We start from the raw sequence: 230686 nt of genomic DNA on the forward strand, positions 1-230686 counted from the left end.
TCGTACATGAGCTGGTACGTCAGCGTGCCCGACTTCGAGACCAGGCCGATACGGCCCGCGCTGGTGATGTCGGCCGGAATGATCCCCGCGTTGGACGCGCCGGGGCTGATCAGCCCCGGGCAGTTGGGGCCGATGATCCGGGTCCTGCCGCCCGCCGCCTGGGCGTGGCCCCAGAAGGCCAGCGTGTCGTGGACGGGGATGCCCTCGGTGATCACCACGCAGAGGCCGATCCCCGCGTCGACGGCCTCGATGACCGCGGCCTTGGCGAACCTCGGCGGCACGAAGACCACCGAGACGTCCGCGCCCGTCGAGGCGATCGCCTCGGCGACCGTGCCGAACACCGGGACGCCTCGCTCGGCGAAGTCGACCGTGCCGCCGCCCTTGCCTGGCGTGACACCGGCGACCACGTCGGTGCCCGCCGCGAGCATCCTGGCGGTGTGCCGCCTCCCCTCCGCGCCGGTCATGCCCTGCACGACCACCTTGCTGTCGCCTGTCAAGAAGATCGCCATGCTTGCCACTCCCTCTCAGTGCTGGCGTGCCCTGCGTGGGCGGGACCGGCGGGCTCGCCGTATCCGATGGTCGGCCCGCTCATGCCGCGGCGAGCCTGGCCGCCTCTTCGGCGGCGCCGTCCATGGTCGTGACCTGACGGACCGCGGGGTGCCCGGCCTCGGTGAGGATCCGGCGGCCCTCCTCGGCGTTGTTGCCGTCGAGCCTCACGACGATGGGGCGGCTCAGGCCGCGGTCGCCGAGCAGCCCGAGCGCGGAGACGATGCCGTCGGCCACCGCGTCGCAGGCGGTGATGCCGCCGAAGACGTTGACGAGGACCGACCTGACGTCGGGGTCGGAGAGGATGATCTCCAGGCTGTCGGCCATGACCTGCGCGGACGCTCCGCCCCCGATGTCGAGGAAGTTGGCCGGGCGGACCCCGCCGAAGTGCTCTCCCGCCTGGGCGACGACGTCGAGGGTGCTCATCACCAGCCCCGCGCCGTTGCCGACGACCCCCACGTGGCCGTCGAGCTTGACGTAGTTGAGGCCCTTGGCCCTGGCGCGTGACTCGAGGCCGCCGTCGCCGGGCCCGGCGGTCAGGGCCGCGTGGTCGTGGCGGAAGGCCGCGCCCTCGTCGAGACTGACCTTGCCGTCGAGGGCCAGGACCGAGCTCCCCGCCGTCCAGACCAGGGGGTTGACCTCGACCAGCAGGGCGTCCTCCTCGACCATGACCTGCCAGAGGCGGACCAGCACCTCGGCCACCGCGCCCTGGAGGTCGGAGGGGAAGCCCGCGCGGATCACCAGCTCGCGCGCGGCGCCCTCGTCCATCCCGGTCAGGGGGTCGATCGGCAACTTGACCAGCGCCTCGGGTTTGGTCGCGGCCACCTCCTCGATGTCCATGCCGCCGTGGACGGACGCCATGGCGAGGAAACACCGGTTGGCCCGGTCGACGAGATAGGCCACGTAATACTCCTCGACCGGGATCGTGGCCGTCTCCACGAGCACGGTCTCGGCGATGTGGCCCTTGATGTCCATGCCGAGGATGTGTCGCGCCTCCTGCTCGGCGGAGGCCGGGCCGGGGGCGGGCCGCACGCCCCCGGCCTTTCCCCTGCCGCCGGTCTTCACCTGGGCCTTGATGACGACCGGGACCCCGAGGCCGGCCGCGATCGCGCGCGCGCCCTCGGGGGTGGCCACGACCTCGCCGGTGGGGACGGGGACGCCGTGCCGCGCGAAGAGCTTCTTCGCCTCGTATTCGAACAGGTCCACGCGACCTCCCTGGATATGGTTCTTGTAGACGGTATACCGTATGGAAATCTACTCGTCCAGACCTCGACAGGGACTCCGGCGACGGATATTCCATACGGTATGGAGAAGACGCAGCTCGTACGAGATTGGCGGGGGCGCGATTACCTCGTCGGCGACACCCCGCGGGATCTGATCAACCGTCCCCGGTCATGGATGTTCTGGCTCCCCTGGGCCGCCATGGCCTCCATCGGCGCCATGCAGTACGGCTACGCGGCGGCGGTGCCCGCCCTGGCGCAGGCACGCGGCTGGCCGCTCGCCTCGGCCCTGGCGCCGCTGGCCGTCTGGATCGTCTGCCAGGCGGCCGTGGCCCTGCCCACCGTCCTGCTGCTGCGGCGCGGCGCGCTCGGGATCCGCGTCGCGCTGTGGGCCGGCGCGCCGCTCAGCGCCGCCGCGCTGCTCACGGTGGCCCTCGCCCGCGACCTCCCCGCGGTCTTCGCGGGCTACGCCCTGCTCGGCGGCGTGGGCGCCGGGCTGGTGTACGGCTCGTGCACCGAGGCCGTCGCCCGCTGGTACCCCGAGCGCCCGGCCGCACGGGTGGGCTTCACCACCGGCGCCTTCGCCTACGGCACGGCCCCGCTCGCGGTGGTGGCCGTCCTGGAGGAGGGCGCGACCGTGACCGGTCCGGACGGCGGCGCGCTCCGGCCACTGTTCGTCGTGGCGGCGGTCGTCGCGCTGGCCGCGGTGGGCCTGGCGGCGGCCTTCGTGCGCCTGCCGCCGCCGCACTGGTGGCCCGCCCACATCGACCCGCGCGCCTGGGCCGACGACCGGGTCGCGCTGCGCAGGGAGCCCCGGGCCGTACGCCAGTTCTCCCTGGGCCAGGCGCTGCGCACGGGTTCGCTTCCCACCCTGGTGTCGATCCTGGTCTGCGCGGGGGCGGTCTCCATCTTCGACGTGGTCGCGCTGGCGACCTCCGGCGGTTTCTCCCCCTGGGCCGCGGTCGCCCTGCTCCTGGTGCTCAACGGCGCCGGACGCGCCTGCGCCATGCTCGCCGCCGAGGTGACCGGGCGGGGGCGCACGCTCAGCGCCGTGCTGGCCCTGCTCTGCCTCGGGCAGCTGCTGCTGGCCTGGGGGACGGTGACCGGGTCCGCCGTCATGATCCTGGTCGCGACGGTGCCCGCGGGCCTGGGCGGGGGGGCGTTCTATCCGCTCATCGCCAGCCTGGTGCGCGAATACTTCGGTGAGAAGCACACCGCCTCGATCCACGGCGTGGTCTACAGTGCGAAGGCGGTCGCCGGGCTCGTCGGGGTCGCCCTCGCCGCTCTGGCCCTGACCTCATCGGGCCACGCCGCGGCGTTCTTCCTCGCCGCGGGCCTGGTGCTGGCCGCCGTGGCCCTCAGCGCCACGCTGCGCCAACCTGGTCATCCGGTCACGCTTCCCAGGTGAGCGGGGATGTGATCAGGCTCACCACGGACACCCTGTCCGAAACTGTATACTGTAGGCAGTCGACAAGAGACAACGGGCCGGCCAGACGAGGGGCCGCCATATTTTCTCATCCTGGAGCTGAAGAGACATGGTGCGGTCGGAACTGGCGAACTCGGGAGCGGCGCCCAAGATCCCGCGCCCGACCACCCTCCGGGAGAGCGTTTTCGAGGCGATCCTGGAGCTCATCGTGAACGGGAGCCTCAGCCCCGGCCAGCACCTCGCGGAGAGCGAGCTCGCCGAGCTGCTCGGCGTGTCGCGCCAGCCGGTCCGCGAGGCGCTGCAGATGCTCAGCGGCGAGGGCTGGGTCGACCTCCGTCCCGGCCACGGGGCGTTCGTCCACGCGCCGACCGTGCAGGAGGCCGACCAGTTGCTCGCCGTACGCGCCCTGCTGGAGACCGAGTCGGCGCGGCTGGCCGCGCTCAACTCGGACGCCACGGGCGTGGCCCGGCTGCGCGAGGTGTGCGCGCGCGGGCTCCGCGCTCTGGAGGCGGACGACATCGAGTCCTCGGTGGCGGCCAACTCGGAGCTGCACGCGCTGGTCACCGAGCTGTCCGGCAACGCGGTCCTCGCGGAGCTGGCCTCCCAGGTCTCCCGCCGCGTGCGGTGGTACCACACACCGGTGGCCCGCCAGCGTGGCCGCGCCTCCTGGGAGGAGCACGGCCAGCTGATCGACGCCATCGAGGCGCGCGACGAGACCAGGGCCGCGGAGATCATGCACGACCACACCGGGCACACCCGCTCCTCCTACCTGGAGCAGCGGGCATCCGAGCCCGCCGAGCCGGAGGAGCCCGCGCCCGTCACCCGCCGTCGGCGCCCGCGCTCGCTCAGCGCGAGTTGACCCTCCGCCCCCCGGGTTCCGCTCCCCCCGGCTCGCGCCGGCCCTCACCGGCCGGCGCGAGCCGATCCCGGCCCGTTCCCCTGTCCGCGCCGATCTGACCCGGCGCGGGCCGTTCCCTCCCCCGCCGGTTCGAGCCGGTACGGGCTGATCACCGGAAAACCCGCTCGTGCCGGTCCGATCCGGCACGAGACGGTCCAGCACGTCCCGGTCCGGGGAAGCAGGTTCGAGACAGCACATCCGAAAAAACACGGACGAAACCAGGCGGACCGGCGCCCGAATCCCCACGGGCCGGACCGACGAATCAAACGGACCGGAAACCGCCAATCCGTACGGGCCGGCATCGGCTAATCAAACGGACCGGAAACCGCCGATCCACGCGGTCCGGCATCGGCTGATCCGTACCGGCCGGCATGGAAAAGCGCGGCCATCCCGCGCGGACCGGCAAGGGGATCAAGCTCTTCCCGAGCCGTTCCCACACGGTCCGGGCAGCTCACGGACCAGTTGACACAGAATTCACGGTTGGCCCGTTTGAGTGAAACACCCGGGGCAGATACTTAACGAAAGAATTGGTGGTGATGATCGATGAGAGCGTTTCTCAACAGGTTCCGCTTTCTCACCTCTGGACCAGCGGGCTATTCCGCCGACGGCCGGATGATGGGGCTCGGCCTCGCGACGGCCATGCGGAAGTACGGGTCGGCGGAGAACGCCGAGCGCCATCTGCGCCGCTGGGCGACCGAGCAGCGGACCGACGGGATCGACGTTCCCAAATGAGCGACGAGCGGGGGATCTCCGCCGGGGAGACCACCCGCTCGCGACGGCCGGCCGCGCCTCAGCCGTCCGCGTGCGCCTCGCTCCGCTTCGCGCCGGGCTCGGCGGGATCGACGGCATCGGGGGAACCGGAGGGATCGGCCACCGGGTCCGTGGAGCCGACCGCCGCATCCTCCGCGGAGCCGTGCCCGCCCGCCGGGGTGCGACCGCGGTCGTTCCTCGACTTGAGAAGGCTGGCCACGGTGGTGACGGCCAGCGTGCCGACGATCACCCCGAGGGAGACCAGGATGGGGATCTCCGGGGCCCAGGAGACGCCGTCGTGGTGAAGCGCCTCGAAGATGAGCTTGACACCGATGAAGGCCAGGACGATCGACAGGCCCTTGCTGAGATAGACCAGGCGGTCGAGCAGTCCTCCGATCAGGAAGAACAGCTGCCGCAGCCCCATCAGCGCGAAGGCGTTGGCGGTGAACACCAGGTAGGGCTCCTTGGTCAGCCCGAAGATGGCCGGGATGGAGTCGAGGGCGAACAGCAGGTCCGTGGTCCCGATCGCCACCATCACGATCAGCATCGGGGTGACGGCGCGGCGGCCGTTGACCATCACGGAGAGCGACGAGCCGTGGTAGGTCTCCGTGGTGGGGACGACCCGCCTGACCGTGCGCAGCGCGATGTTCTCGGAGAACTCCGCCTCCTCCTCCTCATGACCGATGAGCTTCCAGGCGGTGTAGATGAGGAAGGCGCCGAAGATGTAGAAGAGCCAGTCGAAGCGGGTCACGGCCTCCGCCCCGGCGGCGATGAAGGCGCCGCGCATGACGAGTGCCAGGACGATGCCGATCAGGAGCACCTTCTGCCGGTAGCGGTCCGGCACCGAGAAACGGCTCATGATCAGCAGGAAGACGAACAGGTTGTCGACACTGAGGGAGTATTCGGTGATCCAACCGGCGAAGAACTCGCCGCCGTGCGACGGCCCCGTGACCACCAGCAGCCCCACGCCGAAGGCGATGGCGAGCGACACGTAGAAGATCACCCAGAACGTGCACTCGCGGAACGAGGGCTTTCGCGGGTTGCGCGCCACGAGGTAGAAGTCGATGGCCAGCACGAGGCCGAACCCGGCGATCGTGACCAGCCACACCCATGTGGGAATGTTCAACGCGCTCCTTTCCGTGCGCGGCGGCGTTCCTTGGCGAGCCACAGCGCCTCAGCGTGCTCAACGTAGGCGGCGAACAGTTCGCGCGCCTGCGGATTGCGCTCTCTCAGGCGCATCAACCAGTGGGGCATGAGCCTCTCGTGCAACCAGAGGAAGCCGATCGCGAAGCCGAGGCTCACCATGGCCTGGTAGGCCAGAAATCCCGCCACCCCGCCGGGCAGGCTGACGTGACCGAGGACGGCCAGGCTGGTGATCGTCTCCTGGAACAGCCGGGCCAGGGGGAAGCCGACCAGCCAGTAGAGACCCGCGGGGGCGAACAGCCCCGGTCTGAACAGGTTCTGGCCGAGCAGGACGGAGTATCCGGCCCCGAGGAGCCCCAGGGGAAGGGCCAGGGTCACCGCGGAGATCGCGGCCCAGCCGGCGGGCTGCCCTGCGAGCAGGGTCAGCCCCCCGGCCATGGCGCCGGCGACGACTCCGATCAGCGCCCCGGGAAGGGCGAGTTCAGCTTGTCGCATCGGCACGGTGTCAGCCCACGACCACGCCGAAGGCGAACAGGCTGTAGAGCAGCATCCCCAGATAGAAGACCGCCCCGAAGCCGATGATCAGGTTGGTCCAGATCTTCGGCCGGATCGGTTTGGGCAACATCCGGTTGTTCACCAGCAGGAGCGTCACGCAGTAGGCGCCCATGGCGAACGTGGACAGGAACGCCAGCGTGTCGAGGATCCCGCTCGGGCCGTCGGCGGGACCGAACAGCAGGATCAGGATGCCGAACGCGATGACGCCCCACAGGAAGGCGGCGTACAGGCGAGACATGCCGAGCTTCTTCGCACCGCGCACGAAGTGGAAGCTCATGTCCGCCTGCCCCCTGGAGAAGGAGTCGAACAGGCCGAGGGTGGCGTTCAGCCCGATCAGCGCGATGAAGCCGAGGAAGACCCCGCCCAGCACCGAGCTGCCCGCGGAGGCGAAGGAGTCGGCCATCGCGTTCAGCGCCACCTCCCTGTCGCCCGACTCGATCACGGCGCGGACGCCGGGGGTGTTTCTCGCCGCCGCCTGCGCGATCACGGTGAAGGAGACCGTGACCAGCATCGTGATGCCCCAGAAGAGCAGGAGGGCGTCGAAGGTGACCCAGCGCCGCCATCCCTTCCACTTGCGCATCTCCTCGGGGTTGCTCGTGTCGAACATGAAGCCGCGCGAGGGCATGGCCTCTTCCTCACCGGCGTGCCGGAGACCGCGGACGGCCGGGATGTGGGATCCCATTCCGGCCCCGGAGTCACGCAGATGCAGGGTGTACCACATCTGCTGCATTCCGGACGGCCCGGCGAAGGCGATCGAACCCACGATGACCGGGAACCAGGCCTCCGAGAGCGCCTGCTGCGGCAGGTAGCCGAAGGCGAACATCCCGGTGATCGTGCTCACCACGTCGCCCCAGGTGCCGACCATGGCCGCCACCACGGCGGTCCCGACGACGAGCGTGCCTATCAGGATCGACAGCACGCTCTCCAGCAGGTTGTAGATCACCTTCGCCAGGCTGAAGACGACCCCGACGAGTATCAGGCCCGCGACGGCCGTGATCACCCATGGAATGCCGGTGATCTGCTCGAAGGCGGCGGCCCCCGCGGACAGATGACCCGGCCAGATGTAGACGAGAATCGCGACGACGAAGAAGAACCACATCAGGGGCTTGAAGACCCGGGCGGCGCCGAAGAAGATGCTCTCCCCCGTCGCCATGGCGTAACGGGCCATCTCCAGCATGACCACGGCCTGGAGAGTGACACCGATGAGGAACAGCCACCGGATCTCCGGCCCGAACAGCAGGACCAGCCGAGGCCACATATACGACTCGCCCATGCCCACACCGAGCGCGACGAGGAACACCGTCGGCCCGAGGATGTGGATCGACGGGGGAGCGTCGGGCAGGGTGCGTATGGGCATCGGCTCCAGCCCGCCCGCCCGCCATACTTTTTCTTCCTGGCCGGATGCGGCGGCGGCTTCGCCGGGCTCCGCTGCAGCCGGTGTTCTCGATGTGTCCACCTGCGGACCTCCTGGGGGGTTGGTTGATCCTGCGAGTGCCCCGATTCGCCCCCTCGCTCATGAAGCGCGGCTCAGCCGCGCAGCAACCCTGCGGCCCTTGCCCAGCGGTATTTGGCACCGAGCACGGCCACGGGCTTCTCCGTGGTGTACGGGTAGGCGATCACCCCGTTCGCGAAGAGATGGTCACAGGCCTGCTCGACCTCGGTGTCACCGGCCAGTGAGGCGACCACGGGCTTGTCGTTGCCCTTGGCCCGCTCCTCGGCCACGACCCGCGCCACCAACTCGGCGAACACCATCGGCGGGGTGACGATCGTGTGCCAGTAACCGATCACCAGCGCGTGCACGCGGGGGTCGGCCAGGCCCAGCCTGATGGTGTTCTCGTACGTGCTGGGCGGTTCGCCACCGGTGATGTCGATGGGGTTGCCCGCCGCCCCGAAGGGCGGGATGTAGGCGCGGAAGGCCTCGTCGAGATCCGGCGGGATCTCCATGAGGGTCAGTCCGTTGTCGACGCAGGCGTCGGAGAGCAGCACTCCCGAGCCGCCCGCCCCGGTGATGATGACGACGTTCTCGCCCTTGGGCGCGGGCATCAGCGGCAGCGCCCTGGCGTACTCGAGCATGTCGTTGAGGCCCGGGGCCCGCACGACGCCCGCCTGGCGGAGGATGTCGTCGTAGACCTTGTCGTCGCCGGCCAGCGCCCCGGTGTGCGAGCCCGCGGCCCGCGCGCCCATCGCGGTGCGCCCGGCCTTGAGCACGATCACCGGCTTCTTGGCGACCATCCGCTGGGCGGCCTCGACGAACCCGCGCCCGTCCTTGAGGTCTTCCAGGTGCATGGCCACGCAGTTGGTGTTGTCGTCCTGCTCGAAGAAGGTGAGCAGGTCGTCCTCGTCGACGTCGGCCTTGTTGCCGACCCCGACGATCGCCGAGACGCCCATCCCGGTGGTACGGCTGAAGCCGAGGATGGCCATGCCGATGCCACCGCTCTGCGAGGTCAGCGCGACCCCGCCCTTCACGTCGTACGGCGTGCAGAACGTGGCGCACAGGTTTTCCGGCGTGTAGTAGTAGCCGTAGATGTTGGGGCCGAGCATGCGCATGCCGTGCTTGCGGGCGATCTCGACGATCTCCTGCTGGCCCTCGACGTTGCCCGTCTCGGCGAACCCGGACGGGATCATGATGGCTCCCGCCACCCCCTTGCGCCCGGCGTCCTCCAGCGCCGCGGGCACGAACTTGGCCGGGATGGCGAAGACCGCCACGTCGACCTCCCCGGGCACGTCGGCGATGCTGGGGTAGGCGGGCAATCCGAGGATCTCCGAGGACTTCGGGTTGATCGGGTAGATGTGGCCCCGGTAGCCGCCGTTGATCAGGTTGCGCATGACCGAGTTGCCGATCTTGCCGCTCTCGCCGGAGGCTCCGATCACCGCGACGGCACGCGGCTTGAAGATCCGGTTCATCCCGGCGAGGATCTCCTCCCGCGAGAGCCGGGCGGGCGGGGCCACGGGGTCGGCGTCGAGGAGGATGCGCACGTCGGCGGCCGTCGCGCCGTCGGAGGTGGCGAAGACGGGGTTCAGGTCCACCTCCGCGATCTCGGGGAAGTCTCCGACAAGGGCTCCGACTCGCTCGATCATGTTCGCCAGCGCCCCCCTGTCGGCCGCCTCCGCACCACGAACACCGCGCAGCACCTCCGCCGCCCTGATGTCGTCCAGCATCCCGAGTGCATCATCACCCGAGAGGGGGGCCAGCCGGAAGGTCACGTCCTTGAGGACTTCGACGAGCACCCCGCCGAGCCCGAACGCGACAACCTTGCCGAAGGTCTGGTCGGTGACCGCGCCGATGATCACCTCGTGCCCGGCGCCGACCATGGCCTGGACCTGGACGCCGTCGATCGACGCCTCGGGGTCGTACGAGCGCGCTGAGGCCAGGATCCGGTCGTAGCCCGCGCGCACCGCGTCGAGGTCGGCCAGGCCGACGAGCACCCCGCCCGCCTCGGTCTTGTGCAGGATGTCAGGAGAGACGATCTTGAGCACCACGGGCAGGCCGATCTCCCCGGCGAGCGACACCGCCTCCTCGGCCGAGGTCGCCACCCCTTCACCGGGGGTCGAGATGCCGTACGCCTGGCAGATCCTCCTGCCTTCGGGGGCGGTCAGCGCGGTGCGGCCCTCGGCGCGGGCTTTGTCCAGCACCTCGCGTACGGCGGCCTGGTCATACGCCATCAGATGACTCCGTTCGTCTTCAGCTCGGCCAGCTCGTCGGCGGACAGGCCGAGGCCGGCGTAGATCTCGGTGTTGTGCTCGCCGAGCAGAGGAGGTGCGGTGACGTCGACCGGCGAGTCGGACAGGTGCAGCGGGCTGCCGACCGTCACGAAGGAGCCGCGCTCGGGGTGGTCGACCTCGACCAGCGCGCCCTCCTGCCGCAGGCTCTCGTCCTCCAGCAGCTCCTTGGTGGACAGGATCGGGCCGCAGGGGATGTTGGCGGCGTTGAGCCGGTCGAGGACCTCCCACTTGTCGCGGGTGATGCTCCACTCCTCGATGAGCTGGAACATCTTGTCGAGCTTGGGAAGGCGCGCCTCCGGGGTGGCCCACTCGGGGTCGTCGCCCAGCTCGGGGCGGCCGATGATCCCGGCGAGCGGCGCCCAGCCGACCGGCTGCACGATGACGTAGATGTAGTCGTTGGGGCCGCCGGGGGCGCACCGCACGGCCCAGCCGGGCTGGCCGCCGCCCGAGGCGTTGCCCGAGCGCGGCACCTCGTCACCGAAGGTCTTGTTGGGGTATTCCGACAGGGGCCCGTGGCCGAGCCGCTGCTGGTCGCGGAGCTTCACCCGGCACAGGTTGAGCACCGCGTGCTGCATGGCCACCTGGACGCGCTGGCCGCGCCCGGTCTGCTCGCGCTGGTAGAGGGCGGCCAGGATGCCGGCGACGGCGTGGATGCCGGTGCCCGAGTCGCCGATCTGGGCGCCGGTGGCCAGCGGCGGGCCGTCCTCGAAGCCGGTGGTGCTCATCGAGCCGCCCATCGCCTGGGCGATCACCTCGTACGCCTTGAACTTGGCGTAACGTCCCGGGCCGAAACCCTTGATCGAGGCGTAGACCAGCCGCGGGTTGAGCTCCTGGAGGCGGTCCCAGGAGAACCCCATCCGGTCGACCGCGCCGGGCCCGAAGTTCTCCACCAGGATGTCGGAGTCGCGGAGCAGATCGGTGAAGATCTGCTTGCCGCGCTCGCTCTTCATGTTGAGGGTGATGCTGCGCTTGTTGCAGTTCAGCATCGTGAAGTAGAGGCTGTCGACGTCGGGGACGTCGCGCAGCTGCTTGCGGGTGATGTCGCCGGAGGGCGCCTCCAACTTGATCACGTCGGCGCCGAGCCAGGCCAGGAGCTGCGTACAGGACGGACCCGACTGCACGTGGGTCATGTCGAGGACGCGGACACCTTCCAGTGCCTTCATGGGGTCCCCCTCACTTGTACATGGTCTGGTTCATGGTTCCGGGGGCGTATACGTCCGGATCGACCCACACGTTGATGAGGGCGGGCTTGCCCGACTCGCGGGCCCGCTCCAGGGCGGGCCTGATGTCGGCGGGGTCCCTGACCTCCTCGCCGTGGCCGCCCAGCATCCGGGCGAACTCGTCGTATCTGACGTCGCCGAGGGTGTTGCCGACCCGGCCGCGGTTCTCGCCGTACTTGGCGGCCTGGCCGTAGCGGATCTGGTTCATCGACGAGTTGTTGCCGATGACGCCGATGAACGGCAGGTTGAAGCGGACCATCGTCTCGAAGTCCCAGCCGGTGAGGCTGAACGCCCCGTCTCCGAAGAGGCAGAGCACCTCCTTGTCGGGCTTGGCGTATTTGGCCGCCATGGCGAAGGCGACGCCGACGCCGAGGGTGCCGAGCGGCCCGGGGTCCATCCAGTGGCCGGGCGACTTGGGCTGGACGACCTGACCGGAGAAGGTGACGATGTCGCCGCCGTCGCCGATGTAAATGGTGTCCTCGGTGAGGAACTCGTTGATCTCGTGGACCAGGCGGTAGGGGTCGATCGGCTGCGAGCCGGAGAGCTGGCGGGGCAGCCGCTTCTCGTAGGCCGCGGTCTCGACCGCGCGCAGTTCCTCCAGCCACTCCTTGCGCCGGGTCCCGCCGTTCTCGACGCGGCCCGAGGCGGCCTGGGTGGCCGCGGCCAGGATCAGCCCGGCGTCGCCGACGATGCCCAGGTCGACGTCGCGGTTCTTGCCGACGGTGCGGTAGTCGAGGTCGATCTGGACCACCGTCGCCGAGGGCGACAGGCGCTTGCCGTAACCCATCCGGAAGTCGAACGGGGTGCCGACGATGATGATCAGGTCGGCGTTGGTGAAGGCGTAGCGCCGGGAGAGCTGGAAGTGGTGCGGGTCGCCGGGGGGCAGCGTGCCGCGGGCCGAGCCGTTCATGTAGGCGGGGACGTTGAGCGCGCGGACGAAGTTGATGGCGTCGTCGGTGCCCCGGGTGGTCCAGACCTGGCTGCCCAGCAGGACGCAGGGCTTCTCCGCGTGGGCCAGCAGGTCGGCGAGGCGCTCGACGGCCTCGGGGTCTCCGGCCTGGCGTACGGAGGCGCGGTAGCGGCCGGCCTCGGGGATGCGGGCCTTGGAGATCGGGACGCTGGCGTCGAGGACGTCGCGCGGGATCTCCAGGAAGGACGGCCCGGGAGCGCCGTGGAAGCACTCCCTGAAGGCCATCGAGACGATGTCGGCCACCCGCTCGGTCGAGGGGACCGTGGCCGCGAACTTGGTGATCGGGGTCATCATGTCGACGTGGGGCAGGTCCTGCAGCGACCCCATCTTGTGCTGGCTCAGAGCCCCCTGCCCCCCGATGAGCAGCATGGGGCTCTCAGCTCTGAAGGCGTTGGCGACGCCGGTCACCGCGTCGGTGGTGCCCGGTCCCGCCGTCACGACCGCGCAACCCGGCTTGCCGGTGATCCGGGCGTAACCGTCGGCCGCGTGCGCCGCCACCTGCTCGTGGCGGACGTCGATGACCTCGATGCCCTCGTCGACGCAACCGTCGTAGATATCGATGATGTGGCCGCCGCAGAGCGTGAAGATCACATCGATCCCCTCCGCCTTCAGCGCCTTCGCCACCAGGTGGCCTCCGGAGATGGTTTCCGGCGCCGTGTCCGCTGGCTGGGTCATTCTGGTGGTCCTCTCGATTGTGTTCTCCATACTGCATACCGTATGAGGGCAATGGTTACCCCCGGGGTCCGGCGATGTCTAGACCCTTTGTGCGGGCAGTGAGACGAGCTCGACCGGCTCGCCCCTCCACCCGGGCGGGACGACCGCGAGCGCTTCGGCGAGCGCGGCCCCCCACAGCGACCCCGGCCGGTCGTGCCCGACGGGCACCGCGCCACGGCCGCCGCGCCGCACCGCGACCATGCGGGTGTCGGCGTGGTGGGGCCGCACCCGACCGGCCAGCGCGGACCGCTCGCGCGGGGCCTCGGGCCCGCCCGCGAGCGCCCGGACCGCCGGGGCGAGCAGCGTCAGCGCGGCGACCAGCGCGGCGTAGGGATTGCCCGGCAGCCCGGCCACCAGGCGCCCGTCGGGAAGCCTCGCGAGGAGCTGCGGGTGGCCCGGCCGCACCGCGACGCCGTCGACGAGGATCTCCGCCCCGAGCCCGGCGAGCACCGCTCTCAGGTGGTCGGCGGGCCCCTTCGACGAGGCGCCGCAGACCACGACCACCTGACCCGGCGGACCGCCCGGGGGCCCGGCGAGCGCGGCGGCCAGGGCGCGCGCCCCGTCGGGCAGCCACAGCGGCGCCTCGGCCCGGCCGCCCGCCCACTCGACGAGCCCCGGCAGCATGGGACCGATCGCGTCGCGCACCCGCCCCGGGCCCGGCACCCCCAGCGTGACCACCTCGTCGCCCGTGACCAGCACGGACACCAGGGGTTTCGGCCGCACGCGAAGCACGTCGTGCCCGAGCCCCGCCGCGAGACCGAGCACCGCGGGCGTGACGGCCGAACCGGCCGTGAGCACGACGGCCCCCAGCGGGCAGTCCTCGCCGCGCCTGCGGATGTGCCTGCCGGGCTCGACCGCCCCCGGAGGGGCCGACACCCACTCGCCGGCCGGCTCGCCCGCCGTGCGGGACTCCCCGCCCGGCGGCGCGAACCTGCCGAGCGGCGGCGTGAACCGGCCCGGTGGCGCGGACCGTCCCGGCACCCCGACGGGCCGTACGGCCAGCTCGTAGGGCAGCACCGCCTCGGCGCCCTCGGGCACCGGGGCGCCGGTGGCGATCTCCACCGCCGTGCCGGGCCCGAGCGCGGCCCCGAAGGCCGCGCCCCCGGCGAGCACGAGGCCCGCGATCCGCCAGGGCGGATCACCCGCGACCGCGTAGCCGTCCATCGCGGCCACGTCGGCACCGGGCACCGGGACGAGGGCGCGCAGCGGCTCCGCCAGGCGGCAGCCGTACGCCAGATGGAGGGGGAGGTCGACCGGGGAGAGCGGTCCAGCGGCGGACGCCGCGACCCTCCGGGCCGACTCCCAGGGGAGCGCCTCCGCGGGGGCACCGTGGTGCGGCGGCGGCCCCGGCGAGGGCACGGCGTCCGGATCGCGGGACGGGGCTTCGTGGACGGTGGATCTAGGTACGGCCATCGGCAGCTCCTTGACCGGATTTTTTCCATACTGTATACCGAATGCACTATGGACGCGAGGACGGAGCCTCTTGTGAAAGTCGCTGTTCTTGGCGCCGGCGCCATCGGCGCCTACGTCGGCGCCGCCCTGTGCAGGGCAGGCGCCGAGGTGCATCTGATCGCCCGCGGAGAGCACCTCGCGGCGATGCGCGCATCAGGAGTACGCGTGCTGAGCCCGCGCGGAGACTTCACCGCCCACCCCCACACCACCGACGACCCCCGAGAGATCGGCCCGGTGGACCACGTCTTCCTCGGTCTCAAGGCCAACTCCTACGCGGCGGCCGGGCCCATGATCCAGCCGCTGCTCCACGAGACCACCGGCCTCATCGCGGCCCAGAACGGCATCCCGTGGTGGTATTTCCACCGGTTGTCCGGCCCCTACCAGGGCCACGTGATCGAGAGCGTCGACCCCGGCGGGGCGGTCACCGCCGCGCTGCCGCTGGAGCGCGCCATCGGATGCGTCGTCTACGCGGCGACGGAGATCGAGGCGCCCGGCGTGATCCGCCACCTGGAGGGCACCCGGTTCTCCATCGGCGAGCCCGACGGCTCCCTCTCCACCCGCTGTGTCGACTTCAGCTCCGCCATGATCGCGGGCGGGTTGAAATGTCCCGTCGAGGCCGATCTACGGCGCGACATCTGGATCAAGCTCATGGGCAACATCGCCTTCAACCCGATCAGTGCGCTCACCCGGGCGACCATGGCCGGCATCTGCCGCCACCGCGGGACGCGCGACCTCGTCGTCACCATGATGCGCGAGACCGTCGACGTGGCCCGCAGGGTGGGCTGCGATCCGGACATCTCGATCGAGCGCCGGATCGCGGGCGCCGAGCGGACGGGGGAGCACAAGACCTCCACGCTCCAGGACCTGGAGAAGGGCAAGCCCCTGGAGCTCGACGTGCTCCTCGCCGCCGTCGTGGAACTGGCCGACCTGACCGGGGCCGAGGTGCCCACGCTGCGGGCGATCCACGCGGTCGCCGACCTCTTGGACGAGCGGGTCCGGGAAAATCTTGCCGCCGCCAGTTGATGCGACATACCGTAGACTGTATACAGGACTGTCGAAAGGATGGGGTATGAAGAGGGACCGCGGGGACCGCGCCGAGCACTACGACCGGCTCACCCATCCCCTTGTCCGCGAAAACGGCGTGCTGCGCCGCGCCACCTGGGACGAGGCGCTGCGACGCGCCGCGGAGGGCTTCCGGCGCAACGTCGACAAGCACGGGCCCAACGCCTTCGCGATGCTGTCGTGCGCTCGTTCCACCAACGAGATGAACTACGTGGGTCAGAAGTTCACCCGGGTCGTAATCGGCACCAACAACGTCGACTCCTGCAACCGCACCTGCCACGCCCCGAGCGTCGCGGGCCTGTCCGCGGCCTTCGGCAGCGGCGGCGGCACCTCCTCCTACCAGGAGGTGGAGGACGCCGACGTGATCGTGATGTGGGGCTCCGCCGCGCGCAACGCGCACCCGATCTTCTTCCACCACGTGCTCAAGGGGATAAGAAAGGGCGCCCGCATGTTCGCGGTCGACCCCCGGCGCACGGGCACCGCCGAGTGGGCCGACCTGTGGATGGGCCTCAACGTGGGCACCGACATCCCGCTCGCGCACGCCGTGGCCCGGGAGATCATCCACGCGGGGCTGCACAACGCCTCGTTCATCGAGCGCGCCACCGAGGGCTTCGAGGAGTTCGCCGCCTCGGTCGAGCCGTGGACGCTCCCGGTGGCCGAGCAGGTCACCGGCGTGCCCGCGGCCGCCATCCGGGAGCTCGCGCACGCCTACGCCAGGGCCGACCGCGCCCAGCTGTGCTGGACGCTCGGCATCACCGAGCACCACAACGCCACCGACAACGTGCGCGCCCTCATCAACCTGGCGCTGCTCACCGGCCACGTCGGCCGGTACGGCTCGGGCCTGTCCCCGCTGCGCGGCCAGAACAACGTGCAGGGCGGCGGCGACATGGGAGCCATCCCCAACCGGCTGCCCGGCTTCCAGGACATCCTCGACCCGGAGATCCGCGTCAAGTTCGAGCAGGCGTGGGACACCCCCATCCAGCCGCGCTACGGCCTCAACCTCACCGAGATGCTGGAGGCGATGGCCGAGGGCGAGGTCACCACCTGTTATCTCATCGGGGAAAACCCGGTGCAGTCCGAGGCCGACTCACTGAACTGTGTCAAGCGGCTCAGCATGCTCGACCACCTGGTCGTGCAGGACATCTTCCTGACCAAGACCGCCCAGATGGCCGACGTGGTGCTGCCGGCGGGCGCGGCCTGGTGCGAGAGCGAGGGCACCTTCACCAACAGCGAGCGGCGGGTGCAGCGGGTCCGCAAGGCGCTCCAGGCACCGGGCGAGGCCCGCGACGACATCTGGATCCTCTGCGAGCTGGCCCGCCGCCTGGGCCACGACTGGAACTACACCGGTGCCGAGGAGGTCTGGGACGAGCTCCGCGCCCTCTCCCCCGCCCACACCGGCATGACCTACGACAGGCTCGACAAACTCCAGGGCATCCAGTGGCCCTGCCCGTCCGAAGACTCCCTCGAACCGCCCTTCCTGCACGGGCGGCTCTGGGAGAGCGACCCGGCCCGCCGGGGCAGGGCCGCGCCGTTCGCGGTGCTCAGACATTCCCCACCGGTCGACCTGCTCGACGACGAATATCCTCTGCGGCTCACCACCGGCCGCCGTCTCGACTCCTACAACACCGGCGTGCAGTCGTCCGGATTCGCCTCGCCGCTGCGCAGGGGCGAGAACATCGAGCTGTCCCCCGAGGACGCCACGCGGCTGGGGGTGAGTCCCGGCGAGGAGGTCAGGATCAGCTCCCGGCGCGGCTCGGTCGTCGCCCCCGTCCACATCGACCCGGCCCTGCGTCCCGGCCTGGTCTTCATGACGATGCACTTCCCCGACGAGGTCGACACCAACTCCCTCACCATCGAGGCCACCTGCCCGATCGCGGGCACCGCCGAGTTCAAGGCCGCCGCCGTGCGCGTCGACAAGCTCGTACCCGCGAAGGCCGGGTGACGGGGGCGTGGACCTTCGGTTCAGCGACGCCGAGCCCTCGGCCGAGGAGCGCGCCGCCGTCGACGCGTTCCTCGGCGCCCCCGCGACGGGCTGGGAGGGCGGCACCCGCTCCGACGGTGACCTGCGGGTCGCCGTCGGCGGGCACGAGGCCCGCGACCGGCGCGACCTCCTGCTCCCCGCGCTGCACGCGGTCAACGACAGGATCGGGTGGATCAGCGAGGGCGCTCTCGACTACATCTGCCGCCGCCTGACCGTGCCGCCCGCCGAGGCGTACGGGGTGGCGACGTTCTACTCGCTGTTCTCGATGAAGCCGCGACCGGCACGGGTGTTGCACGTCTGCACCGACCTGGCCTGCCAGGCGCGCGGCGCCGACGCGGTGCGGCGGAGCACCGAGGAGAGGCTCGGCCCGCCCGGCCTGTCCTGGCAGCCGAGCCCCTGCCTCGGCCTGTGCGAGCGGGCACCCGCCGCGCTGGCCCTGCAGGCCGGCGAGTTCCCCGGCGCGACCGTTTACGGCCCCGCCGAACCGGCACCGGCCTCCATCGGCGGCACGAACGGGGCCGGCGGAAGCAACGGGACCGGCGGCGCGAGCGGAGCCGACGGGACCAACGGAACCGGCCGGCCCCATGCCTCCGGCGACGCGAGCGGCGTCGGCGGTGCGGGCGGCACTGGCGGCGCGCAGGATCTCAGCAAGCTCGGCGGCCTCAGCGGCATGGACGCCACCGGCGGCCCCGCCCTGGCCGAGCGTGAGGAGCCTCCCGCCGAGCGCGCCGTCCCGCAGGCGGGCGACCCCTCCCTCGTGCTCCTGCGCCGGGTGGGGGTCGTCGACCCGGCGAGCCTCGACGACTACCGGGCCGAAGGCGGCTACGCCGCGCTGCGCGAGGCCGTCAGGATCGGCCCCGCCGGCGTCATCCGCGAGGTGCTCGAATCCGGCCTCGTCGGGCGGGGCGGGGCGGCGTTCCCCACCGGGCGCAAGTGGGAGGCCACGGCCCGCCAGCTCGACCACCCCCACTACCTGGTCTGCAACGCCGACGAGAGCGAGCCGGGCACCTTCAAGGACCGCGTGATCATGGAGGGCGACCCGTACGCGCTGGTGGAGGCGATGACCATCGCCGCGTACGCCACCGGTTGCCCCAAGGGCTACCTCTACATCCGCGGGGAGTATCCCCGGGCGATCCGCCGGATGGCCCATGCCATCGACGTCGCCCGTGCGCGCGGCCTGCTCGGGGCCGACGTCATGGGACAGGGCTTCTCCTTCGACATCGAGATCAGGCGCGGCGCGGGCGCCTACATCTGCGGCGAGGAGACCGCGATCTTCAACTCGATCGAGGGCTTCCGCGGCGAGCCGCGCAGTAAGCCGCCCTTCCCCGTGGAGAAGGGCCTGTTCGGCAAGCCCACCGTGGTCAACAACGTCGAGACCCTGGTCAACGTGCTGCCCATCCTGGCCGGCGGGGCCGCCGCCTACGCGGCGACCGGCACGGAGGGTTCGACGGGCACCAAGCTGTTCTGCGTCTCGGGCACGGTCGCCAGGCCCGGCGTCTACGAGCTGCCGTTCGGCGCCACCCTGCGCGAGCTGCTCACGCTGTCGGGGGGCGCGACCGGGACGCTCCGGGCGGTGTTGCTGGGCGGCGCGGCCGGCGGGTTCGTCCGCCCGGACGAGCTCGACGTCCCGCTGACCTTCGAGGGCACCCGGGCGGCCGGCACGACCCTGGGCTCGGGAGTGGTCCTGGTGCTCGACGACAGCGTCGACCTGGCCCACATCCTCCTGCGCATCGCGGAGTTCTTCCGTGACGAGTCGTGCGGGCAGTGCGTGCCCTGCCGGGTGGGCACCGTACGGCAGGAGGAGGCCCTGCACCGGCTGAGCCGCAGGCCCACGGCCGGTGACATCGCGCTGCTGCGGGAGGTCGGCCAGGCCATGCGCGACGCCTCGATCTGCGGACTCGGCCAGACCGCCTGGAACGCCGTCGAGTCGGCCATCGACCGGCTGGGCGTCTTCTCCCCCTCGGAGGCATCATGAGTGTTCCCCTGCAGCCGCCCCGGCGGCTGATCGAGATAACCGTCGACGGCGACCCGGTCCGGGTACCGGAAGGCTCGACCGTGCTGGACGCCTGCTCGGCGGCGGGCAAGGACATCCCGACCCTCTGCTACGGAGACACCCTCACCCCGAAGAACGCCTGCCGGGTCTGCGTGGTCGAGGTCGAGGGCGCCCGTACGCTCGCCCCCGCCTGCTCCCGCAGGGCCGAGCCCGGCATGGTCGTCGGCACCGCGACCGAGCGCGCCCGGCACAGCCGCAAGATCGTCCTGGAGCTGCTGGCCTCGACGGCCGACCTGTCCACCACGCCGCGCGCGGCCGAGTGGATCGAGGAGTACGGCGCGCGACCCGACCGCTTCGGCGAGGAGGCCGCCACGGTCGCGCAGCCCGCGAAGGTCGACAACGACCTCTACGTGCGCGACTACTCCAAGTGCATCCTCTGCTACAAGTGTGTCGACGCCTGCGGCGACCAGTGGCAGAACAGTTTCGCCATCTCGGTCGCCGGGCGGGGCTTCGACGCGATGATCTCCACCGAGCACGACGCCCCGCTCACCGACTCGGCCTGCGTTTACTGCGGCAACTGCGTCGAGGTCTGCCCCACCGGGGCGCTGTCGTTCAAGAGCGAGTTCGACATGCGCGCCGCGGGCAGCTGGGACGAGGACCGGCAGACCGAGACGACGACGATCTGCAGTTACTGCGGGGTCGGCTGCAACCTGACCCTGCACGTGCAGGACAACCGGATCGTCAAGGTGAGCTCGCCGCACGACAACCCGGTCACTCACGGAAACCTGTGCATCAAGGGCCGTTTCGGCTTCCAGCACGTCCAGAACGTGGCCTCCCAGGAAGACGCGATCCCCGTCTCCGGCCCTGTCTCCAGCCCTGTCTCCAGCCCTGTCTCCAGCTCTGCCTCCGGCGCGCGGACGGCTCCCGCCGATGGGTAGGGTCACCGTCAAACGCCGGGTCCTGCGGCTGCGGGAGGCCGCGGCCGTCCACCGGGTCGACGTGCTGGCGGCCGAGGAGCCGCTGGAGATACGGCTCGACGGTCGACCGCTCACGATCACCATGCGCACGCCGGGCGACGACTTCGACCTGGCGGCGGGCTTCCTGGTGAGCGAGGGCGTGGTCACCTCCGCCGAGGAGGTCACCGCGATCCGCTACTGCGCGGGCGCCACCGCCGACGGCGCCAACACCTACAACGTGCTCGACGTCAGGCTGGCCGCCGGCACCTCTCCGCCGGCGACCTCGCTGGAGCGCAACTTCTACACCACCTCCTCGTGCGGGGTGTGCGGCAAGGCCTCGCTCGACGCGGTCCGCACGGTCGCCAGGTGGCGGGTGGACGACGATCCCGCGCCGGTGACGGCCGAGGTGATCGCGGCGTTGCCCGACCGGCTCCGCGCGGCCCAGCGGGTGTTCGACCGGACCGGCGGGCTGCACGCCGCGGGCCTGTTCACGCTCGGCGGCGACTCGCTCTGTGTGCGCGAGGACGTGGGCCGGCACAACGCGGTGGACAAGCTGGTGGGCTGGGCACTGCGCGACGGGCGCCTGCCGCTGGCCTCGACCGTGCTCATGGTGTCGGGACGCGCCTCCTTCGAGCTGGTCCAGAAGGCGGTGATGGCCGGCATCCCGATCCTCGCCGCCGTCTCGGCCCCCTCCTCGCTGGCCGTGGAGCTGGCCGCCGAGACGGGGCTGACACTCATCGGGTTCGTCAGGGGCAGCTCGATGAACGTCTACACCGGGGAAGGACGCGTCGGCCTGGTCCCCGGCTGAGCCCGGGCCGCACCTCCCAGGCCGAGCGCCCACACCCTCAGGCGCCGCGGCCCACCGGGAGCCGGAAGGTGCGGCCCGAACCCTCCTCGCCGGACCGCAATCGCCGCGTTCACCCCCCACCGACCGCCGAGGCCGGGGAGCGGCGGCTCCCCTGCCCGGCGCCGAGAGCCCGGCTCGCGATACTCGCCCCCTTCGCCGGCCGGGCTCTCTGACGCCCGCGGGCCGCGGATCCCCGCTCCCCGGCGCGCGATTCCTCTCCACCGCGTACCCGGCGGCGCCGCCCCGGCCCTCCCGCGCCGGACAGCGGCTCTCCATCAGCGCGTCACGGCCTCTCCGCGATGCCGAACGTCTCCGCGTCTCCCCGATCCCGGTCCGCCGAACGGCGACCTCCACCCGCACGTCACGACCTCCCCGCCACACCAAATGCCTCCCCCGATCCCGATTCGCCGAACGGCGACCGCCACCCGCACGTCACGCCCCCGCCACACGAACGTCTCCCCCGGGCCGGGCGATGCCTCCCCCGATCCCGGTCCGCCGAACGACGGCCTCCACCCGCAGGTCACGACCCCTTCCTCCCGGGCCGGACGCGTGTGTCTCGCATGCCGTGGGGTAGCTCCCCGCGTGTGAGGCGGCACCTTCGGTGAGCCTCCCCTAAGCTCGATTTTGACAACCGTTTTCATTTACGCGCATACTGGTCGGCATGATGTCCGAGTCCTCCCGACGTATCCGCATACGTAATGCCAGCCTGGCCGCGTCCGCCGCCCTTCTCGCCGCCACCACCGCCTGTGGCGCCGAAACCGGCTCGACCGCCGGCGGCTCGCCCGGGGGGGCGTCGAGCGTTTCCACGGACGGGAAACCCGCCGTCACCGCGGCCATGTATCCCCTGCAGTGGCTCGCCGAGCGGGTGGGCGGCCCCGACGCGGCCGTCACCGGCCTGACCGAGCCCGGCGTCGAGCCGCACGACCTGGAGCTGTCCCCGGTGCAGGTGGCCGGGATGGAGAAGACGAGGCTCATCGTCTACATCAAGGGAGTCCAGCCCGCGGTGGACGAGGCCGTCGAGCAGCACGCCGCCGACCGGGCCTTCGACGCGGCCACCTCGGTCACGCCCCTTCCCGCGGTCGCGGAGGAGGAGCACGAGGGCGAGGAGGGACACGGCCACGAAGAGGTCGACTACGACCCCCACCTCTGGCTCGACCCGGCCCGCTTCGCGACGGTCGCCACCCGGCTCGGTGAGAAGCTGGCCGCCGCCGACCCCGCACACGCGCAGGCCTACAAGGAGCGCGCCGCCGCCACCGCGGCTGAACTCGCCACCCTGGACCGCGAGCTGGCCAAGGGCCTGGCCGCGTGTTCCTCGGACGCGATCGTCACCAGCCACGCCGCGTTCGGCTATCTCGCCGACCGCTACAAGCTGCACCAGATCGGTATCAGCGGCCTCGATCCCGACGCCGAGCCCTCTCCCGCCCGCCTCGCTGAAGTAGCAAAAGTGGCCAAGCAGGAGAAAGTAACTACGATTTTCACCGAAACCCTCGTCAGCCCGAAGGTCGCCGAGATTCTCGCCCAGGAGGTCGGTGCGAAGACCGCGGTCCTCGACCCGGTGGAAAGCCAGCCGTCGAACGGCGACTACCTGTCCGCCATGCGCCAGAACCTCTCCACACTCCAGGCAGCGCTCAGCTGCTCGTAAAGGTCACACGTGACATCCAGCAAAACGGTTTTCACCATGAACGGCGGCCAGGTCAACCTGGACCGCCGTCCGGTGCTTCGCGGCATCGACCTGTCCGTCGAACCCGGTGAGGCGGTGGCGGTGCTCGGCGCGAACGGGTCGGGGAAGTCCACCCTCATCCGCGCCCTGCTCGGCCTCATCCCCCTGTCCGGCGGCGAGACCCTTCTATACGACAGGCCCCCCGCCCGGTTCCGCGAATGGTGGCGGATCGGCTACGTACCCCAGCGGCTCTCGGTGGGCGGGGGCGTGCCGACCACGATCCGCGAGGTCGTCGCCTCCGGCAGGATCGCGAGGCAGCGACGCCTGCGCCTGACCGGCGCGGCCGACCGCGAGGCGACCGGCAGGGCCCTGGAGGCCGTCGGCCTGGCCCACCGCGCCTCCGACCCGGTACAGGCGCTGTCCGGCGGGCAGCAGCAGCGGGTGCTGATCGCCCGCGCCCTCGCCGGAGAGCCCGACACCTTCGTCATGGACGAGCCCACGGCCGGCGTCGACTCCGAGAGCCAGCTGCTTCTCGCCAAGACCCTGTCCGCGCTCGTCGAGCAGGGCAAGACGGTCCTGCTGGTCGCGCACGAGCTGGGCCCGCTGGAGCCCCTGATCACCCGCGCGGTGGTTCTCAGGAACGGATACGTGTGCCACGACGGCCCGCCGCCCCGGGCGGTCGGCACGCACGCGCTGCCCGGTCACGATCACGTGCACCCGCACGCCGAGGAGGAGCCCGTGAGCCCGCTCGACTGGAGGCCCGCCTCGTGATCGAGTTCCTGCAGTTCGACTTCATGCAGCGGGCGCTGATCGCCGCCCTCCTGGTCGGCCTGGCCGCTCCCGCCATCGGCACGTTCATGGTCCAGCGCCGCCTGGCCCTGCTGGGTGACGGCATCGGGCACGTCGCGCTGACCGGCGTGGCCCTGGGCTTCCTCACCGGAACCGCCCCGGTGCTGACGGCCGTGGTGGTCTCGATACTCGGCGCCGTGGCCATCGAACTGGTCCGCGCGCGCGGCAGGACCAGCGGGGACGTGGCGCTCGCGCTGCTGTTCTATGGCGGTATCGCCGGAGGCGTGCTGCTCATCTCGCTGGCTCCCGGTGGCAGCAACGCCACGCTGATGTCCTACCTGTTCGGCTCGATCAGCAGCGTCGCCGTCGAGGACGTGTGGGTGATCGGCCTGCTGGCGGTGGCGGTGCTCGGCGTGGTGACCGTCTTCGGGCGGGAACTCTACGTGCTGTGCCAGGACGAGGAGGTCGCCAAGGCCAGCGGCCTGCCGGTCCGCTTCCTCAGTCTGCTGATCGCCGTGACCGCGGCACTGACCGTGGTCATCGCCATGCGCGTCGTAGGATTGCTTCTGGTGAGCGCGCTGATGGTGGTGCCGGTGGCGACCAGCCAGCAGCTCACCCGGGGGTTCGTGAGCACGATGTTCCTTTCCATGCTGTTTGGGATGATCTCCACGGTCGGTGGCCTGACCTCCTCCTTCTACGTCGAGGTTCCGCCGGGCGCGATCATCGTCATCGTTGCTCTCGCGGGGTTCGTCCTCGCCCTCGGGCTCGGTAGATTCGTACGTCGAAGCCGACCTCAGGAGTCCAGCCCATGAGCAACAGGCGTGACGCCGTCCACGCGATCCTCCGCCAGAGCGAGGGTTTCCGCAGCGCGCAGGACGTCTACGCGGAGATGCGCGCGGAAGGCGCCAAGATCGGACTGACCACCGTCTACCGGGCGCTCCAGGCTCTCGCCGACACCGGTCACGTCGACGTGCTGAGGACCGACGACGGCGAGTCGGTCTACCGGGCGTGCGCCAGCGGCGACCACCACCACCACCTGGTCTGCCGCGCGTGCGGCCGTACGGTGGAGGTGGCCGGGCCCGCGGTGGAACGCTGGGCCGAGGCCATCGGCTCCGAGCACGGCTTCACCGAGATCACCCACACGGTGGAGGTCTTCGGGACCTGCGCCTCCTGCTCCACCGCGGCCGCCACACCGCTCCGTACGCCGAGCCGCGCCTGAGCGGACCACGGAGCACGTACGGGAAGCCCCGATTCCGGACGTTGCGCACACATCATGGCGTACCAGGACATGATGGTATGGAAAGCCTTATGGCACGGAGCGCGCCGCCGCGATGGGCGCGCGCGAGAGGGCGCCGGAGGTCCATGGGAGAGATACGCTTCCGACACGGCGAGCCGCCGTGCGCGCCTCCACGCTGCAATCGCTTCTACGGGAGTCAACATGCCATTCGGACATGACATGGTGCACTCACTCGCCACCGCGGTCGACCTCGTCAACACCTCCCCTTCCACCGGAGGCGAGGACACCCTGACCGACCTGCGAAAACTCGGCGACTTCGTGGCACGCTGGGAGGTCAGCGGGGTCGGCGAGCTGGACGCCACCGACCTGACCCAGGTGCGCGCGCTGCGCGAGGCCTTCCACAAGGTCTTCACCGCCCCGGACCAGCCCACCGCGGTCATCCGGCTGAACACCCTGCTGAGCGGGACCCGCATCACCCCGCGCCTGGCGGAGCACGACGGCCACCCCCTGCACGTCCACTACTTCGCGCCGGACGCCTCGCTCCACGAGCACCTCGCGGCCGACATCGGGGTCGCCCTGGCCCACCTGCTCGTCGAGGGCGAGTGGGAACGCCTGCGCACCTGCTCGGCGCCCGACTGCGACCACGTCTTCGTGGACGAGTCACGCAACCGCTCGCGGGTCTACTGCGACAGCCGCACCTGCGGGAACCGGATGCACGTCGCCGCCTACCGCGCGCGACGCCGGGCCTGATGTCACTCTCCGCTAATACCTGTTGACTGAGTAGGTAATGCGGGTAGGTTGTGACGTGATGCCGCCTACCCCCGAGGAGAGCCCATGAGCGTCACCGACGAGCTGCTGGCCAACGCCGAGCGTTACGCGGAGGCCTTCGACAAGGGCCATCTGCCCCTGCCGCCCGCGCGCGGGCTGGCCGTGCTGGCCTGTATGGACGCCCGTCTCAACCCGTACGCCCTGCTCGGGCTCTCGGAGGGCGACGCGCACATCATCCGCAACGCGGGCGGCGTGGTGACCGCCGACGAGCGCCGCAGCCTGGCCATCAGCCAGCGCCTGCTCGGCACCAGGGAGATCATCCTCATCCACCACACCGACTGCGGCATGCTCACCTTCACCGACGACGACTTCAAGCGGCAGATCCAGGCCGAGGTCGGGGTCAAGCCCGACTGGGCGGCCGAGGCCTTCACCGATCTCGACGAGGACGTCGTCCAGTCCCTCTACCGGATCAGGAACGACCCCTTCATCCCGCACACCGACTCGGTGCGTGGTTTCGTCTACGAGGTGGAGACCGGCCGCCTTCGCGAGGTCAAGGCCTGACGGCCAGGCACGGCCCTCGGAAGCCAAAGGGCGCCGAAGCCGCCGTGGCGGCCGGCCCCCGGGAGTCAGGGGATGTCGAAGCCGCCGTGGCGGCCGGCTCCCGCGGCGAAGCGGGACGCACCGGCCACCGCGCCGGGCAGGGCGTTCATGCCGTGGCGCAACTCCCCGGCCATGGCCTCCCGCTCGGGCAGCCCCTCCTGCTCCAGCACCGACATGCGGTCGCCGCGCATGCACTCCTGGGGGAAGCGCGCGATGGAGGCGGCGAGGTTCTCGGCGGCGGCGCGCGAGGTGCCGGTCGGCACCACCCGGTTGACCAGGCCCATGCCGAGGGCCTCCGCCGCGGCCACCGGGCGGCCGGTGAGGATCATGTCCATCGCCCGCCCCGTCCCGACCAGGCGCGGCAGCCGGACGGTGCCGCCGTCGATCAGCGGGACGCCCCAGCGGCGGCAGAAGACCCCGAACACCGCGTCCTCCTCGGCCACCCGCAGGTCGCACCAGAGGGCCAGCTCCAGGCCTCCGGCGACCGCGTGCCCGGCGACGGCCGCGATCACGGGCTTGCCGAGCCGCATCCGGGTGGGCCCCATCGGGCCGTCGCCTTCGGCGTCCACCCGGTTGGCGCGGCCCTCGGCGACGGCCTTGAGGTCGGCTCCCGCGCAGAACGCGCCCCCCTCGCCCCACAGCACGGCCACCGCCGCGCCGGGGTCGGCGTCGAAGTCGCGGAAGGCGTCGGCGAGCGCCCGGGCCGTGGGGCCGTCGACGGCGTTGCGGACCTCGGGCCTGGAGAGCACGACGGTGGTGACGGGCCCGTCGCGTTCGATCCTGACAGTCATCCGGGGCACCTCTCAGCGGGTCGGCGTCACCCGGAACATAACATTATTCTGCGGAGACGCCCGGGGTGTCCCGAGGGGACAGGACCGCGTTCGGCACCGCTCCCCCGTACCGCCTGTCGCGCTTGGCGTACGTCTCGCAGGCCTCCCACAGATCGCGGCGGTCGAAGTCGGGCCAGAGACGGTTGAGGAAGACCATCTCGGCGTACGCCGTCTGCCAGATCAGGAAGTTGGAGATGCGCTGCTCACCCGAGGACCGTACGAACAGGTCGACGTCGGGGATCTGTGGCTCGTCCAGATAGCGGGCGAAGGTCTCCTCCTTCACCCGGCCCGGCTTGACCCGCCCGTCGGCGATGTCCTGTGCCAGGCGCAGGGCGGCGTCCACGATCTCGGCGCGGCCGCCGTAGTTGACGCAGAACTGCAGGGTCAGCGTGGAGTTGCCCTCGGTCATCTGCTCGGCGTCGCGCAACTCCTGGATGACGCTCCTCCACAGCCGTCCGGGGCGGCCCGCCCAACGGACCCGCACGCCCATCGCGTGGAGCTGGTCCCTGCGGCGGCGGATGACGTCGCGGTTGAAACCCATCAGGAAGCGGACCTCGTCAGGGGAGCGCTTCCAGTTCTCCGTGGAGAAGGCATAGGCCGACAGGTAGGGGATGCCGAGCTCGATCGCGCCCTCGATCACGTCGAAGAGCGACGCCTCGCCCGCCTTGTGGCCCTCGGTGCGGGGCAGGCCGCGCTGCTTGGCCCACCTCCCGTTGCCGTCCATCACGATCGCCACGTGCCGGGGCACCAGGTCGCGCGGGATCGGGGGCGGGGTGGCGCCGGAGGGATGCGGGACGGGTGGGCGGACGTTCACGTGGCGAGCTCCCTTTCTACGTGTCGAAGAGAGCGTATGCCGTGTTCGAGGTGCCATTGGAGGTATGCGGCGACCAGGCCGCTGCACTCGGCGCGGTGCCTGGCGACGGAGGCGTCCGCGGTGAGCCAGTCGCCCTTGAGCAGCGCCACCATCAGGGCGAGGGTCTCCCCCTCGGGCACCGCCGCTCCCGCGGGACGGCAGGCCCCGCACACCACCCCGCCGGCCACGATGGCGAAGGCCCGCACCGAGGTGGCCTTGCACCGGGCGCAGGCCTCCAGGGCGGGGGCGTAACCGGCGACGGCGAGGGAGCGCAGGAAGTAGGCGTCCAGGACGAGCCTGGCCTCGTGGCCACCCGCGCCGAGCGTGCGCAGGCCACCGACGAGCAGCAGGAACTGGCGCAGCGCCGGCTCCTTCTCCCCCATGACCAGGCGGTCGGCGGTCTCCAGCATCGCGGTGCCCGCCGTGTAGCGCGGGTAGTCGGAGACGAGCGGCTCGCCGTACGGCCTGATGGTCTCGGCCTGGGTGATCATGTCGAGCGTGCGGCCGGTGTGGAGCTGGAGATCGACGTGGGTGAACGGTTCGAGCCGCCCCCCAAATCGTGATGTTGTCCGCCGGACCCCCTTGGCGACACCCCGGATCTTGCCCATCCGCCGGGTCAGGACGGTGACGATCCGATCGGCCTCTCCCAGCTTGTGGGTGCGCAGCACGATGCCGTCGTCACGGTACAGACTCACCCGCACAGTGTAGTGGGGCCGTCCACTTGGCAGAGGTGGAACCATGATCAAACGACACGGATAGATCACCGGTGCGTGTTGTTCACCTAAAACTCACTAAACTTTGGCCTCCGGCGAAATGCCGCCCCCGGTTACACCGCCTCACACCCGCCTCCGCACGAAAGGGTGCCATGCCCCGCGTGGTCCTGCTGGGCTCATCGCCCGGCCCCGATGCCGCTCCCGGCCAGACGACGCCCGCCGCGTTGACCCTGCCCGCGCTTCCCGGCTGCCCCACGGTGATCGGCAAGCTGCACGGTCAGCTCGCCTCACTCGACCCCGAGCCGGTGACGATCGTCCGCTCCGGCGACGCCGCCGCCCACCGGGGCTTCCCCGGCAGTCTCGTCGAGACCTCCGACCTGGCCGGCGACCTGCGCGCCGTGGCCGACGCGGTCGAGGGCGCGACCGAGAACCTGCTCTTCCTGCCGACCAACTCGCTGATCCACGACGAGCTGATCTACCAGATCACCAAGTCGAAGCGCGGAGCCCTCGCGCTGATCACCAAGGAGCCGCGGGAGGAGGACGAGAACGGCGACGTCATCGTCCCCGACGTCCCGATCGACGAGGCGCTGCCGGAGATCGGCGACCGGACGCTGGAGGGCCTGCCCGTCCGGGTCCGCGCCCGCAAGTCCCGGGTCATCTCGGTCGGCTCGGCCTTCCACGCGGTGACCAGGCCCAACTCGGTCCTGCTCGGCCCGCTGCACCTGCACCACAAGCACGCGCCCGTCCTGGCCGAGGCCGCCCGCGAGCTGGCCGACATGGCCCACCTGCTGGGTCCCGACGACGACCTGGTCCAGCTGCTGGTCCTGGGCCTGGTGCGCAAGGGCGTCTCCGTCGGCATCCGCGGCCGCCGCGACCTGTTCTTCCGCCGGGTGTCCGGTCCCGAGCAGGCCGCCGAGGCGCTGGCCGAGATGTCCACGTTCAACGAGGACAAGGCGCGGCTGAACAACGCGGTGAAGGGCGCCGACGGCTTCTTCACCACGTACTTCGTCAGCACCTACTCCCGGTTCATCGCCCGCTGGGCGGCCAGGCGGGGGCTGACCCCCAACCAGGTCACCCTGATCTCGATCGCGCTGGGCGTGGCGGCGGCGCTGTGCTTCGCCACCGGCGAGCGTGCCGGGATGGTCGCGGGTGGCGTGCTGATCTACTTTGCGTTCGTGTTCGACTGCGTGGACGGCCAGGTCGCGCGATACGCCCGCAAGTTCGGCGTGCTCGGGGCGTGGCTGGACGCCACGTTCGACCGGTTCAAGGAGTACGTGGTCTTCGCGGGCCTGGCGGTCGGCGCGGCGGTCTCCGGCGTGGGCGACGTCTGGACGCTGGCGCTGATCGCGCTCGGCGTGCAGTCCATCAAGCACCTCCTCGACTTCTCCTACGGCGCGGCCAACCGGCGCAAGCCCCCGTCGCCGCTGCCCTCGGTGGCGCTGTCGGTCAGCGCCGACACCGGCCTGCGCCAGGCGCTGGAGGAGCGCAAGAACGCCAGGACCAGCGGGATCCGCAACCTGCTGAAGATGTGGGGCAGGGCCGGCAGATACCGCGCCGTACACTGGGCCCGCAAGATGATCGTGTTCCCCATCGGCGAGCGCTTCGCCGCCATCGCGATCGTCAGCGCCCTGTTCGACGCCAGGATCACCTTCCTGACCCTGATCATCTGGGGCGGCATCGGTGCCGCCTACTCGCTCACCGGACGCCTGATGAGGTCTCTCGCATGATCACCCAGCCGCAGACCATCCCCGCTCCGGATCCGTACGAGGAGCGGCTGCGCGTGCAGACCGCGCGGCTGCTCGCCTACCGCGACGACGGCCCGCTGGTGACGCTGCTGCGCGACAAGGTGGGACCGGGGCTGCCCCCGGTGCCCGCCTCGCTCGCCGCGCTGCTGGCGATCATCGCGATGTCCGTGACCGGGATGCTGGTGGACGGGCCGATCCTGCTCGTCCCGGTACTGATCATGATCGTCCTGGTGCTGCCCACCGCGGCCCGCGACCACCTCGGCAAGCTCGACTGGCTGACGCCGCCGCTGATCCGGGCGACCGAGTTCCTCGCGATCATCCTCATCGGCCTGGCCGCCGACGCGCCCAAGTGGCTGCTGTACGTGCTGATCTACGTGATCGGCTACCACACCTACGACACGGTGTACCGGACGCGGCAGAGCATCTGGCCGGCCCCCTGGGTGTTCCGGGCCGGGCTGGGCTGGGAGCTGCGACTGCTGCTGATCGGCGCCGGCGCCGCGCTGGGCGTGCTGACGTGGGTGCTGGCCGCGCTCACGCTCTACCTCGGCGTGCTGTTCGCGGTCGAGAGCGTGACGAGCTGGGTCGGCCTGGACAAGCAGACGGCGAACGCCGCCCAGGCGAGCGACGACCTGGAGACCTCCCCCGAGGAGGCCCAGGAGCAGGCCACCGGCGAGGCCGACCAGACCTGACCGGGAAACCTCACAAATAGCGAATGCCGCCGAACAGATCACCTGTTCGGCGGCATTCGCGCGTTCCGGGCTTACGGGGATACCGAACCGGCGACCGGCGCGAGGTGCTCGACACATGGAACAAACGGGCCGGAGCCCTGGTTGCCGCCTCGCCTGTGTTACAAAGCAGCGTGGAACTGGACAGGCTGGATCGCGACATCATCGGGGCGCTCGTCGAGGACGCCCGCGCCACGTACGCCGAGATCGGGCAGCGGGTGGGCCTGTCGGCGTCGGCGGTGAAACGCCGGGTGGACCGGCTGCGCGAGACCGGCGCCATCACCGGGTTCACCGCCCGGGTGGAGCCCGCGGCGCTCGGCTGGACCACCGAGGCCTACGTGGAGCTGTTCTGCGCGGGCAAGACCTCGCCGTCGGAGATCGGGGTGGCCATCGGCCGCCATCCCGAGGTGGTCTCGGCCTGCACCATCACCGGCGAGGCCGACGCGCTGCTGCACATCAGGGCCACCGACGTGCGGCACGTGGAGAGGGTGATCGAGCGCATCGCCGCGGAGCCGTTCGTGGTGCGGACCAAGAGCTCCATCGTGCTCTCCCGCCTGATCGAGGCACCCCTGGTGACCTCGCGCAGCGAGCCGTTCATGGCCCCGCACAACGAATCATCGTTTCTGGCCTGAACCACGCAAGAAACCCGCGCCAGCGCGCAAGGTCAGGCTCTTGGCCTGCGAGAACGCCGTTCCTAGGCTGATGACGCCGCCATCGAGACCTTGATGGCCGCTGTCACCAACACCTTTACCTGCGGGGTTATCCATGACGAGGCACTACCTCATGTGTCGGCCCGACCACTTCGCGGTCGAGTACGCGATCAACCCGTGGATGCATCCCGAGGCCGGAGCCGACCGCGAGGTGGCGATCAGGCAGTGGGAGGCCCTCAAGAGCGCCTACGAGGAGCTCGGACACCGTGTCAGCCTCATCGACCCGGTGGAGGGCCTGCCGGACATGGTCTTCGCCGCCAACGGCGCGCTGGTCGTGGACGGCCGCGTGTACGGCGCGCGGTTCACCCATCCGCAGCGCGCGGCCGAGGGGCCCGCGTACCTGCGATGGTTCGTCGACAACGGCTACGAGCGGGTCCGCGAGGCGGCCTTCACCAACGAGGGCGAGGGTGACTTCCTCACGCTCGACCACCTGGTGCTGGCCGGGACCGGGTTCCGCACCGACATCACCGCGCACAAGGAGGCCCAGGAGTTCCTCGGCCGCCCGGTGGTGACGCTGCAGCTGGTGGACCCCCGCTTCTACCACCTGGACACCGCTCTCTTCCCGCTAAACGGACACAACGTGGCATACTTCCCAGGGGCCTTCTCTCCCGGAAGCCAGGAGGTGCTCCGCAACCTCTTCCCCGACGCCGTCATCGCGAGTGAGGACGACGCGGCCGTACTGGGCCTCAACGCCGTCAGCGACGGCGTCAACGTGGTGATCAACGCCGAGGCCGCCGACCTTCAGCTCGAACTCAAGCGCCAGGGCTTCGAGGTCATCGCGGTGGACCTGTCGGAGCTTCGCAAGGCGGGCGGCGGTCCCAAGTGCTGCACGCTGGAGATCCGGGCATAGTGCCCGGCATGACGGCCACGGACCAGACAAACCAGGGAGGGGCGGATATCGGATGACCGGCACCGACGAATTCATCGAACTGAGCGAGCGCCGCAGCGCGCACAACTACCACCCCCTGCCCGTCGTGATCCACGAGGCGCGGGGCGCCTGGGTCGTCGACGTGGAGGGCAGGCGTTTCCTCGACTGCCTGGCCGGTTACTCCTCCCTGAACTTCGGGCACGGCAACCCGAAGATCATCGCGGCGGCGCAGGAGCAGCTGTCGCGGCTCACCCTGACCAGCCGCGCCTTCTTCCACGACCAGTTCGCCACCTTCGCCGCCGGGCTGGGCGACCTCACCGGCAAGGACATGGTCCTGCCGATGAACACCGGCGCCGAGGCCGTGGAGACCGCGATCAAGGTGGCCCGCAAGTGGGGCTACGAGGTCAAGGGCGTGGCCGCCGAGCAGGCCAACATCGTCGTGATGGAGGACAACTTCCACGGCCGGACCACCACGATCGTCGGCTTCTCCACCGATCCCGACGCCCGCGGCGGCTTCGGCCCGTACACCCCCGGTTTCAGGATCGTGAAGTACGGCTCCGTCGAGGCGATCCGCGAGGCCGTCGACGCCAACACGGTCGCGGTGCTGCTGGAGCCCATCCAGGGCGAGGCCGGGGTGCTGGTGCCGCCGGACGGCTACCTCACCCAGGTCCGCGAGCTGTGCACCGCGGAGAACATCCTGATGATCGCCGACGAGATCCAGTCGGGTCTCGGCCGCACCGGCGAGACGTTCGCCTGCGACCACGAGGGTGTCGTTCCCGACATCTACGTGCTGGGCAAGGCCCTGGGCGGCGGTGTCGTCCCGGTCTCGGCGATCACCGCGAACGAGGACGTGCTCGGCGTGATCAGGCCGGGGCAGCACGGCTCCACCTTCGGCGGCAACCCTCTCGCCTGCGCGGTCGCAGGAGCAGTCATCGAGCTGCTCGGCACCGGCGAGTACCAGACGCGGGCCAGGGAGCTCGGCGAGGTCATGCACGAGAGGCTGCGCGGGCTGCTCGGCCACGGCGTGATCGCCGTGCGCGGGCGCGGCCTGTGGGCGGGGATCGACATCGACCCGTCGCTGGCGAGCGGGCGGGAGGTCTCCAAGGCGCTCATGGCCCACGGCGTCCTGGCCAAGGACACCCACGGCTCGACCATCCGCCTCGCCCCGCCGATCGTCGTCTCCGAGGAGGACCTCCTGTGGGCGGTCGACCAGCTCGGCGCGGTCCTGGAGGAACTCGCGAGGTGACCTCTCCGGTGCGGCCCGCGCCCGGGTGGGAGCGCGCCGCACCGGAACCCCGCCCCTCAGCGGACGGCGGAGTCCGGGCCCAGCTCCACGACGGTGATCTCCGAGACCTCGGTGCCCGTGGCGGTGTCCCAGCGGACCGACGTGGGGGCGGTGTCCAGGGAGAGGATCGCCACCGCGTTGGAGAACCACGGGCCGTTGGTGATCCGCCACTTGAAGGGCGGCTTGGGAATCCTCGCCGTGCGGGACAGCGAGCGGCCGATCAGGCTGGCGATGCCGAACTGGGCGACGATGTTGGCCAGGCGCAGAGTGCGGCTCAGCGGGTTGCGGATCGGGGAGCAGACCAGCTGGTAAATGGGCAGCCCGTCCGCCTTGGCCACGTAGGAGTAGTGGACGTCGCCGGAGAGCATCATCACCGGCTTCCCCAGCCCCGCCAGCAGCTTGGACAGGTCCTCGAACGAGCGGCGGAAGGCCGCCCAGTGCTCCAGGTCGACGGCCTGGCGCAGGGCCTCCGACCAGCGGGCCACGGTCTTGCCCCAGGCGCCCTGGGCCAGGGCCTCGTTCCAGTTCTGGATGTGGTGGATGCCCGCGGGGAGCAGGAACGGCACCGAGGAGCCGATCACGAAGCGCTTCGCGCCGCCCTTGTGGAGCTGCTCGGTGAGCCACTCCCACTCCACCAGGTCGATCATGCGCCGGTCTCCGGGATCGAGCTGGCGGGAGCAGCGGGAGTCGAGCATGATCAGGCGGGTGTCACCGAGGTCGCGGGCGTAACTCCACCGGCTGTCGGCGGGAACGTCGTAGGCGTGCTCGGCGAAGACGTCGAGGACCTCGGCGCCGTCCCCCTCGGCTGCGCACACCTTGCTGAGCACCTCGTCGGCGGCGCGCTCCGCCGGTGACATGTTGCCCAGGTGCTGGTAGACCCAGTAGGCGCCGAGCCCGGAGACCACCCGGTGCCGCCACCACGGGACCTCCTCCATCCGCTTGCGCCAGGAGATGGAGGTGTTGAAGTCGTCGCGCAGGTCGTGGTCATCGAAGATCATCGCGGTGGGCACGGTGGACAGGAGCCAGCGGATCTCCGGGTCGGTCCACGCCAGGCGGTACAGCTCGGCGTACTCCTCGAAGTCGGCGATCTCCTTCTTCGGCTCGGTCTCCCTGCGGCCCGCGATGAACGCCAGCATCTCGGCGGACGGCTCGTCGGCGTAGACCTGGTCGCCGAGAAGCAGCAGCAGGTCGGGCCAGCGCTCCTCGGGCGCGTCCGGCAGGGTGCCGCCGTAGGCGCGCAGCACGTCCACCCCGTGGGAGATCGTGTACACGAGGTCGTGCGGCACGCTGGTCCGGCAGGAGCCGAACATCACCCTGTTCGGGCCGTCCGGGCCGAGCAGGCGGATGCGGCTCGGCGGATGGTCGGGCAGGGGCCACACGGTCTCCCCGCCCAGGCGCACCTCGTAGGTCCCGCCGCCCTCCACGTCCACAAGCGCGTAGTGGTGGCCGTGGACGGTGAACGTCCTGGCCTCCGAGCTCACGCCGCCGACCTCGACCGTCACCTCGCACGGCTCGCTCGTCTCCACCCATACCGACGCGCTCGTCTCGTCGACGTAACGCAGCATCGGTCCGACCACAAGTTCCGGCACTTTCATCCCCTCAGCCACTGCACAACAGCAAGGATCCTTGACCGGAGCCTGCCAAATCTGCGTGTTACTCCCAGATTGCCCAGGAGGGCTGGTAGATAACAACGCACCTCCTGGCCACGGGCTCGCGACCAGGTTCGGGGATCAGTCATGAGAACGAAACACGGTCCGTCCCCACGGGAAAAAAACCACACCTAGTCTGATCGTGACCATGTGCCCCGAGCGGAGCAAAGGCGCTCCACTCACCGTACGGAGGTTTCCCTTGAGAACGCTCACGGTGCCGTCGACGACGCCGGCCGCCACCGCTTCCGTCAGTCCGGGCCGGCAGGCCCTCGACTCCGCGCTGTTCCAGCTTGACCGGGCGGCCGACCGGCTGGACCTGGACGACAGCCTGCGCGCCATGCTCGCCACTCCCCGCCGCTCACTCACCGTCTCGGTCCCGGTCCGCCGCGAGGACGGCCGGATGGACGTCGTGCAGGGCTTCCGGGTTCAGCACAACACTACCCGCGGCCCGGCGAAGGGTGGCATCCGTTTCCACCCGCGCACCGACGTCCACGAGGTCACCGCCCTGGCCATGAGCATGACGTGGAAGTGCGCGCTGGCCGGCATCCCGTACGGGGGCGCCAAGGGCGGCGTCTCCGTGGACCCCGCCTCGCTGAGCGCCCGCGAGCTGGAACGGGTCACCCGGCGCTACGTCAACGAGGTCCTGCCGATCATCGGCCCCGAGAGGGACATCCCGGCCCCCGACGTCGGCACCGACGAGCGGACCATGTCCTGGATCATGGACACCTACTCGGTGAACGCGGGCTACCCGCTGCCCGGCGTGACGATCGGCGGCCCCGTGACCCCCGGCGGCGCGCCCGACCGGGCCGGGGCCACCTCTCGCGGCGTGCGGATCGCCGCGCTCAGGGCCCTGGGCGGCTCCCCCGAGGGCCGCACCGTCGCGATCCAGGGCTTCGGCAAGGTCGGTGCCCCCGCCGCGCGCTACCTCGCCGACGCGGGCTGCCTCGTGGTCGCGGTCTCCGACCGCACCGGGGCCGTGATCAACCGTTCCGGCCTGGACGCCGACGACCTGCGGGCGTGGTCGGAGGAGACCGGCGGCGTACGCGGCTACCGCCGGGCGGACGCGCTGTCGCGGGAGGAGTTGCTCGAGCTCGACGTGGACGTGCTCGTCCCCGCCGCCATGGAAGGGGCGATCACCGAGGAGAACGCCACCCGGATCAGGGCCGGCCTGATCGTGGAGGGCGCCAGCTCCCCCACCACGCCCGGGGCCGACCGCGTCCTCGCCGACGCGGGCGTCACCGTGGTCCCCGACATCCTGGCCAACGCGGGCGGCGTGATCGTCTCCTACCTGGAGTGGCTGCAGGACATGCAGGCGCGCTCCTGGAGCGCGCGCGAGGTCGACGCGAGGCTCCGCGGCGTCATGGAGGACGCGTTCGACACGACCGCGAAGGTCTCCGCCGAGTGCGGGATCACCCTGCGCCAGGCCGCCCATGTGATCGGCGTGGGCCGGGTCGCCGAGGCTCACCGGGCGCGCGGGCTGCACTCCTGAAGGCCGCGAGGGGACGTGTCATGGGTCCTGGGGCCGCGGGCCGGCTCCCGGAGATCAGAGCGGGCATGGGCTCCGAAGCCGCCGGCCGGGGCGTGTCACGAGCGGCCCAGGCCGCCCGGGGCGCGCTCCGGGGTCGCGGCGGACTCGTCCAGGGCGGTGACCAGCCCCTCCAGGTCCCGCATGAGCCGCTCGGTGCGCTCGGTGCCGTAGACCGCCTCGATCAGCCGGTGGTGCTCGGCCACCCCGCCCTCGACCCGGTCCAGCAGCTCGGACCCGCGGTCGGCGAGGAAGACGGCGACCTTGCGGCGGTCGGCGGGATCGTGGCCCCGATAGACGAGGGAGCGGTCGATGAGCCGGTCGATGGCCTTGGTCAGCGTCGGGTGCGGCATCAGCACGGCCTCGGCCAGATCGCCCATCGAGTGCCCCCGGCCGTCGGCGAGGGCGCGCAGGATGCGCCACTGCTCGACGGAGACGTCCTCGGCTGTCACCGCGGCGGCGAGTGCCCGGTTGACACTGCGCTCGGCCCTGCTGAGGAGGTAGGCGAGCGAGGATCCCAGCCCGGTCGTCACCACATGGAGCTCCCGTCTGCGTCACGATCCGTGTTCCGTCCAGGTAACGGGACTGCCGTACCCATCCATTCCGGAGGATACTCGTCCCTGTGGCAGAAGCCATCACACCCGTCATAGAACCCCTGGAAGCCCAGTTGCTCCCGGGTGACGCGCTGCGCGTCGGGCTGGTCGTGCCGATCTCCGGCGTGCTCGGCCTGGTGGGGCCGTGCGCGATCAACTGCGCGATCCTCGCCGCCGACGAGGTGAACCTGGCGGGCGGGATGCTCGGCAGGCCGGTGGAGCTGGTCCTGGTCGACGGTGGCCGTCCGGCGGCGCAGGTGGCCACCGAGGTGGCGGGGCTCGCCCGCTGGGGCGCGATCGACGCCGTGGTCGGCACCCACGGCAGCGACGTCAGGATCGAGGTGGTGCGGGCGCTGGCCGGGAGGGTGCCCTTCGTCTACGCGCCGCCGTACGAGGGGGGCGGCCACGCGCCGGGGGTTTACTTCCTGGGCGAGACCCCGGCCCGCCAGCTGCGGCCCGGCCTCGACTGGCTGATCGACCGGCGCCGGGCGCGCAGGTGGTTCCTGCTCGGCAACGACTACGTGTGGCCGCGCCTGGTCCACGGGGCGGCCAGACGCCACCTCGCCGCGCGGGACGTCAGGGTCGTCGGCGAGCTCCTGGTGCCGTACGGCATGCGCGACGTCTCCTCGATCCTGGAGAGGCTGGTGGCCGGCAGGCCCGACGCGGTGCTGCTCAGCCTGATAGGCAGCGACCTGGTCGCCTTCAACCGGGCCTTCGCCGCGGCCGGGCTGTCCTGGCCACGGCTCTGCGGCGCGCTGGAGGAGCACGGCCTGCTCGGCATCGGCGGTGACGCCACCGGCGAGCTGTACGGGGCGATGGGTTACTTCGCGAGCCTGGTCACCGACGACAGCCTGAGCCTCGGCGAGCGCTACGCCCGCCGGTTCGGCTCGACCGCGCCGCTGCTCAACGGGCACGGGCAGGGATGCTACGAGGCGGTGCTGATGCTCGCCGCGCTCGGCTCGCGCGCCGGGACGCTCGCCGTGCCCGAGGTGGACGCGATCGCCGACGGCACCTCCATCGTCACCGCGCGGGGACGGCTCACCCTGCGCGGGCACGGGGTGCGGCGGCAGGCGCACATCGGCCGGGCCGACGGGCTGGACTTCGACATCGTCCGCTAGGGGCGCCTGGGGCGCCGCAGGTCAAAGTCGGACAAAAACTTCCGACTGAAAACTTTTCCTTTGCAAAGAAAGGTTCTAAGGTACGGCTGCACCCACTTCAAGGAGCCGTACATGACAACCGAGCCCTCACTGGAGCAATTCGGCTACCGCCAGGAACTCCGCAGGTCACTGAGCTTCACCGACCTGCTCGTCTACGGCCTGATCTTCATGGTCCCGATCGCGCCGTTCGGCATCTTCGGCGGCGTCTTCCAGGCCTCGGGTGGCATGGTCGCCCTCGCGTACGCCATCGGCATGGTCGCGATGGCCTTCACCGCGCTCTCGTACGCGCAGATGGCCCGCGCGTTCCCGATGGCGGGATCGGTCTACACCTACGCGGGCCGCGGCATCGCCGCGCCCGTCGGCTTCCTTGCCGGGTGGGTGATCCTGCTCGACTACGTGCTGGTGCCCGCCCTGCTCTATCTCATCGCGAGCGCGGCGATGGCCTCCTTCGTGCCCGCCATCCCCGTGTGGGGCTGGCTGATCGTGTTCGTGGTGCTCAACACGGTCGTGAACTACACGGGCATCCAGATGACCGCGCGCATCACGAAGATCATGCTGATCGGCGAGCTCATCGTGCTGGCGATCTTCATGGTCGTCGGCGTGGTCGCGCTGGCCCAGGGCAAGGCCCAGGCGGGCGCGCTCAGCCCGCTGTTCGACTCCTCGACCTTCTCCTGGTCCCTCGTCTTCGGCGCGGTCTCGATCGCGGTCCTGTCCTTCCTCGGCTTCGACGGCATCTCGATGATGGCCGAGGAGAGCCGCGAGGACTCGCGAAGGCTCGGCAAGTCCATGGTCGCGGCCCTGGGCCTGGCCGGGGTGCTGTTCATCGCGCAGACCTGGGTGGCCGCGCTGCTCACTCCCAACCGGGCCGACCTGCTGACCAAGGGCGACCCCGGGGGCACCGCCTTCTACGACATGGCCGAGTTCGCCGGGGGCCACTGGCTCAGCGTGCTGACCGCGGTCGCCACCGCCATCGCCTGGGGCTTCGCCAACTCCCTGGTCGCCCAGGCCGCCACCTCCCGCCTGCTGTTCGCGATGGCCCGCGACCGCCAGCTCCCCTCCTTCCTCGCCAAGATCGACCCCAAGCACCGGGTGCCCGTCAACGCCACCCTCGTGGTGGCCGCGATCTCCCTGGTCGTCGGGCTCTACCTGACCACCCGCGACGACGGCATCACGCTGATCAGCGGCCTGGTCAACTTCGGCGCGATGACCGCCTTCCTCGCGCTGCACGTGTCGGTGGTCGTCCACTACGTCGTGCGCCGGGGCAGCCGCGACCTGTGGCGGCACCTCGTCGCGCCGGTGCTCGGCTTCGCGATCCTGCTCTATGTCGTGATCAACGCCAGCATCGCGGCCCAGACGCTCGGCGTCGTCTGGTTCGTCATCGGCCTGGTGGTGCTCGGCGTCTCCTACGCCACGGGCCGCCGCCCCACCCTGGCCGGGCTCGTCGACACCCCGGACGCGCCCGACACCGCCGGCAGGCCCTGAGGGCGCACGACCCCCGTCCCACCGACCCGACAGCATGCGAGGGCAGAACCGTGTTCGACATCTTCCTGGAGGTCGAGGAGGGGCTCAGCCCTCTCCGCGTCCCCCCCGCCTTCCCCATCGCCGGGCGCGGCTCGCTCCCCGCAGGGGGCGCGCGGTGAACGTCTTCTCCTACCGGCCCGCGCCCGAGGACCTCAGCTACACCTTCGGCGGGCGGCCCGCGGTGGCCAGGATCGCCCCCGGCTCGATCGTCGAGACGTACACCGAGGACTGCTTCGGCGGCCTGGTGACCTCGGTCGACGACCTGCCCTCGCGCGTCTGCGAGTTCCCCTACCTCAACCCGGTCACCGGCCCCTTCCACGTGGAGGGGGCCGAACCGGGTGACACGCTCGCGCTGCACTTCGTCTCCATCGAACCCGCCAGGGACTGGGCCGTGTCGGCCACGTTCCCGCACTTCGGCGCGTTGACGGGCACCCACACCACCGCCATGCTCACCCCTCCCCTGGAGGAGCTGGTGTGGCGCTACGACATCGACACGGCGGCGGGCGTGGTCCGCTACCACGCCCGCAGAAGCGACTTCACGGTCGAGTTGCCGCTCGACCCGATGCACGGCACGGTCGGCGTCGCGCCCGCCGCGTCCGAGGCCCGCATGACGATCACCCCGGACGCCCACGGCGGCAACATGGACACTCCCGAGCTGCGCGCGGGGGTGACCGTCTACCTCGGCGTCAACGTCGAGGGCGGGCTCTTCGCGATCGGCGACGGGCACGCCAGGCAGGGACACGGCGAGGTGTGCGGCACCGCCGTCGAGGCGGCGATGAACACCGTCGTCGCCGTGGAGCTGATCAAGGGGGTGAGCACCCCGTGGCCCCGCCTGGAGGACGACGGCCACCTGATGTCCACCGGCTCGGCCCGCCCGCTGGAGGACGCCTACCGGATCAGCCAGCACGATCTCGTCACCTGGACCTCCGAGCTCACCGGCCTGGACCCTCTGGACGCCTACCAGCTGGTCAGCCAGATCGGCGAGGCACCGGTCGGCAACGTCTGCGACACCAACTACACGATGGTCGCCAAGCTCCCCAAATCCACCCTCGGCCGTCCGGTCGTCTACGAGTCGGCCCACGATCGCCTGCGCGCCCTCGGCCGGCGGTATCTGGCCGAACGCTGACCGAGGCCGTCCCCGCCGGACCTCCGGCGGGGAACCGGCGAGGCTCTGGCGGGGAACCGGCGAGGGCTTCGGCAGGGCTTCGGTGCCCTCCCCGTCGCGCCATCAGGGGCGCGCGACGTGGAGGGTCAGCTCGCGGCGACGATGTTCTCGCAGATCGCGTGGGTGGCCAGGGCGTCGTCGGCGTCGAGGACGGTGCCGGAGCGGACCGCGTCGAGAAACTCCAGGCAGACCTGTTCGATGCCCCGCTGCCGGGAGACGGGGGTCCAGTCGCCCCGCCGGGTGAGGGTCTCGGCGCCGGCGTAGTCGATCACGTCGGCCATGTTGACCACGCGGCGCTTGGAGTTGCCCCCCGTGACCTCCACGGTCTCCTCGGCCGAACCGCTCATCCTGTTCATGATCCCGAAGGCGGTGAAGCCGTCCCCGGACAGCTCCAGCGTCACGTGCTCCAGCAGCCCGCCCCTGACCCGGGTCCGGATGCCGGTGTGCTCGACCTCGCCCGGTACCAGGAACCTGAGGGTGTCCACGACGTGGACGAAGTCGTCGTAGACGACGGTCCGCGGGTCGGCCGGGTGGCGCGTTCGATGCTTCTGCATCACCACCAGGTCGCGGGGGAGGTCGCGCAGGGCCGCGTAGGACGGCGCCCTGCGGCGGTTGAAGCCGACGAGCAGCGACCGCTCGCTCTCGCGCGCCAGCCGCACCAGGCGCTCGGACTCGGCGAGGGTGTAGGCGATCGGCTTGTCCAGATAGACGTGGACGCCCGCCCGCAGCAGCGGCTCGACGACCTCCGCGTGCGCGCCCGTCGCGACGTGCACGAAGGCCGCCTCGACCCCCGCTCCGAGCACCTCCTCCACCGAGGAGAACCGGCGCTCGACCCGGTAGGCGTCACCGAGGCGGTCGAGTGTGGCGCGGTCGCGGGTGCACAGGTGGAGGTCGAGGCCGGGGGTGGCGCCGAGGACCGGCAGGTACGCCTTCTCCGCGATGTCCCCGAGGCCGATGACAGCGATCTTCATGCTCAGAGCGTACGGCGTGCTCCCCCGCCCCGTGCCGGCACGTCCTCCCAGCTCCCGCCGCCCCCGCCGCCCCCGCGCGTACGGCGTGGAGCGTGTCCCCTACGCCGCTGCGGCCAGGCGGTCGCGCCACCACGCGAGCGTCGCGGCCAGCGCCTCGTCCATCGGGGTCGGCGCGACGCCGAGGGCGGCCTGGGAGGCGCCGGAGTCGAGGACGAAGGGGCGGACGAACTGGTAGCGCAGCTCCTCCAGTTCCCCGAGCATCGGCGAGAAGAGAGCGGCGGCGCGCAGCATCCAGTGGGGCAGAGCCTTGACCCCCGGGTCGGGAACTCCGGCGAGCGCACTCAGGCGCTCGGCGATCTCGCGCACCGACATCGGCTCGTTCGTCGGGACGTGCCACGCGCGGCCCCAGGCGCGGTCGCCCTCGCCCGCCGCGACCAGGGTCCGTGCGACGTCGGGCACGTAGGTCCAGCTGTGCGGCTGGGAGGGGTCGCCGGCGAAGCGGACGGTCTTGCCGGCCAGGAGCGCGGGGACGAACCTCTCCCCGAGGTGTGACTGGTCGAGGCAGCCGGGACCGAAGTAGTCGGATCCGCGCACCTCGGTCACCCTGACCCGGCCCGCCTCGTGCGCGGCCAGGGCCTCCTGCCACACCTTGACCCGGATCGCGCCCTTGACACTGGGCGGGTCCAGCGGGTCGCTCTCCATCATCGGCCGGTCGGGCGCCGCGTAGACGTAGAGGTTGCCGAGGATGACGTACCCCGCGCCGGTGGTCTCGGCGGTTCCCAGCAGTGACGCGGCGAGCGGCGGCCAGTCGCGTGCCCACTCGTGGTAGCGCGGGTTGACGCAGTTGTAGAGGACGGCGGCACCCCCGGTCAGGGCGGTCAGTTTCTCGCGGTCGCTCACGTCGGCGGCGACCTTGCGGATGCCCGGCAGGTCGGGGCCCGAGCCCGAGCGGCTGATGAGGACGACCTCGTGTCCCTGTCCGGCCAGCAGCCGGGCGACCTCGGAGCCGACCTGACCGGCTCCCGCGATGACGTGCTTGGCCATGGTTCCTCTTCCTTCACCGATGTGTTTGGTTTGCCCGTTCCGTTCTGAGAGCAATGCTCTCTCTAAAGAGCACCGCTCGTCAAGAGCAGTGCTCTCGTTTCTTGCCAGTGCTCTGATATGGTCGGCACATGAGTTCGAGCCTCACCGCACGCGAGAGGGTCAGAGCCGAGCTGACCCGCGAGATCACCGACGTCGCCCGGCGGCAGCTGGCCGTCGACGGCGCGAGCGGCCTGTCCCTGCGCGCGGTCGCCCGCGAGATGGGCATGGCCTCCTCGGCCATCTACCGCTACTTCCCGTCCAGGGACGACCTGCTCACGGCCCTGATCATCGACGGCTACAACGCCGTCGGCGAGGCCGTGGAGAACGCCGACGCGGCCGTCTCGCGCGAGGACCACGAGGGCAGGTGGATGGCGGTCTGCCACGCCGTACGGGACTGGGCGCTGGCCCACCCGCACGAGTACGCCCTGCTGTACGGCTCACCCGTCCCCGGCTACCGGGCGCCGCAGGACACCGTCCCCGCCGCGCTCCGCGACACCGTCGTCTACGGCCGGATCGTCTCCGACGCCCATCGCGCCGGAGCGCTGAACCCGCCCGGCCCCCACCCGCCCGCCCCACCGTCCTTCCACGAGGACGCCGCGCGCGTGCGCGAGCTGATGCCCGGCGTCCCCGACGACGTGATCATCCGCGGCCTGATCGCCTGGACCGGCCTGTTCGGCTGGGTCAACTTCGAGCTGTTCGGCCAGTTCGACAACGTGATCATCGACCTCGCGTCGGCCTTCGACCACGCCATGCGCCGCCACGCCCACACCCTTGGCCTTTCCGCCTGATACGTCACGACTTGGCTGCGATGAGTAACGTCTGGATGGCTGGCGTGATAAATGAGTGAATGACTCTCCAATGAGCCTTCTGAGCGGCGAAAGGCACCCCCGACTTCATGGTGGAAAGTCCCATTCACGGCGAAGGCGTGACGGTCCGCGCTCTCTTCGAGAGCAATTCCTTCGCGCTGGACTACTACCAGCGGGAATACACCTGGACCCGCCACGAGGTCGGCACACTGATCGACGACCTCGGCCAGCGCTTCCTCAGCCAGTGGAAACCCCTGCACGACCGCGAGGAGGTCGGCCGCTACGCCCCGTACTTCCTGGGCCCCTACGTCTACCACGAGAGCAAGGGTCGCACCTTCCTCGTCGACGGCCAGCAGCGCGTCACCACGCTCCACCTGGTGCTGATCTATCTCCGGCAGCTGCTGCTCGACCAGGAGAGGTGGATCGACGCCGACGAGCTGGAGAGGCTCACCTACACCGCGCGGCACGGCAAGCGGAGCTTCAAGGTCGGCAGCTCCGAGGAGCTGTCCCGCGCGCGGCTGCTCAACTCCCTGGTCACCGATTGGAACGATCTCAAAGGGTTCACGCTGCCCGACAACGCCCACGTCTCGGTACGCAACCTGCACGACCGGAGCAGGGAGATCGACGGGGAGTTCCCCGAGGTGCTGCGCGGCGAGGCCCTGGAGCCCTTCGTCCACTGGCTGCTCGACCGCGTCTGCCTGGTCGGCATCCGGGCCCTCGACCAGGAGAACGGCCGCGAGATCTTCGTGTCGATGAACGACCGGGGGCTCCGGCTGAGCCACGTGGACCTGCTGAAGGGCCACCTCTTCCGGCGGGTCGGCGAGCAGACGCGCGAGGATCTCGGCGGGGCCTGGGCCGACATGCTGGCCCGCCTCACCACGGCCGAGACCGACTCCCCCGAGGCCAACACGCCCAGCGCGTACGTCCGCGCGTTCCTCCTCGCGCAGTACGCGGATCTCGGCGAGGGGTCCACGGACGCCGCCGAGATCGGGCGGGCCGTCCACGAGTGGATCCTGCGCAACGACGTCCAGCTTGGTCTCAGCCGCCCGGCCGAGGCGCAGGCGTTCGTGCAGAGGCTCACGAACGTGTCGAAACGCTACTGCGAGCTGCTCCGCGCCTGCCGGAAGTTCACCCCCGCCCTGGCCGGCGTCTTCTTCAACGGCCACAACGGCATCGACGACCAGTTCACGCTGCTGCTCTCCGTCGTCTCGCCCGAGGACTCCGACGAGGTGTTCGCCCGGAAGTGCTCGATGGTCGCGTCGTTCCTCGACCTCGTCTACGTGCGCAGGTCCGTCAACAACCTCCCCGTGCAGCGCCGCGACCTCGACGAGGTCGTCCACCGGCTGATCCCCGTCCTGCGGATGTGCCGGACCACCGACGACGTCGCCACGGTCCTCGGCCGGGAGACCTCCCTGATCGAACACGACTTCCGCGAGCTGGCCTCCTTCGGGCTCCGGGCCAACAACCGCCGCCTGGTCCGCTACCTGCTCTCCCGGATGACCGCCCACGTCCAGCGCGAGTGCGAGGGGGGAGAGCACGAGTACGCGTTCCTGCGGGGGCGGCGCGAGTACGAGATCGAGCACATCTGGGCCAACCGCTTCGAGCGGCACAGTGCCGAGGTCGAGACCACCGCGGAGTTCTACATCCGGCGCAACCGCCTCGGCGCCCTGCTCCTGCTGCCCAAGTCCGTCAACGCGAGCTTCCGCGACGACCCCTACGACCGGAAGATCGAGCACTACTACGCCGAGAACCGGCTCGCGGCCTCCCTGCATCCCAAGAGCCGCCTGCGCAACACCCCGTTCACCCACTACCTGAGGGACTCGGGCCTCGACAGGGCGTTCCAGCCCTGCCCCGAGTTCGGCGTACGGGAGATCGAGCGGCGGCAGCACCTCTACCGGCTCCTCTGCGAGGAGATCTGGAACCCGGCCAGGCTCGGCTTCCGCCTGCCGGTGATCACCCTCCCGCCCCGCCTTCCCGAGCAGCCCGGGTCCCGCCGTCACTACGGCATCGAGGTCGTCGACCTGATCACGCACGGCCTGATGGCACCGAACACCAAGATCTTCCGTACGGTCAGAGGTGAGATCCACTTCGCCACGGTCGAGCAGGACGGGACGATCAGGGTGGAGGCGACGGGCCGCCCGTATCACTCCCTGTCGGCCGCCGGGGCCGCGGTCGCCGGGACCAAGGCCTGCGCCGGGTGGGACGTCTGGCGCGTCGAGCGCGACGGTGCCGCGCTGCCGCTGAAACGCCTCCGCGAGGAGGCCATCAGCCGCGGCCTGACGCCCAGATCCTGACCTTTCGATCCTGGCCCCACCGGCTTCTCCTCGCTCCGAGCCGCCGCCCGGCAGGCGTCGAGCTCGACGAACGACGCGGCACGTCCCTCTCACGTGAGAGGGACGTGCCGCGTCGTCGCCGACGGGACCGAAGGCCGCCCGAGCCCGTACAGCCGGGGCTCCGGCGGCGCTCCGCGAGACCGTACGACCGGCCGAAACCCCCTACCGGGAGAACTTCTTGCGCGCGGCTCCCCGGAGGACCTGGCGTGGCCGCTGCTGCTCACCGTGCAGGGAGGTCAGCACGACGAGCGCCCCGGTGACGGCGGGCACGACCCACTGCATGAGGCGCAACTGCTGTTGCGTCTTGGCGACGTCCTCCGGAGTCTCCTTGTCGGGCTTCACCGCGCCTTCCACGGGCACGTCGCCCGCGTCCGCGAGCCTGGCCCCGAGCACCCCGGTGTAGGCGGTCGCGGCCAGCGCGGCGGCGGTCAGCGCGGCCTTGGCCGCGGTGCTCGCCCCCACCCCCCGCTGGTGCGCCACCCGCCGCTTGTTGGCCGCCAGCAGACCGGCCGAGCCGATGAGAAAGGCGCCGACGCTCGCGGCGCTGATCGGCGCCCATCGGCCCCATCCGGCGTTCGCCACCCGCAGGCGCTCACTCCTGTCACTGACCACGGCGGTGGCGCCGTTGAGGCCGATCGCGCCCATCAACGAACCCCCGAACCAGGCGGCCAGCCCGACGTCGTGCATCGCGCGCACGACCGTATTGCGTTCCATGCTCTCCCCCTCATCAACAGCCCCTTACGGTGGATATCGCACCGTTACCACTGTGATGGGAGTTGACTACCCTGATCCGATCCTACGATCCGCTAATGAGCTGATGTCCGGATCAAGGTTGGGACTGCGAACGGTCAGGAAGGGAAATCGCCGGCGAAGACGCGGGCGTCGAGGAACGGATTGCGGAACTTGCCCGCGGGATCCAGGTCGGCGGCCAGGCGCCGGAAGTCGGGAAGCCTGTCGTACAGGGAGCTCAGGCGGTCGGGGCCCATGAGGAAGAGCTTGCCCCAGTGGGGGCGGGCCTCGAAGGGCTCCAGCGCCTCCTCGACCACGGCGAGCACCCGGCTCACCGCGGGCCAGTCCTTCTTCCAGGTGAAGTGGACGGCGACGACGTCCTCGCGGTAGGAGGGGCTCAGCCACAGGTCGTCCGCCGCGACGGTACGGATCTCCGAGATCTGCAGGACGGGGGCGACGACGTCCCTGACCGCGTCCAGCGCGCGGAGCGCGGCGAGGGCGTGGCGGCGCGGCAGCAGATACTCCGACTGGAGCTCCTCCCCGCTGCTCGGTGTGAAGTCCAGGCGGAAGTGCGGCAGCCGGTCGTACCAGGGGCCGGGCACGCCCATCTGCGCGGTGCAGTTGACGGCGGACATCCCCGGCAGCGGGTGCCGGTCGGCCGTGGCCACCGTGGCGTCCAGCCAGCGCGACGCCGGCTCCCACGGGCCGGGCTCGTCCTCGCGGCGCTTCACCCACACCTGGTCGATCCCGGAGCCGCTCCAGCCGGTGAACAGGCCCACGCTGTACGCCGCCGAGAGGATCTCCTCGAAGTGCTCCTCCATCCGCGCCCACGGCAGGTTCTCGTAGACGTACTGCCGCACCTCGAAGGCCGGGACGACGTCGAGGACGACCCTGGTGACGATGCCCAGCGCGCCGAGGGCGACGACCGCCCCGGCGAAGCGGTCGCCGTCCTTCTCGCGACTGAGGACGATGATCTCGCCGTCCGCGGTGACCAGTTCGAGGCCGGAGACCGCGGTGGCCAGGTTGCCGTTGGCGACGCCGGAGCCGTGCGTGGCCGTGGCGCAGGCACCGGCGACCGAGATGTGCGGCAGGGAGCCGAGGTTGGGCAGCGCGTAGCCCTCGCCGTGCAGCCAGCGGCTCAGCTCGCCGTAGCGCACCCCGCCACCGATCGTGACCGTGCCACGCGCCTGGTCGAGCTCGGGATCGGCGGGCAGGCCCTCCAGCGAGACGAGATCACCGCCGGGACGGTCGGCGATCTCGTTGAAGGAGTGGCGGGTGCCGAGCGCCCGGACGGCGCCGCTGCCAGCGACCAGCTCCTGGAGCTCCTCGACGCCGCCGGGGCGGTGGATCCGCGCGGCGCCGTAGGTGATGTTGCCCGCCCAGTTCAGCAGCCCTCTGGTCACGATGTGCCCTCTCTACGCCTCACGCCAGGCCGTACGCGGCGGATGCGCGCCACACCCGGGCGGTCGTGCGGGACACGAACTCACTCGGGTGACCGTACGGGGCACGGGTCGCGGCCGGGCGGTCGTGGTCGTGCGGGGCACGGCCCATGGCCGGTGATCATGCGGGGCGCGACGGCGGGCATTGCCGCACCCAGGGTAGTTCAGGAATTCCGGTACGTCGTCCGCGGGCCGTCACCGCCCGCGTCCGGCGCACTCGATGCAGGTCCGGGCGACCGGGCGCGCTTTCAGGCGCTCCAGGGCGATGGGCCGCCCGCAGTCGTCGCACACGCCGTAGGTGCCCTGATGGAGTCGCTCGACCATCTCGTCGAGATCATCGAGGTGATCTCGCGCCCGGTCGAGCAGGGCCTGGAGATGGGATCGTTCGAAGGCGATCGTCGCCCCCTCCGGGTCGTGCTCGTCGTCGTTGGCCACCATCGCCGACGAGTCGACGAGGTCGTCCCAGTCGCGCGTCAGCGCCGTGATCTGGGCCACCGTCCTCTCACGGTCCGCGGTCAGAAGATTCCGCATGGCCGCCCGCTGAGAAGAAGACAGCACGGTTTCGGAAGATTCCTTGCCCATCGCCGCCTCACCCCGTCCTACCGCGGATCCGCTCCTGGCCATGGGCACCGCCGACTTGTGACACGAAGCCGCTGACCTGGGACTTCCCCTCAGTTTACGGCTCACAAGGGTGGGCGGCCCGCGCCCGGGGTCCAAAACGGCCCGTACGGCGGCGGGGACGCCCCGCCGCCGTACGAACCCCTGTCACGGGAACCGGCGATCAGGCCGCCCGCCGTTCGACGGCGGGCCCGCTCGATCCTCTCCGGCACCGATCGACGGACCGGTCCCGTCTCCCGGACATCGAGCGGGTCCGGAGAGACGCATGTCACGGGACGGGCCCTAGAAGGAGAAGATCACCCCGGTCGCGGCACGCAGCTCGCACGGGTTGCTGAAGGTCCGCTGGTACTGGACGGGACGGCCGTTCCAGACGCCGGTCGCGGACACGGCGATGGGGTCGTACTGCTGCAGGCAGCCCGTCCACGGCAGCCTCACGGAGGCGGGGTTGCCCCGCGCCCGGCTCAGCAGCGCGCAGGCCTCCACCGCACGGGGATGCGTGCCGTAGACCGGCGTGCATCCGAGCCGGACGGTCCGCATCCCGCCCGGTCGCGAGACGGTCAGCGTGAGGCGCTTGGCGCGCGGGCCGCCGATCGTCGGCCCCCACGGCGGGATCACGACGGGCGGGGTCACGACGGGCGGGCGTGGCGGCAGGGGGATCGGCGGCGGCGGGATGGGCTGCCCCCACGGCGGCCTGGGCGGAGTCGGCCGCACCCACGGCGGAAGCGGGATAGGCGGCCCCGAATCCGGGACAGGCGGGGTCGGCCGATCCCACGGCGGGCGGGGCGGCCACGGGCCAGGCGGGGGCGGGGGCGGGGGCGGGGGCGGGGACAGATTCGGCTGGCCCCACGGCGGACGGGGCGGGAGCGGCCGGGGCGTAGGGGGCGTAGGGGGCGGATCGGCGATCGGTTGGCCCACGGACGGGCCGGGTGTGTCACGCGGTGGCTGCACGTCCGCGGTGGCGGCGCCGCTGAGGATGACGATCCCGGCGGTGGCCAGGCCAAAAATATATCGCATAAATTCCCCCGATAAATACGAATTTCGTAAATAACCGAAAATGTCGCTTTCGGTTGGTTTGGGGGGAGCGATTTACACCCTGAGCTGCAAAGAGGCTATGTCGACAACGTTGGAATGTCCCGCAGCGACCCGCCTTGGAATGCCATAACCCGCCAGTCGAGAAAGCCCCGGGCGGCCCGTCCCGAGAGGGTGCCCATGAGCATGACCATGGCGTCGACCCATGCCGGGAAAAGCGGGTTTCGCGGTGATTCTCACGTCCACGGCGTCCGCCTCAAGGTGAGGGGCGTCTCCGGTGCCGGACGAGAGATCCGTGAACGGGAGGGTGCGCGGGAGACGGCTCGCGAGGTGAGCGGAGACGACTCGACCGCGCCCGGACGGATTTCGCGGTGGGCGCGGTCGAGTGGGCGACATCGGTGCCTTGTGAGCGGCTGTCGAACCTCGTACGGCAGATCGTGCCGTACGAGGTGGGGTCGATGCGGGACGGAGTGGTACGGGTGCGGGGCCACGCGGCCTACCCGGATGGCGCGGCTTACGAGGGCCGTACCGCCCGGTGCGCCCCGCTAGCGGCCGGCGCGGTTGACCGCGGAGATGACGGCCTTGAGCGAGGCGGTGGTGGTGTTGGAGTCGATGCCGACACCCCACAGGGTCTGGCCGGCGATCTCGCACTCGATGTAGGAGGCGGCCTTGGCGTCGGTTCCCGCGCTCATGGCGTGCTCGGCGTAGTCGAGGACGCGTACCTTGACGCCGACCTTGGCCAGGGCGTCGCAGAAGGCGGAGATGGGACCGTTGCCGATCCCCTCGACCTCGCGGATCTCGCCGTCGAGGCGCAGATCGGCGCTGATGGCGTCCTTTCCGTCACCCCTGGAGGTGGTGCGGTGGGCCAGCAGGCCCAGGCGGCCCCACGGGCTGGCCGGGTTGGGCAGGTATTCGTCGGTGAAGACCTCCCACATCCGCGCGGCGTTCACCTCGCCGCCGGTGGTGTCGGTGTGGGCCTGGACGGCGCGGGAGAACTCGATCTGCAGGCGGCGCGGCAGGTCCAGGTGGTGGTCGGCCTTCATGATGTAGGCGACCCCGCCCTTGCCCGACTGGCTGTTGACCCGGATGACCGCCTCGTACGTACGGCCGATGTCCTTGGGGTCGATCGGCAGGTACGGGACCGCCCAGGCGAACTCCTCGACCGGGACGCCCGCGGCGGCCGCGTCGCGCTCCAGGTGCTCGAAGCCCTTCTTGATGGCGTCCTGGTGGGAGCCGGAGAAGGCGGTGTAGACGAGCTCGCCGCCCCACGGGTGGCGCGGGTGGACGGGCAGCTGGGTGCAGTATTCGGTGACCCGGCGGATCTCGTCGATGTCGGAGATGTCGACCTCCGGGTCGACGCCCTGCGAGAACAGGTTCATGCCCAGCGTGACCAGGCAGACGTTGCCGGTGCGCTCGCCGTTGCCGAACAGGCAGCCCTCGATCCGGTCGGCCCCGGCCATGTAGCCCAGCTCGGCGGCGGCGACGGCGGTGCCCCGGTCGTTGTGGGGGTGCAGGGACAGCACGATCGAGTCGCGGTAGGCCAGGTTGCGGTGCATCCACTCGATCTGGTCGGCGTAGACGTTGGGCGTCGCCATCTCGACGGTGGCGGGCAGGTTCACGACGACCTTGCGGTCGGGGGTGGGCTGCCAGACGTCGTTGACGGCGTCGCAGACCTCCACCGCGTACTCCAGCTCGGTGCCGGTGAAGGACTCCGGGGAGTACTGGAAGTAGATCTCCGTGTCGTCCATCTCGGCGGCCAGCTTCTTGCAGAGCTTGGCGCCCTCGACCGCGATCGCGGTGATGCCCTCGCGATCCTGGCCGAAGACGACCCTGCGCTGGAGGGTGGAGGTGGAGTTGTACAGGTGGATGATCGCCTGCTTGGCCCCGCGCACCGACTCGAAGGTCCGCTCGATCAGCTCGGCCCTGGCCTGGGTCAGGACCTGGATGACCACGTCGTCGGGGATCAGATCCTCTTCGATGATCTGCCGCACGAAGTCGAAGTCGGTCTGGGAGGCGGCGGGAAAGCCCACCTCGATCTCCTTGTAGCCCATCTTCACCAGCAGCTCGAACATCTTGAGCTTGCGGTGGGAGTCCATGGGGTCGATCAACGCCTGGTTGCCGTCACGCAGGTCGACGGCGCACCACCGGGGAGCCCGGTCGATGACCTTGCCGGGCCAGGTGCGGTCGGTCAGCTGGATCGGCGCGAAGGACTCATAGCGCTTGAACGGCATGGGGCTGGGCTGCTGCTGCGGATACATGCAAGGCTCCTCGACTGGGAAAACAATCGTGGCCGACGCGCATGGCTCGCTCCGCGACGAGGGAGCCGGCCTCTACAGGCCCTCGTCGCGGCAGCTAAGAAGCAGGCCGCGCAGCATGCCTAGCACGTTAGCAGACGTCTCAGGATGCCCGGGCCCCGGTCTCACATGGCGGGACTCGAAGATCTTCGGAATCCCGCCCGTGGAAGGGCCGCGGCCCGGCCGGCAGGACCCCGCGCCCCGGGGACGAGGGATCGGAGACGGTTGTCAGGCGATGCGCTGGATCATCGTGTTGCTGATCTGGTAACGGTACCCCGCGTCGAGCACCGCCCGATCCTGCTCGGGGCTGGTGCCGAACGGCGAACCGTACAGCCACACGAAGCCCGGCGCCTCACGGCCGGTGACCTTCTCGACGGCCCGGCGCGGCTCGAGGATCTCCCGTTCGACGTCGGCCGGTGTGACGACCTTGGAGATCTGCTCGTGGGAGCCGGTGTGGGGGATCACCAGGTGCCGCTCCGCGATCTGGGCGACCTGGTCCCAGGTCATGGCCAGCCGCTCGGTGCCCCGCTCCTCCACCAGGTCGATGTCGTGCGCGTCGGCGAAGGCGCGCTGCTCGGGGACGGGGCAGTCGATGAAGCGGGTGATGACCGGGAACCAGGCGACGATTCCCAGCTCGTCGCAGATCGGCGCCGCGACGGTGGCGTTGTTGAGGTATCCCTCGTAGAAGATGGGGATGAAACCCGGCCGGTCGAGCCCCCACTCTCCGGTGGCGTAGAACCGGTCGAGATCCTCCAGCGTGACGCAGGCGAACGAGGCCGCGTAGGCGGCGAGCTCCTCGCGGAGCCGGTCGGCCGTCGATTCCGGGGTGTTGTGGTAGTTGACGACGCGCAGGTATCGGCCCTCGCCCATCGCCGCGCCGTAGTCCGCGAAGCCGCCGCTCATGCCCGGCCCTCCTCGTCGAAGTGGAGACGCGCCACCACGGTGAGCACCGAGGCGAGCGCCGCGAGATCGCCGTCGTCCGCGCCGGGGCGCAGCCGCTCGGCGTAGTGGCCGGTGATCCGGTCGAGCTCCGGGCCGTCCGAGCGGTCGCGCGCGCCGGGGAACCGGCCGGTCAGGTCTTCCAGGGCGAGGAACATCGGGATGCCCTCGCGCTCCAGGGCCCGCTGCTCGCAGTCGGCCAGGACCCCCTCGGGATCGGGGTGCGGGACGTATCGGCCGCTCATGTGTCATCTCCTTGGTGTGCGGAATTCAGAACGCGCAGCAGGTGGGCGACCTGGGCCGCGACCGCGTCACGGCCCGCGCCGAGGTAGCCGCGCGGGTCGACCTTCCCCGGCCGGTCCGCCAGGCTGCCCTGGACGGCGGCGGTGAACGCCTTGTTGAGGTGGGTGGCGATGTTGATCTTCGTCATGCCGTGCCGTACGGCCAGCGCGAGACCGTCGTCGGGCACTCCCGACGAGCCGTGCAGCACGAGCGGGACGGGGACGGCGTCACGGAGCCTGGCGATGAGGTCGAAGTCGAGCACGGCGTCGCGGGTGAGCATCGCGTGCGAGGAGCCGACGGCCACCGCGAGCGCGTCGACTCCGGTGGCCTCGACGTAGGCGGACGCCTCGCCCGGCTCGGTACGGGCGCCCGGCGCGTGCACGCCGTCCTTGCCGCCGATCTCCCCGAGTTCCGCCTCGACGAGGACCCCGCGTCGCCGCGCCCGCCGCACCACGTCCGCGGTGGCCGCCACGTTGGCGGCGTACGGGAGCGCCGAGGCGTCGAACATGACCGAGCCGAAGCCCAGCTCGACGGCCTCGTCGACGAGGCCGGGGCGGGTGGCGTGGTCGAGGTGGACCGCGACCGGCACGGTGGCGGCCCGCGCGATGGCCAGGCAGGCCGCGCCGATCGGGGCCAGCGCCCCGTGGTAGGCGACGGTGTTCTCGCTGAGCTGGAGGATCACCGGCAGCCCGGCCTCCTGGGCGCCGGAGACTATGCCCTCGGCGTGCTCGATCTGGATGACGTTGAAGGCGCCCGTCCCGCGCCCGGATCTCCGGGCCTCGGTGACGATCTCTCCCGTCGGGGTCAGCGGCACGATGTGCCCTCGCTTTCTTCACGAGCGTCTTCGAGGGCGGCGCGGCCGTCCCCGACATGCCCGGCCTGGACGAGGGCGCGCGGCCAGTCCCAGCCGCTCACCAGGCCGAGTGCCAGCGCGGCCACGACCGCGTCGCCGGCGCCGGTGGGATTGCCTCCCACCACCTCGGGAGGTACGGCTCTCCACCGCCCGTCGGGAGTGTCGGCGTACAGCCCGCGCGGGCCGTCGGAGACCACCACCGCGCGGGCCCCCTGCCCGCGCATCCAGGCGGCTCCCCCGGCGAGGTCGGACGGGCCCGCGGGATCGCCGGGACCGGCGTCCGGGAGACGCCGTGCCGTGGAGGCGTGCCCCGTCGCGGAACCCGTCGCGGGACTTGTCGCGGAACCCGTCGCGGGACTTGTCGCGGACCCCGTCGCGGGACTTGTCGCGGAACCCGTCGCGGGACTTGTCGCGGGCCACGGTGGTGCGGAATCCGCGGCGGAGGCGGGCAACGCGCCGGCCAGCTCGGCGGCGTTCGGCTTCACGATCTCGGGACCCGCCGGGAGCGCCAGCCGGAGCGCCGTCCCGCCCGTGTCGAGGACGGCGGGCACGCCGTGCCTGGTGGCCAGCCGGACGAGGGTCGCGTAGGCGTCCGGCGGAAGCCCGGGAGGCAGGCTGCCGGAGAGGACCGCGACCGAGGCCTCGGGCAGCAGGCCCTCCAGCCGGTCGCGCAGGGCCTCCCACTCCCCCGGCGTGACGACCGGTCCCGGCTCGTTGAGCATGGTGACCGTCCCGGCCCCGCCGTCGACGACGGCGACCGTACGGCGGGTCTCCCCTGCGCAGGCCACGAACGCGTGGCCGATCCCCGCCCTGTCGAGATCGGCCAGGAATTCCCGGCCCGTCACCCCGCCGGAGAAGCCGAGCGCCACGACCTCCGTCTCCCTCGCCACGGCCCCCAGCCCCCCGAACCCGCCGGAACCGGAACCGGAGGCGGAGGTGCCCGGGAAGGCGGCCCCGGCCGTATCGAGGAGCCGGAGAAGCCGGGCGACGTTGACGCCCTTGCCCCCGGCGTGAGCGGACATCCCGGCGACGCGGTTGGTGGCGTCGACGACCAGCGCGTCGACGTCGTAGGTGACGTCGAGCGCGGGATTGAGAGTGACGGTGACGATCACGGCAGGACACCCCGGCCGGTGGCGACGACACCGGGGTCCGGCCAGCTCACCAGCACCAGGTCGGCATCCAGGCCGAGCCCCTCCGCGAGGATCGTGCCCGCCCTCGCGACCGCCTCGCGCATCGCCCCCGCCTCGCGCGGCCGCCCGCGGACCACGATCACCGCCCCCGCGTCGACGACGGATCCCGGGACCGCCTCGGCGGGAGCGGAGACAGCGGCCCCCGCGGGCACGGCGGGAGCGGGGCCGGAGGCGATCCGCTGGACGATCACCGATCCCGCCGGGAGGCCGAGCGCCCGGCCGAAGGCTTCGGCCAGGTTCTCGGCGAGCGGCGCGGGAACCGGATGTGCGGTGACGAGCTGGAGGAAGGGCATGACGGCTCACTCGGCGCTGGGGAACGGGCGGGCGGGTACGGCGGCTACTCGACGATGACCGAGCGGGACAGGTGTTCCGGGGTGTCGCACTCCAGGCCGCGGGCGCGGGCGTAGGCGATCGCGAGGCGGTGGACCCGTACCAGCTCGGCCTGGGGGTCGGCGCCGGCCACGCGAAGGGTGGCGCCGGTGGCGGAGACGGCGTCGACGACGTCGACGGGCAGCGGGGTGAGCGACCACACCAGGCTGCGCGGCCCGGCGCAGGCGATGGGGCCGTGCCGGTATTCGAGCGCGGCGTACGACTCCGTCCACAGCCGGGCGGCCTCGCGGCACTTGAGCGCGGCCTCCTCGGCGAGTCCGCGGGTCCAGCCGGTACCGAGGAAGACCAGGTGGTCGTAGTCGGCGGGATCGGCGACCGGCGGCTCGGCGAGGGCCGCCGCGGCCCCGGCGGGCAGCCCCGAGACGTCGTCGCCGACGGAGGCGCGCAGGAGGGTGAGGGCGGAGGTGGCGAACCGGGTCTGCACCACGGAACGCTCGTCGGCGAAGTCGAGCAGGACCTGCCGGTGGGTGACCTCGGTGATCGGGGAGCCGGGGGTGCCGGTCACGGCGATCGTGGTCATGCGCTCCGACAGCTCGCGCGCCAGCCGTACGAGATCGCTGGTCGTGCCGGAGCGGGAAAGCAGGACGGCCACGTCGTAGGGGTCGGTGTCGTCCAGTTCGGTGGCGATCGCGGCGCGGGTGCGGCCCTGTCCGAGGCGCTGCCGCAGGTGGGCGTAGGAGTCGAGGACGTAGTAGGAGGTGCCGCAGCCTACGGCGAGCACGTTGGCGCCCGGCTCCGGCAGGTCACCGCGCAGGCTCGGGGCGATGTCGAGAACCCGCTGCCAGATCTCCGGCTGGCTCTCGACCTCGGCCTGCGTCTGGCGGGCGAGGAGAGGCTCGGTCGTGGTCGTCACTGCTGGTTCTCCTGTGGGTGGGTGGCGGTCAAGTCGGTGGTCGCGGTCGCGGTTTCGGTCGCGGTTTCGGTCACGGCTGCGGCTGCGATCGCGGTCGCGGTTTCGGTTTCGGTCGCGGCCAGGTCGACGACGGTCAGGGTCGCGGCGAGCGCGTCCGCCCGGGCCGCGTCAGGCTGGGCGGCGGTGCCGCCCGCCCCCTGGGTGGACAGGGCGCCGCACGCGGAGGCCGTACGAAGGGCGGCGGCGAGGTCCCTGCCCGTGAGCAGCGCGGTGAGCAGGCCCGCGTCGAAGGAGTCTTCCGCGCCGGTGGTCTCCAGCGGGGTGATCTCCGGCGCGGTGACACGCAGGCGGGTGCCGTCGGGACGGTGCAGCAGGGCTCCCTCGGCCCCGCACTTGATCACCGCGCCGGTGCCGAGCGAGGCGAGCACCGCCGCGGCCTCACTCGCCGACCCCGCGCCGGGGTGCCCGGAGGCGGCGGCGATGTGGAGGGCCTCGGCCTCGTTGGGCAGCAGGTAGTCGACGAGCGGGAGCAGGACGGGCAGGCCGTGGTCGAAGGAGCGGCCGGGGTCCCAGTTGGGATCGATCGACGTGGTGAGACCGCGCTCCCTGGCGGCGCGCAGCAGGCCCGGCAGCCCGGACCACAGGTCCCGCTGGAGGAAGTAGGAGCTGACGTGGAGGTGCCTGGCGGCGTCGAGGGCCTCGGCGGGCACGTCGGAGGCGGCGAGGCGGCCGATCTCCCCGGGAAAGGTGAGGATCGACCGGTCACCCCGGGCGCCCAGGACGACGCTCATGCCGGTGCGGCGACCGGGCCTGCGCAGACAGTACGTTGTGTCCACCCCCCGCTCGCGCAGCCGGTCGAGGACGAACTCGCCGAGCCAGTCGTCGCCGACCACCCCGACCATCGCGACGCGGGCGCCGAGGCGGGCCGCCCCGCAGGCGGTGATGGCCCCGGAGTTGCCGAGGACGATCGTGGCGTCTTCCACGATCTCCTCGACCTGCCCGAACGCCGGTCGAACGTCGCCGCACTCCACGATGACGTCGGCGTTGAGCTCTCCGACGACGAGGAGATCCATGTCAGTCATACCGCCTCACGTGCTGGTCATCGGGGGGACGGGAATCCTGTCCCCCGCGGTGCGGGTGCTCTTGGACAGGGGATCGCGCGTCTCGGTGGTGTCGCGGTCGGGGCGCGGCGTGCCCCCCAGGGCGGACGCCGTGGTCGCGGACGTGACGGAGGTCGCGGCCCTCGATGCCGCGCTCGACCTGGCGATCGGGGAGCGCGGGTCGCTGGGCCTCGCCCTGGCCTACCAGCCCTTCGCCCCCGCCGGAGCGTGGACGGCACTCGCCGCGCGGGTCGGCGGGCCGCTGGTGGCCCTGCTGACCAGCGTCCACGCCGCGCCCCGGGACGCGCCCGCGCCACCTCTGCCCGCCGGAGCCGTCGAAGGCGCCGAGGTCAGGCACCTGCTGCTCGGCTGGCACCCGCCGGGCGCGGGCCTGCCCGCGCGCTGGCACACCCCGCGGGAGATCTCCGCGGCCGCGCTTGAGGTCGCCGGCGCGGCCGGCGAGAGCGCGGGCGGTCTCGGTCTCGCCAGCGGGACGGGCGCGCAGGGGGGAGCCCCGGTGCCGGGCATGCCCAAAAGGCCCGCGGTGCTGGGCGTCGTGCGGCCCTGGGAGGGACGCCCAGGAGGGTGACGCGTCGCGGTGCGTGCCCACGCGCCCTCCCCAAGATCACGAGCAATCAATTTAGTGCAAAAACTCTCAGAGCCTTCGCCGCGAAACCGTACGCACCCCTAATACGGCCTGTCAATACACCAGAAGAGCGGCGACAGAAATCCCTGAGCGGCGGCAAAAGTCCACGTCATCGGATACCTGAGAGCTATTGACGCTTTCTGGACGAAGTTGATAGGAACAGCGATACCGTTCGGACCCCCCGAGGAGAGCCCATGCAACTCAACCGTCGCCAGCTGCTGCGCGCGGCAGGCACCACGGTCGTCGGCGCGGCCGCCACCGGCGCACTCGCGGCCTGCGGCGCCTCTTCTTCCCCCTCCTCCCCCACGGGCGGCGCTGGGGCACCGTCGACCGGCACCCTCACCTTCTCGGTATGGGGATCGGACGCCGAGATGGGTGCCTTCAACTCCATCGCCCGGGCATTCGAGAAGCAGAACGCCGGGACGAAGGTCAAGGTCGAGCAGCTGCCGTACGAGCAGATGCGTCCCACCCTCGACGCGAGGCTGCAGTCGGGCCAGGGGCCCGACCTGTTCCGCGTCACCTACAACGACATCGGCATCTACAGCTCCCAGGGGGTGCTGCAGGATCTGAGCGCCACGGTCGGGGGCGAGGGCGCGCAGTTCATCGACGCGCTGTGGGCCGGCGTCCAGTACGAGGGCAGGCCGTACGGGGTGCCGCACCACACCGACACCTCGGCGGTCCTCTACAACAAGGCCCACTTCGCCAAGGCCGGCATCAAGGAGGTGCCCTCCACGCTCGACACCGCGTGGACCTGGGAGGAGTTCATCGAGGTCGCGGAGAGGCTCAAGGCCGCGAACCTGGGCGGCGCCCCCTTCGGCGTCAACTGGCAGCAGTACGGCGCCTACCGCTGGTTCAACTGGCTCTGGCAGTCGGGCGGCAGGGCGCTGTCGGCCGACGGCAAGAGCGTCGTCCTCGACTCCCCGCAGGCGCGCGAGACGCTCGCCTTCACCAAGTCGTTCTACGACAGGGCGCTCATGCCGAAGAACATGATGGTCAAGACCTCCAACAGCCCCGACCTGGTGTTCCCCTCGGGGAAGATCTCGATGGCGTTCGTCGGCGACTTCCTGCTGCCCGACATCGGCACCAGGGCCAAGGACATGGAGTTCGGCGCGACCTTCCTGCCCCGCGGGGCAGGTGGGGCGGCGTCCGACCTGGGCGGCAACGCCGTCGTGGTAACCACGCAGAGCAAGAGCCCCGACGCCGCCGCCGCGTTCGCCAAGTTCCTGGTCACCCCGGAGAACATGAAGCTGTTCTGCGAGAAGACCACCGTGCTGCCCTCGCGCAAGGACCTGGCCTCGGCCACGCTCGACTACTCCGTCTCCGCGGACCTGATGCCGGTCTTCCAGCAGCAGGCGACGACCATGCCGGCCGACCTGGTGAAGCTGGTGACCCTCTCCGGCTTCGCCGCCGTCAACGACTCGCTGGTCCAGCACCTGGAGGCGCACTTCACCGGCGGCCGGTCGGCCGACGACACGCTGAGCGCGCTTTCCCAGTCGATCCAGAAGGCGATTTCCGCCTGATTCGGCATTCGACCCGGTTCGGTACTCAACTCGATCCGGTGTGACCGGCTGAGGAGGCCCAAGGCAGATGGCATCGGTGAGCAGCCCGGCAAGGCCGGGTGCGGCCGCTGGGGCCGGGACGGGGAAGGCCCCCCGCCCCGGTGGCGGCCACGGGTTCCTGCGGACCAAGAAGGTTCGCGAGGCGATCACGGGACTGGCCTTCGCGGGCCCCGCCCTGGTGGTCTTCGCGGTGTTCATGTTCTGGCCGCTGGTCAGGATTTTCTGGATCAGCCTCCAGAAGACCAGCGGTTTCGGCATCGCGAAGTTCATCGGCCTGGAGAACTACCGGGAGATCCTGGCGGACTCGATCTTCTGGGAGGCGCTGGCCAACACGGCTCTCTACACGGCGCTCTCGGTCCCGCTCTGCCTGGTGGCGGGGCTGGGCGCGGCGCTGCTGCTCAACCGGGTCATGCCGGCCCGGGGTCTGATCCGGGCGATCTACTACATGCCCGCGGTCATCTCGGGTGTGAGCAGCGCCCTCATCGCCGCCTGGATGTTCAACGAGGACCTGGGCATCGTCAACGAGCTGCTGAAGGCGGTGGGCCTGAGCCCGGTGCCCTGGCAGTCGGAGGGCCTGCCCGCGATGGTCTCGCTGGTGCTGGTCAGCCTCTGGATCGGGCTCGGTTTCAACATGGTCGTCTACCTCGCGGCGCTGCAGGGCATCCCCCGGGAGGTCTACGAGGCGGCGCGCTGCGACGGCGCCTCCTGGTGGCAGACCCTGCGGTCGATCACCATCCCCTCGCTGGCGCCCACGACCTTCTTCCTGGTGGTGATCGGGATCATCAACTCCTTCCAGGTCTTCGACATCGTCTACGTGATGACCGGGGGCGGCCCGGGAAACTCCACCACGATGCTCGTCACCTACGCCTACTCCACCGGCTTCGAGCAGCGCCGGCAGGGTTACGCCTCGGCGATCGGCGTGCTGCTCTACCTGATCGTGCTGGTGATGACCATCGTCCAGTGGCGGGTCAACCGCCGCAGGGACATCGCGTGAGGAGATCGTCATGACGGCGCTGAACGCTCACGGCAGCCGCACGGAGAAGCGGGACCCGACGGCCGCGGCGGGGCCGGGACGCCCCCCCGGGCGCGGGACGGCGAAGGAGCGGGAGTCGATGGTCACGGCGAGAGAGCGCCGGACCGCGCGCCTGCGCCTGGCCTTCGCGGTGACCGGTGCGATCGCGATGCTCTTCCCGGTCTACTGGATGGTCGTCACCGCGCTGTCCACCCCCGGCGAGCTGCGCGGCGCGGAGCTGCACCTCTGGCCGACCTCCCTGAACTGGGCCAACTTCACCGGCCCGTGGGGCAAGTTCCCCTACCCCACCTGGATCCTCAACTCGTTGACGATCGCGGTGGGCGCGGTGGTGCTCACCGTGGTGATCAACCTGATGGCCGGGTACGCCTTCGCCAAGCTCCGCTTCCCCGGCCGCGACGTGCTCTTCCTGCTCGTCATCAGCACGCTGATGGTGCCGGTGCAGGTGGTGATGGTGCCGCAGTTCCAGCTGGTGGTCGACTTCGGGCTGATCGGCTCCGACTGGGGGGTGATCCTGCCCCGGCTGGCCGAGGCGTTCGGGCTGTTCATGGCCCGCCAGTTCATGATGGCCATCCCGGACGAGCTGATCGAGGCGGCCCAGGTCGACGGTGCGGGGCAGATGCGGATCTTCCGCCAGATCGTGCTGCCGCTCTGCCGGCCGCTGATCGCGGTGCTGGTGATCTTCACCTTCATGTGGCGGTGGAACGAGTTCGCCTGGCCGCTGATCGTCCTCAAGGACCCGGAGAGCTACACCCTCCAGGTCGGCCTGCTGTTCCTGAAGAACCAGTACGGCCAGGACTACGGCGCGCTGATGGCCATGTCGCTGGTGTCGATGATTCCCATGCTCGTGGTCTTCGCGCTCTTCCAGCGCCACTTCGTCGAGGGCATGGCCCGGTCGGGCATCAGGTGACGGGAATGAAAATGATCAACGTATGCGTGACACTCGACTTCGACGACGCCTGGCTCGCCGAGGTGGCCGCCGTCTCCCCCGGCGTCAGCGTCCACAAACACCTGGCGGCCTCGGCCGGGGAGATCCCGGCCGAGCTGCTGGCCCGCACCGACGTCCTCTACACCAACACCGCGTTCCCCACCGGCGCGCAGGCGCCGCGACTGTCCTGGGTACAGCTCGACACCTCCGGGTGCGACCACGTGAAGGACACCGAGCTGTGGGCCTCCGGCATCCCGATCACCACGATCGGGGGCGTCTCTCCCAAGCCCCTCGCCGAGTACGTGCTGATGATGATCCTCGCGCACGCCCACCACCTGCCGGAGATCATCGGCCTGCAGGGCCGCTCGCACTGGCCCGACCTCGACTACCGCTGGAACCGTCTGATGCCCAGGGCGATCCCCGGCTCCACCGTGGGCGTGGTCGGCTACGGCCGGATCGGCAAGGAGATCGGCAGGCTGGCCCACGCCTTCGGGATGAGGGTGATCGGCATGCGACGCGGCCTGCCCCGCGAGGGCGAGCGTTTCAGCGACTCCGCCGGGGAGGCCCCCGCCGAGGTGGTGGGCCCCGAGGGGCTGCACTCGCTGCTGGCCCGCTCCGACTACGTCGTGCTGACCGTCCCGCACACCGACGAGACCCACCACCTGCTCGACGGCGAGGCGTTCGATCGGCTCAGGCCGGGGGCCGTGCTGATCAACGCGGCCCGGGGCGGGGTCGTCGACGAGGTGGCGATGCTGGCCGCGCTTCGTTCCGGCCGGATCGGTTACGCCGCCCTCGACGTCTTCGCGGAGGAGCCGCTTCCGGAGAGCAGCCCGTTCTGGCGGGAAAGTGATGTTCTGATCACCCCGCACGTGGCAGGATTCGCGCCCGGCTACCACGATCAGGTCCGCGCGCTGTTCACCGAGAACCTGCGCCGTCTGATCGCCGGGGAGCCTCTCCTGAACCTGGTGGACAGAAAGGCCGGTTACTGATGCTGAGCGAGAAGCGCAGGAGCAAGCTCCTGCACCACGTGCGCGACAACGGGTCGGTCAGCGTCGACGACCTGGCGGAGCTGCTGGGCGTCAGCGTCTCGACGGTACGGCGCGACCTCGACGAGATGGACGAGCGCGGCCTGCTGCGCCGCGTGCACGGCGGCGCGATCGCCGTCGGCGGCGCCGAGTCGGCCGAGACCTCGATCACGGAGCGTGCCGTCCACAATCTGGAGGAGAAGCACCGCATCGCCGAGGAGGCGGTCGGGCTCATCGAACCGGGCAGCACCATCCTGCTCACCGGCGGCTCCACCACCGCCCAGATGGTCCCCTACCTGGCCTCGGTTCCCGACATCACCGTGGTCACCAACTCGATCGCCATCGCCCACGGGATCGGCACCACCACCGAGGACGTCCAGGTCCTCGTGCTGGGCGGCCTGCTGCGCAACGTCGAACTCTCCCTGCTCGGTCACCTGACCACCCAGGCCCTCGCCGACATCCACATCGACCGGGCCTTCTTCAGCGCCTACGGGCTCGATCCCGACTACGGCATGCTCGGCGCCCACCTCGCCGAGGCCGAGACCGACCGCAACATGATCGCGGCCGCCCGGCATCTCGTGGTCCTCGCCGACCACAGCAAGTTCGACCAGCGCAGCGCGGTGCGGATCGCACCGGTGTCGCGCATCGGCACCGTGGTCACCGACACCCACACGCCCGCCGAGGCGGTCGCGGCGCTGCGAGCCCGCGACATCGTCGTCATCCAGGCCTAGATCGGAGTTCTCCACCTCATGACCCATCCCCGCGTTCTGGTGCTGATCGGAGCGGGCAGCGCGGTGTTCACCCGCGGCCTGCTCGCCGACCTCATCTCGGCCGACGACCTCGGCGCCTGGGAGATCCGCCTCGTCGACATCGACGAGGAGGCGCTCTCCGTCGCGGCCAGGCTCGCCGAGCTGATGGTCGAGGCGCGCGGTGCCCAGGACAAGATCACGGTGCGTTCCTCGACCGACCGGCGGGACCTGCTGCCGGGTGCCGACTACGTGGTGACCTGCGTCGGCGTGGGCGGCCGCCCGGCCTGGCAGGCGGACCACGAGATCTGCATGGAGCACGGCGTCTTCCAGCCGGTCGGCGACTCGGTCATGCCCGGCGGCCTCTCCCGCCTGCTGCGCACGGTGCCGGTGATGGTGGAGATCGCCCGCGACGTCCGGGCGCTGGCGCCGCGGGCGCACTTCTTCAACTACAGCAACCCGATGACGGCCAATGTCATGGCCATGACGAAGTACGCCGGTGTCGAGGTCGTGGGCCTGTGCCACGGCATGCACCACGTGCAGCGGGAGCTCGCGGCGTTCGCCGGGCTGCCGTTCGAGGAGACCTCGACGCTGTACGCGGGAATCAACCACCTCACCTTCATCTACGACTTCCGGCACGCCGGTGCCGACGCCTGGCCCGGCGTGCGCGAGCGCGTCGACCGGGAGCTGGCGGTCCCCGCCGAGCCGGGAGACATCGGCTCGATCTGGGAGAACGGGAAGGCGTGGCACAACCCGTTCTCGTGGGAGATCTTCCGGCGCTACGGCGCCTATCCGGCCGCCAACGACCGGCACGTGCTGGAGTTCTTCCCCGAGCGCTGGGCCGGTGGCGACTACTACGGCAAGAAGCTCGGCGTGGACGCCTTCTCGGTGCCGGAGATCCTGGAGTGGGGCGAGCAGCGCTACCTGTCGATGCGCGCCCAGGCCATGGGCGAGGTGCCGCTCGACGAGACGATCTTCGAGCGGTCCACCGGCGAGCAGGAGCAGCTCATCGCGATCATCCGCTCCATCGTCTTCGACCGGCGCGAGATGTTCTCGGTGAACGTGCCCAACCGGGGCGCGCTGCCCGGCCTGCCCGACGACGCCGCCCTGGAGATCCCGGGGGTGGCCACCGCCCGCGGCCTGCGCCCGGTGTCCGTTCCCGACCTGTCGGCCCCGCTCACCGCGATCCTCGCCCGGCGGCTGTCCTCGGTCTACCTGGCCGTCGAGGCGGCGATGACCGGTGACCGCGACCTCGCGGTGGAGGCCGTGATCGCCGACGGCGCGGTGACCGACCCCCGCGCGGCGGCCGAGCTGACCGACGCGCTCCTCGCCGCCCAGAAACGCTTCCTGCCCGCCTTCGCCTGATGCCCGTCGTCCCGTCCCCGGCGTTCCCCGCCCTCTCGTCTCACCGAGCCTCGCCGGGAACGCCGGCCAGGGACCTCGGCGGAGACCCATCGGGATCGTGGCCCCCGGTCCGGCGGTTGCGCCGGAGGCCCGGTCCACCATGCCCAAATTAGGAGAATCACGTGCGTATCGCCCGTATCCAACGCGCCGACGGTGCCGTGTTCGCCGCGCGGATCGACGGTGACCTGGCCGTTCCCGTAGCGGCCGAGGCGCCCCGGTTCATGGCCGACGCGGTGCGCGACCTCATCGCCGACGGCGCCGACCCGTCCGTCCTGGCCCCGGTCGCCGACCCGCTGCCCCTGTCGGAGGTCACGCTGCTCAGCCCGGTCGCGGCCCCGCAGAAGATCGTCTGCATCGGCCTCAACTACGCCGACCACATCCGCGAGACCGGCCTCGACACCCCCGAGCGCGTGCTCTCCTTCGTGAAGACCGCGCACACCCTGACCGGACCGTACGAGGACGTGGTGGTCTCCGAGGGGACGACCGCGCAGCTCGACTGGGAGGCCGAGCTGGCCGTGGTGATCGGCGAGGCCGCGCGAGACGTCGCCGCGGCCGAGGCCATGGACCACGTCTTCGGATACACCGTCGTCAACGACGTGTCGGCCCGCGACGCGCAGTTCGCCGACGGCCAGTGGTTCAGGGGTAAGAACTTCGACGGGTTCTGCCCGCTCGGACCGTGGATCGTCACCCCCGGCGAGATCGCCGACCCGCACGCGCTGGCGATCTCCGCGCGGGTCAACGGCCAGACCGTGCAGGACAGCTCGACCAAAGAGATGATCTTCAAGATCCCCGAGATCATCTCCTACCTGTCGCGCTACATGACGCTCAACCCGGGCGACGTCATCGCCACCGGCACGCCGTACGGGGTGGGCATGGGCCGCACCCCGCGGCTCTGGCTCGGGGACGGCGACGTGGTCGAGGTCGAGGTCGAGGGCCTCGGCACGCTGCGCAACACGGTGAGGTTCGCGTGAGCGAGGTCCGCGTCAGCCGGTGGGGCCTTCCGGCGATCGACTTCCACTGCCACTTCCCCGGAGAGGAACCCACCCAGGACCGCATCGACGCCGAGTACGAGCACGCCTGCGGCCCGGCCAAGCTCTCGCTGCTGCGGAGGAACTCCGCCGGTTACCACGAGCGGGTCCGCCGCGCCCGCACCCTCCCTCCCACCGGCCCCGAGACCCGTCCCGCCGGGGAGGTCGCCGCCGCCTGGCGGGCGGAGGCCGACGCGGCCGGCCTGGAACGGGTGGTGTTCATGAGCGGCGGGGGCAACGACCGCCTGGCCGGGGTCGTCGCCGCCCACCCGGACCGCTTCCTCGGCTTCGCCAACCACCAGCCCTGCTCGCCCGGCGCCGCCGCCGAGTTGCGCCGCGCGGCGACGGAGCTGGGCCTGGCGGGTTACAAGGTCATCGCACCATGGGTGACCGTCCCGCTCGCCGACCGGTCGCTCTGGCCGGTGTGGGAGGTCTGCGAGGAGTACGGCCTGCCGGTGGTGACGCACTTCGGGCCGGTCAACGGCGGCGGCGGGATGGGCCACGCCCCCAACATGGATCCGACCGCGCTGCACGACGTGGCCAAGTCCTTCCCCTCGGTCGACTTCGTGGTCGCCCACTTCGGCTGCGGCTACCCCGGGGAGCTGCTCCGGCTGGGCTGGGCCAACGCCAACGTGCACGTCGACACGTCCAGCAACCAGGAATGGACCCGCTGGATGCCGTACGAGCTGACGGTCAAGGACCTGTTCCGGCGTTTCCACGAGACGTTCGGTCCCGAGCGAATCCTCTTCGGCACCGACTCGTGCGACTTCCCGTGGGGATACATCACGCAGTACGCCGACGAGCAGGTGCGCGTGATGGACGAGCTGAACCTCTCGCCGGACGACCGGCGGCTGATCCTGGCGGGCAACGCCGCCCGCCTACTCGGCCTCGACCTGCCCGGCGTGGCCACCGGCAGAAGGGACGCGGCATGAACACCGGCACAGACGGCGGCACGAACACGACCGCGCACACGACCGCGAGCATCGCCGACGACCCCGATCGCGCGCCCGCGCGCTCCCACCTGTACGCCATGGGCCTGTCCGACGAGGAGATGCGCCGCCCGGTCGTGGGCATCGCCTCCACCTGGACCGGCACCATGCCGTGCAACCTCACCCACCGCGAGCTGGCGGCGCACGTCGCCGAGGGAGTACGGCGGGCCGGGGGCACCCCGATGGAGTTCAACACGATCGCGGTCTCCGACAACCTCACCATGGGCACGCCGGGCATGCGGGCCTCGCTGGTGAGCCGGGAGGTGATCGCCGACTCGATCGAGCTGATGGGACGCGCCCACGGGTTCGACGCGATGGTCTGCGTCGTGGGCTGCGACAAGACCGTACCCGCGGCGATCATGGCGATCGCCCGGCTGGACGTGCCGTCCGTGGTCCTCTACAGCGGCAGCATGATGCCCGGCCGCTGGCGTGACCGGGACGTCACCATCCAGGACATGTGGGAGGCGCTCGGCGAGCGGGCGGTGGGCCGCATGTCCGCCGAGGACGTCGACGACCTCGCGCGACACGCGTGCCCCGGCGCCGGCACCTGCGCCGCCCAGTACACGGCGAACACCATGGCGGGCATCGCCGACTTCCTCGGCCTGGCGCCGTTCGGCGTCGGCGACATCCCCGCTGTCGCGGAGGAGAAGAACGAGGCGGCGCGGCGCGCCGGGGAGATCGCCATGGGCGCGCTGGCCCGCGGCGCCCGGCCGTCCACGGTGCTGTCGGAGGGCGCGCTGCACAACGCGCTCGTGGCGGTCGCCGCGATGGGCGGCTCGACGAACGCGGTGCTGCACCTGCTGGCGATCGCCCGCGAGGCGGGCCTGCCGCTGCGGATCGACGACATCGGGGAGGTCTGCCGCCGGGTGCCGATCGTGGCCGGTCTCAAGCCCAGCGGCTCGCACACGGCCGCCGACCTGTGGCGCGCGGGCGGCACCTCGCTGGTGGCGCGGCGGCTGCGCGAGGCCGGGCTGCTGCGCGAGGACGTCACCCTGGTCGACGGCCGCACCCTGGCCCAGGTGGCGGAGGACGCCGTCGAGGCGCCGGGCCAGCGGGTGGTCGCCACCGTGGCCGAGCCGGTCAAGGGCCCGGGGGCGCTGGCGATCCTGCGCGGCTCGCTCGCCCCCGAGGGCTGCGTCCTCAAGCTCGGCGGCCGGCCCGACTTCCGCCGGGAGGGTCCGGCCCGGGTGTTCGACTCCGAGGAGGAGTGCTTCACCGCGATCCAGGAGGGCGTGATCGTCCCCGGTGACGTGGTGATCGTCCGCTACGAGGGACCGGCGGGCGGTCCCGGGATGCGGGAGATGCTCTCGATCACCGGGGCGCTCGTCGGGCAGGGGCTCGGCGACTCGGTCGCCCTGGTCACCGACGGCCGCTTCAGCGGCGTCTCCCACGGCCTGGTCATCGGGCACGTCGCCCCGGAGGCGCATCACGGCGGGCCGATCGCGCTGGTCCGTGACGGGGACACCGTCGTCGTCGACTCCGCCGCGAACCGGCTCGACCTGGAGGTCGGCGACGAGGAGCTGGCCCGCAGGCGGGCCGCCTGGCGCCGCCCGGACCGTGTCGTGGAGCGCGGGGTGCTGGCCAAGTACGCCGCCGTCGTCGGGTCGGCCTCCGACGGTGCGGTGACCTGCTGATTGGATACAGTCCAGAGGAACTCTGACAGGGGGAAACGAACATGAGGGACGGCGACATCCTCGCCCACATCAACGAGCTGATCACCGAGGAGCGGGAGCTCCGGGCGAAGCTGGGCTCGCACTCGATCTCCTCGCACGAGGAGAACAACCGGATCAGGCACCTGGAGGAGGCTCTCGACCAGGCGTGGGACCTGCTCAGGCAGCGCCGGGCGCGCCGCGAGTTCGGCGAGGACCCCGACTCGGCGGCCCCCCGCCCGATCGACGAGGTCGAAGACTACCGTCAGTGACCCCCCGCCTGGGAAACCCCTGCCGTCAGGCCGCCGGCCGCCCCGCGGGCTGACCGCGTCACTCCCGCCCGCCCGCCGCCCGCCCCGGCCGCCCCGCGGCGCTCACCCGCCGCGCGGCCCGGTCGGAGACGGGGACGGGGACGGGGACACCGCGGGGCTCGAAGACGGATCCGCTCCCGAGGACGGGCCCGGAGACTGGTCCGGAGACGGGCTCGGAGACGGGTCCGGAGACGGCGAGGCCGGGTCGCCGTCCCTGGCCGGGCGGCCCTCGCAGCGCGGGTCGGCAGGAGTCCGCGGCGAGACCGGGGCGAGCCAGGAGATCACGCTGTGCTCGACGTACCAGCCGTGCAGGTTCGCCCACGTCCTGGGCACCTCGCCGGGGTCGGGGCAGAGCACCTTCGACTGCAGCCGGTCGTTCCGGATGAACTCCACGGCGCCGTCACGCTTGAGGACGGTGGTCATCTGGTCGTCGCTGGCGACCATGTAGCCCACGACCACCTGCGCGGACCTCTCCTCGACCGGCTCCTCCAGGGTGATCTGCATGGCGACCAGCGGGAGGATCGGCGCCCTCATCACCACCACGCCGACCAGGAACGGCGTGAACACCGCCATCCCGATCGCGATGCCGTGGGTCAGCACCCTGGCCGGCGCCTCGGGCACCGGGCCGGTCAGCAGCGCCGCGAACACCGGGGGAAGCGTCAGGAGGATCGCGGTCGCCACGTCCCGCGCGGCGAACGCGGAGACGATGGCCGGCCACAGCACGACGTACGACAGCACGGCGGCGATCACCGGCAGCGCGTAGCAGAACGTGGTCCGCAGCTCCTCGTGGGCCGGGAACCGTTCGCGCACGGTCAGCCCCAGCAGGGCCAGCGACAGCATCGCCAGCGTCGGCAGGAAGCGCAGCTGCCAGGTGCACACGCCCATCGCGACGGCCAGGACCACGACCCAGCCGGGCAGCCGCTGAGCGCTGTGCACCAGCCACGAGGAACGGCCCGTGCTGATCCAGTACAGGGTGCCGAGAAGCCTGCCGCCGACCACGACGACGGGCAGCACCCACACCGTGGTCAGCAGGACCGCGCTCAGCAGGCCCAGCGGGCTGATGGTCTGCACGAGCAGGAGCAGCGTCTGGGTGTCCTGCTTGCTGGCGTACCACAGCCGCATCACCAGCAGGACGATCGGGAACACCGGCAGCAGCGTCAGGAACCACTCCTGGTTCCTCGGCGCGTCCCTCACCCGCGCGTTGGGCTTCAAGGGGCGGAGGGGCAGTCCTGGACGGGGAGGGTCCGCTCCCACGGCCAGCGACGCACGTCCGGGGGAAGCGCGCACGGCTGCCGCGCCTGGGCCACGTCCACCCCCGGGTTGGCCGCCAGCAGCGGCTGGATGTGCTTCTCGTACGCCTCCTCCCACATCTTGTTGTCGGGATCGGCGTAGGAGCGGTAGAGCGCGAGGTCGACCAGGGTGCGCAGCGCCGCGTTGGAGCCCGCGTTGACCGCCCACATCTCCGTCTTGTCCAGCGCGATGTCGTGGTGACGCAGGGCGCCCCTGGAATTCCTGACGAAACCGGCCAGCAGGGCCGCGTCGGTGGTCACCGCGTCGACCGCGCGCTCGTCGTCCCTGTCGAGCATGAGCCGGTCCACGCACTTACTGATCAGAAGCTCCGCGATGGGCTTGGCGTTGATCGCCTCCTCCAGCTCCTTCAGGGAGGTCGAGGTGCCGAGCGAGCAGACCCTCTTGCCCTCGAGCTGCCCCAGGGAGGCGACGTCCGGATCGTCGAACCTGGTCACCACCGACTGCTCGGTGAAGAGGTAGGGGGTGGAGAAACCGACCGCGGGATCCAGCTTGCGAGTGGGCGTCACGCTGAAGGTCGCCACCACGAGGTCGACCTTGACGAACTCCTTCCTCTCGTTCGAGGCCTGCATGCGCGACCTGTCCTCGGTCTCGATGGACATGAACTCGACCTGGTCACGCCGGAAACCCAGACTCGTCGCGATCATGTAGGCGATGTCGATGTCGAAGCCCTCGAAGCCGCTCCCGCCGTCCTCGCGCAGAGCGATGTTCGGAGTGTCGTGCTTCACTCCGATCCTCAGCCTGTCCTTGCTCAGGAGCCCCGCCTTCTCCCGCAGCTCGGCCTCGGTGTCGGCTCCGCCCACCCACACGACGGACACCACGACCACGATCGCGGCGACGACCAGCGCGATCCAGGCGGTCAGGCGGAAACGACGGAAACGACGCCGACGGGACGGTCCGGACGGGCCGGGCGGGCCGATCGGCGCCCTGGAGTACGTGTCCTCGGACCGCGGGTCGCGGTCGTACCCGTCGTCGTCCCAGCGGTCGCGCTCATACCGGTCATCGGACCTCCGGTCACGGTCGTACCCGTCGTCGTCCCACCGGCCGCGCTCGTACGGGCCGTGGGACCGTCGCCCGCGGCCGTGCCGCTCGTCTTCCCAGTGGTCGTGCTCGTCATCGGACCACCGGTCGCGCTCGCCACCCGATCGCCGGTCACGCTCGCCCGGTGGCGGACCCCGGCGCTCGCCGCCGGGCGTCCCGCCGGTCTCCCGGCCGGTTCGCCGCTCGCGCCCGTCCGCGCCTCGGCGGCCACCGGGCTCGTCACCGCCCGGCCCGGCACTCTCCCGGCCGGGCCGCGCCTCGCGCTCGTCACCGGCCGGGCCGCCGGTCTCCCCACGGGGAGACCGGCCCTGCTTCTCGGGAGGGGAAGGAACCCCCTCCGATCGCTTTTCCCCGTCCGCAGGTTCCTTCGCCATGAACACCCCCGGACTCCGCTTTTCTGGGCAGGCTATGTCGTCATCACCCACCGTGGGAGCCCCTTCATCAAGAAGTGATCAAATAGGGCCTTCTTGATATAGGAAGTCCGCTTCGGATGCTTTATGGGTCATACGACGAGAAGGCGGTGGATTCCCTCCCCGCGCAGTTCCTCGGCCGCCCCCGAGTGGACGACGTGCCCGGCGTCGAGGATGAGGAATCGGTCGGCGAGGCGGAGCGCCAGGTCCAGATACTGCTCGACCAGCAGGAGCGACAGGCCCGTGGCGTGCAGCCGCTCGATCGCCTCCTCGATCTCGATGATGATCGACGGCTGGATGCCCTCGGTGGGCTCGTCGAGGATGAGCAGCTTGGGACGGGTGACGAGGGCTCGGGCGATGGCGAGCTGCTGTTGCTGCCCGCCGGACAGGAACCCGGCGCGCCGCTTGAGCAGCGGCTTCAGGCGCGGGAAGGTCTCCAGGGCCTCCTCCAGCGCCTCCTGAGGCCCCTTGGAGGCCTCCAGCGTGACCTGGAGGTTGCCGAGCACGCTGAGCTGGGGGAAGGTCTCGTGCCCCTGGGGGACGTACGCCATGCCGAGCCGCACCCGCTCGTGAGGCGGCATGCGCGTCACGTCGCGGCCCTCGAAGGTGACCGACCCCGCGGTGGCGGGCAGCACGCCCATCACGGTGTTGAGCAGGGTGGTCTTGCCGACCCCGTTGCGGCCCATCACGCACATCAGCTGCCCGGGCTCCACTTCCAGGGAGACCCCGAAGAGCACCCGGGCCCTGCCGTACCCGGCGTCAAGTTCCTGTACCGACAGCATCGCTGCGCTTCCTTCCGAGATAGACCTCCTGCACGCGCGGGTCGTCGCGGACCTGGTCGACAGACCCCTCGATCAGCACCTTGCCCTCGTGCAGGACGGTGACCTGCGAGGCGTACCTGCGCAGGAACTCCATGTCATGTTCGATCACGATCACCGTGTGGTCGTTCGCCACGGACGTCAGGAGCTCGCCGGTGCGTTCCCGCTCGTCCTTGGACATGCCGGCCACCGGCTCGTCCAGCAGGAGCAATTTGGGGCTCTGGGTGAGCAGCATGCCGATCTCCAGCCACTGCCGCTGCCCGTGGGAGAGCACCCCCGCGGGCCGGTCGGCCAGCTCCTTCAGGCCGGTGGTCTCCAGGGCCTCGGCGACGGCGTCGGAGATGCCGCGCCTGCGCCGGGCCAGCGACCAGAGCGGGCGGCGGAAGGACGCCGCCAGGTCGAGGTTCTCCAGGACGGTGAGCTCCTCGAAGACCACCGAGGTCTGGAAGGTCCGCCCGACCCCGAGCCTGACGATCTTGTGCTCGCGCTCGCCGACCAGGCTGCGCCCGTCGAAGACGACCTCGCCGGTGGTGGGCCGGGTGAGACCGGTGATGACGTCGATGAGCGTGGTCTTCCCCGCCCCGTTGGGGCCGATCAGGAAGCGCATCTCACCCTTCTCTACCGTCAGGTCGATGCGGTCGATCGCGCGGAAGCCGTCGAAGACCACCGACAGCCCGCGCACCTCGATCATCGGGCTCATCCGACCTCCTCCATGACTCTCGTACCGGGGGCCTCCGCGGGCGGGGGTCCGGGGGCCGTACGGCGCCCCGACCTGCGCGCCCAGGCGTCGCGCGCCGACGCCGCCACGCCGAGGATCCCCTTGGGGGCCAGGGTCATGACGAGGATGAACAGCGCGCCCTGCAGGTAGAGCCAGCCGTCGGCGAACTGCTCGCTGAAGGACGTCTTGGCGTACCCCATGACGACCGCGCCCAGGATGGCCCCGGCCAGCGCGAACCTGCCGCCCACCGCGACCGCGACGACGAGTTCGAGGGAGGGGACCACCCCCAGCAGCGCGGGCGAGATGATGCCGACCACGGGCACGAACATCGCCCCCGCGAGCCCGGCCATGCCCGCCGACAGCGCGAAGGTGACGGTCTTGACCCTGGCCGGGTCGTAGCCGAGGAACCTGACGCGGTCCTCGCCGTCCCTGATGGCGACGAGCAGCCGCCCGAAGCGGCTGTTGACCAGCTGGCGGGCACCGAGGTAGAGCAGGCCGGTGACGATCGCGACCGCGAAGTACAGCCCGCGCTGGGTGGAGTCGGCCGCCAGGTCCTGGCCGAACAGGTCGTAGAAGTTGGTCAGGCCGTTGGTGCCGCCGGTCAGGCCCTGCTGGCCGACGAGCAGGATGACGAACGCGGCGGCGAGCGCCTGGGTGAGGATCGCGAAGTAGGCGCCGCGCACCCGCTGCCTGAACACCAGCAGGCCCAGCACCGTGGCGATCAGCATCGGCCCGGCGACGACCATGAACAGCGCGAACACCGGGTTGGCGAACGGTTTCCACAGGGCGGGCAGCTGCTCGACCCCGCTCCACACCATGAAGTCGGGCAGGTCGCCCTGGGCGTCCACCAGCTTCAGGTGCATGGCCATCGCGTAGCCGCCGAGCCCGAAGAACACACCCTGGCCCAGGACGAGCATGCCGCCCTGCCCCCAGGCCAGGCCGATGCCCAGGGCGATGATCGCGAAGCAGAGATACTTGGCCAGCAGGCCGAGGCGGAAGGGCTCCAGCAGGAGCGGTGCGACGACCAGGGCCAGCACGGCCACCACCGCGAAGACCCCGGGCCCCCTGAGGCGTGCGAGATTCATGTCAAAGCCCTCGATCGGAGTACGAACAGGCCCTGCGGCCGGAACTGGAGGAAGGCGATGATCGCGGCGAACACGATGACCTTCGCCAGGCTGGCGTCGCTCCAGAACTCGGCGTACGAGTTGAGCAGGCCGAGGCCCGCGGCGGCGATGACGGCGCCGCGCAGCTGGCCGAGCCCTCCGGCGACGACCACGAGGAAGGCGTCGACGATGTAGTAGGTGCCGAGGGCGGGTCCGACGGGGCCGATGAGGGTGAGGGCCACCCCGGCGACGCCGGCCAGGCCCGAGCCGATGAAGAAGGTGCGCTGGTCCACGTGGGCGGTGTTGATGCCGCTGACCGCGGCCAGCTGCCGGTTCTGCATCACGGCCTGCATCCGCCGACCCTGGCCGGTGCGGTTCATGTAGGCCCAGATGCCGACGACGGTGACGATGGCCAGGGCGAAGATGAACAGCCGGTTGTAGGGCAGGGACGCGATGCCGCCCTGCAGCCAGGTGGGCGCCTGGACCTGCACGTTGGGCGCCCCGAACAGGTCGCGGGCGAGCTGCTGCAGCACGAGGCTGACGCCCCAGGTGAGCAGCAGGGTGTCGAGCGGGCGGCCGTAGAAGTGCCGGATCGCGGTCCGTTCCAGGATGAGCCCCATCAGCCCGGCGACCAGGAAGGCGACGGGCAGGGCGACGATCACGGCCATCCGGCCGGTGAGGTCCTGGAGCAGGTAGGCGGTGTACGCGCCCGCCATGATGAACTCGCCGTGGGCCATGTTGATCACGCCCATCTGGCCGAACGTGAACGTCAGGCCGAGGGCGATGAGCAGCAGCACGGCGCCGATGGACAGGCCGATCGGGAGCTGGTTGAGAAACGCCTCCACCGAAGGTCCCCTTCCTACGAGTGTTTGGCCCCGGAGCGGGCCGTGCCGCATTGTGGGTGCGTCACGGTGCTGCCCGTGATCTGGTCACGGCCCGGTCCGGAGCCGGTCTGAGAGGGGATCAGCCGTTGGCCAGGCCACTCGCCCAGGGGTAGCCCTTGAGGTAGGGGTCGGGCTTGATCGGCTCGCCGGAGTTCCAGACCTCCTTGATGAGGCCGTCGGGCTGGATCACCCCGATCCTGGCCGTCTTGTACATGTGCTGGTTCTCGCCGTCGATGGTGACCAGGCCCTCGGGGCGCTCCAGGGCGATGCCCCCGGCGGCCTTCCTGACGGCCTCGACCTCGACGGATCCGGCCTTCTTGACGGCCTCGGCCCAGAGGTAGACGGCGTTGTACCCGGCCTCCATCGGGTCGGAGGTCACCTTGTCGGCGCCGTACTTGGCCTTGAAGGCGGCGACGAACTTCTGGTTGGCCGGGTTCTCGGTGGTCTGGTAGTAGTTCCAGGCGACGGGGTGTCCGGCGATGTTGTCGACGCCGATGCCCTTGACCTCCTCCTCGGCGACGCTCACCGACAGGACGGGCATCTGCTCGGCGGTGACCCCGGCGCTGTTGAGCTGCTTGAAGAAGGCGACGTTGCTGTCGCCGTTGAGGGTGTTGAAGACGGCGTCCGGCTTGGCCTGGACGACCTTGTTGGTCAGCGTGCTGTACTCGGTGTGGCCGAGGGGGGTGTACTCCTCGCCGAGGATCTCCATCCCGTTCGCCGCCGCGTACGCCTTGATGATCTTGTTGGCGGTACGCGGGAAGACGTAGTCGCTGCCGACCAGGAAGATCTTCTTCTTGCCCTGTTCCTTGAGGTAGTCCAAGCCGGGGATGATCTGCTGGTTGGTGGTGGCGCCGGTGTAGAAGATGTAGGGGGAACTCTCCAGGCCCTCGTACTGGACCGGGTACCACAGCAGGGCCTTGCTCCGCTCGAACACCGGCAGCATCGCCTTGCGGCTGGCGGAGGTCCACCCGCCGAAGGTGGTGGCGACCTTGTCCTGGCGGATGAGCTTGGTGGCCTTCTCCGCGAAGGTGGGCCAGTCGGAGGCGCCGTCCTCCACGACGGGGATCAGCTTCTTGCCGAGCACGCCCCCGGCGGCGTTGATCTCCTCGATGGCCAGCAGTTCCGAGTCCCTGACGGTGACCTCGCTGATGGCCATGGTGCCGCTGAGCGAGTGCAGGATGCCGACCTTGATGCCGTCCTCACCGCCACCGGCGGAGGCCGCGCTCGTGCCCGCAGGGGCTTCGCCTCCGCAGGCGGTCAGTGCCGCGGCCAGCGCCGCGACGACGACTCCGGAGCGCCATGCTGTGTTCCTCAATGACTTTCCTCCTTGCCGGTACGGCCCCCGCACCGATCTATCTGCCGTCAAGGTGACTGAGTGAGGTTTCCCGCCTAGTTCACATTTGTTAATTGCGGTTTACGCACATATCACCGTCGTGACAGGACGCGGCGGCGCGAACGCCGCGTCATTTTTTATACCGACATATCATGAAATTTCGTGATATTTACTTTGAAACGCGTCGGCATAACCGCAGGAAGGGCGTCGCCGATGGGCGCTTCTCCCCTATTCGCACGGACCGCACCACCTGGAAACCGGCACGACATCGACGCGCAACATCATGGAAACCGCCGGTTCCTATGGTCCGGGAATGCGGCTCACACCACACGAGCAGGAACGCCTGCTCATCCACGTCGCCGCCGGTGTCGCCCGCGACCGCAGGTCACGGGGCCTCCGGCTCAACCACCCCGAGGCCACCGCGATCATCGCGTCCTTCCTCATGGAGGGTGCCAGGGACGGGCGCACCGTCGCCGAGCTGATGGACGCGGGCCGCAAGGTGCTCTCCCGCGACGACGTCATGGACGGGGTGCCCGAGATGCTGTCGTCGGTCCAGATCGAGGCCACCTTCCCCGACGGCACCAAGCTCGTCACCGTCCACCACCCCATCCCGTGAGCCCCGGCCGATCTCATGAGAACCCGCGACCCCCGGCCGATCCCGTACACCTCGGAAACGGTGAGCGCCGATGACACCCGGTGAGATCCAGTACGGCGACGCGCCCATCCCGCTCAACCCGGGCCGCGAGCGCGTCACCGTCCGCGTCGTCAACACCGCCGACCGGCCGATCCAGGTCGGCTCCCACTACCACTTCGCCGCGTGCAACCCCGGCCTGGAGTTCGACCGCCAGGCGGCCTGGGGCACCCGGCTCGACGTCCCGGCCGGCACGGCGGTGCGCTTCGAGCCCGGCGTGGAGCGCGACGTGACCCTCGTGCCGATCGGCGGGCTGCGGATCGTCCCCGGTCTCCGTCCCGAGTGGGCCGGACCTCTCGACGGGAGCCCCAGTGTTCATTGAACGATCCCGCTACGCCGCCCTCTACGGTCCCACCACCGGTGACCGGGTCAGGCTGGCCGACACCGACCTGCTCATCGAGGTCACCGAGGACCTGTCGATGGGCCCGTCGGGGGCGGGCGACGAGGCCGTCTTCGGCGGCGGCAAGGTCATCAGGGAGTCGATGGGCCAGGCCAGGACCACCAGGGCCGAGGGCTCGCCCGACCTGGTGATCACCGGCGCGGTGATCCTCGACCACTGGGGCGTGGTGAAGGCCGACATCGGGATCAGAGACGGCCGCATCGTCGCGATCGGCAAGGCCGGAAACCCCGACACCATGGACGGCGTCCACCCCGACCTCGTCATCGGCCCCTCGACCGAGATCCTCGCGGGCAACGGGAAGATCCTGACCGCCGGGGCGATCGACTCCCACGTCCACCTGATCTGCCCGCAGATCCTCGACGAGGCCCTCGCCGCCGGGGTGACCACCATCGTGGGCGGCGGCACCGGGCCCGCCGAGGGCACCAAGGCCACCACCGTCACCGGCACCTGGTATCTCGCCCGGATGCTGGAGTCGCTCGACTCCTACCCGATCAACGTCGCGCTGCTCGGCAAGGGCAACACGGTCAGCCGCGACGGTCTGCTCGAACAGCTCCGCGCCGGGGCCTCGGGGTTCAAACTGCACGAGGACTGGGGCACCACTCCCGCCGCCATCGACGCCTGCCTGTCGGTCGCCGACGCCACCGGCACCCAGGTGACGATCCACACCGACACCCTCAACGAGGCCGGGTTCGTGGAGTCGACGCTGGCGGCCATCGGTGACCGGATGATCCACGCGTACCACACCGAGGGGGCGGGCGGCGGCCACGCGCCGGACATCATCCGGGTCGCCTCCTACGGCAACATCCTGCCGTCCTCGACCAACCCGACCCGCCCGCACACCGTCAACACGCTCGACGAGCACCTCGACATGCTGATGGTCTGCCACCACCTCAACCCGTCCATCCCCGAGGACCTGGCGTTCGCCGAGTCCCGGATCCGGCCGTCCACGATGGCGGCCGAGGACATCCTGCACGACATGGGCGCGATCTCGATGATCGGCTCGGACTCCCAGGCGATGGGCCGGGTAGGCGAGACGATCATCCGTACCTGGCAGACCGCGCACGTGATGAAGCGCCGCCGGGGCGCGCTTCCCGGCGACGGGCCCGCCGACAACCTCCGCGCCCGGCGCTACGTCGCCAAGTACACGATCTGCCCGGCCGTGGCCCACGGCCTGGACGGCGAGGTCGGCTCGGTGGAGGCCGGAAAGCTGGCCGACCTGGTCCTGTGGGACCCGGCCTTCTTCGGTGTCAAGCCGGACCTGGTGGTCAAGGGTGGTGTCATCGCGTACGCCCAGATGGGCGACGCCAACGCCTCCATCCCGACCCCGCAGCCGGTCATGCCGCGCCCGATGTTCGGCGCCGCCCCGGTCACCGCCGCCGCCACGTCGGTCCACTTCGTCGCCCCCCTGGCGATCGAGGACGGCCTCGCCGACCGCCTGGCCGTACGCAGGCGCCTGCTGCCGGTGGCCGACGTCCGGCGCAGGGGCAAGGAGAGCATGCCGCTCAACGACGCCATGCCCAGGATCGACGTCGACCCCGACACCTTCGCCGTCAGCGTCGACGGCGAGGTGATCGAACCCGCTCCCGCCGAGACCCTGCCCATGACCCAGCGCTACTTCCTGTTCTGACCGGCTCCCGATCGACCGCCACACCGTCTCGTCCAGCCTCGTCCAGTCTCGTCCAGTCGAAGGGAGGCCCGTAGCGCATGAACGCCGCGTTGCTGCTCCTGACCGACTCCCGGCTGCCCGCCGGGGGCCACGGCCACTCGGGGGGCGCCGAGGAGGCGATCAGGATCGGCGCGATCCAGGACCTTCCCGGCCTCGCCGCCTTCCTGCGGGGCCGCCTGGCCACCGCCGGCCTGGTGACGGCCGCCCTCGCCGCCGCGGCCTGCGAGCTCGGCGCCGCCCACCTCTCCGCGGGCCTCCCGCCCCCGGCGAGCGGCCCACCGGCGGAGGTCCCCGCGCGGGCGAACGACCTCACCCCGGCGGAGGTCCCCTCCAGGACGAACGGCCTCACCCCGGCGGACGGCGCCGTCCCCGCGAACGGCCTCACCCCGGCGAACGGTCCCGGTGCCGCTCCCGCTCCCGTGAACGGCTCGTCTCCCCATCCGGAGACGAGCCGTTCCGAGTGGGTGCGGCTGGACGCGGAGGCCGACGCCAGGATCTCCTCGCCCGCCCAGCGGGAGGCGAGCCGCACGCAGGGCAGGCTGCTGCTGCGGACCTCGCGAAGGATCTGGCCCTCCCCGGTGCTCGACACGCTGGTCAAGACCGTGTCCCAGGGCGTCCACCACCCTCTCGCGCTCGGTGCGGTGGCGGCCGTGGCGGGGTGCTCACCCGCCGAGGCCGCCCTCGCGGCGGCCTACACCTCCGTCACCGGACCCGCCACGGCGGCGGTGCGACTGCTGGGCCTCGACCCGGTCGCCGTCCACCGCCTGCTCGCCGATCTCGCCCCTGCCCTGGAACGGGTAGCGGCCACCGTCTCCACCCAGAAGGCCCGGGAGTCCAGGGATGCCTGGAAGCCACGGGAGTCCGGGGAGTCGCGGGAATCGTGGAAGTCGTGGGAATCACTGCCCGCACATGCCGCCCCCGCGCTCGACCTGCTCGCCGAACAGCACATCCGCGCAGATCTGAGGCTTTTCGTCTCCTGACGACCACCTGGAAGGACGGTGACCCCCATGGGCGCCAACCACGACGACCACCACCACGCCGCCGACCCCCACGGACGAGCACTGCGTCTGGGCATCGGAGGCCCCGTCGGCAGCGGCAAGACCGCGCTGACCGCGGCCCTGTGCCGGACGCTCGGCCCCTCGATGCGCCTGGGCGTGGTGACCAACGACATCTACACCACCGAGGACGCCGACTTCCTGCGCAGGGCGGGCGTGCTCGACCCGGAGCGGATCGTCGCCGTGCAGACCGGGTGCTGCCCGCACACCGCCATCCGCGACGACATCGCGGCCAACCTCGACGCGGTGGAGACCCTGGAGGAGCGGTTCGGCCCCCTCGACCTGGTGATCGTGGAGAGCGGCGGGGACAACCTCACGGCCACCTTCAGCAGGGGTCTGGCCGACCGGCAGATCTTCGTCCTGGACGTGTCGGGCGGCGACAAGGTCCCGCGCAAGGGTGGTCCTGGCGTGACGACGGCCGACCTTCTCGTGATCAACAAGACCGACCTGGCCCCGATGGTCGGCGCGGACCTCACGGTCATGTCGCGCGACGCGGCGGCCGTACGTGAGGGCAGGCCCGTGCTGTTCACCTCGCTCAGGGAGGACTCAAGCGCGCACGCGGTCTCCGAATGGGTCACCGGTCTCGTCGAGTCCTGGGCCCACGAGCACTCCAACGCCTGACCTCATGTCCGTCACCGACTCCGGCCCGGCTCCCGCCGCAGGCCACGCGCCCGCCCCCGTCCCCGTCCCCGTCCACGACGACGCCCCCGCGCCCGCGCGGCCGGAGCCGGGCCGGGCCGGTCGGCGGTCGATGAGGGCGCGGGCGGCGATCGCCACCCGGCGGGAGGCCGGCGGCCGGACCGTCCTCGCCACGATGCGTTCCGGCCCGCCGCTCACGGTGCGGGCCACCGCGCCGGGCCGGGTACACCTGGTCTCCACCGCCGCGGGCCCGCTGGGCGGCGACGACCTGGCCCTCGACATCGAGGTCGCGGCGGGCACCGCGCTGGAGGTGCGGTCGGTCGCGAGCACGCTGGTGCTGCCCGGCTCCACGGGGGCCGAGTCGCTGATGACGATCACGGCCAGGGTCGGCGCGGGCGCCTCGCTGCGGTTCGCGCCGGAACCGACGGTGCTCGCGGCGGGCTGCCTGCACCGCATGGTCGTCCGGCTGGACCTGGCCGAGGACGCGCGGGTGTTCTGGCGCGAGGAGATCGTCTTCGGCCGGTACGGCGAGCGGCCGGGGCGTTGCCACTCGCGCTTCGACGCCGTCCTCGGCGGGGTGCCGCTGCTCCGGCAGGAGTTCGTGGTGGGCGACCCGGAGATCGACGGCAGCCCCGCCGTCTACGGCGACGCCCGCTGCGTGGGCAGCACCCTGATCACCGGACGGGCGCCGGAGACGGTGGTCGGGGACGGCTGGGCCGTCCTTCCCCTGGCCGGCCCCGGCACCCTGGTCTCCGCCCTCGGCCGGGACACCGTCGAGCTGCGACGGCGGCTCCGGCACGGCGAGGAGGCGACCACCCTCGAGGGGCCGGGCCCTCAGTCGTAGAAACCCAGGCGGCGGAGCTGCTTGGGGTCGCGCTGCCAGTCCTTGGCGACGCTGATGCGCAGGTCGAGATAGACGCGGGTGCCGAGGAGCGCCTCGATCTGCTGGCGGGCTCGGCTTCCGACGTCCTTGAGCCGGGAACCCTTGTGCCCGATCACGATGGCCTTCTGCGAGGGGCGCTCGACGAACATGTGCGCGTAGATGTCGAGGAGGTCGTCGCGCCCCTCCCTGGGCATCATCTCGTCGACGACGACCGCGATCGAGTGCGGCAACTCGTCGCGTACGCCCTCCAGAGCCGCCTCGCGGATCAGCTCGCCCACCAGCACCTGCTCGGGCTCGTCGGTGAGCTGGCCTCCCTCGTACAGCGGCGGGCTCTCCGGGAGGTGCCGGACCAGCACGTCGGCCAGCACGTCGAGCTGCTCGCCCGACTGCGCGGAGACCGGGACGATGTCCTCGAATTCGGTGAGCTGGGAGATCGCGAGCAGTTGCGCGGCGATCTGCTCGCGGGTCGCCAGGTCGCACTTGGTCACCACGGCGACCACCGGGGTCTTCTTGATGCCCGCGAGCTTCTCCGCGATGAACCTGTCGCCCTTGCCGATGGGCTCGTTGGCGGGCACGCAGAAACCGATCGCGTCGACCTCGGTGAGGGTGGAGAGCACCAGGCTGTCCAGCCGCTCGCCCAGGAGCGTGCGGGGCCGGTGCAGACCCGGTGTGTCGACGATGACGAGCTGGGAGTCGGGGCGGTGCACGATGCCGCGGATGGCGCGACGGGTCGTCTGTGGCTTGGAAGAGGTGATCGCCACCTTCGTGCCGACCAACGCGTTCATCAGCGTGGACTTGCCGACGTTGGGCCGGCCGACGAAGCAGGCGAAACCGGCATGGAAATCAGCAGCTGAGGAACTCACGTCAACCATTGTCGCCGATGCCGGACTCAGCTCTGACGCGGCGTCCCGTCGGGACCGGCCACGAGCACGGTCTCACCGCCCAGATCGCGGACCGCCCGGGTGTCGGCGTCGGAGGGGCCGTCACCCGCCGTGACCAGCGCGGCGGCCTCCAGCGACTCCGCTCCGCTGGACACCGCCATCGCCACGGCGACCTGGAGCGCCGACAGGGTCAACGACGGCAATGCCACATTGGTCGCCGAATAGGTCCTGCCGGTCTCGTCCCGCACGGCGGCCCCCTCGGCCGCGCCGTTGCGGGCACGGGCGGAACGGGCCAGCACGATGATCTTCTTGTCCTCGGGATCGAGGGTCGCGTCACTCACGGCACAAGGGTATTCAGCTCCCGGTCCCCACGGCGACCCGGCCTCCCCCGGGCGTCGCTCCCCCCCTCCGGACAGCGGTTCCATCCGGGCGGCCTCCCCGGCCGGCGCCCCGTTCGGACGATGCCTCCGCCCAGGCGGCGTCCCGCTCACACGCCGACCTCGCCGACCTCGTCGACCAGCAGGCGGGCGAGCTGCTGTGTACGGGCGGCGTCGACCTCCCTGACCCCGGCGTGCACCAGCGAGATCAGGGTGTGGCCGCTGAGCGCGAACACCAGGTGGATCTCGTACGGATACCCGTTCAGCCTGCCGTTCAGCCGCCTGGCCTGCACCCCGGCGCCGACCGCGCCCAGGTCCAGGTCGGAGACCCTGAAGGTGGTGCCGCGGGCCGCGACGGGAGCGCGCACGACCGGGCAGCCGCCCAGCGCCTCGGCGAGCTCGCCGAAATGGAGCGCGGCGTCGTCACCGCCGTAGGAGGCCAGGCCGAACCCGGCCAGTTCCCCGACCCCGTCGCCCTGGTAGGTCACGGCGGCCCGCGCTCCCAGCGCCCGCTTCGGCGGCCTTCCCCCGGCGGCGTCGAGAACGAGCCTGCAGTCTTCGTCGACGGGCCGGAAGGGGGCTCGCCAGCCGTCACGCGGGCGGGCCGAGAACCCGTCCGGCAGGTTTCGTGCCTCGCTGAGCACCCCCCGCAGCCGGTTCAGCTCCGCGGCGCGGTCCGTGGTCGGTGGGCCCTCACCACCGCAGCCGGTCAAAACGCTCGAAATAAGCCCATATAACACCACAAAAACGACAAAACCCATCCCCCGCTTCATGACCATTCCCCCGATGTCATGTGCGAGGCGCCCCCGTCCCCGCCGACCCGCTTTCTTCCCCGCCAGAAAAAACGGCAATCATTCAATAAACGCCTAAGGGTGTCCTCAACCGCATTTCACGGCCGAGAACACCCTTGAGCGAGCGACGCAGAACAGCCTCGGAGCCCTGCGTCACCCTGTCTCCCCCTGGATCCGATCCCTCGCACCGCGAACCCCTCCGGGCGCCGGGACCTTCCCCACCGGCCCCCGCGCGACCGGGTGCCGTGAGAGAAGCATCGCGCGCCCCGCTTGCAGGCGGCTTGCGGACGACTTGGGAAAAAATCGCCCGTCCGGATCCGGCCATGGAGCGCTTTCCGGGCCGTCACGGCGGCCCGGGGGCCCTCACTGGTCGGCGGAGGCGGAGACCGAGTCGGGCTCGGCGGGAACGGCCCTGGTGACGAGCACCGTGCCGATCCGGTTGCGGCGCCCGGCGAGGCTCTCGGCCGTCAGGCTGAGCCCCTCCACCACCGCCTGGGAGCCGGCGATCGGCACCCGGCCCAGCGCGTGCGCCAGCAGCCCGCCGACGGTCTCGACGTCGTCGACCTCCAGCTCGATGCCGAACAGGTCTTCCAGGTCGCCTACCGGGAGCCTGGCGGTCACCCGGACCGCGCCGTCCTCCAGAGGCTCCACCCTGGGGGCCTCCTGGTCGTACTCGTCGGCGATCTCACCGACGATCTCCTCCAGGATGTCCTCGATGGTGACCAGGCCGGCCGTGCCGCCGTACTCGTCGATGACGATGGCCTGGTGGATCTGGCGGGCCTGCATCTCGCGGAGCAGCTGGTCGATCGGCTTGCTCTCCGGCACGTAGGTGGCCGGGCGCATGAGGCCCTCCACCGGCTCGGCGCGTCCCTCGTCACCGGTGTCCTGCACCCGGCGCGCGATGTCCTTGAGGTAGGCGATGCCGATGACGTCGTCCTCGTTCTCGCCGACCACGGGAATCCGCGAGAAACCGCTGCGCAGGGCGAGCGACAGGGCCTGGTTCAGCGTCTTGCCGCGCTCGATGAACACCATGTCGGTACGGGGCACCATGACCTCGCGGGCCAGGGTGTCACCGAGCTCGAAGACCGAGTGGATCATCTCCCGCTCGTCGGGCTCGATGACCCTGCGCTCCTCGGCCAGGTCGACCAGGTCGCGCAGCTCGGCCTCGGAGGTGAAGGGCCCCTCGCGAAAGCCCTTGCCCGGCGTCACCGCGTTGCCGAGCAGGATGAGCAGCTTGGGCAGGGGGCCGAAGATCCGGGTCAGGCCGTAGACCAGGGGCGCGCTGGCGAGCGCGATCGGCTCCGCGTGCTGGCGCCCCAGCGTGCGCGGGGAGACCCCGACGATCACGTAGCTGATGACGATCATGACGGCCGCGGCCGCGGCGTACGCCCAGCCCTGGTCGCCGAGCCAGTCGATGAAGAGCAGCGTGGCGATCACCGTGGCGACCAGCTCGCAGCTCAGCCGGAGCAGGAGCAGCAGGTTCAGGTAGCGCGGCGGGTCGGCAACGATGGCCTGCAGGCGCTCCGCGCCCCGGCGGCCGTCGCGGACGAACTCCTCCGCGCGAACCCTTGAGATGCGGGTCAGGGCCGTCTCCGCGCTGGCGATCAGCCCGCCGACCACGACGAGGACGACGGCCGAGAACAACCACCCGTTGGCGAAGCTCACCGCTGGGGGCGCACCTCCCGCCACGACTCCAGAAGCTCGCCCTGAAGGCCGAACATCTCCTTGTGCTCCTCGGGCTCCGCGTGGTCGTAGCCGAGCAGGTGGAGAATGCCGTGCGTGCACAGCAGCTCCAGCTCGGCCTCGGTGCCGTGCCCGGCCTCGGCCCCCTGCTTGGCGGCCACCTGCGGGCAGAGCACCACGTCACCGAGGAGCGCCGGGTCGGTGGGCGCGTCGCCCTCCTGCCTGGCCCCCGCGCCGGGGCCCGGACGCAGCTCGTCCATCGGGAAGGCCAGCACGTCCGTGGGACCCGGCTCGCCCATCCACTGCTCGTGCAGCACCGACATGGCCTCTTCGTCGACGACCAGGATCGACAGCTCGGCGAGCGGGTTGATGCCCATCCGCTCCAGCACGTGCCCCGCCAGCGAGACGATGAGCCCCTCGTCGATCTCGACGCCGGACTCGTTGTTGACCTCGACGCTCATCGGCCGTTCACCGCTCCCCGCTCACCGCGTGACCGGTGCGTACCCCGCGACCCGATCCGCTTCCCGCGCCGGAGTCGCTCCGCGCTCATCGCTCGCCCACCGCTTCTCGACCGGCCGTCGGCCCGTCCGTTCTCATGATCTCCCCCGGGGGCGCTTGACCACGCCCTTGATCTGCTCCACGGCGCTGCTCTGGCGCTGCGTCTCGTCGTAACGCCCATACGCGTCCACGATGTCTCCCACCAGCTTATGCCGCACCACGTCCGCACTGGTAAGGCGGCTGAAGTGGATGTCGGGGATGCCCTCAAGGATGTCCTGGACGACCCTGAGGCCGCTCAGCGTGCCGTTCGGCAGGTCGACCTGGGTGACGTCACCGGTGACGACGATCTTCGAGTTGAAGCCCAGCCGCGTCAGGAACATCTTCATCTGCTCCGGCGAGGTGTTCTGCGCCTCGTCCAGGATGATGTAGGCGTCGTTGAGCGTACGGCCGCGCATGTAGGCCAGGGGGGCGACCTCGATCGTGCCCGCGGCCATCAGCCTGGGGATCGAATCGGGGTCGAGCATGTCGTGCAGCGCGTCGTAGAGCGGACGCAGGTAGGGGTCGATCTTCTCGTAGAGGGTGCCCGGCAGGAAGCCCAGCCTCTCGCCCGCCTCCACGGCGGGGCGGGTGAGGATGATCCGGTTGACCTTCTTCTCCTGGAGGGCCTTCACGGCCTTCGCCATGGCGAGGTAGGTCTTGCCCGTGCCGGCCGGGCCGATGCCGAAGACGACGGTGAACTTGTCGATGGCGTCGACGTAACGCTTCTGGTTCACGGTCTTCGGGCGGATGGTCCGGCCCCGCGAGGAGATGATGTCCAGGGACAGGACCTCTGCGGGCCTGTCGGAGGTCATCCGCAGCATGGCGATGCTGCGCTCCACCGCGTCGGCCGTGAGCTGCGCGCCGCCGCGGACGAGCTCGGACATCTCCTCGAAGAGCCGCACCACGGTGCTGCTCTCCTCGGGGCTGCCGGTGACGGTGATCTCGTTGCCGCGGACGTGGATGTCGGCACGGAAGGCACCCTCGATGACGCGCAACAGCTCGTCGCGCGAGCCCAGCAGGCTGACCATCGACTGATCGTCCGGAATAACCACCTTCGCCTGGGTCCGGCTGGCACCCCGGGACCTCTGCGGCGTTCTGCTGGAATCGTTTGTCTCGGACATGAGCGGGCCTTACGGCCTGTTCGCCTCCAGATATCGGCGCGGAACTTCACCGCCATGCTATCCGCGATCGTCGCGATCGCGCTTGCCGGTTTTCAGCCGGGCGGCCACTGCAGGCCGCGCCCGCCGAGCACGTGTCCGTGCACGTGAAAGACGGTCTGACCGGCCCCGGGACCGGTGTTGAACACCAGCCGGTAACCCGGCTCGACGATCCCCTCCTGCTGGGCGACCGCGTGCGCGGTCTTGATCACCTCGTCGGCCAGACCGTGGTCGGCGGCGGCCAGCGCCGCCGCGTCCCTGTAGTGGTCCTTGGGGATCACCAGCACATGGGTCGGCGCCTGGGGATTGACGTCGCGGAAGGCCAGCGTGCGATCGGTCTCGTAGACGATCTTCGCGGGAACCTCGCTGGCCACGATCTTGCAGAACAGGCAGTCGGCTTCGCTCACCATGCAGGCACCATACCGCCGAGGACGTTGTGAATCGGTGATGGTTCCCGTCCGCAAACAAAGATCCGCCCGGATATGGTGGGTGTGCAAAACTTCAACCACGACAGCCCTTTGCGCACAGCGATATCAGCAATATATGGCCGCCTGGCGAGGACACGACTGGGTCATGCCCCCTAATGAACCGGAAGAGCGTAAACCCTCTGGGAAGGCCAAGCGTCCCACTGATGTGACCACCGAGACCCTCGTGGCCGACAGGTCGCTCGGGGCGGTGCCCGTCGGATGGGATGCCGACATGGCCGTTACCGCGCTCTACAGCGCGCACTATCGGTCTCTTGTCCGTCTCGCCGTCTTACTCGTCCGCGATATGGCAACCGCGGAGGAGGTCGTGCAGGACGCGTTCGTCGCCATCCATGGCGCCTGGCGTCGACTGCGCGACACCGACAAGGCACTGGCCTACCTGCGACAGTCGGTCGTCAACCGATCACGTTCGGTGCTTCGGCACCGGGCGGTCGTCGAGAAGTACGCCCCCAAGGGCATGCCCGACGCGCCGAGCGCCGAGAACGGGGCGATCGGCGAGTTCGAGCGTTCCGCCGTCATCGAGGCGCTTCGCGGGCTGCCCGCACGCCAGCGGGAGGCCCTGGTCCTGCGTTACTACGGAGACCTGTCCGAGGCGCAGATCGCCCACGCGATGGGCATCAGCAAAGGCGCGGTCAAGAGCCACACGGCTCGCGGCATGGCCGCCCTACGAACCTCACTGGAGCAACTGTCATGACCGACTCCCCGGATGAGTACGGCGAGCTGCTTCGCCGCGCGCTCAGCGCGGAGGCGAACTCGGTCGTTCCCTCCCCGGACGGGCTGGAGATAATCCGCGGCCGCATCGAGCGGCGCGGGCTCCGCTGGCTGGTGTGGTGGCGCGCCGGGGCCTCCGTCGCCGGCGCGGTCCTCGTCGCGGCGACCGTCGTCATGGTGGTTCCCCAGTTCCGCGAGCAGGTGATCCCCCAGGTGAGCACCGAGGGGGTCAGGTACGCCGAGTCGACCCCTCCCGTCGACGGGTCCGCCACCTCACGCCCGCCGGCGCCCGCCTCGCAGCCGCCGTCCAACCATGCCCCGCTTCCGGCCGTCAGCAGGTCGGGTCCCGGCTCCACCATGCTCCCGCCGACGCCCACGGCGTCCAGGAGCACGACGCCCAGCACGAGACCGACCTCCAGGACGAGCCAGGCGTCGAGACCCCCCAGGCCGACGCCGGCGCCGACGCCCACCTGCCCCACCCCCCTCGACATCAGCCCCACCGTCGACCCCACCGGGATCATCAGGAAGTGCGAGGAGATCGAGGCGACACCGACGCCGACGAAGACGAGGCCACCGGCCCCCTCGGAGAGCCCGTGCTCGCCCGACGGGTGCGCGCCCTCGGGTGACGCGTCTCCCCCCATGCCCACGGAGGCGAGCACTCCGGCCCCGACCCCCGGCCAGAGTTAGCGCGACAACCGGTCACGGTGGCCCCTGACCGGTTTCTCCTCCCCCGCGCCGCGGATTTCCCGGGCCCCCGCGCGCGAACGGGTTCCCCAAGCCTTCGCAGCACGGGTTTCCCAAGCTTTCGTGGCACAGGTTTCCCGAGCCTTCGTGGCACAGGTTTCCCGAGCCTTCGTGGCACAGGTTTCCCGAGCCTTCGTGGCACAGGTTTCCCGAGCCTTCGCGACACGGATTCGCCGGACCCGCGAGCACCGGGAGGATGGCCGCCAAAGGGCGACCGTCCGCGCCATCGGTGACGAGGTGTTACCAGCGGCCACTGCGCGTCTGAAGCACCGCCGCCGCGACGACCCCGGCCGTCGAGGTGCGCAGCACCGTCGGCCCGAGCAGCGCCGGCACCGCCTTGGCCTCGCGGAACGCGGCGATCTCCTCCCCCGACACCCCGCCCTCGGGGCCGACCACCACGACGATGTCGCCGCCCGCGGGAAGGGGCAGGCCGGACAGCGGGGAGGCGGCCTCCTCGTGCAGCACGACACCCAGCGCCGCCGCCGACAGCAGACCGGCGACCTTCGCGGTGGACGCGAGCTCCGTCACCTCGGGCAGGTGGAAGCGGCGCGACTGCTTGCCCGCCTCGCGGGCCGTGGAGCGCCAGCGGGCCAGCGCCTTGGCCGCCCGCTCGCCCTTCCACTGGGTGACGCACCTGGCCGCGGACCAGGGGACGATCACGTCGACCCCCGCCTCGGTCATCATCTCCACGGCCAGCTCGCCCCGGTCGCCCTTGGGCAGGCCCTGGACCACGACCAGGCGCGGTGACGGCACGGGCACGTCGTGGCGGCGCAGCACCCGCACCCGGAGCGAGTCCTTGCCCGCCTCGGTCACCACGCACTCGGCGACGGAACCCGCCCCGTCGGTCAGGTCGAGCCGCTCACCCGCCCGCAGCCGCCGTACGGCCGCCGCGTGGCGTCCCTCGGGGCCGCCGAAGACGAACTCCGGCCTGGCCAGGTCGGCGGGCTCGGCCAGGAAGACCGGGACGGTCATGGGCCGTCGGGGCGGACCGCGTCGAGGCGACGCGAACCGGGGCCGGGCGGGACCGGGCGGCGCGACCGGAAACCGGCCGGAACCGGGCGACACGACCGGGAGCGGACCGGGGCGGGGCGCCCCGGCAGGGGGCGGCCCCGGCCGGGGTGACGCGATCGGGAGCGGGCCGGGTCAGCGGCCATTGAAGGCGTCCCGCAGGCGGGAGAAGAAGCTCTGCTGCCCGGGGGCGAACTTACCCGGCGGGCGCTCCTCGCCGCGGAGCCTGGCGAGCTCCTTCAAAAGCCCCTCCTGCTCGGCGTCGAGGCGGGAGGGGGTCTCCACGTTCACATGGATCAGCAGATCGCCGCGGCCCGTCTCGTTCAGCCGTTGCACGCCCCGCCCGTAGAGCGGGATCGTCTGCCCCGACTGCGTGCCGGGACGGATGTCGAGCTCCTCGGCGCCGTCGAGCGTCTCCATGGTCAGGATGGTGCCGAGCGAGGCTGCGGTCATCGGGATCTGCACGGTGCAGTGCAGGTCGTCGCCGCGCCTCTCGAAGATCTCATGGGGACGCTCGACGATCTCCAGGAACAGGTCGCCGGGCGGGCCTCCACCCGGGCCGATCTCACCCTCGCCGGCGAGCTGGATGTGGGTGCCGTCCTCGACCCCGGCCGGGATGCGGACCTTGATGGTCCGCCGGGTGCGGACCCGGCCGTCGCCGGAGCACTCCTGGCAGGGGTTGCGGATGATCGACCCGAAGCCGCCGCACTGGGGGCAGGGCCGGGAGGTCATGACCTGGCCCAGGAAGGACCGGGTGACCTGGGACACCTCGCCCCGGCCGTGACACATGTCACAGGTGTCGGGGTGGGTGCCGGCCGCGGCGCCGGAGCCCGTGCAGACCTCGCAGACCACGGCGGTGTCGACGACCAGCTCGCGGGTGGTGCCGAAGCCCGACTCGCGCAGGTCGAGCTCGACCCTGATGGTGGCGTTGCGCCCGCGGCGGGCGCGGGAACGGGGGCCTCGGCCGCCGCCGCCGGCCGCGCCGAAGAAGGCGTCCATGATGTCGCTGAACGGGAAGCCGGCGCCGAAGCCCCCGGCCCCCGCGCCGCCGCCCGAGGCGAACGGGTCGGCACCCATGTCGTACATCTGCCGCTTGTTGGAGTCGGACAGGACCTCGTAGGCCTGTGTGATCTCCTTGAAGCGTTCCTGGGTCTCGGGGTCGGGGTTGACGTCGGGATGCAGCTCGCGCGCCAGACGCCGGTACGCCTTCTTGATCTCTTCCGCACTGGCGTCGCGGCGCACCCCGAGGGTGCCGTAGTAGTCGCTCTTAGCCACTTTTCGTTGACCTCTTAGGATGCAGCCAGGATCTGGCTGACGTAGCGTGCCACCGCGCGCACCGCGCCCATCGTGACCGGGTAGTCCATTCGCGTCGGGCCCAGCACACCGAGCCGGGCCAGTTGCTTGTCCCCAGAACCGTATCCGGCGGCGACGATGGACGTGCCTTGGAGTCCGGTGTAGGGGTTCTCCGAGCCGATCCGCACGGTCAGCGCAGAAAGGTCGGAGGTCTCACCGAGCAGTCGCATGAGCACGACCTGCTCTTCCAGAGCCTCCAGCACGTCGCGGAGCCCGACGGTGAAGTCGGCTCCCGCGAGGTTGGCGGCTCCGGCAAAAACGATCTTCTCATCATGCCTGTCCACCAGGGACTCGAGCAGCACGGACAGGATAGTGGCCGCGAGGGGCCGGTCCTCCGTGGGGAGCCGCTCCGGCAGGTCGGCGACCTTGTCGGGGACGCTGGTGAGCCCGCATCCGTCGAGGGAGGCGTTGAGTATCGCGCGCAGATGGGCCACGCGCTGCTCGTCGACGACGTTGGGCAGCTCGACCACGCGCTGCTCGACCCTGCCGGTATTGGTGATCAGCACGAACATCAGCCGGCGCTCGCTCAGCGGCACCAGCTCGACGTGCCTGACCGTCGAGTGGGTCAGCGTCGGATACTGCACCACGGCGACCTGCCGGGTGAGCTGGGCCAGCAGCCGCACCGTCCGCATGACGACGTCGTCGATGTCCACCGCACCCGCGAGGAAGCTCTCGATGGCCTTGCGTTCCGCGCTCGACAGGGGCTTCACCTGCGAGAGCCGGTCGACGAAGAGCCGGTAGCCCTTGTCGGTGGGCACCCGGCCGGCACTGGTGTGGGGTTGGGCGATGTAACCCTGCTCCTCCAGCACCGCCATGTCGTTGCGGATCGTCGCCGGGGACACCCCCAGGTTGTGCCGATCCGCGAGGGCCTTTGAACCCACCGGCTCATTGGTGGACACGTAGTCCTCGACGATGGCGCGGAGCACGGCGAGCTTGCGGTCGTCGACCAACGTGGTCACCTCCCTGCCTGCGTTCAGAGGGAAACACGAGGTTTGGCACTCTGTGTTCCCGAGTGCCAAGTGTACGGCCCCCGTGCGGAAGGCGCGATAAGCAAGAGCTGCGGATGATGACGGCAAGCCGTTGTCAAGTCAACTGCTATCGCGATCCAAGCCGCACCCACCACAATTTGGGCATGTCCAACGATTTCGGTTCTTATCCGGGTGACGCCTCCCGCGGCCCCGGTCACGGCGGCCCCCAGCAGCCGTATGGTCAGCAGCAGTACGGCGGCCAGCAGCAGTACGGTCAGCAGCCCCCCTCCTACGGCTACGCGCCTCCCGGCTACGGCACCCCGCAGGGACCGCCGCCCACCGGGAAGATCAAGCCTGGTATCGGGTGGATCGTCGGGGTCTGGCTGCTCGCCCTGGTCAGCATCATCGTCGGCATCGGCGGCTTCGCCGGGGGCATCTTCAACGCGGTCACCGACGCGGCGCCGACGCAGACGTTCGCCCCCGGCGAGGCCGCGACGGTCAAGATCGACCCGGCGGACAAGCCGGCGATCTACGTCGCCACGGGCGGTCCCACCCAGTTCGAGTGCACGCTGAAGGGCGGCACCGGCACGCCCAGACTTCAGAAGCCGGACGTCCAGCAGACCGTCGCGGGGCCCGACGGCGTCGCCTGGGAGATGGGCCTGCGGGTCGGCGTGGACCAGGCGGGCGACTACCAGGTCCAGTGCTCCGCCGATCCCGCCGAGGGCACCAAGTTCGGCGTGGGCAAGGAGTTCGCCGCCGAATCGCTGGTGGGCGGGGTGGTCGCCCTGTTTGTGATCCCCGGCATCGGGATCCTGCTGGCCATCCTCGTGACGATCGTCGTACTGGTGAAGCGGAGCGGCGCCCGCAAGCGCCAGGCCGCCGCGGCGCCGGTGGGGCAGTGGGGACAGCCGGGACCCTACGGCAGGTGACGGTGGCGTTTGCTAGCGTCCCACCTGATCCCCGGCGAGAGAGGGTGGACGGTCGGTGATGTACGAGCGTGACGTTCTGGCGGGAGACTGGCGGCGCCCGCGCAGGGGGACGATCCCTCAGGTTCCCGCGGAGCTCGACCTGGTCGTCGAGGACGCCGACGGCGGCTTCTGCGGCGCCGTGGTGGCCTGCGACAAGGAGGCCGTCACCCTGGAGGACCGCTTCGGGCGCCGGCGGGTGTTCCCGCTGGAGCCGGCCGCGTTCCTCCTGGAGGGCAAGGTCGTGACGCTCGTACGGCCCGCCGCCGCGCCGCGCGGCCCCCGGCGGAGCGCGTCGGGCTCCATCGCGGTGGAGGGCCTGCGGGCCCAGGTCGCCAAGGAGAGCCGGATCTACGTGGAGGGCGTGCACGACGCCGCGCTCGTGGAGAAGGTCTGGGGGCACGACCTGCGGGTCGAGGGCGTGGTCGTGGAGTATCTGGAGGGGGTCGACCACCTGCCCTCGATCGTCGAGGAGTTCGGCCCGGGGCCACGGCGGCGGCTGGGCGTGCTCGTCGACCACCTGGTGCCCGGTTCCAAGGAGAGCCGGATCGCCGCGCAGGTCTCCTCACCGCACGTGCTGATCGTCGGGCACCCGTTCGTGGACGTCTGGCAGGCGGTCAGGCCGCAGGTGCTCAAGATCCCTTCCTGGCCCTCGGTGCCACGCGGCGTGCCCTGGAAGGAGGGCGTCATCGCGGCGCTGGGCTGGAACGTGGAACCCGGCGCCGCATGGCGCCGCATTCTCGGATCGGTCACGACATATGCCGATCTGGAGCCCGAGCTCCTCGGCCCTGTCGAGGAGCTGATCGACTTCGTGACGGTTCCCGGCGAGGATGGCTAGGCCGTCAACCCCATCAGGAGGGGACATGAGCGAGAACCCCGAGGACCAACCGGGCGACGACCGGACGCGGCGCATCGGCGATCCCCCGCCCGGCCACACGTGGCCGGGCCAGAACCCCCCGCCCCCGGGCCAGGGGTACGGACAACCAGGGCAGGGCTACGGGCAACCGGACCAGGCGTACGGGCAACCGAAGCAGGGCCACGGGCAGCCCGGCCAGGGCTACGGACCCCCCGCCCAGGAGTACGGGCAACCGGGCCAGGCCTACGGGGGCTACCCGCCGCCCGCCTCCCCGTACGACGCGGGCGGCTACCAGCCCGGATACCCCGAGTACGGCGCGTACGGCTCGCCACAGGGATACGGCTACCAGGCGCCGCCCGGGACGTACGGACCGCGGCCCGGCAGCGACGACACCACCATGTCGATGCTCGCCCACCTGCTGGGCCTGCTGACCTCCTTCGTCGGCCCTCTGGTCCTCTATCTCGCGAAGAAGGACGAGTCGCCCTACGTGCGCGACCAGGCCGCCGAGGCGCTCAACTTCCAGCTCACGGTGCTGATCGCCTACGTCGTCTCCTGGGTCCTGGCGTTCGTGCTCATCGGCTTCGTGCTGATGTTCTTCCTCTGGATCGGATCGATCATCGTGACGATCATCGCCGCGGTGGCGGCCAACCGGGGAGAGAGATACCGCTATCCGATGAACATCCGTTTCGTCAGCTGACCCGGCGGCCCGACGGAGCCTCGGGGGAGATCGCGGCCGGTGGCCCGGCCAGGCCACGGGTCCGGTGGCCCGACAGGTCTCAGGTGAGGTCGCGGACCAGGGCGTCGGCCAGCAGGCGGCCGCGCAGGGTGAGCACCGCGCGGCCCGCCTTGAACGGCTCCACCTCCAGCAGGCCGTCAGCCAGCGCGCGGGCGACCACCGGGGGGCGTTCCAGCTCCCGGAGCGGGAAGCCCCTGGCGAGCCGCAGCTCCAGCATCAGCCGTTCCACCGCCCTGTCCTGAGGGCCCAGCACCTCGCGCGCGTGCGCGGGCGAGGTGCCCGCGGCCAGGCGCTGGGCGTAGGCGGCGGGGTGCTTGACGTTCCACCAGCGGGTGCCGCCGACGTGGCTGTGCGCCCCGGGGCCGACCCCCCACCAGTCGCCGCCGGTCCAGTAGAGCAGGTTGTGCCGGCAACGCCCGGCCTCCGAGGTCGCCCAGTTGGACACCTCGTACCACTCGAACCCCGCCTCGGCCAGCATGGCGTCGGCGATCAGGTAGCGGTCGGCGGCCACGTCGTCGTCGGGCATCGGGAGCTCGCCGCGCCTGATCCTGGCGGCCAGCTTCGTCCCGTCCTCGACGATCAGCGAGTACGCGGAGACGTGGTCGGGCCCTGCCTCGATCGCCGCGGCCAGCGACGCGCGCCAGTCGTCGTCGCTCTCCCCCGGCGTGCTGTAGATCAGGTCGAGGTTGACGTGGTCGAACCCCGCCTCCCTCGCCTCCCGTACGGCCAGCGCGGGGCGGCCGGGGGTGTGACGGCGGTCCAGCACCTGGAGCACGTGCTCGCGGGCGCTCTGCATCCCGAAGCTCATCCGGTTGAACCCGCCCTCGCGCAACTCCGCCAGGTAGGCGGGGTCCACCGACTCGGGGTTGGCCTCTGTGCTCACCTCGGCGCCGGGAGCGAGCCCGAACTCCTCCTCGATCGCCCGCAGGATCCGTACGAGGTCTCCGGCGGGGAGCAGGGTGGGGGTCCCACCGCCGAAGAACACGGTCTCGACGGGGAGGTGCGCGGCGCCGAGGTTGGCCCGTGCCCGCCGCACCTCGTCGACGGCGGTGTCCGCGTAGTCCTTCTGCGACGCGCCGGGGCCCAGCTCGGACGCCGTGTAGGTGTTGAAGTCGCAGTAACCGCACCGGGTCACGCAGAAGGGGACGTGGACGTAGAAACCGAAGGGGCGCTCGCCGAGGCCGGCGAGCGCGCTCTCCGGGAGCTCGCCCGAGGCCGGTACGGGATCACCGTCGGGAAGTGTGGATGGCACGCCCCAAGTCTGCCGCTTCCTCCGCGATGCCCGGGACGCCGAAGCCCGGGACGCGGCTCAACCCCCGCCCACCCGATACAAGGAGCCCTGCCGCCCCACCGGGACACCGAAACCCCAGACGCGACTCAACCCCCGCCCACCCGATGCAAACGGCCCTGCCGCTCCACCAGGACACCGAAGCCCCGGACGCGGCTCAACCCCCCACTCACCCGATGCAAACGGCCCTGCCGCTCCACCGGGACGCCTCCCTCGGCGCTCCCGGGCGTCAGATCTCCCGCTCGTCTCGCACCGGCAGGCCGTACCGCCGGGCGAGGGGGTTCCACAGCTTCAGGAAGCCCTTCTTGGCCGTGGTCGCCTCGCCGGAGAAAGCGAGACCGCGCCGGTAGTCGTCGTCGCCGCTCCAGGCGCGATCACACCCGGCCTCCTGGCGGGTCGCCCAGGCGAGGAACGCCTCGTCGGCGTTGAACGAGGCGGTCAGGGCCCTGACGAGGCGCTGCTTGACCGCGTCGCCGCCGTCGAGTTCGCCGGTGTCCAGCGCGTTGACCTGGACCACCTGCTCGCGGCGGGCGGCGGTGATCCGCTGGAGCGTGGCGAGCCCGGTGGCGGTGCCCTCGCAGGAACGCAGCTGGTCGAGGGCCGAGCCGAGGCCCGATCTGGAGCCCCCGCTGTCGGCGAGCAGGGCGTCGAGGACCCTGGCCTGGGTCTCGGCGTCCCCGGGACCTCCGTGAGCCCGCCCCGCCGGGGGCGTCCCGGTCTCCGCCTCCGTCCGGTCACCGGTCACCGTCCGGATGCCGCCCGCCACCGACGCGCCGCCGTTTCGCGGGGTGAGCCAGAGGGCCCCCGCGGCGACCATCGCCACCGTGAAGAGCGTGGCCATCGCGACCGGCGGCCAGACCTTGCGGTCGCCACGCGGCGGCCGGTCCCGGCCTCGGTCCCGCGGCGCCGGAGCCCGGTCTCCCTGCGCGGGCTGCCGGGGCCGCTCGTCCGGCGGGAGATGCTGCTGCCAGTCGGCGGGATCCTGCCGCCACTCTCCCGGCGGGACCCGGCCGCCCGGCGGAACGTCCCGCGGAGGCTGAGCCGACGGAAACCGGGCCTGCGGGGACTGGTCGACCGGGGGCTGCCCCCCCGTCGGCGCCCCACACCTGGGGCATCGTGGCAACCCCTTCACAGGGGTGCCACATCGGTTGCAGAACGCCTGCTGCTCCATGCCTTACCAAGTTAGCCGAAGCATCCCGCCGCCCACCGGTCAAAACGCCGTTGGCCGTTGACGGCCAGATCGCACAGGTCTACGATCCGGGAAAACTTAAAGGAAAGTTTCCTATAAGTTACTTATTTCAATCAGTGGAGAAGCCCGTGCAGAGACTCCTCCGTAAAGTGATCGCGACAGCCCTCGCCGCGGGTCTCGCGGCGGTGGCCGTACCGGCTACGGCCCAGGCCCAGGCGCCCCAGGAACACGGTGACCGCTACAAGCGGGTCGCCTACTTCATCCAGTGGGGCGTCTACGGCCGCAACTACCACGTCAAGGACATGGAGACCAGCGGCGCCGCCGCCAAGCTGACCCACATCAACTACGCCTTCGGCTTCGTCAACCCCGAGGGCGCCTGCTACTCCCCCGACCCGTGGGCCGACTGGCAGCGCCCGGTGCCCGCCGAGCAGAGCGTGGACGGCGTCGCCGACGCCGAGGGCCAGGCGCTGAACGGCAACCTGAACCAGCTCAAGAAGCTCAAGGCCAAGCATCCCGGCCTCAAGGCGCTGATCTCCCTTGGCGGCTGGACCGGTTCGAAGTACTTCTCCGACGCGGTGCTGACCCCCGAGGGCCGCGCCAAGCTGGCCGCCTCCTGCATCGACCTGTGGCTCAAGGGCAACCTGCCCGGCACCGCCCCCGGCACCGGTGCGGGCGTGTTCGACGGCATCGACCTCGACTGGGAGTGGCCCGGCTCCTCCGGGGCCGACGGCAACATCATCCGCCCCGAGGACAAGCGGAACTTCACCCTGTTCGTCACCGAGATCCGCCGCCAGATGAACGAGTTCGACCGGCGCACCGAGCTGACGGCCTTCCTGCCCGCCGCCGCCGCGAAGATCGACGCGGGCTTCGAGGTCCGCGACGTCTTCAAGCAGCTCACCTTCGCCACCGTCCAGGGCTACGACCTGCACGGCTCGTGGGAGACCGTCACCGGCCACAACGGCAACCTGTTCAACGACCGGCGCGACCCCAACCCGGTGAAGTACAGCGTGGACCAGACCGTCCGCGACTACCTCACGCGCGGCGCGCCCGCCAAGAAGATCGTGGTAGGCGTACCGGCGTACGGCCAGGGCTGGACCGGCGTCACCGGCGGCAAGAACGGCCTGTACGGCACCGCCACCGGCCCCGCTCCCGGCACCTTCGCCGCCGGGAGCGAGGACTACAAGATCCTCGTGAACAAGCCGGGCAAGCGCTACCGCGACCTGCTGACCGGGTCCGTGTGGCTCTACGACGGTAACGAGTTCTGGTCCTACGACGACCCGACCTCGCTGCTCCAGAAGGCGGCCTACATCCGCCTGAAGGGCCTCGGCGGCTCGATGATGTGGTCCATCGACCAGGACGACACCAAGGCGTCGCTCACCTCGGCGCTCTACAGCGTCCTGCGCTGAGCGACCCTCTCATACCGGGCGAGGCCGCAGGATCTGGGTCATCGGCGGCCTCGCCCGCACGTTTCACCCCTGAGCACGGGTTCGCCCCTTGAGGGCCGGCCGTCGCCGTCCACCCGGACAGCACACGCGCCGCTCTCGCGACCGTCGCCGTACGCGGCCCGCCGCCCCGTCCGGGGCGGCACGCCTACTTCTTGGCCTTGTCCGTGGAGGACTCGGTGGACAGCGCGGCGACGAACGCCTCCTGGGGCACCTCGACGCGGCCGACCATCTTCATCCGCTTCTTGCCTTCCTTCTGCTTCTCCAGCAGCTTGCGCTTGCGGGAGATGTCGCCGCCGTAGCACTTGGCGAGGACGTCCTTGCGGATGGCGCGGATGTTCTCACGGGCGATGACCCGGGCACCGATGGCCGCCTGGATCGGCACCTCGAACTGCTGCCTGGGGATGAGCTCGCGCAGCTTCTTGGCCATCTCGACCCCGTAGGCGTATGACTTCTCCCGGTGGACGATGGCGCTGAAGGCGTCCACCGCCTCGCCCTGGAGCAGGATGTCGACCTTGACCAGGTCCGACTCCTGCTCGCCCGAGGGCTCGTAGTCCAGCGAGGCGTAACCGCGCGTACGGGACTTGAGCTGGTCGAAGAAGTCGAAGATGATCTCGCCGAGCGGCATGGTGTAGCGGATCTCGACGCGGTCCTCGGACAGGTAGTCCATGCCCTGCAGGTTGCCCCGGCGGTTCTGGCAGAGCTCCATGATCGCGCCGATGAACTCCGAGGGGACCAGCACGGTCGTCTTGACCATCGGCTCGTAGACCTTCTCCACCTTGCCGGTGGGGAACTCCGAGGGGTTGGTGACGACGACCTCCTTGCCGTCCTCCATGATCACCCGGTAAACCACGTTGGGCGCGGTCGAGATGAGCGAGAGGTTGAACTCGCGCTCCAGCCGCTCGCGGACGATCTCCATGTGGAGCAGGCCGAGGAAGCCGCACCGGAATCCGAAGCCCAGGGCCGCGGAGGTCTCCGGCTCGTAGTCCAGGGCCGCGTCGTTGAGCTGGAGCTTGTCCAGGGCCTCGCGCAGGTCGGGGTAGTCGTCACCGTCGATGGGGTACAGGCCCGAGAAGACCATGGGCTTGGGGTGGTCGTACCCGCTGAGCGCCTGGAGGGCCGGCCGCGTCACGGAGGTCACCGTGTCGCCGACCCGCGACTGGCGGACGTCCTTCACACCGGTGATCAGGTAGCCCACCTCGCCGACGCCGAGCCCCTTCTCGGCGATCTTGGGCTCGGGCGAGATGACGCCGATCTCCAGCGTCTCGTGGGCCGCGGTGGTGGACATCATCAGGATGCGCTCGCGCTTGCCCAGGTGACCGTCCATGACCCGGACGTACGTGATCACGCCGCGGTAGGTGTCGTAGACCGAGTCGAAGATCAGTGCGCGGGCGGGCGCGTCGGCGTCACCGACCGGGGCCGGGACGTTCGCCACCACGTGGTCCAGCAACTCGCCGACACCCACGCCCGTCTTGCCGGAGACCCTCAGCACGTCCTCCGGCTCGCAGCCGATGAGGTGGGCGATCTCCGCGGCGTACTTCTCCGGCTGGGCGGCGGGCAGGTCGATCTTGTTGAGCACCGGAATGATCGTCATGTCGTTGTTCATGGCCAGGTAGAGGTTGGCCAGCGTCTGCGCCTCGATGCCCTGCGCGGCGTCGACCAGCAGGATCGCGCCCTCACACGCCTGGAGCGACCGGGAGACCTCGTAGGTGAAGTCGACGTGCCCGGGGGTGTCGATCATGTTGAGGACGTAGTCGGTGTCGCCGACCTTCCAGGGCAGCCTGACCGCCTGCGACTTGATCGTGATGCCGCGCTCGCGCTCGATGTCCATCCGGTCGAGGTACTGGGCGCGCATGGAACGGTCGTCGACCACTCCGGTGATCTGCAGCATGCGGTCGGCGAGCGTCGACTTGCCATGGTCGATATGCGCGATGATGCAGAAGTTGCGGAGCACAGCGGGGTCGGTCTGGCCAGGCTGAATGCGCACCGGGGTCCGTTTCAACAGATTGATGACGATCATACGGCTGGCATGCCAGCCGTCTTCCATGGTGACATGTCCGGGTGATTGCCCGGACCAGAGCACGGCGCGGCCTGCGGTTCCTCGCTATGGTGGCGGCCCTGCTCCTCGCGCTTCCAGGGGTGGCCGTGGCCACCCTCACCCTGCAGTTTACCGGGACACCAGCCTCATGGGCGAAGACGACCGGCCACGACGCCCTGTGGCTGGGCCACGCGTGGGTCGACGGCCGCAAGACGGCCGACGACGTGCGGACCCTCGCCGCCCGGCTGCGAAAGACCGGGATCAGGGACGTGTACGTCCACTCCGGCCCGTTCGACCCCGACGGGACACTGCCCGTCGGCAAACACCCCCGGGCCGCCGACTTCCTGAAATGGTGGCGCGAGGAGCTGCCCAAGGTCAGGGTGTCGGCCTGGCTCGGCCAGAAGGTCGACGGCGTCCTGGACCTCGACGACCCGGACTCCAGGCGGCGCGTGCTGGACGGCGCCCGCGCGATCATGACGCTCGGCTTCGACGGCGTCCACTACAACTTCGAGCCGATCGGCGACGGCGACACGGACTTCCTGGACCTGCTGACCCAGACCCGCGCGATCGTGGGCGACGGCCTGCTCTCCACCTCGACCCCGCAGATCGAGCCGTTCCCGCTCGTCCGCCCGGCCGCGCGCGCCGTCACCGGCCGCGACAAGTACTGGTCGCCCGACTACTTCGGCCAGGTGGCGAAGCTCACCGACCAGGTGGCGATCATGACCTACGACTCCTATCTCCCCTTCCCCTCCGTCTACGGCGGCTACGTCGTACGGCAGAGCTCGCTGGCGCTGGAACTCGTCCCCGAGGAGAAGACGGTGCTGATCGGCGCACCGGCCTATCATGACCACGGCGTCGCCTGGGCCGACGACGCCGAGAGCGTCGAGAAGGCGGCCCGGGGCGCCCGGCTGGCGTTGACCTCGTACGGCAAACCGCGCGAGCGGTTCGGCCTGGCCCTCTACGTCGACTTCGCCGCCACCAAGGAAGACTGGGCGGAGTACGAGAAGTTCTGGTTCAAGCCGTGAGCGTTCTGGTCCGGGTCACCAGGATCACACGCTAAACTGATCAGGCATCCCTCTGCCCGGCCTGTCGATTTGAGTGTCGACCACGGCAGTTGGTAGCCTAGTCAACTGCGTGTGGCGCGCCCTCTCTGCCCGCGCGCCCCATCCAACGACATTCACCGAGGCTTCTTCGTGGCGAACATCAAGTCCCAGATCAAGCGCAACCGGCAGAACGAGAAGGCCCGGCTGCGTAACAAGGCTGTCAAGTCTTCCCTGAAGACGGCCATCCGCAAGTTCCGCGAGGCCGCCGAGCAGGGTAACGTCGAAGAGGCCGTCGTGCTGCAGCGCGCCGCCTCCCGCCAGCTGGACAAGGCCGCCAGCAAGGGCGTGATCCACAAGAACCAGGCTGCCAACCGCAAGTCGGCGATCGCCCAGCGCGCCGCCGCCCTGTCGGTCGCCAAGTAGTTCCAGGTTTCGCGGACGCCGCATCCCCTTGGGGAATGCGGCGTTCTTGCGTTTCGCCCCGGCTCTCCCCGGTGCGCCTAACGCCCCATACGGTTGGCGACCACGGTCTGGATCATGTGTTCCAGCGCGTACGCGGGGTCGGCACCGCCGCCCTTCACCTGCGCGTCGGCGGTGGCGGCGGCCTGGATCGCACGGGCGAGCCCCTCGGGCCCCCAGCCGTTCAGCTGCCGCTGGACCCGGTCGATCTTCCAGGGCGGCATGCCGAGATGGCTGGCGAGCTGGCCGCCCCGGAGGTTGCGGGGAGCGCCTCCCACCTTGGCCAGCGAGCGCAGGCCCCCGGCGAGCGCGCTCACGAGCAGGACGGGGGCCGTACCGGTCGAGAGCGCCCAGCGCAGCTGCTCCAAGGCGTCGCCCAGCCGCCCCTCGACGGCCGAGTCGGCCACGGTGAACCCGCTGACCTCGGCCCTGCCCCGGTGGTAGCGCGCGACCGCGGCCTCGTCGATCGTCTTGCCGGGGGTGTCGAAGGCGAGCTGGCTGCACGCGGCGGCCAGCTCGCGCAGGTCGTTGCCCACGGCGTCGAGGAGCGCGGCGGCGGCGTCGGCCCCGATGGTGCGTCCGGCCCGCTTCAACTCCGCCTTGACGAATGCCAGGCGCTCGGCCGGTTTGGTCACCTTGGTGACGGAGACCACCTGGGCTCCGGCCTTCTTGACCCCGTCGACCAGGGCCTTCCCCTTGACGCCTCCCGGGTGGACGAGGACCAGCACGGTCTCCTCCGCCGGGTGGGCCGCGTAGGAGACGATCTCGGTGATGACGTCCTTGCCGAGATCCTGGGCCGAGCGGACGACCACCACGGACCTGTCGCCGAACAGCGAGGGCGACGTCATGCGGGTGAGCTCCCCGAGCTCCATCTTCGAGCCCGGGAGGTCGTGCACCTCGGCGGTCGGATCAGCCGCCCTGGCCGCCGAGGTCACCTCGCTCACCGCGCGGTCGGCCAGCAGTTCCTCGTCGCCGAGTATCAGGATCACGGGTGCCGGATCGGTTGCCGCCATGTCGAGCAGCATGCCACGTCCCAGTGACCGGATGGGTCGTCGGCAAGTCGTTCGCAATCGGAATGCAGGTGCCGCGAGGCACCCTGAGAACAACACAAGAGGTGAGAACGATGACGAACTCCACTATTCGCCGCCACGCCTGCCCCCGCTGCGGAACGTCCCTCGACGAGGGCCCGATCATGTACCGTTGCGCGCGCTGCAGCCGGTCGGTCTACGCCGCCGACGTGAACACCGAGTTCCGCCGCCCGGCCAGGACCGGCAACTGACCCGCACCGCGCCGGTCGGAACCGGAACCCGACCCGCGCCGACTCGTTCGGGGCGCTTCGAGCCGTCCGCCAGCGGGTCCGCGCGCCCCCGGGCGACGACCGCCAGAGCCCCCTCCCGGGCCACCACCGCGAGGTCTCCCGACAGATCCGTCCGGTAGACGCGCGCGCCGAGCCGGTGCAGCGCGGCCAGGGTCGACGGGGCGGGGTGTCCGTAGTCGTTGTCCGCCCCCACGCTGATCAGAGCGGCACGGGCACCGGAGGCGGCGAGGAAGGCCGGGTCGTGCCTGCCCGATCCGTGGTGCGGAACCTTGAGGATCTCGGCGGGCGGCAGGCCGCGCCGGAGCAGCTCCGCCTGGGCCTCGGTCTCGATGTCGCCGCTGAGCAGGGCCGCCCCCAGGGCCCAGCGGACGTGCACCACCACACTGGCGTTGTTGACCGCCGCCCCCTCCCCCGCGCCGGGCGGGGACGTCTCGTCCGCCGGGCCGATGACGGTGAGCTCCGAGGGGCCGAACCGCCAGCTCACACCGGGCCTCGCCGCCCACTCGACCACGTGGCGGCGGGCGAGATCGTCGCTCAGCCTCTCCCCCTCGCGCTCTCCGGCACCTCGCGGGGTCACCATCACCGCCCCCACGGAGCGCCCGCGGAAGACACCGTCGAGCCCTCCCACGTGGTCGAGGTGCGGGTGGGTGAGGATGACCAGCGGCACCTCCCCGACCCCCATGGAGCGCAGGCAGCGGTCCATCCGCACCGGGTCGGGGCCCGCATCCACCACCACGGCCCGCCCCGGCCCCGCCGCGACGAGTAACGCGTCACCCTGGCCGACGTCACAGGCCACCAGGAGCCATCCACGAGGCGGCCAGCGTGCCACGACGGGCGCGGCCACCGCTACGGCGAGGAGCAGCCCGGTGAGGACCGCCAGGGCGATCAGGCGTGGCCGCCGACGTCGCAGCACCAGCACGATGAGCGGGACGGCACCGGCCAGCAGGAGCAGCCCGGTGACACCGCCCGGCCACGGGATCACGCCCAGCGGGAGCCCGGCGGCGTGCCCGGCCACCTCGATGATCCATCCGGTGGCCAGCCCCGCCGGCCGGACCAGCAACTGGGCGAGCCCCATGTGCAGGGGCGCGATCAGCGCCACCGCGAAGCCGAGCAGGGTGGCGGGGGCCACGGCCGGGCCCGCGAGCAGGTTGGCCGGGATCGCCACCGGTGCGAGCTGCCCCGACATCAGGACCAGGACGGGGGTGACGGCGACCTGGGCGGCGGCGGCCACGGCGGTCGCCTCGGCGAGCCATCGGGGCATGCGGGTCGAGAGCCGGTCGCGCCAGCGCGGAGCGAGGACCAGGATGCCCGCGGTGGCCGTGACCGACAGGGCGAAACCGTAGGAGCGGGCGAGGTCGGGGACGAAGAAGATCAACCCCAGAACCGTCGCCGACAGGGCGGCGACACCGTCGCGCGAGCGGCCCGTGCCGAGGGCGAGGGCGGCGACCCCGCCCATCAGGAGGGCCCTGAGCACGCTGGGCGAGGGCCGGGCGACGACCGCGAAGGCGACCATGGCCGACATCGCCAGCACCGCCCGCGCCGCGAGAGGCAGCCCGGCCAACCTGGCCAGCGCGACCGCCGCCCCCGCCACGACGGCGAGATTCGCGCCGGAGACCGCGAGCAGATGGCTGAGGCCCGCCGCTTTGAAGTCGGCCTTGACCTGCTCGTCCATCCGGGACACGTCGCCGACCACCAGGCCGGGCAACAGCCCGCGCTGCGCCGGCGGCAACACGTCGGACGCCTCCCGCAACCCCGACCTGAGCGCCCCGGCCGCGCGCTGCTCCCAGGAGGGCCCGCTCAGGACCCGCGGTGCTCCCCTGACCAGCACCACCGCCGCGAGCAGTTCTCCGGGGTCGGCCGGGCCGAAGCGCCCGGTGACCTCCACTCGCTGGCTGGGCAGCAGGGAGCGCCACTCGGCGCCCGAGACGAACAGCACCACCGGAGCCCGCAGCGCCACCCTGCCCGCTCCCGTCCCGACCGACTCGACCCGGGCGGGCACCACGAAACTCGCCCGCGGGAAAGGCCCCTCCCTCCGGCCCGTCTCCCGGGGGTCGTCGGTCACCACCACCTCGGCCACCGCCAAGACGTTTCCTCCGGCGAGCTCGGCGACCGGTCCCGTACCGACCGCGTGCACCCGAAAGGCCACCGACACCGCCACCGCGGCCGTGCACCCCAGAACCGCGATCACCGCGTTCTGAGGGCCCACCGCTCCCCTTGCCCGGGTCAGGACGGCCACGGCCAGAGCACCCGCGGCCATGAGACCGGCGATCACGACACCGGTCACGGCTGAGCAGCCCAGCAGGACGAGGGCGGTCATCCATGAGGCCACCGCCGGCAGGACCAGATGCGCGGCATGCGCGCGCCATCCCTTCACGGAACCGTCGAGACTTCCCGACCCCCCACCCTTCCAGGAGCCGCCGGCCCCGCCGAGGCCTCGGGAACGACCGGACCCGCTGGGCCCACCGGGCCCCTTGAGATCGGGAGCGGCACCCGTACCAGGGCCACCGGAGCCGCCGGCCGCGGCGACCGTGGTGAACCGCGTCATGATCGCCCTCGCGACCGGCGCGTCAGACACGGACCTTGTCGCGCATCTCGGCGTACTTACGCTCGCCTATCCCGCTCACGTCGCGGAGCTGCTCGACGGTACGGAAGCCGCCGTGGGCGTCGCGGTATTCGGCGATGCGCCGGGCGAGCACCTCGCCCACGCCCGGCAGTTGCTCAAGCTGCTCGGGGGTGGCCGTGTTGAGGTCGACGACGGCGGTGGCGGGATCTCCGGGATTCACCGAGGTGGGCGCCGCGACGGCGGCCGTGCCGGAGCGGCCGACGACGATCTGCTCGCCGTCGACGAGCCTGCGCGCGAGGTTGAGGGACCCTGTGGCGGCTGCCCCACGGATGCCCCCGGCCTCCTGGACCGCGTCGGCGACCCGGGACCCGCCGGGCAACGTGATCACCCCTGGACGCCGGACCTTACCCGTCACGTGCACGGTCAGCTCGGCGACCGGCGCGGACCGCTGCGGCGGAGTGGTGACGGGCGCCGACAGCGGCGACCCGGAGACCGGCATCGGCGGGGCGAGGGGCTCAGGCTCAGGTTGGGATCGCCAGGCGTACACACCTCCCGCGACGGCGGCCGCCAGGGCGACGAGCAGCAGGAGGCGCAGCCCGGGGCGCCCGGGACCGAGCGCGGGCCCCTGAGTGGCCACGACCTTGCGAAGCGCCTCGAAGGACGGCGGAATCGGCGCCGAACGCATGCGCGAGGCGGGGCCGTCGTGGACGACGGCGTCCTCTGGCCCGTCCTGAGCGCCGGGCCGCGCGTGCCTGCCCGGCCCCGGTGTGCCGGCCGGACGGCGTGGCAGGGGCGCGGGGTCGGGTGATCCGCGCCCGGTCAGGGTCCGCAGCCGCGACTCGGCTTGGAACCGCTCGATGTTCTGGCCTGTGGTCCGCACCCGCAGGACGTTACGACGACGGCGACGAGCGGACTTTCACCGAATCCCCTTCTGTGGATAACCGGCGGACCGCGTGGCGGGGGGGCGGGGGCGGGGATCCAGGCCGCCTGATCGGCCCGCAGGGGACCAGAGACATGTAAGCCCAAAGACGTGCGAGCCCAGAAGCCTGTGGGGGTGGGGATGTCCGGACACGGAGGCGCGCGCCCCGAAGACGTGCAGGCCGGAAACCCGCGGGCGTCCGGCGCCTCTCTCTGTCACGGACCCGAAGAGACCACGGACCCGAAGACATCACCACTCCGAAGACGGCGGAGACTCGCGAGAGGAGATGGTGATGCCGAGCATGCCGGGGCCGACGTGGGCGCCGATGACCGGGCCGACCTCGACGACGACCACCTTGGTGAGAGCGGGAATCCGCAGGGGCAGGCGTGCGGCCAGGGTCTCCGCACGGGACCTGGCGCCGAGATGCTGGACGGCGACCTCCACCGGGCCCGCGCCCGCAGCCTCGACCGCGAGGTCTTCGAGGCGGGCGATGGCGCGGCTCGCCGTACGGACCTTCTCCAGGGGGACGATCGTGCCGTCGGAGATGTGCAGGATCGGTTTGATCATCAGTGCCGAGCCGAGGAGGGTCTCCGCGGCGCCGATCCGCCCTCCCCTGCGGAGATACTCCAGGGTGTCGAGGTAGAAGAAGCTGCGGACCGATTCGGCGCAGCGGCGGGCGGCGTCCGCCACCTCGGCCCGGGTCGCGCCCTCCGCGGCGGCGCTCGCGGCGGCGAGGACGGGGAACCCGAGGCCCATGGCGATGGATCTGCTGTCGACGACGTCGACCGGGATGGGGGAATCCTCGGCTCCCGCGCGGGCGGCCTCGACCGTACCGGACATCTCCGCGGACAGGTGGATGGAGACGATGCCGGTCGCGCCCCGGGCCGCCGCCTCGTCGTAGGCCTCCGCGAAACGCCGCGGGGCGGGCCTGGAGGTCGTCATCCGGCCTCGTTCCCTCAGCGCGTCGCCCACGCTCGGGCCGTCGGCCCGCGCCATGTCGTCGAACGACCTGCCTCCCACGACCACCTGGAGCGGCACCACGATGATCCCCAGGCGGGAGACCTCCTCCGGCGGGAGGTAGGCGGTGGAGTCCGTGACGACGGCGACCGGTGGAGGCATGTCCAGAGGCTATGTGGAGGAGATCACGCGAAGGAGACGGGAGTGACCTCTTCCTCCGTCTCCCCCATGAGCGACGAGGCTCCACACAGACAGAGCGAGACCCCACGCGGGCAGAGCACGGACAGGGCGAGACCCCACGCGGACGGCCGCATGGACGGAGGCGGTGAAGACGACAGAGGAAGGACCTGCCGGAAGTGAGAGGGCCACCGGGAGGGAGGAGCCGGCGGGCGAGGGCCGCGAAGCCGAGCCCGCCGGAGAGGAGAGGAGAGGAGAGCTACTGGACGGGGGTGCCGCCGCGCCAGACCCGGCGGGGCTTGAGGCCGAAGGCCCAGGCGAAGGCGCCCTCGTGGTCGGCGTCCCACTGGACGATGTCGGCCAGGCGGCCGGGGGCGAGAACACCGCGGTCGGGAGCGCCGAGAACCGTGGCGCCACCGAGGGTGGCGGCTCGGAGGGCGTCGCCGACGCTCATGCCGAAGGCCGCGACGGCGAGGCTGATGACCAGGGACATCGAGGTGATTCCGCAGTGGCCCGGGTTGTGGTCGCTGCCGAGGGCCACGGTGACCCCCTGGGCGAGCATCCGGCGGACCGGGGGCAGGCTGCCACGCTGGAGGGCCGTACCGGGGCAGACCACGGCGGGGACGCCGTAGCGGGCCAGGATCGCGATGTCCTCGTCGGTGGTGTGGTGAAGCAGGTCGGCGGAGGCGCAGCCGAGCTCGGCTGCGAGCTGGACGGCGCCGCGCCGGGTGTAGGCGCCGGCGTGCACGCGCGGCAGCAGGCCGACGTTGCGTCCGGAGGCCAGGACCCAGCGGGCCTCCTCCGCGGTGAAGTGGCCCTCGTCGCAGTAGACGTCGACACCGTCGGCTCCCGCCGCGGCGGCGTCGGCGCACCAGGCGCCCACGGCCTCGACGTAGTCGCGCTGGCGGCCGAAGTATTCGGGCGGGACGACGTGCGCGGCCATGAAGGTCACGTGCACGCGCGGCATCATCGGCTCTTTCTCCAGCTCGCGCAGGAGCCGCACGTCGGCCAGCTCGCCGTCACGGGTGAGGTGGTAGCCGGTCTTGGCCTCGATGGTGGTGGTGCCGCTGAGCAGCCAGTCGCGGAGTCGCTCACGGACGCCGTTGCAGAGCGTCCAGGGGTCGGTGCCGCGGGTGACCGTCACGGTGGAGCCGATGCCGCCGCCCGCCGCGGTGATCGCGGAGGGGGTGGAACCGCTGGAGCGCATCGCCATCTCGGCGTAGCGGTTTCCCGCGTAGACCGGATGGGTGTGCGCGTCGATCAGGCCGGGGGTGACCAGCGCGCCGCCCAGGTTCTCGACGTGGTCGACGTCGACGATGTCGTCGACGACACCGGGCACGCTCTGCGGAAGGTCCGCGGCGCGGCCGACCCAGGCGATCCGGTCGTTGTGGACGAGGATCGCCGCGTTGCTGAACACGTCGTTTCCGGTCCAGAGCCGGCCGATGTTGGTCAGGAGGCGGACCGTCATCGCATCACCGCCTTGTGTTCAGGGGAAGACACTTGGAGGAGGACCGCACCCGGACGGGGCGGGCCGCCCCGGACATCGCCGGGCACCGTGCCCTTCAAGCCCGCTGTGAGTCCGGACGGCATCGGGGGTCTCCTGCTCTCATCCGCGTATCTGTTTGTGCGGCGACAGTATCGCCGAGATCATGATCGGGCGATTTCAGTTCAGTTACGTTATTTCACAAGTCAGCCCGCTGTACAGGCTAATTGGGAAGAACGCCGCCCCTCCGCGATCGCGCCTCACCCGCCGGCTCGACGATCACGCGTGGCGTTGAGCAACTTTCCACAGCTCAGACTACTTCTTCATCGCGCGCAACAGTAGTCACCAGAGCAACTTGCGTCATAACATCTCGCTAGATTTGCCTTATGGTAGCAATCCAAACCTTGGGCGACCACTGTCACTTTTGAGGCTTTTGTACGTTTTCGCGTTCTTACAGTTCAGCCATCGCAGGCCCTCTGACGCAAGTTCCGTCATTGAAACACGGCCCGCCACCACTCTAAGCTGGCCGCGGGAAGGCCTGAACCGTGATCCTCTCTCCCTCCCCCACGGTCGATCTTCGATCTCCCCTCCCGTGCGGGCCACGCAGCCCGGGAGGGCGCACGGAAACCCCACGATGTGATACGGCGGCGCAGGCCGCCCGACCCGGTCGCTCCACCCCTGAAGCACTGACCACAAGCGGCCCACCAAACCCCCAAAAAAGGTCGTAAGCAGGACCTCCCATGTAGCCTTTCGTGCGAGTTGTCTCCAGGCCGTACGCATGGGAGTTGCCTTGTCCGTCCACGCGGACGCCGGTCGGCGTCGCATCGAAGAACTTTTCCAGGAGCACGAGACGCGCGTCTTCAAGCGCTGGCTTGAGATCGCCCGTTCGTCCACGGGCAGCACCGGCAATCAGGCGGATCGCGGAAGCCTGGCCGACCAGTTACGTGAGCTCTACCAGGCGCTGCGCCGGTCGTTCGGCGACTCCGGCGATCTCAGCGACCTGCGCGGCCTGCTCGCCGAGCTCTCCCGGGACCGTGCCCGCCAGGGATTCACCCCGACCGAGACCGCGATCGTGGTCTTCGGCCTGAAGGAGGCTCTCTACGAGATCGTCGAGGAGGACGGCTCCCCCGAGGCCGTCCGAGGTTTCATCTGGTTCTCGCGGGTAATCGACGACCTCGGGCTTTTCACCATGGAAAGCTACACGTCGGCCAGGGAGAAGATCATCATCGATCAGGCGGAGCAGTTGCTGGAGCTGTCCACCCCGGTGGTCAAGCTCTGGGACGGCATCGTCGCGGTCCCGCTGGTCGGCACGCTCGACTCGGCCAGGACCCAGGTCGTCATGGAGAAGCTGCTGCAGACGCTCGTCGACACCGGCTCCGAGCACGCGGTGATCGACATCACGGGGGTGCCCGCCGTCGACACCGAGGTCGCCCAGCACCTGCTCAAGACCGTGGTGGCGGCCCGGCTGATGGGCGCCGAGTGCGTGATCTCCGGCATCCGCCCGCAGATCGCCCACACGATCGTCACCCTCGGCATCGAGTTCGGCGACATCGTGACCAAGGCCACCCTCGCCGACGCGCTGGCCCACACGCTGCGGGCGAGCGGGGTCAAGTTCGTCAAGGGCGGGGAGTCCCGCATCGCCGTGCGGACGGTGCAGGGTTGATGGATCGCGTCCCCATCCTCAAGCTCGGCGACATCCTGATCGTCTCCATCCAGATCGACCTGCAGGACATGAGCGTGCTCGCGCTCCAGGAGGACCTGTCGGAGAAGGTGGTCGCGACCGGCGCGCGAGGGGTGATCATCGACATCACCGCCGTGGAGATCGTCGACTCCTTCATCGGCCGGATGCTGGCCACCATCGCGGCGATCTCGCGCATGCTCGACGCCGAGACGATCGTCGTCGGTATGCGGCCGGCGGTGGCGATCACCCTCGTCGAGCTCGGCCTCTCTCTCGGCGGCGTGCGCACGGCGCTCAACCTTGAGAAGGGCGTCGCCCTGCTGAACCAGATCGAGAACTCCCAACGCTCCGCGGCCTCCTGGTGACGACCCCTGAGGAACTGCCCATCAACGTCAACGGCGACGTCGTGCTGGTCCGCCAGCACGTCAGGACCGTCGCGGTGAAGGTGGGCCTGTCCCTGGTCGACCAGACCAAGGTGGTGACCGCGGCCAGCGAGCTGGCCCGCAACGCCCTGGTCTACGCGGGAGGCGGGCAGGTGCGGGTCGAGGTCGTCCACAAGGGCATGCGGCGCGGCCTGCGAATGATCTTCAGTGACAGCGGCCCCGGCATCCCGGACGTCGAGCAGGCGCTGACCGACGGGTGGACCACCGGCGGAGGCCTGGGGCTCGGCCTCAGCGGCTCCCGCCGCCTGGTCGACGAGTTCGACCTCGTGTCGACTCCCGGTGAGGGCACGTTGATCACGGTGACGAAATGGGCTCGCTGATCCACTCCCAGCGCGACGTCTGGGTACGCGCCGAGGACGCCAGCACGATCGGTGCCCTCCGCCGTACCGCCGTGACGCTCGCCGAGGTCCGCGGATTCGGCGAGGAGGACACCGGGCGGGTCGCCGTCGCGGTGAGCGAGGCCGCGTCGAACCTGGTCAAGCACGCGACCGAGGGGATCATGCTGATCCGCCCGCATCCGGAGCTGGACTCGGCGGTGGAGGTCCTCGCGATCGACCGGGGGCCGGGGATGCGCGACGTCTCCCGTGCCCTGCGCGACGGTTACTCCACCACCGGCACGCTCGGCATCGGGCTGGGCGGCATCGCCCGGATGGCCAGCGGCTACGAGGTTCACTCCATACCCGACCGGGGCACTGTGCTCGACATGTACTTCGTCGCGCAGGGCGCCCCGCGCCCTCCGTCCAGGGTGAGCGGCCTGACCCGCCCCATCGGCGAGGAGACCGTCTGCGGCGACGCGTTCGTGATCAGCGAGGAGGGCACCACGACGACCGTGATGCTCTGCGACGGCCTCGGCCACGGCCCCGCGGCCGCCCAGGCCTCCCAGGAGGCGGTACGGCTGTTCCTGCGGCACGCCGACCTCGCCCCGGTCACCGCCCTGGAGCGCATCCACACCGGCCTCGGTCACACCAGGGGCGGCGCGGTCGCCGTGGCCCGCGTCGACGGCGCCGCGGGCACGGTGAGCTTCGCCGGCCTCGGCAACGTCTCCGCGTGGATCGCCCACAACGACGGCCGCCAGGGGATGATCTCGGTCCCGGGCATCGCCGGCCACAAGGCCAGAACCCTGCGCCAGTACGAGTACGCCGTGCCTCCGCACAGCGTCGTCCTGCTCCACTCCGACGGATTGTCCGAACGCTGGGACATCACCTCCTATCCCGGGCTCGTCACGCGCCTTCCCTCCATCGTCGCGGGCACGCTGCTGCGCGAGGCCGGGACCCGCAGGGACGACGCCTGCGTGGTCGCCGTCAGGCCGAGCGCATGACCGGGGACGAGCTGATCCAGATCCGCGTCCGGGACGACCAGGACGTCTTCGCCATGCGCAAGCTGGGCCGCGAGGTGGCGGGGAGCGTCGGGCTGGAGACCCAGGACCAGATCCGGGTGGCCACCGCGCTGAGCGAGATCGGCAGGGAACTCGTCGAGGCGGGGGCCGACGCCTCCGTCGCCTTCCGGCTGGAGCGGGACGCCCTGCTCGTCGCGATCGACTTCTCTGCGAAGATCGGTTTCCGTTCGTCGGACGGCGTGACGCTGGCGGGGCGTCTCGTCGACCTCATCGAGCTTGATCCCGCCGAGGGAAGAATAAGCATGGTCAAACGGCTCCCGCAGGGCCGAAAGCCCAGACTCTCGGCGGAGGAGATCCGCACCAGGCTCGCCACCATGGCGCCCACCACGGCCCTCGACGAGCTGCGCAGGCAAAACCGCGAGCTCGCCGACACCCTGGAGGAGGTCCTGCAGCTCAACACCGAGCTGCAGGAGACCAACCAGGGAGTCCTCGCGCTCTACAACCAGCTGTCGGAGGAGCTGGAGGAGACCAACCGCGGGGTCGTGGCCCTCTACGCCGAGCTGGACGAGAAGTCCGCGCAGCTCCGGACGGCGAGCGACGCGAAGAACAGGTTCTGGGCCACCGTCAGCCACGAGCTGCGCACCCCCCTCAACTCGATCATCGGCCTGGTCCGCCTCCTGGTCGGCCCCGGCGGGGAGCCCTTGGCCGTCGAGCAGCTCCACCAGATCAACCTCATCGGTTCCTCCGCGGAGACGCTCCTGTCGCTGGTGAGCGAGTTGCTCGACATGGCGAAGGCCGAGGCGGGGAGACTCGACCCCCAGCCCTCCATGGTCGACCTGGTGGCCCTGGCCGAACGGCTGCGCATGACGCTGCACCCCACCGCCGGCAACGACGAGGTGACGCTCACGGTGGAGGTCTCGCAGGCGCCGCCGGAGATGCTGGTGGACGAGGTGATGCTCACCCGGATCCTGCGCAACCTGCTCTCCAACGGGCTGAAGTTCACCGAGCGGGGCGAGGTCAAGCTGGAGGTGAGCCTCGACGCGACCACCCGCGACCTGGTCTTCACCGTGACCGACACCGGGATAGGCGTGCCCGAGGAGCACCTGGAACGCGTCTTCGAGGAGTTCTTTCAGGTTCCCGGGCCGATCCAGGTGCGGAGCAAGGGGACCGGGCTCGGCCTGCCGTACGCCCGCAGGCTGGCGGAGGCACTGGGCGGCGCGCTGCACCTGACCAGCGTCGCGGGGTCCGGCACCACGGCCGTCCTGAGGCTGCCCTACCGGCACGACGACGCTCCCGTGGTCGGCCGGTTGCTCATCGTGGACGACGACGAGGAGTTCCGCGCCGTCGTACGCAGGATGCTCACCGGGTTCGCCGCGCACATCGACGAGGCCTCCGACGGCCTGAGGGCGCTGGAGATGATGAAGGAGAATCCACCCGACATCGCCCTGGTGGACCTGCTGATGCCCCGTCTCGACGGCACCGCGCTGATGCTGCGGATGTCCGACGACGAGCGGCTGCACCGGGTACCGGTGATCATCGTGACCGTCGCCACGGCGCGTCAGGCCCCCGAGGGGGCGCACATGGTGGTCTCCAAACAGGAACTCCGCCGTGACACCCTGCTGGAGGCGATCGGAAGCGCCCTGGGACACGTCGATGAGTGACAGCGGGGCGACGGTGCTGGTCGTGGACGACACCCCGACCAAGCTGTACATCCTGTCGAGCTGGCTGCGGCGCTCGGGGCACGAGGTCGTGCAGGCCACCGGCGGCATGGAGGCGCTCGTCAAGGTCAGGGAGCTCCATCCGGACCTCGTCGTCCTGGACGTGCGGCTGCCCGACATCAGCGGCTACGAGGTCTGTGAGCAGATCAAGGCGGACCCGGCGACGTCCTTCATCCCGGTCATCCAGATCTCCGGGGCGGCGATCACCCCGGCGGACCGGGCCCAGGGGCTCGAACGCGGGGCGGACGCCTACCTGGCGGAACCGGTCGAGCCGGACGAGTTCGCCGCGACGGTCGAGGCCACGCTGCGCTACTACCGTGCCCGGCAGCGGGCCGAGCTGATGGCCAGGCGGCTGGCCGCCCTCACCGAGGTCACGCTCTCGATGAACTCCGCCGAGACGTTCGACGAGCTCCTCGCCACGGCCGTCGGGGGAACCTCACAGATCCTGGGGCGGCACGCGGGCACGCTCGCCCTGCCTCCTGACGGCCGGACCCGCAGGTTCGTCGCCCTCCCGCCCGAGAACGCCGCCCAGGTCAAGGTCGCGGCGTCGGACACGCTGCCCAGGCTGAGCGCGATGTCCCTGGGCGCCGCCGCCGGCACCCAGGTCTTCACGGTATCGGCCGCCGAGTGGACGGAGCTGATGCCTGACACGACGCTCGGCGGCGACGTCCTGGCCGTGGTCTGCCGCACCAAGCTGGGCAGGCCCCCCGTCTACCTCGGGGTGCTGCAGGTTCCGCCGCTCGACGCCGACGAGTCCAACGTGCTGCGCCAGCTCGGCCAGGCCCTCGCCCTCGCCGTGGACGCGCTGCGGGCGTACGCCGAGGAGCACGCGATCGCCCTCACCCTGCAGCGCAGCCTGCTGCCGGCGCGGATCCCCGAGACCCCCGGGCTCGCGATCAGCTGGCGGTACCAGCCGGCGGTCGACAACGTCGAGGTCGGCGGCGACTTCTACGAGGTCCTGCGGCTGGGACACCGGGTGCTCATCGCCATCGGCGACGTCCAGGGACACTCCCTGCTGGCCGCCACCGTCATGGCGGAGCTTCGCCACGCGCTGCGCGCCTCCGTCATCGGCACCTCGGACCTCGGCGCGTCGATGGCGCTGCTCAACGAGGTGCTGCGGCGCTACCACCCCGGCATGACCGCCACCGTGTGCCTGCTCCTGATCGACCCGGCGACCGGGGAGATGGAGGTCTCGAACGCGGGGCACATCCCTCCCCTTTTCATCACGGACGGTCACGCCCGCTACCACCGTCTGGGCAATCTCCTGCTGGGGGTGGCCGAGGAGACCTACCGGGTCGACCGGGTGAACGTCCCCGAGGGAGGCTCGGTGCTGATGTTCACCGACGGGCTCATCGAGGACCGCGACAAGCTGCTCGACGAGAGCCTGGAGATCGTACGGCACCTGGCGGAGCGGGTGGAGGAGGACCTGGAGGTCTTCTGCGACCGGCTGATCGAGCGGTTCGGCGCCAGGGAGGACGACGTGGCGCTGGTGGTGTTCCGCCGCGGTACGGATCGCTGAGCGCCGCCCCGGGCCCGCCGTACCGCCCCACGAGAGACGGTACGGCGTGACGGACTTCTGCGGCCCCGGCCGACGACCGTACGGTGGCCGGCCGGGAGACGGCGGGTCGGGCGGTCACCGGTGGTGACCGGCGGGGTCAGACGACGCTCTCGACCGGCTTGGCGGTCTTCTCCAGCTCGGCGAAGAGGCCGGGCAGGACCCTGGCGTGCAGGACCGTGCCGTCCCCGGTGTGCTCGACGCCGAGGACCTCGCCCTCCTTGTGCGCCCGGGAGATCAAATCGCCGCGCTCGTACGGCACGAGAAGCCTGATCTCCTGGTCGAAGCGGGGCAGCTCCCGCTCGATCACGGCCCTCAGCTCGTCGAGCCCGGCACCGGTGCGGGCCGAGACCACGACGGTGTGCTTCTCCTTGGCGGTCAGCTGGGCCAGCACCACCGGGTCGGCGGCGTCGGCCTTGTTGATGACCACGATCTCGGGGATGTCGCGGGCGCCCTCGATGTCGCCGATCACCTCGCGCACCGCGGCGAGCTGTGACTCGGGGTCGGGGTGCGAGCCGTCGACCACGTGCAGGATCAGGTCGGCGTCGCCGACCTCCTCCAGCGTGGAGCGGAACGCCTCGACGAGCTGGTGCGGCAGGTGCCGGACGAACCCGACGGTGTCGGCCAGCGTGAACAGGCGGCCGTCGGGCGTGTGCGCCCTGCGGACCGTGGGGTCGAGCGTGGCGAACAGGGAGTCCTCGACCAGCACCCCCGCGCCGGTCAGCCGGTTCAGCAGCGAGGACTTGCCCGCGTTGGTGTATCCGGCGATGGCCACGGCGGGAACCTCGCGCTGCAGGCGCCGCGAGCGCTTGGTCACGCGGGCGGTGGTCATCTCGCCGATCTGGCGGCGCAGCTTGGCCATCCGCTCGCGGATCCGGCGGCGGTCCAGCTCGATCTTGGTCTCACCGGGACCGCGGCCGCCCATGCCGACGCCGCCCGCGGCGCGGCCGCCGACCTGACGGGACAGGTTGCCGCCCCAGCCTCGCAGGCGCGGCAGCAGGTAGTTGAGCTGCGCGAGCTCGACCTGCGCCTTGCCCTCGCGGCTCTTGGCGTGCTGGGCGAAGATGTCGAGGATCAGCATGGTCCGGTCGATGACCTTGACCTTGACGATCTCCTCAAGCTGGCGGAGCTGGCCGGGGCTCAGCTCTCCGTCGCACACCACGGTGTCGGCACCGGTGGCGGAGACGATGTCGGCGAGCTCCTGCGCCTTGCCCGAACCGATGTAGGTCGCGGTGTCGGGCTTCTGGCGGCGCTGGATCAGCCCCTCCAGAACTTCCGAACCCGCGGTCTCGGCGAGGAGCTTCAGCTCCAGGAGGGAGTTTTCGGCGTCGATCGCCGTACCGGAGGTCCAGACGCCGACCAGGACGACCCGCTCAAGTCGCAGCTGGCGGTATTCGACCTCGGTGACGTCTTCCAGCTCCGTGGAGAGGCCCGCCACCCGGCGGAGCGCCTGGCGCTCGGCCAGATCCATCTCACCGTTGTCGAGCAGGTCGTCGAATCGGTCGATGTCCAGCGGCTCACGAGTGTCTATGTCGTCGCTCCATTCAGATGGTTGGTGCGTGTGCGTTCTTCTCATATGAGTGAACGCCCGAACACCCCGTGTCTCTTCCCCTCGATGGTGCCACGGGAACCCCCACGCCATCACCTGGTTATCACCACTTCGTCCCCACCGGACGCCAATGTCCTCGGGGGTGGCGTCAGGGAACGCCTCCGGGGCGGAGGCCGGAGGACGCCCCCGGCCTCGAGGGTCTAGGAGGGCAGGACCTCGGCGTCGCCGGAGCCGGTCTTCAGCGTGACCTTGCGGGGGGAGGAGGGGTCGTCGGTCACCTTCACGGTCTCTTCCCCGGAGCCGGTCTCGGCGGTGACGTCGTAGCCGCCCTTGGGAAGGTACGCGACGACGTCGCCGGAGCCGGTCTCGATCCGCACCCCCTCGGGCGCGGCGGAGAACTTCGCCTCGATGTCGCCGGAGCCGGTGTCGGCGGTGAACCGCTTGGAGATCAGGCCGCCGGCCTCGATGTCGCCGGAGCCGCTCACGGCGTTCACCTCCCCGGTGAGCCCGCGCAGCGTGATGGTGCCCGAGCCGGTGTCGAGCTTGGCCGTGAGGCCCGGCGGGATCTCGACCTTGTAGTCGACCGAGCAGCTCATCCCGTCGCAGCCCTCGCGCAGGGTGAGCTTGCCGCCGTCCACCGGGTGCTCGGTGGCGGGCTTGTCTCCGCGCCAGTGGAGGGTCTCGGTCACGCGGACGGCCTGGCGGTCCGACTCGGTGACCACGATGTCACCCGAGCCGGTGGCGGCGTCCAGGGTCGTCAGCTTGCCGGTGACGTCGTAGGAGACGACCTCCTGCTGCCGGTCTCGGAAGTCGAGGGCGGAGCCGCCGCACCCCGAGAGCATGAGCACCGATCCCAGGAGCGCCCCGGCGACGACCATGTTCTTCTTCATGCGCTCAATCCTCGATTTCCCGGGAAGTCTTCGCTTCCCCAAGTGTGATCGTTCCGTTCTCTCCCTCTGCCGAGGGCGCTGGTCTCACTCTGTCCGAGTACGCCTCCCAGATCATCGGGGAACTCCCCGAGCGAGCCCTGAGGGGGACCCTGCCTTTGACCCGCAACTGCCCCTCAAGTAGCGTCGATTCCACAATTCAGAATTACTTTTCCACCATACGGAAAATACGGAAACTCGTAAGGAAATGAGGACCCATGGACGGCGTTGAGATCGGCGGCCCCATCCAGGACCGCTTCGACGAGATCCTCACGCCGGAGGCACTGACCTTCGTGGCCACCCTCCAGCGCGAGTTCGACGGCCGGCGTCTGGAGCTGCTGGAGGCCCGCCAGGTCCGCCAGGCGGAGCTGGCGGCGGGCGGCACCCTCGACTTCCTGCCCGAGACCAGGCACGTGCGCGAGTCCGAGTGGCACGTCGCCCCGCCCGCGCCCGGCCTGATCGACCGCCGCGTGGAGATCACCGGCCCCGTCGACCGGAAGATGACGATCAACGCACTGAACTCGGGTGCCAAGGTCTGGCTGGCGGACTTCGAAGACGCCAACGCTCCCACCTGGGAGAACACCATCAACGGCCAGCTCAACCTGCGCGACGCGCTCGACCGGACCCTCGACTTCTCCGCCGGGGAGAAGAGCTACTCCCTCAAGCCGGACACCGAGCTCGCCACCATCGTGGTCCGTCCCCGCGGATGGCACCTGGACGAGAAGCACCTCACCCTCGACGGCAGGCCGTTCTCCGCCTCCCTGGTCGACTTCGGCCTCTACTTCTTCCACTCGGCGCAGCGGCAGATGGCCAAGGGCAAGGGCCCGTACTTCTACCTGCCGAAGATCGAGTCGCACCTGGAGGCCCGCCTCTGGAACGACGTCTTCGTCAGGGCCCAGGAGCTGCTCGGCATCTCCCAGGGGACGATCCGGGCGACGGTGCTCATCGAGACCTACCCGGCCGCGTTCGAGATGGAGGAGATCCTCTACGAGCTCCGCGACCACTCCGCGGGCCTCAACGCCGGCCGCTGGGACTACCTCTTCAGCGTGATCAAGAAGTTCCGCACCCGTGGCCGCGAGTTCCTGCTGCCCGAGCGCAACGCCGTGACGATGACTGCCCCGTTCATGCGCGCCTACACCGAGCTGCTGGTCCGCACCTGCCACCGGCGCGGGGCCCACGCCATCGGCGGGATGGCCGCGTTCATCCCCTCCCGCCGCGACCCCGAGGTCAACAAGGTCGCCCTGGAGAAGGTCACCGCCGACAAGACCCGCGAGTCCGGCGACGGTTTCGACGGCTCGTGGGTGGCGCACCCCGACCTCGTGCCGATCTGCCGCGACGTCTTCGACGCCGTCCTCGAAGACCGGCCCAACCAGCTCCACCGCCTGCGCGAGGACGTCTCCGTCTCCGCCGCCGACCTGCTCGCGGTCTCCAAGACCCCCGGCGACATCACCGAGGCGGGGCTGCGCAACAACGTGGACGTGGCTCTGCGCTATCTGGCCGCCTGGATGGGCGGGCTGGGCGCGGTGGCGATCCACAACCTGATGGAGGACGCGGCGACCGCCGAGATCTCCCGTTCCCAGATCTGGCAGTGGATCCACAACGGCATCGAGCTCGCCGACACCGGCGCCGTGGTGACCAGGGAACTGGTCGAGAAGATCATCGACGAGGAGCTCGCCAAGATCAAGGCGGAGCCCGGCTACGACGAGGCCCTCTACGGTCAGGCCACCGCCCTGTTCAAGGAGGTCGCCCTGGACGACGACTTCGCGGAGTTCCTTACTCTCCCGGCCTATGCGCGTATGCCGTGACATGACCATTCCGACGGTGAGGAATCCTCATCCCCTGGCGGGGATTCCTCACTCCGGGCGATCTCCGGGGGCGGATGCGGGTGTCGGGCCGAGTGGATACTTTGCGTGCATGAGCGATGACAGGAACGGCGAAGGAGCCGATCAGAGCGAGTACGAAACGCTGCTCGACGCCGTCAAGCGCGAGATCGTCGGCAGCAGGGGGCGGGTGGCACTGCTCACCACCGACACCGAGCTGATCCGGCAGTACTGGCGGATCGGCCGCCACATCCTCGACCGGCAGCCTGACGACGACTGGGGCAGGAAGATGGTGCCCCGGCTCTCGGCCGACCTGCGCGGCGCGTTCCCCGAGGCCATGGGCTACTCGCGGACCAACCTCCTCTACATGAGGGCCTTCGCGGCGGCCTGGCCCGACTCCATCCCGCAGACGGGGCGACCGATTCCCTGGGGTCACCACATCGTCCTGCTGGATATGCTGGACAACAGGGCGACCAGGGAGTTCTACGCGCGCAAGACCGCGGACGAGGGATGGGCCCGGGGCGTCCTGATCACGATGATCAAGGGCCGGCTCCACCTGCGCATCCGCCACTCCCCGACCGGTGCCGCCCGTACGCCCCCCTCCCCCGACTGCCGTGCCCCGCAGCGGGCGGCCGGGGAGCCCCGCTTCGCCGGTCTCGTGGACGACGGCCCCAGACACGGCAGGAACGCCGGCGCCGCCGCGCTGAGCGAGAATTCGAGACGAGGATGATGTCCTCGACCGGCCGATCGAGGCCGGCGGGCACCGGCGGCGGCGCCAGGCCGCCGGGCACGCCGGAGGAGGAACGATGTCGACGAAGACCCTGGACGAGCCGGCCCGCAGGTTCGAGGAACTCCTCGGCCCCGGGTCGGTCATCACCGATCCCGTACGGCTGCGCACCTACGAGTGCGACGGGCTGACCCACCACCGGGTCACCCCCGGCGTCGTGGTGCTGCCGGAGAACACCGAGCAGGTCGCGGCCGTGGTGAGGATCTGCAACGAGTACGGCCTGCCGTTCGTGGCCAGGGGCGCCGGGACGGGCCTGTCGGGCGGCGCCCTGCCGCGGGCCGACGGGGTGCTGGTCGTGACCTCGAAGATGCGGCGGATCCTCTCCGTCGACCTGCCGAACCGGCGGGCGACCGTGGAGCCGGGGGTCACCAATCTGGCGATCACCGAGGCCGTCCGCGACCTGGGCCGCTACTACGCTCCCGACCCCTCCAGCCAGCAGGTCTGCACCATCGGCGGCAACGTGGCCGAGAACTCCGGCGGCGCGCACTGCCTGAAGTACGGCTTCACCGTCAACCACGTGGTCGGCCTGGAGATCGTCACCCCCGACGGCGACGTCGTCGAGCTCTCGGACACCGATCCCGGCTACGACCTGCTGGGCGCGTTCGTCGGCTCGGAGGGCACCCTCGGCATCGCGACCAAGGTCGTCGTACGGCTGAGCAGGCTGCCCGAGGCCGTCACGACGCTGCTCGCGGCGTTCGAGGACATCGAGCGGGGCGGGCAGGCGGTGTCGGCGATCATCGGCGGGGGCATCGTGCCCGCCGCGATCGAGATGATGGACGCCCTGGCCGTGGAGGCGGCCGAGGCGGCCGTGGCGTGCGCCTACCCCGAGGGCGCGGGGGCGGTGCTCATCGTGGAGCTGGACGGCCCCGCCGAGGAGGTCGCGCACCAGTTCGGCGAGGTGACGCGGATCTGCCGGGAGAGCGGCGCGTTCGAGATACGGGTCGCCGACGACCCGGCGGAGCGGGCGTCGATCTGGCGGGGCCGCAAGTCGGCGTTCGCCGCGGTGGGCCGGATCAGCCCCGCCTACATCGTCCAGGACGGCGTCGTCCCCCGGACCGCGCTGCCCGGGGTGCTGGCGAGCATCGACGCCCTCTCCCTCGAGTACGGCATCAGGGTGGCGAACGTCTTCCACGCCGGTGACGGCAACCTGCACCCGCTGGTGCTGTTCGACGACGCGGAGCCGGGCGCGGGCGAGAGGGCGGAGATCGTCTCGGGGAGGATTCTCGACCTGTGCATCGAGCACGGCGGTTCCATCACCGGCGAACACGGCGTCGGCGTGGACAAGTCCCGATATATGCCGAAAATGTTCTCCGACGACGATCTCGACACCATGCAGCTGGTGCGCTGCGCCTTCGACCCCCGCGGCCTGTCCAACCCGGGCAAGATCTTCCCGACCCCCCGGCTGTGCGGCGAGGTCCCCGGGGTCCGCAAGGGCGTGCACCCGCTGGTCGAGTCGGGACAGGCGGAGCACTTCTGATGGAAGCACCGCTGGAGGCACCTTTGAGGGCACTGCGCGAGACGGGTGTGACGATCCGGGAGGCGACTCCCGACGACGCGGTGGGCGGGGTCCCGCCGCGCTGGGTGGCCCTGCCGGAGAGCACCGGGGAGGTCGCCGCGCTGATGCGCGTCTCGGCCGCGCACGACCTGGCCGTGGTCCCGGTGGGAGACGGCACCAAGCTCCACTGGGGCAATCCCCCCGAACGGTGCGACCTGCTGATCGACACCTGCTGCCTGCTCCTCGGGAGCGGGTCGGCGGTCGAGCACTCCGCGGGCGACCTCGTGACGAGGGTCGGCGCGGGGCTCCCCCTCGACGTCCTCGGCTCCACGCTCTCGCGATCGCGGCAGGAGCTGGCCCTGGACACCCCCCTGGGCACCGGCACGGTCGGCGGGACGCTCGCCACCGCGGTCGCCGGACCCCGCAGGTTCCGCTACGGCACCGCCCGCGACCTGCTGATCGGCATCACGGTCGTGCTGGCCGACGGCACGATCGCCACCTCGGGCGGCAACGTCGTCAAGAACGTCGCGGGCTACGACCTGGGCAAGCTCTTCACCGGCTCGTACGGCACGCTCGGCGTCATCACCGAGGCCACCTTCCGCCTCCACCCGACACCCGCCGCCCGCCGCTGGGTCACCGTGGACCTGCCCGCCTTCGCCGAGCCGGGTTCTCCCCCGGCGAAGGACGCGCCGGACGCACTGGACGCGCTGAACGCGCTGGTCGCCGAGCTCGCGGCCTCGCAGGCCGAGCCGAGCGCCGTCGAGCTGGAGTGGCCGGACCTCACGGGCGGGCCCACCGTGTCCGCGCTCGTCGAGGGGGTGGCGGCCGACGCGCGGGCGGAGGCCGTCCGCAAGTCGATGGACGAGTACGGGAGCGCGCGGATCACCGCCGAGGCGCCCGCCTGGTGGGCGGTGCCGCCCGGCGAGGAGGTGCTGCTGGAGCTGCAGGTCCCGCCCGCCGCCGCGTACCCGGCGCTGCGCGCGGTCGCCGCCCGCGGGCTGCCCGCGCGGGCGCGCGGGTCGGTGGCCTCCGCGGTCCTGCTGGTCGCCCTGCCGGAGGACGTCGGCGAGGCGGAGTTCGCCGGGTTCGTGACGGGCGTGCGCGACGACCTCCGGCGGCTCGGCGGCGGGCTGACGGTGCTCTCCGCGCCGCCCGCCCTCGCCCGCGGGATCGACCGCTGGGGCCCGTCGGGCGCGCTGCCCCTGATGCGGCGGCTCAAGGAACGGTTCGACCCCGGCCGGAGGATGTCCCCCGGCCGGTTCGCGGGAGGGATCTGACATGGACCCTGAGCTGATCAACGACTGCGTGCACTGCGGGTTCTGCCTGCCCTCGTGCCCGACGTACGTCCTGTGGGGCGAGGAGATGGACTCCCCGCGCGGCCGGATCCACCTGATGAAACAGCACGTCGAGGGCACGCCGCTGACGCCGGAGATGGCCGGGCACTTCGACGCGTGCCTGGGATGCATGGCGTGCGTGTCCGCCTGCCCGTCCGGGGTGAGGTACGACCGGCTGATCGAGCAGACCCGGGCCGAGGTGGAGCGGGTGCACGTGAGGGAGCCGGACGACAGGGCGCTGCGGGCGCTGGTCTTCCAGCTGTTCCCCTATCCGCGCCGGCTGCGGGCGATGCGGCTGCCGCTGCGGCTCAGCGCCGGGCTGCGCCGCGCGGTCGCGCCGAGGCTGGAGCGGATCAACCCGTCCCTGGCCGCGATGGCCGACCTCGCTCCCCCGGCCACCTCCAGGCTGCGGCTGCCGCGAAGGATCGCGGCGCGGGGACCGCGCAGGGCCACGGTCGGGATGCTCACCGGATGCGTGCAGGGAGAGTTCTTCCCGCAGGTCAACGAGGCCACCGCCCGGGTGCTCGCGATGGAGGGCTGCGACGTGGTGATCCCGCCCTCACAGGGCTGCTGCGGAGCGCTGTCGCTGCACTCCGGCCAGGAGAGGCAGGCCCTGCGGTTCGCGAAGCGGACGATCACCACCTTCGAGCGGGCGGGCGTCGACACGATCGTGGTCAACGCCGCCGGCTGCGGGTCGACCATGAAGGACTACGCGGAGATCCTCCAGGACGAGGGCGGCGGCTGGGCGGACAGGGCGCGGGCGATCAGGACCGTCGACCTGGCGGAGTATCTCGTCGCGCTCGGCCCGGCGGCCGAGCGGCACCCGTTGCCGCTCACCGTGGCCTACCACGACGCCTGTCACCTGGCCCACGCCCAGGGGATACGGTCCGAACCGCGCAAGCTGCTGGACGGCGTGCCCGGCCTGCGGCTGAGGGAGATCGCCGAGTCGGCGATCTGCTGCGGCTCGGCGGGAACCTACAACCTGTTCCAGCCGGAGACCGCGAGGGACCTCGGTGACCGCAAGGCGGAGCGGGTGCTCGCCACCGGCGCCGACCTGCTGGTCTCGGCCAACCCCGGCTGCACCATGCAGATCGCCTCGGCGATCCGCCGCCGGGGCGCCGAGCCCATCCCGGTGGCGCACACCGCCCAGGTCCTCGACGCCTCGCTGCGCGGCCTCGCGAGGGTGCCGTGAGCGGGGATGCCATGAGCGAAGGTGCCATGAGCGTGGATGCCTTGAGCGAGAGTGCCGTGAGCGGGGGTCGTGCGGGCGGCCCGCCCGGCCGGTACGGGACGCGCACGGATCCGGGATCGTCCGGCGAGGGGGGCTCATGAACGCGGTGCAGTCCGTCGACCGGGCGCTGGACGTGCTGGAGGCGCTGGCCGAGCGGGGCGGGGAGGCCGGACTCTCGGAGATCGCGGCCAGGACCGGCCTGCCGTACGGGACGATCCACCGGCTGCTGCGCACGCTGCTCGCGCGGGGCTACGTACGCCAGGAGTCCGACCGCCGCTACGCCCTGGGCGGCGCGCTGGTGCGGCTCGGCGGGGTGGCCGAGCGCATGGTGGGCGTGTGGGCGCAGCCGTACCTGACGAGGATGGTCGAGCTGTCGGGCGAGACGGCCAACCTGGCGGTGCTGGAGGGCGACTTCGTGGTCTACGTCGCCCAGGTGCCCTCGCCGAGGCGGCTGCGGATGTTCGCGGAGGTCGGCAGGCGGGTGCTGCCGCACAGCACGGCCGTGGGGAAGGTCCTGATGGCCGACAGGGCGGACACCGAGGTGGCGTCGCTGGTCGAGCGGACCGGCATGCCCCGCAGGACCGCCAACACGATCACCGACCTGCCCGGGATGCTCGCCGAGCTGGAGCGGGTGCGCGAACACGGGTACGCGATGGACCTGGGCGAGGAGGAGCTGGGCGTGCACTGCCTGGCGGTGGGCGTACGGGACGGGGCGCGGACGGTCGCCGCGCTGTCGGTGTCCGGCCCGGCCGAGCGCATCACAGCGCTCGACCGGCGGGACCTCGCCGAGGGCATGCGCAGGATCGCGCACGACTTCGGCGCCGAGCTGGGCCCGACCATGCCCGCCAGGGCGGACGACACGTCGTGAACCGGTCGCCCGCGCTGACGAGAATGGCGTACGGCGGCCCGGCGGCGGAGTGACGAGCTTCCGGGCGCCGGGGTCAGCGGCCCGGAGGGGTGATGTTGAGGTTGCTGCCCTGCGGCACCGGGACCACGCTGACCTGCCCCTTCTGGATGGCCTGCCAGAGTACGGCGCCCTGCGGGCCGAGGACCCTCACAAGATCCTTGATCGATTCGATCTCGGTGCGGACCTTGGCGTTGCGCTGGGTCTGCGCGACGTTCTCCGCCTTGGCCGCCTGCTCCGAGGCCAGGGCGTTGACCAGGGACTCCGGCGGCTCGGGCTTCTGGATGGTCAGGGAGATGTCACCGCACTGCCCGCTGCCCCCGTAGTTCTGGTTGCAGAAGTAGTCACCCCCGGCCGTCCCCTTGATGAACTCCCTGGCGAGCTGGCCGACCCGCGCCTCCCACGCCTGCTTCACCTTCGGGTCGTTGAACAGCCCCCGCCACTCGAACTCCTGCGAGGCGGCGTCCATGGCCCGGTCCAGCGGCACCCGCATGTAGATGTTGAGCATCCGCCGCCAGCCGTCGGACGACTCGCCCTCCTCGTAGTAGGCGCGGAACTTCAGCCCGATCTTCTCGTGGAACTGCTGGAGCGTCCTGCAGTCGGTGTTCAGCGTGAACGTCGCCACCCCGGACACCGTCATCTCCACGTTGTCCTTGGAGACCACGGACAGCGGCTTGGACTCGGCGTCGTCCGCCCCGGAGAAGTCGAAGGTCCGCTGACCGAACGGGTAGGAGTATCCGTTGTCACCGGGGCCGAGGAGCGTGGCGCCGCTGGAGGGGTTGATGCACTTCTCGAACTTGATGGCCTCCAGGACGCCGCCCGCGTAGTGCAGGACCACCTCGTCGGGCTGGGTGCTCACCCGCGAGCACGCGCTGAGGGCGAATCCGGAGACCACCAGCAGGGCGACCGCGAGGAGGAACCCCTTCAGCAGCAGCCGTCTGCCGCCACCGGCCTTCTGAGCGCTCATCATCTATCCCTTTCACACCCGTTTCGTGAAGGCGGATCCTAGTGGCGGCCGATCACGGACAGCGCAGCCTCCGCCGACCGACACTCAACGGAGACATGTCCTTCCAAAAAATCCGACAAAATAGACATGTCATTTCATGGAACCCGGCAGCGGCGACCGGCGGAGTAGGAGGTGAGAGCGCGGACGCGCTCCGGAAGGATTCCCCTTGATGACGACTGGACGAAACGGGTGGTGACACTGGGTCTCCCCCAGCGGACCGGGGCCTTCCCCCCGCCCCCGCCCGACGACGCGACCGATGAAACCGGCGCGACCGACGCGACACTGATCGGGGAGTCCCTGGCGGACCCCGACAGGTTCGCCGGGCTCTTCGACCGCCACGCCGACGAGATCCACCGGTACGTGGCGCGGCGGCTGGACGACGTGACCACGGCCGACGACGTGACGGCCGAGACGTTCCTCGTCGCCTTCCGCAAGCGGGCCCGGTACGACCTCGGCCGCGCCGACGCCAGACCCTGGCTGTACGGGATCGCCTCCAACCTGATCTCCGGCCACCGCAGGTCGGAGACCCGCAGGCTGAAGGCGCTCGCCCGGCAGGCTCCCGAGCCCGCGGCCGAGTTCGAGGACCGCAGCGCCGAGCGCGTCACCGCCGACCGGCTCAGGCCCGCCCTCGCCGCCGCGCTGGCCGGGCTCGGCTCCGCGGAGCGGGACCTGCTCCTGCTGGTGGCCTGGGCCGACCTGACCTACGAGGAGGTCGCGCAGGCGCTCGGCATCCCGATCGGGACCGTCAGGTCCCGCCTTTCCCGCACCCGGACCAAGATCCGCCGCTCCCTGGAGTCGCACAGATGAACGATGACGAGATCCAGCTGGTCGCCGCCATCCGGCCCGACGCTCCCCCGTACGACGAGAGGGCGAGGCATGCGGCCCGGCGGGGGCTGGCCGCGGCCGCCGGGCCGCGGGCCCGGGGACGGAGCCCGCGCTGGCGCGGGCCGTACGCGATGGCGCTGGCCGGGGCGCTCGCGGTGGCGGTGGGGGCGACCGCGATCACCCTGTCAGGTGCTCGGAACGGCTCGCCGGGAGCAGTGGAGGAGGTCGTGGTGACGATGCCCGAGATCGCCGCCGTCTCGGCGAGCGAGGTGCTCGACAGGGCGGCGCGGGCGGCCGTGAGGACGGACCTGGCGCCGCGCGACGACCAGTTCGTCAAGGTCGAGTCGGAGACGATGTACGGCTCCTTCAGCGGCACGGCGACGAACGCGGAGACGGGTGAGCTCGGCGGGGAGACCCGCTACCTCTACCGGACCAAGCGGGTCATCTGGCTGTCCGCCGACGGGACGAGGAACGGCGTGGTACAGATCGAGTACCTGGAGCCCAGGGCCTACCCCGGCTGGCCGATCCCCGAGATGGCGTACGAGAGGACCGGCGTCGAGACGCTCCCGCTGGTGAACTGCGGGAAGGCCCCCGAGTACATGCGCACCGACCACGCGGCGCTCAAGAGGCTCCCCACCGACGCCGACGGGATGCGCGCCCACCTCTACACCGGCGACCGGGGCGGCAACTCCAAGGACGAGGCGGCCTTCACCGCGGCGGGCGACATGCTCAGGGAGACCTACATGCCCCCGGCGCAGCGTGCGGCGCTGTTCAAGGCCGTGGGCACCATCCCCGGGGTCGACGTCACCAAGCGGGCCGAGGACGCGGCGGGGCGCGAGGGGATCGGCGTCGGCAGAGTCGGCGTCAACGGCGTCAGGGAAGACCTGATCTTCGACGCGAAGACGTACGAGCTGCTCGGCGAGCGCGGGATCGTGGTCGACGAGAAGGCCGCCAAATCCCCCAAGGGCAGCCTGGTCGCCTCGACCGCCCAGCTCTCGGTCACCGTGGCCGACGAGGCCCCCGGCGCGAACTCGGAGGACGACGAGGCGAACCGCTGCGGCTGACGGCCGCAGCGGATCAGGTCTGGACGCGGTGGACGGGTGATCCGTCGGCCGCGCAGTGGACCTCGATCTTGACCTCGTCCTCCTCGGACTCGAACTCGACGCGGGCCCGGCCGGCGGGTCCGCGCTCGACGTCGTCGGCCTGGAATCCCTGGGCCGGGCTCCACGACCGGAGGGTGACCAGGCCGTTCTCGCACCGGGCGATGACCCTGCCGCCCGCCGTGGTGATCACCCGGCTCTTGCCGGGCTCCGCGGCGGGCGTGGCGGTGACGGTGACGGTCGGCTCGGGAGAGGAGGCGCCGGGATCCGGGCCGCTGCCGGACGGGGACGCGACGGCGGGCGGAGCGCTGGGAAGGGACGAGGCGAGGGCGAGCGCCTCGTCGACCTCGGCGGCGGAGAGCGGCCGGAGCCCGGTGTCCGTCAGCGGCTCGCTGAGACGGTCGATCACCGCCACACCCACTCCGATCGCGAGGAGCCCGGTGATCAGCCATCCGGCCACGACCAGGGGAAGACGCTTGCGCATGCCCTCACTGTGCCACCTGGAACGATAAGACAACGCTAAGGGGCGGCTAACCCGCTTTCGACCCGGTGCGGGAGGGGGCTAACGTGGCGGCAAATGTCAAACGTGCTGCTCATCGAGGACGACGCCGCGATCCGCACCTCCCTCACCCGGGGCCTGCGCGACCGCGGCCACGCCGTGTCGTCCGCCCCCGCCGCTCTCGACGGCCTGCGGCTGGCCGTCGAGGAACGCCCCGACCTGGTCGTCCTCGACCTCGGCCTGCCCGACATGGACGGCCTTGACCTGCTGCGGATGCTCCGCGCGGTGAGCCGGGTCCCGGTGATCGTGGCGACCGCGCGGGACGGCGACACGGAGATGGTCAGGTTGCTGGACGCGGGCGCCGACGACTACGTGGTCAAGCCGTTCAGCGCGGCCCAGCTCGACGCGCGGATACGGGCGGTGCTCCGGCGGATGGCGGGCGAGAGCCGCGCCGACAGCGCGGTCACCGTCGGGGGCCTGCGGATCGACCCGCGCACCCGGGAGGCGACCCTGGACGGGACGCCGCTGGACCTGAGCCCCCGGGAGTTCGACCTGCTCCACTATCTGGCGGCCCGGCCCGGCGAGGTGATCACCAAGCGGGAGCTGCTCACCCACGTCTGGCAGATCCCCTACGGCGGAGCCGACAAGACGGTGGACGTCCACCTTTCCTGGCTCCGCCGCAAGCTGGGCGAGACGTCCCAGGAACCCCGCTACCTGCAGACCGTACGCGGTGTCGGCGTGCGACTGGCCGCCCCGGCATGAGGCGCTGGCTGACCCTGCTGGTCGCGGCGACCACCTCCCTCGTACTGATCGCGCTGCTGGTCCCGCTGGCCCTGCTGGTCCGCACGGTGGCGGTGAGCGGGGCGGTCAGCGAGGCCGAGAGCGAGGCCGAGTCGGTGGCGGTCGTGGTCGGCGCGGTGGACACCGAGACCCTGCGGCTCACCGCCGAGCAGGCCGAGCACCCGGTCACGATCTTCCTTCCCGGCGGAGAGGTGATCGGCGCCCGGGCCCCGCGCTCCACCGCCGTGGAACTGGCCTCTCGCGGTCGCAGCGTCACCGCCGCCGCCCCCGGCGGGCGGGAGATCCTGGTCGCGGTCCAGGGTGCGCCCGGGGGCACGGCGGTGGTCCGGGTGTTCCTGGACGACGGCCGTCTGACCAGGGGCGTGCCCCAGGTCTGGGCCGGGCTGGCGGCGCTCGGCCTGGCCCTGGTCGGGCTGGGCGTGCTGGTCGGCGACCGGCTGGCCCGCGCGGTGATCAGGCCGATCACCGCGCTGGCGAGGGTGTCGCACCGGCTCGCGGCGGGCGATCTGTCCGCCAGGACCGTGCCCGACGGACCTCCGGAGGTGCACGCGGTCGGTCTCGCCCTCAACCACCTGGCCGAGCGCATCACCGGCCTGCTCGCGGAGGAGCGGGAGAGCGCCGCCGACCTGTCCCACCGGCTGCGCACCCCGCTGACCGGGCTGAGGCTGGAGGCGGAGTCGCTGGCCGACCCGGAGGAGTCGGCCAGGATCGAGGCCAGGGTGGACGCCCTGGAACGCGCCGTGACCTCGGTGATCACCGAGGCCAGGAGACGGGTGCGTGAGCGGGCCGAGTGCGACGCGGCGGAGGTGACCGGGGCACGGGTCACGTTCTGGTCGGTGCTCGCCGAGGACCAGTCGCGGCACTTCACCCTCGACCTGGCCCCCGGCCCGCTGCCGGTCGGGGTCGCCGCCGAGGACCTGGCCGCCTGCGTGGACGCCCTGCTCGGCAACGTGTTCGCGCACACGCCGGAGGGGGTCTCGTTCTCCGTACGGCTGGAGGCGACCGGCGGCGGCGCGCTGCTGACCGTCGCCGACGCCGGTCCCGGCTTCGCCACGCCCGACCCGCTGCAGCGCGGCGAGAGCGGTGCCGGATCGACCGGTCTCGGTCTCGACATCGCCCGCCGCACGGCCGAGTCGGCGGGCGGCTCGCTGTCTTTGCGGACCTCCCCCGAGGGCGGGGCGAGCGTGATCCTGTCCCTGCCCGCCGTCACGCCCTGAGGCCGGAGGTGAGGAGCTAGTCCTGCTCCTGCTGGAGGAGGTTCATCACCATGATCACTCCATGGGGTGACATGTCGTCGGTGTGCAGGCGGGAGAGCTCGACGTTGAGCCGGGCGGGGCGCCCCCTCCGGTTCACGCCGTTCAGGGTGACGCCGTCATCGCGGCCGTTTCCCGGCTCGGGTCCCGTGTCCAGCATTCGCCGCGCCCTGGTCAGGATCTCCCCGACGGGAAGGCCGATGTCGAGGGAGGCCAGCCGGCAGCCGATCGCCTCGTCGGCGCGGAGCCCCCACAGCTCCTCGGCTCCCGGGCTCCAGACCAGCACCCGCAGGTCCGTGTCGACCACGGCCACGGCGTCGCCGAGACTGCGCACCACCGAGGAGACGAGGGCGGTGGTCCGCTTGAGATCGTCACTGCGGGAGTTCAGGGTGTCGTTGATCTGCTGGAGCTCGTCGTTGGTCGACTGCAGCTCCTCGTTCATCGTCTCCAGCTCCTCGTTCGTGGACTGGAGTTCCTCGTTGGTGGTCTCCAGCTCCTCGTTCGTGGACTGCAGCTCCTCGTTCGTGGTCTCCAGTTCCTCGTTGGTCGACTGCAACTCCTCGTAGGCGTGCTCCAGCTCCCTGTTCGCCTGCTCCAGCCGGTCGCGGAGCTGGCGGTAGCGCGTCACGTCGTGGAAGTTGACGCCGACGCCGACCAGCTCGCCGCCCGGTTCCAGCAGCGGGACGACGGCGATGTCGAAAACGCTCGGCTCCGACGCGTTCGGCCGGTGCCAGGCGACGTCCTGGAGTTCGGTGACGCGCAGGTCCAGCTCCACCTGCTCGATCACCGAGCGGAGCTCGACCGGCCGGTAGGACACCTCCAGGTCCTGGAACGGCCGCCCGATGTCGCGGGGGTTGAGGTTGAAGAGCAGCTCGGCGCGCGAGTTCGCCAGGGCGAGGTTCCTGGAGCGGTCGAGCGCGATCTGCGCGACCGGGCCGGCGGCGAGCGCCGCCGCCTGCAGCACCGTGTGCCGCACGTACGGGCGGGTCTGCGACACGCCGGCGCCGGGGGCCCAGGCGGAGCGGTTGCCCGGCGGGGGCGAGCCGATCTTCTTGAACAGCCTCATGCGGAGGTTCACCGGCTCGAACCTGTCGCCGTGGTTGAGCAGCATCTCCGCCTTGCCCAGGAAGAGGTAACCGGGGTTGGAGAGCGCGAAGTGGAACCGGCGGACGATGCTGAGCTGGGTCTCGCTGTTGAAGTACATCAGCGTGTTGCGGGCCAGCAGGAGGTCGACCCGGGAGATCGGCGCGTCGCGCGTGAGGTCGTTGCGACCGAAGATCAGCTGGCGCCGCAGGTCGCGCCGGAACCCGAAACCGGTGTCTACCTGCTCGAAATAGGTCTGGCGCAGCTCTTCCGGCACGTCGGCGAGCTGTCGCTCACTGTAGACGGCCGCCCGCGCCGCCTGGAGGGCCTTCTGGTCGAGGTCGGTGGCGTATATCTTCACCCGCTCGCGGAACTCGTCCATGCCGAGCTCCTCGGCCAGCACCATCGCGAGGCTGTAGGCCTCCTCGCCCGTCGCGCAGCCCGCGCTCCAGACCCGGATCACCTTGCCCGGCCCCTTGCTCGCCAGCAGAGAGGGGACCACGGTCTCGCGGAGCGTCTGCCAGGCGGCCGGGTCGCGGAAGAAAGCGGTGACGTTGATCAGCAGGCTGTCGAAGAGCCGGTTGAACTCCTCGGGCTCCAGCTCCAGGTAATCGCGGTATTCGCCGTAATCACCGAGCTTGAGCGCCTCCAGACGCCGGCTGATGCGGCGCATGAGGGTGGTGCGCTTATATCCCGTGAAGTCGAAGCCGCGCGTCTCCTTCAACATGAGCAGGAGGTCGTCGAATTCACGTTCGTCACCGTGCATCACCCTGCCAGCCTAGGCCCGTCACCGACCGCTACGTGAGGGCAAGACTTTCCCCGGTGCCGTCGATGCGGCTTTGTGGCATTCGCAGCCTCTCCAGTGCCTGCCCGGTCCGCTCGGCGTCCTCCGGCGGGCATCGCGACGAGTGTCTCCCTTCCCACGACCTCGCGCGCGCCGGCGTGCGCAGCCGCTCCTCAAGTCGCGGGACCGCCGTCCACAACGCCCGCTCCACGGCGTCGGCCCGGCGCGGTCGAGGATTCCCGCGAGACTGCTCACCCCGCGCGCGGGCAGGTGCGGCACCACCAGAACGGAGGCGGCGAGATCGTCGGGCAGGCGTGCGAACAGGGCGCGCAGGGCCTTCACGCCACCGGCCGAAACCGCGACGACCACCACATCACGCCCCCCGGAACCTGCCACATTTAGCTTCTATCCCGTCGGGACCCATTCATACTGGGGAACCGTAGGGTTGTCGGCGGGGCCTCTGAAAGACCCTTGAAGGGTATGGCCAATATGGATATGTCGGTATATGTCATTCACCAATACGGTGATACGGCTCTGGTGGCCGTGATGGGCGAGATAGACGCCTTCAACTACCGGCTGCTGGAGTCGGAGCTGGAGTCACTCATGCTCGAAGGCACACGACATATCCTCGTGGACGCCGGCGAGCTGCTTTTCTGCGACGTCAGCGGGGCCCGGGCGCTGGAACGGATCCACGAGGGCCTCCGCGCGGCCGGAGGAGAGCTGTTCGTCGTCCCCTCCCCGACCGTGGTCCGGTTGTTCAACGTGCTCTGGGGAGCACAGGAGCCCGAGCACCCCGGCCTGGTCGACACCTCCAGCCTGGACGATCTCCCCGAAGACCTGCCGCTCCCCCGGCGGCACGCCCCGGTCCTGCGCCGCGTCGGCGGCAGACGCCGCACCCACCGGGGCACCGCTCCGCGCACCGGGCCCCTCGTCCGGGAAACGTCCTCCCCGCAGGACGCCTCCCCGCCGGAGCGCACGCCACCCTCGGAGAGCACGACGCCCCGGGCCTGGCGGGAGGCGGCGCACCCGCCCGCCGCACGCGCCGCGCACCCGGCGCTGGAGAGGGCCGCGCACCTGAGACGGGAGGCGGCCGCACACCTGGAGATGCTCCACCTCCAGGCGCAGACGACCTGCGCGGCGCTGGCCGAGATCCATGACCGGATGGCCACCCTCAAGGCCGGGCTGAACACCCATATCGCGATGCGAGCCGCGGTGAGACTGGCCTGCGACGACCGCTTCCACCGGTTGAAGGCGGATCGGGCGCGCGAACTCACCGCCTCGTTCTCAACCGGGTCCGGCTGAGTCGCGCCGCGGCCGGATCACCGAGCGGATGATCACGCACCCCCACGGTTACCGGTGGCCATGGCGGAAAGCATGATGTCGTGACTTCTCCGCTTTCCGAAGGAAGCGGATTTCCGCCGAGCCGCCTCCGCGGCTCCATGAAGGGCGAGCCACATGGCGGGCGATCCCGAGATCCATGACAGCCCGGACGCCCGCGACGAACCCCGGGACGGGCGGGACGAGACACGGAACGAGCGGGACCAGGCACGGAACGAGTGGAGTGAGCGCACGCGCGAGCGCATCGCCCGGGCCGGGGAGCGGGCCGGGCAGGCCGCCGAGCGCCGGTACGAACTCGCCCGCGGCGAGACCGCGCCGCCGTCCCCCTATTCACCCACGTCCCCCACGTCGCGCGCCGAACGGACGGAGCGGGCCGACGCCCACCTGAGAAAGGCGCGGCTGCGGGCGGAGCAGGCCAGGGAACGCGCGGTGGCCGGATACCGGTCGGCGGCCCAGGCCCACAGGAACGCGGCCGCGAGCCACGACCGGGCCGCGGCGGCGGGAAGCGGGGACGCGGAGACCCACCGGCTCCAGTCACTGGAGCATCGCCGCCAGGCCGCCGCCGACGAGCACAGGGCCTCCATGGCCGAGCGGGCGGGACCGCCCCCTTCGAAAGACGACCCCGGACGGACCGACATCTAACGCGATCCGCCAAAAGTGGCGTACAGGCTTCCAATGCCGACCCGCCCGGAGTGTCATGTGGAAACGCGCCGGAATCCGGCCTCGCGTCTGATTCGCCCCGGGTTAGCGTTCCCTTAACGTGCCCCTAGCAAAGTTTCCGCAAATCTTGGCACATGAAACGAATCACCAGAATCACCGTCGGAACCCTCGCAACCGCCGCACTCCTGGCCGGTGGAGGTGGCATCGCCCTCGCCGCGCACCAGACGGACAGCGCGGCGATCACCGTCACCGCGGCCGCCACCGGCACGGCCGCGACCGGTGTCACGGGCACGGCCGCCGCACCGGTCACCACCTCGGCGTACATCTCCTCCCGTAAGGCCGTGCGGATCGCCAAAAAGCGCGTCCCCGGCGCACGGGTGAGCAAGGTCGAGCGCGAGTGGGAGCACGGGCAGCGGGCCTGGAAGGTCGAGCTGCACAAGGGTGCCTGGGAGTACGACGTCTATGTGTCGGCGAAGACCGGAAAGATCATCAAGCTGAAGCGCGACTACGACGACTGATCAGCAGGCCTTGAGAACGGCCTCCATGGCATCCTTCTCCCCGGACGTCACCCACAGGTCGTACTTGACCTTCACCTTGATCTGACGCTCGACGTAGGGGCACCGGTAGGCGCGGCGCGGCGGCAGCCAGGTCGCCGCGTCTCCGGCGCCCTTCTGGCTGTTCAGCGGCCCGTCCACGGCCAGCAGGTTCAGCGGGTCGTTGGCGAGTTCCCTTCGCTTGGACTCGGACCACTGCTGGGCGCCCTTCTGCCAGGCGTCGGCGAGCGCGATCACGTGGTCGATCTGCACCGCCATGCTGGTCCGCGTCCCGCGCTCGAACTTGATGGTCTTGCCGCTGTAGGGGTCCTCGAGAATTCCGGACTGCACGACGCAGCCGTCCTCGCCCTTCTTGAAGACCTCTTCCTTCAGGTCGCGAATGAGAATGTCGTTACGGGTGTCACAACCGTTCTTGTCGACGTCCGACCACGCGGAACCGAACTCGTCGCGGTCGAAACCGGTCATCGAGGCGCGCCCCTTGACCTCGAGTTTCTTCAGATCCTTGAGCGCCTCGGACGCGGACTGACCGCCGCCGGAGGACTGCGCCCCCTCGTCCGTGCCCCCTTCAGGCAACGGGCCACAACCCGCCACCGCGAACGCGATCGTCGCGACGACCACACCTCGTACCAGCGCAGCCCGCACCCTGCCACCTCTCATGCGTTCACCCTCTGAAGCGGCAAATTACCCCAGATACCGTCCTCAATCTTAAAAGCCTCAAGCAGTCTTTGGGGGAACGAGAGAATTCCTGGCTCATCAATCCACGCCTTAACGACATCTATCGCCTGACCTGCACAAAGGCAATCGCGATCCCTCCGGCCGGAGACGAAGACGCCGTTCCCCCGAAAACACACACCCTCGGATATTCACTCAACGCGACTATCGACTACGTAAAGTAATGGTGCTCTAATGACCAGGAGCGCTCACAATCGGTGAGCAATTCGCTACGGAGAGGACTCGCGTGAGACAGATCTCATCGCGTCATCCCCACCTCGCACGAACCGTGACGGGGCTGGCCACCGCCGTGGTCACCCTGCTCCTGACCTCCGGGTCCGGTTCCGCCGCGGCGGCCTCAGCCCCGGCGGCCGAGCGGCGGGCCCCCGCCCTGCCGCCGCGAGTGGTCCAGCTCGAAGCCAACGTCGAGTGCCCCTTCAACAGCCTCTGCCTCTACCGCGACTACGGCTTCAGCGGGCCGGGATACAGCATCCCGGCGGGCTACCCGACCGATCTGGAGGACGTGCCGATGCCGGGCGGCGTGGGCGGCTCCTCCACCGCCGCGAACAACGTCTCATCGTGGCTCAACAACACCGGCTACTACGTCCAGCTGATCGACTACGCGGGCTCGGATCGCACGCTGCCCCCCTACCACTCGCTGGAAGAGTCGCTGGAGACCAACGACAGCGTCGACGCCATCGACTGGCTCCCCTGACAACGCCGGGCCTCCCCCTCCCCTTCTCCCCGCGCGCCCGCTCATCCTGGGCCCGGGGAGAAGGTCTCCGCGACCACCCGGACCAGGTGATCCGGCCGGCTGGACAAGGTGATGGCGGCACCCGGGCCAGGTGATCGGAGCTCCCGGATCAGGTGATCAGGATCCCGCCGTCGACCGGGATCACCGCACCGGTGACGTACGAGGCGGCGTCCGAGGCGAGGAAGATCGCGGCGGCGACGAGCTCGGCCGGGTCGCCGGGGCGCTTCATCAGCACCCGGTGCTCAAGATTCCAGGCCAGATAGCCCTCGGCATACTGGTCGGTCATCTCCGAGGCGAAGAAACCCGGCTCGACGCAGTTGACCCGGATGCCGCGCCGCCCCGTCCACTGCTGAGCGAGATCGCGCGTGAGGCCGACGACCCCCGCCTTGGAAGCGCTGTAGGCGGCCTGCGGCAGCCCGGCGGTCGTCTCGCCCAGGATGCTCCCGACGTTGACGATCGAGGAGCCGGGCCTCATGACCCTGGCACAGGCCTGCGCCATCCAGTAGGTGCCGTGCAGGTTGATGTCCACGACCTGCCGGAACTGCTCGGGCGTCTCCTTCAGCGCCGGAACCGCCGAACCCACCCCCGCGTTGTTGATCAGGATGTCCACCGCGCCCAGTTCGGCCACCGCCGTCTCTGCCAGCGCCTGGCAGTCCTCGGGCTTGGTCACGTCGGTGACGAGGGCCACGCACCGCCTGCCGGTCTCCTCGACCAGGGCTCGGGTCTCCGCGAGGCGATCCTTCCTGCGGGCACCGATCACGATGTCCGCGCCCGCCTCGGCCAGGCCCCTCGCGAAAGCGACGCCCAGCCCCGAGGACGCGCCGGTGACGATCGCGACCTTGCCGTCCAGCCGGAATCGTTCCAGCATCCGGGTCCTCCCTCATCCGCCCAACGTGCCGAATGAGATTCTAGTGACCGCGACGAGAATCGCCCGCGAGGGGTCTCCTCACGGGCGATTCGGTGTCCGTGCTCGCCGGTGATCCAGGCGGTTCTCGGACGGTACGGCTTCTTCGGCTCCGGGCGGTTCGCGGTTGGCGCCGTCCGCCCCCCTCCGCAGGGGGCCGACGGCGCCACGGCCGCCGGGCGCGGCCGTGGCGATCCGTCCTACAGGCCGTACTCCTTGGTGATCCGCTCGTGCCGCTCGACCTCGACGTCGACGGCCTTGGCCAGGTCGAGCCAGGCCAGCGGGTGCACCCAGCGCTCGGTGGCGTCGTCCAGAAGCGCGTCGAGCTCGACCGGGCTGACCTCCGGCGGGACCGCGATCCAGCCGAACACGCCGGGCAGCGGCTCACCCGAGGTCGGGTGGGTCACGACGTAGTTGTCGTCGCTGTAGACCCACATCGGCCAGCCGCGCTCGACCATGACGTCGTTGAACTCGGTCCAGTCGGCCTGGCTGGGAGCGGCGCCGTCGAAGAACCAGCTGGTGTAGCCACCCGGGCGCAGCATGCTGACCGCGGCGAAGGGCGGGACGAAGTTCTCCTGCTCCTCGGCGCTCTCCGGGATCGGCTCGAGCAACTGCGGCTCGAAGACGACCAGGTCACCGGCGTTGTACTCCATGCCGGGAGGCTGGGGGATGGCCAGACGCGCCGTCGCGGGGCCGGTGCGCACGCTCAGGACCTGGCGCTGGCTGCCGTCGGGGGCGGGAAGGATGATGCGCACCAGGCCCATCTCCTCCTCGATCGGCCCCTCGCTCGACTGCAGCGGCATCCCGATCTTGGCGGCGCCCAGGCGGACGGTCTCCCAGTCTTCGGCGGCCGTCGCCATGACGACCATCCGCCAGATGTCCTGGTGCTCGATCTCCTCGGAGTCGAGGAGATCGCGCAGAATGCCCGCGCCCTTGGCGTTGTCGCCGAGCTGCTGCACCGCGGCCGACCACAGACGGGACGCCTCGATGCCGCCGCCTGCGGCGACCGCCGCCTCGCCCTCGGCCGCCGCCTGCTCCCAGCGCTCCCGCGCGGTGTGCAGGCGCCCAAGGGCCAGGTGGCGCTGCGCGGCGGGCAGCCGCTCGACCACCTGCTCCAGGCGCTCGTCCTGGCGGGCCTCGATCAGCAGGCCGCTCAGGTACGACGCGTCCTGCGGGTCGGCGTTCTCGATGTCGCCGGACTCGACCAGCATCGTCCAGTAAATGTCGGCGCCCCTGGCCGGGTAGCCGAGGAAGCCCAGCGTGGTGGTGTGGCGCCGGGTGGCCTCCACGTCATGGCCGGACAGCGGGGTCAGCCAGCCCACCCAGCGCTCCGGGTCGGCGTTGAAGCCGTCGGCGGCGTCGAAGTAACCGACCAGCTCGGCCGTGGGCCCCGGAGCCGGAAGCGCGGTGGCCCCGTCGGCGGCGGCGCGCAGCTCGGCGATCCGCTCGGCGACGTCACCGGGGCTCCGGAGCTCCCCGGCCGCCGACTCCGCCAGGTCGGCCAGGAGACGCGCCTGCCAGATTCCCTGGCGTGCGACCGCCAGGTGTCCGGCGACGAGCGCCAGCTCGACCCGGGCGTGGTAGCCGCCCATCATCGCGAAGTAGTCGATCCACTGCTTGAGCACCCGGCCCAGCTGCCAGGTGTTGGTGATCTGCGCCGTTCCGGCGAGCGCGCGGACGGCGTACGACCACTCGACCCAGACGCGGGGGTGGTCGCCGACCACGTCGAGGTCGGGCAGGGCGTCGACGGACTCCTGCACCCGGCCGAGGGTCGCGAGCACGAGCGCGCGGAGCACTCCCTCACGATGCTCCTTGGCCACCGGGTCGTCCGGCTTGAAACCGGTCGCGGCGTCGAGCGCGGTGAGCGCGTCCTCGGCGCGTCCCGCGGCGAGCAGCGCGCGGGCCGAGGCGGCCCCCAGCTCCCAGCTCGCCTCGCGTCCGGCACCACCCAGCGCCGCCACCGCGGTCTCGGCGTGGGAGACGGCCTCGTCGGCGCGACCCGCGTCGACCAGCGCCGCGACGTAGTGCTCGGCGACGGCGGCGAAGGCCAGCGAGCCGGGCTCGACGTCCAGGGCCGAGAGCGCGGCCAGCCGCTCGGCGGCGTAACCGGGACCGTCGGCGTTCGCCTGCGCGATGGCCAGCGCCACCACGGCACCGGGCACGCCCGGGCACTCGCGGACGTCCTCCCCCTTGGTGAACTCCACCAGCGTCTCGGCGTCGGCGATCGCGACGGTCCCCTGCGCGCGGTCGCCGACGCGGCCGATCAGGTGCCAGTAGCGGGCGTAGAACTCCAGCCAGGGCAGCCGCAGGTTCTCCGCCTGCTGCGCGATGGCGGGCGCGAGCACGTCGAGCTGCGCGTACCGGCCTTCCAGCGCCTGCGCGGGCACATCTCCGATCGCCATAGCCAGACCGGTGTTACCTGCTTCATGCAGTTGCCTCTGGGTGTCGCCCACCCAGGCCCAGATGTCCACGTCCATGAGACGTCAGTCTGCCAGGTCGGGGAGCATGCCCCAAACGGCTCGGCGATCCCGCACAACCCCGAGGCCTCACGATATGGGCCCCGTACGTGCGGATGAGCGTGATCTCACCGGCCGCGAGACCCGCGGCGGTGCCGCGAGGGTCACGGAAGATTCACCCGTACGCCCCGGAGCCTGACCTCGTCGGACACGGCGCGTCCACGCGACACCGCGCGGGCGGTGAAGGAGCGGGGGGCCGAGATTCCGCACACGGCTCGGAGCGTGGTCCCCCAACGCGCCCGGAGTTCCGCACACCGCCCAGAACACGGCCGGAATTTCGCACACCGCTAAGACCGTGGCCTCGCCGGACGCGGCCGGGGGTGCCGGGGGTCTCGCGTGCCGCTCAGAGTGTGATCTCGCCGGACGCGACCAGGACGGCGGGACCCGCCAGGTAACTGGTGTGCTCGTCAAGGGTGACGGTGACCGTGCCTCCGAGCACCTCCACCGCCCAGGTGCCGCTGGTCTCACCGGCCAGCCGCGCGGCCGCCACGGCCGAGGCGACCGCGCCGGTGCCGCAGGACCTCGTCTCGCCCGAGCCGCGCTCGAAGACCCGCATGACGACCCGGCGCGGGCCCACCGGATTGAGCAGCTCGATGTTGACCCCGGCGGGGAACACCTCGGGGTCGAACGCGGGCTGGTGGCTCAGGTCGAGCTGGGCCACCGGGTCGCCGATGACGCAGGCCAGGTGGGGATTTCCCATGTCGATGTGGAGACCCTCGTACTCGTGGCCCGCGACGGTCGTGCGGCTCGCCCCCAGCACCCGCGGCGGGCCCATGTCGACGGTCACGTCACCCGTCTCCGCCAGCCGCACCCGCTTGACGCCCCCCCTGGTCGCGACGCCGAACTCCCCCGGCGCGGCGAGGCCCGCGTCGACCAGGTAGCGGGCGAAGACCCGCAGCCCGTTGCCGCACATCTCGGCGATGCCGCCGTCGGCGTTGCGGTAGTCCATGAACCACTCGGCCTCGCCCGCCTGGGCGGACACCTCCGGGCTGAGCTTCGTCCGCGTCACGCGCAGCACACCGTCCGCGCCGATCCCCGCGCGCCGGTCGCACATCGCCGCCACGAGCATCGCGGACAACTCCAGCTCACCGTCCGGGTCGGGGAGGATGACGAAGTCGTTTTCGGTGCCGTGTCCCTTTGCGAATCGCATGTCCCAACTCTATCCAGGTACGTGTCCGCCTCCTCCGTCCCGGCCGGTCGCACACGTCCGCTCCCGCCCCGGCCGGTCGCCGACCCGGGGAGCGGTCAGCCGCGAATCGCGGCGAGCGCGCGGCCCAGGAGGTCCGGTTCCCGCTGGGGGAGCCAGATCACGCGGGGATCGCGGCGGAACCACGACTCCTGGCGGCGGACGAACCTGCGCGTCGCCCGTATCGTCTCCTGCTTCGCCTCCTCCTCGGTGCACTCACCTGCGAGGAAGCGCAGCACCTGCGCGTACCCGAGGGCGCGGCTGGCCGTACGGCCTCCGGCGAGCCCGCGCGCGGCCAGCTCCCTGACCTCGTCCACCAGTCCGGCCCGCCACATGTGTTCGACCCGCGCCTCGACCCGGGCGTCCAGCACCTCCCTGGGCACCTCCACCCCCAGTTGGACGCTGTCGTAGACGGCGTCGTAGGAGGGCATCGTGGCCGAGAACGGCCGCCCGGAGATCTCGATGACCTCCAGGGCGCGGACGATCCTGCGCCCGTTGCCCGGCAGGATGGTCTCGACGGCCTTCGGGTCGCGCTCGCGAAGCCGCTCGTACAGCGGGCCGGGGCCGCGCAGGTCGAGTTCGGCCTCCAGGCGGGCGCGGACCTCCGGGTCGGTGCCGGGAAACTCCAGATCGTCCAGGGCGGCCCGCACGTACAGGCCGGACCCGCCCACCAGGATCGGCACGATCTCCTTGGCGCGGAGGTCGTCGATGATCGGCCGGACCAGCGACTGGTACTCGGCCACGCTGGCGGCCCTGGTCACGTCCCAGATGTCCAGCAGGTGGTGGGGCACCCCTCTGCGCTCTCCCACGGAGAGTTTCGCCGTACCGATGTCCATTCCTTGGTAAAGCTGCATGGAGTCGGTGTTGATCACCTCGCCCCCCAGTTCAAGGGCGAGATCCACGGCCAGATCGGACTTTCCGGCCGCGGTCGGGCCGACGACGGCGATAACGGGTAGCTGAGGCACGGGGTAAGTCTGCCAACTCCCTGGGTATGGATGAGAGGCGATGCGTCCTCGCATCGGAATTGGGGGATTCACCATGTCGATCCTCGACAAGGTCAAGCACATGCTGGGCGGCGGCGCCAAGACCGAACAACTCGCCAAACAGGGCATCGACAAGGCGGAGGAGCTCGCCAGGAGGAAGCTCGGCGGAAAGCACGCCCGCCACATCGACACCGCCGCGCAAAAGGCCAGGGAGATGGCCGACAAGATCAACGAGCCGGACGCCACACCGCCGGGCACGACACCGGCACCCGGCCGCGCCACACCTTCCGGGCGGGACGACACCACACCCGGTCCCGGCCAGCCCGGCACCACACCGCCGCCCTACGGACCCGGGTGATCGGTCGGGTCGATCCCGGTCTCGGTCAGTCCCAGTCGAGCATCGGCTGCAGGTAGCCCTCCAGGGTCAGCAGCCAGCGCTTCGACTCCACGCCGTCGCCACCGCTGAACCCGCCGAGCCCGTTTCCCGCGACCACCCGGTGGCACGGCACGATGACGGGAATCGGGTTGGCTCCCATGATCGACCCGATGGCCCGCGCCGGAACACCCGTCCCGCTGCGGGCCGCCAGCTCCCCGTAGGTCACCGCCTTGCCGTACGGAACCGTCTCGTAGAGCGTGCCGAGCACCCTGCGCTGCACCGGAGAGGTCAGCCGCCAGTCCACCGGCACCCCGAAGACCTTCAGTGTGCCCGCGTAGTAGTCGTCCAGCTCGCCGAGCACGGCCGCCGTCACGCCGGGATCGTCCGCCTCCTCCAGCCCCAGCCGTTCGAGCAGGCGGGCCTTGAACCGGGCCGGGTCGCCCCAGCCCGTGCTCACCACGCCGTCCTCGGTCACGGCGACGACCATGTCCCCCAGCCGCGTCGGAACGCTTCCGAACGCCACGGTCCCCGCCATCGGCCTCGTGTCCTCTTCGCTCATCCGTCGTCCCCCGCACCGTCCTCACCCACCACCGTAGCCACTCCCGGCCGGGGTCACTCCGTCCAGCGGGCGGCGAAGTAGCCGACGCCGTAGGGCTCGTCGTCGTAGAGGATCTCGCCGCGCAGGGCGCTTCCGCACCCGCCGAGGACCTGCAGGGCCGCGCGGCCCGCGACCCACAGCTCGGCGGCCTCGCCGGGGTCGAGCGCCGGGACCTCGGCGCGGGCGAGCGCCTCGACGATCATCCCGTTGTACGGTTTCGCGCGAGGGTCCAGGTAGCCGGGGGACTTCTCGGTGAGGCAGGCCGAGCCGTCGGCCATGACGAGCATCGCCACGCGACCGGCCGAGGCCGCCAGCCGCTCGCCCAGGGCCGCGCACTCCTCGGAAGTCGCGCCGAAGGAGATCGCGTGGAATCCCGAGGCGGTCAGGTGCTCCCTGCCGAGGAGCCAGCGGCCGACCGTCAGGGACAGTGGCAGGACGGGCTCCCCCTCGCCGCTCCGGAAGTCGACGCCCCAGGGCGCGAGGCTCCCGGCGGCGTCGGCGCCGTACGTCGCGGTCCGGGCGGCGCCTCCCACCACCGCGATCTCGTCGGCTCCGGCGTCGCGCAACGCCCCGATCGCGGCCGCGCAGGCCGTCCTGAGGTCGTCGAGCTCCGAGGCCGCGGTCCCGGCCAGCTCGGGGACCAGCAGCGGGGGATGCGGGCACACGGCCGCGGCGACAAGCACCTCGCCAGACTAACGGAGCCCTCCCCGGCAACCGCCCCGCCGTCTCGCGGCGGGGGTGGCCGTCCGGGGTCCGGAAACACCCTGAGGGTGGCCGTCCTGGATCCAGAAACACGACGGGGCACGGCGATCCTCTCACCGTGCCCCGACGTGCCGATCCTGTCCGGCTTTCCGGTCTTGGGTCAGTAACCGCCGATGGGTCCCTGGGGATGCACGTAGCCGGGAGGGCCGTCGTTCAGATAGCCCTGCTGGGTGTCCTGCGGCTTTTGCGGGCTGCTCTGCTGCTGCTTCGCCGGCTTGTCCTCCGAGGGCCTTCCCGCGGCCGACTCGGCTCCCGGCTCGCTCTCGTCCGCTCCGCCGGTGCCGGAGCCCGTGCCGGAACCGGGGTCGGAACCGGAGTCACCGCCTCCGGTGGACGTGTCATCGGCGCCGGAGGCCGCGTCCGGCCCCTTCTCGGGCTTCTGCTTCTTGGCCTGCGCCGGGCTCTGGTCCGGCTCGGGCTCCTGGGACGCCTCCTGGGCGCTGTCCTGCGCCGGCGGAACCCGGGGGTCGTCGCCTCCGGCGTTCACGAAGGCGAAGACGGCGCCTCCGCCCAGAAGGGCTGCGGCGAGGACGGAGAAGACGGCTATGGCCAGGCCGCTTCTCCTTTGGGGCTTGCGGGACCTGCGGGACTTCTCGGGCTCATCGGCGGGACCGGTGAGGATCTCTGGTTCTCCGGGATTGCCCGGGGATGGAGGGACGTGCATGGGGAAAACTCCCTGCGGTTCTCGGGGGGAAACCTCCACGGCTTCCGAGGGTGCGAAACCACAGTAGCCACAGCAGGGAAAAGCTCGCACATCAATCACAGGCGAATCACGAAATATCATCTGTTAGGGGACCGGTGCCGCCGCCGTGCGCGTACGCCCTGGCAGGGACGGTGATGTCGCCGGAATCGCCGCCGCCATCAGGGATTCCGGCGATTCGATCATGAGCCCGCGCCGCGCGGAGGAGCGTTTTCGGAAAAGGTCCCGGATGATCTCGTCCGGGGGGAAACCTCGGGAGAGAGCGCCCCGGGAACACCGCGTTCCCGGGACCCCGCGTCCCGGGATACCTCACGCTCCGAAAGGCCTCGCGTTCCGGGAGATCCCGCCCGGAAGGGAGCCTCTGCCCGGAAGGGGCCTCGAGGGCGCCTCCGGGGTCACCCGGGCCGGCGGGACCTCAGGAGACGGAGCAGCCCGAGGCCTCGGGGAGCGGGGCGGGGCGGCCGATCGAGGGCATGCCGAGCATGACCCCGGGGCCGGCTCCGGCCGGGGCGCCCTGGCGTGCCTCCCAGGCGTCACCCGCGCGGGTGCGGCGGAGTTCGAGGGCGGGACCGTCGGCGACCAGGTGGTGCGGCGCCGCGTACGTGACCTCGGCGCTCACCACGTCGCCCGGGCGCGGGACCTCGGCGCCGGGGGTGAAGTGCACCAGGCGGTTGTCGGGGGCCCGTCCCGACATGCGGCGGGTCGCCTCGTCCTTGCGGCCCTCGCCCTCGGCGACCAGCACGTCGAGCGTCCGGCCGACCTGCTCCTTGTTCTCCGCCCAGGAGATCTCGGTCTGCAGGGCGACGAGCCGCTCGTAGCGCTCCTGCACGACCTCCTTGGGAACCTGGTGGTCCATGGTGGCGGCGGGCGTGCCCGGCCTGATGGAGTACTGGAACGTGAAGGCGTTGGCGAACCGCGACTCGCGCACCACGTCGAGGGTGCCCTGGAAGTCCTCCTCGGTCTCGCCGGGGAAGCCCACGATGATGTCGGTGGAGATCGCCGCGTCGGGCATGGCCGCGCGGACCCGCTCGATGATGCCCAGGTAGCGCTCGGCCCGGTAGGAGCGGCGCATGGCCTTGAGGATCCGGTCGGAGCCCGACTGCAGCGGCATGTGGAGCTGGTGCATCACGTTGGGCGTCTCGGCCATGGCCGCGATGACGTCGTCGGTGAACGCCGCAGGGTGCGGGCTGGTGAAGCGGACTCGCTCCAGCCCCTCGATGTCGCCGCAGGCCCGCAGCAGCTTGCCGAAGGCCAGCCGGTCGCCGAACTCCACGCCGTACGTGTTGACGTTCTGCCCGAGGAGAGTGATCTCCAGCACGCCCTGGTCGACCAGGGTGCGCACCTCGTTGAGGACGTCGCCGGGACGGCGGTCCTTCTCCTTGCCGCGCAGGGCGGGCACGATGCAGAACGTGCAGGTGTTGTTGCATCCCACGGAGACCGACACCCAGGCGGCGTAGGCGGACTCGCGCTTGGTCGGCAGCGTGCTCGGGAAGGTCTCCAGGGATTCCTTGATCTCGACCTGGGCCTCCTGCTGGACGCGCGCCCGCTCCAGCAGCACCGGCAGCGAGCCGATGTTGTGGGTGCCGAACACCACGTCCACCCAGGGCGCCCTGCGGACGATCTCCCCCTGGTCCTTCTGCGCCAGGCAGCCGCCCACGGCGATCTGCATGCCGGGGTTGCCCACCTTCGAGGGGCGCAGGCGGCCGAGGTTGCCGTAGAGCTTGTTGTCGGCGTTCTCCCGTACGGCACAGGTGTTGAACACGACCACGTCGGCCGTCTCCCCCTGGGTGGCCGGGACGTATCCGGCGCCTTCCAGAAGGCCCGACAGGCGCTCGGAGTCGTGCACGTTCATCTGGCACCCATAGGTACGGACCTCGTACGTGCGGGCGCTCTCCACGGTGACAGTCATCTCAAGACAAGGGTAGGCGCTCCGCCGAACCTTCAGGTACGCCCTCGTCCCACCGAACCTCGAGTAATCGATCGGTCACTCAACGTCAACCACTTCGCTAAGCTGGGGTTCCAAAGCCGCATGCGAGAATTAGGACTCGACCGACAGCTGAGAGTGGTGAGCCACGGTGGCGATGCTCGTGCAGACCTCGGAGGCCCCGGTGAAGGCCAAGAAGCCCGCCCAGAAGCCCCCCAAGAAGCCCCGCAAGAAGGCGGCGCCGAAAACGGCGATCTGGGAGACCCCCGGCGAACTCAGCCTCGACGAATGGTCCGAGCTCAACTCGCGAGATGACGGCGGTCGCTACGAGCTCATCGACGGGAGCCTCATCGTGTCCCCCGCTCCACCTTTCAGACACCAGCGCATCGGAGACCGTCTCCAGACCTATCTGGAGACGGTGACGCCAGAGGATTTGATCCCCGTCACCGCGACAGGCCTTCTCCTGGATCGCAAGCCCGGCGTCATTCCCGACTTGATGGTGGTGGATGCGGCGCCTTTCGAAGAGGGCGCGGAGGTCGCGCAACCCGAGTGGGTCCACCTGGTGGTGGAGATAGTCTCCAGGTCCACCACGGCCACGGATCGGACCATCAAGCACGCAAAATACGCAGAGGCAGGCATTTCTCACTTCTGGCGTATCGAGATGAAGTCGTTCCGAGGACAGGGGTCCGACGAGCTTCCAGTGATCTTCACATACGCACTCGACGAGAACGGCGAGTACCAGCTCATCCACCGCGTCGCCGCCGGGACGACCGTGGAACTGACTGAACCCTTCAAACTCACCCTCGACCCGGCTACGCTGGGCAGGGTCCGATGATCGAGGCGTGAGCAGGCCGTGATCTGATCGGTACCGCAGGGTTAGCCCCAGGTGCCCTTTACAGAATTACGTTGTCCACCATGACGGAGAACGGGGACAAGACTCCTCTGGTCGTGCTTGAAGGCGTCAACAAGCACTTCGGCAGCCTGCACGTCCTTCGGGACATCAATCTGACGATCTCCCGCGGCGAGGTCCTCGTCGTCATCGGCCCGTCGGGAGGCGGCAAGTCGACCCTTTGCCGGACGGTCAACCGGCTGGAGGCGATCGACGAGGGGACCATCACCTTCGACGGGCAGCCGCTCGCGGTGGAGGGCAAGACCCTGGCCAAGCTCAGGTCCGAGGTCGGCATGGTGTTCCAGTCCTTCAACCTGTTCGCCCACAAGACGATCCTCGAGAACGTCACCCTTGGGCCGATCAAGGTTCGCGGCATCGCGAGGGAGGCCGCGGAGCGGCGGGGCATGGAGTTGCTGGAGCGGGTCGGCATCGGCGCCCAGGCGTCGAAGTATCCCGCACAGCTCTCGGGAGGCCAGCAGCAGCGCGTGGCGATCGCCCGCGCCCTGGCCATGGATCCCAAGATGATCCTGTTCGACGAGCCGACCTCGGCACTGGACCCGGAGATGGTCCAGGAGGTGCTTGATGTCATGATCGGCCTCGCCCAGGAGGGCATGACGATGATGGTCGTCACCCACGAGATGGGCTTCGCCCGCCGCGCGGCGAACCGCGTGGTGTTCATGGCGGAGGGCCAGATCGTGGAGGAGAACACCCCCGAGGAGTTCTTCACCAACGCCCGGACCGACCGGGCCAAGGATTTTCTCTCCAAGATCCTCACTCACTGACGGCTCTGCTCATCCCTGATGAAAGACGAGGTAGCAAGAATGCGTGTACGTCGTATTGGAGCCGTGGTCATCGCAGCCGCGGCGGCGATGGCCGGTCTGACCGCGTGCGGTGACAGCGGCAGCGGAAGCGACAAGTTCGTCGTGGGCATCAAGGTCGACCAGCCCGGTCTCGGGCAGAAGCAGCCTGACGGCTCCTTCAAGGGGTTCGACGTCGACGTGGCCAGGTATGTCGCCAAGGAGCTCGGCTACGCGGACGACAAGATTGAGTTCAAGGAGGCCATCTCGGCCAACCGCGAATCTTTCATCCAGCAGGGCCAGGTCAACAGCGTGATCGCGACTTACTCGATCACCGACGACCGCAAGAAGAAGGTCTCTTTCGCCGGCCCGTACCTGGTCACCGGCCAGGACATCCTGACCCGGGCGGACGACACCACGATCAACAGCGTCGAGGACCTCAAGACCAAGAAGGTCTGTGGCGCCCAGGGCTCCTCCTCCCCCGCCCGTCTGGTCGAGAAGTTCGGCGACGAGTGGAAGAGCGGGTTCCTCACCGAGCAGCAGGGCTACGGCGCCTGCCTGCCGCTGCTGGAGAACAAGCAGGTTGACGCGATCTCCACGGACGCGACGATCCTGGCCGGCTTCGCCACCCAGTCCCCCGGCAAGTTCCGCCTCGTCGGCAAGCCCTTCTCCGAGGAGAAGTACGGCATCGGCCTGAAGCTGGAGGACAAGGAGACCCGCGAGAAGGTCAACGCGGCCGTCGAGAAGATGTTCAAGGACGGCAGCTGGAAGAAGGCCATCGACGCCAACTTCGGCGAGTTCGGGAAGTTCTTCACCACCCCGCCGACTGTCGAGCGCTACTGACCGGTCACAACCTCGGCCGGGGCGTACGGATGCCCCGGCCTGTGACCACTGGAGGGATGAGTGCAGGCACTCTTCGATGAGTTCCCGATGATTCGGGACGCTTTCTGGTTGACGATACGGCTCGCCCTCGCCAGCGGGGTGGTGGCGCTCGTGCTCGGGACGATCCTCGCGGGCATGCGGGTCAGCCCGCTGCCGATCCTGCGCGGAATCGGCACGACGTACGTGAACGTCCTGCGGAACACCCCGCTGACCCTGGTGATCGTTTTCTGCGGGCTGGGCCTCGGCCTGGTCCTGGACGTCTCGTTCTCCGAGAGCCTGTCCACCAACTACCTGTGGCTCTCCATCATCGGCCTGTCCGCCTACACGGCGGCGTTCGTCTGCGAGGCGATCAGGGCCGGGATCAACACGGTTCCGGTCGGCCAGGCGGAGGCGGCCCGCGCCATCGGGCTCACGTTCGGCCAGAACCTGAGGCTGATCGTGCTGCCCCAGGCGTTCCGCGCGGTGATCGCCCCGCTGGGCAGCATCCTGATCGCGTTGATCAAGAACACCACGATCGCCGCGGCCATCGGGGTGGGTGAGGCGTCCCTGACCATGAAGACGCTGTTCGAGGCGCACGGCGACGCGGTCATACAGATCTTCGCCGGGTTCGCGCTGGGCTTCCTGATCCTGACCCTGCCGACCGGACTGCTGTTCGGCTGGCTCGCCAAGCGCCTGGCGGTGGTCCGATGACCGCGGTGACCACCGAGCGGCCCCCGGCGCGCAAGCGCGCCGAGAGCTCAGAAAGCGTCAGCGTCCTGTACGACATTCCCGGCCCCAGGGCCCGGATACGCAACAACGTGCTCACCGTGCTGGTCGTCCTGGCCGTGCTGTTCGCGGTGTACGTGATGGTGACCAAGCTCGGCGAGAAGAACCAGCTCAGCGCCGAGTTGTGGACGCCGTTCCTGCGCGGCGACGTGTGGATCAACCTGATCCTGCCCGGCCTGCTGAACACGCTCAGCGCGGCCGCGGTCGCCGCCGTGATCGCGGTGCCGTTCGGGTTCGTCTTCGGCATCGGCCGGCTCTCGTCGAACGCCTGGATCCGGCGCTCCGCGGGCGCGGTCGTCGAGTTCTTCCGGGCGATCCCGCTGCTGATCATGATCTTCGCGGTGATGTTCGGCGGGAGCGCGGTCTTCGGGCTCACCGTGACGCCGTTCTGGGCGGTGGTGATCGGCCTGGTCCTGTACAACGGCTCGGTGCTGGCGGAGATCGTACGGGCGGGCATCCTGTCCATCCCCCGGGGGCAGAGCGAGGCCGCGCTGGCGGTCGGCCTGCGTCCGGGCCAGGTGATGCGGATGATCCTGCTGCCGCAGGCGGTGACGGTCATGATGCCGGCGATCGTCGCGCAGCTGGTGGTGCTCCTGAAGGACACCGCCCTGGGCTTCATCGTGTCGTTCGAGGACCTGCTGAACGCGGGAGCACGCGTGCTGCCCTCCAACTTCAACAACATCATCCCCGCTGTGATCGTCATCGCGATCATCTACATCATCATCAACGTGATGGTGGGCGCCGTCGCCACCTGGCTGGAGAAGCGGAGCCGTCGCAGCAGGAAGACCGCGGCCAAGCCGATCGCCCGGCCCGATTCGCCGACCGCGGTCGAGGGCGGCCTCGGAACCCCCGCGCCGTAGAAGGCCGTAGAAGCACGTCACGCGAAAGGGCGGTCACCGGAGCCGGTGGCCGCCCTTTCGCGTGACGGGCGATCCCGCCCGAAGGCCGCGGAGGCGGACCGGAGAACGAGGACGGCCCCGGCGACCGTTCCATCCGGGCGGAAACGAACCCTGTGACCGTTTCACGTGGATGGAAACGAAACGACCGTTCCGTCCGGGCGGAAACGAACCCCGTGACCGTTCCACGTGGATGGAAACGAAACCGGCCACCGTTCCATGCGGACGGAAACGAAGCCGGGGACCCGCCGGTCGGGCGTTCCGAGGCAGGCCGTGGCCCTTCGCACGGTGAAAACATCCGCAGGCCGGCTTATGGCAGAGACCGGGCCAACCGCCCTGATCTCATCATTCCCCCCGATCTCACGGCTCGCACGGTTCACCCGCGGCATATCTCGGGTGACGCGAGCGTGATAGCGGCGACACGCGGCGGGTTATCGGGCAGGATTGCGCCATGTCCCCCGAGCAGGTCGTCCTGCCGTACGCCACCTGGCCGTCGCCGGTCTCCACCTCCGACGTCGCCCGTTCCGGGCTGCGCCTCGGATTCCCAACGGTGCTCGGCGAGGAGGTCTGGTGGACCGAAGACCGTCCCGCCGAAGGCGGGCGGACCACCATCGTGCACCGGAGCGCCGACGGCGCCCAGCGCGAGCTGCTGAGCGCGCCGTGGAGCGCCAGGACCAGGGTCCACGAGTACGGCGGACGGTCATACGCGGTGGTGCCCGGCGAGGGCGTGGTGTTCACGAACTTCGTCGACCAGCGCCTCTACCTGCTGCCCACCGGCGGCGAGCCCCGGCCGCTCACCCCGGAGCCCGGGGAGCTGGCGGCCCTGCGCTACGCGGACCTGGTCCTCCACGACGGGCAGGTCTGGTGCGTCAGGGAGCGCCACGACGGCGGCCGGGTGAGCCGGTCGATCGTGTCCATCCCGCTGTCGGGCGAGGGTGAGCCGCGCGAGCGGGCCGGCGGGCACGACTTCTACGCCTCCCCCGCCATCTCCCCCGACGGCGAGCACCTGGCCTTCATCTGCTGGGACCACCCCCGGATGCCGTGGAACGGCACCGAGCTGTGGGTCTCCCGGCTGGCCGACGGCACCTCCTGGAAGGTCAAGGGCGGCCCCTCCGAGTCGGTGCTGGCCCCGCAATGGCGTGACGAGCAGCACCTTTACCTGATCTCCGACTGGTCCGGCTGGTGGAACCTCTATCTCGTCGGGTTGTACGGCACCTCACCAAGGGCGCTCTACCCGGCGGAGCAGGAGTTCGCGGGTCCGCTGTGGCAGCTCGGCGCCGTGCCGTACGCGCTGATGGACGACGGGAGCCTCGCGGTCCTGCACGGGCGGGGCGACCTGCGGCTGGGGGTCTTCGACCCCGGCAGTGGCGTGCTGAGCGACCTGGACGTGCCCTACGAGGGCTGGGACGCGGTGCTGGCCACCGACGGGCGCGCCCTGGTCGGGATCGGGTACGGTCCGGCGCTGCCCCGGTCGATCGTCCGGGTCGACACCGTGACCGAGCGGGTGGAGGAGCTCCGCCGGGACGTCAACGAGCTGCCCGACCCCGGCTATCTGCCCCTTGCCAGGCCCGTGGAGTTCCAGACCCGGTTCGGGCGCGAGGTGCACGCGTTCCTCTACCCCCCGTCCAACCCCGTGACGCGTGGCGAGGGCCCCGCGCCGTACGTCCTGTTCGTGCACGGCGGGCCGACCGGGCACAGCGTCGGCGCGCTCGACCTGGAGAAGACGTTCTTCACCAGCAGGGGCATCGGCGTGCTCGACCTCAACTACGGCGGCTCCACCGGCTACGGCCGCGTCTACCGCGAGCGGCTGCGCGGCCAGTGGGGCGTGGTCGACGTCGAGGACTCGATCGCCGCGGCCGAGTGGCTGGCGGCGGAAGGGCTCGGTGACCCGGCGCGGATCGCCATCCGGGGCGGCAGCGCGGGTGGCTGGACGGTCATGGCGGCCTGCTGCGCGTCCGACGCGTTCGCCGGGGGCGTCTCCTACTACGGCGTGAGCGGGCTCGCCAACTTCAGCGCGACCACCCACGACTTCGAGTCGCGCTACGTCGAGTGGCTGATCGGCCCGGAGGATCCCGCCCTGTACGCCTCGCGAGAGCCCGTCGGCCGGGTGGCGGGGGTGAGCTGCCCCATGCTGCTCCTGCAGGGCCTGTCCGACCCGGTGGTTCCCCCCGCGCAGTCGCAGGCCTTCGTCGACGCCCTCGCCGAACGCGGCGTTCCCTGCACCTACCTCACGTTCGAGGGCGAGGCGCACGGCTTCCGCCGCGCCGAGACCCGCAGCGCGGCCCTGGCCACCGAGCTCGCCTTCTACCAGCAGATCTTCCACTCCTGAGCGAGGAGCGGGGCGCCTGAACGAGAGGCCGGCCTTCTGAGCCAGGGGCCGGGTGGGCCGGCCGGACGGACCAGCGCGTCAGGCGATCGGCGGGCTCACCCGGCTCCCGGATTCACCCGGTTCAGCGGGCGAACTCGGTGGCCCGGGATTCTCGGACGACCGTGATGCGGATCTGGCCGGGGTAGGTGAGCTCCTCCTCGACCTGCTTGGCCACATCGCGAGCGATCACCTGGGCCTGGATGTCGTCGACCGCGTCGGGCTTCACCATGACCCTGATCTCCCGCCCCGCCTGCATGGCGAAGACCTTCTCGACGCCCTCGTAGGAGGTGGCGATCTCCTCAAGGCGCTCCAGCCGCTTGACGTAGGCCTCCAGCGACTCGCGGCGGGCCCCGGGACGGCTGCCGCTGATCGCGTCGGCGGCCTGGGTGAGGACGGCCTCGACGGTCTTGACCTCGACCTCGTTGTGATGGGCCTCGATGGCGTGGACGACGTCCTCGTGCTCGCCGTATCGTCTGGCGATCTCGGCGCCGATGAGCGCGTGGCTGCCCTCGACCTCGTGGGTGAGGGCCTTGCCGATGTCGTGCAGGAGCGTGCAGCGCTTGAGCAGCGTCGTGTCGAGCCGCAGCTCGGCCGCCATGATGCCCGCGATGTGGGCGGACTCGATGAGGTGACCGAGCACGTTCTGGCCGTAGGAGGTGCGGTAACGGAGCTGGCCGAGGAGGGTGACCAGCTCGGGGTGCATGTCGGTGATGCCGAGCTCCACTAGGGCGTCCTCGCCCGCGCGCACGCACAGCTCCTGGACCTCGGCCTTGCTGCGCTCGTGGGCCTCCTCGATGCGCTGCGGGTGGATGCGGCCGTCGAGGACGAGTTTCTCCAGGGTCAGCCGCGCGGTCTCGCGGCGGACCGGGTCGAAGCACGACAGCAACACGGCTTCCGGAGTGTCGTCGATGATCAGGTTGACGCCGGTGGTCGACTCGAAGGCGCGGATGTTGCGGCCCTCACGGCCGATGATGCGCCCCTTCATCTCGTCACCCGGCAGGTGCAGGACACTCACCACGGACTCGGCGGTCTGCTCGGTGGCCACCCGCTGGACCGCCAATGTGACGATCTTGGTGGCGCGCTTCTCGCCCTCCTTGCGCGCCTCGCCCTCGATCTCCCTGATGATCAGCGCGGCCTCGCGCTTGGCCTGGTTCTCGATCTCCCGGACCAGCTCGGCCCTGGCCTGGTCGCTGGTGAGCCCGGACACCCGTTCCAGGATGGTCTTGCGCTCCGCGGCGACCCGTTCGAGATCCTCGCGGCGGTCGGCCAGCTCGGTCTCCGTCTCGGCGAGCTTGCGGGCCCGGTCGGACTGGCGCCTGGCCTCCTCGTCGAGGCGCTGCTCCCGCTCGGCCAGCCGGTTCTCCCTGCGTTCGAGGTCGGACCGGAGCTCCTTGAGCTCGTACTTCAAGATCTTGCCCTCGGCCTCGACCTCCTTGCGCATCTCGGCCGCCGCCTCGACCGCCGTCTCCGACTTGCGCAGGAGCTCTCCGGCGTCGTTCTGAGCCTTCGCCCGGATGTCGGCGGCCTCGCGCCTGGCCTCCTCCAGGTGGGCCTGGGCCTCGGCCTCCTGCTCGGGGGTGGGGCCCTTGGGCACGGCAGCGGCTCCACCGATGCGACGCAGCAACACGACCAGCACGGCTGTCATCACGGCGAGAGCCACAACCGCCACTACCAACATGACGACCACGACCGGATCCATGCGCGCCTCACCTTCCTCGCGTCGCAAATATCAGGCACACGAGGGGTCACACGCACGGCACGGAAAGCTCAAGAGGCGGCGCCGCCGGGACAGAAGTGAACCCAGAGGGGGATCACCTACCGGCTGTTCCCGCCGGTCCGCCGTCCCATTCTCATCCGCCAAGCCTGCTTGTCCGTATTACACCGCTATGACAATCCGCGCTGCGCGGAGTAACTCCTCACTGCCGTTGAGATTAAGCGTCAGAGAGGTAACGAGCAAGCAAAGACCCGCTGTCAAGCCGCTTTGAGCTAGTCGAGCGGATAGCCCTGCTCCTCCGGGAACGGCGATGTCTCCGCCCCCTCCTCCTCCAGCACCTCGCGAATCACGCGAAACACCAGGCCCGGACCGTATCCCTTCCGGGCGAGCATGCCCGCCAGCCTGCGGGTCCTGACCGCGGGCTCCAGGCTCCGGGTGGAGGAGAGCTTGCGCCGCACAAGGCGACGGGCGGTCTCCGCCTCCTCCTCGGGGTCGAGCTGATCCACCGCTTCCTTCACGGTCTCCTCGTCCACCCCTCGGTGGCGGAGCTCCGAGGCGAGGGCCTTTCTGGCGAGACCCCGCCCGGCGTGGCGCGAGCTCACCCATGCCGCGGCGAACGCCTCGTCGTCGATGAGCCCGACCTCGGAGAAGCGCTCCAGCACGGCGTCCGCCGCCTCCTGGGGCACCTCGCGCTTGCGCAGCGCCTCCGCGAGCTGGGCCCGGGTGCGCGGCGCCATGGTCAGCAGCCGCAGGCAGATGCCTCGCGCCACCGCCTGCGGGTCGGCTCCGGCCCTCCGGCCCTCCGGAGGTCCCTCGGCCTGCCCGTCGGATCCATCGGATCCATCGGATCCATCGGGAGGGAAGCCGAAGGAGGCACCCCCGGACCGCCGTCCGCCACGCCGGGAGGCACGCTTCTTCCGGCCTCGCGGCGCGTCACCCGCGGGGTTCGCGGTCTCCTCGCGAAACCCTCCCTCCGAGGCGGACGGACCGTGGTCGCGCCTGCCCGGTGAGCCCGCCCGGGGCTCGTCGGGCCAGGCACCCCAATCTCTCGGCCCGGCCTCGCCGGCCGGACCGGAGTCAGGTCCCGTCGTCATCGATCAACCCGATTTCAGGCGTCACCCGGCTTGGGAGCGGCGGCGGCCTTGGAACCGCGACCGGCCGCGACGGGAGCCGCGGTGGACGCGCGACCTGCCGCGGCGGCCGGGGCCGAAGCCGCGGGGGCGGGAGACGAGGCGGCCGGGTTGTCGACGCGCGGGCCGACGCCGAGCTTCTCCTTGATCTTCTTCTCGATCTCGTTCGCCATGTCCGGGTGGCTCTTGAGGAAGTTTCGCGCGTTCTCCTTGCCCTGGCCGAGCTGGTCACCCTCGTAGGTGTACCAGGCACCGGACTTGCGGACGAAGCCGTGCTCGACGCCCATGTCGATCAGGCCACCCTCGCGGGAGATGCCGACGCCGTAGAGGATGTCGAAGTCGGCCACGCGGAAGGGCGGGGCCATCTTGTTCTTGACGACCTTCACCCGGGTGCGGTTGCCGACGGCGTCGGTGCCGTCCTTCAGCGTCTCGATGCGGCGGATGTCGAGGCGGACCGAGGCGTAGAACTTCAGCGCCTTTCCACCGGTCGTGGTCTCGGGCGAGCCGAACATGACGCCGATCTTCTCGCGAAGCTGGTTGATGAAGATCGCGGTGGTGCCGGTGTTGTTGAGCGCGCCGGCGATCTTGCGCAGCGCCTGGGACATCAGGCGGGCCTGGAGACCGACGTGGCTGTCGCCCATCTCGCCCTCGATCTCGGCCTTGGGCACCAGGGCCGCGACCGAGTCGATGACCAGCAGGTCGACGGCGCCGGACCGGATCAGCATGTCGGCGATCTCCAGCGCCTGCTCCCCGGTGTCGGGCTGGGAGACGAGCAGCGCGTCGGTGTCGACGCCCAGCTTCTGGGCGTACTCCGGGTCGAGCGCGTGCTCGGCGTCGATGAACGCGGCGATGCCGCCGCCGCGCTGGGCGTTGGCCACCGCGTGCAGGGCGACCGTGGTCTTGCCCGAGGACTCGGGACCGTAGACCTCGACGACGCGGCCGCGGGGGAAGCCGCCGATGCCGAGGGCCACGTCGAGCGCGATGGAGCCGGTCGGGATCACTTCGATGGGCGCACGGACCTCATCGCCCAGACGCATGACGGAGCCCTTGCCGAACTGCCGCTCGATCTGAGCGAGTGCGGTCTCAAGCGCCTTCTCGCGGTCGTTAGCTGCCATGGGAGCCCCCTGAAGGGTCGCGGGTTGGATCGGTTGCCAGAAAGCTACGGGGTGCCGCCGACAATTTCGGGAGGGCACGCCAGGAGTGACGGCCTGTTCAATATAGCCGAACGACTGTTCGATCGCCGCCCGTTGGCACCCACACGTTACGGGAGTCGCGAACCGCCGCGAAGCTCCCCCGCGCACGACCCGGCACGGCTCCGCACGGACGGATGCGAACGAACGGATGCGGACGGACACGGACGGCGGGTCACGGCCCCGGGAGTGCGGACCCCATCCGGGAGGCGACATTTCCGAGAATTGTCTTGGACCTGTTGTAACCGGGCTGACCTGGGGTGATCCTGAGGGGAAACGACCCGAGGTGCCCGACGTGCCCAACGCGTTCACGCAGCAACGCCTAGCCCATCTCGATTCCCTGGCCGCCGAACTGCGACAACGAGGACTGGTGAGCCGCACCCTCGGGGGCGCCACCCCGGTGCTGTGGGTGTGGCATCCGGACAGTCACCGCCAGACCATCGTCTTCGCCACCCCGGTCAGGGACGGCTGGCTGTTCCTGTGGTCACCGGACGGCGAGGAGAGCGCCGACGATCCCGCGCACGCGGCCGACTCGGTGGAGAAGATCCTCGCCCCGCTCCCCGAGCCGTCCTGACCGGCCGGACCCTCCCCGGCCCCGGTCCTCGCTCACCTCTCGGAGAGCCCGCCGGCCTTCCCGGGCCTGCGGGCTCTCACCTGTTCCTCGGGTTCCTCAGGCTTCCCGGCCCTCAGCGGAGCCTGGGCGCGACGTCGGTCACCCCGCACACGGCGCGCCAGACCTCCTTGGCCCCAACACCCTCGGCCAGCGCCTGGATCACGGTCCGGCCGCCGAGATCGGCGATGACGTAGTCGCGGGCCCACGACTCGGCGTACGGGTCGCCGAAGTGCGTCTTCATCCGCATCCAGAAGTCCGACAGGCGCATGCCCCCAGTATGGGTCCACTCCGGCGTGCCGTGGCCCGTCCCGGCACGCCGCAGGGCCGCGAGCCGCCCGCGTCCCGGCCCCGGCCCGAGGGGAACGGGGACGGAAGACGGACGAGGGCGCGGACGGCCGGGGAGGAGGTACGGGGCCGTCAGAGCACGCGGGAGCCGTACATCTCGCCGAGGGGGTCGGCGAGCAGTTCCAGGCGGGCCCCGTCGGGGTCGGCGAAGTAAATGGACGCGCCGCTCTCGACCTGGTGCGGCACGCCCGCCGCCTCCAGCTTGCCCCGCAGTCGCTCCCAGGTGGAGGGGTCGACGGAGATGGCGACGTGGTGGAGCCCGCCGAGGACCTCCCTGTAGGGGCCGAGGTCCAGGCCGGGGAAGTCGAAGAAGGCGAGGAGGTTGCCGTTGCCGATGTCGAAGAAGAAGTGGTTCGACCCTCGGTAGTCACGGTTCTCGAAGATCTCCGTGAGCGGGAACTCCAGGAGCTCCTGGTAGAACGCGATCGTCGTCTCGACGTCGGAGGAGATCAGTGCGAAGTGATGCAGCCCCCTCGCGCTGCTCGGCGGGCGGTGCGCCCTGAGGTGCTTCGCCTTGATCCGCTCGCGTGTCGCCTCGATGGCCTGATGGTCGATGCTCACCGTTAGCTCACCACTCAATGCGTCGTGTTCGTCAAAGCCATGTCCGTGACGACAGGGGGCCAACCTATCCCGGACGTCATGTCATGGTGGCGAAGCCTCGGAAACCCCTGTGGCGCGGCCTTCCGGGGTCCGGCCGCGAGAACATTGGATCATGTATCCGCAGGTGACGCACGAGTCGTCCGCTCCCGTCCGGCGGGCGGCGGAGGGGTTCTGTCGGTGGGGCCGTGCAGTATGGGCGGTGACCCGGTTGGTCGGCCGAACCGGGAGCTAGGGGGCGACGATGGGCGAGACGACGGGCTCGGGCGGAGCGCTCGATCACTTCACCCGGATGACCAAAGACTGGTTCACCGGGGCGTTCGCCGCGCCGACCGCCGCGCAGGAGGGGGCGTGGGAGGCGATCGCCCGGGGTGACAACACCCTGGTGGTCGCGCCCACCGGCTCCGGCAAGACGCTGGCCGCCTTCCTGTGGTCGCTCGACCGGCTCGCCGCCTCCGCCCCCGGCTCCCCACCTGCCGCCGGGGCCTCCGGTGCGGGCCCCGCGGGTGACACGGGCGGCCGGGGCGGGCGAGGGCGTTCGCGGAAGGACGACGAGCCGGTGAGGCGGTGCCGGGTCCTGTACGTGTCGCCCCTCAAGGCCCTGGCGGTCGACGTCGAGCGCAACCTCCGGGCGCCGCTGGCCGGGCTGGGGCAGACCGCGCGACGGCTGGGTCTGCCGGTGCCGGAGATCTCGGTGGCGATCCGGTCGGGCGACACCTCCCCCGAGGAGCGGCGCCGGTTCGCGACCAGGCCGTCCGACATCCTGATCACCACCCCCGAGTCGCTGTTCCTGCTGCTCACCAGCCAGGCCCGCGAGGCGTTGCGCGGCGTGGAGACGGTCATCGTCGACGAGGTGCACGCGGTGGCGGCCACCAAGCGCGGCGCGCACCTGGCCCTCAGCCTGGAGCGGCTCGACTCCCTCCTGCCCCGGCCCGCCCAGCGGATCGGCCTGTCGGCGACCGTGCGACCGGTGAGCGAAGTGGCCGCCTTCCTGGGCGGGCCACGCCCGGCGACCGTGGTCCAGCCGCCCTCCGACAAGGAGATCGAGATCGAGGTGGTCGTCCCGATCGAGGACATGACCGAGCTCGACACGCCTCCCGCCCCGCCCGACCCCGACGACGACCGCTGGCTGACCGAGACCCCGGCCAGGCGGTCGATCTGGCCGCACGTGGAGGAGCGGCTGTTCGAGCTGATCGGGAGCCACAGCTCCACGATCGTGTTCGCCAACTCCCGGCGGCTGGCCGAGAGGCTGTGCACCCGCCTCAACGAGCTGGCGTGGGAGCGGCGGGATGACGGCGAGGAGCCGGCCGGGGAGGGCGCCGAGGCGGAGCCTGTGCACTGGGCCGAGGGGTTTCCCAGGCCCCCGGCCTCCCTGTCCACCCCGGCGGCGATGATGGCGCAGGCCGGCGCGGCCAAGGGGGTCGTCCCGGAGATCGTGAGGGCACACCACGGTTCGGTGTCGAAGGAGGAGCGCTCCCAGATCGAGGAGGCGCTCAAGTCGGGGCGACTGCCCGCCGTGGTCGCGACCTCCAGTCTGGAGCTCGGCATCGACATGGGCGCGGTCGACCTGGTGGCCTGCGTCGGGGCGCCGCCGAGCGTGGCGAGCGGCCTGCAGCGGATCGGCCGGGCCGGGCACCAGGTGGGGGCCGTCTCACGTGGCGTGATCTTCCCCAAATACCGCGGGGACCTGGTCCAGACGGCCGTGGTGGCCGAGCGGATGAGGAGCGGGGAGATCGAGGACCTGCGCTATCCGCGCAACCCTCTCGACGTGCTCGCCCAGCAGATCGTGGCGATGACCGCGCTGGACGAGTGGACGGTCGACGAGCTGGAGGGGGTCGTGCGGCGCGCCGCCCCCTACCGGACGCTGCCCAGGAGCGCGCTGGAGGCGACACTCGACATGCTCGCCGGGCGCTACCCGAGCGAGGAGTTCGCCGAGCTGCGGCCGCGCATCGTCTGGGACCGGGTGACCGGCACCCTGCGAGGGCGCCCCGGAGCCCAGCGGCTGGCGGTCACCAACGGCGGCACGATCCCCGACCGGGGGTTGTTCGGCGTGTTCCTGGTCGGGGAGAAGTCCTCCCGGGTGGGCGAGCTGGACGAGGAGATGGTCTACGAGTCGCGGGCCGGGGACGTGTTCGTGCTGGGCGCGACCTCCTGGCGGATCGAGGAGATCACGGCCGATCGGGTGCTGGTCACGCCCGCACCCGGCCAGCCGGGAAAGCTCCCGTTCTGGCACGGTGACACCGCCGGGCGACCGGCGGAGCTGGGAAGGGCCATCGGCGCGTTCCTTCGCGAGATGTCGGCGGCGGGCGCGGACGCCGAGGCGCGGGGCGGCGGCATCCGGAACACGGGGACGGGAACGGGAACGGGGAAAACGAGGGCGGGAAGCGCGGGGGCGGGAGGCGAAGGGGCGGGAAACGCGCGAGAGGGAGGCGCGGGAGCGGGAAACAGACGGGCGGGAGCGGAGGCCGAGGGAGCGGGGAACGCGGCGCGCGAAGGGGCCCTGGAGAGGATCAGGGCGGCGGGGCTGGACGAGTTCGCCGCGGCCAACCTGCTCTCCTACCTGGCGGAGCAGCGGCAGGCGACCGGCTACGTGCCGGACGACAGGACGTTGCTGGTCGAGCGGTTCCACGACGAGTTGGGCGACTGGCGGGTGGTGGTGCACTCCCCGTACGGGGCGCGGGTGCACGCGCCGTGGGCGCTGGCGATCGGGCGGCGGCTGCGGGAGCGCTACGGCGTCGACGTGCAGGCCGTGCACTCCGACGACGGGATCGTGCTGCGCATCCCCGACACGCTCTCCGACCCCCCGTCCGATGTCGCGATCTTCGACGCGGACGAGATCGAGCGGATCGTCACCGAGGAGCTGGGCGGCTCGGCGCTGTTCGCGGCGCGGTTTCGCGAGTGCGCGGGGCGGTCCCTGCTGCTGCCGCGCCGCGTGCCGGGCAGGCGGTCGCCGCTCTGGCAGCAGCGGCAGCGCGCCTCGCACCTGCTGAGCGTGGCGGGCCGCTACGGGTCGTTCCCCGTGGTGCTGGAGACGATGCGCGAGTGCCTTCAGGACGTGTTCGACGTGCCGGGGCTGGTGCGGCTGATGCGCGACATCGAGGCGCGGCGCGTCCGGCTGGTGGAGGTCGAGACCGACAAGGCGTCGCCGTTCGCGGCGTCGCTGCTGTTCAACTACATCGGCGCGTTCATGTACGAGGGGGACGCCCCGCTGGCCGAGCGCCGCGCCCAGGCGCTCGCGCTCGACACGAGCCTGCTGGCCGAGCTGCTGGGCCAGGCGGATCTGCGCGAGCTGCTCGACCTCGACGTGATCACCGACACCGAGCGGGAGCTGGCCCGGCTGGACCGGCCGCTGCGCGACGCCGAGGACCTGGCCGACCTGCTCCGCTCCCACGGTCCCCTGGTGGCCGAGGACGTCAGCGTGCGCGAGGGCGACCCGGCGTGGCTGACCGCGCTGGAGGGCTCCCGGCGGGCGATCAGGGTGCGGGTGGCGGGGCAGGAGCGGTGGGCGGCGATCGAGGACGCCGCCCGGCTGCGCGACGCGCTCGGCGCGCCGCCGCCCGTGGGGGTGCCGCACGCGTTCCTGGAACCGGTCGACGACCCGCTGGGCGACCTGCTGGCCCGGCACGCCCGTACGCGCACCCCCTTCCTCGCGAGCACCGCCGCGGCCAGGTTCGGCCTCGGCACCGCGGTCGTCACCGACGCGCTGCGCCGCCTGGCCGTCTCGGGGCGGGTCGTGAGCGGGGAGTTCAGGCCGGGTGGCCGGGGCGAGGAGTGGTGCGACGCGGGGGTGCTGCGGATGCTGCGCCGCAGGTCCCTGGCCAGGCTCCGCAAGGAGGTGGAGCCGGTCTCCCCGGAGACCCTGGCCGCCTTCGCGCCCGCCTGGCACGGCATCGCCGGCTCCCCGCGGCGGGGCAGACCGCCGATCGACGCGCTGGTGGGCGCGATCGAGCAGTTGCAGGGCGCGGCGGTGCCCGCGTCGGCGCTGGAGACGCTGATCCTGCCCTCGCGGGTGCCCGGATACGACCCGTCGTTCCTGGACGAGCTGACGGCCTCCGGCGAGGTGATCTGGGCGGGGCAGGGCTCCCTGCCGGGCGGTGACGGCTGGGTGTCCCTCTACTTCGCCGACACCGCGCCGCTGCTGATGCCCGGCCCCGCCGACGTCACCCTGACGCCGGTGCACGAGGCGGTGCTGGAGATCCTGGGCGGCGGGGGCGCGCTCTTCTTCCGCGAGCTGGGCGGCCGGGTCGGCGCCCTCCTGGCCGGTTCCGTCCCGGACGACCGTGCCCTGTCCGCCGCCGTGTGGGACCTGGTGTGGTCGGGCCGGATCACCGGTGACACGCTGGCGCCGCTGCGGGCCGTCCTCGGGACGGGACGCCCCGCGCACCGCCCGGCCCCGACCCGGCGACGGCGGGCGGTGCTGCCGACCAGGAGCGGCCCGCCCACGGTGGGCGGGCGCTGGTGGGCGCTGCCCGCCCTCGCCGAGGACACCACCCAGCGCGCCCACGCCCAGGCCGAGGTGCTGCTGGAGCGGCACGGTGTGGTGACCAGGGGCGCGGTGACCGCCGAGCGGCTGCCGGGCGGGTTCGCCGCCGTCTACCAGGTGCTCCGCGCCTTCGAGGAGAGCGGCCGGTGCCGCAGGGGTTACTTCGTGGAAGGACTGGGCGGCGCCCAGTTCGCCCTCCCCGGTGCCGTCGACCGGATGCGCGCCACGTCTCCCTCGCCCACACGCCCTGACGCGGCACCGGTGCCCGACCCGTGGAGCACGCGGAAGCCCGACAGGGCGGAGGACGACACCCGGCGGGCGGTGGTGCTGGCGGCCGCCGACCCGGCCAATCCGTACGGGGCGGCCCTGCCGTGGCCCGCCCATCCCGGGGAGGTGTCCCACAAGCCGGGCAGGAAGGCCGGATCCCTGGTCGTGCTCGTCGACGGGCACCTGACCCTCTACGTCGAGCGCGGCGGCAAGACCCTGCTGTCCTTCTCCGGCGACGACCGCCTCCAGCCCGCCGTCGACGCCCTCGCGCTCGCCGTGCGCGACGGCGCTCTGGGCAAGCTGACCGTCGAGCGGGCGGACGGCACCGCCATCAACGACTCCCCCCTGGGCGCCGCCCTGGAGTCCGCCGGGTTCCACCCGACCCCCAGGGGCCTGCGCCTGCGGGCCTAGAGCGCCGTGACGCGTCGTCCGGTCCCGCCCGCATCGGCGGGTGACCGGCGGGGGTTGCAGCCACCCACCACTGGTTCGCAACCGGGGATTGGCACATTGGCCATGTTGTTAGATCGAAAAAGGGGAAACAACCATGGCAAAGGCCAAGCCGGAGCTGTCCGCGCTGTCCGAGATCGGCACCGAGCTGGACGAGAGCCAGCTCGCGCAGGTCAACGGCGGCTACTACTGGGACTTCTACCACTGGGAGGACTTCGCCCCCGGTGGCTGGGCGTACCGCCCCTGATGCCAGGCGCGTAGCCGGACAGACGCGAGAAGACGGGGTGCGGCCACCGGCCGCGCCCCGCCCGTGTTCTCTCCACCTCGTTCTCCCCGGCCCTTCCGGGCGGATCGCCGGGAGGGAGCCGGTGCCCCGGAGTTCGGCCGGTCAGGACGAGGTCATCTCCGGATCGAGATCACCTCCGCGACCGGCTCGTCGCGCTCCTGACGCTCGCGCTCCTGGCGCCTCTGGATGGCCTGGAAGCCGACCAGGTCGTCCGGGAGCGCGTCGGGGACGTCCACGTCGAACCTGGACAGCGTGCGGGTCCGCATCGCGACCAGTGCCGTGACCGCGATGGCGACGGCGAACAGCACGTACATCAGGCCGACGCCCCGGCCCTCGCCGGTGCCGAGCACGGCGCCGACCGTATCGGCCAGCGGTCCCCCGGGGAGCAGCAGCGGTTCGAACAGCGTGCTGCCGTACGGGGCGACCAGGCCGAAGCCGATCGGCAGGGTGGACCAGGCGATGAGCGTGTTGAGCGCGATGACGCGGCCGTGGAAGCGTTGCGGCACCTTGACCTGGATGATCGTGGCGTAGACGCCGTTGAGCATGGTCAGCCAGAACGACATCCCGAAGGCGCCGACCGCGATCAGGATCAGGTTCTGCTGCAGGCCGGTGACCAGGCAGAAGAGGCTCAGGACGAGGGTGGAGAGCATGACTCCGCGCAGCCGGTGCCGTCGCGGTCCTCCCCAGACGGTCATGGTCAGGCCGCCGAGGAAGACGCCGAGGCCGCCGAAGAAGGAGATCCGGCCGACGTCCTCCAGCGTGGCGAAGCCCAGGACCAGCGGCGAGATGAGCAGGAACAGCGGGGACAGGAAGATGTTCAGCACCGCGAAGAAGAACAGCATGCCGCGGAAGCCCCGGTTGCCCCAGGAGAACTTCCAGCCCTCGACCATCTCGGCGACCAGTGACTCCCTGCGCTTCCACGCCATGGTCTTCGGGAAGCGGACGAACAGCAGCACCCCGATCGCGAAGACGTACGAGACGACGTCCAGGACGAGGATGCCCTCCAGCCCGATCACGGTCAACAGGCCGACCGCGCCCAGCGGGACGACCAGCTGGGCGGTACCGGTGACCATCTGGACCACGCCGTTGGCGTGGCCGAGGAAGCGCTTGGGGACCAGTTGCGGGATGGCGGAGTTGTAGGCGAGGCGCTGGAAGGTCAGCGCGACCGACAGCAGCACCAGGAGCGGGTAGATGTGCCAGATCTGCAGGTTGCCGGTCCACAGCAGGACGCCCAGTGCCAGCTGGGTGCCGAACGCGCCGATGTCTCCGGCGAGCATGACCTTGCGCCGGTCGTGACGGTCCACGAGAGCACCGGCCAGGGGGGACACCAGCATGCCGGGGACCAGCGCGAGGACGGAGAACAGGGCCATCATGGGCAGCGAGCCGGTGGTGATGTAGATCCACAGCGGGATGGCGAACTCGGTCAGCGACGACCCGACGATCGAGACGAGCTGTCCGGCCGCCACGGCGGCGAACCGCTTCATGCTCGGCGGAGGGCCTGACCGCGCCGGGGGGTCCGTGGCGACCGGGTGTCCCGTCTCCGGTGGCGCGCCGCCGGTGCCCGGATCGGCGAGAACGGGCGCGTCCGGTGTCCGAACGGTTTCCGTGGAGGCCGGGTCCGTGACGGCGTCCTGGGTGGAGACGCCGCCGAGCCACCAGGTGGACCGGTCGGTACGGGCCAGCTTGGCCGTGTCGCCGGAGGCGATGGCCCGGTGGGTGCCGGTGACGATGGTGGCGAGCTCTTCCGCCCGATATTTCAGGAAAAAGTGCCCGGCCTCGTCGAGGACGACCACGGCCGTGGAGCCCGTCAGGAGATGCCACTCGCGGTAGCGCTCCTGGTAGAACTCGGTGGCCGGGTCGCGGTCGCCCGCCACGGAGATGATCGGTGCCCTGAGCGGCTCGACGCCCTCCTCGAAGAGGCGGGTGAAGTAGCGTTCCGCCTCCTTGGTGCCCTTGCGACGGTTGTCGATCATCAGCTTGAGCTGGTCGCGTTCCAGGTCCTCCACGTCGAGACCGGCGGCCTGCAAGGCGTTGGCCCAGACCTGGTCGCTGCGGAGGCGGTCGGTCAGGTTCGACAGCTTGGCCAGCACCGAGGTGGGACGCGCGAAGGGGAAGATGCCGCCGAGATAGATCGCCTCGACCGGGCGGCCCGCGGCCTCCAGGCGGCGGGCGATCTCCACGGTCAGCATGACGCCGAGCCCGCAGTGCCCGTACAGCGCGAGCGGGCCGCGGACCTCCTTGAGGATCTCCTCCACGCAGCCCTGCGCGACCTCCGCCACCGGCCGGGTCTCCTCGACCAGGCCCATCTCCTGGCCGGGGACGGCGACCGCGTGCAGCGCCCAGTTCTGGGGCAGCGTGTCGGCCAGCGGCTGGTAGATGGCCGCGCTGCCGCCGCCGTACGGCACGCAGACCAGGGTCGAGGTGGCCGCGCGGGCCGGGGTGAGCCGGTGCAGGAGCATGCGCGGGCCGTCGTCGGCCGTCTCGACGAGCCGCGCGAGCTCGCGGACGGTCCGGTTCTTGAACAGGTCCAGGATCGTGACCTGGCGCCCGCCTTCAGGAATGGCTTTCCGAAGGCGGGCGACCACCTGCGCGGCGAGCAGCGAATGACCGCCCAGGTCGAAGAAGTCGTCCAGCACGCCGACCTGGACCAGTCCGAGCACCTTCGCCCACACCGCCGCGATCGCCTCTTCGAGGGGCGTCTCCGGCGGGACGAACCCGGCCTCCTGGTCGGGGCGCGCCTCGTCAGGTTCGGGCAGCCTGGCCCGGTCGACCTTGCCGTGCGACTTCAGGGGCAGCTCGTCCAGCCAGACGAACCGCCCGGGAATCATGTACTCGGGGAGACGCTCGCCGAGCCGCGCCCGCAGCTCGCTGACGCTGATCTGCTCTCCGCCGACCTCGCCGACCACGTACGCGACCAGCCGGTCCGCGCGCAGCTCGACGACGGCGTGGGCGATTCCCCGCTGGCCGGCGAGCACCGACTCGATCTCCGACAGCTCCACCCGGTAGCCCCTGACCTTGACCTGCAGGTCGCGGCGGCCGAGGAAGCACAGGTCGCCGGAGGGCAGCCACCGGCCGAGGTCGCCGGTCCGGTACATGCGGGCGCCGGGCCCTCCGTACGGGTCGGGCAGGAACTTCTCGGCCGTCAGGCCGGGCCGTCCGAGGTATCCGCGGGCGAGCCGGTCGCCGCCGAGGTAGATCTCACCGGTCATGCCGGGCGGGACCAGCCTCAGGTGCTCGTCGAGCACGTAGACCGCGGCGCCGGGCAGCGGCCTGCCGATCGGCAGGTTCAGCGCCCGCTCGTGCTCGCCGGTGACGGCGTGGGTGGAGATGCCGACCGTGGCCTCGGTGGGGCCGTAGTGGTTGACGACCGTGGTGTGCGCGGTCAGCTCGCGGGCCCAGCTCCACCTGGACGCCTCGCCGCCGAGGACGAGGAGCTTGCGCGGGAGCAGTTCGGCGGGATCGTCGACCGCGGCGAGCAGCGAGGCGAGGTGGGAGGGGGTCATCTTCAGGTAGTCGGTGCCGCTCAGCAGCCCGGCGAGCTCCTCGGCGGGAGCCTGGGGATCGGCCAGGTGCAGCTCTCCGCCGGTCATGAGCGACAGGTAGAAGATCGTCACCCCGAAGTCGAACGAGAGCGACTGCAGCAGCGTGTAGACCGCGCCGGGTTCGACCTCGAAGCGCTCCCCGACCCCGGCCAGATAGTTGAGCACCTGCCGGTGCTGCACCCCGACGCCCTTCGGCCGCCCGGTGGTCCCCGAGGTGTAGATCACGTACGCGAGGTGGCCTGGGGAGACCTCGGGGGGCTCGAACCCCGTCTCGTCCAGCGCCTCGGAGTCCAGGCGGATCACCGGCGCCTCGGGGACGTCGGGAAGCAGGTCGCGCAGGGCGGAGGTGGTCAGGACGGCGACGGCCCCGGCGTCGGCGAGCATGTACGCCAGCCGGTCGCGGGGCTGCTTGGGGTCGAGGGGCACGTAGGCGCCACCGGCCTTCAGCACCCCGATGACGGCCGCCGCCAGGTCGGTGGACTGTTCGAGGAAGACCCCCACCCTGGTGTCGGGGCCCACGCCGTGACGGTTCCTCAGCAGGGCGGCGATCCTGGTGGAGCGCTCGTCGAGCTCGGCGTACGTCAGCGAGCCGCCACCGGCTGCGGGCGCCGTACGCGAACCGCCGCTCGCCGCGGGCGCCGTACGCGAACCGGAGCCGCCGCGTGCCGCGGGCGTCGTCCCCGAGGCGGGCGAGCCCTCGTGGACCACGGCCGTCGCACCGGGGGTCAGCGCGGCCTGCGCGGTGACGAGGTCGTGCAGCAGGTCGTGGCCGGACGGCCGCGGGGCGGGTCCCGAACCGAAGCCCAGGACCCTCTCCCGCTCGTCGTCGGAGAGCAGCGACAGCTCCCCCACCCGCGTGCCCGGGGCCGCCACGATCGAGCGCAGCAGCGTCTCGAAGCGCGCCGCCAGCAGCTCCACGGTCTCCGGATCGAACAGGGCGGTGCTGTAGGAGATGTGGCCGACCAGCCCGTCCGGGCTCTCGAACAAATAGAGGCCGAGGTCGAAGCGGGTGGTCCTGGCCGGGAGCGTGAGGTAGGAGACGCGCCCGTCCTCCTCGCCCGCCTTGAAGTTCTGCAGCGCGAACGTGACCTGCGCGAGCGGCGACCGGCTCACGTCGCGGACCACGTTCAGCTCGTTGACCAGCTGGTCGAACGGGAGCTCCTGGTGCGCGTAGGCGTCCAGCGCGGTCTCGCGCGTCCGGGCCAGGAAGGTGGTGAACGACGGGTCGTCGGCCAGGTCGGCGCGCAGGACCAGGGTGTTGACGAACATGCCGACGACCCCGTCCAGCTCGGGCAGTCCACGCCCCGCGACCGGGGAGCCGACTGCGAAGTCCGCCTGCCCCGAGTAGCGGGCCAGCAGGACCTGGAAGGCGGCCAGCAGTGTCATGTACGGCGTGGCACCGGCCGCGGCGCCCAGCTCGGCCAGCCGCCGGGTGAGGTCGGCGTCCACCCGGACGTCGAGGGCGGCTCCCTCGTGGCGCTGCTCGGCGGGGCGCGGCCTGTCGGTGGGCAGCTCGATGGCGGGCAGCCCGGCGAGCCGGTCGCGCCAGTGGTCGATCTCGCGGCGGTGGTCGCGGCCCCGCTGCCACAGGGCGTAGTCGCCGTAGCCGACCGGCGCGGACGGCGGGATGGCGCCGTCGTGCAGGGCGAGCAGCTCGCGGATGAGCAGGTCGCTGGACCAGCCGTCGATGACGGTGTGGTGGGCGGCGATGAGGAGGACGTGGTCCTCGGGCGCGATCCGTGCCAGCACGGTGCGGAGGAGCGGGCCGCGCTCCAGGTCGAACGGGACGGCGAGGTCGGCGTCGAGCAGCTCGATCGCGGCGTCCACGCCGGCCGCCTCGACGACGCGCAGCGCGGCGGGCCCCGGCTCGTCGATGACCAGTTCGGGGGTGCCGTCCTCGGTGGTGAGGAACCGCGTCCGCAGGGCCTCGTGGCGCGCGACGATCTCGTCCAGCGCCCGGCGCAGCGCGTCGGCGTCCAGGTGCCCGCGCAGGCGCACCGCGACGGGGACGGTGTAGACGGTGGTGCCCGGCCGGTACTGCTCGAGGAACCACAGGCGTTCCTGGGCGTGCGACAGGGGTGGGACGGTTCCCGGGGCGCGGCGGGCGACGGCGGCCCGTGACTCCCCCCGGCTCTTGAGCCGTTTGGCGAGCAGCGCCTTCTTGGCGTCCGACAGCGTTGTCTCGGTCACGCTTGTAACTCCATCCGGAGGGCCGCCAGGAAGATCGCGGCGTCCCGGCCGTTGATCAGCCGATGGTCGTAGGCGAGGCCGATGTTGGCGACGGTCCTCGCGGTCACCGCGCCGTCCTCGGCGAGTACCAGTTCGGGCTGCGGCGAGGTGATCGCGAGGGCGCAGACCGTACCGGGGAAGATGAGGGGGATCGCGAGAATGACGTCGGCGTCGGTGTGCAGGGTGACGGCGATGTTGGCACCGGTGAGGTCCTTCTCGCGGAAGTCGCCCTCGGTGGCGGCGAGCCGGTAGCGCATGAGCGCGTCGGCGATGGCCTTGAGCGACCCGGTGTCGTGGACGACCGGCACGTACAGTCCCTCGCCCATGTCGAACGTGACACCGACGCGCGGGGCGTCGGCCGGACGCGCCCGGTCCCCGTCGACGGAGGCGAAGAACAGCGGGAACGTGGGGTGCAGCGCGGCCACGGCCTGGACGAACAGCTCCGCCAGGCCGACCGGCCTGCGCACCTCCCTGCTCAGCCCCCTGGCCCGCTCCAGCAGCGGGCCCACCTCGAACTTCACGACGGTGTACGCGGCGGGGATGGTGGAGTGCGAGGTGGTGACGGCGCGCGCGACGGCCCGCTGCACCCGCGACAGACGGTGCGCGCCCGTGTCCACGACCGGTTCCGGCACGTCTTCCAGTACGTCTCCCGGCACGACCTCCCGCGCGTCTCCCGTTGCGTCGTCCCGCGCGTCTCCCAGGGCGTCTTTCGGCGTGTCGTCGGCCGTCCGCCCGGTGCGCCGGGAGGCCAGGGCCTCCACGTCGTTCCTCCGGATGACGGCCAGGCCCAGGGACGCGACCTCCGCGTGGGAGACGCCGAGCTCCTCCATGGCCGCGCGGGCGGGAGCGGTGACGACCGGCTCGGTCACCGGTACGTCCTCCCGCCCCGGCACGTCCTCGGAGGTCACGGGTCCGGGCGCGTCATCGGGCACCGGAGCGGACGGCGGCGCCGCCTCGGCGGTGACGCGGGCGAGGAGCGCGCCGGGAGCGATCCAGGTGTCGAGGGCGGCGGCGTGGTGCAGGTAGCCGGTCTCCCCCGCCTCCAGCTCGTCGGCCGCCTTGGAGGTCTCCAGGACGGCGATCGGCTCCCCGGCGATGACGGGCTTGCCGTTCCCCACGAGCCACTCGACGATCAGGTACTCGGTGTCGTTGTTGTTGAGCTTGGGGACGTGGATGTCAGCCACGCAGAGCCTCCCGTACGGCGTGGTGGATCGTGGACTCCCCGACCAGGACCTCGTTCTCCAGGTGCGCGGCGGTGGGGATCACGGAGGCCCGCGAGTGGACGAGGCGGACGGGTCCGCGCAGGCGGTCCCAGATGCGGGCGTGCAGCAGGTGGGCGACCTCGCTGCCCCAGGTGCCTCCGGCGGTGCTCTCCTCCGCCACCAGGACGACGTCCCCGAGATGGGGCAGCAGCGCGTCGGCGTCCAGCGGGTAGAGCCGGGAGGGGACCAGCAGCCGGGTGGAGATCTCCTCCTCCATCATCAGGGAGCGCATCGCGCCCAGCACCCGGTGGGCCATCCCTCCGGGAGCGATGACCACGCAGTCCGGGCGGTCGCCCGCGTCGCGGATGTCCACCACGGCCAGGTCCCCGTCGCGGCGCATCAAAAACAGCGGGTCCACCCGCTCCATCTGCCGGGTGTAGAGGACCTTGTCCTCGAAGAACACGCACGGCTCGCCCCGTTGCAGCATCGCCGCGAACGCCGCGCGGTTGTCGTGGAAGGGGGACATCTCGTACAGCGACAGCCCCGGCATGCCGACGAAGTGCTTCTGCAGGCTCTGGCTGTGCGTGGGCCCGTAACCCCGGCCGCCACCGGTCGGGCAGCGCACCACCATCCGCAGCGGCAGCCGCTTGCCGTACATCGACACCGACTTGCTCGCGAAGTTGCAGAGCTGGTCGAAGGCGAGCGCCACGAAGTCGCCGAACATGATCTCGGCCACGGCCGTGTTGCCGGTGAGCGCCAGTCCCGCCGCGACACCGGTCAGCGCGCCCTCGCTGATCGGGGTGCCGATCACACGCTCGGGGAAGCGGGTGGACAGCCCCTTGGTGACCTTGAAGGCGCCGCCGTACGGGTCGAGGATGTCCTCGCCGAGCATGTAGGCGGTGGGGTCGTCGTCCAGCAGCCCGTGCAGGGCCGCGTTGAGGTTCTCCGCTACGCGCACGGTCCCTCCCAGCGGGAGGGCGGGCGCGCGGCCACCTCGTCGACGACGGCCTCGACCTGCGCCTTGACGGCACCGTCGAGCCGGTAGAACTGCTCGGGATGGTCGTGGGCGTAACGGGTGTACCAGTCGTTGTCCCTGGCGGCCCGTACGACCTCGGCCGGGCGGATGTCGTCGCCCTTGCTGTGCGGCCCGAGGCGGTGGGTGACGAACTCGACCACCAGCGGCTGCCCCTCGCGCACCCGCGCGATCTCGCGTTCCAGCGAGAGGCGGATCTCGTTGACGTCGATGGAGACGACCAGCCGGTGCGGGATGCCGAAGGCCGCCGCCCGGCCGGCCACCGTACCGGCCATCTGCGAGGAGGTCGGGGTGGACTGGGCGATGCCGTTGTTCTCCACCACGACGAGCAGCGGGAGCCGCCAGAGCGCGGCGAGGTTCAGCGCCTCGTAGACCGCGCCCTCTCCCCAGGTGCCGTCGCCGATGTGGACGCAGGCCAGGGTGCCGGGCTCGGAGCGCTTGAGGTGGAGCGCGACACCGGCGGCGACCGGCATGCTCTCGCCCTGCACGCCGGTGGACATGTAGCGGTCGCGGTGGATGTGCTGGCTGCCGCCGACGCCTCCGCAGACCGCGCCCTCCCTGCCCATGATCTCGGCGAGCAGGCCGTGCGGGTCGCGGAACCTGGCCAGGTAGTGGCCGTGTCCCCGATGGTTGCTGAAGACGTGGTCGGCCGGGCCGAGCAGGGATCGCAGCGCGACAGGGACGTACTCCTGGCCCAGGCAGGTGTGCGTGGTGCCGTTGAGATCGCCCCTGCCGTACAGCTCCAGGAGCTTGAGCTCGAAGTGCCTGACCAGCAGCAGGAGCTCCAGGTCGTCGTCGACGAGGGGGGAGAGACGGAGCCCGTCGAGGGTCTCAGTCATCGTTGAGAGAATCTACGATCCCGGCGATCGTCGGGTTGTCGAAGAAGGCGTCCAGCGAGACCTCGACGTCCAGGCGCTTGCGCATGCGGGCGATGATCTGCGTGATGGTCAGGGAGTGGCCGCCCAGATCGAAGATGTCGTCGTCATCGGCGATCGGCGAGATGCCCAGTACCTCTTCCCAGATCTCGCGCACCTGGTCGGTCAGCGTGGTGACGGAACCCATCTCGTTCTCCAGAATTTCGTGCAGTGACAGGTCGGGGTCGTGAGTGGCGCGTTCCAGAAGGAGACGCAGGTCGTCGGCCACCCGGGCGGCGTCGGGCACCGTCTCGGGGTCGTGACGCAGGCTGATCTCCAGCCCGCCGGGGCCGTCCACGCACTGCAGGTGCAGCGCGCCGCGTACCGCGTGGTTGAAGACGGTCCACTCCACCGACGCGTCGAGCCCGGCGAACACCGGGTCCGCGTCGCGGCGGGTGCGGTAGCTGACGGAGACGGGGACCAGCGCGGCGTGCGGCCGGAGGCGGGGCATCGCCCGGGAGAGCGGTACCTGGCGGAACCGGTAGACCTCCCTCAGCTCGGCGCGCAGCGCGGTGGCGAACTCGCGGAAGGTCGCCTCCGGGGACGGGCTGGAGGCGACCGGGAGCTCGTTGACGAACAGGCCGATGTGCCCGGCGGCCTCGGGGGGCCGGGTCGACAGGTCGACGGCGGTGGTCACCGCGGTGTTGCCGTAGCCGAGGAGCAGGGTGTGCAGCGCGGCGAGCAGCACCTCGAACCGGGTCAGGCCGGGAGGTGGCGTGTTCAACAGGTCGGAAGCCGGACCGGAAGGCGGGTCCGCGAGCGGACCGGAAGCCGGGCCGGACGGGATCGACGGATCCACGGTGAACCGCAGCACCCGTCCCTCGCCCGCTCGCCGGGACTCCAGCGCGCGGCCGAGGACGACGGTCTCGCCCGGGTCTCGCCAGCGGGGCTTCCAGAACTCCCGCGCGCCGGGAAGCAGGGCGGCCACCCGGTCGCGTTCGGCCCGGCCGTGGTCGATATCGGGCAGCGGGGGCGGCGGCTCACCGTTGTAGAAGGCGGCCAGGTCGCGCACCAGGATGTCCTTCGACTGGCCGTCGAAGACCAGGTGGTGGGCGACGAAGAGAAGCAGGTGCCGTCCGGGGCCGACCTCGAACAGGGTGAACCTGGCCAGCGGGCCCTTCTCCAGGTCGAACGCGCGCAGGATCTCCTCCCGCACGGCCCGCCCGTACCGCTCACCGCTCTCACCGTTCCCGGCGCTCTCACCGTTCTCGGCGTTCTCGGCGTTCCCGGACGGTGACTCCGAGAGGTCTCGCGTGTCCGGCGGGGATCCACCGGTGACGCCGTCGTGGGAGCCGGAGGAGCCGGAGGAGATCGCCGCCCGGCGTACGGGAACCTCGGCGCCGGGCACCAGCCTCAGCTCGTTGTCCACCTCCGCCACCACGCTGCCCAGCATCGGGTGCCGGGCGACCACCGCCGCGCAGGCCGCCAGGAGCGCGCCGGTGTCCAGGTCGCCGCGCAGGTGGAGAAGTATCGGCATGTGATAGGCGGCGCCCCCGCCCACGGTCTGCTCGGTCACCCACATCCCCTGCTGGGTGAACGTGACCTCCGGCATGCCCGCGGACACGGGCTCGGACGGGACCCGGGCCATCACGCGCCCTCCATCGTCCGGCGCAGGGCCTTCTTGTCGACCTTGCCGCCGTTGTTGCGCGGCAGGGCGTCGACCGTGACGACGTGCGCGGGCAGCTCGTGCGGGGCCAGGCGGTCCTTGAGGAAGATCCGCAGGTCCTCGGGCGCGAGGGGTTCCCTGGTGACGAGGGCCACGGTGACGACGGTTCCGAGCACGGGGTGGGGGACCCCGAACGCGGCGGCCTCGATCACGGCCGGGTGCTGGTAGACGACCTCCTCGACGTGGATCGTGGAGACCTTGAAGGCCCCCGACTTCACCACGTCGCTCTCACGGTCGACGAGGTAGAGGTAACCCTCGGCGTCGATGTAGCCGAGGTCGCCCATCCGCACCCAGCCGTCGCGGAAGGTCCCGCTGTCAGGGTCGCCGTAGTAGGCGCGCGGCGCCGCGGGGGACCGCATCCATACCTCCCCGGTCTCCCCCGGCGCCAGCGGCTCCCCCTCCGCGGTGGCGATCCTGACCCGTCCCCCGGCGATGGCGCGGCCGACGCTTCCCGGCCGGTCCGGGTCGAACATCATGATCGTCTGAGCCGGGGCGGCCTCGGTCGAGGTGTAGTAGTTGGTGATCGTCGCGTTGGGAAAGGCCGTGGTCAGCGCCTGGGCGACGGCCGAGGGCAGCGGCGCGGCGGCCGAGCCGAGCAGCAGCACGCTGGACAGGTCGTGCCGGTCCGCCACCCCCGCGTTGATCAGCTCGATGGCCATGGCGGGGACCAGGAAGACCGTCCCCGCACGGTACGACTCGATCAGCGAGGCGAAGCGGGCCGGGGTGAAGCGCGGCAGCGTCACGACGGCCGGCCGGGCGTCGAGCGCGTTGACCAGCATCGCCTGCCCGGCGTTGGTCCCGATCGGGAAGGCGTGGACGAGATGCCGGGAGTGCGCGAACGGGCGGCGCTTGGCACCGCAGCCGTAGGCCAGATTGGCATGGGTGGCCGAGACCCCCTTGGGGCGGCCGGTCGTACCGGAGGTGTAGAGGATCTGGGCGAGATCCCCGGGCTCCGGAGGCGCGATATCGGCCTTCTCATAGGAGGTTTCGGCGTCCAGACCGTCGACCGTGGCGCTCCAGCCGACCCCGGGCACGGCGAGGCCCGCGGCGTGGACGACTCCGGTCGCGCGGCAGTTCTCCAGCATGAAGCGCAGGTCATCGAGCGTGAGGCGGTCGGAGAGCGGTACGGCCACCGCTCCGGCCGCCAGGACCCCGCAGAACGCCACGGCGTAGTCCGCCCAGTCCGCGGCCCCGAACACCAGGCCCACCCGGTCGCCCCGGGTGACACCTCGCGTGACCAGGCTGTTCGCGAGCGCGGCGGACCGCTCGTGCCACTGGCCGTAGGTGAGCTGAGCCGAGCCGTGCACGATCAGCGCGACCCCGTCGGGGTCGGCGAGGGCCCGGTCTCTGAGCAGTTGGGGGACGGTCAGGTTCACCAAGTGAACCTCCCACTAAAGATCGGATGTATGCGCCTTCGGTGTGTGCGAGCACCAAAGGCACTACAGGAAAGAATCTTTACTATTTAAAATCGAGCGCCAGTCTTACATGATCGTAAGGGTCGCGCAAGACTTTGGGGAGGGGTTCACAGAGGCAACAAAACCCGCGCGAAAGTGACCCTTGCGCCCTCAGGACGAAGGTGTAACACTGACGACCGCAGAACTAACTGAAAGGTTTCTTTCCAGAAAGAGACCCTTCCCGATGCCCGCCCAACTGGTCAAATATGCACAGAGCGGGCCTTTTGCGCACTAACCTCCAACGCGATTACGTGAACTACCGGGCCCGCGTCCGACAAAGGAGCCCTGCGTGTTCCCACCGGAGACCGTTCCAACCGGACAGCCGGGGACGGAATACCCCCTGTCGTACGGCCAGCAGCGGCTTTGGTTCCTCCATCGGCTCGATCCGGGCGACTCGGCCTACAACACATCCTATGTTTACAGGTTGAAAGGTCTCCTTGACAAGATCGCCCTGGAGGCCGCTTTCACCGCCGTGGCGGCACGGCACGAGAGCCTGCGGACCCGGTTTCCTGAAGTGGCCGGGGAGCCCGTGGCGATCGTCGAGCCGCCCTCGCCGGTGACGGTCGAGCGGCTCACCGCCCAGGGCGAGCAGGAGGTCGCGGCCCTGGTCGCGGCGCTCACCAACACGGCCTTCGACCTGGCCGCCGCACCGCCGTTCCGCGTCTCGCTGATCGAGCTCGGCCCCGCCGACCACGTGCTCTGCGTCGTCCTGCACCACATCAACGGTGACGGCTGGTCGCTGAACGTGCTCCGTTCCGAGGTCGCCACCCACTACGGGAGCAGGGGCACCGCCCCGCTGCCCGAGCTGCCCCTGCAGTACGGCGAGTACGCGCGCGCCCTGCGCCCCGCGGACTCCGAGCTCCGCTGGTGGACCGAGCGGCTGGCCGGGGTGCCTCCCCTGGAGCTCCCGGCCGACCGGCCGCGTCCCGCCCGGCGGACCGGCGCGGGCGCCGAGGTCGAGTTCCGGATCGCGCCCGACGTGGCCGCCTCGATCGGCGCCCTCGCCCGCAGCGCCCGGTGCACGCCGTTCATGGTGCTGCTCTCCGCCTACCAGATCCTGATGCACCGGCACACCGGCCAGACCGACTTCTGCGTGGGCACCCCCTCGGCCGGTCGCGGCAGCACCGAGCTGGAGACCATGATCGGTTTCCTCTCGACCACGCTGGCCCTGCGCTGCGACGTGTCCGGCGACCCCACCTTCGAGGAGCTGCTCAAGCGCACCCGCAGGGTCGTGCTGGACGGGCTCTCGCGGCAGGACGTCCCCTTCGAGCGCCTCGTGGTGAACCTCGACGTGGAGCGGGACCTGAGCCGCACACCCCTGTTCCAGACGCTGTTCGCCTTCCACACCCACGGTGAGCTGGCCGATCCCCTGCCCGGCCTCGAAGCCGGGCACTTCCCCAACGGCTGGGCCCGTGCCCGGCTCGACCTGTCGGTGGACCTCTACCCCGGCGACGACGGCGCCCTGCACGGCACCGCCATCTACAGCACCGAGCTGTTCGACCGCGAGACCGTGGAGCGGATGGTCGCCCGCTTCCAGGAGTTGCTCGCGGCCGTCGTGGCGAGCCCCGGCTCCCCGGTGAGCTCGCTGCGGATGCTGCCGGACGCGGAACTCGGCCTGCTGGAGGAGTGGAACGACACCGCGGCCGAGCTGCCCGAGGTCACCCTCGTCGACCTGCTGCTCGACCAGGTCGCGGCGACCCCCGACGCGGTCGCGGTACGCGCCGCGCCCGCCCGTGGCGTCTCCCCGGCCGGGCCCGCACCGGCGAGCGCGCGGGCCGGCGGACCCGACGCGGAGGAGCTGACGTACGCGGAGCTGGCCGGGCGGGCGACCGAGCTGGCCGGGCGGCTGGGCGCGGCCGGGATCGGGCGCGGCTCGCTGGTCGCGGTCCGGATGGAGCGCGGCGCCGACATGCTCGTCGCCCTGCTGGGCGTGACGATGAGCGGCGCGGCCTACCTTCCCGTCGACCCCGACTACCCGGAGGCGCGCGTCTCGTACGTGATCGAGGACTCCGCGGCGGCACTGGTCCTGACCGGCCTCGACGACCTCCCCCCGGTGACCGGTACGGTGACCGGCGCGGCGGTCCCCGTCGCGCCCGCGCGGCCGCTTCCCGGCGACACCGCGTACGTGCTCTACACCTCGGGGTCCACCGGGCGGCCGAAGGGAGTGGTGGTGCCCCACCGGGCGCTGACCAACTTCCTGCTGGCGATGCGCGACCTGGTGCGTTCCTCGCCGCGGGACGTGTGGCTGGCGCTGACCTCGCTGTCGTTCGACATCTCCGCCCTGGAGCTCTACCTGCCGCTGGTGACGGGCGGGCGGGTGGTCGTCGCCGACGCGGAGACGGCCCGCGACGGGGTGCGGCTCGCGCGTCTCGTCGGGGACGAGGGCGTGACCCACGTCCAGGCGACGCCCTCGGGGTGGCGGGTCCTGCTCGCCGGGGACCTGCCGCGCGTGGTGGGCCTGACCGGCGGCGAGCACCTCGCCCCCCGGCTGGCCCGCGAGCTGCGTCCCCGCGTCGACCGGCTCGTCAACGTCTACGGCCCGACCGAGACCACCATCTGGTCCACGGCCTGGGACGTTCCCGAGAACCCCGGCGAGATCGTCATCGGCCGCCCGATCGCCAACACCGTCGTCCACGTCGCCGACCCCGGCGGCGGGCCGTGCCCGATCGGGGTGGCCGGGGAGCTGCTCATCGGCGGCGAGGGGGTCGCCACCGGCTACCTCGGCCGCCCCGCCCTGACCGCGGAGCGCTTCGTCCCCGGCCCCGGGGGTTCGCGGCACTACCGGACGGGAGACCGCGTCCGCCTCCGCAACGACGGCACCCTGGAGTTCCTCGGCCGGACCGACAACCAGGTCAAGCTGCGGGGCCACCGCATCGAGCTGGGCGAGATCGAGGCCGTGCTGGACGCCCACCCCGGCGTGCGGCAGGCGGTCGTCGCGGTGCGCGGGGACCGGCTCGTGGCCTTCGCCGTACCCGCGCTACCCGCTCTACCCGCCGCGCCGGACGGCGCGGAAACGGAGCGCACGGGGAACGCGGGAGCGCTCGACGGTCTCGGGGAGCACGCCGCGCGCGAGCTGCCCGGCTACATGGTGCCCAGCGTGTTCGTCGAGGTGGAGGCGTTGCCGCTGACCCCCAACGGGAAGGTCGACCGCAACGCGCTCCCCGACGTGGACGCGGCGGCGCCCTCCCGGGACGCGATCGCTCCCCGCACCCCGGGCGAGCGGATGGTCGCGCAGGTCTTCGCCGAGGTGCTCGGGACGGCGGAGGTCGGGGCGTACGACGACTTCTTCGCCCTCGGCGGGCACTCGCTGCTGGCCACCATGGTCACCGCGCGGCTGACGGCGCTGTCCGGGACGGAGGTGCCCGTCCGTGAGGTGTTCATGCGGCCGACGGTCGCCGGCCTGGCGGAACTGATCGCCACCGCGTCCGGTGACAGGAGCGACGGACCGCGGCCGAGGCCCGAGGGAACCGTCCCGCCGCTCTCCTTCGGCCAGGAGCGGCTCTGGTTCCTCAACCGGCTCGACCCGGACGACGCGTCGTACAACATGTGCCTGGTCAGGCGGATGCGCGGGCCGCTGGACCGGGAGGCGCTCGCCGGGGCACTGGCCGGGACGGTCGCCAGGCACGAGAGCCTGCGCACCCGCTTCCCCGAGGTGGACGGCGTGCCGGTCGTGGTCGTCGACCCGCCGGGGCCCGTGACCGTCGAGGAGATGGACGCGGCGGGCGAGGCCGGGGCGCCGGAGCTGGTCGCGGCCCTGACCAACGCGCCCTTGGAGCTGGGCGCCAGGCCGCCCCTGCGCGTCACCCTGATCAGGATCGCCGAGGACGACCACGTCCTGTGCGTCGTGCTCCACCACATCCTCGGTGACGGCTGGTCGCTCAACCTCATCTTCGACGAGGTGTCGCGGCTGTACTCCGGGGCCACCCCCCTGCCCGCGGTCCCGCTCCAGTTCGGCGACGTCGCCCTCTGGCAGCGCGGGCGCGACCTCGGTGACCTGCTCGCCTACTGGCGGGACAGGCTCGCCGACCCTACCCCGCTGGACCTGCCGGTCGACCGGCCGCGCACCGCCGGGGCCGCCAGGCGCGGCGACGTGGCGAGCGTCCGGCTGGACGCGGCGGAGGCCGCCGCCCTGACCCGGCTGGGCCGGGAGCACGGCGCCACCATGTTCATGGTCCTGCTCGCCGCCTACCAGGTCCTGCTGTCCCGGCACACCGGGCGGAGCGACATCCTGGTCGGTACGGCCACCGCCGGCCGGGACCGGGTCCAGCTCGAACCGGTCGTCGGCTACCTCAGCGACACCCTGGTCATGCGCGGCGACCTGTCGGCCGACCCCACCTTCGCCGGGCTGCTCCGCGAGACCCAGATCGGTGTCCTGGACGCCTTCTCCCACCAGGGCGTGCCGTTCGAGGAGCTGGTGACGGCCCTGAGGGTCGAGCGCGACCTGACCCGCACGCCGCTGTTCCAGACCATGCTCATCCTGCACACGCAGGACTTCGCGCAGGCCCGTGATGCCTTCGCGGGGCTGACCACGACGGGCTTCGAGCACGGCATGCGGCAGGCCAAGCTCGAACTGATGCTGGAGGCCTGGCAGGACGAGCACGAGCTGACGCTCAGCTTCGTCTACGACGCCGAGCTGTTCGACCGGGCCACGATCGAGGCCATGGCCGCGCGGTTCCGCCTGCTGCTCACCGCGCTGCCGGAGGCGTCCGGCGCCCGGGTCTCCGAGCTGCCGCTGCGCACCGGGGACGACGACGCCCTGCTCCGGCGCCTCTCGCGAGGACCCGCGCGACCGCCCGCTCCCCGGGTGCCGGACCTGTTCGCGGCGACCGTACGGGACACGCCGGGCGCGACGGCGATCGGCTGCGGGGGCGGAACGCTCACCTACGCCGAGCTGGACGCCCGCGCGGACGAGCTGGCGGCGCTGCTGCGGGAGCGCGGCGTCGTCCCCGGCGACGTGGTCGGCGTCTGCCTGGACAGGTCGCCCGACGCCGTGGCGGCCCTGCTCGCCGTCTGGCGGGCGGGGGCGGCCTACCTGCCGCTCGACCCGGACCACCCCGCCGAGCGGCTCGCCTTCATGCTGGACGACAGCGCCGCCTCCCTCGTCCTCACCACGGCGAGCCTGGACGGCCGCCTGCCTCCCGGCACGCCACGCGCGCACGCGGACGACCGCCCCCTCGCGCCGGCGAGCGCGCCGGTGCCCGGCCCGGCCGCTTACGTGATCTACACCTCCGGGTCCACGGGAACGCCCAAGGGGGTCGTGGTCTCGCACCGCAACCTGGCCGCCCGCGTCGCGTGGATGCGTGAGGCGTACGAGCTGGGTCCCGGCGACCGGGTGGTCCAGTTCGCCTCGCTGAGCTTCGACACCCACGCCGAGGAGATCTACCCGGCCCTGGCCGCCGGGGCCCGGCTGGAGCTGCTGCCCGAGGGCGGTGTCACCCTGCCCGACCACCTCGATCAGGTCACCGTGCTCGACCTGCCCACGGCGTACTGGCACGCGCTGGTCGACGACATCGGAGAGATCGCCTGGCCGCCGTCCCTGCGGCTGGTGATCCTCGGCGGCGAGCAGGCGCACGAGGCGGCCGTGACCCGCTGGCGGGAGCGCTTCGGCGACCGGGTGCGGCTGGTCAACACCTACGGCCCGACCGAGGCGACGATCATCGCCACCGCCGCCGAGCTGGACGGCTCCCCCGGGCGCCCGCCCATCGGCGTCCCGATCGCCGACACCTCGGTCCTGCTCCTGGACGCCTCGGGCGAGGCCGTACCGCCGGGGGCGCCGGGCGAGCTGTGCGTCGGCGGGGCCGGGGTGGCCGTCGGCTATCTGGGCAGGCCGGACCTCACGGCCGAGCGCTTCCCCACCCTCGGCGTCCCCGGGGTCCTCGGGGTCCCCGGTGGGGAGCGGATCTACCGGACCGGCGACCTGGCGCGCTGGCGGGCCGACGGGCGGCTGGAGTTCCTCGGCCGCCTCGACGACCAGGTCAAGGTACGCGGCTTCCGGATCGAGCTCGGTGAGATCGAGGCGCGGCTGCTGGCCCACCCCGGCGTCGGCCAGGCGGCGGTGGCCGTGCACAGGGAGACGCTGGTCGGCTACGTCGTCGGCACGGCCACGGGGGACGAGCTGGCCGGGCACCTGGCCGGGACGCTGCCCGCCTACATGGTCCCCGCCCTCTGGGTGAACCTCGCCACGCTGCCGCTGACCACGAACGGCAAGCTCGACCGGGCCGCGCTACCCGCGCCCGAGGCCGGCCCCCGGACGAGGACCGCCCCGCGCGGCGACGCCGAGGAGCTGGTGGCCGAGATCTTCGGCGAGATGCTGGGCATCGAGGACGTCGGCGCCTTCGACGACTTCTTCGCGCTGGGCGGGCACTCGCTGCTCGCCACCCGCGCCGTCGCCAGGCTCCGCGCCGCCGTCGAGGTGGACGTGCCGATCCGCACCCTGTTCGCCCGCAGCACCGTGGCCGACCTCGCGGCGGCGGTGGAGGAGCTGCTCGTCGCCGAGCTGGCTGAAATGTCCGACGAGGAGGCCGAGCGCCTCATGGAAACCGGGAGCTGAGATGGATTACCGCGTCGTGGTCAACCACGAGGAGCAGTACTCGATCTGGCCGGACGACCGGGACATCCCGGACGGCTGGCGCGAGGAGGGCGTCTCCGGCACCAAGGAGGACTGTCTCGCCCACATCGACCGCGTCTGGACCGACCTGCGCCCGCTCAGCGCGAGAAGATCGTGAAAGGCCGCGAGATGTCCGGCGGCTGGATCCGGATCCCGGCGAGAGGCGCCGGAGACCGTACGAGAGGGGCTCGCAATGGTTAGGGAACGGCTGGCGGCGATGGTGGCCTCGGCCTCCGACGGAGCGGTCACGGCCAGGGAGGCGCTGGCCGCCACGGTCCCGCTGTCCGCGCTGGGGGTCACCTCCCTGGCGCAGATGCGGCTGATCGACGCGGTGGAGACCGAGTTCGGGGTGGAGATCGACCTGTCGGGCGACGGGTTCGACCTGCTGGACGACCTCGACGCGCTGGAACGCCATATCAACGAGGCGCGGCGCGCGCATTCCTGAACTCATTTCGAACGGGGGAAGCACATGGACATCCGGTTCTCGGGGAGCCGATCGGAGATGGCACCGCTGACCTGGGGACAGCGGGCCATCTGGGACACGATCCAGAAGACGGCGCCGGACGACCACTACTTCAACTTCGGCCGCGTGCTCGCCGTGCCCAGGCGGGCCAGGCCGCTCACCGTGGCGGGGGCCGCCGAGGTCCTGCGCACGCTGGTGGAACGGCACGAGTCACTGCGCATCAGGCTGGGTGAGGCGCCGTACGGGAAGGCGGCCCACGCGGGCGGCGGGACACCATACGGAAAAGCAGCCCATGCGAGCGGCGGGGCGCCGTACGGGAGGGCCGTCCAGACGGGAGGCGCGGCACCGTACGGGAGCGGTTCCCCGGAGGGCGGCGCGGAGCCGTGGCAGGTGCTGGCGACCGGCGGCTCCATCCCGGTCACCGTGTCGGAGGGCGACCCCGAGCGGCTGCGGGACGCGCTGGCGGAGACGGCGTTCGACTACGGGAACGAGTGGCCCCTCAGGATCGGGCTCGTCGTCGACCGCGACGAGGTCACCCACATCGTGCTCGTCTTCTGCCACCTGGCCGCCGACGGCCTCGGGGCCGAGGTGGCGGTCACGGACCTGCGGCTGCTCCTGCTGCGCGGCTCCGTACCCGGACCGCCCCCGCCCTCGCCGCTGGAACTGGCCCGCTGGCAGGGCTCGGAGCAGGGCCTGAAGGTCGCGGCGGTGGCCGCGGAACACTGGGAGAGCGAGTACCGGCGCATCCCCCCGACCATGTTCGACCGGCGGGCCGGCGCCCCCGCGGACCCGCCGATCTGGCGGGCGCACCTCGTCTCCCGGGCGATGGACCTGGCGGTGCAGCGGATCGCCGCGCTGAGCGGCGCGAGCACCTCGACCGTCCTGCTGGCCGCCGCGTCCATGCTGGCCGGAAGGGTGACCGGCCACGACGTGACCGCGATGCTGCCGATCGTGGGCAACCGCTTCCGCGGCGACACCGTCAACGCGGTCACCACGCTCTCCCAGGAGGGCCTGTTCGTGCTGGACCTGCGCGAGGGCGGTTTCACCGAGCTGCTGCGCGCGGCCAAGCCCGCCGCGCTGCGCGCCTACCGGTCCGCCTACCACGACCCGGACGACCGGGACCGGCTCACCGAGCGGGCCGGCAGGGAGCGGGGCGTGGGGATCCACCCGTACTGCTGCTTCAACGACATGCGCTTCACCGACCGGGTGGACGCCTCCCCCGACGAGCTGAGCGTGCGGCGGGCGCTGGACGAGACGACCCTCACCTGGCCGCTCAGCCAGGAGCGGCTCAACTGCCGGTTCTGCCTGCACGTGACCGGCGAGCCCGGCGGGCTGGGCGTCTCGCTCACCGCCGACACCGGCTACCTTCCCCGTCCCGACATGGAACGCTACCTGCTCGACCTGGAGTCGCTGCTGGTCGAGGCCGCCTTCCGCGAGGTGCTGGAGCCGGTCGGTTGAGCATCCCGTCCAAGCCGGAGGCCCGCCGGCCGAGCACGCTTCCCACGACCGAGGCCCGGAGACCGCACGCTGGAGGTATCCGATGACGGTCCACGCCTATGCCGAGTCGACGTCGTGCGTCCAGGGCGGCGCGCTCCGCTTCCACCTCGCCCGCGCCTCCCGTGCCCCGCTGCGCGGCTCGGTGCTGGTCGAGGACGTGGCCGCCGACCTGGCCGTGCTCGACGGGGAGTTCACCGGGCCGGTGTGGGCGCTCGACGTCTCCCCCGGCTGGCGCAGCTCGCTCTACCGCGCGGTCTTCACCGCCGACGAGGACACCTGCGAGGTCTACTTCGTCGTACGGGCCGCCCGTCCGGGCTCGCCGATCCTGCTGTCGATCCCGTTCCCGACCTGGCAGGCGTACAACAGGGCGGGCATCCCCGGCGAGTCCATCTACTGGACCGAGCAGCCGACCCGCGCCTCGCGCGTCTCCTTCGACCGGCCCGGCGGCGGGCCGCCGCCCGAGCGCTGGGAGGAGGGCATGATCCGCTGGCTGGGTCCGGCCGGGTACGACGTCGACTACTGCTCGGCGCTGGACCTGCACGAGGGGCGGGAGCTGCTCTCCGGCTACCGGCTGCTGGTGGTCAGCGGGCACGACGAGTACTGGTCGGCGGGGATGCGCGACAGCGTCGAGGAGTTCGTCCGCCGGGGCGGCAACATGGCCGTCTTCTCCGGCAACACCTGCTGGTGGCAGTTCCGGCTGGAGGACGACGGGCGCACCATGGTCTGCTACCGCGACGCGATCGCCGACCCGATGGCCGCCGTGGACCCGGCCCTGACCACCGTCGAGTGGTCCAGCGCGCCGGTGAACCGGCCGGAGAACAGCATGATCGGGGTCAGCTTCCGGCGCGGCGCGGGCACCTGGGGACCGTACATGCAGCGCATGCGGGACGAGTCCTACACCGCCCGCTTCCCCGAGCACTGGGTGTTCGAGGGCACCAAGCTGGGCGAGGGCGACACGTTCGGGCGGGGCTCCATCGGCTACGAGACGGACGCCTGCGACTTCGTCGAGGTGGACGGCGTCCCGATGGCCACCGGGCGCGACGGCACCCCGCCGTCCTTCGTCATCCTGGCCACCGCCGACCTGCGGCACTGGCACCGGTACGGCCAGGGCGGCATGGCCACCATGGGCGTCCTCGGCCTCGGCGCCGGGACGGTCTTCACCGCCTCCACCGTGAACTGGGGCAACACCCTGCACGACCCGGTCGTGGACCGGATCACCCGCAACGTGCTGGACCGGCTGTCGGTGCGCGCGGGCGGCTGGGAGACCATCGGCGGCGCGGACGGGATCGGCGCGCTGACCGTGTTCGACTCCCTGCTGTACGGCGCCACCCGGGACGGCTCGCTGTTCACCCGTGAGGTCTCGGAGCAGAACCTGCGCTGGCGGCCCGCGGGCACCGCCCCCGCGCTGGTCGCCCTGGCCACCCCCAGGGAGGCCACCGCCCTCCACCCGATCGGCCTGTACGGCCTCACCGCCGACGACCGGCTCGTCCACCTCGACCCCGGGGGCGGCTGGATCACCCTCGCCGACGGGCCCCGCGGCGGGGTCGGCCTGGGCATGGTGAACGGCGAGCTGTTCGCCGCCGCCGCGGAGGGCCTGTGGCTGCTCGACCCGGAGACCTCCACCTGGAGTCTGGTCGAGGCCGGTGCCGGTGCCGTGGCGCTGACCGCGATGAACGGCCGGCTGTACATGGCGGACGCGGACGGCCGGATCAGCACGCGGCTGCCGGTGGCGACCCCGGCCGGATGGACCGGCCTGTGCGACGCGGGCGGCTGCACCGTGCTGACCGGGCACGCGGGCGCCCTGATCGGCACCGGCCGCGACCGCCCCCTGCTGCGGCGCGCGAACCTCCTGGAGGAGGCGGCGCCCACGCCGTGACCCGCCCCGGCCGGGGACCTTCCGGCGGCGGGTTCGAGGCCGCCGGCCGCGTCCTCGAGCCGCGTCCTCAGGTCGTGGCGGCGGTCTCGGTGAGCGCCGGGTAGTCCTTGAGCTCGATGTCCGTGGCGAACCTGTCCGTCAGCCTGAGCATCGCCCGCAGCAGGAACCGGTGCCTGAAGAGCCGGTTCCGCATCCTGATCCGCCGCCACGTCGCCGGGGCGAGGAAGGGACCGGCGCTGCCCTTCCTGGCCACCCCGGCGTAGCCGCGGAAGGCCTCCTCGTACTCGCGGAACGCCGTCCGGTGGTCGCCACCGGCCGCCGCCAGCTCTCCGGCCAGCACGTACGCGCCCACGACGGCCAGACCGGTGCCGAAGCCGCCCAGGGTGTTGCCGTAGGCGGCGTCGCCGAGCAGCACCACCCGGCCCTTGGCGTAGTGGTCCATCTCGACCCTGCTGATCGAGTCGAGATAGAGGTCGCGCGCCTCCGGTAGCCTGGCCATGAGCTCGGGAACCCGCCAGCCCATGCCCCGGTAGGCATCGGCCAGGATGCGTTTGTGCAGCTCGACGTCGTAGCGGTCGTAGTCGAGCCGCTCGGAGGCGAAGACGAAGAACGCGGGTGACTTGGGGCCGCCGAACGCCGCCATCCGGCCGGGCTCGTTGTACATCACGCTGTCGGAACCGCCGTCGAGGTCGGCCAGCGCGTAGTAGTGGCCGAGGAAGCGCACGTGGTCGGACTCGGGACCGAAGGCCAGCCGCCGCACGTTGGAGTGGATGCCGTCGGCGCCCACCACGAGGTCGAAGGTACGCGGCGCGCCACGCTCGAAGGTGACGTGCACGCCGCCCGCCGTGTCGGTCAGCGAGGTGAGGGAGTCGCCGAAGACGTACTCGCAGCCTTCCCTGGTCCTCTCGTACAGCAGGGCGGCGAGGTCGCCGCGGAGGATCTCGATGTCGCCGCCGGTGAACTCGCCGGGCATGACCGCCAGCCGCCTGCCGTTCGCGTCGACGATGGTCTGGTCGGTCCCGCCGGTCTGGCGCCCCCGCACCTCCCGGAGGATTCCCATCCGCTCCAGCACGACGCGGTGGGTCTCCCCCTTGAAGTCGACGGCCTGGCCGCCGGGGCGGAGCGCGGGCGACCTCTCGACGACGGTGACGGCGTGGCCGGAGCGGCTCAGCCAGTGGGCGAGCGCGGGCCCGGCGATGCTCGCCCCGGAGATGAGGACCGTGGTGTTCTTCATGCTCACGAGCTTCGAGGGGGGCGCTGACAGCCCACCGACCATCGGCTGACAGCCGAGCGCTCCCGGCGCCGGACCCCGTCAGCCGCCCCCGGCGCCGGACGCTTTCGGCCTCTTCCCGCGCTTCTCCCGGGACGGGCGCCTTCAGTCGTCTTCCGCGTCGAGCGCCGCGAGCACCTCGTCGCGGCGCATCGCGGCCCCGCGGGCGTACGCCGACGCGAACGCCTCCGCGCCGACGAGGTCGCGGGCGCCCGCGGCGACCCCGGCGACGTCGCGGTCACCGGCCACGGCCGTCCCGCGCAGTGCCACCGCCATGCCGAGCAGCAGCGCCGCCCGTGTCCCCGCCCCTTCGAGCAGGGCGGCTCCCGCCCGGCCCTCGACTGCGTCGGCGAGGTCCATCACCAGCGGCGACCTGCGCGCTTGGGCCTGCGCCCGGCGATGGTGGAGCAGTGCCCCGGCGAGATCGCCCTCGGCCTCGGCCAGCCGTCCCAGCGCGGTGAGCGCCCGCGCCGACTTCGCGCCGAAGGCCCCGGTCTCCGCCCCTCGGAGCGCCAGGTCGATCCGGCGACGGGCCTCGGGGAGGTCGCCTTCGAGCCGCGCGATCTCACCCAGTCCCAGATGCGTCACGGCGGGCACGTCCGGCGCGCCCGCCTTCCTGGCGAGTTCCCCGGCGCGCCGGTGGTCGGCGGCAGCGGCGGCGAGGTCGCCCTCGCGCGCCAGCGCCTCGGCCCGGCGCCCCAGCACGTCCGCGGTCTCCTCCAGGGCGCCGAGTTCCTCCAGCAGCTCCAGCGCCTCCCGCCACAGGTCGCGGGCGCGTGCCCACTCCCCGCGCCAGCCCGCGACCAGGGCCAGCCAGTCGAGTCCCTGAGCCGTCCCCCAGCGCTCCCCCAGGGACCTGAAGCGAGCCAGCACCTCCCCCAGCTCCCGCTCGCCACCGGCCGGATCACCGCCGAGCACCTTCAGCAGGGCGCGGCTCAGCCCGACCAGGGCCAGGCTCCACGGGTCGGAACCGAACAGCCTGTCGGTCTCGGGCCCGGCGGGCGGCGGCGACTCCGGCGGCCCGGCGGACATGCCCCACAGTGCCGCGGCGAAGGGGTGGCGCAGCGGCCGGTCCCGCGACCGCATGATCGCCTCGGCCCGTTCCCAGTGTTCGGGCAGCGCGCGCGGCACGGCGTGCGCCACGCACATGACGTACTCCTCCTCCAGCCCGGCGAGGGGACGGGCGGTCGCCTCGAGCAGCTCGGCCGCGGCCTCCCCCGCGTCGCCACGCCGGCCGCCCAGCCACCAGTACGCCGCCAGCGCGGCGACCAGCCGCAGCCCCGTCTCCCGGTCGTCGCGCACGGCCCAGCGCAGCGCGGCCGTCAGGTTGCCGTGCTCGGCGGAGAGCCTGGCCAGCCAGCGGAGCTGTTCGGCCCTGCGCAGGTGGGGGTCGGCGCGCCGGGCCAGGTCGAGGAAGTGGCGGGCGTGGCCACCGCGCAGGCGGTCCTCCTCCCCCGCCTCGGCCAGCCGTTCGGCGCAGAACAGCCTGATCGTGTCGAGCATCCGGTAGCGGTCGCCGTCCGTCTCGACCAGCGACCTGTCCACCAGGTCGGCCAGCAGCCCGGCGGCGTCCTCGACCTCGCAGACCGCCTCGGCCGCCTCCAGGGACGCGCTTCCCGCGAACACGGAGAAGCGCCTGGCCAGCACCTGCTCGTCGGGCGAGAGCAGGTCCCAGCTCCACTCCACCACCGCGCGCAGGGTCCGGTGGCGGGCCGCCGCCGTGGGATCGCCGCGCGACAGCAGCCGGAACCGGCCGTGCTCCGCCAGGCGCGTGGCGATCTCCTCGACGGTGAAGGAGCGCAGCCGCGCGGCCGCCAGCTCGATGGCCAGCGGCAGTCCGTCCAGCGCCGCGCAGATCCGGATGACCGTCTCCACGTTGGCCCGCCGCACCTCGAATCCCGGCCGTACGGACGCCGCCCGGTCGGCGAACAGCCGCACGGCCGGGCAGGCCAGGGCGGCGGACGGCGAGGAGTCCGGCGGCGGGGTCTCCAGCGGTGCCAGCGGCACCAGGGTCTCGCCGGTGATGCCGAGGGGCTCGCGTCCGGTGGCCAGGACGGCCAGCCCGGGGCACTCTCCCAGCAGCCTGCGGGCCAGCGTGGCGGCGGCGGCGCTCACGTGTTCGCAGTTGTCGAGGACCAGCAGCAGCTCCTGCCTGGCGAGTGCCGCCACCAGGTGCTCCACGAGGTCGGCCGGGCGCGGCGAATGGAGCCCCGGCTCGCGCAGCCCGAGCGCGCCGAGCACCGCCCTGGCCACCTGGTCACCGCCACCGGCCGGGACGTGCCCATTGTGCGAGGGGGGACCGCCGAACGGGACAGAGCCACCGGACACACCCGACACGGCGGGCCCCCGGGACGAGGCGGGAGCGTCGGGCGGAGCGGGACCGTCGAGCGGGGAGAGGTCGACGAAGCACACCTCGCGCCGCCCGCGTCCGGCCGCCTCGATCGCCAGCCGGGTCTTGCCGGTGCCGCCGGGCCCGGTGATCGTGATCAGCCGCGAGTCGCGCAGCGCGTCGATCCGCTCCAGCTCCCGCTCGCGTCCCACGAAGCTGGTGAGCTGGGCCGCGAGCCCCCGCCGTGGCGGCGGCGCGGGCCGCTCGGCGCGCAGGACGGCCAGATGGATCGCGGCGAGCTCGGGTGAGGGATCGACACCGAGCTCCTCGGCGAGGATCCTCCTGGCCTCCTCGAACACCGCCAGCGCCTCGGCCCGCCGTCCCGCCGCCCGCAGGGCGAGCATCAGCTGCCCTCTGAGCCGCTCCCGCAGCGGATGCGCGGCCACCAGCCGCTGCAGCTCCGCCACCGAACCCCCCTCGGGCAGAGCCGACTCCGCCTCGGCGAGGTCCTCCGTCGCCGCCAGCCGCAGCTCCTCCAGCCGGGCCGCCGACGCCCGCCCGAAGGGCAGGTCGGCCAGCGCGGGCCCGCGCCACAGATCGAGCGCCTCCCGCAGCGGACCGACGGCGACCGCGTGGCGGCCCGCCAGCAGCAGCCGCCGCCCCTCGCGGGCCAGTCGCTCGAACCGGTGGGCGTCGACGTCGTCGGGGTCGGCCACGAATCGGTAGCCGGTCCCGTGGAACTCGATCACCTCGGCAGGCAGGCTGCGGCGCAGCCGGGAGACCTGGGCCTGCACCGCGTTGGCGGCACCGGCGGGGGGATCGTCACCGTACTGGCCGTCGATCAGACGCTGGACGCCGACCACCCGGCCCGCGTCGAGCAGCAGCATCACGAGCAGGGCACGCGGCCGGGGCCCGCCCACGGAGATCTCCTCACCGATGGGGGACCGCACTTTCAGAGGACCGAGAACGCCGAACCGCACAACCTCGATTCTCCCTCGCGGAGGAAGGGACATCCGTACGGAGGGGACCGTAGTCCCACGAGATACGGGATGACCTCCCGGCTCACCGGCCGAACCGGAGGAAGGGCACGGACGAGCCCGGCTCCGCGGGTGCCGGGCAGCCCGGGTTCTGGAGCCCTGTCAGGCATCTGACCGCCGACTAGACTCGTGGTGTGTTCGATTCGCCCGACTTCGATACGTCGTGCTATGTCGATTTCGACACACCGGCGTATGTGCGGCACACGTACAACAGCTGGGACGACGCCGGTTGGCGGTCGCTGCTGGTACAGAGCTTCGACCACGTCTCCGAGGCCGAGCATCTTCCGTTGCCCGCGGTGTCTGACCTGCACATCGTGCTGTGTGTGGCCGGCAACGCGGACGTCCGGCTATACGCCGGCGGGAAGCCCGTCGGGCGGCGGTGGGTGCCGGGCCACCTGGAGCTCATGGTTCCCGGGCGCGCCACCTCCGTCACCTATCGGGCGACGTCCAGGTTGCGGACCACCCAGGTGCACATTCCCTCGTCGGCCGTCCGGGAGGCCGCCGGGGCGCTGGGCGGTCGTGAGCCCGACTTCGAGGGGCTGTCCGCCGCCCTTCGGGCGGGAGATCCGGTCGTCGAGCAGCTTCTCCGCGCGCTGCCGGGCACCGGCGGCGTCGGCGACCTGTACGCGGAGTCCGCCGCGGCGTTCCTCTCGACGCACGTGCTGACCCTCGGCAGGGACGTGCGCCTGCCCGGTCCCGAGCATGCCGCCGTCCGGGCGGGCATCGCCATCATGCGGGAGCGCCTGGCGGAGCCGCTGACGCTGACCATGATCGCCGTCGAGGCCCATCTGAGCGTGTACCACTTTGTCCGAGTTTTCCGGCAGGCCACCGGCGAGACACCGCACCGGTACCTCACCCGGTTACGGATCGAGCGGGCGCGGCGGCTACTGTCCAGCAGCTCCCTCAGCATCGAGCAGATCGCCACGCGGTGCGGGTTCGCCAGTCCGGGCGCGTTGTCGACGGCCTTCCTGCGCCACACGGGTGTCCGCCCCTCGACGTACCGCAAGAACTGATCGATCGACGGCAATCGCCCGCATGTCCAGTGAAGTAGGGAGCGCCTACGTTTAGGCGCATGCCGTACTCCTATGGCGTTACCGCACGCTCGCGGGCCGCTCCCGACGCCGTCTTCGCGGCGCTCACCCATGCGGCCACCTGGCCCCAGTGGACGCCGATCGACTCCGTCGACGTCGAGAGCGGCGATCCCGAGGACCGGCAAGAGGTCGGCGACACCAGGATCTTCCGCACCGGCCGCAGCGTCGCCCGGGAGCGGATCGTCGAACTGGTCGACAACCGGCGGTTCGTCTACGACAACGTGAGTGGGCCCTTCCGTTCGTATCGCGGGACCATCGATCTCGCCCCGGTACCCGGCGGGGGCACGCACATCGCGTGGTCCGCCACCTTCGACCCCAGGATGCCGCTCTCGGGGGGTTTCTGGCAGTGGTACCTGACCCGCTTCATGCAACGCGTGGTTGACGGTCTCGCCGCGTACGCGAACGCCACCGAGGGGTGATCAGCACCTCCTCATGGCGGCGGCGGGGGGCCGGGGCACAACGCGTCCCCCCGCCACGGCCGGCAGCCGTTCCACGACCATCCGCGACAGTGAGGGGAAGCGCGATGTCCACGACGAGAGCACGCTCCATCCGTAGCCGGAAGTGGTGGGCGCTGTGGGGGCTGATGGCGGTGTCCGCGGTCGGCTTCGCCGCCCAGTCGGTGCCGCCGTACCTGACCGGAGACACGGCCGACGCCGTGTTGCCGCTCAACCCGGATGTGGCGCTGCACTACCTGTCCCTGACGGTGCACGCCGTCCCAGGTGGCCTCGCCCTGGCCCTCGGGCCGTTGCAGTTCGTCAACCGCCTCCGCGTCCGCCGTCCCAGGTTGCACCGCGTCGTCGGCCGGGTGTACATGATCTCCGTCGTGATCGCGTCCATCGCGGCCGCGTTCGCCGCCGCGGTCACGATCAGCGGCTTCGCGGTCCAGGTCGCGTTCTACATCCTCGTGGCGGCGTGGCTGTACACCCTGGCCATGGCCTACCGGAGCATCCGCCGCGGCGACGTGCAACTGCACCGGATCTGGATGATCCGCAACTACGCTCTGACGTTCGCCGCGGTCACCCTGCGCGTCTACCTGCTCCTCGGCCTGCAACTGTCCCCCTCGGTGGAGTTCGAGGCGATCTACGCCGCCGCCGTATGGGCGTCCATCCTGGGCAACGTCCTCGTGACCGAGTACTTCATCGTCCAGCGCATGCTGGCGCCCTTGGCCCGTCGTCAGCAGCACCGGGACGCCCCGCTGGTCTCCACACCGGTATGACGGCCTCGCCGGGCGGTTCGTGCGGTCGTCGCCGTCAGCGGACGGGCGCACGAGTTATCTGCTCGGCGCCACGGTCCAGTTCGTCGTGGAACTCATCGTCGTGGAAATCATCGCCCCAGCCCCGACCCGGCCTGAGCCGTGTCTTCGAAGTGATTCAGATATGCGGGATCATCACCGGGTGATTCGTCGTCATGCACTGTCCGACGCGGAATGGCGGTGGCCGCGCGGTCTCGGGACCACATAGGTTCACCTCCATGGTTGACGCGACTTTCGGGCATCCGCGCCTCGCCGCCATCTACGACCCGCTCGATCCGGACCGCAGCGATCTCGACGCGTATCTCGCGATGGCGGAGGAGTTCGGCGCGCGGTCCGTGCTGGACATCGGGTGCGGTACGGGCGTGTTCGCGCTGCTGCTCGCCGAGCGCGGGATCGCGGTCACCGGGATCGATCCCGCGCGGGCGTCCGTCGACGTCGCGCGTGGCAAGCCGGGAGCGGAGCGGGTGCGCTGGCTCGACGGCGACGCTGGGGACCTGCCGCCCATGCGGATCGACCTGGTGACGATGACCGGGAACGTCGCCCAGGCGATCGCCGATCCGCGGGCATGGCGTAGGACGCTGCGCGGCGCGTACGAGGCGCTGCGGCCCGGCGGGCGGCTTGTCTTCGAGACGCGCGATCCGGCGCGGCGCGTGTGGGAGGAGTGGGCGGAGTGGACGCGCGAGACCACGTACCGCATGACGGATATTCCGGGCGTCGGCCACGTCGAGACCTGGGCCGAGCTGACGGACGTGAACCTGCCGCTGGTGAGCTTCCGGGGTACGCACGTGTTCGCTGCGGACGGGGACGTACTGACCTCGGAATCGACACTTCGCTTCCGCGAACGTACGGAGATCGAGCGGGACCTGCACGAGCACGGCTTCGTCGTCGAGGACGTACGCGACGCACCCGACCGGCCGGGCAAGGAGTTCGTGTTCGTGGCGCGGCGTGATACCGCGGAGCCCGTCCCACCCGGAACGCCCTAGGGACTGCGCACCACGCGGGGCCGGGCAGACGGGACTTTGAAGACACTCCCCAGGATTCCTGGCCTGCACGACGTCCCGCCGCTCACGTTCGGCGAGCAGAACCGATCTGTTCCGCGTTCACCGAACAGCGCGATCCCATGACACCGCCGTACGGCGGTGGTCAGAGGGCGCGGGGGCCGTAGAGGGCGGCCGGGGCGCCGGTGGTCATGGCCCAGTAGCGGTCGCCGTAGGACCAGTGCCACCACTCGGTGGGGTAGTTGACCAGACCGACCGTGTCGAGGGCGACGCCGAGAAGCTTGCGATGGTGGCGGGCCTCGGGGGACAGACCGGAGGCGTCGGTGTAGCAGGCGCCGTCGCTCTGCTCGGGGGTGGCGTTGATCGGGGTCCCCATGTCGAGCTCGGTCCCGTCGTCGGTGGACAGGGTCAGGTCGACCGCCGCTCCCGCGGTGTGCGGAGCGATCTCGACGGGCGACACGTAGCGGCTCGCCGCGGCCAGCAGCTCCGCGGGCGACATCTCCGGATACAGCGCCCGTAGCTCCGTCGAGTATCCGTCGAAGATCTCCTTCTGCGCCGCCGGTGGCCGGTACCCCTCCACGACCAGCAGCCGGTATCCCCCGGGAAGCTGCTCCTGCGCCTCCTCCAGCCGGGTCAGCAGCCCGAGCCTGAGGTGGGCGAAGGCCCCCTCGGGGTCGGCGAGCCGCTCGTCCGTCCGCAACCGCCCCCGGACGTCGACCAGCTGCTCCCCGGACTCCTCGACGGGGATCGAGGTGACTCGGGCATCGGAGATCAGAACGATGTCGCGCATGGCGGCAATTCTTCCCCAAGCGCCACGGTGCGGAGACCCGCTCGCTCACGTGTGCGGAGACCTCGCCCGTCCCCGGGGGAACGGGCGTGTCAGATCGTGTCCGAGAACACCTGCTCACGGGCCTGCTGCAGTGCCGACACCAGGGCGCCGCGCAGCACGGGGTTTCCCCTGACCCGCGAGACCACCACCCTGGGCTGGCTCGGGCAGAACCGGGCCACCGCGTCCTGCACCCTGGCGGCGAGCGCGTCTCCCCCGGCCCTGCCGACGTCGCCGCTGAGCACGATCAGCCCGGGGTCCAGGACCACCGCGACCGCGGCGACGCCGACGGCCAGCCGCCCGGCCAGCTCGTCCAGGAACGCCTCAGCGCCCTCCGTGACGGCCGTACGGACGTAATCTCCCACGGAGCCTCCGTCGACGACCGGCTCTGAACCGGGGCCTGGGCCGATGCCGTGGGCGTTCGCGAGCCCGGTCACGGCGTCGCCGCCGACCAGGCGCTGGAACGAGCCCGACTGGGGCTCGCTCACGTCGGTGGGGAGCGGTTCGCCGGGGACGGGCAGCCAGCCGATCTCGCCCGCGCCGCCGGTGAAGCCGCGGTGCAGCCGCCCGCCCAGCATGACGCCGAGCCCCTGCCCGACCCCCGCCCAGACGAGCACGAAGTCGTCGACGCCCAGTGCCGCCCCGTACGCGCGCTCGGCCAGCGCGGCCAGGTTCACGTCGTTCTCTATCGTCACCGGGACGCCGAGGTCGCGGCGGAGTTCGGCGAGCACGCCGTTGTGCCAGGAGGGCAGGTCGAAGGAGAAGCGCACGTCGCCGGTGCCGGGGTCAACGACGCCCCGGGTGCCGATCACGAAGGCGCGGAGCCGGTCGACGCCGATGCCGGCCGACTCGCACGCCTGGCTGACCGCGCTCCGCACCAGCCGTACCGGGTCGTCGTGCCCGCTGGGGTCCGCGGAGACCTCGGCGACGATGGTGCCGGTGATGTCGGCGACCCCGGCGCTGATCCTGTCGGGCAGCACGTCGAGCCCGACCACGTACGCGCAGGAGGGCACCACCCCGTAGAGCGCGGCGTTGGGACCGCGGCCGCCCGCCTGCTCGCCGACCACCGTGACGAGGTCGCGCTCCTCCAGTCTGGAGAGCAGCTGACCCGCGGTCACCTTGGAGAGCCCGGTGTATTCTCCCAGCTCAGCCCGGGTGAGAGGGCCGCTGGACAGCAGGAGTTCCAGCGCGGCGCGGTCGTTGAGCTGGCGCAGCAGCCGGGGGGTCCCCGGGCGTGTGGGCAAGGTCGTCCTCCCCGTCACGATCCGCTAACGATCGTTTCTTTTAAGAAAGTTTCTTGTTAGTTTAACCCTAGTCAGCCCGCAGGCAAGCGATCGGAACCGCGGGTTGCGGTAGTTCCGACCGCTCCCATTGAGTGCAGAGGGTCGCGGGGGACCCCGGCCATAACAGATGAGCGCAAACCCCGGCGAAAGCCTGAAAGGGAGAACTCCAGTGAAGTTCGCGAGAATCGCCACCACGACGGCCACCACGGCCGCCCTCGCCCTGGGTCTCGCCGCGTGTGGCAGCAGTGAACCTGCCGCCCCGGCCGCCGGCTCCGACGCGACGGCACCCGCCGCGTCCGGCCCCAAATTCGCAGGTCAGACGCTGACCGTCTGGCGCCTCGGCGCTCCCGACGAGAAGCAGAACAAGTTGATGGCCGACCTGAACGCCAAGTTCAAGGAGACCACCGGCGCCGACGTGAAGCTCCAGTGGGTGCCCTGGCCCGACGCGCAGGCCAAGTGGACCGCGGCGCTCGCCGGCGGCGAGGGCCCCGACGTCACCGAGTTCGGCAACGACCAGGTGGCCGCCTGGGTCGCGCAGGACGCGCTGACCGACATCACCGAGGTCGTCAAGGGCGCGCCCGACTTCCAGCAGATCCCGCAGAACCTGTGGGGCTACGAGACGGTGGACGGCAAGATCTACGCCGCCCCGTGGGGTGGCGGCACCCGCGCCGTCCTCTACCGCAAGGACTGGTTCGAGGACCTGAAGATCGAGGTGCCCAAGACCTGGGAGGACCTCGTCGCGGCGGGCAAGAAGATCGTCGCCGAGAAGGGCAAGGACGTCGACGGCTTCGCCTTCAACGGCGGCTCCGACGCCAACATGTCGCTGTCGCCGTTCGTCTGGTCGGCCGGTGGCGACTTCGCCGCCTTCGAGGGCGGCAAGTGGACCGGCAAGCTGACGGAGCCCGGCTTCAAGGAGGGCTTCCAGTACTACACCGACCTGGTGACCAAGCACGGCGTCTCGCGCAAGTCCGCCCTGACCCAGAACTCGGTGGACATCGCGACCCGCTTCGCCAACGGCAAGGTCGGCATGTACGTGACCGGCGGCTGGGACATCACCACCATCAAGGAGCAGAGCGGCGGCAAGATCGACGACGCGAAGATGTCCTTCTTCTCGCTCCCGGCCAAGGACGGCAGCGGCCCGGCCCCGGCCTTCCAGGGCGGCAACGACATCGCCATCTGGAAGGACACCAAGAACGTCGAGCTGTCCGCCGAGTACGTCAAGCTCGCCGCCGGCAAGGAGTTCGGCACCCGCTACGCCAAGGAGGGCGGCCTGCTCCCGCTCTACCCGGAGGCTCTGACCGAGTACGCCTCCGACCCGGTGCAGGCGCCGTTCGCCGAGACCTTCAAGGTCGCCAAGGGCTTCCCGAACGACACCAACTGGGCCGAGGCGAACGACACCAAGGCGGTCCTGCAGAGCGCGGCCCGCTCGGTCATCGAGGGTAAGAAGGACGTCGACACCGCGCTGGCCGACGCCAACAAGGAACTCGAAGAGATCCTGAACCAGTAACCATGGCGAACACCTCAACCATCGCCCGGGACGGGGGCACCCCCTCCGTCCCGGCGCGGGGGCACCGAGGCGCCACGCCCCCGCGCAGGTCCAGCGGGCTGCCCGCCTGGGTCGTCCCCTACGCGCTGCTCATCCCCGGCCTGCTCGTCATCGCCGGCCTGCTGCTCTACCCGCTGTACCAGATGGTCGTCATGTCCTTCCAGAACGTGGGACTGCGGCAGATCCGGGGAGTGCCGGCCGAGTCCGTCGGCCTGGAGAACTACCAGAAGCTGGTCGAGTCCGAGCTGTTCTGGACGTCGCTCCGCAACACCGTCGTCTTCGCCGTCGTCACGGTGGCCTGCACCCTGATCCTCGGCACGCTGGTCGGCCTGCTCCTGCACAAGCTGGGCAAGAAGATGTCGACCTTCCTGATCGTCGGCATCATGGCCGCCTGGGCCACCCCGCAGATCGCCACCGCGATCATCTGGCGCTGGCTGTTCGACGCGGAGGCCGGTGTCATCAACTGGCTGCTGAACGCGCTGCCCGACTGGTTCTCCTCGCTGCTGTTCGGCCGTTCCGACTGGACCGGCGAGCCCTGGCTCAACGACGCGTTCACCATCTACATCGTGCTGATCATCGCAGTGGTCTGGGCGTCGTTCCCGTTCATCGCGGTCTCGGTGCTGGCCGGTCTGAAGAGCATCTCCCAGGAGCTGTACGAGGCGGCCAGGGTGGACGGCGCCTCCGCGTGGCGGATCTTCTGGAGGATCACCTTCCCGCTGCTGAAGCCGGTCTTCGCGGTGCTGACGGTGCTCTCGGTGATCTGGGACTTCAAGGTCTTCACCCAGCTGTTCGTGCTGGCGGGCGGCACGTCCAACCGGGAGGCGTTCAACCTGTCGCTGTTCGCCTTCACCCAGGCCTTCAGCGCGCCGCCCAAGATGGGCATGGGCGCGGCCATCGCGGTGGTGCTGACGCTGATCCTGCTCGTCATCACCTTCTTCTACGTCCGCCAGATCGTGAAGACGGAGGACGTGCGATGACCACCTACGACACACGGGCGCCCCGGGGCAACCCCAGGACGCGCAAGCGGCTCGGCAGGATCGGCCTGAACACCACGGCCGTCGTGGTGTTCCTGTTCGCGGTGTTCCCCGTCTACTGGATGGTGACCACGGCCTTCAAGAGCCGCGAGCAGATCTTCACGACGGACTTCATCCCGTTCCCCACCGACCCCACGCTCGAACACGTGAAGCGGGTCTTCACCGAGGGCATCGCGGGCCACTCCATCTGGCAGTATCTGCTCAACAGCTCCATCGTGGCCGTCGGCACCGTGCTCATCGGCGCGGTGTTCTCCCTGCTGGCGGCGACCGCGGTGGCCCGCTTCCGCTTCCGCGGGCGCACCTCGTTCCTGATCCTGCTGCTCATCGTGCAGATGGTCCCCGGCGAGGCGCTGCTCATCCCGCTGTTCCTGATGGTCAGGCGGGCCGGGCTGTACGACCAGCTCCTCGGCCTCGTCGTGGTGAACGTCGCCATGACGCTGCCGTTCGCCATCTGGATGCTGCGCACCTTCGTCGCGGCGGTGCCCAAGGAGCTGGAGGAGGCCGCCTGGATCGACGGCGCGAGCCGGTTCGCCACCTTCTGGAAGGTACTGTTCCCACTGGTGGCCCCCGGCCTGGTGGCGACCAGCATCTTCTCGTTCATCACCGCGTGGAACGAGTTCGTGTTCGCGCTGACGCTGATCGGCGACCAGGGCAACTACACCATGCCCGTGGCGCTGCGCTACTTCGTCAGCCAGCGGTCGGTGGACTGGGGCGCCATCATGGCCGCCTCGACCCTGATGACCATCCCGGTCATCATCTTCTTCCTGCTGGTGCAGCGGCGGATGGTCTCCGGACTCGTCGCGGGTGCCGTCAAGGGCTGATCCCATCGGTGCTGGTACGGCACGCACCCACAAGGCGCGGGCCGTACCAGCTCTGTTCGTTTTCTCAATGTTTACTTCCATGTCCGACACCCCCCTACATCTCAGGTAAGGAACACCTACCGCCATGTCTGAGTTCATCGCGGATCGCGGCGATCAGGGGCTGCGTCGTCTCGCGGCCGGCACGCTGCTCGCCGCGTTCCAGGGCACCGAGGCACCCGACTGGGTCCTGCGGGAGCTGGAGAACGGTCTCGGCGGCGTCACGCTCTTCGGTTTCAACGTCGCCGACGCCGCACAACTGTCCGCTCTCACCTCCCGTCTACGCGAGACCGCCGACCCGGTCATATCACTGGACGAGGAGGGAGGTGACGTCACCCGGCTCGCCTACCACGTCGGCAGCCCGTACCCCGGCAACGCCGCCCTCGGCGCCGTGGACGACGTCGACCTCACCCGGCGTGTCTACCGGTCCATCGGCGACGACCTGGCCCGCTGCGGCGTCAACCTGGACATGGCCCCGTCCGCGGACGTCAACACCGCCGCCGACAACCCGGTGATCGGCACCCGCTCGTTCGGGGCGGAGGCCGCGCTCGTCGCCCGGCACACCGTCGCCGCGGTCCACGGCCTGCAGTCGGCGGGAGTGGCCGCCTGCGTCAAGCACTTCCCCGGCCACGGCGCGACCCGGCAGGACTCCCACCTGGAGGTCCCGCTCGTCGACGCCTCGGTGGAGCTGCTGCGCGAGCGCGAGCTGGTGCCCTTCCGCGCCGCGATCGAGGCCGGGACCAGGTCCATCATGACCGCGCACGTACGCGTCCCCGCCGTCACCGGCGCGCTTCCCGCGACGCTCTCCCCCGCGGCCCTGACCGGCCTGCTCCGCGGCGAGATGGGCTACGAGGGTGTGGTCATCACCGACGCCCTCGACATGAAGGCCGTCACCGCCGCCTACGGTCTCGCCGGGGGCTCGGTGCTCTCCCTCGCCGCCGGGGCCGACCTGCTCTGCCTCGGCCCGATCCCCACCGAGGACGACATCCGCCTCATCGTGGACGAGATCGTCGCGGCCGTCCACGACGGACGGCTCCCCGTGGCCCGCCTGGAGGCCTCGGCCGAGCGGGTCGCCGCCCTGCGCTCCTGGTTCGGCACGCCCCGCACCGGTGAGGCCGAGCGGGACGTGATCGGCCTCACCGCCGCCCGCCGCGCGGTCAGCCTCACCGGTTCGGCGTCTCCCCTGGTCGACCCGCTGGTGGTCGAGGTGGACACCCCGCCGACCATCGCGGTCGGCGACGTGCCGTGGGGCTTCACACCGCTGCTGCCGCAGGCGGAGGTGCTGCGGGTCAAGCCGGAGGTGGCCGACGTGCCGGGCATCCTGGCACTCGCCTCGGGCCGCTCCCTGATCGTCGTCGTCAAGGACGCCCACCGCTACGAGGTCAGTCAGTCGGTGGTCTCCGCGCTGCTGGCCGCCCGCCCCGACGCCACGGTGGTCGAGATGGGCCTGCCGATCTGGCGTCCGGAGGGTGTCACCTACCTGGCCACCTACGGCGCCGCCCGCGCCAACGCCCAGGCCGCCGCCGAACTCCTCGGCGTCTGACGGCCCCGGCCGCACCTCGCCGCCCTGTCCCGCCGCCCGGCGGCACGGGGCGGTGAGGACGTACCGGCGACGACACGGCCCGCCCTCGCGGTTCTCGCGGGGGCGGGCCGTGTCATTGCCGTGCGCGTCTCCCCGTCAGGACGCCGTCAGGGACGGCGCGCAGGACGTGTTCGCGGGCACCAGGCCGTAGCGGTCGGCGACGGCCTGGATCTCCGCCCTGAGGGCGGCCGGGGGACGGTCGCCGAAACGTTCCAGGTACGCCGCGACCTGCGCGGGGTCGTCGCGCAGGAACGGGAAGTCGGTGGCGACCATGTGCCGGATCGCCAGCAGCGGGACCGGGCTGCCCAGCGGGAGGAAGGACGGGTTCCACAGCCCCGCCTTGGGCGGCGGGCCGGGGTAGAACTCCCCGATCATCAGCCCTTCGGAGACATAGCGTGACTTGAGCGCCTCTTGGGCGTGGTCGATCACCGCCGCCGCCTCGGACTCCGGCAGGTCGGGGAAGAGAACGAGGATCGTGCGGTACTGCGAGGACACTCCCTGCCGTGCGGGCAGCCTCGGGAACCAGTCGCGGTAGCCGGCGAGGGTCTCGGCGGCCTCGGGCCCGCCGGGCCGCCCGGGGCGGACCGCCAGGTAGAAGGTGCCGCGGTCCAGCGCGGTCTGGGCGTACGGGCAGACGGGCCCCTTCCTGCCCAGTTCCTCGTGGGGGCGGCAGAGATACTCTCGTGCCCAGGTGACGATCTCCCTGAGCGGGGTGCGGTAGCGCAGGACCAGATCGTGGTCACCGGCCAGATCGGCGGTCTCCAGGAGGACGCGAGAAGGGTCCGCGGGATCGGTCAGCATGGTGGTTCGCCCTTCCGGGTGTTTCGCTGTGCGAGGCGTGCGCGACGTGCGAGGTGCGTGAGGCGTACGAGACGTGCGAAGACGGTGCGGCGTGCGGGGTCGGCGCCACGTACGACGTGTGCGGCGTCGGCGGCGCGTACGAGAGATGCGAGGTCGGCGCCACGTGCGGCATGCGCGATGTGTGCGGCGCGCACGGGAGGTGTGAGGGCGGTGCCGGTCGAGGAGCGGCCGGAGCCGCGGACGAGGCGGACGACGGCCGGAGCCGCGGCGAGCAGCCCGGCGACGGCCACCGCCGCCCCCGCCCGGCGCAGGAGCGTGTCCTGCCGCCGGGCACGGGCGAGCGCGTCCGCGTACGGGACGGTGGTGTGGGAGATCATCGTGTAGAGCGGGACCCAGCGGCCGGGGAGCGCCCGGGCCAGCAGCAGGTCCGCCTTCTTGCGCAGCAGGTGCAGCGGCGACCGGAGCCGGTCGCGCAGCTCCACGAAGTTCTGCTTGGACAGCTCGTCGAGCACGTCGGTGTGCGGTTTGCGCAGCCGCTGGTACTCGGCGAAGGCGGCCCCGAGGTCACCGGGGTGGTCGCCCACGCAGCGGTCGAGGACCGTGCAGTCCTCGAGCGCCGAGTTCATGCCCTGGCCGTAGAAGGGGTAGACGGCGTGGCAGGCGTCGCCGATGAGCGCCACCCGGTCCCGGTGGTGCCAGGGCGAGGTGCGGATCGACACCAGGTGCCCCACCGGGTGCTCCGCGTACTCCTTGGCCAGGTGGGGCATCAGGTCGAGCGTGTCCGGGAACCGTTCCCCGAAGAACTCCTCGGGGTCGGTGATCTCGCCGAACCTCTCGACGGGCAGGAAGAGCGTGCCGGTGAGCGAGTTGTCGCGGTTGGGGTGGGCGACGATGAGGGCGTCCTCACCCGGCCAGACGTGCAGGGCCTCCAGCCTGGTCCTGGCCGACCCGTCGTCGGCGGCGGGAATGGTCAGCTCCTTGTACCCCCACTCCAGGATCTCCTGGTGGTACTCGGCCCGCAGTCCGTGGTGCATGTGCGCCCGCACCTGCGAGAACGCGCCGTCCGCGCCGATCACCGCGTCACCTTCGACGGTGCTCGCGGCCCCGGTCTCCTCGTGGACGAGACGCGCGGCGGCCGTGTCGCGGTCCAGGCCGACCAGCCGGTGCCGGAAGTGGAAGGTCACCTCCGGCTGGGCCTCGGCGTGGTCGATGAGCGTGGTGATCAGGTCGCGGCGCAGGACCGAGTGGAGGATCTCTCCCTCGTGGGCGCCGTAGGGCTGGAACGGCACCGCGCCGCCGGGCAGGTGGATGGCCCGGCCGCGCATCGGGACGGTGAGCGGCCACAGGGTGTCCATCAGGCCGATGTCGGTGAGCGCCGCGATGCCCCTGGCGGACAGGCCGAGGTTGATCGACCTGCTCTCGTCCTCGTCGAGCAGCCGGGGATCGGCCCGCCGCTCGTAGACCTCGACCCGGAACCCGCGCCTGGCCAGGTAGCAGGCGAGGAGGGTGCCCGCGGGGCCCGCTCCGATGACAGTGATCTTCATGTGGTCTCCAGGCGGGCGACGAGCAGTTCGTTGGGGCCGTCGGCGTGACGCCGCTCGATCCGGCCGAATCCGGCACCGGACAGCCAGGCGGCGATGTCGGCGAAGGAGTGGATCCTGCCGCCCTGGGTGGTGGCGAGGTTGAGGCTGAAGGCGCGGATGAACGCCTCGACCGTCGCGGGCGTGCCCTCGGGCAGGTCGGCGAAGGTCTCCAGCACGACCACCGCGCCGCCGGGGCGCAGCGCGCCCGCCACCCTCTTGAACAGCGCGCGGTTGCCCGCCTCGTCGAACCCGTGGCAGAGGTTGAACAGCAGCGCGGTGTCGTGCCCGGCACCGAGGCCGGCGCCGGCGTCCGGATCGGCCAGGTCGCCGGGGAGCAGGGTGACGCGGTCGCTCAGCCCGGCCGCCTCGATCCTGGCCCGGCCGCCCTCCAGGGCGTTCGGCAGGTCGACGATGGTCGCGGTGAGCCCGGGGTGCGCCTGGCAGAACGCGATGCTGTAGCGGGCGTGCCCGCCGCCGACATCGAGCAGGCGCTCCCCGGGGTGAGGCGCGCTCGCGGCGACCAGCGGGGCGAGCCCGGCGGCCATCCCGTCGAGCATGCTCTGGAACTCGGCCAGCGTCCTGGGCCGCTCCTCGAGCCAGGCGTAGAAGTCGACCTGGGGGACGCCGGTGCGTACCGACTCCTCCAGGCCGTCCCAGAGCTCGGCCAGCACGTCCTGCCAGAAGGCCAGGGCGGGGGCGTAGCTCCACGGGCTCCGCCTGTCGAGGGTGTCCGCCACCATCGGGCTGTTGCCGTACACCCGCGCCTGGCCCAGGGCCCGGTCGAGGTAGCCGAAGGAGGCGAGCGCCTCCAGCAGCACCGCGAGCCCGGCCGGGTCGGTGCCCGTCCTGGCCGCCAGCTCCGTCACGGAGAGGGGGCCGGGCATGAGCGCCTCGAAGACCCCCAGGCGTTGGGCGGCCCCCGCCGCCCGGAACGCCATCGCGCCGATCAGGTCGATATGGGGGCCCGGTGCCCCGCGGAGTTCCTCAGGGTCGAGATAGAGCGGCATCGCTGTCTCCTTGCGCGACGTCGGTTCCCAGTGCGGCCTCACCGCGTCCCGCGACGGGTTCCGCACCGCGTCCCGTGGCGGATTCCGTGACGGGCTCCGAAGCGGGTTTCGAAGCGGGTTTCGAAGCGGATTCCGAAGCGGGCTCCGGAGGGGCGTGCACGTCCTCGGCGTCGGGCAGCTCGGACTCCACCTTCCGCAGGCGAGGCTGGAGGTAGGCGAGCGGCGCGAGCAGCACCAGGCACAGGCCCGTGATCAGGAAGATCGCCGCGATGCCCCGCCCCTCGCCCGTGCCGATCACGGCGCCGAGGGTTCCCGAGAGCGCCCCGCCGGGAGCGAGCATCGGCTCGAAGACCCGGTCGGCCAGCGGCCCCGCGGCCAGGTAGGTGAGCACCGTGGCGGTCTGGGTGAGCGCGCGGACCGTGCTGAGGACCCGGCCCAGCGCCGCGGGGTCGGTCTTGATCTGCAGTACGGTCATCCCGGTCCCCTGCACGAACGGCAGCGTGAACAGGAAGGCGGGCGCCACCACCGCGATCAACCAGGGCGAGGGCGCGAGGCTGTGCAGGGCGAGCAGCACCCCTCCCACGGCGACGAACGCCGCGACACCGCGCACCCGCCGCCTCGGCCCGCCCCAGGCGCTCAGCGCCAGCCCCCCGGCGAAGACCCCCGCGCCGCCCGCGAACATCAGCGCTCCGAGCACCGCGGCCGATCCGAACGACAGGATCAGCGGCTGGACCAGCACCCCGGACATCCCGAAGAACAGGTTGTACGCGGCCAGCACCATGACCAGCTGGAACAGCCCTCGCCTGGCCCGCAGGTAGCGCCAGCCGAACAGCAGGTCCCCGCGCAGCGGCTCCGGCGCGGCCGCGGCTCCGGGGCGGGTGACCTCGCGCGGCAGCCGCACGGCGAACATGACCACCCGCGTGACCAGGAAGGTGACCAGGTCGATCACGACCACGCCGGTGACGCCGACCGTCACCAGCAGCGTCCCCGCCAGCAGCGGCGCCGCGATCTTCACCGAGTCGGCGACCTGCATCAGGCCGTTGGCCCTGCCCAGGTGCCGCTGCGGCATGATCAGCGGCATCATCGCGTGGTACGCGGCCATGTGGAAGGTCCCGAAGACGGCCCCGGCCACCGTGATCACGTAGACGTGCCAGACCTCCAGCGAGCCGTAGACGAGCAGCAGCGCGAGGGCGCCGGTGACCGCGGCGGCCCCGGCGTCGGCGGCCATCAGCATCCGCCTGCGGTCCCACCGGTCGGCCAGTGCCCCGGCGAGCGGGGAGAGCAGCACCTCGGGCAGCACCGCGCACAACATGATCAGCACGAACTCGGTGGCCGAGCCGTTGCGCTGGTAGACCCAGACGCCCAGCACGAACCCCGTCAGGCTCGATCCGATGATCGACAGCAGCTGCGCCGCCCAGATGACGACGAACCTGCGTATCCCGTCATGCACGGCTGTCTCCCACGAGGATTCCGGTGCCGATGTGGTCACCGAGGTAGAGGTCGAGCAGCTTCCCGTCCGCCGGAGGGCAGACCAGCCCCGCGGCGGCGAGGATCTCCTCGGTGGCCGAGCAGTCGAAGGACGGGCCGGGCAGCGCGCCGTACTCGGCGAAGAACGCCGGGTAGGGGGCGATCGGCAGGTCGTCGCCGATCTCCAGCCGGTCACGGACCAGCCGCCGCCATCGGGGGCCCGGCATGAGCCGTACGGGAAAGCCGTGCTCGCGCAGTCCCCCGGCCAGTTCCTCCGAGGTCAGCACGCGCGGGTTGTGGTGGTGGAAGTCGCCGACGGCCCGGCTCGTCGCCAGGTGCACGATCGCCGAGGCGACGTGGTCGACCGGGGCCATGTCGATCCGTTCCCCCTCGGGTACCGCGCCGAGGCGGGCGCACGTGGCGAAGAAGCGGCCGAGGAAGTCACCGGGCACCGACCGGCCGGTGCGGCTGTCGGCGGAGACCCTGGCCGGGCGGTGGATCGCGATCGGCAGGCCGGTCTCCCTGGCGGCGCCCGCGAGCCGGTCGGCGACCCACTTGCTCTGGTCGTAGCCCAAATGCAGCGGGCCGGGGTCCGGCAGCGGGTCGTCCTCCCTGACCGTGCGCTCCCCGGGGGTCAGGTGCACGCCGAGCGTCGAGACCAGGTGGACGGGGGTGGTGACACGACCGGACGCGGCCAGCCGCAGGATCTCCAGGACGGCGTCCACGTTCGCCCGGCGCAGCCGCCGGTAGGGCAGGGCGAAGTTGACCAGGGCCCCGTTGTGCACGACGAGGTCGGTCGTGTCCGCCAGTTCCGCGAACCGGCCGGCAGGCAGGCCGAGGCCCGGCAGGTCGAGGTCCCCGGCGTGCGGGACGATCCGGCCGTCGAAGCGCTCGTCCCAGAGGCCGTACCTGTCGAGGTTGTCACGCAGCCGCCCGGCCGGGGTGTCGCCCCTGACCAGGCAGTGGACCTCGGCCTCGGTGGTGCTCAGCAGCCCGGCGAGCAGGTACGCGCCGAGGAAGCCGGTGGCACCGGTGAGCAGCACCCGGCGCGGCGGCCCCTGGGGGACCGGCGCTCCGGTGTAGGCGATGTCGCCGGGCAGCACCGCCTCCGCGTACAGGTCCACGGCGGCCGGGGTCCAGTCGTTCCCGCCCGCCCGGGAGCCCGCGTCCGGGAGGCCGACGCGCTCGTCCACGGCGGCGGCCAGCTCGGCCAGGTCGGTCGCGGCGAAGAGCGCGGCCATCGGGACCGTCACCCCCAGCTCCGCGGCGATCCTGGAGACGATCTGCGGGGCCAGCAGCGAGTGCCCGCCGAGATCGAAGAAGTTGTCCCCGCGACCGGGGTCCGCCTTGAGCACGTCGGCCCAGATCCCGGCGACGACCCGCTCGGTGCCCTCCCTCGGCGGCTCGTAGGGCGGGGCCTCGCCGTCCGCGTCCGGCTCGGGCAGCGCCCGGAAGTCGACCTTGCCGTGCGAGGTCAGCGGGAGCGCGGGGAGCATGACGACCGCACCGGGCACCATGTAGCCGGGAAGCCGTCCGGCGAGGAACGCGCGCAGCTCGGCGACGGTGAGCCGCTCTCCCACCAGGTAGGCGATCAGCCGCCGGGTGTCGGCGGTGACCACGGCCTCGCGGACGCCGGGGTGGGCCAGGCAGGCCGCCTCGACCTCCCCCGGCTCGATCCGGTTACCGTGGATCTTCACCTGCCGGTCGGTGCGCCCCAGAAACTCCAGGTTCCCGTCGGGCCGGTATCTGCCCAGGTCACCCGTTGCGTACATCCGCGCCCCCGCCCGGGGCGAGAACGGGTCGGGCAGGAAGCGCTCGGCGGTCTGCCCGGGACGGTTCAGGTAGCCGTGGGCCAGGCACTCGCCGCCGATGTGGATCTCGCCCGGCACCCCGATCGGGGCCGGGTTGCCGTGGCGGTCGAGCACGTGGACGCGGGTGTGCGACAGCGCGGTGCCGATCGGCAGGTGCGTGGCCGCGCCCAGTTCCGCGCCGTCGACCGTGCGGTACGAGGTGGCGCAGACGGTCGCCTCGGTCGGGCCGTAGTGGTTGTGGAACGCGACCCGGCCGCCGGTCAGCGCGGCCCAGGCGCGCAGGCGTTCCACCGGAACGCTCTCGCCGCCGACCATCATCGTGGTGATCGGGGCGGCGATCTCGTCCAGTTCCTCCACCCACTGCTGCCAGAGCGCCGAGGCGGTGTCGACCATGGTGATCGAGTGCTCCGCGCAGAGGGCGGCGAGGGCGGGGCCGGTCAGCGAGGCGGGAGCGGGGTGCAGCACCAGCGCGGCGCCGCTGATCAGGGCGGGGAAGACGTCCCCCGCCGAGGCGTCGAAGCTGAGCGGCGGGACCGTCAGCACCCGCTCCCCCGGCCCGAACCCGTGCAGGTCTCTGAACGATCGGGCCAGGTGGGAGAGCGTGCGATGGCCGACGACAACGCCCTTGGGCCGCCCGGTGGACCCGGAGGTGTAGATCACGTAGGCGGTCCGGTCGGGGTGCCCCGCGAGCGGCTCGCGGGTCCTGGCCCTTCCGCTGGTATCGCCGTCCGCCCAGAGGGCCAGGTCTGCGCGGCTGACGACCGGCCCGGCGAACCCGGCGAGTTCCGTCCCGTCCGCGATCGCCGCACGCGCGCCGCAGTCGGCCAGCAGGTACGCCAGCCGCTCGGCGGGCTGCGCCGGATCGAGCGGCACGTAGGCGGCGCCCGCCTTGAGAATCCCCAGCAGCGCCACGATCGCCTCGGGCCCGGCGGCCAGCGCCAGCGCGACCCGCGCCTCCCCGCCCTCCGCGGCGCCCGGCCCCTCCGGCCGCTCCAGCAGCGGCCGGAGCCGGTCGGCCACGGCGTCCGAGGCCCGGTCGAGTTGCCCGTACGTGAGAACGGCGCTCCCCCCGCCGGAAACGGCGGGAGTGATCACGGCTGGGGCGCCGGGGGTACGGGCGGCCTGCCTGGCGATCAGCCGATCGAGGAACTCCCCCGTCCCGTGAACCGTCCGGACCGTTCGAACCGGCCGGACCGGACCGTCCGAGAGCACGTCCCCCGACTCCCAGACGGGATCGTCCGAGAGCACGTCTCCTGAGTCCCAAGCGGGATCGTCCGAAAGCACATCCCCCGGCTCCCAGGCAGGACCGTCCGAGAGCACGTCCCCCGGGTCCGAAGCCACCGCACCGCCGAGCACGATCGCGCGTTCGGCGGCGGGCAGGATCTCCAGCCGCGACAGGCGGCGGCCCGGGTCGGAGACGATCGAGCGGAACAGCGTTTCCAGCTGGGCGCCCATCCGCTCCACCGTGGACCGGTCGAACAGGCCGGTGTTGTAGGCGAACATCAACTGGACGTGCGTGGGATAGACGATCACGTCCAGGGAGAGGTCGAACTTGGCCACCGCCAGTCCCGAGACCACCGGCTCGGTGCGGATGCCGTCGAGTTTGAGCGATCCGGCGTCCGGGTTGCCCAGCATCAGCATCGTCTGGAACACGGGGGTCCTGACCGGGTCGCGGTCGAGGCGCAGCTCGCTCACCACGTGCTCGAACGGCACCGCGGCGTGGCCGTACATCGTGAAGGCGCGCCGCCGCACACGCTTGAGCGTCTCGCGGAAGGTCGGGTCGCCCGCCAGGTCGGCGCGGAGGGCGAGGGTGTTGATGAAAACGCCGAAGACCTGCTCGAACTCCTCCTCGTCGCGACCCGCGACGGGGGTGCCGACGCAGAAGTCGTCCTGGCCGGTGTATCGGGAGAGCAGCACCTGGTAGGCGGCCAGCAGGGCCATGAACGGCGTGCACCGCTCGGCCCGCGCCATCCCGGTGATCCCCCGCCACAGCTCCAGCGGGATCCGGTGGATCACCAGATCGCCCTCGGTGGTCCGCACGGCCGGGCGCGGCCGGTCGGTGGGCAGTTCCAGCGCAGGGACGCCGTCGAGCTCGCGCACCACGGCGGTGACGTCCACCGGATGCTCGCGCTGCCCGCGCACGTAGTCGGCGTACTGACGCGCGGGCGCGAGGGGGGACGGCAACCCGAGGGTGAAGGCCGTGTACAGCGACGCCAGCTCCCCGAACATGACCTGCTCGATCGACCAGGCGTCCCCGGCGATGTGGTGCACGACGACCAGCAGGACGTGCTCGTCGGGACCGGTGCGCACCAGGCTCGCCCGCAGCAGCGGCCCGGTGACCAGGTCGAACGGCCGGTTGCTCCGCTCGGCGAGCAACGCCTCCAGCTCCCGCTCCCGCGACGCCCCCGCGCCCCCGCCCGGCGAATCATGCGGCGGCACGTTCGGCTCGTGCTGCGGTTCGTACGGCGCGTGCGGTGGTGCGTGCAACGGCCCGCCCGGCGAACCATGCGGCGAGCCGCCGCCGTCCGTCCCCCGCTCCGGCGGCGTCCCGTACGGCGACGGCTCGCCGGTCAGGTCGAGTCTCTCCATTACCAGCGGCACGGGATCCAGGACCGTCGCGACCGGGGAGCCCCCGACCTCGGGAAAGACGGTCCGCAGCGCCTCGTGCCTGGCCACGATCTCGCCCAGCGCCCGTTCCAGGGCGCCGGCGTCGAGCGGCCCGGTGAGCCGCTCGCAGATGATCATGTTGTACGTCCCGTTTCCGGGAGTGAGCCGGTCCAGGAACCACAGGCGCTCCTGGGCGTACGAGAGCGTGCTCACGCGACCTCGCCCCGCAGACGCGTGACCTCCTCGACGACGCCGGCGATGGTGGGGTTGTCGAAGAAGACGTCCAGGGAGATCTCCACGCCGAGCCTGCGGCGGGTCCTGGCGATGATCTGGGTGATGGTCAGCGAGTGCCCGCCGAGGTCGTAGAGGTCCTCGTCCAGCCCGATGTCGTCGAGGCGGAGAAGCTCCTGCCAGATTTCCCGGACCTGCGCGGTGACCGGGTCCTCCTCGGCGGGAGGTTCCGTCACGTTGTCGGGGGCCGGGACGAACAGGTCGGTCACGGGAGACTCCTCGTGGGACGTTGAGTGGGGTGGTTCCGCCAGATCCGCGACCTTCGCACGGGGTTCGGCGGAGATGGCGCGCAGCAGCGCGCGCAGGTGACCCGCGATCCTGGACACGTCGTCGTGACCGATCGCGGCGGGATTGAAGCGGAGACCGAGGGTGAGGCTCGACCCGGCGTCCACGGCCTGGATGTGCAACGCGCCGTGGGCGGCCCCGTTGAAGACCGTCCACTCCACGCCCGCCCCGACACCGGGGAACTCCGGGACGGCCGCCCTCCTGCGGTAGCTGAGCACGACCGGCGAGGAGGGCGGCTCCGGGGGCGCGTGCCGGAACCGGTACATGGCGTGGAGCTCGCCTTGAACCGCGCGCAGGTAGTCGGGAAACCCCTCGTCGAGGCCGGGGTGCGAGGCGAACGGCACCCGCGCCACGAACGGCCCGACGCGGTCGCGCGTCTCACACGTGCGGGTGCCGAGGTCGAGGGCCAGTGGCGACGCGGAGGTGCCGTACCGGCGCAGCAGCACGCCCACGGCCGCCAGCAGCAGCTCGAACCTGGTCGCGCCGAGCGCCGTGGCGGCCTCGGTGAGGGCCCCGGACTCCGCGCCGCCGAGCACCATCTCGACGATCTCACCGGGACCGGTGCCGCGCGGGGCGGCGCGCAGGCCGGGCAGGACCAGCTCGGCGGGCTCGCGGTCGCGCTCCTTCCAGAACTCCTCGGCGCCGTCGGGCGGCGCGGGGATGGCCCCGCCGTGCGCTCCGGAGCGGCCACGCCGGTCCGTCCGCGCGGACGGCGGGTTCTGCGAGGAGCCGTACGGCGGCGGAACCGGGGAGGACTGCGACGTCGGGCCGGGCAGGGTGGCCCGCGAGAAGTAGGCGTCGGCCAGGTCGCGGACCAGAATGTCCTTGGAGTCCGCGTCGAACACCCGTCCGTGCGCCGTGAAGAGCAGCCTGACGCGCTCGGGACCCACCGTGACCAGCGTGAACCGGGCGAGCGGGCCGCGTTCCAGGTCGAACGGGCGTGCGGCCTCGGCCGCGGCGACCCCGGGGTAGCGCTCCGGGGTCGACTCCGTGCGGGTGACCCTGACCCGGCCGAGCACCGGGTGCCTTCCGGCCACGTCGGCGCACGCTCCCAGCAGCGCCGGAACGTCGACGGGACCGTTCAGGTGAAGCGCCAGCGGGATTCCCCGCAGGTCGAAGGGGGCGTTCGACATCCTGTCCGTCTCCCTCGTGGGTGACTCGCTTCGGGCAGGCACCGGGGCTGCGTCGCCCTTGACATCAGTCTTGACAGACAATTATTAGGAAAGTTTCTTGTCTATTTACGCAACCCGAATGCTACACATGTGGTACGCCTGAGACAAGCGACTTGCCATGAACCGACCTGGAGGCGTTGATGATCGTTCGCGGTGGCCGGACGAGCGGGCCGAACGGCGCGAGCCCTGAACTGGCCGGGCTTGCCGACACCGTGTTACAGCCCGGGTTCGTGGGTGTGGAGGTGCCGGACTGGCTGCGGAGACGGCTCGCCGAGGGGCTCGGAGGGGTTGCGCTCTACTCCCGGAATCTTGTAGACATCGAGCAGACCAGGGCGTTGACCGCGGCGCTGCGCGCGGAGAACCCGGACGTGGTGATCGCCACCGACGAGGAGGCCGGCGACGTCACCCGGCTGGAGGCGCTCACCGGCAGCTCGCGCCCCGGCAACCTCGCTCTGGGCGCGGTGGACGACCCCGGGCTGACCGAGCGGGTCGCCCGCGAGATCGGGCTGGACATGGCCACGGCGGGCATCACCCTCAACTACGCTCCCGTGGTCGACGTCAACTCCGACCTGGACAATCCCGTCGTCGGCACCCGCGCGTTCGGCGCCGACCCCATGCTGGTCGCCCGGCACGCCCGCGCCTGGGTCACCGGCCTCCAGTCGGCGGGGGTGGCCGCCTGCGCCAAGCACTTCCCCGGCCACGGCGCCACCGCCGTCGACTCGCACGACGACCTGCCGACCGTCTCCTACTCGGCCGAGGAGCTCGCGGTCACCACGCTCCCGCCCTACCGGGCCGCCATCGAGGCCGGGGTACGTGCCGTGATGACCGGCCACCTGCTCGTCCCCGCCTACGACCCCGACCTCCCCGCCACCATGAGCGGCCGCATCCTGGTCGGCCTGCTCAGGGAGGAACTGGGCTTCGACGGCCTGATCGTGACCGACGGCGTGGAGATGCCCTCGGTCGCCGAGCGGTACGGCGTGACCGGGGCGGCGGTCCGCGCCCTCGCCGCCGGGGCCGACGCGATCTGCGTGGGCGGCGAGCGCAAGGGGCCCGGGGTGGTCGGGTTCATGCGCAACGCCATCATGGGCGCGGTGGCCGACGGGACCCTTCCCGAGGAACGCCTGGCCGAGGCGGCCTCCCGGGTCCGCCGCCTGGCCGCCTGGTCGGCGGAGCGACGCCGGGCGGCCGGAGAGACGAGCCGGACGGGTGAGCCCGCGGGGCTCGCCGCGGCCAGGCGGGCCCTGCGGGTCCGCGGCGACGGGCTGCCGCTGCCGGCCGCGCCCCAGGTGATCGAGTTCGTCTCCGAGACGAACATCGCCGTCGACCGCGCCACCCCGTGGGGCGTCGCCACGCCACTGACCGCGCTGCTGCCGGGCACGACGACTCTGCGACTCGGCTCCGGCGACACGGTCCCGCCGCCCTCGGACGGGCGCCCGCTGGTGATCGTGGTGCGCGACGCCCACCGGCACGCCTGGGTCTCGGACCGTCTGGGCGCCCTGCTGTCACGACGCCCCGACGCGATCGTGGTGGAGATGGGCCTGCCGGGTCCGGCCACCCCGGGCGCCACCCACATCACCACCCACGGCGCGACCACCGCCTCGGGCCAGGCCGCCGCCGAACTCCTCGCGGGCCGCCACCCGCTCCCGGTCACCGGCGGCTGACCCCGCGGAGTCCGGGGAGCGCGGGGAAGGCGCGACGAGAGGTCAGTCGCCGAGGACCCACACCAGCTCGTGCTGGAGGGGACCCGGCATCGCGAGAAACTCCCCGTAGTCACAGGCGAGCGGCGCGATCTGCGAGGCGTACGCCAGGGTGGCGCGCCGCTTGAGCATCCACCCGCCCTCGTCCAGGCTCAGCCGCGGCCCCGGCCGGAGGCGGTACCGCTCGGCGAGCGCGCGGACCGGCGGCCTGGTCGCCAGGGCCTCCCCGGCCGCCGGGCTCCCCCACTCGCGCACGGCGGAGGCGTAGGGAAGATCGGCGTAGACCCAGGGCTCCAGGGTCTCGACCTTCCGCAGCACGTCGAGCGCCCGGTCGCGTACGGCCTCGTGGTCGGCGTTGCCGATCCCCATCGGGACCAGCACGCGCGTGCGCGGGGTGGCGTGCTCGGTGAGGAACGCCTCCAGGTCGTCCAGCGGGAGCCCGGCCGCAGGAACGTCCGGATTGTCCAACACCACCTGGTCGACCCCGAGGATCTCGCACGCCCGCGCGTCCTCGGCCCGCCGCTCCCGCGCCGTCTCCTCCGCCGAGACGAACCCGCACAGCCGGTCCCACGCCGAGAGCGCCTCACCGGCCGCGCCGCCCAGCGCCGTGACGATCACCGCGTCTCCCTCGCGGCGGGCGAGCAGCCCCGCCACCGACAGCACGGCGTCGTCGAAGTGCGGCGAGACCACGATCGTCTCCCAGCTCATCGCCGCCACCCCGCCCTGGCCAGCACGAGACCGCGGCTGCCGCGCTTGCGCAGGTAGGCGAGGCCGTCGCAGACGGACTCCAGTGTCGGCGGGGCGAGCTCGACGCGCTCGGCGACCCTCCAGGTGGACTGCTCGCGCAGCCAGGGCCAGACCCGCTCGTTGAGCTGACCGGTCTCCAGCGCGATGAGGACCAGGTCGGTCGGCAACCGGTCGAGGAGCGTCAGATCCTGGTCGTAGTAGAGCATCTCGACGAGCAGGTACGCCGCCGCCTGACGCTCCCCGTGGTCGGCGAGATCCTCCAGGCTGTCCGGGAGCACCTCCACTCCCGGCTCGGCCCGCTCGGCCAGGCGGGCGCGGAAACCCACGTTGGGCTCGGTCGCCTGGACCCGGTACCCCTTCCCCGCCAGCCGCCGGGTGAGCTCACCCTGGCACGCACCGACCTCCACGATCGGCCCGTCCTGCGGGGAGCACCAGCGGGCGGTCCACGCGGCGGTCGCGTCCAGCCGCGCGGCCTCGTAGGCCGAGCGCCCGAACTCCCACGGGTCGTCGGCCACCGCGGCGTCGTCCCCGAGGCTGGAGATCAGCGCGTAGAGGCGGTTGGCCTGCACGGCGCTCACGGTGAAGAACCTCTCGACGGCCGGAACCCGGTCCGTGGTGACGAGCCGGTCGGCCACCCGGCTGCGCAGCAGCTCACCGGCACGCCGGTTGATGAAATCGATCTTCGCCTCGGCCTCGGCGGCGGTGATCGCGGTCGCCGTACCGGGGATCGTCTGCAGGAAGGGGTTGTCGCCGACCGAGCAGGTCACGGTCGGCGAGGACGGGGAGGACGCCGGGGACGGGGAGAACGGCGCCACGGCTCGGGAGACGATCCAGCCGAACCGGGCCCGGCGGATGCGGTGGTCGGCGGGCGAGTGGGTCCAGATCTCGCCGGGGGCCTCGCCGAGCAGCGCCGCCACGTCGGAGGGGACGGGCAGCTCCGCGGTGTTGCCCCCGGGCTCCACCATGGGTCCGAGCAGCTCCAGGCGCTCCCGCAGGGACAGCCCCGCCGGCAGGGTCACACTCGCCCTCGCCTGCCCGACGACGACCAGGACGTCCTGGTCGGCATGGTCCCGCAGGACGGAAACGAACTCCAGGGCGACGTCCTCGGCATGCAACACGACGATGACAGCCGTCATTTGTCCCCATCCCCGATCACGGAAAGACGTCTTTTTCATGACATTTCCGCGCCAGCATAGAGGATCTTGCCCGCCGCGCAACGGCCGTTCGCCGAGAAGAGTCTCCAACCCCGCCGAACACCCGGATCCCGGGAACCCAGGGCGGGAAATCCAGGCCAAGGCTCCGGCGGTCGCGATACCGAAAAATCCGAACCAAGGACTCAAAACTCAGGATTCGGAGCCCCGGACCTCGGGCTTCGGGGCCTCAGGAGCTCAGGACCTCAGGGCCTCAGGGCCTCAGGGCCTCAGAAGCTCAGGACCTCCAGAAGCTCAGGACCTCCAGAAGCTCAGGACCTCGGGACCTCAGAGGCTCAGGAGGTGAAGATCTCCTCCCTGGCCTGTTCCAGGGCGGCGATGACGGCCCCGCGCAGCACCGGGTTGCCGCCCACCTCGCTGGCCACCACCTGCGGCCTGACCGGGCAGCTCCTGGCCACCGCCTCCTCGATCCTGGAGGTGAGCTCGTCGCCCCCGGCCCTGCTGACCTCCCCCGCGAGCACCACGAGCCCGGGGTCGAGCACGACGCACACCGACGCCACCCCCAGCGCCAGCCGCCCCGCGATCTCGTTGATCAAGGGCTCTCCCCGCTCCCCGGCCGCGACCGCCGCCGCGACGCACTCGGCGGCACTCTCCCCCTCGAAGCCGTACGTCGCGGCGAGTTCGGCGACCGCCTCGGCGCTGACCAGGGACTGCAGGCCCCCGGCCAGCGACGGCAGCCTGCCCGGCACGGCCCGTACGTCCTCGGCCAGCGGCACCCCGGGCACCGGCAGGTAGCCGATCTCGCCCGCGCTGCCGGACCGGCCCCGGTGCAGCCGCCCGCCGAGCACGACGCCGAGGCCGATGCCACGCCCCACCCACAGGAGCACGAAGTCGTCGACCTCGCGGGCGGCCCCCAGGGTGCGCTCGGCGATGGCGACGAGGTTCACGTCGTTCTCTATCCTGACGTCGCGGCGCAGGTCACGGGCGAGTGCCTCGTGGATGCCCTCGTGCCAGCCGGGCAGGTCGAAGGAGAACCGCACGTCGCCGGTGCGGGGGTCGACCACGCCCGGGGTGCCTATGACGACCGAGCGCAGCTTGGAGAGCGCGACCTTGGCCGACCGGCACGCCTTGACCACCGCGTTGTGCACGAGGGCCACCGGATCGTCGTGCCCGCTCGGCGCCACCCGCACCTCGGCCACGATCTCCCCGTGGATATCGGCGATGGCGGTCGTGACGAATTCCGGGCCGACGTCCAGACCCGCCACATAGGCCGAGGAGGAAATAATCCCATAAAGCGCGGCATTGGGCCCGCGGCCCCCCGCCTGCTCCCCCGCCACCTCCACCAGCCCGCGCCCCTCCAGGCGGGCGAGCGTCTGCGACGCCGTCACCTTGGAAAGGCCCGTGAGCTCGCCGATCTGCCCCCGCGTCAGCGGTCCGGAAGCGAGCAACAGCTCCAGGGCGGCCCGGTCGTTGATCTCCCTCAATAGCCTGGGCACGCCAGGACGTCGCTCCATACGCATGCTCTCTTGTTCGCCGCTTCCCCGTCACAATTACTTTCAATCAAGAATAACGGTTCTATTCTTAATAAGGCTTCCTGATAGTTTAGCCCCGCCCGGCCCCCGCGGGGGGCCGACGGGGATCTCCCGGAGCCTGTCGCGTCCCTGCTCATCGCCGTTTCGCCGCCACCGTCGCCGCACTCACCACCGCAATGCCCGGAAAACAAGGGCTTGCGACGTTGGCCGGGCGCGTGGAACACTCCCGAAAACGGTAAAGGTTCTTTTCAGTAAGACCCTTGCCGTCGGGTGGCGAGGCAGGTTTCGACATGGATACCGTCATCACGATCGCAGCCGAATACACGGGCCTGCGGAGCCGGCAGGGACCCGTGACCATGGGCCAGGCCAACATGGCGCGTTGCGTGCTCCGCGACCCGCCGCTCCACATGAACTTCCGTGTCACCAAGCGCCTCCCCGAGGGGACACCCCTGTCCGCCGTCACCGAGGCGGTCGGGCGTCTGCTCTCCCGGCACGAGGGACTGCGGGCCACCATCCACTCGGACGTCCAGGTCGTGGCCGGTTCCGGCTCCCTGCCCGTCGAGGTGCACGGCGCCGGGACCGGCCTTCTCGACGAGGTCGCCGAGGAGGTGGGCCTGCGGATGCAGGGCACCCGGTTCGACCTGGAGACCGAGCTTCCGATCAGGGTCGCCGTGATCACCAAGGAGGAGGCCCCCCGCCTGGTGATCTTCGTCCTGCCCCACACCTCGGTCGACGCCATCGGGCTGGCCACCGTCATGAGGGAGTGGGAGCGCCTGATCCGGGGGGTCGCCGTACCGGCGCCGTGCCCGATGCAGCCGCTGGACCTCGCGACCGCCGAGGGCACCCCGGCGTCCCTGCGCAGGACCGAGGCGGCCCTGCGGCACTGGGAGAGCGGGCTCAGGCGGGCACCGCAGTCGATGTTCGCGATCGACGAGGCGGCCGAGGCCGACGCCGACGCGATCCGGCCCCGGCTGCGGGTCCGCTCGGCGGTGGCGGCCGAGGCGCTGGAGGCCGTCGCGAGCCGCACGGGCGCCAGCCGCTCGGCGATCACGCTCGCCGCCCTGGGCGTCCTCATCGGCCTGCGCACCACCCAGCGCACCTGCGTGATCGCGTCGCTGGCGAGCAACCGGGTACGGCCCGAGCTGCGCGACTACGTCGGGCCGCTGGCCCAGGACGCGCTGATGACCGCGGACCTCGACGTCCCCACCTTCGACGAGGCGGTCCGCCGCTTCCGCGGGGCGTCCCTCTCCGGATACCAGCACAGCCGTTTCGACTCCGTCGCGCTCTGGGAGGTGATCGAGGCCGTCAACTCCGAGCGGGGGGTGGACTTCGCCCGCGACTGCGTCTTCAACGACATGAGCGGCGTCACCGTCTCCGCGCCCGAGCCCGCGCCGGCCTCCGAGGTCGAGTGCGCCTGGCTTCCCGCGGCCTCGCTCCCCGCGCACCTCGCGCTCTGGGCCAACCGGCTGGAGGACGTGGTGGACCTGACACTCTGGATCGATCCACGAGTGATGAGCCGACCGGAGGCGGAGGGTTTCGGAACCGGGATCGTCCGGCTGCTGATCGCGGCCGGAGACGGGGACGTCCAAGCTTCCGACATTCCGAATATATCGGGAATTTTGCCCATCAAGCGTGACCCGGAATGGATCTACACCGACTCCTGCTGGGTGAACCTCGGCGCGGTGGAGCGGCTCGTCGGCGAGGCCGTCCAGGGGCGTCCCCACCTGGTGACGCACGCCCCTGACGGACGTCTGACCTGCCACGTCACCTCCGGAACCCCCGAGGAGATCCGCGCCGCCTGCCTCGCCCTGCTGCCGGGCCGCACCTCCGCGATGGCACCTCACCACTACGTCGTACACGCGCCGGATCCCACCGGCGCGTCGCTCCACGGGCCCGTCGTCACCGAGGGCGACGGACGCCACCACCCTTCCTTAGGCCCCTTGCGCGTAAGGAACCAATAGCAGGCGGGATAATCGGTTACATGCGCCTATCCGCTCGTGTCGACTATGCCCTCCGCGCCGCCGCCGAACTCGCCGCTGCCGGTGACGGCCCTACCACGGTGGGTGAGCTGGCCAAAGAGCAGGACATGCCTCCCAAGTACCTTGAGAACATCCTGCTCCAGATGCGCCGTGCCGGGCTGGTTCGCGGCCAGCGCGGCCCCGAGGGGGGCTACGTGCTGGCCCGCCCGCCCGCCGAGATCAGCCTCGCCGATGTGATCCGCGCCGTTGACGGCCCGCTCGCCAACGTCAGGGGGGAGCGGCCCGAGCACGTCGGCTACCGGGGTCCCGCCGAGTCGCTGCAGCAGGTCTGGATCGCGCTGCGCGCCAGCGAGCGGGCGATCCTGGAGGAGGTCACGCTGGAGAACGTGGCCACCGGCGCCCTCCCCGAGCGGGTCCGCACCCTGTCGGCCGACCCCGCGGCCTGGGACTGACCGTGCCGGTGTGGCCGCCCATACGGGTCCGGCCGGCCCGGCCCGCACGAAACCGGCCCATCTCACGGGATCGGCTCACCTCGCAGGATCGATTCACCTCGCGGGATCGACTCATCTCCGTGAACCGGTTCACCTCGCGGGATCGGCCCGTGTCTCGGTATCGGCCCGCGTCTCGGGGCGGGTGCCGTGCCCGAGGGTGACGTCGTCCACCGCTCCGCCCTGCGGCTCGGCCGGGCGCTCGACGGGCGGGTGCTGACCCGCTCGGACTTCCGCGTACCGCGCCACTCCACCGCCGACCTGACCGGGCGCGCGGTGCTGGAGACCGTCTCGCGCGGCAAGCACCTGCTCACCAGAATCGAGGGCGGGCTGACCGTCCACACCCATCTGCGGATGGAGGGCCACTGGCAGATCTCACCCGCGGGGCGGGGGCTGCCCGGAGGCGACGTGGTCCGCCTGGTGCTGGCCAACGCGGAATGGCAGGCGGCGGGGATACGGCTGGGCGTGGTCGACCTGGTCGCGACCGGAGAGGAAGGACGGCTCGTCGGTCATCTCGGACCCGATCTGCTCGGGGAGGACTGGGACGAGGCCGAAGCCGTACGGCGGCTGTCACGGCGGCCTGAGACGAGCATCGGGGTCGCGCTGCTCGATCAGCGCAACCTGGCGGGGATCGGCACGATCTATCGCGCCGAGACGCTTTTCCTCGCCGGAGTGTCACCATGGCGACCCGTGGGGGCGGTTGAGGATCTGGGAGCGATCGTGTCGATCGCACGGCGACTGCTGGACGCTAACAAGGAACGCCCGAGCAGGACGACGACAGGCGACCTCCGTCCGGGACGGAGCACCTGGGTCTACGGCAGGGCCGGGCGGCCTTGCCTGCGCTGCGGGCGTCGGATCAGTCGTGGGGAGATGGGCGCGCAGCCGCAGGAACGGCTGATCGTCTGGTGCCGTCACTGCCAGCCGGAAGGACCGACCGGCTAGGCGGCGACCATGTCATTGACCTCGGGAAACACGGAATCAGGCACGGTTTCGGGAATCGGCAGACGCTCCCGTTCGGGGACATCGCCCGCCAGCACCGGAGCATGCTGCAGCTCGGCCAAGGCGAACTGATCGGAAACCTCACGGAGAACCTGTGAAAGCGGCACACCCAAGGCACCGCAGATCGACGCGAGCAGCTCTGAGGAGGCCTCCTTTTGACCACGTTCCACCTCGGAAAGATATCCAAGGGAAACCCGAGCCAGTGTGGACACCTCACGCAGGGTGCGACTCTGCCGCACCCTCAGCCGCCGCAGCACGTCACCGAGCAGCTGACGCAGCAGGACCATCTGTCGCTCCCTCCCCGGCGCGGATGCCTTCACGACACTCCGCGCTATCGGTTCGTGCCGCCCGTTCTTCGAACGCGACCCTTGGTACATACTCCTCGCCGTCATCATCGCTTGACCTTTACCTCACTCACAGTTCCACCGTACCTGTATCAACCGACAACGCGGCAGACCATGTGGAGCATGTTCGCTGGGGACGTAACGCGGTAATCATCCGGAATGTTCCCTCACGTTCGTCTCCAGCACACCTCGGAGGAGCTCTACGGCCTCGTTCACAGTCGACTCCCGGATCTGGTCGCGCGTCCCGGCGAGTCGCGGATCCCGGTGCCATACCCGCCCGTCCGGGCCGCTAACGGCGAGATGCACGGTGCCCACCGGTTTGCCGTCCTGTGGCTCCGGGCCGGCCACCCCGGTGACCGCGAGGCCGTACGTGGAACCGGTGAGGAGGCGCACCCCCTCGGCCATGGCGACGGCGACCCGCGGGTGCACGGCCCCCTCGCGGGCGAGCAGGTCCGAGGGGACGTTCAGCAGCCGGTGCTTGAGGTCGGTGGCGTAGGAGACGACCCCGCCCAGGAAGGCCGCGGAGGCCCCTGGAGGGCCGGTGAGGCGCGCGCAGATCAACCCGGCGGTCAGCGACTCGGCCACCGCCACCGTCTCGCCCCTGTGGACGAGAAGGGAGAGGACCTCACCGGCCGCGAGCAGGCGGTCACTCATATGGCCCGCGCCCGTTTCGCGACCTGCCGCAGCTTGATCGCCCGGATCACGTAGTCGAGGCCGGTGACGACGGTGACGATGGCCGCCGCGCCCATGACGACCCAGCGGATCAGGTCGGGCACGTCCGGCCAGATGTAGGAGACGATCGCGGCGATCTGCAGGACGGTCTTCACCTTCCCGCCGTAACTCGCCGGGATGACGCCGTGCCGGATGACCGCGAACCTCAGCGCGGTGACGCCCAGCTCCCGGCCCAGGATCACGGCGGTGACCCACCAGGGCAGCTCCCCCAGCACCGAGAGGCTGATCAGGGCGGCGCCGATGAGGGCCTTGTCGGCGATCGGATCGGCGATCTTCCCGAAGTCGGTGATCAGGCCGTAGCGGCGGGCCAGCTCGCCGTCGAGCAGGTCGGTGAGCGAGGCCACCATGAAGACCACCAGAGCCGCGACCCTCCAGCCGGATCCCGGCAGGAAGAGACAGGCCGCGAAGAACGGAACCATCGCCAGCCGTATCACCGTCACGACGTTGGCGATGTTCCAGGCGCTCACCTTGGGGCCGGGGCGCGCGGATGCCGCTGTCGAGTCGGTGCCGGTCTCTGGCGTGTTGGTCATACGCTCTCCCGGCCCGGCGGCGCGCTCATGGGGCCGCCTTGATGCGGGCGATCAGGTCGACCCCCTCCGAGTCGACCACGACGGCCCGGACGATCTGGCCGGGGACCAGCCCGATGCCCTGGACCGTTACAGAACCGTCGACCTCCGGCCCCTGGTGGGCGGCGCGGCCCTCGTAGCCGCCGTCGCCCAGGTCCTCTTCGATCAGGACGTCGACCTCGGTGCCGATCCGCTCCTCGGCCCGCTGGGCCATGAGCTCCTCGGCCAGCTCGGTGAGCGTGGACACGCGGGCGTCGACGATCTCCTGGTCGAGCTTGCCGGGCAGCGAGGCCGCCTCGGTGCCGTCCTCGTCGGAGTAACCGAAGATGCCGATCACGTCGAGCCTGGCCTCCTCGAGGAAGCCCACCAGCTCGCCGAACTCCTCCTCGGTCTCGCCGGGGAAGCCCACGATGAAGTTGGAGCGCACACCCGCCTCGGGGGCGTGGGCGCGGATCGACTCCAGGAGGTCCAGGAAGCGCCGGGGGTCGCCGAAGCGGCGCATCCGGCGCAGCACCGGGCCGCTGGCGTGCTGGAAGGACAGGTCGAAGTAGGGGGCCACGCCCTCGGTCGAGGCGATGATCTCCAGCAGCCCCGGGCGGAGCTCGGCGGGCTGCAGGTAGCTGACGCGCACCCGCTCGACGCCCTCGGTCGCGGCGAGAGAGGGCAGAAGCTTCTCCAGCGCCCTCAGGTCACCCAGGTCCTTGCCGTAGGAGGTGGAGTTCTCGCTGACCAGCACCAGCTCCTTGACGCCCTGATCGGCCAGCCAGGCGGCCTCGCCGAGGAGCTCCTCGGAGCGGCGCGAGACGTACGCCCCGCGGAAGGCGGGGATCGCGCAGAACGTGCAGCGCCGGTCGCAGCCGGAGGCCAGCTTCAGCGAGGCCACCGGGCCGTCGCCCAGGCGCTTGCGGAGCGGCCGGGGGCCGCTGGCGGGGGCCAGGCCCTCGGGCAGCTCGCCGTGGCCGGGAATGGCGGTCTTGGGGGCGGCGGCGCGTTCCACCGGCGAGATGGGCAGGAGGGTCCTGCGGTCGCGGGGACTGTGGGGGACGAGCGACCTGCCCGCCAGCACGTCGTCGAGGCGCGTGCCGATGTCGGTGTAGTCGTCGAAGGAGATGACCGCGGCGGCCTCGGGCAGCGCGTCGGCGAGCTGGTCACCGTACCGCTCCGCCATGCAGCCCGCGGCGACCACTTTGGCCCCGGAGTCGGCCGCGGCGAGCAGCGTGTCGATGGAGTCCTTTTTCGCCGAGTCGATGAAGCCGCACGTGTTGACGACGACGACATCGGGGTTGTCGTCGCCCAGCTGCCAACCGGCAGCCTCAAGACGAGCGGCGAGCTCCTCGGAGTCGACCTCGTTGCGTGCGCAACCAAGCGTGATCAGCGATGCGGTTCGGCGGGATGACATGGTGAACACTACGGTATCGGGAGTTGGCCACTACCTGATGCACCTCCCCCCATTCAGGCACCGCCGCAACCCCCTGCCCCACCCCGGATCCCCGCCGCCGTGGGCGGCGGGGAAACCCTGGAGGGCCCTGAGGACCCCAGGGTCCGGGAGGTCTTCCGTACGGTGTGACCTAGCGCTTCTTGGCGGCCGGGGCCTCGTAGGAGCGGTTGACGACCTGCCCCCGGCGGCCGGGGGCGCCCAGGTTCTTGCCGTTCACCTTCAGCGAGACGGCTCCCCCGTCGCCGAAGGTGACCCTCATCCCGGTCTTCGCCTTCCAGGTCGAGGTCTTGCCCGCCGCGAGCGTTCCCGAGAAAAGCCTCCGGCCGCCCGCGTCCTGCACGTCGAGCCAGGACGTGCGCTTCGCCCTGACCTGGAGGACGACCATGTCGCGCCGCTTCTCCTCGGCCAGCGACGCCGCCCGGCGCGGCGAGTCGGGCCCGGAACCGGCCGGCGGTGGCGGCGCGGCGGGCACCGGCATGGGGCGCAGCTCCGCCACGGGGGTGTCGCCCCCGCCCATGGTCCGCACCACGCCGAAGATGACCACGATGCCCAGCGCGACCGCCATGGCCGTCGTCCAGTTGGGCGAGCGGCGCTCACGGATCTTCAGCGGCATGTCGGCCTGGAAGACGCTGGAGGCCCGCACCGGCAGCGGCACGCCCCCGTGCTGCTCGTCGTAGCGGTGCACCAGCGTCTCGGGATCGAGCTCGACGATCTTGGCGATGTTTCTTATATGGCCCCGCGCGTAGAAATCTCCCCCGCATTGGGAGAAATCATTCCTCTCGATTGCCTGGATGAGCACTTCGCGAATGCGTGTCCGCGCGCTCAACTGCCCGACGGTCATCCCCATCGACCGCCGGGCATCCGCCAGATCGCTTCCAATGCCCATGGCGCACGCCTCTCAGCCCCCGACGTTGCGTAGCGATACCTATTCAATCAGTAACCGAGCGGAAGGTGTGCGGCGGGGTGGCATTCCCGCACGGCGCCGCCATCCCCGGGCGGGTCGGGCGGGGATGGCGGTATCCCCCGATATGGACTTACGTCCCCAATGCGGACCTGCCGGAACGACCGGCACCTCCCATACGGCGGCCTCCCGCGACGGCCGCGCCCCGCGTACGCCGTCTTTCATACGGCGTTTCGCGTACGGCGTCTCTCATACGGCGTTTCGCGTACGGCGACGTTTCCCGTACGGCGCGGTCAGCCCCCGCGCAGGTCGGCCAGCAGGCCGGGGAGCTCGTCGGGTTTGACCATGACCTCCCGCGCCTTCGATCCCTCGCTGGGCCCGACGACGTTCCTGCTCTCCAGCAGGTCCATCAGGCGGCCCGCCTTGGCGAAGCCGACCCTGAGCTTGCGCTGGAGCATCGAGGTCGAGCCGAACTGGGTGGTCACGATGAGCTCGGCCGCCTGGACCAGCAGGTCGAGGTCGTCGCCGATCTCCTCGTCGATCTCCTTCTTGGCGGTCGCCACGGCGGCCACGTCGTCGCGGTACTCGACCGCCATCTGGGCCTTGCAGTGCCCGACGATCTCGCCGATCTCCTTCTCGGAGACGAAGGCGTTCTGCAGCCGCATGGGCTTGCTGGCGCCCATCGGCAGGAAGAGCGAGTCACCCTGCCCGACGAGTTTCTCGGCGCCCGGCTGGTCCAGGATGACCCGGGAGTCGGCCAGCGAGGAGGTGGCGAAGGCCAGCCGCGAGGGCACGTTGGCCTTGATCAGGCCGGTGACCACGTCCACGCTGGGGCGCTGGGTGGCGATGACCAGGTGGATTCCGGCGGCGCGGGCGAGCTGGGTGATGCGGACGATGGAGTCCTCGACGTCGCGCGGGGCGACCATCATCAGGTCGGCGAGCTCGTCGACGATCACCAGCAGGTAGGGGTAGGGCTGGTAGACCCGCTCGCTGCCCGGCGGCGGCACCAGCTTGCCGGTGCGGACCGCCTTGTTGAAGTCGTCGACGTGCCGGAAGCCGCTGGCCGCCAGGTCGTCGTAGCGGCGGTCCATCTCCCCGACGACCCACTCCAGGGCCTCGGCGGCCTTCTTGGGGTTGGTGATGATCGGCGTGATGAGGTGCGGGATGCCCTCGTAGACGCTGAGCTCGACCCGTTTGGGGTCGACCAGGACCATGCGGACCTCGTCGGGGGTGGCCCGCATCAGGATCGAGGTGATCAGCCCGTTGACGCAGACCGACTTTCCCGCGCCGGTGGCGCCCGCGATGAGCAGGTGCGGCATCTTGGCCAAGTTGGCCACTATCGTGCGCCCCTCGACGTCCTTGCCGAGCCCGACGATCATCGGGTGGTGGTCGGCCTGGGCCACCGGGGAGCGCAGGATGTCGCCGAGGGAGACGAGGTCCTTGTCGGTGTTGGGGATCTCGACGCCGATCGCCGACTTGCCGGGAATCGGAGACAGGATCCGGACATCGGCGGACTTGACCGCGTACGCGATGTTCTTGGTGAGCGCGGTGACCTTCTCGACCTTGACCGCCGGGCCGAGTTCGATCTCGTAGCGCGTCACCGTCGGCCCCCGGGTGAAGCCGATCACCTGGGCGTCGATCATGAACTGTTCCATCACGCTGGTCAGCGCGTTGACGACGACGGTGTTGGCCTTCGTCTGCGGCTTGGGCGCGCTGCCGGGGCGCAGGAGCTGCGACTCGGGCAGGGTGTACGGACCGGCCTGGGGCGACAGGACGAGCTGCTCGACCTTGCGCGGGGCCGGGGTCGGCTCGGGAGGCGTGGCCGGCTCGGCTCTGACCACCGCCTCGGCTGCCTCCTCGTCCACCAGGCCGGGCACGATCTCCGGCGAGTGCCCCGGGGTGCCGCCGGGCGTCTCGGCGATCAGGGGCGTGTCGTAGGGCTTGACGTGGTCGCCCAGCTCGGCGCCCTCGGACTCCGGCTTCTTGCGGGTGGAGGGCTTCTTCCTGGACGCGCGCGGCGTGGGGGGCTGGTCGCGGTTGAAGAGCATGTGCCGGATCTCGGCCAGCCGCTCGGGGACCCGGTGCACCGGCGTCGCGGTGATCACCAGGATGCCGAAGCCCGACAGGATCAGCAGCAGCGGGATGGTGATGAAGGACGGCAGGATGCTCGCCGGGGGCGCGGAGACGATGAAGCCGATCATGCCTCCGGCGGCCGACACCTTGTCCATGCCGTCGGAGCTGCCCCCCGAGGGGTAGGGCGTGTCGTGGACGACGTGCACGACGCCGAGCACGCCGACGGTCAGGGCGGACCAGCCGATGATCATCCGGCCGGTGTCGGCGTTCTGGTCGGGGTGGCGCAGCAGCCGCCAGGCCAGCAGCACGAGAAGGACCGGGATCACCCAGGTCAGCGAGCCGAAGACGCCGCGCATGACCCCGTCGACCACGGTGGAGACCGTGCCGGTGTTCTTCCGCCAGGTCATGGCGGCCAGCACGATCGCCCCGGCGAACACCGCCAGGCCGAGCCCGTCGCGGCGGTGGACGGGGTCGAGCTCGCGCGCGTTCTGCCCCAGCGCCCGCGCGGCGCCGCC

194 protein-coding genes and 1 pseudogene (1 of these 195 cut by a window edge) are annotated in these 230686 nt (G+C 71.2%); 97 read left to right on the forward strand and 98 right to left on the reverse strand.

Annotation, left to right across the window (positions count from 1 at the left end):
• Together ACSDR0_RS02085 and sucC are read right to left on the reverse strand one after the other, a co-directional pair.
• Nucleotides 1-509: pseudogene (locus ACSDR0_RS02085) on the reverse strand (succinate--CoA ligase subunit alpha); the annotation flags it as partial.
• 79 nt (nucleotides 510-588) lie between these two features.
• A complete protein-coding gene (gene sucC, locus ACSDR0_RS02090) occupies nucleotides 589-1752 on the reverse strand; it encodes an ADP-forming succinate--CoA ligase subunit beta (protein WP_435286978.1) in 1164 nt (387 codons plus the stop codon).
• A gap of 99 nt (nucleotides 1753-1851) precedes the next feature.
• Here sucC and ACSDR0_RS02095 point away from each other — a divergent pair, with 99 nt between their 5' ends.
• The 3 genes from ACSDR0_RS02095 (at nucleotide 1852) to ACSDR0_RS02105 (ending at nucleotide 4822) form a co-directional block, all read left to right on the forward strand.
• Nucleotides 1852-3174 (forward strand): MFS transporter, encoded by a 1323-nt coding sequence (locus ACSDR0_RS02095; RefSeq protein ID WP_435286979.1) that lies wholly within the window; start codon nucleotides 1852-1854, stop codon nucleotides 3172-3174.
• 127 nt (nucleotides 3175-3301) lie between these two features.
• Nucleotides 3302-4051, forward strand: coding sequence for a GntR family transcriptional regulator (locus tag ACSDR0_RS02100; RefSeq protein ID WP_435286980.1), 750 nt, complete (start codon nucleotides 3302-3304; stop codon nucleotides 4049-4051).
• Nucleotides 4052-4633: 582 nt separating this feature from the next.
• Entirely contained in the window at nucleotides 4634-4822 is a 189-nt protein-coding gene (locus ACSDR0_RS02105; RefSeq protein ID WP_435286981.1) for a hypothetical protein, read from the forward strand.
• Nucleotides 4823-4880: 58 nt separating this feature from the next.
• Here the strand turns inward: ACSDR0_RS02105 and ACSDR0_RS02110 are convergent, their stop codons facing one another.
• The 7 genes from ACSDR0_RS02110 to ACSDR0_RS02140 all read right to left on the reverse strand — a co-directional run bounded on the left by ACSDR0_RS02110 (nucleotide 4881) and on the right by ACSDR0_RS02140 (nucleotide 14578).
• Nucleotides 4881-5966 carry a TerC family protein gene (locus ACSDR0_RS02110; protein WP_435286982.1) on the reverse strand — a complete coding sequence of 362 codons (1086 nt, stop codon included), beginning with the start codon at nucleotides 5964-5966 and terminating at the stop codon, nucleotides 4881-4883.
• Entirely contained in the window at nucleotides 5963-6478 is a 516-nt protein-coding gene (locus ACSDR0_RS02115) for a hypothetical protein (protein ID WP_435286983.1), read from the reverse strand. Before ACSDR0_RS02115 ends, ACSDR0_RS02110 begins: the two co-directional genes overlap by 4 nt.
• 10 nt (nucleotides 6479-6488) lie before the next feature.
• On the reverse strand, nucleotides 6489-7895 hold the full coding sequence (locus tag ACSDR0_RS02120) for an Nramp family divalent metal transporter (protein WP_435286984.1): 1407 nt from the start codon (nucleotides 7893-7895) through the stop codon (nucleotides 6489-6491).
• A 170-nt stretch (nucleotides 7896-8065) separates the two neighbouring features.
• Nucleotides 8066-10201 (reverse strand): acetate--CoA ligase family protein, encoded by a 2136-nt coding sequence (locus tag ACSDR0_RS02125; RefSeq protein WP_435286985.1) that lies wholly within the window; start codon nucleotides 10199-10201, stop codon nucleotides 8066-8068.
• Nucleotides 10201-11424 carry a formyl-CoA transferase gene (gene frc / locus ACSDR0_RS02130; RefSeq protein ID WP_435286986.1) on the reverse strand — a complete coding sequence of 408 codons (1224 nt, stop codon included), beginning with the start codon at nucleotides 11422-11424 and terminating at the stop codon, nucleotides 10201-10203. The genes ACSDR0_RS02125 and frc overlap by 1 nt, the downstream gene beginning before the upstream one ends.
• A 10-nt stretch (nucleotides 11425-11434) precedes the next feature.
• Nucleotides 11435-13126 (reverse strand): thiamine pyrophosphate-binding protein, encoded by a 1692-nt coding sequence (locus ACSDR0_RS02135; protein WP_435286987.1) that lies wholly within the window; start codon nucleotides 13124-13126, stop codon nucleotides 11435-11437.
• Nucleotides 13127-13204: 78 nt separating this feature from the next.
• Nucleotides 13205-14578 carry a molybdopterin-binding protein gene (locus tag ACSDR0_RS02140; protein ID WP_435286988.1) on the reverse strand — a complete coding sequence of 458 codons (1374 nt, stop codon included), beginning with the start codon at nucleotides 14576-14578 and terminating at the stop codon, nucleotides 13205-13207.
• 72 nt (nucleotides 14579-14650) lie between these two features.
• Between ACSDR0_RS02140 and ACSDR0_RS02145 the strand changes: the two genes are divergently transcribed.
• From ACSDR0_RS02145 to ACSDR0_RS02195, 11 genes are all read left to right on the forward strand, one after another.
• On the forward strand, nucleotides 14651-15640 hold the full coding sequence (locus tag ACSDR0_RS02145) for a 2-dehydropantoate 2-reductase (protein WP_435286989.1): 990 nt from the start codon (nucleotides 14651-14653) through the stop codon (nucleotides 15638-15640).
• A 46-nt stretch (nucleotides 15641-15686) separates the two neighbouring features.
• Nucleotides 15687-17621, forward strand: a complete 1935-nt coding sequence (locus tag ACSDR0_RS02150) for a molybdopterin oxidoreductase family protein (RefSeq protein ID WP_435286990.1) — start codon at nucleotides 15687-15689, stop codon at nucleotides 17619-17621.
• A 7-nt stretch (nucleotides 17622-17628) separates the two neighbouring features.
• Nucleotides 17629-19635 (forward strand): NAD(P)H-dependent oxidoreductase subunit E, encoded by a 2007-nt coding sequence (locus ACSDR0_RS02155; RefSeq protein WP_435286991.1) that lies wholly within the window; start codon nucleotides 17629-17631, stop codon nucleotides 19633-19635.
• Nucleotides 19632-20591, forward strand: a complete 960-nt coding sequence (locus ACSDR0_RS02160) for a 2Fe-2S iron-sulfur cluster-binding protein (RefSeq protein WP_435286992.1) — start codon at nucleotides 19632-19634, stop codon at nucleotides 20589-20591. The genes ACSDR0_RS02155 and ACSDR0_RS02160 overlap by 4 nt, the downstream gene beginning before the upstream one ends.
• Nucleotides 20584-21417, forward strand: a complete 834-nt coding sequence (fdhD, locus tag ACSDR0_RS02165) for a formate dehydrogenase accessory sulfurtransferase FdhD (RefSeq protein WP_435286993.1) — start codon at nucleotides 20584-20586, stop codon at nucleotides 21415-21417. The genes ACSDR0_RS02160 and fdhD overlap by 8 nt, the downstream gene beginning before the upstream one ends.
• Before the next feature lie 700 nt (nucleotides 21418-22117).
• Nucleotides 22118-23098 (forward strand): metal ABC transporter substrate-binding protein, encoded by a 981-nt coding sequence (locus ACSDR0_RS02170; RefSeq protein ID WP_435286994.1) that lies wholly within the window; start codon nucleotides 22118-22120, stop codon nucleotides 23096-23098.
• Nucleotides 23099-23134: 36 nt separating this feature from the next.
• Nucleotides 23135-23887, forward strand: a complete 753-nt coding sequence (locus ACSDR0_RS02175) for a metal ABC transporter ATP-binding protein (RefSeq protein ID WP_435287282.1) — start codon at nucleotides 23135-23137, stop codon at nucleotides 23885-23887.
• A complete protein-coding gene (locus ACSDR0_RS02180) occupies nucleotides 23884-24717 on the forward strand; it encodes a metal ABC transporter permease (RefSeq protein ID WP_435286995.1) in 834 nt (277 codons plus the stop codon). The genes ACSDR0_RS02175 and ACSDR0_RS02180 overlap by 4 nt, the downstream gene beginning before the upstream one ends.
• Nucleotides 24714-25124 (forward strand): Fur family transcriptional regulator, encoded by a 411-nt coding sequence (locus ACSDR0_RS02185; RefSeq protein ID WP_435286996.1) that lies wholly within the window; start codon nucleotides 24714-24716, stop codon nucleotides 25122-25124. Before ACSDR0_RS02180 ends, ACSDR0_RS02185 begins: the two co-directional genes overlap by 4 nt.
• A gap of 219 nt (nucleotides 25125-25343) precedes the next feature.
• The gene (locus tag ACSDR0_RS02190) at nucleotides 25344-25892 is read left to right on the forward strand and encodes a CGNR zinc finger domain-containing protein (RefSeq protein WP_435286997.1); all 549 of its coding nucleotides are present in this window, start codon (nucleotides 25344-25346) and stop codon (nucleotides 25890-25892) included.
• An 84-nt stretch (nucleotides 25893-25976) separates the two neighbouring features.
• Nucleotides 25977-26471, forward strand: a complete 495-nt coding sequence (locus tag ACSDR0_RS02195; RefSeq protein ID WP_435286998.1) for a beta-class carbonic anhydrase — start codon at nucleotides 25977-25979, stop codon at nucleotides 26469-26471.
• Nucleotides 26472-26536: 65 nt separating this feature from the next.
• On the opposite strand, the gene ACSDR0_RS02200 is transcribed toward ACSDR0_RS02195, so the two are convergent.
• The 3 genes from ACSDR0_RS02200 to recO are packed head-to-tail and all read right to left on the reverse strand — an operon-like array spanning nucleotide 26537 to nucleotide 28888.
• Nucleotides 26537-27301 carry a crotonase/enoyl-CoA hydratase family protein gene (locus tag ACSDR0_RS02200; RefSeq protein WP_435286999.1) on the reverse strand — a complete coding sequence of 255 codons (765 nt, stop codon included), beginning with the start codon at nucleotides 27299-27301 and terminating at the stop codon, nucleotides 26537-26539.
• A gap of 43 nt (nucleotides 27302-27344) precedes the next feature.
• Nucleotides 27345-28154, reverse strand: coding sequence for an isoprenyl transferase (locus tag ACSDR0_RS02205; protein ID WP_435287000.1), 810 nt, complete (start codon nucleotides 28152-28154; stop codon nucleotides 27345-27347).
• Entirely contained in the window at nucleotides 28151-28888 is a 738-nt protein-coding gene (recO, locus tag ACSDR0_RS02210) for a DNA repair protein RecO (protein WP_435287001.1), read from the reverse strand. The genes ACSDR0_RS02205 and recO overlap by 4 nt, the downstream gene beginning before the upstream one ends.
• 170 nt (nucleotides 28889-29058) lie before the next feature.
• On the opposite strand from recO, the gene ACSDR0_RS02215 reads away from it, so the two are divergent.
• The 5 genes from ACSDR0_RS02215 (at nucleotide 29059) to rocD (ending at nucleotide 34200) form a co-directional block, all read left to right on the forward strand.
• Complete coding sequence (locus ACSDR0_RS02215; RefSeq protein WP_435287002.1) at nucleotides 29059-30633, forward strand: CDP-alcohol phosphatidyltransferase family protein; 1575 nt, start codon at nucleotides 29059-29061, stop codon at nucleotides 30631-30633.
• The gene (locus ACSDR0_RS02220; RefSeq protein WP_435287003.1) at nucleotides 30630-31340 is read left to right on the forward strand and encodes a DUF5941 domain-containing protein; all 711 of its coding nucleotides are present in this window, start codon (nucleotides 30630-30632) and stop codon (nucleotides 31338-31340) included. The genes ACSDR0_RS02215 and ACSDR0_RS02220 overlap by 4 nt, the downstream gene beginning before the upstream one ends.
• 170 nt (nucleotides 31341-31510) lie before the next feature.
• Complete coding sequence (locus tag ACSDR0_RS02225) at nucleotides 31511-32008, forward strand: Lrp/AsnC family transcriptional regulator (protein WP_435287004.1); 498 nt, start codon at nucleotides 31511-31513, stop codon at nucleotides 32006-32008.
• Nucleotides 32009-32141: 133 nt separating this feature from the next.
• Nucleotides 32142-32936, forward strand: a complete 795-nt coding sequence (ddaH, locus tag ACSDR0_RS02230; RefSeq protein ID WP_435287005.1) for a dimethylargininase — start codon at nucleotides 32142-32144, stop codon at nucleotides 32934-32936.
• A gap of 52 nt (nucleotides 32937-32988) precedes the next feature.
• The gene (rocD, locus tag ACSDR0_RS02235; RefSeq protein WP_435287006.1) at nucleotides 32989-34200 is read left to right on the forward strand and encodes an ornithine--oxo-acid transaminase; all 1212 of its coding nucleotides are present in this window, start codon (nucleotides 32989-32991) and stop codon (nucleotides 34198-34200) included.
• A 56-nt stretch (nucleotides 34201-34256) separates the two neighbouring features.
• On the opposite strand, the gene ACSDR0_RS02240 is transcribed toward rocD, so the two are convergent.
• Nucleotides 34257-35828: an alkaline phosphatase D family protein gene (locus ACSDR0_RS02240; RefSeq protein WP_435287007.1), complete on the reverse strand. Its 1572-nt coding sequence runs from the start codon at nucleotides 35826-35828 to the stop codon at nucleotides 34257-34259.
• A gap of 259 nt (nucleotides 35829-36087) precedes the next feature.
• On the opposite strand from ACSDR0_RS02240, the gene ACSDR0_RS02245 reads away from it, so the two are divergent.
• Entirely contained in the window at nucleotides 36088-37377 is a 1290-nt protein-coding gene (locus ACSDR0_RS02245; protein WP_435287008.1) for a Glu/Leu/Phe/Val family dehydrogenase, read from the forward strand.
• Nucleotides 37378-37472: 95 nt separating this feature from the next.
• Here the strand turns inward: ACSDR0_RS02245 and ACSDR0_RS02250 are convergent, their stop codons facing one another.
• Nucleotides 37473-37946 carry a MarR family winged helix-turn-helix transcriptional regulator gene (locus ACSDR0_RS02250; RefSeq protein WP_435287009.1) on the reverse strand — a complete coding sequence of 158 codons (474 nt, stop codon included), beginning with the start codon at nucleotides 37944-37946 and terminating at the stop codon, nucleotides 37473-37475.
• A gap of 89 nt (nucleotides 37947-38035) precedes the next feature.
• Here ACSDR0_RS02250 and ACSDR0_RS02255 point away from each other — a divergent pair, with 89 nt between their 5' ends.
• From ACSDR0_RS02255 to ACSDR0_RS02265, 3 genes are all read left to right on the forward strand, one after another.
• Nucleotides 38036-39124 carry a substrate-binding domain-containing protein gene (locus tag ACSDR0_RS02255; protein WP_435287010.1) on the forward strand — a complete coding sequence of 363 codons (1089 nt, stop codon included), beginning with the start codon at nucleotides 38036-38038 and terminating at the stop codon, nucleotides 39122-39124.
• A gap of 111 nt (nucleotides 39125-39235) precedes the next feature.
• Nucleotides 39236-40645 carry an APC family permease gene (locus ACSDR0_RS02260; RefSeq protein ID WP_435287011.1) on the forward strand — a complete coding sequence of 470 codons (1410 nt, stop codon included), beginning with the start codon at nucleotides 39236-39238 and terminating at the stop codon, nucleotides 40643-40645.
• Between the two features lie 154 nt (nucleotides 40646-40799).
• Nucleotides 40800-41810: an acetamidase/formamidase family protein gene (locus ACSDR0_RS02265; protein WP_435287012.1), complete on the forward strand. Its 1011-nt coding sequence runs from the start codon at nucleotides 40800-40802 to the stop codon at nucleotides 41808-41810.
• Between the two features lie 125 nt (nucleotides 41811-41935).
• On the opposite strand, the gene ACSDR0_RS02270 is transcribed toward ACSDR0_RS02265, so the two are convergent.
• Both ACSDR0_RS02270 and ACSDR0_RS02275 read right to left on the reverse strand, forming a co-directional pair.
• Complete coding sequence (locus ACSDR0_RS02270; protein WP_435287013.1) at nucleotides 41936-42820, reverse strand: Gfo/Idh/MocA family protein; 885 nt, start codon at nucleotides 42818-42820, stop codon at nucleotides 41936-41938.
• A 99-nt stretch (nucleotides 42821-42919) separates the two neighbouring features.
• On the reverse strand, nucleotides 42920-43864 hold the full coding sequence (locus ACSDR0_RS02275) for an NAD-dependent epimerase/dehydratase family protein (protein ID WP_435287014.1): 945 nt from the start codon (nucleotides 43862-43864) through the stop codon (nucleotides 42920-42922).
• A 128-nt stretch (nucleotides 43865-43992) separates the two neighbouring features.
• Here ACSDR0_RS02275 and ACSDR0_RS02280 point away from each other — a divergent pair, with 128 nt between their 5' ends.
• Both ACSDR0_RS02280 and ACSDR0_RS02285 read left to right on the forward strand, forming a co-directional pair.
• Nucleotides 43993-44691, forward strand: a complete 699-nt coding sequence (locus ACSDR0_RS02280) for a TetR/AcrR family transcriptional regulator (protein WP_435287015.1) — start codon at nucleotides 43993-43995, stop codon at nucleotides 44689-44691.
• Between the two features lie 137 nt (nucleotides 44692-44828).
• A complete protein-coding gene (locus ACSDR0_RS02285; protein ID WP_435287016.1) occupies nucleotides 44829-47003 on the forward strand; it encodes a GmrSD restriction endonuclease domain-containing protein in 2175 nt (724 codons plus the stop codon).
• Between the two features lie 201 nt (nucleotides 47004-47204).
• On the opposite strand, the gene ACSDR0_RS02290 is transcribed toward ACSDR0_RS02285, so the two are convergent.
• The 12 genes from ACSDR0_RS02290 to ACSDR0_RS02345 form a co-directional block, all read right to left on the reverse strand.
• Nucleotides 47205-47756 carry a hypothetical protein gene (locus ACSDR0_RS02290; protein ID WP_435287017.1) on the reverse strand — a complete coding sequence of 184 codons (552 nt, stop codon included), beginning with the start codon at nucleotides 47754-47756 and terminating at the stop codon, nucleotides 47205-47207.
• Between the two features lie 134 nt (nucleotides 47757-47890).
• The gene (locus ACSDR0_RS02295; RefSeq protein ID WP_435287018.1) at nucleotides 47891-49174 is read right to left on the reverse strand and encodes an FAD-binding protein; all 1284 of its coding nucleotides are present in this window, start codon (nucleotides 49172-49174) and stop codon (nucleotides 47891-47893) included.
• A gap of 231 nt (nucleotides 49175-49405) precedes the next feature.
• Nucleotides 49406-49768 carry a TraR/DksA family transcriptional regulator gene (locus ACSDR0_RS02300; RefSeq protein WP_435287019.1) on the reverse strand — a complete coding sequence of 121 codons (363 nt, stop codon included), beginning with the start codon at nucleotides 49766-49768 and terminating at the stop codon, nucleotides 49406-49408.
• Nucleotides 49769-50110: 342 nt separating this feature from the next.
• Nucleotides 50111-50458, reverse strand: coding sequence for an SSI family serine proteinase inhibitor (locus ACSDR0_RS02305; protein WP_435287020.1), 348 nt, complete (start codon nucleotides 50456-50458; stop codon nucleotides 50111-50113).
• Between the two features lie 944 nt (nucleotides 50459-51402).
• The gene (gene leuA / locus ACSDR0_RS02310) at nucleotides 51403-53115 is read right to left on the reverse strand and encodes a 2-isopropylmalate synthase (protein ID WP_435287021.1); all 1713 of its coding nucleotides are present in this window, start codon (nucleotides 53113-53115) and stop codon (nucleotides 51403-51405) included.
• Between the two features lie 264 nt (nucleotides 53116-53379).
• A complete protein-coding gene (locus ACSDR0_RS02315) occupies nucleotides 53380-54054 on the reverse strand; it encodes a polysaccharide deacetylase family protein (RefSeq protein ID WP_435287022.1) in 675 nt (224 codons plus the stop codon).
• The gene (locus ACSDR0_RS02320) at nucleotides 54051-54335 is read right to left on the reverse strand and encodes a hypothetical protein (RefSeq protein WP_435287023.1); all 285 of its coding nucleotides are present in this window, start codon (nucleotides 54333-54335) and stop codon (nucleotides 54051-54053) included. The genes ACSDR0_RS02315 and ACSDR0_RS02320 overlap by 4 nt, the downstream gene beginning before the upstream one ends.
• The gene (locus ACSDR0_RS02325; RefSeq protein WP_435287024.1) at nucleotides 54332-55186 is read right to left on the reverse strand and encodes a class II fructose-bisphosphate aldolase; all 855 of its coding nucleotides are present in this window, start codon (nucleotides 55184-55186) and stop codon (nucleotides 54332-54334) included. Before ACSDR0_RS02325 ends, ACSDR0_RS02320 begins: the two co-directional genes overlap by 4 nt.
• Nucleotides 55177-56337: a PfkB family carbohydrate kinase gene (locus tag ACSDR0_RS02330; RefSeq protein WP_435287025.1), complete on the reverse strand. Its 1161-nt coding sequence runs from the start codon at nucleotides 56335-56337 to the stop codon at nucleotides 55177-55179. The genes ACSDR0_RS02325 and ACSDR0_RS02330 overlap by 10 nt, the downstream gene beginning before the upstream one ends.
• On the reverse strand, nucleotides 56334-56708 hold the full coding sequence (locus tag ACSDR0_RS02335; protein WP_435287026.1) for a hypothetical protein: 375 nt from the start codon (nucleotides 56706-56708) through the stop codon (nucleotides 56334-56336). The genes ACSDR0_RS02330 and ACSDR0_RS02335 overlap by 4 nt, the downstream gene beginning before the upstream one ends.
• 44 nt (nucleotides 56709-56752) lie before the next feature.
• The gene (locus tag ACSDR0_RS02340) at nucleotides 56753-57658 is read right to left on the reverse strand and encodes an SIS domain-containing protein (RefSeq protein WP_435287027.1); all 906 of its coding nucleotides are present in this window, start codon (nucleotides 57656-57658) and stop codon (nucleotides 56753-56755) included.
• Nucleotides 57655-58740: a carbohydrate kinase family protein gene (locus ACSDR0_RS02345; RefSeq protein WP_435287028.1), complete on the reverse strand. Its 1086-nt coding sequence runs from the start codon at nucleotides 58738-58740 to the stop codon at nucleotides 57655-57657. The genes ACSDR0_RS02340 and ACSDR0_RS02345 overlap by 4 nt, the downstream gene beginning before the upstream one ends.
• On the opposite strand from ACSDR0_RS02345, the gene ACSDR0_RS02350 reads away from it, so the two are divergent.
• The 11 genes from ACSDR0_RS02350 (at nucleotide 58730) to ACSDR0_RS02400 (ending at nucleotide 70034) form a co-directional block, all read left to right on the forward strand.
• The gene (locus ACSDR0_RS02350) at nucleotides 58730-59347 is read left to right on the forward strand and encodes a hypothetical protein (RefSeq protein ID WP_435287029.1); all 618 of its coding nucleotides are present in this window, start codon (nucleotides 58730-58732) and stop codon (nucleotides 59345-59347) included. The genes ACSDR0_RS02345 and ACSDR0_RS02350 overlap by 11 nt on opposite strands.
• A 251-nt stretch (nucleotides 59348-59598) precedes the next feature.
• Nucleotides 59599-60924: an ABC transporter substrate-binding protein gene (locus ACSDR0_RS02355; protein ID WP_435287030.1), complete on the forward strand. Its 1326-nt coding sequence runs from the start codon at nucleotides 59599-59601 to the stop codon at nucleotides 60922-60924.
• A gap of 67 nt (nucleotides 60925-60991) precedes the next feature.
• Nucleotides 60992-61957, forward strand: a complete 966-nt coding sequence (locus tag ACSDR0_RS02360) for a carbohydrate ABC transporter permease (protein WP_435287031.1) — start codon at nucleotides 60992-60994, stop codon at nucleotides 61955-61957.
• A 10-nt stretch (nucleotides 61958-61967) separates the two neighbouring features.
• The gene (locus ACSDR0_RS02365; protein ID WP_435287032.1) at nucleotides 61968-62903 is read left to right on the forward strand and encodes a carbohydrate ABC transporter permease; all 936 of its coding nucleotides are present in this window, start codon (nucleotides 61968-61970) and stop codon (nucleotides 62901-62903) included.
• A gap of 11 nt (nucleotides 62904-62914) precedes the next feature.
• Complete coding sequence (locus ACSDR0_RS02370; protein ID WP_435287033.1) at nucleotides 62915-63910, forward strand: D-2-hydroxyacid dehydrogenase; 996 nt, start codon at nucleotides 62915-62917, stop codon at nucleotides 63908-63910.
• Nucleotides 63910-64677, forward strand: a complete 768-nt coding sequence (locus ACSDR0_RS02375) for a DeoR/GlpR family DNA-binding transcription regulator (protein WP_435287034.1) — start codon at nucleotides 63910-63912, stop codon at nucleotides 64675-64677. The genes ACSDR0_RS02370 and ACSDR0_RS02375 overlap by 1 nt, the downstream gene beginning before the upstream one ends.
• Nucleotides 64678-64695: 18 nt before the next feature.
• Entirely contained in the window at nucleotides 64696-66057 is a 1362-nt protein-coding gene (locus tag ACSDR0_RS02380; protein WP_435287035.1) for a hypothetical protein, read from the forward strand.
• A gap of 161 nt (nucleotides 66058-66218) precedes the next feature.
• Nucleotides 66219-67067: a fumarylacetoacetate hydrolase family protein gene (locus tag ACSDR0_RS02385; protein ID WP_435287036.1), complete on the forward strand. Its 849-nt coding sequence runs from the start codon at nucleotides 66219-66221 to the stop codon at nucleotides 67065-67067.
• Nucleotides 67064-68056: an amidohydrolase family protein gene (locus ACSDR0_RS02390; RefSeq protein ID WP_435287037.1), complete on the forward strand. Its 993-nt coding sequence runs from the start codon at nucleotides 67064-67066 to the stop codon at nucleotides 68054-68056. Before ACSDR0_RS02385 ends, ACSDR0_RS02390 begins: the two co-directional genes overlap by 4 nt.
• A complete protein-coding gene (gene ilvD / locus ACSDR0_RS02395) occupies nucleotides 68053-69747 on the forward strand; it encodes a dihydroxy-acid dehydratase (protein ID WP_435287038.1) in 1695 nt (564 codons plus the stop codon). The genes ACSDR0_RS02390 and ilvD overlap by 4 nt, the downstream gene beginning before the upstream one ends.
• 41 nt (nucleotides 69748-69788) lie before the next feature.
• Entirely contained in the window at nucleotides 69789-70034 is a 246-nt protein-coding gene (locus ACSDR0_RS02400) for a DUF2630 family protein (RefSeq protein WP_435287039.1), read from the forward strand.
• Nucleotides 70035-70136: 102 nt separating this feature from the next.
• Here the strand turns inward: ACSDR0_RS02400 and ACSDR0_RS02405 are convergent, their stop codons facing one another.
• From ACSDR0_RS02405 to urtA, 7 genes are all read right to left on the reverse strand, one after another.
• On the reverse strand, nucleotides 70137-71285 hold the full coding sequence (locus tag ACSDR0_RS02405) for a hypothetical protein (protein WP_435287040.1): 1149 nt from the start codon (nucleotides 71283-71285) through the stop codon (nucleotides 70137-70139).
• Nucleotides 71282-72796, reverse strand: coding sequence for a transporter substrate-binding domain-containing protein (locus ACSDR0_RS02410; protein WP_435287041.1), 1515 nt, complete (start codon nucleotides 72794-72796; stop codon nucleotides 71282-71284). Before ACSDR0_RS02410 ends, ACSDR0_RS02405 begins: the two co-directional genes overlap by 4 nt.
• A gap of 128 nt (nucleotides 72797-72924) precedes the next feature.
• The gene (gene urtE, locus ACSDR0_RS02415) at nucleotides 72925-73614 is read right to left on the reverse strand and encodes an urea ABC transporter ATP-binding subunit UrtE (RefSeq protein ID WP_435287042.1); all 690 of its coding nucleotides are present in this window, start codon (nucleotides 73612-73614) and stop codon (nucleotides 72925-72927) included.
• On the reverse strand, nucleotides 73592-74350 hold the full coding sequence (gene urtD / locus ACSDR0_RS02420; protein ID WP_435287043.1) for an urea ABC transporter ATP-binding protein UrtD: 759 nt from the start codon (nucleotides 74348-74350) through the stop codon (nucleotides 73592-73594). Before urtD ends, urtE begins: the two co-directional genes overlap by 23 nt.
• Nucleotides 74347-75453 carry an urea ABC transporter permease subunit UrtC gene (urtC, locus tag ACSDR0_RS02425; RefSeq protein ID WP_435287044.1) on the reverse strand — a complete coding sequence of 369 codons (1107 nt, stop codon included), beginning with the start codon at nucleotides 75451-75453 and terminating at the stop codon, nucleotides 74347-74349. Before urtC ends, urtD begins: the two co-directional genes overlap by 4 nt.
• Entirely contained in the window at nucleotides 75450-76316 is an 867-nt protein-coding gene (gene urtB / locus ACSDR0_RS02430) for an urea ABC transporter permease subunit UrtB (protein WP_350944542.1), read from the reverse strand. The genes urtC and urtB overlap by 4 nt, the downstream gene beginning before the upstream one ends.
• Before the next feature lie 118 nt (nucleotides 76317-76434).
• The gene (gene urtA / locus ACSDR0_RS02435; RefSeq protein ID WP_435287045.1) at nucleotides 76435-77670 is read right to left on the reverse strand and encodes an urea ABC transporter substrate-binding protein; all 1236 of its coding nucleotides are present in this window, start codon (nucleotides 77668-77670) and stop codon (nucleotides 76435-76437) included.
• 331 nt (nucleotides 77671-78001) lie between these two features.
• On the opposite strand from urtA, the gene ACSDR0_RS02440 reads away from it, so the two are divergent.
• The 6 genes from ACSDR0_RS02440 (at nucleotide 78002) to ACSDR0_RS02465 (ending at nucleotide 82983) form a co-directional block, all read left to right on the forward strand.
• On the forward strand, nucleotides 78002-78304 hold the full coding sequence (locus tag ACSDR0_RS02440) for an urease subunit gamma (RefSeq protein WP_329092030.1): 303 nt from the start codon (nucleotides 78002-78004) through the stop codon (nucleotides 78302-78304).
• Between the two features lie 70 nt (nucleotides 78305-78374).
• On the forward strand, nucleotides 78375-78701 hold the full coding sequence (locus tag ACSDR0_RS02445; RefSeq protein ID WP_435287046.1) for an urease subunit beta: 327 nt from the start codon (nucleotides 78375-78377) through the stop codon (nucleotides 78699-78701).
• Nucleotides 78691-80406, forward strand: coding sequence for an urease subunit alpha (locus ACSDR0_RS02450; protein WP_435287047.1), 1716 nt, complete (start codon nucleotides 78691-78693; stop codon nucleotides 80404-80406). Before ACSDR0_RS02445 ends, ACSDR0_RS02450 begins: the two co-directional genes overlap by 11 nt.
• A gap of 77 nt (nucleotides 80407-80483) precedes the next feature.
• A complete protein-coding gene (locus ACSDR0_RS02455; RefSeq protein ID WP_435287048.1) occupies nucleotides 80484-81425 on the forward strand; it encodes an urease accessory UreF family protein in 942 nt (313 codons plus the stop codon).
• Between the two features lie 27 nt (nucleotides 81426-81452).
• Nucleotides 81453-82121 carry an urease accessory protein UreG gene (gene ureG / locus ACSDR0_RS02460; RefSeq protein ID WP_435287049.1) on the forward strand — a complete coding sequence of 223 codons (669 nt, stop codon included), beginning with the start codon at nucleotides 81453-81455 and terminating at the stop codon, nucleotides 82119-82121.
• Nucleotides 82122-82125: 4 nt separating this feature from the next.
• A complete protein-coding gene (locus ACSDR0_RS02465; protein WP_435287050.1) occupies nucleotides 82126-82983 on the forward strand; it encodes an urease accessory protein UreD in 858 nt (285 codons plus the stop codon).
• On the opposite strand, the gene era is transcribed toward ACSDR0_RS02465, so the two are convergent.
• From era to ACSDR0_RS02500, 7 genes are all read right to left on the reverse strand, one after another.
• Nucleotides 82974-83894 (reverse strand): GTPase Era, encoded by a 921-nt coding sequence (era, locus tag ACSDR0_RS02470; RefSeq protein ID WP_435287051.1) that lies wholly within the window; start codon nucleotides 83892-83894, stop codon nucleotides 82974-82976. The genes ACSDR0_RS02465 and era overlap by 10 nt on opposite strands.
• A gap of 17 nt (nucleotides 83895-83911) precedes the next feature.
• Nucleotides 83912-84244, reverse strand: coding sequence for a cytidine deaminase (locus tag ACSDR0_RS02475; protein WP_329092017.1), 333 nt, complete (start codon nucleotides 84242-84244; stop codon nucleotides 83912-83914).
• Nucleotides 84245-84390: 146 nt separating this feature from the next.
• Nucleotides 84391-84993, reverse strand: a complete 603-nt coding sequence (locus ACSDR0_RS02480; protein ID WP_435287052.1) for a hypothetical protein — start codon at nucleotides 84991-84993, stop codon at nucleotides 84391-84393.
• A gap of 441 nt (nucleotides 84994-85434) precedes the next feature.
• The gene (locus ACSDR0_RS02485; protein WP_435287053.1) at nucleotides 85435-86736 is read right to left on the reverse strand and encodes a hemolysin family protein; all 1302 of its coding nucleotides are present in this window, start codon (nucleotides 86734-86736) and stop codon (nucleotides 85435-85437) included.
• Complete coding sequence (ybeY, locus tag ACSDR0_RS02490) at nucleotides 86733-87215, reverse strand: rRNA maturation RNase YbeY (RefSeq protein ID WP_344742683.1); 483 nt, start codon at nucleotides 87213-87215, stop codon at nucleotides 86733-86735. The genes ACSDR0_RS02485 and ybeY overlap by 4 nt, the downstream gene beginning before the upstream one ends.
• Before the next feature lie 132 nt (nucleotides 87216-87347).
• Complete coding sequence (locus ACSDR0_RS02495) at nucleotides 87348-88412, reverse strand: PhoH family protein (protein ID WP_435287054.1); 1065 nt, start codon at nucleotides 88410-88412, stop codon at nucleotides 87348-87350.
• A gap of 92 nt (nucleotides 88413-88504) precedes the next feature.
• On the reverse strand, nucleotides 88505-88855 hold the full coding sequence (locus tag ACSDR0_RS02500) for a histidine triad nucleotide-binding protein (protein ID WP_435287283.1): 351 nt from the start codon (nucleotides 88853-88855) through the stop codon (nucleotides 88505-88507).
• Nucleotides 88856-89147: 292 nt separating this feature from the next.
• On the opposite strand from ACSDR0_RS02500, the gene ACSDR0_RS02505 reads away from it, so the two are divergent.
• Together ACSDR0_RS02505 and ACSDR0_RS02510 are read left to right on the forward strand one after the other, a co-directional pair.
• Entirely contained in the window at nucleotides 89148-89627 is a 480-nt protein-coding gene (locus ACSDR0_RS02505; RefSeq protein WP_043655278.1) for a SigE family RNA polymerase sigma factor, read from the forward strand.
• Nucleotides 89624-90331 carry a hypothetical protein gene (locus ACSDR0_RS02510; RefSeq protein ID WP_435287055.1) on the forward strand — a complete coding sequence of 236 codons (708 nt, stop codon included), beginning with the start codon at nucleotides 89624-89626 and terminating at the stop codon, nucleotides 90329-90331. Before ACSDR0_RS02505 ends, ACSDR0_RS02510 begins: the two co-directional genes overlap by 4 nt.
• Before the next feature lie 297 nt (nucleotides 90332-90628).
• Here the strand turns inward: ACSDR0_RS02510 and ACSDR0_RS02515 are convergent, their stop codons facing one another.
• The 3 genes from ACSDR0_RS02515 to hrcA form a co-directional block, all read right to left on the reverse strand.
• Entirely contained in the window at nucleotides 90629-91360 is a 732-nt protein-coding gene (locus ACSDR0_RS02515) for a 16S rRNA (uracil(1498)-N(3))-methyltransferase (protein ID WP_435287056.1), read from the reverse strand.
• 171 nt (nucleotides 91361-91531) lie between these two features.
• Nucleotides 91532-92671 carry a molecular chaperone DnaJ gene (dnaJ, locus tag ACSDR0_RS02520; protein ID WP_435287057.1) on the reverse strand — a complete coding sequence of 380 codons (1140 nt, stop codon included), beginning with the start codon at nucleotides 92669-92671 and terminating at the stop codon, nucleotides 91532-91534.
• 14 nt (nucleotides 92672-92685) lie between these two features.
• Nucleotides 92686-93699, reverse strand: coding sequence for a heat-inducible transcriptional repressor HrcA (gene hrcA, locus ACSDR0_RS02525; RefSeq protein WP_435287284.1), 1014 nt, complete (start codon nucleotides 93697-93699; stop codon nucleotides 92686-92688).
• Between the two features lie 182 nt (nucleotides 93700-93881).
• Between hrcA and ACSDR0_RS02530 the strand changes: the two genes are divergently transcribed.
• Genes ACSDR0_RS02530 through ACSDR0_RS02540 form a run of 3 tightly spaced genes read left to right on the forward strand, consistent with a single transcriptional unit; the run spans nucleotide 93882 to nucleotide 96235 of the window.
• Nucleotides 93882-94646 carry a hypothetical protein gene (locus tag ACSDR0_RS02530; RefSeq protein ID WP_435287058.1) on the forward strand — a complete coding sequence of 255 codons (765 nt, stop codon included), beginning with the start codon at nucleotides 93882-93884 and terminating at the stop codon, nucleotides 94644-94646.
• A gap of 58 nt (nucleotides 94647-94704) precedes the next feature.
• Nucleotides 94705-95520: a DUF3097 domain-containing protein gene (locus ACSDR0_RS02535; RefSeq protein ID WP_435287285.1), complete on the forward strand. Its 816-nt coding sequence runs from the start codon at nucleotides 94705-94707 to the stop codon at nucleotides 95518-95520.
• A 25-nt stretch (nucleotides 95521-95545) separates the two neighbouring features.
• Nucleotides 95546-96235, forward strand: coding sequence for a DUF4870 domain-containing protein (locus tag ACSDR0_RS02540; RefSeq protein WP_435287059.1), 690 nt, complete (start codon nucleotides 95546-95548; stop codon nucleotides 96233-96235).
• Between the two features lie 79 nt (nucleotides 96236-96314).
• Here ACSDR0_RS02540 and hemW read toward each other — a convergent pair whose 3' ends face one another.
• Nucleotides 96315-97526, reverse strand: coding sequence for a radical SAM family heme chaperone HemW (gene hemW, locus ACSDR0_RS02545; RefSeq protein ID WP_435287060.1), 1212 nt, complete (start codon nucleotides 97524-97526; stop codon nucleotides 96315-96317).
• A 265-nt stretch (nucleotides 97527-97791) separates the two neighbouring features.
• Nucleotides 97792-98403, reverse strand: coding sequence for a hypothetical protein (locus ACSDR0_RS02550; protein ID WP_435287061.1), 612 nt, complete (start codon nucleotides 98401-98403; stop codon nucleotides 97792-97794).
• A 476-nt stretch (nucleotides 98404-98879) separates the two neighbouring features.
• On the opposite strand from ACSDR0_RS02550, the gene ACSDR0_RS02555 reads away from it, so the two are divergent.
• Nucleotides 98880-100157, forward strand: a complete 1278-nt coding sequence (locus ACSDR0_RS02555; protein WP_435287062.1) for a glycoside hydrolase family 18 protein — start codon at nucleotides 98880-98882, stop codon at nucleotides 100155-100157.
• Between the two features lie 184 nt (nucleotides 100158-100341).
• On the opposite strand, the gene lepA is transcribed toward ACSDR0_RS02555, so the two are convergent.
• A complete protein-coding gene (gene lepA / locus ACSDR0_RS02560) occupies nucleotides 100342-102213 on the reverse strand; it encodes a translation elongation factor 4 (protein ID WP_435287063.1) in 1872 nt (623 codons plus the stop codon).
• 41 nt (nucleotides 102214-102254) lie between these two features.
• Between lepA and ACSDR0_RS02565 the strand changes: the two genes are divergently transcribed.
• Nucleotides 102255-103256 carry a hypothetical protein gene (locus ACSDR0_RS02565; RefSeq protein ID WP_435287064.1) on the forward strand — a complete coding sequence of 334 codons (1002 nt, stop codon included), beginning with the start codon at nucleotides 102255-102257 and terminating at the stop codon, nucleotides 103254-103256.
• 168 nt (nucleotides 103257-103424) lie between these two features.
• Nucleotides 103425-103697, forward strand: a complete 273-nt coding sequence (gene rpsT, locus ACSDR0_RS02570) for a 30S ribosomal protein S20 (RefSeq protein ID WP_435287065.1) — start codon at nucleotides 103425-103427, stop codon at nucleotides 103695-103697.
• Between the two features lie 77 nt (nucleotides 103698-103774).
• Here the strand turns inward: rpsT and holA are convergent, their stop codons facing one another.
• The 5 genes from holA to hutI form a co-directional block, all read right to left on the reverse strand.
• Nucleotides 103775-104746, reverse strand: a complete 972-nt coding sequence (gene holA / locus ACSDR0_RS02575; RefSeq protein ID WP_435287066.1) for a DNA polymerase III subunit delta — start codon at nucleotides 104744-104746, stop codon at nucleotides 103775-103777.
• 177 nt (nucleotides 104747-104923) lie between these two features.
• Nucleotides 104924-107368 (reverse strand): ComEC/Rec2 family competence protein, encoded by a 2445-nt coding sequence (locus ACSDR0_RS02580; protein WP_435287067.1) that lies wholly within the window; start codon nucleotides 107366-107368, stop codon nucleotides 104924-104926.
• A 250-nt stretch (nucleotides 107369-107618) separates the two neighbouring features.
• Entirely contained in the window at nucleotides 107619-108494 is an 876-nt protein-coding gene (locus ACSDR0_RS02585) for a helix-hairpin-helix domain-containing protein (RefSeq protein WP_435287068.1), read from the reverse strand.
• A gap of 288 nt (nucleotides 108495-108782) precedes the next feature.
• Complete coding sequence (locus tag ACSDR0_RS02590) at nucleotides 108783-109652, reverse strand: DegV family protein (protein WP_435287069.1); 870 nt, start codon at nucleotides 109650-109652, stop codon at nucleotides 108783-108785.
• Between the two features lie 274 nt (nucleotides 109653-109926).
• On the reverse strand, nucleotides 109927-111135 hold the full coding sequence (gene hutI, locus ACSDR0_RS02595; RefSeq protein ID WP_435287070.1) for an imidazolonepropionase: 1209 nt from the start codon (nucleotides 111133-111135) through the stop codon (nucleotides 109927-109929).
• Nucleotides 111136-111940: 805 nt separating this feature from the next.
• Between hutI and ACSDR0_RS02600 the strand changes: the two genes are divergently transcribed.
• Genes ACSDR0_RS02600 through ACSDR0_RS02625 form a run of 6 tightly spaced genes read left to right on the forward strand, consistent with a single transcriptional unit; the run spans nucleotide 111941 to nucleotide 117844 of the window.
• Nucleotides 111941-112813: an STAS domain-containing protein gene (locus ACSDR0_RS02600; protein ID WP_435287071.1), complete on the forward strand. Its 873-nt coding sequence runs from the start codon at nucleotides 111941-111943 to the stop codon at nucleotides 112811-112813.
• The gene (locus ACSDR0_RS02605) at nucleotides 112813-113193 is read left to right on the forward strand and encodes an STAS domain-containing protein (RefSeq protein ID WP_435287072.1); all 381 of its coding nucleotides are present in this window, start codon (nucleotides 112813-112815) and stop codon (nucleotides 113191-113193) included. Before ACSDR0_RS02600 ends, ACSDR0_RS02605 begins: the two co-directional genes overlap by 1 nt.
• Nucleotides 113190-113591, forward strand: coding sequence for an anti-sigma regulatory factor (locus ACSDR0_RS02610; RefSeq protein WP_435287073.1), 402 nt, complete (start codon nucleotides 113190-113192; stop codon nucleotides 113589-113591). The genes ACSDR0_RS02605 and ACSDR0_RS02610 overlap by 4 nt, the downstream gene beginning before the upstream one ends.
• Entirely contained in the window at nucleotides 113579-114589 is a 1011-nt protein-coding gene (locus ACSDR0_RS02615; protein ID WP_435287074.1) for an ATP-binding protein, read from the forward strand. The genes ACSDR0_RS02610 and ACSDR0_RS02615 overlap by 13 nt, the downstream gene beginning before the upstream one ends.
• A complete protein-coding gene (locus ACSDR0_RS02620; RefSeq protein ID WP_435287075.1) occupies nucleotides 114586-116268 on the forward strand; it encodes an ATP-binding response regulator in 1683 nt (560 codons plus the stop codon). Before ACSDR0_RS02615 ends, ACSDR0_RS02620 begins: the two co-directional genes overlap by 4 nt.
• Nucleotides 116261-117844, forward strand: coding sequence for a SpoIIE family protein phosphatase (locus tag ACSDR0_RS02625; RefSeq protein WP_435287076.1), 1584 nt, complete (start codon nucleotides 116261-116263; stop codon nucleotides 117842-117844). Before ACSDR0_RS02620 ends, ACSDR0_RS02625 begins: the two co-directional genes overlap by 8 nt.
• Before the next feature lie 136 nt (nucleotides 117845-117980).
• On the opposite strand, the gene hflX is transcribed toward ACSDR0_RS02625, so the two are convergent.
• Together hflX and ACSDR0_RS02635 are read right to left on the reverse strand one after the other, a co-directional pair.
• A complete protein-coding gene (gene hflX / locus ACSDR0_RS02630; protein WP_435287286.1) occupies nucleotides 117981-119351 on the reverse strand; it encodes a GTPase HflX in 1371 nt (456 codons plus the stop codon).
• Nucleotides 119352-119629: 278 nt separating this feature from the next.
• On the reverse strand, nucleotides 119630-120319 hold the full coding sequence (locus ACSDR0_RS02635) for a DUF4097 family beta strand repeat-containing protein (RefSeq protein ID WP_435287077.1): 690 nt from the start codon (nucleotides 120317-120319) through the stop codon (nucleotides 119630-119632).
• A 254-nt stretch (nucleotides 120320-120573) separates the two neighbouring features.
• Here ACSDR0_RS02635 and aceB point away from each other — a divergent pair, with 254 nt between their 5' ends.
• The 6 genes from aceB (at nucleotide 120574) to ACSDR0_RS02665 (ending at nucleotide 127890) form a co-directional block, all read left to right on the forward strand.
• Nucleotides 120574-122160: a malate synthase A gene (aceB, locus tag ACSDR0_RS02640; protein WP_435287078.1), complete on the forward strand. Its 1587-nt coding sequence runs from the start codon at nucleotides 120574-120576 to the stop codon at nucleotides 122158-122160.
• A gap of 109 nt (nucleotides 122161-122269) precedes the next feature.
• A complete protein-coding gene (locus tag ACSDR0_RS02645; RefSeq protein ID WP_435287079.1) occupies nucleotides 122270-122905 on the forward strand; it encodes a DUF1016 N-terminal domain-containing protein in 636 nt (211 codons plus the stop codon).
• Between the two features lie 76 nt (nucleotides 122906-122981).
• The gene (locus tag ACSDR0_RS02650) at nucleotides 122982-124439 is read left to right on the forward strand and encodes an FAD-binding oxidoreductase (protein ID WP_435287080.1); all 1458 of its coding nucleotides are present in this window, start codon (nucleotides 122982-122984) and stop codon (nucleotides 124437-124439) included.
• Nucleotides 124439-125734: an FAD-binding oxidoreductase gene (locus ACSDR0_RS02655; RefSeq protein WP_435287081.1), complete on the forward strand. Its 1296-nt coding sequence runs from the start codon at nucleotides 124439-124441 to the stop codon at nucleotides 125732-125734. The genes ACSDR0_RS02650 and ACSDR0_RS02655 overlap by 1 nt, the downstream gene beginning before the upstream one ends.
• Nucleotide 125735: 1 nt before the next feature.
• On the forward strand, nucleotides 125736-126983 hold the full coding sequence (locus ACSDR0_RS02660) for a (Fe-S)-binding protein (protein WP_435287082.1): 1248 nt from the start codon (nucleotides 125736-125738) through the stop codon (nucleotides 126981-126983).
• A 136-nt stretch (nucleotides 126984-127119) separates the two neighbouring features.
• Complete coding sequence (locus tag ACSDR0_RS02665; protein ID WP_435287083.1) at nucleotides 127120-127890, forward strand: IclR family transcriptional regulator; 771 nt, start codon at nucleotides 127120-127122, stop codon at nucleotides 127888-127890.
• Nucleotides 127891-127963: 73 nt separating this feature from the next.
• Here the strand turns inward: ACSDR0_RS02665 and ACSDR0_RS02670 are convergent, their stop codons facing one another.
• Nucleotides 127964-128893 carry an SPFH domain-containing protein gene (locus tag ACSDR0_RS02670; protein ID WP_435287084.1) on the reverse strand — a complete coding sequence of 310 codons (930 nt, stop codon included), beginning with the start codon at nucleotides 128891-128893 and terminating at the stop codon, nucleotides 127964-127966.
• 231 nt (nucleotides 128894-129124) lie between these two features.
• On the opposite strand from ACSDR0_RS02670, the gene ACSDR0_RS02675 reads away from it, so the two are divergent.
• The gene (locus ACSDR0_RS02675) at nucleotides 129125-129739 is read left to right on the forward strand and encodes an RNA polymerase sigma factor (RefSeq protein WP_435287085.1); all 615 of its coding nucleotides are present in this window, start codon (nucleotides 129125-129127) and stop codon (nucleotides 129737-129739) included.
• A complete protein-coding gene (locus ACSDR0_RS02680) occupies nucleotides 129736-130821 on the forward strand; it encodes a CU044_5270 family protein (protein WP_435287086.1) in 1086 nt (361 codons plus the stop codon). Before ACSDR0_RS02675 ends, ACSDR0_RS02680 begins: the two co-directional genes overlap by 4 nt.
• A gap of 13 nt (nucleotides 130822-130834) precedes the next feature.
• Here ACSDR0_RS02680 and ACSDR0_RS02685 read toward each other — a convergent pair whose 3' ends face one another.
• Nucleotides 130835-131341 carry a hypothetical protein gene (locus ACSDR0_RS02685; RefSeq protein ID WP_435287087.1) on the reverse strand — a complete coding sequence of 169 codons (507 nt, stop codon included), beginning with the start codon at nucleotides 131339-131341 and terminating at the stop codon, nucleotides 130835-130837.
• A gap of 93 nt (nucleotides 131342-131434) precedes the next feature.
• Here ACSDR0_RS02685 and ACSDR0_RS02690 point away from each other — a divergent pair, with 93 nt between their 5' ends.
• Both ACSDR0_RS02690 and ACSDR0_RS02695 read left to right on the forward strand, forming a co-directional pair.
• Nucleotides 131435-132118 (forward strand): response regulator transcription factor, encoded by a 684-nt coding sequence (locus ACSDR0_RS02690; RefSeq protein WP_435287088.1) that lies wholly within the window; start codon nucleotides 131435-131437, stop codon nucleotides 132116-132118.
• The gene (locus ACSDR0_RS02695) at nucleotides 132115-133374 is read left to right on the forward strand and encodes a HAMP domain-containing sensor histidine kinase (RefSeq protein WP_435287089.1); all 1260 of its coding nucleotides are present in this window, start codon (nucleotides 132115-132117) and stop codon (nucleotides 133372-133374) included. The genes ACSDR0_RS02690 and ACSDR0_RS02695 overlap by 4 nt, the downstream gene beginning before the upstream one ends.
• Before the next feature lie 16 nt (nucleotides 133375-133390).
• Here the strand turns inward: ACSDR0_RS02695 and ACSDR0_RS02700 are convergent, their stop codons facing one another.
• Together ACSDR0_RS02700 and ACSDR0_RS02705 are read right to left on the reverse strand one after the other, a co-directional pair.
• The gene (locus ACSDR0_RS02700) at nucleotides 133391-135259 is read right to left on the reverse strand and encodes a CheR family methyltransferase (RefSeq protein ID WP_435287090.1); all 1869 of its coding nucleotides are present in this window, start codon (nucleotides 135257-135259) and stop codon (nucleotides 133391-133393) included.
• 21 nt (nucleotides 135260-135280) lie between these two features.
• Complete coding sequence (locus ACSDR0_RS02705) at nucleotides 135281-135673, reverse strand: chemotaxis protein CheB (RefSeq protein WP_435287091.1); 393 nt, start codon at nucleotides 135671-135673, stop codon at nucleotides 135281-135283.
• Nucleotides 135674-135772: 99 nt separating this feature from the next.
• Here ACSDR0_RS02705 and ACSDR0_RS02710 point away from each other — a divergent pair, with 99 nt between their 5' ends.
• The 3 genes from ACSDR0_RS02710 (at nucleotide 135773) to ACSDR0_RS02720 (ending at nucleotide 137793) form a co-directional block, all read left to right on the forward strand.
• Complete coding sequence (locus tag ACSDR0_RS02710; protein ID WP_435287092.1) at nucleotides 135773-136579, forward strand: STAS domain-containing protein; 807 nt, start codon at nucleotides 135773-135775, stop codon at nucleotides 136577-136579.
• 153 nt (nucleotides 136580-136732) lie between these two features.
• Nucleotides 136733-137257, forward strand: a complete 525-nt coding sequence (locus ACSDR0_RS02715; RefSeq protein ID WP_435287093.1) for a hypothetical protein — start codon at nucleotides 136733-136735, stop codon at nucleotides 137255-137257.
• Between the two features lie 152 nt (nucleotides 137258-137409).
• The gene (locus ACSDR0_RS02720; RefSeq protein ID WP_435287094.1) at nucleotides 137410-137793 is read left to right on the forward strand and encodes a PepSY domain-containing protein; all 384 of its coding nucleotides are present in this window, start codon (nucleotides 137410-137412) and stop codon (nucleotides 137791-137793) included.
• On the opposite strand, the gene ACSDR0_RS02725 is transcribed toward ACSDR0_RS02720, so the two are convergent.
• Nucleotides 137794-138486 (reverse strand): HNH endonuclease family protein, encoded by a 693-nt coding sequence (locus tag ACSDR0_RS02725; RefSeq protein ID WP_435287095.1) that lies wholly within the window; start codon nucleotides 138484-138486, stop codon nucleotides 137794-137796. It lies immediately after the preceding gene.
• A gap of 301 nt (nucleotides 138487-138787) precedes the next feature.
• On the opposite strand from ACSDR0_RS02725, the gene ACSDR0_RS02730 reads away from it, so the two are divergent.
• Nucleotides 138788-139255 carry a peptidase inhibitor family I36 protein gene (locus tag ACSDR0_RS02730; RefSeq protein ID WP_435287096.1) on the forward strand — a complete coding sequence of 156 codons (468 nt, stop codon included), beginning with the start codon at nucleotides 138788-138790 and terminating at the stop codon, nucleotides 139253-139255.
• A gap of 148 nt (nucleotides 139256-139403) precedes the next feature.
• Here the strand turns inward: ACSDR0_RS02730 and ACSDR0_RS02735 are convergent, their stop codons facing one another.
• From ACSDR0_RS02735 to miaA, 4 genes are all read right to left on the reverse strand, one after another.
• Entirely contained in the window at nucleotides 139404-140162 is a 759-nt protein-coding gene (locus ACSDR0_RS02735; RefSeq protein ID WP_435287097.1) for an SDR family NAD(P)-dependent oxidoreductase, read from the reverse strand.
• Nucleotides 140163-140398: 236 nt separating this feature from the next.
• Nucleotides 140399-142675 carry a tetratricopeptide repeat protein gene (locus tag ACSDR0_RS02740; RefSeq protein ID WP_435287098.1) on the reverse strand — a complete coding sequence of 759 codons (2277 nt, stop codon included), beginning with the start codon at nucleotides 142673-142675 and terminating at the stop codon, nucleotides 140399-140401.
• Nucleotides 142676-143057: 382 nt separating this feature from the next.
• The gene (dapF, locus tag ACSDR0_RS02745) at nucleotides 143058-143864 is read right to left on the reverse strand and encodes a diaminopimelate epimerase (RefSeq protein WP_435287099.1); all 807 of its coding nucleotides are present in this window, start codon (nucleotides 143862-143864) and stop codon (nucleotides 143058-143060) included.
• Between the two features lie 95 nt (nucleotides 143865-143959).
• Nucleotides 143960-144865 (reverse strand): tRNA (adenosine(37)-N6)-dimethylallyltransferase MiaA, encoded by a 906-nt coding sequence (gene miaA / locus ACSDR0_RS02750; RefSeq protein WP_435287100.1) that lies wholly within the window; start codon nucleotides 144863-144865, stop codon nucleotides 143960-143962.
• A 73-nt stretch (nucleotides 144866-144938) separates the two neighbouring features.
• Between miaA and ACSDR0_RS02755 the strand changes: the two genes are divergently transcribed.
• Entirely contained in the window at nucleotides 144939-145241 is a 303-nt protein-coding gene (locus ACSDR0_RS02755) for an antitoxin (RefSeq protein WP_435287101.1), read from the forward strand.
• Nucleotides 145242-145266: 25 nt separating this feature from the next.
• Here the strand turns inward: ACSDR0_RS02755 and ACSDR0_RS02760 are convergent, their stop codons facing one another.
• The 4 genes from ACSDR0_RS02760 to miaB all read right to left on the reverse strand — a co-directional run bounded on the left by ACSDR0_RS02760 (nucleotide 145267) and on the right by miaB (nucleotide 149228).
• The gene (locus tag ACSDR0_RS02760) at nucleotides 145267-145818 is read right to left on the reverse strand and encodes a methylated-DNA--[protein]-cysteine S-methyltransferase (protein WP_435287102.1); all 552 of its coding nucleotides are present in this window, start codon (nucleotides 145816-145818) and stop codon (nucleotides 145267-145269) included.
• Between the two features lie 53 nt (nucleotides 145819-145871).
• Nucleotides 145872-146540: a class III extradiol dioxygenase subunit B-like domain-containing protein gene (locus ACSDR0_RS02765; protein ID WP_435287103.1), complete on the reverse strand. Its 669-nt coding sequence runs from the start codon at nucleotides 146538-146540 to the stop codon at nucleotides 145872-145874.
• Between the two features lie 179 nt (nucleotides 146541-146719).
• Nucleotides 146720-147283, reverse strand: coding sequence for a hypothetical protein (locus ACSDR0_RS02770; RefSeq protein ID WP_435287104.1), 564 nt, complete (start codon nucleotides 147281-147283; stop codon nucleotides 146720-146722).
• Nucleotides 147284-147734: 451 nt separating this feature from the next.
• Nucleotides 147735-149228: a tRNA (N6-isopentenyl adenosine(37)-C2)-methylthiotransferase MiaB gene (gene miaB, locus ACSDR0_RS02775; RefSeq protein WP_435287105.1), complete on the reverse strand. Its 1494-nt coding sequence runs from the start codon at nucleotides 149226-149228 to the stop codon at nucleotides 147735-147737.
• A 172-nt stretch (nucleotides 149229-149400) separates the two neighbouring features.
• On the opposite strand from miaB, the gene ACSDR0_RS02780 reads away from it, so the two are divergent.
• From ACSDR0_RS02780 to ACSDR0_RS02805, 6 genes are all read left to right on the forward strand, one after another.
• The gene (locus ACSDR0_RS02780; protein ID WP_435287287.1) at nucleotides 149401-150078 is read left to right on the forward strand and encodes a Uma2 family endonuclease; all 678 of its coding nucleotides are present in this window, start codon (nucleotides 149401-149403) and stop codon (nucleotides 150076-150078) included.
• Nucleotides 150079-150158: 80 nt separating this feature from the next.
• A complete protein-coding gene (locus ACSDR0_RS02785) occupies nucleotides 150159-150914 on the forward strand; it encodes an amino acid ABC transporter ATP-binding protein (protein WP_435287106.1) in 756 nt (251 codons plus the stop codon).
• A gap of 39 nt (nucleotides 150915-150953) precedes the next feature.
• Nucleotides 150954-151772 (forward strand): glutamate ABC transporter substrate-binding protein, encoded by an 819-nt coding sequence (locus ACSDR0_RS02790; RefSeq protein WP_435287107.1) that lies wholly within the window; start codon nucleotides 150954-150956, stop codon nucleotides 151770-151772.
• A 60-nt stretch (nucleotides 151773-151832) separates the two neighbouring features.
• Nucleotides 151833-152501 (forward strand): amino acid ABC transporter permease, encoded by a 669-nt coding sequence (locus tag ACSDR0_RS02795; RefSeq protein WP_435287108.1) that lies wholly within the window; start codon nucleotides 151833-151835, stop codon nucleotides 152499-152501.
• On the forward strand, nucleotides 152498-153436 hold the full coding sequence (locus ACSDR0_RS02800) for an amino acid ABC transporter permease (protein ID WP_435287109.1): 939 nt from the start codon (nucleotides 152498-152500) through the stop codon (nucleotides 153434-153436). The genes ACSDR0_RS02795 and ACSDR0_RS02800 overlap by 4 nt, the downstream gene beginning before the upstream one ends.
• A gap of 487 nt (nucleotides 153437-153923) precedes the next feature.
• On the forward strand, nucleotides 153924-155801 hold the full coding sequence (locus ACSDR0_RS02805) for a prolyl oligopeptidase family serine peptidase (RefSeq protein WP_435287110.1): 1878 nt from the start codon (nucleotides 153924-153926) through the stop codon (nucleotides 155799-155801).
• Between the two features lie 121 nt (nucleotides 155802-155922).
• Here the strand turns inward: ACSDR0_RS02805 and rny are convergent, their stop codons facing one another.
• The 3 genes from rny to recA form a co-directional block, all read right to left on the reverse strand.
• Nucleotides 155923-157539 carry a ribonuclease Y gene (gene rny, locus ACSDR0_RS02810; protein ID WP_435287111.1) on the reverse strand — a complete coding sequence of 539 codons (1617 nt, stop codon included), beginning with the start codon at nucleotides 157537-157539 and terminating at the stop codon, nucleotides 155923-155925.
• A 287-nt stretch (nucleotides 157540-157826) separates the two neighbouring features.
• The gene (recX, locus tag ACSDR0_RS02815; protein ID WP_435287112.1) at nucleotides 157827-158648 is read right to left on the reverse strand and encodes a recombination regulator RecX; all 822 of its coding nucleotides are present in this window, start codon (nucleotides 158646-158648) and stop codon (nucleotides 157827-157829) included.
• Between the two features lie 14 nt (nucleotides 158649-158662).
• Nucleotides 158663-159799 carry a recombinase RecA gene (gene recA, locus ACSDR0_RS02820; RefSeq protein WP_435287113.1) on the reverse strand — a complete coding sequence of 379 codons (1137 nt, stop codon included), beginning with the start codon at nucleotides 159797-159799 and terminating at the stop codon, nucleotides 158663-158665.
• 370 nt (nucleotides 159800-160169) lie between these two features.
• Here recA and ACSDR0_RS02825 point away from each other — a divergent pair, with 370 nt between their 5' ends.
• A complete protein-coding gene (locus ACSDR0_RS02825) occupies nucleotides 160170-160448 on the forward strand; it encodes a hypothetical protein (RefSeq protein ID WP_435287114.1) in 279 nt (92 codons plus the stop codon).
• Nucleotides 160449-160560: 112 nt separating this feature from the next.
• Here ACSDR0_RS02825 and ACSDR0_RS02830 read toward each other — a convergent pair whose 3' ends face one another.
• The gene (locus ACSDR0_RS02830; RefSeq protein ID WP_435287115.1) at nucleotides 160561-160755 is read right to left on the reverse strand and encodes a DUF3046 domain-containing protein; all 195 of its coding nucleotides are present in this window, start codon (nucleotides 160753-160755) and stop codon (nucleotides 160561-160563) included.
• 149 nt (nucleotides 160756-160904) lie between these two features.
• A complete protein-coding gene (locus ACSDR0_RS02835) occupies nucleotides 160905-161393 on the reverse strand; it encodes a VOC family protein (RefSeq protein ID WP_435287116.1) in 489 nt (162 codons plus the stop codon).
• A 280-nt stretch (nucleotides 161394-161673) separates the two neighbouring features.
• Between ACSDR0_RS02835 and ACSDR0_RS02840 the strand changes: the two genes are divergently transcribed.
• Together ACSDR0_RS02840 and ACSDR0_RS02845 are read left to right on the forward strand one after the other, a co-directional pair.
• Nucleotides 161674-166590 (forward strand): ATP-dependent helicase, encoded by a 4917-nt coding sequence (locus ACSDR0_RS02840; protein WP_435287117.1) that lies wholly within the window; start codon nucleotides 161674-161676, stop codon nucleotides 166588-166590.
• A 133-nt stretch (nucleotides 166591-166723) separates the two neighbouring features.
• Nucleotides 166724-166873, forward strand: coding sequence for a hypothetical protein (locus tag ACSDR0_RS02845; RefSeq protein ID WP_343982491.1), 150 nt, complete (start codon nucleotides 166724-166726; stop codon nucleotides 166871-166873).
• Between the two features lie 152 nt (nucleotides 166874-167025).
• Here ACSDR0_RS02845 and ACSDR0_RS02850 read toward each other — a convergent pair whose 3' ends face one another.
• From ACSDR0_RS02850 to ACSDR0_RS02875, 6 genes are read right to left on the reverse strand one after another with little or no spacing between them, the layout of a single operon-like run.
• Nucleotides 167026-172644, reverse strand: a complete 5619-nt coding sequence (locus ACSDR0_RS02850; protein ID WP_435287118.1) for an amino acid adenylation domain-containing protein — start codon at nucleotides 172642-172644, stop codon at nucleotides 167026-167028.
• Nucleotides 172641-173867, reverse strand: a complete 1227-nt coding sequence (locus tag ACSDR0_RS02855) for a 2-oxo acid dehydrogenase subunit E2 (RefSeq protein ID WP_435287119.1) — start codon at nucleotides 173865-173867, stop codon at nucleotides 172641-172643. Before ACSDR0_RS02855 ends, ACSDR0_RS02850 begins: the two co-directional genes overlap by 4 nt.
• A complete protein-coding gene (locus tag ACSDR0_RS02860) occupies nucleotides 173860-174843 on the reverse strand; it encodes an alpha-ketoacid dehydrogenase subunit beta (protein ID WP_435287120.1) in 984 nt (327 codons plus the stop codon). The genes ACSDR0_RS02855 and ACSDR0_RS02860 overlap by 8 nt, the downstream gene beginning before the upstream one ends.
• The gene (locus tag ACSDR0_RS02865) at nucleotides 174834-175757 is read right to left on the reverse strand and encodes a thiamine pyrophosphate-dependent dehydrogenase E1 component subunit alpha (RefSeq protein ID WP_435287121.1); all 924 of its coding nucleotides are present in this window, start codon (nucleotides 175755-175757) and stop codon (nucleotides 174834-174836) included. Before ACSDR0_RS02865 ends, ACSDR0_RS02860 begins: the two co-directional genes overlap by 10 nt.
• Nucleotides 175750-177420 carry a condensation domain-containing protein gene (locus tag ACSDR0_RS02870; RefSeq protein ID WP_435287288.1) on the reverse strand — a complete coding sequence of 557 codons (1671 nt, stop codon included), beginning with the start codon at nucleotides 177418-177420 and terminating at the stop codon, nucleotides 175750-175752. Before ACSDR0_RS02870 ends, ACSDR0_RS02865 begins: the two co-directional genes overlap by 8 nt.
• Nucleotides 177420-178874, reverse strand: a complete 1455-nt coding sequence (locus tag ACSDR0_RS02875; RefSeq protein WP_435287122.1) for a class I adenylate-forming enzyme family protein — start codon at nucleotides 178872-178874, stop codon at nucleotides 177420-177422. The genes ACSDR0_RS02870 and ACSDR0_RS02875 overlap by 1 nt, the downstream gene beginning before the upstream one ends.
• 367 nt (nucleotides 178875-179241) lie before the next feature.
• On the opposite strand from ACSDR0_RS02875, the gene ACSDR0_RS02880 reads away from it, so the two are divergent.
• The 5 genes from ACSDR0_RS02880 (at nucleotide 179242) to ACSDR0_RS02900 (ending at nucleotide 189395) form a co-directional block, all read left to right on the forward strand.
• Nucleotides 179242-185502: an amino acid adenylation domain-containing protein gene (locus ACSDR0_RS02880; RefSeq protein WP_435287123.1), complete on the forward strand. Its 6261-nt coding sequence runs from the start codon at nucleotides 179242-179244 to the stop codon at nucleotides 185500-185502.
• A gap of 1 nt (nucleotide 185503) precedes the next feature.
• Nucleotides 185504-185677 (forward strand): MbtH family protein, encoded by a 174-nt coding sequence (locus ACSDR0_RS02885; protein ID WP_435287124.1) that lies wholly within the window; start codon nucleotides 185504-185506, stop codon nucleotides 185675-185677.
• A gap of 75 nt (nucleotides 185678-185752) precedes the next feature.
• A complete protein-coding gene (locus ACSDR0_RS02890; protein ID WP_329091875.1) occupies nucleotides 185753-186004 on the forward strand; it encodes an acyl carrier protein in 252 nt (83 codons plus the stop codon).
• A gap of 57 nt (nucleotides 186005-186061) precedes the next feature.
• The gene (locus ACSDR0_RS02895; protein WP_435287125.1) at nucleotides 186062-187480 is read left to right on the forward strand and encodes a hypothetical protein; all 1419 of its coding nucleotides are present in this window, start codon (nucleotides 186062-186064) and stop codon (nucleotides 187478-187480) included.
• An 82-nt stretch (nucleotides 187481-187562) separates the two neighbouring features.
• A complete protein-coding gene (locus ACSDR0_RS02900; RefSeq protein WP_435287126.1) occupies nucleotides 187563-189395 on the forward strand; it encodes a N,N-dimethylformamidase beta subunit family domain-containing protein in 1833 nt (610 codons plus the stop codon).
• Nucleotides 189396-189462: 67 nt separating this feature from the next.
• Here ACSDR0_RS02900 and ACSDR0_RS02905 read toward each other — a convergent pair whose 3' ends face one another.
• Together ACSDR0_RS02905 and ACSDR0_RS02910 are read right to left on the reverse strand one after the other, a co-directional pair.
• The gene (locus ACSDR0_RS02905; protein WP_435287127.1) at nucleotides 189463-190629 is read right to left on the reverse strand and encodes an FAD-dependent monooxygenase; all 1167 of its coding nucleotides are present in this window, start codon (nucleotides 190627-190629) and stop codon (nucleotides 189463-189465) included.
• Nucleotides 190630-190770: 141 nt separating this feature from the next.
• The gene (locus ACSDR0_RS02910) at nucleotides 190771-193914 is read right to left on the reverse strand and encodes a BTAD domain-containing putative transcriptional regulator (RefSeq protein ID WP_435287128.1); all 3144 of its coding nucleotides are present in this window, start codon (nucleotides 193912-193914) and stop codon (nucleotides 190771-190773) included.
• Between the two features lie 251 nt (nucleotides 193915-194165).
• On the opposite strand from ACSDR0_RS02910, the gene ACSDR0_RS02915 reads away from it, so the two are divergent.
• The 4 genes from ACSDR0_RS02915 (at nucleotide 194166) to ACSDR0_RS02930 (ending at nucleotide 197357) form a co-directional block, all read left to right on the forward strand.
• A complete protein-coding gene (locus ACSDR0_RS02915; RefSeq protein ID WP_435287129.1) occupies nucleotides 194166-195044 on the forward strand; it encodes a helix-turn-helix domain-containing protein in 879 nt (292 codons plus the stop codon).
• A 59-nt stretch (nucleotides 195045-195103) separates the two neighbouring features.
• Entirely contained in the window at nucleotides 195104-195541 is a 438-nt protein-coding gene (locus ACSDR0_RS02920; protein ID WP_435287130.1) for an SRPBCC family protein, read from the forward strand.
• A gap of 104 nt (nucleotides 195542-195645) precedes the next feature.
• Nucleotides 195646-196338 carry a DUF2306 domain-containing protein gene (locus tag ACSDR0_RS02925; protein ID WP_435287131.1) on the forward strand — a complete coding sequence of 231 codons (693 nt, stop codon included), beginning with the start codon at nucleotides 195646-195648 and terminating at the stop codon, nucleotides 196336-196338.
• A 254-nt stretch (nucleotides 196339-196592) separates the two neighbouring features.
• Nucleotides 196593-197357, forward strand: coding sequence for a class I SAM-dependent methyltransferase (locus tag ACSDR0_RS02930; RefSeq protein ID WP_435287132.1), 765 nt, complete (start codon nucleotides 196593-196595; stop codon nucleotides 197355-197357).
• A gap of 160 nt (nucleotides 197358-197517) precedes the next feature.
• On the opposite strand, the gene ACSDR0_RS02935 is transcribed toward ACSDR0_RS02930, so the two are convergent.
• Both ACSDR0_RS02935 and ACSDR0_RS02940 read right to left on the reverse strand, forming a co-directional pair.
• Nucleotides 197518-198162 (reverse strand): M15 family metallopeptidase, encoded by a 645-nt coding sequence (locus ACSDR0_RS02935; RefSeq protein WP_435287133.1) that lies wholly within the window; start codon nucleotides 198160-198162, stop codon nucleotides 197518-197520.
• A gap of 89 nt (nucleotides 198163-198251) precedes the next feature.
• Entirely contained in the window at nucleotides 198252-199442 is a 1191-nt protein-coding gene (locus ACSDR0_RS02940) for an ROK family transcriptional regulator (protein ID WP_435287134.1), read from the reverse strand.
• Nucleotides 199443-199650: 208 nt separating this feature from the next.
• Here ACSDR0_RS02940 and ACSDR0_RS02945 point away from each other — a divergent pair, with 208 nt between their 5' ends.
• From ACSDR0_RS02945 to ACSDR0_RS02960, 4 genes are all read left to right on the forward strand, one after another.
• Nucleotides 199651-200988 (forward strand): extracellular solute-binding protein, encoded by a 1338-nt coding sequence (locus ACSDR0_RS02945; RefSeq protein ID WP_435287135.1) that lies wholly within the window; start codon nucleotides 199651-199653, stop codon nucleotides 200986-200988.
• Nucleotides 200989-200990: 2 nt separating this feature from the next.
• Nucleotides 200991-202004 carry a carbohydrate ABC transporter permease gene (locus tag ACSDR0_RS02950; RefSeq protein ID WP_435287136.1) on the forward strand — a complete coding sequence of 338 codons (1014 nt, stop codon included), beginning with the start codon at nucleotides 200991-200993 and terminating at the stop codon, nucleotides 202002-202004.
• The gene (locus tag ACSDR0_RS02955; protein WP_435287137.1) at nucleotides 202001-202882 is read left to right on the forward strand and encodes a carbohydrate ABC transporter permease; all 882 of its coding nucleotides are present in this window, start codon (nucleotides 202001-202003) and stop codon (nucleotides 202880-202882) included. Before ACSDR0_RS02950 ends, ACSDR0_RS02955 begins: the two co-directional genes overlap by 4 nt.
• 124 nt (nucleotides 202883-203006) lie before the next feature.
• Complete coding sequence (locus tag ACSDR0_RS02960; RefSeq protein ID WP_435287138.1) at nucleotides 203007-204461, forward strand: glycoside hydrolase family 3 protein; 1455 nt, start codon at nucleotides 203007-203009, stop codon at nucleotides 204459-204461.
• Nucleotides 204462-204596: 135 nt separating this feature from the next.
• Here ACSDR0_RS02960 and ACSDR0_RS02965 read toward each other — a convergent pair whose 3' ends face one another.
• The 6 genes from ACSDR0_RS02965 to ACSDR0_RS02990 are packed head-to-tail and all read right to left on the reverse strand — an operon-like array spanning nucleotide 204597 to nucleotide 215485.
• Nucleotides 204597-205301 carry a DUF6875 domain-containing protein gene (locus ACSDR0_RS02965; protein WP_435287139.1) on the reverse strand — a complete coding sequence of 235 codons (705 nt, stop codon included), beginning with the start codon at nucleotides 205299-205301 and terminating at the stop codon, nucleotides 204597-204599.
• Nucleotides 205295-206845 (reverse strand): FAD-dependent oxidoreductase, encoded by a 1551-nt coding sequence (locus ACSDR0_RS02970; RefSeq protein WP_435287140.1) that lies wholly within the window; start codon nucleotides 206843-206845, stop codon nucleotides 205295-205297. Before ACSDR0_RS02970 ends, ACSDR0_RS02965 begins: the two co-directional genes overlap by 7 nt.
• A complete protein-coding gene (locus ACSDR0_RS02975) occupies nucleotides 206842-207891 on the reverse strand; it encodes a methyltransferase (RefSeq protein WP_435287141.1) in 1050 nt (349 codons plus the stop codon). Before ACSDR0_RS02975 ends, ACSDR0_RS02970 begins: the two co-directional genes overlap by 4 nt.
• Nucleotides 207869-209341: an MFS transporter gene (locus tag ACSDR0_RS02980; protein ID WP_435287142.1), complete on the reverse strand. Its 1473-nt coding sequence runs from the start codon at nucleotides 209339-209341 to the stop codon at nucleotides 207869-207871. The genes ACSDR0_RS02975 and ACSDR0_RS02980 overlap by 23 nt, the downstream gene beginning before the upstream one ends.
• Complete coding sequence (locus ACSDR0_RS02985) at nucleotides 209334-213989, reverse strand: non-ribosomal peptide synthetase (protein WP_435287143.1); 4656 nt, start codon at nucleotides 213987-213989, stop codon at nucleotides 209334-209336. Before ACSDR0_RS02985 ends, ACSDR0_RS02980 begins: the two co-directional genes overlap by 8 nt.
• Nucleotides 213986-215485, reverse strand: coding sequence for a condensation domain-containing protein (locus tag ACSDR0_RS02990; RefSeq protein WP_435287144.1), 1500 nt, complete (start codon nucleotides 215483-215485; stop codon nucleotides 213986-213988). The genes ACSDR0_RS02985 and ACSDR0_RS02990 overlap by 4 nt, the downstream gene beginning before the upstream one ends.
• A 179-nt stretch (nucleotides 215486-215664) precedes the next feature.
• Here ACSDR0_RS02990 and ACSDR0_RS02995 point away from each other — a divergent pair, with 179 nt between their 5' ends.
• On the forward strand, nucleotides 215665-217185 hold the full coding sequence (locus tag ACSDR0_RS02995) for a glycoside hydrolase family 3 protein (RefSeq protein WP_435287145.1): 1521 nt from the start codon (nucleotides 215665-215667) through the stop codon (nucleotides 217183-217185).
• A gap of 42 nt (nucleotides 217186-217227) precedes the next feature.
• On the opposite strand, the gene ACSDR0_RS03000 is transcribed toward ACSDR0_RS02995, so the two are convergent.
• From ACSDR0_RS03000 to ACSDR0_RS03010, 3 genes are all read right to left on the reverse strand, one after another.
• Nucleotides 217228-217929, reverse strand: coding sequence for a PIG-L deacetylase family protein (locus ACSDR0_RS03000; RefSeq protein WP_435287146.1), 702 nt, complete (start codon nucleotides 217927-217929; stop codon nucleotides 217228-217230).
• Complete coding sequence (locus tag ACSDR0_RS03005; RefSeq protein WP_435287147.1) at nucleotides 217926-219104, reverse strand: hypothetical protein; 1179 nt, start codon at nucleotides 219102-219104, stop codon at nucleotides 217926-217928. Before ACSDR0_RS03005 ends, ACSDR0_RS03000 begins: the two co-directional genes overlap by 4 nt.
• Nucleotides 219105-219454: 350 nt before the next feature.
• Nucleotides 219455-220633, reverse strand: a complete 1179-nt coding sequence (locus ACSDR0_RS03010; protein ID WP_435287148.1) for an ROK family protein — start codon at nucleotides 220631-220633, stop codon at nucleotides 219455-219457.
• A gap of 308 nt (nucleotides 220634-220941) precedes the next feature.
• Between ACSDR0_RS03010 and ACSDR0_RS03015 the strand changes: the two genes are divergently transcribed.
• The 3 genes from ACSDR0_RS03015 (at nucleotide 220942) to ACSDR0_RS03025 (ending at nucleotide 224060) form a co-directional block, all read left to right on the forward strand.
• Nucleotides 220942-222612 (forward strand): condensation domain-containing protein, encoded by a 1671-nt coding sequence (locus ACSDR0_RS03015; RefSeq protein ID WP_435287149.1) that lies wholly within the window; start codon nucleotides 220942-220944, stop codon nucleotides 222610-222612.
• Between the two features lie 20 nt (nucleotides 222613-222632).
• Complete coding sequence (locus ACSDR0_RS03020; RefSeq protein ID WP_435287150.1) at nucleotides 222633-223082, forward strand: RrF2 family transcriptional regulator; 450 nt, start codon at nucleotides 222633-222635, stop codon at nucleotides 223080-223082.
• Between the two features lie 186 nt (nucleotides 223083-223268).
• Nucleotides 223269-224060 (forward strand): Fpg/Nei family DNA glycosylase, encoded by a 792-nt coding sequence (locus tag ACSDR0_RS03025; protein WP_435287151.1) that lies wholly within the window; start codon nucleotides 223269-223271, stop codon nucleotides 224058-224060.
• Here ACSDR0_RS03025 and ACSDR0_RS03030 read toward each other — a convergent pair.
• From ACSDR0_RS03030 to ACSDR0_RS03055, 6 genes are all read right to left on the reverse strand, one after another.
• A complete protein-coding gene (locus ACSDR0_RS03030; protein ID WP_030904158.1) occupies nucleotides 224057-224404 on the reverse strand; it encodes a helix-turn-helix domain-containing protein in 348 nt (115 codons plus the stop codon). The genes ACSDR0_RS03025 and ACSDR0_RS03030 overlap by 4 nt on opposite strands.
• Before the next feature lie 207 nt (nucleotides 224405-224611).
• Entirely contained in the window at nucleotides 224612-225115 is a 504-nt protein-coding gene (locus ACSDR0_RS03035; RefSeq protein WP_435287152.1) for a CinA family protein, read from the reverse strand.
• Entirely contained in the window at nucleotides 225112-225723 is a 612-nt protein-coding gene (gene pgsA / locus ACSDR0_RS03040; RefSeq protein ID WP_435287153.1) for a CDP-diacylglycerol--glycerol-3-phosphate 3-phosphatidyltransferase, read from the reverse strand. The genes ACSDR0_RS03035 and pgsA overlap by 4 nt, the downstream gene beginning before the upstream one ends.
• A 25-nt stretch (nucleotides 225724-225748) precedes the next feature.
• Nucleotides 225749-227158 carry a 30S ribosomal protein S12 methylthiotransferase RimO gene (rimO, locus tag ACSDR0_RS03045; RefSeq protein WP_435287154.1) on the reverse strand — a complete coding sequence of 470 codons (1410 nt, stop codon included), beginning with the start codon at nucleotides 227156-227158 and terminating at the stop codon, nucleotides 225749-225751.
• Nucleotides 227159-227327: 169 nt separating this feature from the next.
• On the reverse strand, nucleotides 227328-228083 hold the full coding sequence (locus tag ACSDR0_RS03050) for a helix-turn-helix domain-containing protein (protein ID WP_435287155.1): 756 nt from the start codon (nucleotides 228081-228083) through the stop codon (nucleotides 227328-227330).
• Nucleotides 228084-228391: 308 nt separating this feature from the next.
• Nucleotides 228392-230686 carry the 3' portion of a DNA translocase FtsK gene (locus ACSDR0_RS03055; protein ID WP_435287156.1) on the reverse strand. The gene runs 234 nt beyond the window's last position, so only the last 2295 of its 2529 coding nucleotides appear in the window; its start codon lies off the right edge, out of view — the gene reads right to left on this strand; its stop codon occupies nucleotides 228392-228394.

It is taken from the genome of Streptosporangium sp. G11, assembly GCF_051192615.1.
Taxonomy (GTDB): Bacteria; Actinomycetota; Actinomycetes; order Streptosporangiales; family Streptosporangiaceae; genus Streptosporangium.

Coding starts and splice junctions, on each gene's coding strand:
- ACSDR0_RS02455 (WP_435287048.1), top strand. CDS start 80,484: ATGAACGCCGCGTTGCTGCTCCTGACCGACTCCCGGCTGCCCGCCGGG.
- ACSDR0_RS02660 (WP_435287082.1), top strand. CDS start 125,736: ATGGACCCTGAGCTGATCAACGACTGCGTGCACTGCGGGTTCTGCCTG.
- ACSDR0_RS02685 (WP_435287087.1), bottom strand. CDS start 131,341: ATGCGCAAGCGTCTTCCCCTGGTCGTGGCCGGATGGCTGATCACCGGG.
- ACSDR0_RS02990 (WP_435287144.1), bottom strand. CDS start 215,485: ATGTCGAACGCCCCCTTCGACCTGCGGGGAATCCCGCTGGCGCTTCAC.
- ACSDR0_RS02800 (WP_435287109.1), top strand. CDS start 152,498: ATGACCGCGGTGACCACCGAGCGGCCCCCGGCGCGCAAGCGCGCCGAG.
- ACSDR0_RS02275 (WP_435287014.1), bottom strand. CDS start 43,864: ATGGCCAAGCACGTCATCGCGGGAGCCGGTCAGGTCGGCTCCGAGGTC.
- ACSDR0_RS02655 (WP_435287081.1), top strand. CDS start 124,439: ATGGAAGCACCGCTGGAGGCACCTTTGAGGGCACTGCGCGAGACGGGT.
- ACSDR0_RS02670 (WP_435287084.1), bottom strand. CDS start 128,893: ATGAGCGCTCAGAAGGCCGGTGGCGGCAGACGGCTGCTGCTGAAGGGG.
- ACSDR0_RS02865 (WP_435287121.1), bottom strand. CDS start 175,757: ATGACTGAGACCCTCGACGGGCTCCGTCTCTCCCCCCTCGTCGACGAC.
- ACSDR0_RS02995 (WP_435287145.1), top strand. CDS start 215,665: ATGATCGTTCGCGGTGGCCGGACGAGCGGGCCGAACGGCGCGAGCCCT.
- hutI (WP_435287070.1), bottom strand. CDS start 111,135: ATGACGGTCCGCCTCCTGACCAACATCGGCCGGCTCTGGACCGGAAAC.
- ACSDR0_RS02445 (WP_435287046.1), top strand. CDS start 78,375: ATGACACCCGGTGAGATCCAGTACGGCGACGCGCCCATCCCGCTCAAC.
- ACSDR0_RS02740 (WP_435287098.1), bottom strand. CDS start 142,675: ATGGACGTGGACATCTGGGCCTGGGTGGGCGACACCCAGAGGCAACTG.
- ybeY (WP_344742683.1), bottom strand. CDS start 87,215: ATGAGCGTCGAGGTCAACAACGAGTCCGGCGTCGAGATCGACGAGGGG.
- ACSDR0_RS02845 (WP_343982491.1), top strand. CDS start 166,724: ATGGCAAAGGCCAAGCCGGAGCTGTCCGCGCTGTCCGAGATCGGCACC.
- ACSDR0_RS02690 (WP_435287088.1), top strand. CDS start 131,435: ATGTCAAACGTGCTGCTCATCGAGGACGACGCCGCGATCCGCACCTCC.
- ACSDR0_RS02270 (WP_435287013.1), bottom strand. CDS start 42,820: ATGAAGATCGCTGTCATCGGCCTCGGGGACATCGCGGAGAAGGCGTAC.
- fdhD (WP_435286993.1), top strand. CDS start 20,584: ATGGGTAGGGTCACCGTCAAACGCCGGGTCCTGCGGCTGCGGGAGGCC.
- ACSDR0_RS03020 (WP_435287150.1), top strand. CDS start 222,633: ATGCGCCTATCCGCTCGTGTCGACTATGCCCTCCGCGCCGCCGCCGAA.
- ACSDR0_RS02410 (WP_435287041.1), bottom strand. CDS start 72,796: ATGGCGAAGGAACCTGCGGACGGGGAAAAGCGATCGGAGGGGGTTCCT.
- ACSDR0_RS02100 (WP_435286980.1), top strand. CDS start 3,302: ATGGTGCGGTCGGAACTGGCGAACTCGGGAGCGGCGCCCAAGATCCCG.
- ACSDR0_RS02355 (WP_435287030.1), top strand. CDS start 59,599: ATGCAACTCAACCGTCGCCAGCTGCTGCGCGCGGCAGGCACCACGGTC.
- ACSDR0_RS02650 (WP_435287080.1), top strand. CDS start 122,982: ATGTCGACGAAGACCCTGGACGAGCCGGCCCGCAGGTTCGAGGAACTC.
- ACSDR0_RS02465 (WP_435287050.1), top strand. CDS start 82,126: ATGTCCGTCACCGACTCCGGCCCGGCTCCCGCCGCAGGCCACGCGCCC.
- ACSDR0_RS02905 (WP_435287127.1), bottom strand. CDS start 190,629: ATGAAGAACACCACGGTCCTCATCTCCGGGGCGAGCATCGCCGGGCCC.
- ACSDR0_RS02375 (WP_435287034.1), top strand. CDS start 63,910: ATGCTGAGCGAGAAGCGCAGGAGCAAGCTCCTGCACCACGTGCGCGAC.
- ACSDR0_RS02950 (WP_435287136.1), top strand. CDS start 200,991: ATGGCGAACACCTCAACCATCGCCCGGGACGGGGGCACCCCCTCCGTC.
- ACSDR0_RS02530 (WP_435287058.1), top strand. CDS start 93,882: ATGTCCAACGATTTCGGTTCTTATCCGGGTGACGCCTCCCGCGGCCCC.
- ACSDR0_RS02605 (WP_435287072.1), top strand. CDS start 112,813: ATGGATCGCGTCCCCATCCTCAAGCTCGGCGACATCCTGATCGTCTCC.
- recX (WP_435287112.1), bottom strand. CDS start 158,648: ATGACGACGGGACCTGACTCCGGTCCGGCCGGCGAGGCCGGGCCGAGA.
- recA (WP_435287113.1), bottom strand. CDS start 159,799: ATGGCAGCTAACGACCGCGAGAAGGCGCTTGAGACCGCACTCGCTCAG.
- ACSDR0_RS02335 (WP_435287026.1), bottom strand. CDS start 56,708: ATGCCCTTCCTCCAGCTCGTCACCGCACATCCGGTTCCCGCGCCGCTC.
- ACSDR0_RS02725 (WP_435287095.1), bottom strand. CDS start 138,486: ATGAGAGGTGGCAGGGTGCGGGCTGCGCTGGTACGAGGTGTGGTCGTC.
- ACSDR0_RS02365 (WP_435287032.1), top strand. CDS start 61,968: ATGACGGCGCTGAACGCTCACGGCAGCCGCACGGAGAAGCGGGACCCG.
- ACSDR0_RS02135 (WP_435286987.1), bottom strand. CDS start 13,126: ATGACCCAGCCAGCGGACACGGCGCCGGAAACCATCTCCGGAGGCCAC.
- ACSDR0_RS02895 (WP_435287125.1), top strand. CDS start 186,062: ATGGCACCGCTGACCTGGGGACAGCGGGCCATCTGGGACACGATCCAG.
- ACSDR0_RS03005 (WP_435287147.1), bottom strand. CDS start 219,104: ATGACGGCTGTCATCGTCGTGTTGCATGCCGAGGACGTCGCCCTGGAG.
- ACSDR0_RS02965 (WP_435287139.1), bottom strand. CDS start 205,301: ATGCTGACCGATCCCGCGGACCCTTCTCGCGTCCTCCTGGAGACCGCC.
- ACSDR0_RS03015 (WP_435287149.1), top strand. CDS start 220,942: ATGGATACCGTCATCACGATCGCAGCCGAATACACGGGCCTGCGGAGC.
- ACSDR0_RS02550 (WP_435287061.1), bottom strand. CDS start 98,403: ATGGCCACGCTCTTCACGGTGGCGATGGTCGCCGCGGGGGCCCTCTGG.
- ACSDR0_RS02970 (WP_435287140.1), bottom strand. CDS start 206,845: ATGAAGATCACTGTCATCGGAGCGGGCCCCGCGGGCACCCTCCTCGCC.
- ACSDR0_RS02925 (WP_435287131.1), top strand. CDS start 195,646: ATGTCCACGACGAGAGCACGCTCCATCCGTAGCCGGAAGTGGTGGGCG.
- ACSDR0_RS02495 (WP_435287054.1), bottom strand. CDS start 88,412: ATGTCCGAGACAAACGATTCCAGCAGAACGCCGCAGAGGTCCCGGGGT.
- holA (WP_435287066.1), bottom strand. CDS start 104,746: ATGGCGGCAACCGATCCGGCACCCGTGATCCTGATACTCGGCGACGAG.
- miaB (WP_435287105.1), bottom strand. CDS start 149,228: ATGACTGTCACCGTGGAGAGCGCCCGCACGTACGAGGTCCGTACCTAT.
- urtD (WP_435287043.1), bottom strand. CDS start 74,350: ATGAGCCCGATGATCGAGGTGCGCGGGCTGTCGGTGGTCTTCGACGGC.
- ACSDR0_RS02215 (WP_435287002.1), top strand. CDS start 29,059: ATGCCCCGCGTGGTCCTGCTGGGCTCATCGCCCGGCCCCGATGCCGCT.
- ACSDR0_RS02505 (WP_043655278.1), top strand. CDS start 89,148: ATGGCCGTTACCGCGCTCTACAGCGCGCACTATCGGTCTCTTGTCCGT.
- ACSDR0_RS02790 (WP_435287107.1), top strand. CDS start 150,954: ATGCGTGTACGTCGTATTGGAGCCGTGGTCATCGCAGCCGCGGCGGCG.
- ACSDR0_RS02680 (WP_435287086.1), top strand. CDS start 129,736: ATGAACGATGACGAGATCCAGCTGGTCGCCGCCATCCGGCCCGACGCT.
- ACSDR0_RS02840 (WP_435287117.1), top strand. CDS start 161,674: ATGGGCGAGACGACGGGCTCGGGCGGAGCGCTCGATCACTTCACCCGG.
- ACSDR0_RS02870 (WP_435287288.1), bottom strand. CDS start 177,420: ATGGCCCGGGTCCCGTCCGAGCCCGTGTCCGCGGGCATGCCGGAGGTC.
- ACSDR0_RS02540 (WP_435287059.1), top strand. CDS start 95,546: ATGAGCGAGAACCCCGAGGACCAACCGGGCGACGACCGGACGCGGCGC.
- ACSDR0_RS02700 (WP_435287090.1), bottom strand. CDS start 135,259: ATGCACGGTGACGAACGTGAATTCGACGACCTCCTGCTCATGTTGAAG.
- ACSDR0_RS02900 (WP_435287126.1), top strand. CDS start 187,563: ATGACGGTCCACGCCTATGCCGAGTCGACGTCGTGCGTCCAGGGCGGC.
- ACSDR0_RS02715 (WP_435287093.1), top strand. CDS start 136,733: ATGGCGGGCGATCCCGAGATCCATGACAGCCCGGACGCCCGCGACGAA.
- ACSDR0_RS02175 (WP_435287282.1), top strand. CDS start 23,135: ATGAACGGCGGCCAGGTCAACCTGGACCGCCGTCCGGTGCTTCGCGGC.
- ACSDR0_RS02770 (WP_435287104.1), bottom strand. CDS start 147,283: ATGCACGTCCCTCCATCCCCGGGCAATCCCGGAGAACCAGAGATCCTC.
- ACSDR0_RS02380 (WP_435287035.1), top strand. CDS start 64,696: ATGACCCATCCCCGCGTTCTGGTGCTGATCGGAGCGGGCAGCGCGGTG.
- ACSDR0_RS02830 (WP_435287115.1), bottom strand. CDS start 160,755: ATGCGCCTGTCGGACTTCTGGATGCGGATGAAGACGCACTTCGGCGAC.
- ACSDR0_RS02735 (WP_435287097.1), bottom strand. CDS start 140,162: ATGCTGGAACGATTCCGGCTGGACGGCAAGGTCGCGATCGTCACCGGC.
- urtE (WP_435287042.1), bottom strand. CDS start 73,614: ATGCTGTCGGTACAGGAACTTGACGCCGGGTACGGCAGGGCCCGGGTG.
- ACSDR0_RS02115 (WP_435286983.1), bottom strand. CDS start 6,478: ATGCGACAAGCTGAACTCGCCCTTCCCGGGGCGCTGATCGGAGTCGTC.
- ACSDR0_RS02220 (WP_435287003.1), top strand. CDS start 30,630: ATGATCACCCAGCCGCAGACCATCCCCGCTCCGGATCCGTACGAGGAG.
- rimO (WP_435287154.1), bottom strand. CDS start 227,158: ATGTCATCCCGCCGAACCGCATCGCTGATCACGCTTGGTTGCGCACGC.
- ACSDR0_RS02400 (WP_435287039.1), top strand. CDS start 69,789: ATGAGGGACGGCGACATCCTCGCCCACATCAACGAGCTGATCACCGAG.
- ACSDR0_RS02710 (WP_435287092.1), top strand. CDS start 135,773: ATGTCGGTATATGTCATTCACCAATACGGTGATACGGCTCTGGTGGCC.
- frc (WP_435286986.1), bottom strand. CDS start 11,424: ATGAAGGCACTGGAAGGTGTCCGCGTCCTCGACATGACCCACGTGCAG.
- lepA (WP_435287063.1), bottom strand. CDS start 102,213: ATGATCGTCATCAATCTGTTGAAACGGACCCCGGTGCGCATTCAGCCT.
- ACSDR0_RS02280 (WP_435287015.1), top strand. CDS start 43,993: ATGAGTTCGAGCCTCACCGCACGCGAGAGGGTCAGAGCCGAGCTGACC.
- era (WP_435287051.1), bottom strand. CDS start 83,894: ATGGTTGACGTGAGTTCCTCAGCTGCTGATTTCCATGCCGGTTTCGCC.
- ACSDR0_RS03035 (WP_435287152.1), bottom strand. CDS start 225,115: ATGAGTGACCGCCTGCTCGCGGCCGGTGAGGTCCTCTCCCTTCTCGTC.
- ACSDR0_RS02120 (WP_435286984.1), bottom strand. CDS start 7,895: ATGCCCATACGCACCCTGCCCGACGCTCCCCCGTCGATCCACATCCTC.
- ACSDR0_RS02955 (WP_435287137.1), top strand. CDS start 202,001: ATGACCACCTACGACACACGGGCGCCCCGGGGCAACCCCAGGACGCGC.
- ACSDR0_RS02720 (WP_435287094.1), top strand. CDS start 137,410: ATGAAACGAATCACCAGAATCACCGTCGGAACCCTCGCAACCGCCGCA.
- ACSDR0_RS02185 (WP_435286996.1), top strand. CDS start 24,714: ATGAGCAACAGGCGTGACGCCGTCCACGCGATCCTCCGCCAGAGCGAG.
- ACSDR0_RS02140 (WP_435286988.1), bottom strand. CDS start 14,578: ATGGCCGTACCTAGATCCACCGTCCACGAAGCCCCGTCCCGCGATCCG.
- ddaH (WP_435287005.1), top strand. CDS start 32,142: ATGACGAGGCACTACCTCATGTGTCGGCCCGACCACTTCGCGGTCGAG.
- ACSDR0_RS03030 (WP_030904158.1), bottom strand. CDS start 224,404: ATGGTCCTGCTGCGTCAGCTGCTCGGTGACGTGCTGCGGCGGCTGAGG.
- ACSDR0_RS02290 (WP_435287017.1), bottom strand. CDS start 47,756: ATGGAACGCAATACGGTCGTGCGCGCGATGCACGACGTCGGGCTGGCC.
- ACSDR0_RS02150 (WP_435286990.1), top strand. CDS start 15,687: ATGAAGAGGGACCGCGGGGACCGCGCCGAGCACTACGACCGGCTCACC.
- ACSDR0_RS02350 (WP_435287029.1), top strand. CDS start 58,730: ATGTCAGTCATACCGCCTCACGTGCTGGTCATCGGGGGGACGGGAATC.
- ACSDR0_RS02635 (WP_435287077.1), bottom strand. CDS start 120,319: ATGAAGAAGAACATGGTCGTCGCCGGGGCGCTCCTGGGATCGGTGCTC.
- aceB (WP_435287078.1), top strand. CDS start 120,574: ATGGACGGCGTTGAGATCGGCGGCCCCATCCAGGACCGCTTCGACGAG.
- ACSDR0_RS02260 (WP_435287011.1), top strand. CDS start 39,236: ATGACAACCGAGCCCTCACTGGAGCAATTCGGCTACCGCCAGGAACTC.
- ACSDR0_RS02160 (WP_435286992.1), top strand. CDS start 19,632: ATGAGTGTTCCCCTGCAGCCGCCCCGGCGGCTGATCGAGATAACCGTC.
- leuA (WP_435287021.1), bottom strand. CDS start 53,115: ATGTATCCGCAGCAGCAGCCCAGCCCCATGCCGTTCAAGCGCTATGAG.
- urtC (WP_435287044.1), bottom strand. CDS start 75,453: ATGAATCTCGCACGCCTCAGGGGGCCCGGGGTCTTCGCGGTGGTGGCC.
- ACSDR0_RS02320 (WP_435287023.1), bottom strand. CDS start 54,335: ATGAGCGGCCGATACGTCCCGCACCCCGATCCCGAGGGGGTCCTGGCC.
- ACSDR0_RS02805 (WP_435287110.1), top strand. CDS start 153,924: ATGTCCCCCGAGCAGGTCGTCCTGCCGTACGCCACCTGGCCGTCGCCG.
- ACSDR0_RS02930 (WP_435287132.1), top strand. CDS start 196,593: ATGGTTGACGCGACTTTCGGGCATCCGCGCCTCGCCGCCATCTACGAC.
- ACSDR0_RS02190 (WP_435286997.1), top strand. CDS start 25,344: ATGCCATTCGGACATGACATGGTGCACTCACTCGCCACCGCGGTCGAC.
- ACSDR0_RS02345 (WP_435287028.1), bottom strand. CDS start 58,740: ATGACTGACATGGATCTCCTCGTCGTCGGAGAGCTCAACGCCGACGTC.
- ACSDR0_RS02580 (WP_435287067.1), bottom strand. CDS start 107,368: ATGACCGCCCTCGTCCTGCTGGGCTGCTCAGCCGTGACCGGTGTCGTG.
- ACSDR0_RS02515 (WP_435287056.1), bottom strand. CDS start 91,360: ATGACCGTCCCGGTCTTCCTGGCCGAGCCCGCCGACCTGGCCAGGCCG.
- ACSDR0_RS02885 (WP_435287124.1), top strand. CDS start 185,504: ATGGATTACCGCGTCGTGGTCAACCACGAGGAGCAGTACTCGATCTGG.
- hflX (WP_435287286.1), bottom strand. CDS start 119,351: ATGGATCTGGCCGAGCGCCAGGCGCTCCGCCGGGTGGCGGGCCTCTCC.
- ACSDR0_RS02440 (WP_329092030.1), top strand. CDS start 78,002: ATGCGGCTCACACCACACGAGCAGGAACGCCTGCTCATCCACGTCGCC.
- ACSDR0_RS02590 (WP_435287069.1), bottom strand. CDS start 109,652: ATGCCTCCACCGGTCGCCGTCGTCACGGACTCCACCGCCTACCTCCCG.
- ureG (WP_435287049.1), top strand. CDS start 81,453: ATGGGCGCCAACCACGACGACCACCACCACGCCGCCGACCCCCACGGA.
- ACSDR0_RS02960 (WP_435287138.1), top strand. CDS start 203,007: ATGTCTGAGTTCATCGCGGATCGCGGCGATCAGGGGCTGCGTCGTCTC.
- ACSDR0_RS02510 (WP_435287055.1), top strand. CDS start 89,624: ATGACCGACTCCCCGGATGAGTACGGCGAGCTGCTTCGCCGCGCGCTC.
- ACSDR0_RS02315 (WP_435287022.1), bottom strand. CDS start 54,054: ATGAGCGGCGGCTTCGCGGACTACGGCGCGGCGATGGGCGAGGGCCGA.
- ACSDR0_RS03000 (WP_435287146.1), bottom strand. CDS start 217,929: ATGAGCTGGGAGACGATCGTGGTCTCGCCGCACTTCGACGACGCCGTG.
- rny (WP_435287111.1), bottom strand. CDS start 157,539: ATGGATCCGGTCGTGGTCGTCATGTTGGTAGTGGCGGTTGTGGCTCTC.
- ACSDR0_RS02105 (WP_435286981.1), top strand. CDS start 4,634: ATGAGAGCGTTTCTCAACAGGTTCCGCTTTCTCACCTCTGGACCAGCG.
- ACSDR0_RS02890 (WP_329091875.1), top strand. CDS start 185,753: ATGGTTAGGGAACGGCTGGCGGCGATGGTGGCCTCGGCCTCCGACGGA.
- ACSDR0_RS03050 (WP_435287155.1), bottom strand. CDS start 228,083: ATGGGCATTGGAAGCGATCTGGCGGATGCCCGGCGGTCGATGGGGATG.
- ACSDR0_RS02620 (WP_435287075.1), top strand. CDS start 114,586: ATGACCGGGGACGAGCTGATCCAGATCCGCGTCCGGGACGACCAGGAC.
- ACSDR0_RS02780 (WP_435287287.1), top strand. CDS start 149,401: ATGCTCGTGCAGACCTCGGAGGCCCCGGTGAAGGCCAAGAAGCCCGCC.
- ACSDR0_RS02125 (WP_435286985.1), bottom strand. CDS start 10,201: ATGGCGTATGACCAGGCCGCCGTACGCGAGGTGCTGGACAAAGCCCGC.
- ACSDR0_RS02935 (WP_435287133.1), bottom strand. CDS start 198,162: ATGCGCGACATCGTTCTGATCTCCGATGCCCGAGTCACCTCGATCCCC.
- ACSDR0_RS02195 (WP_435286998.1), top strand. CDS start 25,977: ATGAGCGTCACCGACGAGCTGCTGGCCAACGCCGAGCGTTACGCGGAG.
- ACSDR0_RS02695 (WP_435287089.1), top strand. CDS start 132,115: ATGAGGCGCTGGCTGACCCTGCTGGTCGCGGCGACCACCTCCCTCGTA.
- ACSDR0_RS02360 (WP_435287031.1), top strand. CDS start 60,992: ATGGCATCGGTGAGCAGCCCGGCAAGGCCGGGTGCGGCCGCTGGGGCC.
- ACSDR0_RS02785 (WP_435287106.1), top strand. CDS start 150,159: ATGACGGAGAACGGGGACAAGACTCCTCTGGTCGTGCTTGAAGGCGTC.
- ACSDR0_RS02920 (WP_435287130.1), top strand. CDS start 195,104: ATGCCGTACTCCTATGGCGTTACCGCACGCTCGCGGGCCGCTCCCGAC.
- ACSDR0_RS02975 (WP_435287141.1), bottom strand. CDS start 207,891: ATGCCGCTCTATCTCGACCCTGAGGAACTCCGCGGGGCACCGGGCCCC.
- ACSDR0_RS03010 (WP_435287148.1), bottom strand. CDS start 220,633: ATGGAGCGACGTCCTGGCGTGCCCAGGCTATTGAGGGAGATCAACGAC.
- ACSDR0_RS02615 (WP_435287074.1), top strand. CDS start 113,579: ATGGGCTCGCTGATCCACTCCCAGCGCGACGTCTGGGTACGCGCCGAG.
- rocD (WP_435287006.1), top strand. CDS start 32,989: ATGACCGGCACCGACGAATTCATCGAACTGAGCGAGCGCCGCAGCGCG.
- ACSDR0_RS02645 (WP_435287079.1), top strand. CDS start 122,270: ATGAGCGATGACAGGAACGGCGAAGGAGCCGATCAGAGCGAGTACGAA.
- pgsA (WP_435287153.1), bottom strand. CDS start 225,723: ATGACCAACACGCCAGAGACCGGCACCGACTCGACAGCGGCATCCGCG.
- ACSDR0_RS02755 (WP_435287101.1), top strand. CDS start 144,939: ATGTCGATCCTCGACAAGGTCAAGCACATGCTGGGCGGCGGCGCCAAG.
- ACSDR0_RS02095 (WP_435286979.1), top strand. CDS start 1,852: ATGGAGAAGACGCAGCTCGTACGAGATTGGCGGGGGCGCGATTACCTC.
- ACSDR0_RS02760 (WP_435287102.1), bottom strand. CDS start 145,818: ATGAGCGAAGAGGACACGAGGCCGATGGCGGGGACCGTGGCGTTCGGA.
- ACSDR0_RS02535 (WP_435287285.1), top strand. CDS start 94,705: ATGTACGAGCGTGACGTTCTGGCGGGAGACTGGCGGCGCCCGCGCAGG.
- ilvD (WP_435287038.1), top strand. CDS start 68,053: ATGAACACCGGCACAGACGGCGGCACGAACACGACCGCGCACACGACC.
- ACSDR0_RS02200 (WP_435286999.1), bottom strand. CDS start 27,301: ATGACTGTCAGGATCGAACGCGACGGGCCCGTCACCACCGTCGTGCTC.
- ACSDR0_RS02625 (WP_435287076.1), top strand. CDS start 116,261: ATGAGTGACAGCGGGGCGACGGTGCTGGTCGTGGACGACACCCCGACC.
- ACSDR0_RS02370 (WP_435287033.1), top strand. CDS start 62,915: ATGATCAACGTATGCGTGACACTCGACTTCGACGACGCCTGGCTCGCC.
- ACSDR0_RS02170 (WP_435286994.1), top strand. CDS start 22,118: ATGATGTCCGAGTCCTCCCGACGTATCCGCATACGTAATGCCAGCCTG.
- dapF (WP_435287099.1), bottom strand. CDS start 143,864: ATGCGATTCGCAAAGGGACACGGCACCGAAAACGACTTCGTCATCCTC.
- ACSDR0_RS02665 (WP_435287083.1), top strand. CDS start 127,120: ATGAACGCGGTGCAGTCCGTCGACCGGGCGCTGGACGTGCTGGAGGCG.